The organism is Acinetobacter sp. TY2 (assembly GCF_046269225.1).
Taxonomy (GTDB): domain Bacteria; phylum Pseudomonadota; class Gammaproteobacteria; order Pseudomonadales; family Moraxellaceae; genus Acinetobacter.
On the sequence record NZ_JBJZOR010000004.1, the window covers coordinates 1 to 189,108 of the forward strand.

The window sequence follows — 189,108 nt, forward strand, 5'->3', positions numbered from 1 at the left end:
AACAAGCCAATCTAACATTAGAGCAGATGGATGTGATTGAACTAAATGAAGCATTTTCAGCTCAAGCTTTGGCGGTTGCTCGTGACCTAGGTCTTGAAGATGGTGCAGCACATGTCAATCCAAATGGTGGTGCTATTGCATTGGGTCATCCGTTGGGTGCTTCGGGTGCACGTCTAGTTACCACAGCACTCAATCAACTTGAAGTAACGGGTGGTACATATGCGCTTTGCTCAATGTGTATTGGGGTCGGTCAAGGTATCGCTTTGATTATTGAACGTGTCTAACCAAGTATCACTAATTTAAGATATTTCTCCTCCCTTTTTTAAAGGGAGGTTGGGAGGGATTTAATGCCAACATTCACATCAAACGATGCACAAATTAATTACCAAACTTTTGGTGAGGCAAACAAGCCTGCAATTATTTTCTCTAATTCTTTAGGGACAAATTTCAGCATGTGGCAAGCTCAAATTGATGCATTCAAAAATGATTTTTTTGTGATTTGCTATGACACTCGTGGTCATGGTCAATCATCTGCCCCACAAGGGCCGTATACTATTGATCAATTGGGTCAAGATGTCATCAATTTACTTGATCATCTCAATGTTGAAAAAACCACTTTCTGTGGTATTTCTATGGGTGGTTTAACAGGTCAATGGTTAGCTATCAACTACTCTGCACGTTTTAATCACGTAATTGTCTGCAACACAGCTGCAAAAATTGGACAAGAACAAGCATGGAAAGACCGTGCGACACTTGTCCGTGAACAAGGTCTACAACCGATTGCATCAACAGCAGCATCACGTTGGTTCACCGAGCACTTTATCCAACGCAACACAGCAATTGTGACTTCTCTGAGTAACGACCTCGGAGCTAGCAGCGCAGAAGGTTATGCAAGCTGTTGTGAAGCGTTGGCTAAAGCAGATTTACGTGAACAACTGAAAAAAATTCAAGTGCCTGTATTGATTATCGCAGGAGCTCAAGATCCTGTAACGACTGTAGCCGATGGTCAGTTTATGGCTGAACATATTGTCGGTAGTCAGTTATTTACAATTGATGCATCCCACATTTCCAATATCGAACAACCTGAAGTATTTAGTAAAGCCGTGCAAAAATTTATTGCTTCATCATGATAAATTAATCTTGATTCATTGATTTTTGCTTTACCCAACATCCTGAAAATGAAGATGATTCAAATCTAAACTTTTAGGGTGTTTTTTATTTTGTTGCTTTCTTATTTGAATGTGCCATATTTTTGCATAATAATTGTATTGTTTTAGCGATATGAATCTGTCTGATCCAAACCTGAAAACTACTCAATAAAACACGGTGAAAATGTGAAGTTATTTCTCGATTGTGAATTTAATGGCTTTGGTGGTGAACTTATTTCGATGGCATTAGTCGATGAAAATGAATGTTATTTCTATGAGGTTTTGCCCTGTGATGCACCTATTGCATGGGTCGCTGAACATGTCATTCCGGTTTTGAATCAGCCCGCACTTTCTTTACAGCAATTTCAGTCACAACTGAGAAACTTTTTATTTCATTACGATTCAGTTCATATTATTGCCGATTGGCCCGAAGATCTATCTTTATTTCTAAATAGCTTAATTCTGGGTTTTGGTTCTAGCATGACCACACCGCCCATGACTTTAGAGCTCTATAATAAACAACATGAACTCAATGTCCCATCAGCTCAACCACACAATGCATTACAAGATGCGCTCGCTTTAAAAAGAACACTCTTTATTTAAACTTTCAATAAATCAGCGCATTCTTTTTAAATTAAAGGTCACAACCCCCCATATTTCAAGCTGTTGCCCTTCTTCGATATAAATATTTTGATAATCCGCATTTTCAGCTTTCAACCAAATTTTCGGTGGATTAAATTGCATATCAATCATCAGTCGTTTAACTGTAAAATCGTTATCAATCAGCGCTATAACAATATCACCTGACTTTGCCGAAATGCTTCGATCAACAATAAGCGGATCATCAATATCAATACCTGCATCATACATAGAAAGCGAGTTTGCTTTTACAATAAACGTTGAACCTTCATTACGTATCAAATACTCATTCATATCTAATGATTGTTCAATATGCTCATGTATAAACGCTGGTGATCCTGCGGCAACACGCTCTGTAGCCAAAGGAATTTGGTAAATTTTCTCATTTTTAGCTTCTACAGGTTGCATCTTTAACGAAGAAGACAAATCCGATAGATGCCCTGGATTAATATTATTTAGCAGCCAATTTTTGATAATATGAACTTGCGACTCAGGTACACGAATCACCTTTGTTGGTTCATTGAACTGTGCTTTTCGCCCCGCATTAACACGAGCACCACCATGTTCAAATTCTTGTTTTTTTGTCATTTGTTTTCGCTCTATTTGCAACCGTAGATGCCTTAAAAATAATATAACTTGAAAAAGTTACAAATTCAAGTTGACGTCCTTCTCATTTTCCATAACAATGGCTTCATTGATCAGATTTTAACTTATCTGTTTAACATGGATGTTTTAGATAAATTAAATAACACATTGAATTATAGATAAATTTATTTATTAAAATCTTAAATCACTGATTTTATTTAAATAAAAATGATCAAATATATCACTTATTTATATTGAATGATTTTCTATGCGGAGACATAAAAATGACAACTCAACGTGATGCTATCTTAGGTTATGCCGATGATCAACATGCATATTATATTCGTCTTATTGAAGACAATATTGTATTGGGAAGCCACTACGGATTGGTCTGCGAACAAAATACAGATGAGGCTGAAAGTATTATGACGACCTTATATTTAAAAAAATCTTTTTGGCTCAATGGTTCTGCATTTTCAGATATTGTGAAAGGTTTACAACCGTTATCGCTACAGTGCTGAAAAATTATTTTTCAGCTACTAACTCAATGATGAAATTCCTAACCTAAAAATAATTGAGCAAACAAAATAAAAGCAAGTCGAACATAAATATATACGTTATAAATCAAGGATGATCTACATTGACCGTCCTTGAAAACCACATAATATTTCATTTTCACGTATTAAAATGCACATTATTGAATAAAAATAGATCATTTCTTTTGATCTGAAGGCTGTAATGAAGCATTATTCATGCCTGCATTGAGCTTATTCAAGAAGTGTACAAAGGTTGCTTTATCATCAAACATAAAGCCTTCCATTGCCTGACGATAAAACTCATAAATTTTGAGTTGTAATTGCTCCCAAAATTCAAATCCTAAAGGCGTTAATATCACTTTTTTTGCACGGCGATCTGCTTGGTCTGCAAAACGAATCACATAATCATCACGTTCTAAACGTTTAAGTACGCCATCTAAATTTTGTCGACTTACACCTAGATATTCTGTCAGATCGGAAAAAGACATCCCTTCACGTACTTTTTCACGTGATAAAGCACCCAAAACTGCCCAATGTACAGGCGAAACACCAAGTTCTTTAGCACTTTGTCTGTCTAAAGTATTACCTAGTTGGAATACTCGAAAAAAAAGCCTGTTATGTATTGCATACAAATCTTCATCTTGGGAAGAGTTCTGTTCATTACTCATAGAACATCTGTCCTTTATCAAAAATGTTCAAGCCTACTTCATTCATATCATGTCCTCATGAAATTTCGTTATAGGCTTTAAAGCACTATTTTCATTCAATTTTAAAATAGCATTTAATCCTAAGTATAACAATTACAGCCTGCTCTTTATAAATAAGTTGTTTTGTTTGGTTGTATTTACACATATCCTCCAGCGTATTCTCTTATTTTGATAATTATTATAGATTCTCAAAATTATATCAATATATTGTCATACATGTCAGAATATAGAAAACTGATCTTTTTTAATTTTAAAAATGATAAAATCATCCTATTTTTTTAACAAGTACTAGACTTTAGTATATATATTAAAATATTTATAATAAAATATATTAATTAAATACATGTTTTATATTAATATTTTAATAATATAAAAAATAATATATATCAACATATTGACATTTACTTCGATTCAAATATATTCAATTTGTATATTTAGCATTCGCTTCTAATGGGCAAATAAGGAAATTTGTCTGCTTTAATGTCTAATATGTGTAATAACAAATGAAAATATATGTAAATTATTTGACATAAATTATGGTATGGAGATGCCAATGCAGTACATTGACGTACAAAAAACAATAGATGAGGCAAAACTGAATAAGTTTCACCTCCGCGTTCTATTTTGGTGCTTTTTAATTATTATTATTGACGGTTATGATATTGCTGTTGCAGGCGCTGCAATCCCCTCTATTATGGAGGAAATGAAGGTTTCAGCATCGACTGCGGGCTTCATGGCAAGCTCAACCTTGTTCGGTATGATGTTCGGGACCATTGTATTTGGTGGCTTGTCTGAAAAAATTGGACGTCGCTTAACGATTTCAATTTGTGTAGTTTTATTCAGTTTATTCACGGCGGCTGCGGGTCTATGCAAAGATCCCATCAGCTTTAGTATTTTACGCTTTATCGCTGGACTCGGTATTGGTGGTGTGTTACCCAATATCGTTGCACACATGACTGAATACTCACCAAAAAAAATCCGTAGTCTCATGACCACAGGTATGTTTTCGGGCTATGCTGTTGGTGGGATTATTGCAGCAGCGATTGGTAAATATTTCATTATGGAATTTGGTTGGCAAATCGTATTTTTTGCTGCGGGTTTTCCTGTATTTTTGGTGCCTTTTATTTACAAGTATTTGCCTGAGTCTTTGGTCTATTTAGAAAAGAAAAATAAAACTGACGAAATTAAAGCGATCATGCAAAAAATTGAGCCCTCTTTACACATTAATGAACAGACTCAATTACAATTTCCTCCAATGGCACCTCATCAATCTGTACCTGTAACTCAATTGTTCAGTGATGGACGCTTTTTAAGTACTTTAATGCTTTGGGTTGCCTTCTTTACTGGGCTATTCATGATTTATTCGCTCAGTACTTGGCTTGCAAAACTGATGGCTTTGGCAGGTTATAACCTAGGTTCAGCACTTAGTTTTGTCATTGCTCTAAATTTTGGTGCAGTCATTGGCTGTATTGTTGGGGGATGGTTAGCTGATCGTTTTCACATCAAATGGGTCTTGGTCACCATGTATACATTGGGTGGTATTTTCTTATATGCCATGACATTTGATCATTCGCAAAATATGCTTTATCTGATTATTGCAGCAGTAGGCGCATGCTCAACAGGCGGTCAGATTGTGGCTTATGCATACTGTGGACAATTCTATCCTGCCAACATTCGTTCAACAGGCATTGGTATGGCAGGTGGCGTTGGTCGTTTAGGTGCAATTCTTGCTCCGTTGATTATTGGTTATATCGTGGCATTGAATTTACCGTTAGAACAAAACTTTATGGTTATTGCAGCCGTTGCCATTTTGGGTGCAGTGGGGATTGCCTTTATTAACCATGAAAAAGCCGCAATTTAATTTTTTATCTGTCGTTCAACCGATTACTGTTAAACTGATGTTATTTTTAAACTCATAATTTAAATCTAAAAAAGCCCTCTCGGGCTTTTTTTTATTTCCAATATTTGACAGTAAAATGCTTAACGAATTTCTGCTTTCCAACCATCTTCTTCCAATACGGCAAGTACGGCCGTTTGGTCGAGTGTAGTTTCAAGTTCAACTAATTTTGCAGCAACATCAATATTCACAGTCGCTTGCTCATCAGCCGTTTTCAGACTTGCAGTTACACCTTTAGCACAACCGCCACACGTCATATTTTCTACAAATAGTTTCATTATAATCTCCAATTTTATCAATGGTATTGCTTTACTCTAAACCTTTCCATAATGGCAAGGTCAAGTCTTTCTTTACTGACTTTCTGCTATTTAAGTATCAGAAAATACAGCCTTTTAACTTAATGCCCTTTTTCAATATGCTCTAAAATACTGCAATCGGGGCTTTCATTTCCTGCACAACAAGACACGGATTGCTCAAGAGTATTGACCATCTCTTGTAAGGTTTTAATTTTTTGATTCAAATCATCAATATGCTTTAAAGCTAATTGTTTAACTTCAGCACTGCTTCGATCGGTATTTTTCCATAATGAAATCAAACCTTTCATCTGTTCAGCAGAAAAACCTAACTCTCGTGCATGCCGAATAAAATTGAGCGTTTTAACGTCTTGTTCGGTGTAGATCCGATAACCAGCATCGGTACGTTTTGCCGCATCAATCAGCTCAATATCTTCATAATAACGAATCATTTTTGCAGACAAACCTGATTGTTTCGCAGCCTGACCTATATTCATGACTCACCTCTATTTCTGATATATATGGTTAGATTTCAAATTGCCAACTCATATAAATGAGCAATCCTAAATTGAAGCATATTTCACCCTGTTACAGGCTTAAATGTTCTTAAACGTAATGCATTGCCTAAGACAAAGATTGAAGACAACGCCATCGCACCAGCAGCAAAAATAGGTGACATTAAAATACCAAATGTAGGATATAACACACCAGCAGCCACAGGAATGAGCGCAATATTATAAATAAATGCCCAAAATAGATTCTGATGAATATTGTCCATTGTTGCCTTACTCAGTGCAATCGCATTGGGAATACCCTGCAAACTGCCTGAAATTAAGACAACATCAGCCGCTTCAATTGCAACATCAGTTCCTGTGCCAATCGCTACACCAACATCAGCAGCAGCCAAAGCGGGTGCATCGTTAATGCCATCACCAACATAAGCAATATGCCCATAGCTTTGTTTGAGTTTTTGCACAGCTTCCACTTTTTGTGCAGGTAGAACTTCAGCAATAACTTCATCAATACCCAATTGTTTAGCAATCGCTTCAGCCGTATGACGGTTATCACCACTTATCATTGCTACTTTAAGACCTTGAGCATGTAAAGCTTTAATTGCAGGATAAGTACTCGCCTTAATCGGATCAGCCACGGCAATAATCGCAGCAAGTTTTTGATCAATGGCTACATATAAGGGCGTTTTGCCTTCTTGTCCTAAATTCTCAGCTGTCTGTGCAAATTGTTCAACAGATAAACCAAGTTTTTGCATAAGTCGATCTGCACCAATATGCAAATGTAAGCCATCTACATCTGCCTCAATACCATAACCCGTCAATGAGTTAAAGTTTTGAATCTCTCTTAAACTTAATCCTAAATCAAGCACAGCTTTAACAATGGCTTGCGCAATCGGATGTTCCGACTTATTTTCAATACTTGCTACAGCTGCCAAGACTTGATTTTCATCAAAACCCGATAACACTTCAAAATTGGTTAAAACAGGTTTGCCTTCTGTGAGTGTCCCTGTTTTATCAACAGCGACCACACGTGCTTCTTTTAAAGACTGTAATGCCTCACCTTTACGAAATAACACACCAATTTCTGCACCACGTCCTGTTCCGACCATAATCGAAGTCGGTGTTGCAAGCCCCATGGCACATGGACAAGCAATAATCAGTACAGCAACGGCATTGACTAAGGCAAAACTTAATGCGGGTTCAGGACCAAAAATCACCCAAGCAATAAACGTGAGCAATGCCATTGCCATCACCATAGGGACAAACCACATGGTAATTTTATCGACAACTGCTTGAATAGGAAGTTTAGAACCTTGTGCCTGCTCAACCATTTGAATGATTTGGAACAGCACCGAATCTTGACCTACAGCAGTTGCCTGAATTTTAAGACTTCCTGTTTGATTGACTGTTCCGCCAATAACTTCAGCTCCGACAACTTTTTCGACAGGAATCGGTTCACCGCTCATCATCGATTCATCAATAAAACTTTGCCCTGAAATAATATGACCATCAACAGGCACTCGTTCACCCGGACGAATTTCAACAATCATGCCCGACTTAACATCTTGAATGGCAGTTTCTACCATTTGCCCATCTTGCTCAACACGTGCCATTTTAGGTTGCATTCCTAAAAGCTGTTGAATAGCAAGAGATGTACGCCCTCGTGCTTTAGATTCAAAGAAACGACCAAGTAAAATGAGTGCAACAATAACAGCAGCAGCTTCAAAATAGACATTCACTGTCCCTATTGGTAATAACTGCGGGAAAAAAGTTGCAACAACAGAAAATACATAAGCCGAGAATGTACCCACAGCAACTAAAGAATTCATATCAGGGGCAAGGCGAAATAATGCAGGAATACCTTTTTGATAAAAACGACGCCCTGGAAAAACTAAAATAAGCGTGGTCAGAACAAATTGGATATACCAACTGTTTTGAGTACCTATGCTATTTGCAATTAAATGATGAAATGCCGGAACAAGGTGTGAACCCATTTCAAGTAAGAAAACAGGTGTTGCTAAAATAGTGGCAAGAATTAAGTCATGTTTTAAATGATTTAATTCGTCTGCTTTTTTTTCTTGCTGAATTTCGATCTGATCAGCTTGAATGACATGAGCTTCATAACCTGCTTTTGCCACAGCTTGAATGAGTTGCTCAACCGTGGTTGGAGGGTTTGCTACAATCAAAGCTTTTTCAGTGGCTAAATTGACACTTACTGAAGTAACCCCTTCAACTTTTTTTAGAGCTTTCTCAACACGTCCAACACAAGAAGCACAGGTCATTCCATCAATGGCAAGTTCTATAGGTAGCGCCTTCGGTACTTCATAGCCTGCTTTTTCAATGGTTTGAATAATCGCATCATAGTCCAAAGGCTCATGACTTTGAATGGTGGCTTTTTCTGTAGCCAAATTCACGGAGACAGCATCAATATTAGGCAGTTTCTGTAAGGCTTTTTCGACTCTACCAACGCACGAAGCACAAGTCATTCCCTCAATATTGAGCGTTCCACTGTAGCTTTGTGTTACGTTCTTGCTTTGCTTCATTGGATCTGATGTTGTTGTCATTGCAGTATCCTCTTTTTGCTGATCTTTTGATTAGTATTAGCATAAAGATTCCCATCATGGGAAGGTCAAGAGTTAAGTTCCAATGATGCTGATTAAATTTATAGATTTTTAAGTTATATATTTAAATAAAAAGCCTGCTATAGCAGGCTTTAAGTCAATAAATACATTAAATTTTTTATGTTATTTTAAATGCCAAAGAAATTTCTTGATGACCTTCAATTTGCTCAGGCCATTTCTGTGACATTGTTTTTAGCTTAGTATAAAAACGTGCAGCGTCTGGTCCATATAAATGGGATTCACCAAATTTTGAACGCCTTAAACCACCAAAATTAAAATAACTTACGGGCAAAGGAACAGGGACATTTATTCCAATCATACCAGACTCAATTTCAGTAAAAAAACGATGCGCTGTTTTGCCATCACGAGTAAATATGACTGAGCCATTACCAAACTCATGACTATTTGTCACAGCAATGGCTTCATCTAAACTATTCACACGCAATATTCCTCGTGCTGGACCAAACACTTCTTGTTTATAAAAGTCCATGTCTGTTGTTACATGGTCAAGTAATGTTGGACCTATATAATAGCCATTTTTATATTCTGGATGTTGATAAGAACGTCCATCCAATAATAGTTCAGCTCCATCTTCAATACACTGATCAATTGCCTTTAATACTGACTGTTTTGATTGCGATGAAATAACTGCACCAAAATCTGCAGATTCATCATTATAAGCCCCCATTTTAAGTGCTTTAGTTTTTGTAATAATTAACTCTCGCAATTTTTCAGCTGTTTCTACACCAACAGGAAGTAATAACGAAACAGCCATACAACGTTGACTCGCTGAACCGAATCCTGCGGAAACAAAAGCATTCGCTGCGGCTTCTAAGTCAGCATCTGGCATTACAACCATATGATTTTTCCCACCAGTAAATGCCGCAACACGCTTATTGTGGGAGGTTCCTTTTTGGTAAACGTACTCACCAATTTGAGTTGAGCCAACGAAACTGATTGCTGAAATTTCAGGATGTTCTAACATAGCGTCTACAACAACTTTGTCACCTTGTACAATATTAAAAATATCATCAGGTAAACCAGCTTCTTTCCATAAATTAGCAAAAAATAATGCTGCTGATGGTACTTTTTCAGAAGGCTTCCAAACAATCGAATTTCCAATTGAAACAGCCATTGCCATCATGACTGCTGGAATCATAATTGGAAAGTTAAAAGGCGTAATACATCCAATGACACCCACTGGAACTCTGACAGAAAAAACATCAATATCACCCGCAACATTTCGAGCATATTCCCCCTTAGTCACTTGTGGTGCATTACAAGCAAATTCAATCCCTTCAATTGCGCGTCCTATTTCACCTTTTGCATCAGCAATAGTTTTACCATGCTCTCTACCAATGATTTCAGCGAGCTCTTCTGTTTTAGCAATCATAAGCTCACGAAGTTTATAGATCACTTGTAAACGCGATGCATGTGAAGCCTTCGACCATTTTTGAGCATTTAATGATGATGCAGCCTGAACAGCTTGATTTACAGTGATTACATCGCCGTAAGCACATTGAGCTATCTCTTCCCCTGTGGAAGGATTAAATATAGGTCCGCTTCTTTGCGTCTCTACAATGTGTTTACCCGATATATAATGCCCGATCAATTGAGCCATCTTTAACCTCCATGTATAGTTTTAGATTTGCTACATTGCTAATTTTAGAAAAAATAAATCTTACAAAATTTAAAAACTTTGATTTTTAACAAATATGCATTGCCATATAGTTTTGATAGATAAAGATAAATATGGTTTTATCTTTATCTAAAATATTATTTTAAATAACCGTATTAATGCATTACACACGCATTTCTTTTTTGACAGTTTTGAGTTTTGCAGATTTTCCAAGCTCATCTTTTTTCATAAAGCATGTACAGAAAATTGCAAATATTGCCATTCCCATAATGTACATAATAATCAAATGTGGACTGCCATCACCAACGCTGAGTAACTTTGTCGCAATAAGCGGAGCGATACCACCACCGAGTACACCCGCAAACTGTACTGAAATAGAAATACCGCTATAGCGAATTTCTGCAGGAAATTGACGAGCAAATAACTGTGACTGTGGTGCATACATGATTGGAAAAACTACACCAATAGCCAAAACAATCGCAGTCCAAACGAGTACCGGATCTTTCGTATCAAGCATGCTAAAAAATGGATAACAATAAAGTGCAAGAACCACCAAACCGAACATAAACATATTACGCTGTCCGACCTTATCTGAAAGGTGACCACATAAGGGCGTCATCACCATAATGACACCTGCTCCACAAATAGTGGCAAATAAAATATCTTGGCGTGGAATGCCTAATTTTGTTGTGGTGTATGCTAAAGCAAAGGTAGATGCAATATAGAACCAAGCATTTTCAGCAGCACGAGCAAAAATAATTGTCCACAATTCACGTGGATGGTTTTTGAAAACCTGTAGCGCAGGTACTTTAATTTCTTGTGCTTGTTCTTTCACTTTTTCAAAGTCTGGAGATTCAGGCACTTTCACACGAATATACCAACCTACACCTAAAAGTATAATGCTCGCGAGGAATGGAATACGCCATCCCCAACTAAATAGACTTGCCTCAGGAAGTAATGAAACCAATGCCAATGCAATCGATGCAAGCATTAAGCCACCACCCGCACTCGCTTGCGGTAAACTCCCCCAAAACCCCTTACCACCTTCAGGAGCATGTTCCACTGCCATTAAAACAGCACCGCCCCATTCTCCGCCCATCGCCATTCCTTGTATAAAACGTAAAACAACAAGGAAAAATGTCGCCCAATAACCAATACTTTCATACGTCGGTAAAAGTCCAATCAAAACTGTTGGAATACCCATCATGACAAGTGTCGTTAAGAGCATAGCTTTACGGCCAATTTTGTCTCCAAAATGTCCGAAAACTATTCCACCTAAGGGACGACCTATAAATCCTACTGCATACGTTGCAAAAGCGGCTAAGACTCCGGTTAAAGGATCAAGATTAGGAAAGAATAATTTATTGAAAATCAGTGCCGCTGCTGCACCGTAGATAAAAAAGTCATACCATTCAATGGTTGTACCGACCATACTAGAGATACCAGCCAAACGGTGAGATGACTTTTTAGGCTGAGCATTTGACCCTTGTATCTGTTCCATAGACACCTCTTGCACTTTTTAATATTTCATTTTGTATACACTTTATGAATAATCAATCCGGACTATTAGTGACATAAAGTATTTTTGATTTTTAAGTATTGAATATGCATATTGATGATTCATATTCAATTTGAAAAGCGAAAGAATGAATCACTTTTCATCTTTTTCTAATTTGAATCAGATTAAATTAGAGGTCAACACCCTTAATTACTTAAGTAGTGAGTGTTTTTTTATTATATAATTAAAATTCAAACACTTAATAAAAAATATTGAAAATAAAACACTAAAAATGTTTTATCTAGTATCTAAAATCGAAACATTATTTATGTTTTTTCAACTATTACTGTATTTAAAAAATAAGTTATTTGGTTGTTTTTATACTTGTTATTTTAGTCTAAATCATATATTCCTTAATCTATTAAGTAAGGATGCTTATGATGAATTATAACAAATTGGCATTTGATTTTTGTCCTGCCCCTATCGTTGTACTCAGTAACAGATGCATGATGGAAATGAATGTTGCATTTACAAATTTATTTGGCTATACACGGGAAGAACTGATTGAGCAATCTATAGTCAAAATTTTTCCAAGTATTGAAGACTACGAAAAAGTTGGAGATGATGCTTTACAAAGTTTAATGCTCAAAAAAAGTCACTTCTATTCCGACCATCGTTTTATGCAGCATAAAAATGGCGAGCTTTTTTGGACACATACGCATGGGCAAACGCTTACACCAGAAGATCCATTTAAACTGATGGTTTGGCATTTTGAGCGTCAAGATCAAGTAGTAACATCAAAATATAAATTAACTAAACGTGAAGCTGAAATTACACAACTCATCGTCAATGGGTTTACTTGTAAAGAGATTGCGAGAAAGCTTGATTTATCACATCGGACAATTGAGGTGCATAAAGCTAATTTAATGAAAAAACTTGGTGTACGAACTAAAGCAGAACTCACTTCAAAGATTATTATTCAAGAAAAAAATTACGCTCATATCTGAATTAAAAATTTAGAGATATACTATTTTATTCATATTTATGAATAAAAAACCACGGAATGACACCGTGGTTTTTTATGACTTATTTTTATTCATTGATACAGCTTATTCGGCAGAAATATCTTCAAATAAAACTGAAGATAAATAACGCTCGCCTGCATCAGGGAAAATCACGACAATCGTTTTTCCTGCATTTTCAGGACGAGCAGCCAACTGTGCGGCTGCGGCAAGTGCTGCACCACTTGAAATCCCAACAAAAATACCTTCTTGGGTTGCAATCTTACGTGCAAAATCAATTGCTTCAGGACTCGTAATTGCAATCACTTCATCGACTAAATCTAAATCCAAATTACTCGGAATGAAGTTTGCGCCTATACCCTGAATTTTATGTGGCGCTGGCGTTAATGTTTCACCACGTTTAGCCTGACCAATAATTGGCGATTCCGCTGGTTCAACAGCGACAGAGTAAATGGGTTGATTTTGTACTTGTTCAAAATAGCGTGAAATACCAGAGATCGTTCCACCTGTACCCACACCTGCAACTAAAATATCTACTTTACCACCTGTTGCAGCCCAAATTTCAGGACCTGTCGTAGTTTCATGAATTTTAGGATTGGCTGGATTTTCAAATTGTTGTGGCAAATAATAAGTTTCAGGCTGTTCTGTGGCTAAACGTACCGCCTCATCGACCGCACCTTTCATGCCTTTCGCAGGTTCAGTCAATACAAGGTTAGCACCCAACGCTTTTAATACTTTACGGCGCTCAATACTCATACTTGCAGGCATTGTTAATGTAATTTCATAACCTTTTGCTGCTGCAACAAAAGCTAAACCGATACCTGTATTACCACTTGTTGGCTCAACAATTTTCATGCCTTTTTTAAGTAGACCTTTTTCTTCAGCATCTGCAATGAGTGCTGCGCCAATACGATCTTTCACTGAAAAGGCAGGATTACGGCTTTCAATTTTTGCCAAAACTGTTGCTTGACTCTGAATTAATCGATTAATGCGCACTAAAGGCGTATTACCAATTGCTTCAGCGTTGTTGTTATAAACGGCAATCCCTGCATTTTCAATTTTCGGGAAATTTGTTTCTGTAGACATGTGCTTTCCTCAAATTTAGATATAAATGATTCATGTTATCTGCTTTTATCATATCGCTTTTTACATAGAATGTTATATGCATAAAAGAGATTTAATTATTCTATTTTCGAATTTGTTTGCTTTTATAAATCATTTACTTAGAAAAATTAGACAAAATTCAAACGTGAACGGTCAAAATTCGATTGCCATCATCTCATTGTTTTCAAGCATAATAGTCACATTGGAAAAAAATCGGGAAGATTATGGCGAATAACGCTTATCAAAAATTTTATCGTCAATTTACAAAAAAAGTGTTAGATAAAATTGTTAGCCCTCAAGTGCTCGGGAAGCATCAAACACTTGAGCAAATATCGACAAGCCAAGAAGCGACACCATTCCCCGTGTGCTATGTCATTCAAGATGACTCTGTATCGAATAAAGTCTTGATTGATAATGAAACTGAAAAACAAAAATTACAATCTGCATTTATGCCATTACAGCTCGATGAGCTTTATGAAGATGATTCATTTTTAACTTTACACGACAATCACAAAGGCAATGTTTCAGCGTATTACCCTGACAAACTTATTCGGATGATTGAATTTTTGTTACGTCATCCCGAACAAGATATTTTGTTGGTGCCTGTTTCTATTTTATGGGGACGTGCGCCTGAAACTGAAGACACATGGTACAAAGCGTTATTTGCTGATGCTTGGACAAAGCCAACGGGCATAAAACAAGCGCTGAATATTGCCCTCTATGGTCGTGAAAATTATATCGAGTTTCATCAAGCTACATCATTGCAAGAGATGATTCGGGTTGCTCAAGAACGTAGTCCAAACTTTTCACCTGCACATTATGTAACAACAACATTAAACCAAGAGTTTAATCAGTATAAAGAGGCTGTTTTAGGACCTGACCTTTCTGACCGCCGTAATGTGATCAATACTTTAATGACCACTGAAGCGGTTAGAGATGCTGTCCGCCAAGAAAGCATTCATAAAAAAATTAGTTTAAATGAAGCTGATAAATTGGCACGTAGTTATCTTAATGAAATTGTTTCTGATTTTTCATACTCAACTTTACGTTTTGCCGAAATTGCACTTACGAAATTATGGACACAGCTATATGATGGTATTGAAGTCCATCATTTCGACATGGTTCGTGAACTAGCAAAAGATTATGAGATTGTGTATACGCCGTGTCACCGCAGTCATATCGACTATTTGTTATTGTCTTATGTGATTTATAAACGTGGGTTGATGGTACCACATATTGCTGCAGGGATTAACCTGAACATGCCTGTGGTAGGTCAACTCATGCGTGGCGCAGGTGCATACTTTATTCGTCGTAGTTTCAATGGTAATGCGCTATATACAGCGGTATTTAAAGAATATTTGCACAGTTTACTCAGTCGAAATACCCCGCTTGAGTATTTTATTGAAGGTGGCCGTTCTCGCACAGGTTTATTGTTACAGCCAAAAAAAGGCATGTTAGCAATGACCATTCAAAGCTATTTACGAGGCGACAGTAAACCAATTGCCTTCATTCCAACCTATTTTGGCTATGAAAAATTACTTGAAGGTTCATCTTATATTAAAGAGCTTGGTGGGCAGAAAAAACAGTCTGAATCGTTGTTTGGCTTACTCAAATCGATGCAGAAAATTGAGAAAGTCTTTGGCATGGTGCATGTCAATTTTGGTGAACCAGTATTTCTTGAACCTGCTCTACAACGTCATGCGGCACCGACACATTTAGATCTACATGCAGACTTACCCGACTCAGTCAAAGCGACTGTCACAGATGTTGCCAATGAAATTTTGCAAAACATCAATAAAGCAGTAGTCATCAATCCTGTTGATTTACTTGCAATTGTTTTACTCAATGCGCCAACTTATGAACTTGCTGAGCGTGATGTCATATTGCGTTTGGAACAATACCGCCATTTACTACAAACAGCACATTATGATGAACGAATGAAAATCACGGCGCTCTCTGCCCATGAAATTATTCAATACGCTATTAAATTGAAGCAAGTTGAATTTATTGAACATGATAATGAGCGTTGGGTCAAAGTCAGTGACAATCAAGTTGGCTTGCTTAAATATTTCAGCAACAATATTTTACATACCTTTATTTTGCCGGCTTATGTGGCTTATGCCCTTAAACAGCATCAAAGTCTGTCTAAAGCGCAATTATTTACAGATTTTAAACTGGCTTACCCTAACTTTGCTAAGCAGTATTTCTTAAAATGGAATATTGAAAACCTTGAACCCATCTTCCAACAAATTATTGATGTCTTCCTTGCTGAACAAGTTATTAGCATTGAAGGTGATCAACTTCATGTGAATGTAGCTGATGATAAAATGCGTTTCATTTCAGCATTGGCACATTTGTATGAATTAAATGTTGAAGCACAAACTGAAGAAAAATCAGAGAAAAAATCGAGTTGATTTATTCTTCAATGCTAATTAGTTAAGCCAATAATGGCTTAAAATCCTAAACTTCTTCTGTAACCCCTCTTTATAAAAGAGGGGAAACTATCAATTTCAATAAGTTTTCAATAATGAAAACTCCCTCCTTTCTTAAAGCTAAAGAACTTGTTCCGCAAGGGGGAAGAATTTAAAAAACTTTTATCTGACTAACATTAAGTACATATATTCGATTTTCTAAGCTTTAAAAGCAATAAAACCATAATAAGTAAACATTTGCGTAAATGTGCGTATATTGGTAAAGCCTGATTTTTCATAAATTTGATGCATTTCTGCCACAGAAACCAAATGAAAATCTTGCTCTAAACGTTCAATCATCACCTGACTTTGCTGATTTGACAGCCCTGTAGCTTGCGCCAAATATTTCAAAGTCGTCAAATCTGTTTTCTGTTCAAACTGCATAAGGTCATAACTTAAAGAAAAACTTTGTGGCTTTAAGACTTGATAGATATCTTGAAAAAAATGTATCTTGTTCGGTTTATCAATAAAATGTGAAACTAAAATAGACAATGCTGCATCAAATTGCACAGGCTGACAATTAGATTGACTATTCGACTGTATTTCAATCAATACTGACGTATCTCCTAAAATAAAATTGACTCGATCTGCGGCACCTGATTCTTGTAATAATTGTTTGGCTTTATGAAGCATATTTTCTGCAGGATCAATTGCAGTAAAGTGCCACTCTGGAAATTGTTGCGTCAAATAGCGTAACTCATAGCCTGTACCACAACCAACCACCAAAATATTTGCTTGTTCAGGTAAATATGTCTTGAGTAAGGCACTAATTTGTAAATGTACCAACTCATAACCAGGTATCAACTTACGAATATGCTCATCATAACCATCGACAATGAAAGGTTGATTAAAATCTTTTGCCATTTTGATATCCATATGGTGGAACAATAGCTTTAAAACTATACATTTCTTGTAAAAATCACAACAAAACGCTTTTGATTCTTTAAATTTAAATCTTCTTTATCCCTTTGGGATGAATAGCGAAGCTACGCAAGAAAATGAAGTGCTTTCAAATAAACTCTCTCTGAGAAATTTACTACGTAAATCTCTGCAAGGAGAGAGAACTTATAGTTAAAATTTATCTATACCTAATTGCTAATTCATGACTAAGCAATTTCAGATAAATTTAACTCATCACGCATCAATTGTTGTAGTTTAAACTTTTGCGCTTTACCTGAAGCCGTCATTGGAAATTCTGCAAAGAAGCGTACATAACGTGGCACTTTATTATGTGAAATATGCGCTTTACAATATTGGCGAATACTGTCCTCAATTACCTGAAGTTGGTCGCTCGAATGTTCATGTAAAATAATACACGCACACAACTCCTCGCCATAACGTGCATCGGGTAAGCCAATCACTTGTACGTCTGATACATCGGGATGAGTATAGAGGAAATCTTCAATTTCTTTCGGGAAAAGATTTTCACCACCCCGAATCACTACATCTTTGATGCGTCCTTTAATTTTAATAAAACCCTCATCATCCATTTCAGCAATGTCACCCGTATGCATCCATTTGGCAATATCAATCACTTCACGGGTTTTATCCTCATCTTCCCAATAGCCGAGCATGACCGAGTAACCGCGCACACACAGTTCACCAAGCTTTCCACGGGGTACAACCTTACCTTCTTCATCGACAATTTTGATTTCTAAATGTGGATGTACTCGCCCAACTGTACCCACACGACAATCGACGGGGTCTTCTGTTGAACTTTGTGCACTCACAGGCGCTGTTTCGGTCATTCCATAGCAAATGGTAATTTCATGCATATGCATACGATCAATCACACGTTGCATAATTTCTTTTGGACACGGACTACCCGCCATAATGCCTGTACGTAAACTGCTTAAATCAAAGGAATCAAATTCTTCTTGCTCAAGCATGGCAATAAACATTGTTGGAACACCATAGGCTGCGGTACATTTTTCCTGCTCAATCGCTTTTAAACTCGCTAGAGGATTAAAAACTGCCGCAGGATAAATCATCACTGAACCATGTGTAATACAGGCTAAATTGCCCATAACCATGCCAAAACAATGAAACAATGGCACAGAAATGCACACTCGGTCTTTCGAGGTTAAGTGCATTGCTTCACCGACAAAATAACCATTATTTAAAATGTTATTGTGGGTCAGCATTGTGCCTTTGGGGCTACCCGTTGTGCCTGAAGTAAATTGGATATTAATGGTTTCATCAAATTGTAAACTTGTAGAAATACTTTGTAATTCAGCCAATTGCTGTACTGTCGGTGTTGTGAGTAAATCACTAAATCGATGCATGCCATTTTGAACGTGCTCATCAATTTTAATCACACATTTTAAATGCGACAAACGCACTGAATTGAGTACTTTAGATGAGCTATTTTCAGTAAGTTCGGGGTCAATTTTATAGAGAATTTCTTGATAATCGGTGGTTTTAAAGGTTGATGCAATCACTAAAGCTTTACACGATACTTTATTTAAAACGTATTCAAGTTCATTGCTTTTATAAGCTGGATTTAAATTGACTAAAATAATGCCTGCTTTGAATGCAGCAAATTGGGTGATCGTCCACTCCACACAATTAGGAGACCAAATTGCTAAACGGTCTCCTTTTTTCAGACCTAATTTTAATAAGTTACAAGCAAAGGCATTGACCTGTGCCTGTAACTCCCGATAATTCAGTCGTATATTTTGATGCAGACTCACCACTGCATCTTGTTCAGCATATTGCTGACAGGCTTCATCAAATTTTGCGCCAATTGTCATACCTACAAGAGGCTGACTGCTTGCACCATAGGCATAGCTTAACCGTAATTGCGACATTGAATCATACTCCTTGATTCTTTGTAATTCTGATTGTTCACTTCAATATAATTGTTGTTTCACTTTCCGTATTTTTTCGCGATTACTTTGTTTCACTCGTTTATATTTAACGCATCCAAACTGCTAAAACGGTCTTTACTTCATTTAACTAATTATTTTCCCTCCTCAGTTTTGACCGCATTAAGACAAAAATCAGCAATCTGTTTCACAAAATAATCTTTATAAGCCTCATCAAACATTACATTACGTGAGGGATTTAAAGGTTCAATCACAACAAACGTCATAGCACCAACAACACACAATGCCGCTGTATTTAAATCTTCAAAACCAAACTCACCACTTACCTTTCCTTCGGCTAAAATTTCTTTAATGCTTTGTTTAATCAGTTGCTTACTACGAAATCGCTCATGTTCAATCGATGGATCTACAGGTTCAAACATCAGCGAATACGCAAGCTGTGGGCTATTCATTGCACGCTTTACAAAAGTCGTAACCGCCTTATGTAGCTTCTGTACGGGACTGAGCGACCCTGCTGCAATGTGATTTAAAATCTCCACTTCAAGCAAAATTGCCGCAGACAATACTTCAACTAACACCTGACTTTTACTGTCAAAGTACCGATAAACCAAACCACTCGACACACCTGCTCGATCTGCAATGGCTTGGATTTGTGCATCTTTAAAACCACCTTGAGCAATCAGCTCTCGTGCCGATAACAAAATCGTTTGGCGATTTTGTTGCATGCGCTCTTGCATCAAGGTTGATCGTTTATAACTCATATTTGCATTCTCAAACAATTAAAATGAATTGTAAATCAATTTTTGAATTTCTATTCACTTTTTTGAAAAATATCGGTATGGTAGTTTCAAGCACAACAAAAAACGTGCATGAAACAACAAATATAAACTCAAGGATGAAGTATAAATGAATCTACAAAGTATTGATTTTGGACTAGATGATACACTAATTGCACTGCGTGATTCAGTTGCAAATTTTTGTAGTAAAGAAATTTTACCAATTGCACGCCAAGTCGAACAAGACAATTTCTTTCCAAAACAGCTTTGGCAAAAATTTGGCGATATGGGTTTATTAGGCATGACCGTCAGCGAACAGTATGGCGGCACCAATATGGGCTATTTGGCGCATATCATTGTCATGCAAGAAATTTCACGAGCATCTGCTGCCATTGGCTTGTCTTATGGTGCGCATTCAAATTTGTGTGTCAATCAGATTAACCGCAACGGTAACGAAGAACAAAGGCAACGTTTTTTACCAAAACTAATTTCAGGTGAATTTGTCGGAGCATTGGCAATGTCTGAACCGAACGCAGGCTCAGATGTGGTCAGCATGAAACTTCGTGCCGATGATCACGGCAATCATTTTATTCTCAACGGCTCAAAAATGTGGATTACCAATGGTGGTGATGCAGATGTTCTGGTGGTCTACGCTAAAACTGATTTAACCGCAGGTGCTCAAGGCATGACTGCATTTTTAATTGAAAAAGATATGGCTGGGTTTAGTCATGGTTCTCACCTCGACAAACTCGGTATGCGTGGTTCAAATACCTACCCGTTGTTTTTTGATAACGTAAAAGTACCAAAGGAAAACGTATTAGGTGGTGTAGGTAATGGTACAAAAGTCCTTATGAGTGGACTCGATTATGAACGTGCTGTTTTAAGTGCAGGTCCTTTAGGCATTATGGATGCCTGTTTAGATGTCGTCATTCCTTACATTCATGACCGTAAACAATTTGGACAATCATTGGGTGAATTCCAACTGATGCAAGGCAAAGTTGCAGATATGTATTCGACTTGGTTGGCATGTAAAGCCTTAGTCTATGCCGTAGGTGCAGCCTGTGACAAAGGCAATCATGTACGCAGTTTACGTAAAGATGCAGCGAGCGCCATTTTATATTCTGCAGAAAAAGCAACATGGATGGCAGGTGAAGCCATTCAAGCCCTAGGTGGTAATGGCTATATCAATGAATATGACACAGGGCGTTTTTGGCGTGATGCTAAATTATATGAAATTGGCGCAGGAACTTCAGAGATTCGTCGTATGTTGATTGGTCGTGAACTATTTAATGAAACTCGATAAATCTAAAATTAATGTAAAAAATAGTGACAAAGCACATCAAAACGCAGAATGACAGGGATGTTTTGTATGAACCAACTACACAGTAAAATCAATATTCGAAGTGAAGACTTCAAAATTAATCAAATAGCGATGCAACAATTGGTCGATGATTTAAAACAAAAAGCACAACATATTGCCCTTGGTGGTGGTGAAAGTGCCCGTCAAAAACACCTCTCACGTGGCAAGCTCTTAGCACGTGATCGAATTGATCAATTGGTCGATGCAGGAACGGCCTTTTTAGAAATTGGACAATTAGCGGCTTATAACGTCTATACAGATGACGTTCCTGCTGCCGGTGTTGTTGCGGGGATTGGTCAGATCAATGGCATTACTTGTATGATCGTAGCGAATGATGCAACGGTCAAAGGTGGAACATACTACCCTTTGACTGTGAAAAAACATTTACGTGCACAAGAAATTGCTGAACAAAACCATTTACCGTGTATTTATATGGTCGATTCAGGCGGTGCTTATTTACCAATGCAAGATGAGGTCTTTCCTGACCGTGACCATTTTGGGCGTATTTTTTACAATCAAGCGCGTATGTCTAGCATGGGCATTGCTCAAATTGCAGTAGTCATGGGTAGCTGTACCGCAGGCGGCGCTTATGTACCTGCTATGTCAGATGAAACCATTATTGTTCGTAATCAAGGGACTATTTTCTTAGGTGGGCCACCCCTTGTTAAAGCGGCTACAGGTGAAGTTGTCACAGCCGAAGATTTGGGTGGTGGTGATGTCCATACTCGCCTTTCAGGTGTAGCCGATCATTTGGCTGAAAATGATGAACATGCAATTGCCATTGCCCGTAATATTGTTGCCAATTTAAATAAGACACCGCATCAAGCGAATCATAATATTGAAGAACCGTTGTTCGATGCACAAGAATTGTATGGCGTTGTGCCAAGCGACTCACGTAAACCCTTTGATATTCGTGAAGTCATTGCCCGTATTGTCGATGGTTCACGCTTTGATGAATTTAAAGCTCGTTTCGGTACAACCCTTATTACAGGTTTTGCCAAACTGTATGGTATGCCTGTCGGTATTATTGCCAATAACGGTATTTTATTTTCAGAATCATCACAAAAAGGTGCACATTTTATTGAACTGTGTGCACAGCGAAATATTCCCCTGCTTTTTCTACAAAATATCACAGGCTTTATGGTCGGTCGTCAGTACGAAAATGAAGGCATTGCTAAAAATGGCGCCAAACTGGTCATGGCAGTTGCCACAGCGAATGTACCCAAATTGACCTTAGTGATTGGCGGTTCTTTTGGCGCAGGTAACTATGGTATGTGTGGTCGTGCATATTCACCACGTTTTTTATGGACTTGGCCGAATTCAAGAATTTCAGTCATGGGTGGTGAACAAGCGGCAAGTGTATTGTCTACATTAAAACGTGATCAAATTGAGGCAAAAGGTGAACAGTGGTCTACGGAACAAGAAGATCAATTTAAACAACCTTTCCGTGATCAATTTGAAAAACAAGGTCATCCTTATTATGCCTCTGCTCGACTTTGGGATGACGGTGTCATTGACCCAGCTCAATCTCGTCAAGTTCTTGGCTTAAGTCTTTCGGCTGCCATGAATGCACCCATCAAAGAAACCAAATTTGGCGTATTCCGTATGTAAGGGGCAAACAATGAGTTATCAAACCATGAACCATCAATTTATTGAAATTGAACAACATGATCAGATTGCAACCGTGTGGATTAATCGTGCCGAATTACATAATGCGTTCAATACTCAAGTCATTGCAGAACTGCATGCAACTTTTGATGCACTCAATGTGCGTGATGATATTCGTGTAGTAATTTTGGCAGGACGAGGCAAAAGTTTCTCTGCAGGTGCAGACCTCAATTGGATGAAAGCGCAAAGTGAAGCATCAGCGTCAGACAACGAAGCAGATGCTTTAAAGCTTGCAAAAATGTTACAAGCCCTTGCAACACTGAAACAACCTACCATTGCCCGTGTACACGGTATTGCCTTTGGTGGTGGCATGGGTTTAGCTTCAGCATGTGATATTTGTGTGGCAAGTGAGGAAACTAAATTTGCCACTTCTGAAGTGCGACTTGGCTTAGCCCCCTCTACTATTAGTCCTTATGTCATTCGTGCGATTGGCACACGTCAAGCTTCACGTTACTTTTTGACCGCAGAACGTATTTCAGCGCAACAAGCCTTAGATATTGGACTTGCACATGAGGTGGTTACGGCAGATCAACTTGATGTAAAAGTTAATGAAATTACACAAGCACTTTTACTGGGTGGGCCACAGGCTCAGGCATCGTCAAAACAACTGATTCAAATGGTTGAGCAGCAAGAACTGAATGAAGATTTGTTACAACAAACGGCTCAGCATATTGCTCATGTTCGTCAAGGCTTAGAAGCCAAAGATGGCCTAAATGCATTTTTAAATAAACACAGCCCGTCATGGATTAAGACATTAGCAACACAAGAATAAGGACAAGAATATGTTTGAAAAGATTTTAATTGCTAACCGTGGTGAAATTGCATGTCGTGTAATTCGTACTGCAAAAAAACTTGGTATTGCGACAGTGGCGGTATATTCAGATGCTGATGCACAATCACAGCATGTCAAGCTTGCCGATGAAGCCATTTATATTGGTGAATCACCTGCAACGCAAAGTTATTTACAAGCAGATCGTATTATTCAGGCTGCACTGTCCACAGGTGCTCAAGCAATTCATCCTGGTTATGGTTTTTTATCTGAAAATGATCAATTCGCTCAAAGCTGTTTAGACAATAACATTACATTTATTGGTCCACCTGTTGCGGCTATTTTAGCAATGGGTTTGAAAGCCACTTCTAAAGCACTAATGGAAAAAGCAGGTGTACCATTAACTCCAGGCTATCATGGTACAAATCAAGACCCTGTATTTTTAAAACAACAGGCCGATTGTATAGGCTACCCTGTTTTAATTAAAGCGAGTGCAGGTGGTGGTGGTAAAGGTATGCGTTTGGTTGAACATACTGATGACTTCTTGAGCCTTCTGGCATCATGTAAAAGTGAAGCAAAATCGAGCTTTGGTAATGATGATGTTTTAGTTGAACGCTACGTAATACAGCCGCGTCATATTGAAGTGCAAGTTTTTGGCGATACACATGGTAACTATGTGCATTTATTTGAACGTGATTGCTCTGTACAACGTCGCCATCAAAAAGTGTTAGAAGAAGCCCCTGCACCACTAATGTTAGAAGTAAAACTTGAGGCAATGCGTCAGGCTGCGATTGATGCGGCGCGAGCAGTAGATTATGTCGGTGCAGGCACCGTCGAATTCATTGTAGAACAAGATGGTACCGCGTATTTCATGGAAATGAATACTCGACTACAAGTTGAACATCCTGTGACGGAAATGATCACTGGGCAAGATTTAGTCGAATGGCAACTTCGTGTTGCTTATGGTGAAACTTTACCAAAACAACAACACGAATTAAAAATTCTCGGTCATGCTATTGAGGCTCGTGTTTATGCTGAAGAACCTGAAAAAGGCTTTTTACCCGCAATTGGTCAAATCAACTATTTACATTATCCTGAGCAAAATCAATATGTCCGTGTCGATAGTGGCATTATTGAGGGTGATGAAATCACCACCTACTATGACCCAATGATTGCAAAACTGATTGTTTGGGGCGAAAACCGTGAAGCAGCATTGGTGCAAATGCATCATGCACTCGGTCAATTCCACGTAGATGGTTTAGGCAATAATATTGCCTTTTTAGACCGTATTATTTTATGCGATTCCTTTAAAAATGCGCAGTTAGATACCAATCTCATTCAGCGTGAAGAAGCCATTTTACTCAAACCCAAAATTGAAACAACACCTGAACTGATTATTTCGGCAACATACATCGAACTATTAACCCGCTTTTCAAAAAATCAAATGGCGAATAATCCAGTATGGCAAACGCAGTCTTTATGGCGTTTAAATGTCAATACAAGCTATCCCGTGAAACTTCAACGCAATGAACAGCTACATACGGTCAGCTTTAGTCCAAGAGTCAGCGTGAGTACTCATCAGGCTAGTTTTACTGCCCATTTAAATGGACAACAATTTTCTGTTTCAGGACAGCTTTTAGACAAAAATACCTTACACATCAATATTGATGGAAAACAAAATAAAATTGCATTCAGCCCGAATGCTACAGCTTTGACGATCTTCCAAAATGGTCAAAGTTTTAAATTTGCTTATCCACAACAAAATTTTAATGCGGATGATCAAGAAAGTAACGATGCCAATTTAATTGCACCAATGCCAGGTGTAATTACTCAAGTTTTGGTCAATGCCAACGCTCAAGTGAAAAAGAATGACGTTTTACTAACACTTGAAGCAATGAAAATGGAATATGCCATTCGTGCACCACAAGATGGTATGGTCATCAGTAGTTACTTCCAAGTCGGTGACCAAGTCAAAGCGGGCGATGAGCTTGTCGAGTTTCAAGCGCTCACGGAGGAAGTGGCATGAGTGATCTGAGAACAAATGAGTTTGTCAAAATTGTTGAAGTTGGCCCACGAGATGGTCTGCAAAATGAAAAAACACCACTCTCGCTTAATGACCGCAAAAATCTGATTTTAGATTTAGTCAAAACAGGTCTTAAAAATATTGAAGTCGGCTCATGTGTCTCAGCAAAATGGGTACCGCAAATGGCGCATAGTGATGAACTATTTGCCCAACTCTCAAAAGATACTGATGTTAGTTTTAGTTTATTAACACCAAATTTGAAAGGTTTTGAGTCTGCACTCGCCGTAGGTTGCAAGGAAGTTGCTGTTTTTACCGCAGCGTCTGAAAGCTTTACGCAAAAAAATATCAATTGCAGTATTGATGAAAGTTTTGAAAAATTTACGGATCTAATGAGCACAGCCAAAGCACACGGCGTAAAAGTACGTGGTTATGTATCGTGTATGGTCGATTGCCCTTATGAGGGTGCAATTGCCCCTAAAAAAGTTGCTATTGTATCCAAACGCTTGCTCGATTTGGGTTGTTATGAAATTTCCTTAGGTGAAACCATTGGAACAGCAACACCTGACCGTGTAAAAGCGGTTTGGGATGCTTGCCTTGCTGAAATGGATGTTTTTGTACTTGCAGGACATTTCCACAATACTTATGGTATGGCGATTGCCAATATTTATCAGTCTTTACAACAAGGCATTCGTATTTTTGATTCTTCCATTGCAGGTCTTGGCGGTTGCCCTTATGCCAAAGGTGCATCAGGGAATATCTCAACGGAAGACTTATATTATTTACTATCGAAAATGGGTTATAAAACAGGTATTGATCTATCTGCATTAATGCAAGCGAGCCACAATGTTGGGCAAGTGTTAGAGCGACATAATCCATCAAATTATGCCAATGCGTATTGGCAACAACACTGCGCTTAAATATGACAAAGGATTTATCATTTAGGAGTTAATCCTTCCCCCTCCTCTATATTTTAAGATAAGCGTATCTATTCAGCGTGTTACGGTACTCTGAATAGATTTAAGTCCATCTCTATCAATACATTTTTATCTATCTACATAATATTACAAACAAAACTGTTTATATGGTTCTAATCTCGAGTTGCATTGATCATAATATTAAAAGTGAAACTGTTGGGAATAATGCTTTGCGTGTATTTTTAAATCTGTGTCTATTTTCTATTCTGAGTTTGAATACGTCTGTATTTGCCAATGAAAGCTTTTTACCACCTGATCAGGCTTTTCAATTTTCAGCAGAATCAATCGACAGTCAAAGTGCACAGCTAAAATGGAGCATTGCACCACACTATTATCTGTACCACGATCAATTCAAAGTAACTGTCAATAATACTCCCATAAAACTAAAATTGCCTGCAGGGCATGAAAAAGATGATCCCACTTTTGGCGTGACCAATGTTCACTACAATCAAGTGCTCACTCAAATTGCAGTCAAGCCTAATGCGAACTATAAAGTGTCTTGGCAAGGGTGTTCAGAAGATGGACTTTGCTATCCTTTACAACATAAGACTATTAAAAGTGATGCAGATGGGTTATTTCCACAACAGGCTACTTCACAACGTGGTGGGTTACTGAGCCTAAATCAATCGACTGATAAAAAACTCATCACAGCACCTACAACAGCACAAGATAATGCTGTCACAGTAACGGAAAAAAAGCCTGATCAAAAAAAGCTATTAAAATCTGAAATACCTGTACAAGACTCAGCAGCATCAGAAGTGAATATAACGACTCAAGTTGATGAAACAGCGGTCAATTCAGGTACGAATGATGCAATACAAAGCTCTACGATCAATGCTGCAAGCACTATCATTACAACTGAGTTGAATCCAAAATTCACTCACAATGAGCCTACAACGTCATTACAATTGAATGACGATCAATCGTTTTTAAAGCTTTTATCGCAAGATTCTTTATTTTTAAATTTATTAGTCTTTTTCTTACTCGGTATTTTATTGGCATTTTTACCTTGTTCACTGCCTCTCATTCCAATTCTATCGGGTATTTTAGTACAACGAGCAACAGGTTATAAAACCATTGCCATTGCCCTGAGTTTTGTGATTAGCATGGCATTGGTATACAGCATCATGGGTATTGTGGTTGCTGAAATTGGTTATAGTTTCCAACGCATTTTCCAAAGCCCAATCATCATTTCAATTTTCGCTATTATCTTTGTCGCTTTGGCATTGAATTTATTTGGTTTATATCAAATCAATTTACCGCAAGGTTTAATGAATAAACTTGGCAAACTACAAGATAAACAACAAGGCGGCACGATTATTGGCGCAGGTATTATGGGTGCACTATCTGCACTCATTGTCGGCCCATGTATGAGTGCCCCACTTGCAGGTGCACTCCTGTTTGTTTCTCAATCACACAATGCTTTCCTCGGCGGGCTGTACTTATTTATTTTAGGGTTAGGCATTGGCTTACCTCTGTTTGTTGCTAGTGTTTTTGGTTCTCGTTGGTTGCCTAAACCTGGCATGTGGATGGATCGTGTCAAAGTTGCTTTCGGCTTTTTGATGCTGATGCTCGCGGTCTATTTCATTCGTCCAATGTTGCCATCTACTGCATATTTTGCGCTATTGGCTGTGCTCTGCTTAGCACTTGGTAGTTATTTAATCGTCAATTTACGTCAAGTCATTCAAGCAACTCATAAAGCTTTACTTTTAGCTATCGTTGCGATCTGTTTACTTGCTTCAGGATGGAATATCCGAGAAAGTATTCAGGCATACCAAGTTCAACATAGTGATGCAATGCACTTAGAATGGACAAAAGTCACCACTCAAGCCGAGTTAAAACAAGCACTTGTGCATGCTTCTGAACTTAACCGACCGATCATTATTGACACTTATGCCGATTGGTGTGTGGCATGTCAACCTATTGAAAAAGAAGTCTTTCCTCGTACTGATGTACAATCTGCACTCAAGGATTTCACCCTTATCAAACTCGATTTGACCAACTACAACGAGTCACAAGACTTGATTTTAAAAGAATGGGAAATCTTAGGACCTCCAACGTTGCTTATTTTACAAGCCAATGGTACTGAGCAACGTGCTTTACGTTTGACAGGGACATTCAGTGCGACACAATTAATCAAACAGTTACAGTCGGCACAAAAAAATTGATGGTGACTGTACAGGCAATCCATTTAGGACCGATCATGTTTCCTTGGGGACTCGCCATCCCCATCATCGCATTAGTGCTCAGTTTACTGCTCGGGAAATGTTTATTCCCAAAATTTAAAATCACAACTGCACAATGGCAAGAGTTTAAAGATAGCATTTGGAATGCCATTTTAATTGCACTTTTGTCAGCAAGATTTAGTTTTATCTTATTTCATCTCGACAGCTATCTTGCTCATCCAATAGAAATAATTAAAATCCAAGACAAAGGTTTTCATCTCTATACTGGCATAGTTGTAGCTTTTGCATGGATCATTTGGAAAAATAAACCCTTATCCAAAAAGTTTCTCACCATTTTACTGCTCAGTTTCAGCATGCTCAATCTCGCTGGGTTTGCACTTTTACATCAAGCCCAAATGAAATATCAACAATACCCTGATCTCAATCTGCAAACATTGAATCAGCAGCCGATTGCACTGAGTCAATTTACTGGAAAGCCGACCGTGATTAATTTATGGGCAACATGGTGTCCGCCGTGTCGACGTGAAATGCCAGTGCTATTAGAGGCTCAGAAAAATCATCCTGATGTTGAATTTGTCTTGATTAATCAAGGTGAAGATGCAACTACAATCGAAAAATATCTACAAAATCATGTACAAGGCTTAAACAATGTCTTACTTGATCCTCAAGGTCAAACTGCCGAAAAAACGGGAATGTTTGGTTTGCCATCAACCTTATTTTTTGATGCTCAAGGCAAACTTATTGCCTCACATATGGGTGAGCTCACGCACGCATCGCTGAATCAAAAGATTAAACAAATCCGAGTGAATATAAAGGAAGAATGACGCTATGTTGATGACCGAAATCAAAATGCTTTGCCTAAGTGCAATGGCATTTTCTGTGGCACAAATGAGCTTTGCTGTTGATGCCAACCCTATTAAAGAACGCCTCACCAAAGAAGGTTATACCTTTGTTAAACAAATAGATGCACCTGAGGGCTTGATTGGTTGGACGGGTTACAAAGATGAATATCCATCGACTGTGTTTATTTCTAAAGATCAAAAATATTATGTAGTCGGCGATCTTTACAATTCTACAGGTAAAAATTTGAGTGAAGAAGCCATCAATACCCATGTCAAAGGTGCAGTTCTTGATGAAATTTGGAAGTCTTTAGAAAAATCGACATGGATTCAAGACGGTCAAGACAATGCAGAAAAAATTGTTTATGTATTTAATGATGCCAACTGTCCGTATTGTCATACTATGTGGCAAAAAGCTCGCCCATTGGTCGAGTCAGGTAAAGTTCAATTACGTCATATCATGGTCGGTGTCATTCGTCCGAGCAGTAAAGGACAAGCGGCGACTTTATTGCAAAGTGCCAATCCTGTTGAAACATTTAAGCTATTTAACCAATCGAATGGTAAAAATAAAATTAAAGAAATGACCAATATTCCGAAAAATTTGTCTGATCAATTGGATGCCAATACTGCCTTACTTGATAAATACGGATTCTATGCAACACCCGCTTTAGTATGGAAAAACAATAAAGGTGAAATTGAAAGCATGCAAGGGCTGCCTAAAGATATCAATAAACTCCTTGAGTAAACTTGGTTTTTTCATCATTCAAACTAAGCGTAGAAGCCCCTTCTCCCAACAAGGAGAAGGCTGGAATGAAAGGATTTTAAATAAAAACGTCTTAATTATTTAGCAGTACTACTTATCTCTTTTTGTCGCTTCTTCATGACCAATAGAACGATTTAAAAGCAATTATTTAAAATAATTCAATGGCAATTTTAAATAGCGAATCCCATTACTTTCAGCTTCAGGAAATTGCCCTGCATTCATATTGATTTGAATGGCAGGTAAAATCAATTTAGGCATTGATAATGTCCCATCACGTTCCTCACGCATGCTGACAAAATTAGCTTTATTTACTCCCTGACGAATGTGAATATTTTCCGATTTTTGCGTTTGAATATCGGTCTGCTCAATATACTGCTTGCGGCTTTCAGGTAAATAGTCGTGACACAAAAAAACCCGTGTTTCATTCGGCAGTTCATATAACTTCTGAACTGAATCAAATAATTGCGAAGCACTCCCTTTTGGGAAATCACAGCGTGCAGTGCCATAATCAGGCATAAATAAGGTATCCCCGACAAATACAGCATCACCGATCACATAGCTCAAACATGCAGGTGTATGACCCGGCGTGGCAATATTATAGGCATCCATTTCACCAATATTAAAATGTTCACCATCTTGAAAAAAATGATCAAAAGCCTGATGGGCATTGATCAACTTCAAATCAAGTTGATAAATATCAGCAAATGTTTGTTGAACACCTTTAATTTTGTCACTAATGGCAATTGTTCCACCAAGTTGTTGTTTTAAATATTGCGATGCTGTGAGATGGTCTGCGTGTACATGCGTTTCTAGAATCCATTGCACATTCAGTTGCTGTTGTTGAATATATGCAATTATGGCTTCCGCGTGGTGCGTCTTGGTCGTTGCTGAAGCTGCATCATAATCCAATACACTATCAATAATCGCACAATGGTGGCTGATTGGATCAGCCACGACATAACTAAAAGTATGGGTATTTTCATCAAAAAATGACTTAACCTGTGGATTCATGATTGACTCTGCCCTTTACGGTAAATAAGCATACCCATAAACATCGATATAATAAAATACAATCCGTCGTAATGACCTAAACCGATTAAGGTGAATGCAGGTGCAGGACAGATCCCTGCAATACCCCATCCCATTCCAAAAATAAATGCACCTATAACTAGACGACGGTCGATTTGAGTACTGACAGGTAAATCCATTGGCTCATTAAACAATGTTACAGGTTTTTTGATGGCTTTTTGAAATGGAATAAAAGCCACAACAATAGCACCCATCATTACAAAAGCAAGACTTGGATCCCAATGACCAAATAAATCTAAAAAACCCAAGACTTTTTCAGGATTCGACATACCTGAAAGCATTAATCCTACAGAAAAAATCGAACCGAAAATAAAAGCAAATACATTTTTCATGACATTGCTCCTAACACATGGCGCATCACATATACCGTGATAAAGCCTGCAAGCATGAACGTACACGTTGCAACAATTGAGCGTACCGATAAACGACTCATACCACAAATCCCATGCCCACTTGTACAACCTGAACCTAAACGAGTACCAAAACCGACCAATAGCCCTGCAATGATCAGTAACCACGGATTAGAGCTCATAATGATGTCAGGCTGTATAAATAGTCCATAGATAAATGGTGTCACAATCAGCCCTAAAATAAACCAAGTTGCAGGGTTTTGGCTTAACGATTTAAAGCTTAAAATCTGAGCCACCATGCCACTAATACCTGTGATACGACCATTCACAAAAAGATAGCCAATTACAGCCACACCTAAGAGCAATCCACCAAGAAATGCGATTAAAAAATCGTGCATGTTCTACACTCGATACAATATATGTTTTTATAATATATTATTTTAGATATTAAATAAAGCTCATTTAAAACCTGAATATTTCACCTAAACACATGCTATGTTGAGGAAACATTCAGAAATATCAAATCAAGTAAATTCTGTCAGAACCCGATCTACAAACCATTTCGGAAAACGTTCCACGATTGGATTAAGTTTCAAGACTTCTGCATGTTCAATTTCTGCAAGAAATGATGCTTTTTCACCATGACTTGAATTATCAAAAATATATGCGCGGTCTGCATGATCAACAGCTTGCATTAATAAATCTAAACTGCGGTAATATCGCTCTCTAATTTTCTGTTCAGGTACGGGGTGACCACCCATTTTCACACGATAATGTACCCGCCCGATATTAATCTCAGGATCTACTGTCGCAACATAATATAAATAAGTTTTGAATCCGTATCGTTTCGCATCATGCAAAAACTCAACTTTGCTGATATGAGACATCACCGTTTCAAAAGTAAAACTTATTTTTAGCCTTAAAAATTCAAGACGAATGAAATCAATAATTCTTGCTGCAAGATAAGAATCAACTTCTTGCCTTTGAAAGATAATACTCTGCCCTTTGATTGTGGGGTTACGTTCTAATAATGGAACAACTTGATGGTCTTTTTTCTTACTTTTTTGATATAAAAAATCGACAAGTGCAACAGCACATAAATCAGGATGATATTCTTTTAAATCTAAAATATGTGTACGAAATAAAATTTTTTCTAATTCATCAGCATTTAAATATGCACCAATTTGCTGAACTGTCAAATAATCCTTAATTGTACTTTTTCCAGAACCGTTTGGACCTGCAAACATACGTATACGGGGTTGGTGCATGAACTAGACGCCAACCTCATGTTTTTTCTTACGTTTAAATACACTATGCTTTAAATGTGGTACAACATAAGTATCAGATACATTTTTGACAACATGAGTGTGCTGCTTTTGTTGTTCAATCAACATTCCATTTTTAACGTAACAAACCTTTTCACCTGAGTGAATAGCTGTATTAAATGCATCAGAAAATGCTAAAACAGCAGCGTCAGGCACTGCACGACAATTTGGATTAAGCACTTTATCCAAATCCTGTTGTTTTGCATGGCTTGGGTATGTGGTAAATGTCGTCATATTGACTCCATTGTCTAAAGCAACTTTGATTAATAGCATAATTCTAACATATCTAAATATGATGTCTATTTTTCAATCAAAAAGATGAGTTTTCTATCATCAATAGGCTCAAATATAAAAACTCAATACAACAAAACTTAGAATAGCAACCATTTCGACAAGTTCAATACTCGCTCCAACCGTATCTCCAGTAATACCATCAATTCTACGAATAAATTGCTGTCTTAAATACAGCAGGATGAGAATACTGATCATTATACAGCCCAGACCAAGCCATGAAAAATAAGCAAACAAGCTTAAACTCAAACAAGCAACAATGATTGATATCATTTTTGGTATATAATTGGCAATAGAAGAGCCAAGTCCTTTCTCACGCACATAATCTGTTGTTAAAAATAAGAATAATGGAACAAGACGTCCAAGCATTGGAAATAAAATCAATGCCTGTACATATTGCTTCTCAAGCAATACATAAATTGCTGACCATTTTAAAATACAGACAATAATTAAACTCAGCACACCAATAGGACCACAAGCGGGATCTTTCATGATTTTCAATGTGCGTTCTTTATCACCAAAACCACCAACCCAAGCATCCGCAGTATCGGCTAAACCATCAAGGTGTAAGCCACCTGTCAGCCAAATCCAAATCACCAGAATTAAACTACTGAGTAGCATAGATGGCAAAGCAGACAACCCAAGTGCAATTGTATAAAGTACAAGTCCAATGCCTAAACCAATTACAGGATAAAACAATAAAGACTGACCATTTTGTTGTTTCGATGGCATCTGCTTCAACTGAATCGGGAACACCGTTAAAAATTGCATTGCAATCCAAAATGGCATCATTGAAGTTGCTCCTCACTAGCCATTTGCACAAGTTCCGCTTCAATTAATTGTAATTGTAAAGTCTCTACATCAACTTCAAAACAACTAAGCTGTCCAAGTTCTGCGGTCATTTTTAATAAGTCATCTAACGGTTGTTGTAGCGCTAAACATTTCAACAACTTAATTACACCACCATGCGTCACAATTAATGCATGTTCAGCCTGTTGAACTTTCATTTGCTGATAAATTTGTGCTAAACCACTTAAAATACGTGCTTGAAAGTGCGCTAATGTCTCTCCATTGGGTGCATTGTACTGTGTTGGATATTGCCAAAAATTTGCCAAGAGCTCAGGTTCATCTGCATAGATTTGTGCTGTTGATGTACCTTCCCAATCACCAAAATGCATTTCTTGCAAATCTGCATTGAGTGTCATCGATAAATCAAACTGTTCAACTAAAGCCTCTGTGAATTTTGCACAGCGTTGTAAAGGTGATGAAAATAATAGTCGCCAAGGCATAGAGCCTGCACGTTGCACCGCTTGATCGATGGTCTGTTGCATTTGTTGCCATCCCAATGCCGTTAACGCATCATCCGTTGAACCACGTAAAGTATGACTTAAGGTTGTTTCGCCATGTCTAAGCAGATCAATTCGAAGTTTCATGCTGTTTCAATGCCTTTATTGATCAATATGCAAATTAAACTTTTTCACCAATCACAGCCGCTTCCGCAAAAGTTGCCATTTGATTATGTAAACTACATGCCAATTTGATTAAACCTAATGAAGCACCTGCGCCACTACCTTCACCTAAACGTAAATCGAGTTTAAGTAATGGATCTGCATCTAATTCTTGTAATAATCTACGATGACCATACTCGGCAGATTGATGTCCAAACAACATCCATTGGCGCGCTTCAGGGTTTAAACGTACTGCAAGTAACGCTGAAACTGTACTAATAAAACCATCGACAATAATTGGCAATCCTAACTGTGCAGAGCGGATATATGCGCCTGTCATTGCTGCAATTTCCAATCCACCGACAGCGCAAAGGGCTTTAAAAGCATTCTGCTGCACATAATCTTGATGAAGCTGAATGGCTTGATTGATGATATTTTTCTTATGAACCAATTGTTCTTCACGGATACCTGTACCCACACCCGTCAACTGCTCAGCAGGTTCGTTTAACAAGAAACATGCGACAGCTGATGCAGAGCAAGTATTTCCAATGCCCATTTCCCCTGCAATATAAACCGATGCTTTTTGTGCAAAGGCTTGATTTGCACTATCAAAGCCTAAAGACATTGCTTGCAGACATTGCGCTTCGGTCATAGCAACTTGTTTTACAAAATTTGCTGTTCCTTCAATAATGCAATGGCGCTCAACACCAACATAATCATAAACTTCACCTACAGAACCACAATCAATCACTTGTAAATTTGCTGCATATTCACGAGCAATCACGCTAATACATGCCCCACCTGTAGCAAAATTTTGTAACATTTGGCGAGTTACTGCTTGCGGATAAGCCGAAATATTTTCCGCCATCACACCATGATCACCTGCAAAAATAGTAATCCAAGGCTGGTCAACATTTGGCTTTGCATTGGCTTGTAAACTTGCAAGCTGCACTGCAACACGTTCCAGAATAGACAGTGAGCCTGTCGGTTTAGTTAATTGTCCTTGTCGATCTTCCGCTTGTTGTTTGATTGTTTGATTTGGTACCGCACAAGCCTCATTCCACCAATATACTGCATTTAACGTTGTCAAAATTTTTCCTTTTACATTGATCGATCATTTTTAAAATTCATTTCATCTTTTAAAGTCATGGGAAATCCTGCAACACAGAAACTGACTTTATTCGCAATTTTTCCAATCTCTTGATGCAAACGCCCTGATTCATCGACAAATTTTCGGGTTAATTCACCGAGCGGTACGACACCGAGTCCTGTTTCATTGCTGACTAAAATCACATCAGATTTTAAGGTCAATAAAACTGCCAATAACTGTTGGCATTGTGCAAACTGTATATTTTTATCTTCATGAATCAATAGATTACTTATCCATAAAGTAAGACAATCGACTAAAAAAAGCTGTCCTTCTTGATCGTATTTCTTTAAACATTCAGCTAAATATAAAGGTTCTTCAATGACCTGCCATTCACTTGGACGTTGTGCCTGATGATGCACGATTCGTTCTTCCATCTCAGCATCACGCGCTTGTGCTGTCGCAATATAGATCACAGACTGCAAAGATGCTTTTGCTGTCTGCTCCGCTAAGCGGCTTTTTCCTGAACGCGCACCGCCTAAAATCAATTGCAACATGACAAATCCCTGTGATAAATGAAGTATTGAGATTTATTCACAATCTAATCCCAATTGAATATGTTGATTGGGATACAATTCCCCTTGTAAAACTTTTGCCTGATAAGAACCAAAAGTTAAATGTTCAATTTCAATATTAAAACTTTGTTGTGGAATCTGGCTAATTTTTTCGTATAGATATTCGGTTTTAAATTCGGAACGATATAAACCTAAGGTAATATGGGGACAATAATGTAAAGCGGCAGGTTCAAAGGTTTGTTGTGAAAGAAGATGCCTAATATTGCTTAGGCTATTTTCAGTGTCTAAAACCTCAACAAAAAGTGCGCTATCGAAACTATTAATTTTGCCTATTTTCAATTCAATCGGCTTTAAATTCAATGCTTTTAATTGCATATACTGCTGCTGAAATTGCTCAATACTAAAATCATCATTGTGTATTCCTGTATTCTTCTGATGAGATAATATTGTATCAGCCTCTTTTTTTAAAAAACCGCATACAAACAAAGTAATATGAAACTGACGAATATTGGGTTGAAATAAATCAGGCTCAAAGATTACTCTGAGTTTATTTAAATATTCAACTAATTCAGGATGTTCAATTTCAATATACCATAAGGCGTAATTTTCCCGCCCCTTATGCCATTCAGGATAATCATGCGCTAAAGTTGGGACTGTCAGACTTTGTGGGCGTAAAAACACGATATAAACAACATCAAAAGAACAAGCATATTAAAACATGCTTAGAGTATGTAAAATTAAAAAATATCTGTTATTTATTCATTATGTATAAATTAATTTCAGATTTTTTATTAAAATATCAACGAACCTAGCAGACAATATTTCAGATAAATTTTGTGGTTTTAACCCAACATCAAAACCACACTCTCCCGACTCATAAACATCTTATTTATTGCTTTTAAAGTGGCATCAATCATTGTTTTTAAATGCTTTACTTGACCAATTTGGATTATTACTACCGACATAACCTGTTTAAAGCTCAGCAACCTTTGGATCTGCCATATTGGTGATAAAAAAGTGAATGATGTAACCTCTGCTGATATATTGCATATTGTTAGATCTACAGTGAAACGTGTCAGAAAAACGTGTAAAAATTGCTTACCAGGTGGAAACGGCACAAAATGCCCGAAGAAAAAATAATAACGTGCTCGTATTTTTCTAACCCTTAAATAATTACAATAAAAATGATATGTTACGGTATCAACAATAAATTTAAATATCCAAAATTATTACAGACAGCATTTAAATGGCATAAGAGGTTTACCAATTGAAAACTTGGCAAGAATCACTCACTATTTTAAAAGATGGAAATGGGCGCTTTATTCAAAACAAAATGAATAACGTTTTACACCACGACTTACAAACATTGTCTGAAGCCCAAGATCCGTATGCTGTGATTCTATGCTGCTCAGATTCGAGAGTATCCCCTGATATTATTTTCGATCAAAGTCTTGGAAATTTATTTGTGATTCAAAATGCCGGTAATGTCAGTGATACATCGGTTCTTGGAAGCATTCAATATGCGATACAGCATCTAAAGACACCTTTGATTATTGTACTTGGCCATACTTGCTGTGGAGCTGTAACAGCCGCTCACCAAAACAAGAAAATGAAAGGCCCTTTAAAGGATCTCATCACACAAATTGATGATAATCTTGTACTCAATGGAAACGTAGAGGATTCTATTAAAAATCACACTCTAGCTACAGCAAGATCGCTAAATGCCGCGTTAGAAAAACATCAGGCTAAAATTGAACAAGATGCTCGAGTGATTCCTGCGGTATATGACATTGCCAGTGGTTATATATCTTGGATGGATTTAGAAGAAGATATAATCGCTACACCATACTTATTCTCTCAATAAGCGCTACACGATTTAGCCTATAGAAAACAAATAAAGCACCTCACGGCGCTTCACTTATAAGAAATCCTGAACCAGTTTCTTAATGACGAGTTGCTGAAGTTTAAGTGAGAATTCATACAAACGAGCATTACAGGAGATATAATAAAATGCCTAAACTATCTAGATAATAATTATTTTTCAAAAATATAGTTAATCTGATATTATTAATAATGATTCTCAATAACATTTTATAAAATACAATATGACCGATTTATCAACAAACTTTAACGACAACCGCTTCATCAAATCTTGGTTTGGATTTTTTCTAGGGTTGTTTTGCGTTGGAACTAGCTTGATAGCTTTATTTGAATCTGTGAATTTACAAAGCATCCTACGAACTTTGGGTTTTTTATGCTTTTGGTATCCTTGGTGTCAACTACCCATTAAGAATTACCCGCTGTCAAAAATTTTCAGTAAAGAAAAAGAAGGCGAAAGATTAAATAAACTAGCTAGCTATCTAACAATTATTGCTTTAGTTTTACTCATTAGCTCTACGGTTTTGTTTTTATGAATTTGATTAAGCATTCTTCGTGAAACGTGAATTAATCACAAAGATTAATGATGCGCTGAACCCCATCATGGCTCTCATTTGAAATTCAAATTATTAATATAAATTTCAATTACTTGCTGTAAATTGTTTTATGTTGATTTTAGAAATTCTTAATTTAAAGATATCAAAAAACTTTTTATTCAACTTTAAACGTATACGTCTTATTAATGTTAGCACCCCCACCACCAAAAAAATCAGCTTTTATCGTTATAGTATATTTCCCCTTATATATCGGAGTACCTTTTACTTCTAAAATATTATATCCATCTAAATTATTAATAGGTTGAACTACAATTCCTAAATCTTTTGGTATATTTGTATCTAATTTAGCATATTGATCAACAACTTTACCCCCAGATATTTTAATAGTTTGCTCATATTCTTGATTAACATAAGCAGTAGGTAAGCGATCTGGAGTGATTGAATATTTTTTACCACAGCCAGTAAATATCAATAAGATTGAAAAAATAAAGATAAGTTTAATTTTCATTAGAAATTTTCCTTTTTAACAATTAATTCAAAAATATTTTCTTTTCAAAATTATACTTCTTGCGTAAATATAGTTTTTAGTCATTTTTTGCTTATGCAATACCTTATGAATCAAAGATCATCACTGTTTAAATTTTAACTAACGCAAGAGGTCTAATTCTTATTTTGTATTTGTATCGGTAACTAAACGATTTAACTATGGTTTTTTATTATTCAACTTTAAACGTATATGTTTTATCAATCTCTGCATCGCCCCCTGCATAAAATCCAGCCCAAATGTGAATTTTAAATTCACCTTTGTATTTAGGGCTCCCCTTAATCTCTATAATGTTATAACCATCTAGCTCATCAACGGGCTGAACCGTTACTCCTAAATCTTCAGGAATATTAGTTTCTAATTTAGCATAATGATCTATAACCTTACCCCCTGATATTCTAACTATTTTTTTATATTCTTGATTAACATAAGCAGTAGGTAATATATCTGGAGTAATCGTATATTTTTTACCACAGCCAGTAAATATTAATAAGATTGAAAAAATAAAGACAAGTTTAATTTTCATTAGAATTTTTCCTTTTTAACAATTAATGCAAAAAATATTTTCTTTTCAAAATTATACAACGTTATTCCTTTGCCTAATCTTTGAGTATTTTCCCCCCAAGTAAACATGTTTAGTCTAACTTCTGTTTTATATGGATCTGAAGCACTTGTTATAGGCTGCCCTTTTGTATCTCTTAATTTATCTGTCCAAACAATCCAATGGTCTGGAAAGCTTTGCGTTCCAGAACTATTACCACTGCTAAGAAGACTAGCTGATATTAGCGTAATTACATAATAATCTGCACCAGCATATTGATTAATTTTACTAATTAGACTTGGATTGTAACCATTGAGGTAAAAAGGATATTTTTTTACGCCTTTAAAACCAGACTTCTTAAACCAATTATCGACTTCTCCCCATGTCGTAATTCCTGCTACCTCTTGGGAGGGATCTTTAAGCGCTAACTTAATATTTTCAGATTCACGTAAACTGGCAAGTGTAATCCAATCAATAGGAGAAATTTTGGGATCACCATTCTTCAAATAAAAATTCTTTACACGCCTACATCCATTCAGAGATGGTTTAATTTCAAGTTGTCCAATTTGGGCTTGACCTATCTCCCACAATTGTTTAACTGCTAGTTTATATTTAGCAGGACTTAAATTAATTAAACAAAAAAAGTATGCTGCTGGTCCACATAATGAAGTGGAATCTTGATTTGGAAATGGTTCATTTAATCTTGCCTGCAAACCTGCTTCAATTTGAGCCTTAGAAAAAGGATCTTTAGATTCTCCAGGCTTGCATCCAGGGTCTATACACTGAAAAATTCGATTTCGGTTTAAGGATAACTCTAAAGTATTTGGGGATTTTTCATCATTGACGATTTTCGTAAATGAAGTCGCTTCCTTGTATTTTGTGATCGGAATATTCTTATTTTTTGCATGATCTGGATAAATATAAGATTCAATTTTATCTGGAATAATGTGACGGTTCATCACAAGAACTTCTTTACCAGAAGCCGTTACACGATATAAATCTAAAATGATTACACAATCCCTAAGACTTTCTAATCCAATTTTTGTACTGTCAACCTGAATACATTTAGTTTGATACAAACTGTCTCCAACTTTTTTAAAAGCGATATCAGTAAGCATGATCGGAGATTTGATTGTGTTTGTTACAGTGTTATAAATATATAATTTATATTTAAGTAATCGAGTATTCAAGTTTGTTTCAAGCAATGCATACGGGTAGAAAATAGTCATATTTAATCAATATCTAGCTGTTCTTTATTATATAAATGGATCGAGATTTATTCTGACTGTATTGTCTTAAATAGTTCTGTATAGCCGTGCTCATTTGTAGTGCCTTCGACTGATTCACCATTGGGAAGAAATGCAATATATTTTTGATTGGATATAATATTTTGATCTTTATCTTTTAAGAGATAGCGTAAATTATAGTCATTTTTATCACCTAAAACAGGTAGCTTAGGTAGTGCACTTAATACATGCTCACCACCTTCAAAAAGATGCTGTCCAGCTTTAGCCTCAAACTTCGCAGGCGTAATTATGGTAATACCATTTTCATTAATAATAATTTGAGAGCCACCAGCCATTGATTTACCTTTTTTTTTATAAATTTATAAGACTTGAACCTGAATTTGGCATAAAATTAATGCCTAATATTTTTTATTTTTAATAAAACAGTGATATCAATCACCTTTGATTAACTAAATGATAGCATAATTATCACAGCAGACAATAAGAAAGTTGTTTTAAAAGAAAATGGCGAGATTCAATTTGATACTGAACAGACCACTAAAATTCACTCTTGGGACAAAGGAATCATCACAGGTACAGATGAAGGCTATGTCATTAAAAGATCTATTGAAATATTAAATACTTTAGCTGATTAAGACATACACAAATTGCCTCATGTTTAGATATATCAAGACAAATCAGAGAACTAGAAATAGACTACTTCCAAGTCGAAAACACTAAGCTACTATGTTAGAGCTACAGCGAGCGTGGCGCACAACTCTATTAACATAATGGCGCTTATGCGAAGCCACCTAAAGGTGTTGCCCAAACAACTTTCGCTCTACAGCTTGTCTATTTACAAGCTCTTACCTGTGATTTAGAGAATTTATAAATATAGTCGTGGAACGTGAATTAATCACAAAGAACCATGATGCGCTGAACCCCATCATAGTCTCATTTAAGATTTTAATTATTAATATAAAGTTCAAGTATTTCGCATAAGGTGTATTATATTCATTTTAGGAAAACTTAATTTATTAATGCGACAGAAACTTAAATCTGCTCCAAATTCAATTCTATGATCATTTTTCTAGCATAACTATGTCTAAACTCTGCAAATATTTTTCTCAACATCAATTTTGTGTACTCGTTGAATATCTTGGCACGAATAATATTTATCCAATGGCAAAAAATATTGCTGGATTTCCTACATTAGCTACTTTTGCAGATCGTGTTCACTCAGATGATGATCTTGCACCATTAGAAGCAGCAGCACTTTACCCAAAAAACGTGGAAAAAGTACTGCATTTTGCTGGTAAAAATCGAGACATTAAAGATTTCGAGAAATTTTTAGATCAAACACAACAACAAGGCATACAAAATTTATTATTACTGACAGGTGATAAATTAAAACTGCATGAAAATGGCATAGCAAAGCATGAGCGAACCCGTTATTTGGAGTCTGTAAATGCGATTATACAAGCTAAACAGAAAGGTGGATTTTGTATTGGTACGGCATTTAATCCCTTTAAATATAATGAAGCTGAACGTGATGCACAGTATTTCAAATTGCATAAAAAACTTCATGCTGGTGCAGATTTTATTATTACTCAATTGGGTTATGACCTTGATGCTTTAAAACAAGTAATACATTTTCTGAGTCAACATCAATACCAGCAAAAAGTTTTAGCCTGTGTAATGCCACTAAGTTTGGCTCGTGCAAAGTATATAGTGAAACATCAAGTGGCAGGAATTGTGATTACACCACATATGCTCAATGTACTTGAGCATGAAAAACAGCATGGATGTACTGAAAATATATATTTGCGCTGTGCTATACAAATTTTGATATGCCAACATTTGGGTTTTGCAGGTGTACATCTTTCAGCGTGTCATAAACCAGAAGAGCAAGCTCTCTTAGCGAATTATATTGACCAATATCGAAATTTAGATTTGGAAGCGTGCCTAAAAATTTGGACGGAATTGTGGGAAATTAAGACAGGTCATGAATTTATCCCTGCATTATCCAATTTTTCAAAACCTGCACAACCCACTGAAATTTTGAAATATCATCATCTACATTTTATGCATGAAGTGATGTTTAAATCTCGTGTAGGATTTGGTGCAGGCAGATGGATATTCCAACATTCTTTTTGGAGTAAAAAACTTGTTTCAAAAGTATTATTAAAAACAGAATTACTCAGTAAGCATTCAGTTTTAGGATGTGAAAGTTGTGGTCAATGTCGCTTAGGTGAAACACTCTATATTTGCCCTGAAACCTGCCCTAAAGGCTTAGCAAATGGCCCATGCGGTGGCACATTTTTAGATCGTTGTGAGTTTGGTGATCGTGAATGTATTCATTCAATAAAAGCTCGTTTGGCAAAAGCTGTAAATCAAACAGAAGTTTTAAAAAATAAGCTGATCCCAACCGTACCTATTGAAGTACGTGGAACCAGTTCTTGGAAAAACTGGTATTTAGCGAATGAGGCTTAGCATTCGTCATCCATGGCATTGGAATAGAACTTAACACCTAATTTGATTCGGTCACGACCTTGGCTCATACGCCAGCGATTGGTATCACGTAATGAATAAACACATCCACAATATTCTTGTTGATAAAACTCTTCATTCTTACTGATTTCAAGCATACGTACTGCACCACCATTTTTACGCCAATTGTAATCCCAGTAAGTGATTCCTTCATAATTTGATGCTGAGCGAAGTCCACAATCATTAATCTGTTTCATATCTTTCCAACGAGAGATACCCAATGAGCTACTGATTAAGTTAAAGCCATTTTCAGCGGCATAAAGGGCTGTACGCTCGAAGCGCATATCAAAGCACATTGTGCAGCGAATGCCTTTTTCAGGTTCATTTTCCATGCCTTTTGCACGTACAAACCAATTATCAGTATCATAATCACAATCAATGAAAGGGATATTATGCTTTTCAGCGAAGCGAATATTTTCTTCTTTACGAATTTCATACTCTTTTACAGGATGGATATTTGGATTATAGAAAAAGATTGAAAAGTCGATATCCGATTCAATTAATGTTTCCATAACTTCACCTGAACATGGCGCACAGCATGAAATTCATTTATTTATGGTTAAATTACACTCAAAAAATTAAAATAACGAATAGCTGTTCTGTCAAATTAAGAAATATATAACATTCCAAAATTAAGTTTACCTAAAATTTATGACTCAATTTAAAATAATTGAAATTATACAAAAGCACACTAAAGGGCTTTCTCCAACAGCTTTAATTCTGTTGATCAAATCACAAACGTAAATCGTCACAATAAATATTTTAGTGCACTGAACTCAATCATGGTTTCATATAAGATATTGATGATTAATAATTAAGTTCAAGTATTTCGCATAAGTTGTATTATCTTGATTTTAGGGAACGTTAAAGCGTTTTTCTTTTAGCTTTCAATGCTAATTTTATTCACATTGATAATATATACACTAAGCTAAACAACTCATCATGGAATGATTTATTTTATTAATGAATGAAATTTAGGAAAATCTATATTTTTTACAAAATAAGAAATGACAATAATTAAAATGTACCAACAAATCATTATAAAAATATTAAATTCATCAATAATAAATAGCTTACTGAAATTACTCACCACAATTGTTAACAATAAAAAAAATTTAAAATCTTTTTATATTCAACGATTGACCACCCTAAAGAATACATCAAAACCCAAGAATAGATATCCTCATACCTATTCCCTCATTTAATGCCTCCCGCTTCGGCGAGTTTTTACTGTGATTTAAATTTATGGATATATTCTTTTTTATAACCCTGCAAAACAATATTTTCTATTTCGTTCATCGCTTCACGTAAACGGTTATCACTGACTTGAATATATCCAGCTGTAACATTAGTATCATCATCTTTTTTATGATTCAGAAGTCTCTTAATTGTATAGTGACCATAATCCAAGCTTTCAGCTATCGAACCAAAAGTTCTACGCAAGTCATGAAAAGTGAATTGAATTTCACATAGCTCATTAATTTTTGATCGAACTTTAGAGATATTAACGATATGTCCTAATTTTGATTTTGTAGAAGGAAAAACCCAGGTACTTTGAATATATTTCCTTCTTTTTTTCATCAGTTCAAATAAAAAATCACCCATTGGCAGTCTACGTGGTTCACCATTTTTAGGATCAATTGATGTAATAAACCCATACTTTAAATCAATATCTTCCCAAGATAACGATTCACACGCTTCCCTGCGTAAACCTGTAAGTATTATTGTTAGTAAAAAATCACGATTGGTCTCAAAATGCTGTCCTCGATCCTCATACTGAAAAATTGCACGCACCCAATCTGGTAGTTGCTCCTCGTTAATATGAGATTTTCTTCTTTTAATCTTATTCCATGCTTTTCTTGCACTTAGTGTTTTAACTGGATTGTAAGCAGACAGAAGTGGCTTATCGTTATATCAAGATAATGTTCTAAAGAGAAATTATAGACTGCTCTAAATACACGCATCGCTAAGTTTGCTTGTGCTTTTGAATTTTTAGAAAGCTCAAAGTGCTTATCTTGAATCATGCGTCTTGACACATCATCTAGTTTCATCGATTTCCAATCACTTAGATATTTTTCAATCACAATTGTATAGTCACTAATAGTTCTTGATTTTAAATCTCGTATCGATAAATAGTTGTCAAAAGCTTCTTTCATTGTTGGCTTAAGTTTTTCAATAGCTAATCGATCATCTTCATCTGAAACTTTCTTTTTCTTTTCATCATTAGGGTTAATACCCTGTGACATCTGCAAAAGTTTTTCACGAGCCAATTCTCGTGCTTGAGCTAACGTTATATTTCCGTGTAGACCCAAAGTAGACCGAACAGATTTACCTAAGACCTTTTTTTCCACTATGTATGTCTTATAACTACTATTTACACGCACAGCAAAACCGATTAATTCACTATCTCTATAAATCGCAGGAACTAATGCTAATTGATCAATAAATGACTTAGTTAGCTTTACTCTTTGTACTGACATATATAGAATCGCAATCATTCGCAGTATTTAACAATATATCACGCTATTTTCTACAGTCTACTATGCGTCTACTTTAAAAAATACTTGATCATTTTGAAAAACATGTTTAATATTGCGCTTGTTCCAAGTTATTGATTTAAAATCAATAAGTTTGATGCAGGGCCTATAGCTCAGTTGGTTAGAGCAGCGGACTCATAATCCGTTGGTCCACAGTTCAAGTCTGTGTGGGCCCACCAGTTTTTTGTAATCATATGCTCAACTTTGCAATGATTTAATATATAAACCCATGAATTATAATGATTCATGGGTTTTTTATTTCTGCTTTTTGCACAACTATGTTTGGCTATGCACAGCTTTATTTGGCACTCTTGTGTATCCAATCTTGTATCCGATACTCTTTCTGCATTACTCGGATACAAGGTATTTAGCTATGAAAAGAACTGCCCTAAATGGCATCAAACAGATAAAAGACACGCATTTATATAATCTTGAATCTGAGGATAAGGAGTATCGTATTTCATGTGATGCTGGGCTTTATTTTCGTGTATCTCCAAAAGGAAAAAAGTCTTGGCAAGTACGCTTTAAGAATGAGATAGGGAAATGGAAATGGCATAGTATTGGGGCTTATCCGCAGTTATCGCTTGTACAAGCTAGACTTGAAGCTTCAACCATTTTCCTCAAGTTACAGCAAAAAGAAAAAGTTTTAACGAAAAAAGAAATTGAGCTGCAAAGAGTTGAGGAGCAACAACTTAATTTAAAAAGTTTGATGTATGACTGGCTTGATACAAAGAAAACGACTTGGGCTCAAATAACGATTAAGAAAGAAACTCAATCTATTGAAAAACGAATTTTATCTGTTTTTGGTGATTTGGATTTCACCAAAATATTGCCACAACAATGGTTATCTTTTTTTCAGGATATGCTCAGAAATGAAAGTATTTACAATCGGGTAGAGAAACTAGTCTCACATTGTCGAAATGCTTATGATCTTGCAAAGTTCCATGGACAAATAGAGTCAAACCCTTTGGATGGAATTTTGAAGTATCTTGATAAAGGTAGTAAAGGGAATATGAAGCATGTCAGTCTTCAAGAATTACCCGATTTAATTCAATCTATTCGAAGCTATAGAAATCCACATACAGCAATTGCTTTGGAGTTACTCGTTATTCTTTTCCCTAGACCACAAGAATTGCGTTATGCAAAATGGCAGGATTTTGACTTTGAGAAAAGAATTTGGATAAAACCTTCCGAAACAATGAAGTGTGGTATTTCTCAAGTTGTACCATTGCCTCATCAGGCTGTCGATTTGTTCTTTAGGTTAAAAGAAATTAGAACAATATCGGATTACTTGTTTCCAAGTAGAGATAGTCTTACACAGCCAATGAGTGAAGCAACGTTAAATAATGCTTTAAAGAATCTAGGTTATCGAGGGCGACAAAGTCCACATGGTTTCAGGCATATTGCCAGCACAGCTTTAAACAATCAATTTAGTGATAAAGAACAAGTTATTGAAGCTTGTTTGGCACATAAAAAACGTGGTGTAAAAGCCGTATATGATAAAGCTACACATTTAGAAGAGCGTGTAGAGGTAATGCAATGGTGGGCTGATTGGATATCAAAAAATATAGCTAGTCTAAATCTTAATTAAGGAACTTAAGATGCGTTTGGTACATTTTCTATAATCAGTATTAAGAACAGATTACAAACTGGCTTAAATATTAAATAAGTTATTAATTTAATGGAATAAACATAAAAAACATATATTATATGCTCACTTTTTATTACGTATGGTAAGTCAGCCTTAACTCGTAAATGTGGGCTTCTTTTTCAATTTAGATCCTAATTCATAATCTTGAATTACAAGGTTTAGACAAGAGTTAAAATTTACATAACTTGAAATAGTGTAGTCGAGTTAATAGACGTTAAGCTTAGAATCGGGGTGTTTAGTTTGTTAGATCAATCATTTTCATTAAAAAATTTTCGAAAAATATATGATATTGATAGAAAAAATAAGGGAACAATTGAAAGGGATCACTTCGCAGAAGCTTATGCTATTCGGTTGAAAATCAATCGTGTTAAGAATCTTATAAAAGTATTCCAGTTAAAACACAAAAAAAATCAACTAACTTATGATGAATTACAAACACGAAAAACAAAGCTTAATGAGGTTATTGAGATAAGAAAAGAGAAATATAATTATATAATTGATGAGAAAATTAGAGCGATGCTAACGATCGTCAATGCTAAAGGCTATACTCTACCATTATCAATTCTACCTCATAAAGTTAAGAATAAAGATGTGTTTTCAATTGGAAATAAAATTGAAGATATATTTGTTTCCAAACAACTACAAGTAGTTCTCAGTACTTTATTTAATACTAAAATAAATAACCGCGATATAATTATTAGTCGTCTTAGCACATTGACCAAAGAGTTAAGCCCGAAATACATTATTAGAGCAGATGTTGAGAATTTTTATGAATCTATAGATCATAAAAAATTATTAGATATTTTACATTCATCATCTAAGTTATCAGTAGCACCAAAAAGAGTAATAACGCAGTTGATTCGTGAATATAGATCAATAACTGGGCATGAAAAGGGTCTACCAAGGGGAGTTGGGATAAGTGCTTATTTATCTGAAATTTATATGAGTGAGATTGATAAAAATATGCAGTCAATACATGATGTTACTTATTACGAGAGATACGTAGATGATATGGTGTTTATATTTTCACCAAGGAAAAAAGAAAATACTTTAAGTTATTTAAATTCAATTTCAAACATTTTGAATAATAGTGGATTAAAATTGAATAACAAAACAAAAGAGATTGATTTATACAATCAAAGTAATAAAAACTTTGAATATTTGGGTTATAAATTTGAAATTACATCTGGTTCTTGCTCAGTGAGGATAGGCACAGATAAGTTACGGAAAGTTAGGGGGAGAATTGATAAATCTTTTGATGACTATAATAAAAATTTTAAAAAGATACCAAATAAGTCTTATAGGCTAATTTTATTAAGACTGAAATTTTTAACTGGTAATACACAATTACATAATAGTAAATCTAAAGCCTTTATAGGTGTTTATTTTAGCAATAGATTTATAACTATAACTTCGGATTTAGTTGGGTTAGATCGTTATTTAGTAAATAAATTAAATAGCATAAATGACCAGAAATTAAAAAAGAGAATTAGTAAGTTATCTTTCAAAAAAGGTTTTGAAGAAAAAGCTTTCCGTAATTTTACAGTAGAAGAACTAGGTGTGTTGTCAAATGGGTGGAAAAATGTCTAAAAAGGCTTTATCTATTAATTTTCCTATTGAGCGAGTAGTTCTTTCTGATTTTTTACCATATGAAGTACCTATTATTTTTTCAAATAGGCATTTCTATAATTTTATTATTAAACATCAAATTAAACATGATGGTTTAAATTTTAAATGGATAAAAGGAAATGATGCGTTAACCAAATTAATCCTTTTACTTTTAGGATTAGATCAATCAACTGGAATAAATTTAATTTATGAAAATAATATTGATTATGTAAAAACTGATATAAAACATTCAGACCTACCAAGTATTGCTTTTACATTTCCAATTTCACATAAGCATAATGAATTTAGATATCTTTCCGTTATGCATCCGAAAAGTCAAATATTAGGTGTTGATTTTTATCATAACTTTAAAGACTTAATAACCTATTATTCAAATCGAAGCCCTATTAGTATGCGATCTGCAAAACGAGTTGCAGGATGTACGCATATTGATTCAAAATCACTTATTGAGTGTTTTGACAAAGAAGACTTAGGAATTGAGATTGAAGGACAAAATTATGAAAATTTAAAATCTTTTTTTGTATATAAAAAATATAAGAATATTTTTGAGTTTTATGAGTCTGTAGACCATCACTGGTGTGAAAAAAGATTTAATTATTTGTCTAAATTAGATGTTTCTCACTGCTTTGATTCTATTTACACACATTCTATTGCTTGGGCTGTGTTTCAGAAAGATTATGCAAAAATGCAACTCAATAGCACAAAATCAAGTTTTCCATTTAAGTTTGATCAATTAATGCAGCGCTCTAACCATAATGAAACTAATGGAATATTAATTGGTCCTGAACTTTCTAGAATTTTCGCTGAAATAATAATGCAATCGATAGATAATAATATTATTCGAGATTTAGAAAATTATGGACTAACCTTAGGGCAGGATTACCAAATATTTAGATATGTTGATGACTTTTTTTTATTTTATAATGAAGAGGATATTTTTACCAAGATTAAAAATAATATTCAAATTAATTTAAAACACTATAAAATGAGTTTAAACAAACATAAAGAAGAAAAATATTCTAGGCCAATCATAACGCCAATTACTATAGCTAAAAAGAAAATAGCTAAATTATTGTCTGATAATTTATTTTATAACTTATCAGAGGATGAAAATTTAGATAAAAAAACTAAAGATGGTAATATTTATATCAATCAAAACAGTTTATCCACAGAATTTAAAACCATTCTTTTTGATTCTGGAATAACATATTCTGATGTTTTAAATTACTCTCTGTCAATAATAGAAAAAAAAGTAAAAAAAATACTAAAAGACTATAAGGGAATAAGTGTAAGTGATACTAATAGTAGAGGTTTGATTAATGCTATAATTTCCATAATAAATTTTACTTATTTTATTTACTCTGTAACTCCTAGAGTAAATAGTACTATTAAATTATGCAGGATTATTCAACAAATAATTTTGTTTATTAAAGATAAAAATCTAGGATATGAGAGTCAACATATCATTTTTAAATGTATTTTTGACAATTCATGCTCTATTTTAGATAAACACTCAATTCAAAGCATTACACCGATAGAAACATTATATTTGTTGGTTTTAATTAGACAATTAGGTAAATACTATTGGTTAGATCAATCTGCAATATTAAAATATTTTAACATTAGATATGATGATGGATATATTTTTGATGAAAATTTAAACTACTTCTCAATTACATCATTACTTTTCTATATTGGCAATAAAAAGAGGTATGAATCTGTTAAAAAGCATTTATTAATTTATATAAACAATCTATATGAATTAAAGAAAGATACTCTTTTAGATGATTCAGAGTTAGTTCATTTAACTCTTGATTTAATTGCTTGTCCATATATATGCGTTTCTTTTAAAAAATCTTTGTTGGCTAAATATGGAATTGACAGGTCATATTTAAAAAGAATTGTCTCTTTAAACCAATTCTGGTTCACAAAATGGGATAAATTTGATTTCACAAAAGAATTGGACGCAAAGCTTAGTAATTCGGTATACTAGTGAGTAGTGCATCAGACACCCGCTATGGTTGTTGGCAACTACACACACCAGCATTAAGAGGTACAATTGTCCTATGCATGGAAATTGTACTTGAAAAGATTTGTCTGAGTCTTTTCATTGAGATGCCTTCCTGTAACTCAGCTAATGGCCCATGTAACAGGAAGGCGTCAAAATTTAATTAAGTTCAAAATATATAATTACTATACACATTTTAAAGAATATATTTAATTTATTACAAAGTAAGGCTCGTCCCTAAGGGATCGAGCCTAATTTCATTTGTTAATGCTCTTTGTTGAGCAGATGCTTACGCCTGTACTGGCGGTTCAATTTTTTCATGCCGACTTAGGCCATATTCCATTTCATATTTCTACTGTTAGGCAATAGTTTTATGCTTGTCTAATATGGAAAAACAAGCCACGATTTTTTTCATGCTGGTGTAGCATTATCCCAATTTATGTCTCAGGCAAACCTGTATAAGTATATTTTCATCAGTGACCAAACTTCAGAATACTTACACTGTATCAATCTTGGCCTAGTCAGAGAGACCAATCTCCGACTGAGAAACACGACCAATGTTCCATTAACCTTTCTTTTCTACATATTGTCCAACATGCTCACGCATGTGCCGACTCAAGTTTTCGCAATGAGCATCCCGACTGAAAAAATTGGGATGTTTTAGGATTCGCTTTAAGCTAGCTATCTCATTTTATCTAACCGACCTAAAAAACAGAGTGTTTTAAAAAATTATTAATGTTTAAAACACCACTAATAATTAAATATTATTTAGATCGGGAATTACAATTTCCACAATTTAGCTTGAATTAAAGTGCATCAAGTTTAACTGTTTTATATGCGCTACTCACCATCGCTCCCACACTGAAAAAATCCAGCAGACTTTTAACCAATTTAAGTCTTTTTATTCAGCGCTTCCCAAGTTATTTCAAAGTGTCTTAATGTGCAGACCGTTTATCCTCTCGCCTGTATATATGCTTCCTGTTTCCCCCGACCGTAGTTCCTTAAAAAATATCGGGATATGATGTATACATAACTTTATAAAGGGTAAAACTCTTACACTCCAATCAGCATCTATCGATTAATGCCGTTACACGTTTAAGCTATCCAGCGACCCACTCAGCTTGCGCTAAATGGTGCCGACTTCTCCAGCGTTAGCCTCAAAGTCCTAGTACCTTACGGCACTCTCAGCAGCCATCGTGATTGGAAATGAGCATACTTTTCCAAGTAAAAAACTTGTTCGATCAAGCATACACATTCAGCTATTAACGGAGACTATCGCACATCCTATGCTGCTCCTGACTGTATCACTTTGAACAGGGTTTCAATGATCCACTATTTTCATAATTTCACACCTAATCTGGCTATTACTAACCAAATGACCATTTCACGATAAATCGTTTATAGGCTCCCGTTTCCTTGTCGCCCAACCACTTTTTAGGTTTTCGGAACTCTTAAAAGTGAATGAACGGATAGAAAGAGGATATTGCAATCCTCTAGCCCCCGTTGCAACGTACCGAGCGAGGTTTCCCCAGCAGTCCGCTACATCGGCAATACAAAAATGGTTAGTTCGTGTACTTAGGGCAATATGTATCAAAGTTTTTGAATGGTGGTCAGCCATTCAAACCACTTCAAAAAAGAAAGTTGGAATGGATGGTCAATCCACAATTCGATTGATATGAAGTCATATTATCAGAATGAATTTTGTATATCAATAATATTGATATATTATTTAAAAAAGTATAAGATTTGCTGATTAAGTTTCGTAATGCGCACTAGGAACTACTTTATTGTCACCTTACAAAGTGAGGTGACAGTGCTAGCGCAATTTGATCAATGCTGATTGCTGACGCGCTCAGCCAAATGGGAAAAGTAGAGAAAATTATTGTTGATGAACAATTCAAAAATGAATGAAGGAATTTAGATTTAAGTGGATTGTTGATTGACATCAAAAGTGCATAGTTGGATGACATAGAATGATTGATTACAGCCCCCACACAAAATACACCGCACAAAAACTTCAAGATAAGGTTACGAGAGGATCATATTTTTATTGCAAATTTATTGTACAAACTGAATTAGGTAAAATTGATATAGAAAAAATTATCCATAAATTAAATGAGCGATATTCATTAAATTTAACCAGTCGGCAAAGAACTTATCGATTAAAACAAGGATTCCCTGTTGCTGATCTCATTATTCAAGACATTCTTTATAAAGATGCGTGGTTATTTATCTTGTTGATTAAAACCCCTAATAGTCATCGTCACAGCAAAGAAACGATAGGCAAAGTCACTTCAACAACCAGTTCAGCATATACATCAAAAGATAAAATTGCTGAACTTGAACCTGTCATCTGGGACAAAATTACAGTCGAGCAAGAATTAACTTTTATCCGTCATTACTATAAAGACAATGAACAGTTTAATTTCGTATTGAATAAGCCCTATTTAAGCTTGGATTTTGGGAAATGTGAGGCTGAATTAGTAAGGTTAAGCCATAAAAAATATGCTGAACATCAAACTAAGTTTTACCGTAAAAGTAATAAGAATTTCTCATGGACGTGGCGATTTAAAAAAACTGAAATAGAAAAACAAAAAAGAGAATTAACACAAATACTCAATCGAGTTATTTCGCAGAAAGATCAGACCAAAGCGGGAAATGATCTTCTTGCATGGCAGCATTATTTCAAAGTTTATGCTGTATTCAGGGGTAATCGACAACAAGCGGGACGTTTATACACCTTTGGAAAACTATTTTTTTTCAGTCGGAAAAGACAACGATGGGATCAGGCTCAAATGCCAATGATGGACTTAACAATCATCGTGCGGTATGAAACATATGCAAATTCTTATACTGAGTATTGTATGCGTAGATATTTCTATGAATCTTTTGAAGTCGAACTTCCACGAGAGATTTCAACAACGGAAAATTGGCAGTTGATCAGTGAATACATTGAGGCACAAGGTTTATAAATGAATATCAAATATTCTTATTAATGCAAATTCACATATCAATTTTACTAATATTTAAATTGATTTTATTTATGAAATCTAATACTTCTTTACGTTGTAATTCAGTCAGAAATTGTAGCTGCATAATAATTTCAGCCATTAAATTATCTTCTGTATAGAAATAAGCGACTGGTACTTCTAAAACTTTAGCAATTTTCGTAGCCATCAACAGATCAGGGGCATATTTTCCTGTTTCATACTGATTCATTCGTGCGCTAGCCGAGGCTTCATCAATACCTGCGAGTATTCCTAAACGTTCCTGAGAAAGTTTCTTCGCCTTACGGGCAATTTTTAGACGCATTGAAAACACATTGGAATTATTACGTACCATAGGTATTTGATAATTAATTAAAACTAAGATTCTCTTAGTTTTTAATTGATTAATTACTAAGGATTCCTTAGTATTTTGACCACTTAAATATTAGTTGTGAATTTTCACTAAGAATCAGAGGGTAAGATGAATCAGAATATTTTATTTTTAGCAGTTAGTTTTTTTGCAGTTAATTTAGTCGGTTGTCAACATATACAAACTGTTGCAGATAGTACGACAGGTGCAATATCTAAAGGTATAACTGCATACGATGGATGGGTTAGCAAAGGAACCCAACGCGTATGGGATGAAATGTTAAATAAAGACATACGAAATAAGTTTTTAGTTCTTGCAAGTCGTTCAGATAATAATGTAATTATCTTAAATCAATCACTAATGAATGATAAATTCAAATTAGAAAAACGGACAATGGGCTCAATTTATTTAGAAAAATATATAAATCACGAAGCAAATTTCAATGAAGCAAATCGAAAAATTAACAATGGTATTTATATTTCAGAAAAAGATTTAGCTTCAAAAATGTTTATTGAGCAAGCTCTCGCTAAAGGCCATCAAGTTCGCATGTATAAAAAGAATATTAATAGTGATTTAAATCGTGGATTAGTGCAATCCATTACAGAGTTTAATGGTGCTGCAAATCGTTATGATGTTGATCCTGCATTTGTAGAGTTTGATAAGGATGGTAGCCCTATAGCGATTATGACGCGTTCATGGCAAACAATTTCAGCAATTGGTGTGGATAGTCGTATATACACCAATATTTATTTTACTCAAGATGCCATGCGTTGGTTTGAAAATAATTTCTCAAACCGCTACTTAGAAGATTCCTTAATTCGTACATATAAATAGGAACAAACTTAACTATGTATAGATATGTCATTGCCTTTTTTCCCTAAAATTAATAATCTTTTGCAGATTTTTAGTTTAGTACTCTAACTTTTTAATATTTATAAGAGATTTTTTAATTATGTTTAAAAAAAGATCGATATTGTTAATCATTACTTCATTTTTTGTATTAGCTAGCTGTTCCAAAGATAATAACTCTCAAGAAAAAACTAAAACTCAGGGTAAAGAAGAGATTATCGCTCAGAAATCACCTGAAAAAATAGCGCCAGAAGATGATCCTACTTTAAAAGGTACACCTGTTTTAGGCTTTAAATTAAGAGATTCCACAGTTGATTCAGTGAAGAGGCGATTAAATAATTATAAAATAAATGGTGAGTCTTATGCTGGAGGGCCAGTTTTAGAAAATGATGGTACTGGTTTTGATATAGATGGTCTGCTATTTACTCAGTTTGGTTTTGATAAAAATCAGAATTTAGTTTATGTTTGGATGACAGTAAGTGAAAATAATCATATGTCAAAAGAGACATACAAAAAAATAGTGAGTTATGTGCAGAAAAATAATTATAAAATTATTCGTGAAAAAGCACCTTTTGTAGGGGATCAAGAAACAGTCTTCCTTACTCCAAACAATGAAATGATTACAGTTAGTGCTCCACATATGGGGGGCTTTAAAGTAAATATTGAATATGTTACTCATGAGTTTGGACAGCAAAGATCCCAAATAAATCAAGAAAGCCAACAGAAAAAAAATCAGTCAGAAGCTGCTAATTTTTAAGGAATACATTTGTGAAAAAGTTAATACTACTTACTGCTTTCTCTATACTTTTTACTGCTAGAGCAGAAGCAACTACTCTTCAGCAACAGATCAATAACCGTGTACAAACATCTATAAAAAATTTGAATTTAGAAAGTAAAAAATATTCTACAGATTCAGACTATTTTAAATTTTCTCTAAAATCTAAGGAAATTATCACTGCTGATATTAATCACGATGGAATTAAAGACAAAATTACAGTGCTTAATTTTTGTGAAAAAACGAACTGCCATCCAACAACGATGAGTACAGAAATTGCTGTTTTTCTTGGACAAAAAGGTCAGAAAATTAATTATTTAGATTCAAAATTTTTTGCCATAACAGCCAGTATTCAAAAAGATAGTAAAGGTCATCTCAATGTTCATCAATATGATTATTTTGATGATGATGGGCATTGTTGCCCTAGTCGTTTAACTAAGTTTAATCTTACCGTTAAAGATGGAAAATTATTTTCTAGAAAAATAAATTAAATGGCGGATTCAATCTTTTATTTCAAATGAATATTAATATAATCTAGGATATTTCTTTTATGCCTCATTTTACTAAGATGGCTTTAATATTGTGTGTAACAATAGCTTGTTCATGTGTAATGGCTGCACCACAATTATTCAATACAGAGCTAAAAGGAGCAACACGAGATCAAATTCGCTCGGCTTTACAAAATACCAATGTTAAAGTGATTCGTGAAGATAATAATTACTGGGTAGATAAATACAATTCCAATGCTGTATTAGAGGGTACTACAGAATTAAATTTTGGATATACAGCTAATGGAAAATTTGCTTATGCAGAATATAAATTTCCCGTATTCATGGACTCTGGAAAAATTATAGAAGTTGCAAATTTTGTTTCGTCGAAGTATGGACAACCGAGCCAACGCTCAGGCAACCCAAATCTTGGAGAAGCAAGTTTTACTTGGAATTTTAAAAATGGTATGAGCATTACGGCATATCGTGGTTGGCCTGATACTACAACATATTTGAATTACAAAGATAAAACAAACTATTCAAAAATGAATACTGAAATAGAGGCTGGGCAACAAAGACAACTTCAACAGAAAGCACAGCAACAGGGATCTGCATTCTAGATAAAAATTATGGGTAACATACTCTATAATAATTGAGTATGTTGTCTTATTTCCATGTACACATTAACGTTATTTTATGCACAACTAATATTAATCATAGCAATCCTTGCACAGCTCACTTCAAGATGTAGCTTCACTTCACTTAGCAATCGGTGGAATCAGCCTATATAAAGGGAACCGTGATCACTCATGATTAAAATTAAAGATATAGATTCATTAAAAACATCCTATATATACTTCTTTCCAGTGGTCTTTTTTCCATTTTTGAATATTTATCAATTTAGAAATGATACAGACATTAAATCTTGGTTATTTAGAAATTTACTCGTCAGTATTACTGTTATTTTGATCCCTCTTTTTCTTACTTTAAGCATGCTTATTACCAAGTTTTTATATCAAGATCAGAACAAGGCCACGGAATACCATTCAATAGGTTTGGGGTTGCTATGTTTTACATTTTTGATAGGAAGTAATTATTACCAATTTCAGAAATTTACACTAGATTCTACTCTATCAATTGACTATTACCGAATGGCCCTGATGGTAAGCTTACTAATAGCTTGTTTCATATCAAGTGTGTATTTTACATTGAAATATAGAAAATATTCACAGAAGTACTCGGTCGACTTCAATGCAAAAGCAATGAAATTTATGGTGAGTGTTGCTATACCTTTTTTTATATCAGTAACTACTTTTTTTGTTGTTTAAATTATTAAATTATTAAATATTTTTATAATTTTTTAAATCTCTTAAATTAATATTGATTATAGGTTTATTATGAATAGTGAAAAAATTGCAGAATTATTTAAATTAGATGATATTGATTTTGATCAATGTGGAAGTGCTGAAGAGTATGAGTTGAAGTTATTAAAACAAGCAGATATTTTTTTCTTTGATAATTATTTTAAAAATGAGGAAATATTATTTTTTGCTTTTGATTTTTACTATTCTATAAAGTTGTTAGAGAACAATGAAAACCTAGAAATATTAAAGAATATATTGAAAAATAGTGAAGTATTAAAATATTTTAAAGAAAAAAATTTTGGAATAAAGGAATTAGTATTAATAATTACGGCATTTGATAAATCCACAGACTATTATATATCCACCATTAAAAACCAAGAAAAAAATCAAGATAAAAAAATTCAAGAAATATACAAAAAATATCTTAACTTCATTAATAGTACAGACGATACCTATGATTTCAAGATATGGTATAGAAATCAAATTGAATTATTAACTGCAAATTTATTTTTAGAATTAAGTACAAGGCTCGTAAAAAATGAACACCAAATGAAAATTTGTGAAAATATAACTTTAAAAAATAAATCTAGAGAGTGGGTTTCAGATTTTGAACATGTTTTTTATAAATATATTCAAGATATTTACTACCCAATGATAAATCAAAAAGAGCTTAAAGAAAATGAAAAAAATAAGAAAGAAAATAAGTTTATTCGGGATTTAGATAATATGTTTAACTCTCTAACTAATCATCGAATTTCCTATAAATTTATCTCTGAATTAGTATCAATAACATATAATAAGCAGATGAATGAAAGTCAAATAAAAAAAGTTATATATGATGGCAGCATCAGTACATCAATTACACAATATAAGAAAAAATACATTCATGACCGTGATCATAATATTATAGCTATGGAAATTATTCGAGATAATGATTTTCATATTTAAGCTACACTTCAAATATTTTAGAGTCATATGAGTTAGTGTTTGTCAATATTATCTAGGCTTGAAATTTTAATCGTATCACTAACAGTGTTTAGTGTCCTGTTTTGCTCAATTATGTGAATCTCCATATTGCAAACAGGATTTACTTATGTATGAAATTCATCAACTTATCACCATCTCTCATGATGTTCTTATGACAAATGAGGAGAGATAGAATGCTGATCAAAATTAAAGATGTTTGCCGTATTTTAAAAACAAGTAGAAATACGATATATAACCTGCAACAAAGAGACCCTACTTTTCCAAAACCGATCAAATTCGGAGATAAAAAACAAGCTCGTATTTTTTATCGTGAAAATGAAATAAAAAATTGGGTTTTAAATTTAAATCCTTCGAATTCAGATTTGGAGGGTGGAAAATGAACGTAGAAATCACTTTTAGCGCTCCATTTGCAATAAGCACCGATCCAGTGACAGGTCATAAAACAGAATTTCACTCACTCAATGAATTGATTCAAGGCTGTATTGATGAGCGTAATTTTAAAGTTAAGACTGAGAGCTATATTCATCCAGAATACACAGACTATAACTGTGAAGAATGCTATGCAATTCCCCATGTAAACCCTCATAATTTTTCTGAAGTTGTCGGTTATACGATAAGTGGAACTATTAAAAAATACGATACCGACCAATCACCATATCAGTTGATCGACTCGAAGAAAGTATATTTTGTGATAGGTGAAAAAGGAGTATTTGCAAGCAATATAAATAAAGCATACATACCATATGTGTTGGGCACGGACGATATAGGCTTATTTTTAAAAATTGCAAGATCGAGTGAGGGAGTTGTATTTAATGAAGATATTGATTCAGCATATCAGATTATAAATAGTGGTATGCCTGAAACAACATTTAGAGCTATGGCTGGTTTTAATGAACCAAAGCAAAATCAGGACTTATTTGTGAAATTGGATGAGAGTTTTAAGTCACTTCAAGCCAAACAAATAAAGCAATTTTTCTTAGAAAAAATTAACGCGCTAAAGCAAGCGATTAGTCCTGAAAAATTCATTCAAATCTCCACAAATCAATGGGGAAAACTGATACCGCTTGTACACGCAGAATCATCAGCAAATGCTGCTTATCCTGTTGATGCATTGCCACCACTAGCCAAGGAGGCAGTTATAGCTATTTCTGAACATGTTCAAGCCCCCATTTCCATGACCTCTCAATGTGTAATTGCTACGATGTCACATATCGCTCAGGCTAAAGTGAATGCACCGCATCCCTTTAGCCCTCAAGGTGAGCCATGCAGCTTATTTTTGCTGACTGAGGGCCAAAGTGGAAGCCGCAAGAGTACAAGCAGAAATTTGGCAGATCAGGCAATCATTAAACATGAACGTAAACATTATGAAGCATACCGCTGTGAGCTTGAACAATGGAAAAGCGCACAGGCTGGACTGCCTAAAAAGGAACGTGAAGCATATTGTGCTGAAAATCCACCACCCAATGATCCAAGTACCCTTTATAGCGATATAACTCTTGAGTCTATTGCAGGTTTATATATTGATGGTATTTTGAATAATGCATCCATTGCAAGTGATGAAGCAGGTCAGTTTTTTGGTGGTCATAGCATGAAAGCTGATACACGTAATCAAGCACTAGGAGGCTATGCAAAGCTATTTGATGAGGGTTTTGTGGAGCGTACACGGTCTAAGTCAAACATGAACGGAAGCGGCCGAGCTTATGACACTCGATTGTCTTTTAGCTTACAAGGGCAACATGAAGTCCTAGCAGATGCGCTAAAAGACCCCGTGTTAAGAGGTCAGGGCTTTTTGCCAAGATTTATCTTAACCATTCCTGAAAATTTAGCAGGTACACGCCTACAGGACGCAGCCTATAGAAATAAGAATGTAAGTACCGACCACAGGCTTATCGCCTACTGGACACGGTGTGAGTATTTGCTCGATGACTGCCCTCAGATTAAGCCTGAATATGAATTACACAATGGTCGCTACGTTCTATCTATGAATGATGGAGCAAGAGAAATTGATGCAGCCTTCTATAATATCTTTGAGGAGTTGCAAGCCAAAGGCCAGCGTTATGAATTTCTACAAGCATTTGCCAGTCGTGCTAGTCAATTAGCACGCCGCCTAGCTACTGTATTCGCTTATTTTGAGGGCTTGCAGTGTATTGATGCGAAAATATTAAAAGGTGCTTGTGAGGTTATTAAATATTCATTAAATGAATGGTCAATGTATGCAGATATTGAAATTAAAGCAGAAAGTGAAGCTGAACGGCTTGTTAAATGGCTTATAGGTAAATGTGTGCAGCAAAAAACTGACAGACTTACTTACTCTTATATGCAGACTTCATGCCCTAGACCGATGCAGAAAAATAAGAATCTTTTAGAAATGATTATTCAGCAATTAGAAGACTCGAATTATTTAAAAGTTGAAATACTTAATAAGAAGCGCCTAGTCGTTTTAAATCCACTTTTATTAGGAGAAAGTGACTAAGTGACTAAATTAGCTTGAAAGCCTTGCTATTAAGGGCTTTCAAGATGGAAATTAGTATTGTACTAGATGACTAAGTGACTAAAAGGATCGCTAAATAGCTATTTCACTTAGTCATTTAGGCAGCACTTGGCAAGTACTAGCTAAATACAAAGCCTTATACAGCAATGATTACAGGCTAATTTAGTCATTTAGTCTGTTTAGAACAATCGCTAACATCTACCAGAATATTATTTATTGAATGATGATGTTCAATTAGTGCTGAATCGGTTCAACTCTTAACTTCAAGAAAATAAACACAAAAAATAACAAAAATAACCTATGTATCCAAGTTTGTATCTTTTTTTATTCAGCTAAAGTAATTGTTTTTAAAACAATAGCTTAAATTAAAGTATGGTAACGTCTGGGCCCACCAAATAAAACAACCACTTAGGTGCATTAATCCTAAGTGGTTTTTTAATATTTGAATCCATGTAAGCCTTATGTAAGCATTCAATAAAGTGAAAGTCAAAATGCCAATGCTTAAACGAATTAAATTGAAATTTCTTTGCATATTTAAGTTTAAGAACTTTTAAAGATTGTTCAAAATCCCCTTCTGCTTCTAAATATTTTTCTTTTACCTTGGGTAATGGTTTAGAGCGGGGGTTTATTTTCAGTGGACGTTTCTTATTTTTCCAAAAGTAGTCGTCTGCATCCATTAAAAAACCCGCAATGTACGGGATTTTTTATTTATCTTTATCCATGGAGTGTGGAGATGTTGCTTTATCTTGCTGACTAGTATCTGTATCCCGCTTTTGACAAGCAGTTAGACCAAATAATAAGACCAAGCTAAGTATTGTAAAATATTTCATAGCTTCCATCCGTTAAGGTTAGAACTAAAAGTTATCAAATATTTTCTGCGGCAATGTTGTATTTGTGAAAACTATAACTTTTTTAAATAAGGCAATTAGCTATCCGCAGGTAATCATCTAAAACCACAAATACAATCTTTATCACAATTTTTTCAAGCTGATCTTCAGTTGAATCATGGTATTAGCACTTGCTATTAATTCACCATACCACAACTCCATATTATTTTTAAGAATATATCAAATGAAAACATATACATTTATTTAGGTGCAAAACGCCCTATTGAAGGTTTATAAAATCATAATTGACTATTTCTTGCTTCAACTAATAAATCACTAAAATAGTTTTCTGTAAATGAAGGCACATATCTTGTTGTAACTGGCTTACCCTCTATAATTTTCTTCGCCCAACATCCAATATCTTCTATATGGCTTTCTGACCAATTATTTTTAATTGCCCACTGAGTTATCTCTTCAACAATCAAAACTTCATTATGTTGATGTAACCATTTTAAAAGGTACTTGATAAATGATTCATCAGCTGGATGTCCAATAATAACTGAAGTATTCATTCGAAAATTTATTCTTTTTAGGACTACTTTAATTAAAGGTGTCATCTTATAGTTCTCATTATTTTACTAGAACTGCACTTTCTCACAAATTCAATATTTTTTCAAAGAAAAGTTAAATTTTTAAATTAACTTATTATTTTCAATTTCTTAAATTAAACAATATGTTATTTTAATATAATAAAAAGCCCATCTTTCGATGAGCTCTAAAATTTACAGCAATTCGATTAAGAGAAATCTAGCCCTTTCTCAAAGCCTCTTAACTCATGACGAGCCATTGCTAAATTCGACTTTGAACGATCTAAAACTACGTATAGAAATAAATTATCATTTGTTTCTAATGGACGAATAATGTGGTACTGCTTACCCAATGTTATTAAAACATCTTCAATTTGATCTTGTAAATTTAAAACCTTAACAGTTTTACGTTTAGCACGAATAACTTCCGTATTTCCTGCTGCTGCAAGCTCTAAATCAATACCATTCCCTATTGCTGCTAATGATAAACCACTATCACTATCTACAAGTGCAGCCGCAATAAAACCATCAATATCGTTTAAAGACTCTAGACTAATTCTAGCCATCGTATATTCCCCCGCAAAAAAATTTCATGAAATATAAAATTATACTTTTATATACATTTCAATTTTACCATGTAGGGGCTTAAATTACATGAATAATCCACTATCATAATAAATAAAGCCTGGCTTCAAGGGCTTCTTTTTGTGTGAAATCTATACTTTTGGAAAAACATGTCACTTCTTATCGTATTAAATATCGTTTTATCCACAACTTGTTATACAGCAATTCTCCGTGAACCAACACACTAGCCTACAATCGCACAAGAATAATCGCTGTTGTATTATTTACTTTTTTGCATGTCACAAGCACCTTGTATAAAGTTTAAGCATTAAAAAGCCCACCTATTTCTAAGTGGGCTCAACCAAATCATTTGCGCTGATTCAGGTTGCGTTATGCGGCTCGCATTATATATACTTCGATTAAAGATGTATATAAAATATATCTTATAAATACTGCATAAATAAAAACCGCCTTTGGGCGATTTTAGATATGTTTTCTTTCTAAGCCCCCTAATTTAATACCACGAAAATCTTTAAAGTTTTTTCCATGTCATGTTGCTCATAGTATTACTGCTTTTAGCTTTACCTTGAACTTTAAGCTGATCTCCTGATACGCTTAAGCGAGCATCAATATTGTAGACCTGACCATCCTGTGTATTAATCCAAACACCTTTACGAAAGCGCTGTTTATCACTATCAGCAACAAGTCCTCTTAACGTCTCCATTCCAAAAATGGGTTGATCCTTCAGAGCACCTTGGCATTTAACACATGTTTCAGAAATTGATTTACCGAGCAACGGATAATTCTTAGTGACAACAGCACTATACTGCTCTGTTTTCGAATCTTTACGAACTACAATATCTGAAATATAAGATCCAGTCCTGTCATCTATAACCTTCCATGTACCAATTAATGGATCAAAAGGCATGGCATTTAATGGATTGGTAAGTCCCAACAATAGTGCAATCGCACTCAAAAATTTAAAATTCATATAAAAATAATTTACAGTTAAGTTAAAAAGAAGCACAAATGTGCATAAAACGTGAAGGATTATAACAATAATTTTTTAGAATGATAAAAATTGATTAAAATTAAATATATACCTAATATTTTTCTTCTAAAATCTAACCTAGTAACTGCAGTGGATATTTTTTGTCATCTAAATGTTAATACACCTTTATCTATCATTTCAGATAGTTAAGATGCTATTTCCAATATTTAAACCTAAAGACTTTTTAATATGAAATATTTTATTGGCGCTTCAATGATTGCATTAGCATTGGCTGGTTGTAATTCATCTCCTACACAAATAGCTATGCCTGTAGAAAATGTGCCAAGCATTCCAATTGAAACTCAGGTGATTAACTTTGTTGGTCCAATGGATCTAACTATTCAACTAAAATCTTCTGATAATTTTGAAACAGCTATAATGACTGATAACTCAGATCGAGTTATTCATTTAAAAGCTGCAGTATCTGCAAGTGGAGTTCGTTTAGCAAACAATGACGGTGTATCTATACATTTTAAGAATGGTGAAGGTATTGTTGAGTTTGTAAAAGATAAACCTATAAATATTACTGAATATAAGAAATAAGCATTTTACACATTTTAAAAACCCACCACGTGTGGGTTTTTCTTTTATCTACAGATAGTTATAACTCACTTACAGTTGATATTAAAACCAACCATAAAAATATTATTTAGAAAAATAGTGCAATCGACAAACAATAGTTAAATTATTCTTAAGTAAAATATTATATTTCCGTTCTAAACATCTAAAATCATTAAAAAATATGATCAAAATTTACATCTAAAAAGCAGATATACCTTCAAAAACATGGTAAAAATATTTGTCGTACAAAAAATGACCAATACAGTTTATGAAATATTATTTACGTCTTAAAGAACAAGGGGATAAACATTTTACTACTCCACAACATTAGTAGATTGTCTTAGCCATTAAAGCTTCCCCTTTTTTTTATAATCTAAAAGGGCACGATATGAACTATTTAATAAGTTACGACCACTCAGAAAATTATGATACTGAGGATATTACCAATGCAATTCTTTCTATCTCTAATGGTTGTGTAAAGTTATTAAAATCTACATGGATAATTAAACATAAAGGTAAAGCCTCTGACATTAGAAACTGCCTCAAACCTCACATTGGAATCGGGGTTAAGTTGGTGGTTGTTAAACTACACAGAGAAGCTGCATGGAGCATGTCACTTGATCACGAATGTAGAATTTGGTTAGAGGTCTACTTTTAGGGGCATGTTATGAAAAATAAAATTAAATTCTATTTGATATTTATTTTAGCAATTCCAGGTTGTCAAAAAAAATCTGATCCTGTTGATCTATCCGATACCCAAAAGATACAACTTAAATCAAGTCAAGATATTGAGGAAGTTGATATCCAAATCAATAAATATTTAGATCAATTAGACAATCCTAAAACCCAATTACATATTAAAAAACAAATTTTATGCATTGATTATCCGAATTTGTATATACAAAAATATGTACCAACCCTACTAGAAGCAGCACCCAATGACTTCACTTCTGAGAAGTTATTGCGAGATTTAGACTTAGCCCTAGATTACTACACGGATAAATTACATATTCATTGTGAAATGGATTAATTTTTAATGCTCTGTCGCATAATTGGTAATCGAGTTGATAAGAATTATTGTAAGTACTAAAACTGCTTTGATCAAATCTTATGAGAGTAAGGCTTCGTCTATATATTTTTGACTTTGATTTAGCACAACAAACTCCATTTAACCCATCCTTGTGATGGGTTTTTTATTATCTACATGACCATTCACTAAATACTCTGCTAAATTTACATAGTTAACCTATTAATTATTTATTTAGTAAATAGCAAATTACACCTACTGCCATATGTGAAAAATGGCTTAAATAAAAATCACGTTTCATACTCCCCACGACCAATATCATGCCAACACCCAATGTACCTTTTCATTCGATAATTAGTAAAAAAAACAATACAATAAAAGTCCAGAATACTTAGATGGGATTGTCCCTTACACCAGTTCACATTTAGATGGTGCTGTGTCTGAAACCGTGATAAAGGTGGGCAATTAACACATGAAACACCTGAAGTAATTTTAGAATTACGCCGTATATTAAGAGCGCATTTTCAGAAATAAAAATTACCTATTTTGAGACTTACATTTTCAACGATCTGTCGCTGATATTTAATGATCTAAAAAAGTGAATATATATTTATTTAGGTTTTTTATTGCTTATAAATCATGGTACATACAATCACAAAGTTCTGACAATATCGATATTGTTTTTTTAAAATATTCATCGCAAAATGCACATCTTAAATTATTATACATTTGTATAGGCTGAAAATGAAAAAGATGTTGGGTGAACTCACCTTTAAACTTGCAGGATGGACGTATCGAGTTGAACCCAATGTTCTCGAAAAAAAACAAGTTATTATTGGATTTGAGCACACTTCCATGATGGATGCAGTTTTATCGTTGGCTATTTTCCAAATTTTTGATTTGAAAATTCATATTTTGATTAAAAAAGAATTATTCAAAGGTCCTATGAAGCCAATTTTAAATAAACTTGGTGGTATTCCAGTTGATCGTAAATCCAATAAAGATATTGTTTCCCAGATGGTTGAGCTTTTTGAAGCCAATGATAAATTCAACTTAGTTATTGCTCCCGAAGCAACACGTGCTGAACGTGGGCAACCCCGTAAACCTATTCGTACAGGTTTTTGGCATATTGCAAAAGCTGCGGGTGTACCTATTGTGCTGATGTATGCTAATTCGAAGACTAAACAAGGCGGAATCTTTGGAAAAATATATCCTTCCGATTTAGATCAAGACCTTGCTGAAATAAAACGCCTATATAAAGAACATACAGGTCTAGATATTGTCATTCCTGAAGAAAAAAATCATTAATCTGACGCATTTCCAAAAAATAAGCACTTTCTCTGAAAAAAGTGCTTATGGTAGAATTGCATCAATTTGATATGGCATAAAGCCAATCTACAAGGAGCATATTTCGCATGGCGGGTCATTCCAAGTGGGCAAACACAAAGCATCGTAAAGCAAAACAAGATGCGAGCCGCGCAAAAGTATTTACAAAATTTATTCGTGAAATTGTAACCGCTGCTCGCTTAGGCGGTGGTGATGTCGCATCGAATCCACGTTTACGTGCGGTTGTCGAAAAAGCATTAGTTGCAAACATGACACGTGACACCATCAACCGTGCAACTGCACGTGGTGTTGGCGGCGAAGAAAATGCTGATTTAAAAGAAGTCACCTACGAAGGTTATGGTGTCGGCGGTGTTGCTGTCATCATTGAAACCATGACGGATAACCTGAACCGTACAGTTCCTGACGTTCGTCACTGTTTCTCTAAAACAGATGGTAACTTAGGTACTGCAGGTTCTGTTGCGTATATGTTTACTAAACGTGGTGAAATTACTTTTGAAGATGTGTCTTTAGAAGATAAAATCATGGACGTAGCTTTAGAAGCGGGTGCAGAAGATATTGAAGTGAGTGAGGATGAAATCTTAGTCATCACTACCCCTGAATCGTTTGGTGATGTGCAAGATGCTTTAGCCGCTGCAGGTTTGAAATCTGATAATGCTGAAGTAACCATGAACCCTTCAACAAAAGCGTTGATTTCTGATGTTGATCAAGCGAAGAAAATCATAAAAATGATTGATATGTTTGAAGATCTTGATGATGTGCAAAATGTTTATACTAACGTTGAGTTCACAGAAGAAGTCATGGCGGAATTAGACGATTAAGTCGAATTGAAGCAAAAGAAACGCACTAAAAGGTGCGTTTCTTAATTAATATCATTGTTAATTTAGATATTTCAAACAGCATACCAACTTTGACTTAAACTCGGCTCAGCAAGCGACTACAATCGAAAACATGATTATATTCTTTAATGACAAAGCTTGAATGCAGTGCCACGACATGTTCAATTTTCCCAATTCTTTTGAGTAAAATTTCACTATAATTTTCCATATCTTTCGCCACAACTTCCACTAAGAAATCAGCCGTTTGCCCTGTCACTAAAAATGCATTGATCACTTCTGGAATGCTTTCTAGTTCCTCCAAAAATTTAGCAAAAGTATCTGTATCATGTTTACTCAAGGAAACTTGTAAAATGATATGTAGTTTAAAACCTAATTTTTCATAGTTGATATCACGTTTTAAATGTGTCATCAACTTTGTTTCAATCAAGTTTTTAATACGACGATGCACTGAACTGACTGAGAGATTAATACGTTCAGACAATTCATTAAGGTTGATGTCTTCATGAGTCAGAATCTCAAGAATCTGTTTATCATAACGATCAAGTTCCATCACCTACTCCCGTGCAAAGATAAATCATTGAAAATATTTACTTCAATTTAACATTAAAAATTATTTATTTCCCACAATAAAATTATTTATTATTTTTAATTCCCTACTTTTAGAAAAATTAAGAAAAATAATATATAAAAACTTAAACGCCACGCCAATCGACCATTGCATTGCGTTCTGTAGCATAAATACGTTGCACATACTGACCTAGTGGTAAATTCAGTAGTTGTTTTTTATAATCGGCAAACGCATCAGATTGATCTTCATAGTGCTCATTTTCCCACGGCGTGCCTACGAGCTCAAGTAATGGTGCAAGCATTGAACAGACTGCAATATCGGCAAGTCCTAAGCGGCTTCCAACCATATAACGACAACCATTTTCAATGAGCCTTACATTTAAATCATCAATGATTTTATCAAGTGCTTCTTTCGATTCTGCAACCGTCACTTCATCAAGTTGATAATTTTTTGCCACTAGACTTTTCAACAAAGGTTTGGAAAATTTTTCAAAACGGCGCAAATACCCTTTTTCACCAATCATAATTTCAATCGGTTCATCACTAATTGCCAGAGTCACAGCTAACCCCCAACGACGGACATGTGTACCCAAGTCATTACAAATAAGATCAATCTCTAAAATTTTGTCTCTTAAGTTAGTGTCTGTACTCAGTAAGCGATGTTCAGGATAGGTATCATCTAAATACAATGCTATTTGTGTCGAATTTGCAATCCAACGCTCGCCATCTTTTAAAATGGGTAAATTATTTTGCCCTGTTTTGAGTTGAGCAAATGCACGATGTACGCCAGGCATCATATTTTGGGCAATAAAGTCCAACTCCTTATGATCTAGCAACCAACGCGCTTTTTCACAAAAGTGTGATAAAGGAAATTGGTATAAAGTTCTCATAAATACTCCACATTTATTTTTCTATTTCGGCTTTATAAAAACCTACGATTTCAGTTGGATACTTTAGTGAGTGTATTTAAGAATTACAATGTGCTTTTTATCCAAATATTTAATAAATCTCATCAATCAAATTAGCTTAATTTATACATTTTTATGTCTAAAATATCTGAAATGTAGATAAGTCTATCTGAATTGGTTTTTTCACCCCCAAAGCACACCCCATAAACTAATCTTAATCAATCACTTAGCATATTCATTAAAATGAAAAATATAGCAAAATTTGTTTTTAAATTATATTTTTATAAGTTATTCACAATCCATTGCTTAATCTTTCCACTTTTCAAGGTTAGCTTTTAAACATCAAATATAGGTGTTTTTATGTCTCAGTTAATCTTTGAAAATATTCATATTATTGAAAATGATCTCGATGCAATTCAAGCAGCTTATCAAGTCGCAGATTTTGCATTGGAAGGACGTAATGAGCGTGATCAGCAACGACTGCTACCGTTTGCTGAAGTCGATGCCTTTAGTGAAAAGGGATTAGGCGGTATACGTATTCCTAAAAAATTTGGTGGTGCATTTGTTTCAAATACAACTCTCGCACAAGTTTTCCGCATCATCAATAAAGCAGATTCCAGCCTCGGACAGATTCCTCAAAATCAAATTGCTTTACTTAACATGATTGACATTATGGGTACAGATGAACAAAAACATTTTGTTTTTAATGAAATTTTAAAAGGTAAACGTTTAGCCAACGGTGGTCCTGAACGCCATACTAAAGATACAAAAACGCTCAACACAACATTAATTGAAAAAGATGGTGGTTTATTTGTCAATGGAGAAAAATTTTACTCAACAGGTAGCTCTTTCGCACATTGGCTCGCAATTAAAGCCATTCACCCTGATGGTCATGTTGTTCTTACAATTATTGATCGACAAGCTGACGGTGTAGAGGTCATCGATAACTGGAATGGTTTTGGTCAACGAACAACGTCTAGTGGTACAGTCAAACTCACACAAGTAAAAGTCAACCCTCTTCTTATTTTTGATGAGCGTAAACTTTCCAATCAAACGAATTATCGTGGTGCATTCTCACAGCTCATTCAAGTTGCAATTGATGTAGGAATTGCGGAAGCTGCTCTTGAAGATACACTTTCAGCAGTCAAAAAAGCTCGCCCAATTGTCGATGCACAAGTCGAAAAAGCCAGTTTTGAGCATTACACATTACAAGAAGTTGGCAAGTCAGTTGTCTTATTAGATGCTGCAATATTATTGCTTGATGAAGCAGCTGAATATTTAGATGAACTTGATGCTCTAGATACTGTTTCCAATGAACAAGCAGCGAAAGCCTCTATTTTAGTCGCTGAAGCCAAAGTCTATGCCAATGATGCGGCCTTACACATCTCAGAAAAATTGTTTGAACTTGGTGGTAGTCGTTCAAGTCTCAGTATCCATAATTTAGATCAACATTGGCGTAATGCCCGTGTTCATACCTTACATGATCCTGTTCGTTGGAAATTACATGCCTTAGGTGATTATTACCTCAATCATACACTGCCTGCTCGACATGCTTGGATTTAAGGAGAAGCCACATGACCTCATTTCAAAATATTGTTTCATTTCAACCCAAGCTAGTGTCACATGCACATATCATTCAATCTGATGTGGAAGCTTTAGAAATTGCACAGCATTTGGCAGAACAATTTAAAACCCGTGCTGTACAACGTGATGCTGAACGAATTTTACCTTTTGATGAAATTGAAGCCTATAGTCAATCTGGACTATGGGCAATTACAGTACCTACAGAGTTTGGTGGAGCAGATGTTTCAAGTTATACCCTCGCGCAAATCATTGCACTCATGAGCGGTGTAGATGGTTCGATTGGACAAATTCCACAAAATCATTTTTATGCCCTTGAGGTTTTACGTAATACAGGTACGTTCGAACAAAAAAAGAAACTGTATGCCGAAGTTTTACAAGGTGCACGTTTTGGTAATGCCTTAGCTGAATTTAAAACTAAAAATTCAGCCCAAAAACAAACCTCAATTAAGCAAATGGCACAAGACTTCGAAATCAATGGTGAAAAATTTTATTGCACAGGAAGCTTATTTGCACAGCGGATTCCAACCTTGGTAAAAGATGAAAATCAACGTGAATTCTTGGCGTTTGTCCCCCGTAACAGTCAAGGACTTGAGCTGATTGATGATTGGTCGGGATTTGGACAAAGAACCACTGGTAGTGGCACTGTAAAATTCAATCAAGTGCCAGTACTTGCTGAAGACATCATTCCGTTTGATAACGCATTTACTAAACCTACACTCGTTGGTCCAATTGCGCAAATTATGCATGCAGCCATTGAAACAGGTATTGCACGTGCGGCATTTGAAGAAACGCTTGTACGTGTTCGCCAAGCTCGTCCATGGATCGATTCAGGTGTGGCAACTGCAATAGAAGACCCATTAACACGATATGAATTGGGTCGCATTATTGCCGATGTTCGTGCAAGTGAAGTTTTACTCAAACAAGCAGCTCGTTCAATTGATGCTGCCCGTCCACATCCAACGATTGAAAATATTGCCAAAGCCTCTTTAGATGTCGCCAAAGCACGTGCACATAGCACTGAAACAGCATTAAAAACATCGTCTAAACTGATTGAGCTCGCAGGTAGTCGTGGTAGTCAACGTGAGGATGGGCTTGACCGTTTTTGGCGTAATGCCCGTGTTCATACACTACATGATGCCTCACGCTGGAAATATTACTTTATTGCCAATCATGTGTTAAACGGCATTTCTCCCCCACGCAGAGGGACATTGTAATGACAAATATTACTAACAGATCTAAATCTAAAAAAATCTTGTTAAATGCATTTGATATGAATTCTGTCGGTCACATAAATCATGGACTTTGGACACATCCTCGTGATCAATCAAATCGTTTTAATGAGTTAAGTTATTGGACTGAACTAGCAGAAACCTTAGAAAAGGGTTTATTTGATGGCCTATTTATTGCTGATATCACAGGCGTTTATGATGTTTATCAACATAATATTGATTTAACCTTAAAAGAATCGATTCAATTGCCAAGTCATGACCCAAGTACACTTGTTTCAGCGATGGCAGCAGTCACTCAGCATCTTGGTTTTGGAATTACAGTCAATTTAAGCTATGAATCTCCTTACCAATTTGCACGGCGTTTTGCCAGTCTTGATCATCTCACTCAAGGTCGTATTGGGTGGAATATCGTTACAGGATATCTCGATAGTGCTGAACGGCTGATTGGACATAAAGGGCTGAAAGATCATGATTTACGCTATGAACAAGCCGAAGAATTTTTAGAACTTTGCTACAAATTTTGGGAAGGTTCTTGGGAAAATGATGCAATTCAAAAGGATAAGATCAATCGCATTTTTACAGACCCAAATAAAGTTCATGAGATTCAACATCAAGGTAAGTTTTATCAAAGTCAGGGCGTTTTTCAAGTTTCACCATCGAAACAAAGAACACCTGTTCTTTATCAGGCAGGCGCATCAGCTAAAGGTTTATCTTTTGCAACGCAACACGCTGAAGCTATGTTTATTGGTGCAGATAGTCCTGAAAAACTAAAAACACAAGTGGACAAAATTCGAACGCAAACCCAACAGCAAGGTCGAAATCCTGACGAAATTAAACTCTTTGTCGGGATTACTGTAGTAACGGCTGAAACTGATGAATTGGCGCAGGAAAAGCTCACTGAGTACATTCACTATGCAAGTCCTGAAGCTGGTCTTGCCCATTTTTCAAGCTCTGTCGGTATTGATCTTTCTCAGTTTGCAGCAAATGAAGCGATTCCCTATAAACCAACCAATAGTATTGCCTCAGTAAACAAAAAATTTAAAGAACAAAAAACCACCATTAATGATTTAAAAGCCCAACATATTTTGGGCGGTCGTTATCCCCTCATTGTCGGTAGCGGTGCAACTGTCGCTGAAAAATTGATTCAGTTTTTGGATGAAACGGGTGTCGATGGTTTCAATCTTACGCGAACCGTTGCACCTGAATCGCATCAAGATTTCATTCGCTTGGTCATTCCTGAATTACAGCAACGTGGACGTTATAAAACAGCGTATGAAGATGGAAGTTTGCGTCACAAGCTGTTTCAGCAAGGTGATCATTTATCAGAAACACACCCAGTTCAGCAGTTCCGATGTAAAAGCACGTCAAAGAATAAAGATTCTGTGCAACATCATCTAAACACGCAACAAAAGCATACTGCGTAAAGCAATCCACATTTTTAAAACATTTTCGATGATGACGATGACATTAATGACAATCACATTATCGACTTAAAATTATAGAGGTAAATCATGGGACAAGCTTCAAAATCTAAACTTTCGCTCATTGGCGTAGTCATTGCCACATTAGTCATAGGGCTTTTGGTATGGACTTATAATAAAAAAACGACATCAAATGAACTCGTGATTGGTATCAGTCCATCTTTTGCTAAACCGTTACAAGTGGCTGCAGATGAAGCCAAAAATCAAGGTATTAATGTCAAATTGGTGGAATTTTCCGATTGGAACACACCCAATATTACTCTCAATCATGGTGATATTGATGCCAATTTCTTTCAACATCAACCCTTTCTTGATAATGCAAAAAAAGAAACAGATTTTAAAATCAAAGGCTTTGCAGTCGGTGCAGCAACGCATGTTGGTTTATATTCCAAAAAATATAATAGCTTTGATGCTCTACCTCAAAATGCCACAGTGGTCATTCCCAATGATCCTGTCAATCAGGGACGTGCATTACAGTTATTACAACAAGCCAAACTGATTACGCTTAAACAGCCTGATAATTTTTTAGCAAGTTTGAATGATATTGCAACAAATCCCAAAAACTTGAAATTTACAGAAGTTGAAGGTCCTCAAACAGCACGTGCTATTGATGATGTCGATCTCGCATTCGGTTATCCACATTATTTACGCATGGCGAAAACTGCTGATCCTGAAAAAGCCTTACTTTTTGATTCCAATACAGATAAACGCTTTGCCATTTTATTTGCAGTGCGTGATGACTATGTTGACAAAGACGATAAGCTCAAAAAATTCGTTGAGATTTATCAAAACTCACCAAAAGTAAAACAGGCATTAGATGCAGATTTTGGTCCTACACTTTGGTTCCCTGGTTGGAAGTAACTTCCCAGAATATCATCCATAGCATAAGGAAAGAATTATGGTTAGTTTTGGTTCACAGGTCGACTTCACAGTCCCACACATTAAAATTCGAAATTTAGATAAATATTATGATATTCAAAACACCCAAATACATGCACTTAAAAATATCAACTTAGATATTCCGCAGGGTAAAATTTTCGGTATTATTGGTAAAAGTGGTGCGGGAAAATCATCTTTAATACGTACATTAAATGGACTTGAATCAATCAGTAAAGGGCAAATTTTAATCCACCAGCAAGATTTAGCTCAATTAGAACACGCCGAACTCATTCAACTTCGACAAAAAATAGGCATGATTTTTCAACATTTCAATCTTATGTCTGCAAAAACAGTATATGAAAATGTTGCATTGCCATTAAAAATTGCAGGTTATTCAAAATCTGAAATTGAGCCTCGTGTAAAAGAAGTGCTTAATCTTGTTGGGCTGAGTGAAAAAATAGAAAATTACCCTTCACAACTCTCTGGTGGACAAAAACAACGTGTGGGTATTGCACGCGCACTCGTTCATCATCCTGAAATTTTACTTTGTGATGAAGCGACATCGGCACTTGATCCTGAAAGTACTGCCGTCGTGCTCTCACTTTTAAAAGAAATCAATCAGAAATTAGGTATTACCATTGTTTTAATTACCCATGAAATGCAAGTCATTCGAGAGATTTGTGATCAGGTAGTTGTAATTGAACAAGGTGAAATTGTAGAAGCTGGACAAGTGTGGTCGGTATTTTCTGAACCACAACAAGCCATTACCCAAGAATTACTGAGCTTTGAACAATCAGATCTTCCTGTGGTATTACACAAAGATATTACACCAGAGCGTACTCAAACCATTTTAAAACTAAGATATTCCACAACACTTTTAGAGTGTCCTGATTTTAAAATTATTTTTGAACAATTTAATGTGCCTGTACATTTATATCGAAGTCATATCGATACCATTCAAGGACATTTTATTGGTTCGCTCATCATTGCAGTATCAAATACAACACTCAATCTCTTTGCATTAAAAAAAGTATTAGCTCCAGCAATAACAGATTTAGAGGTACTCGGTTATGTCTAATCAACTCATTGATTTATTAATTAGCGGTACAACTGATACTGTATTAATGGTGGGTATATCGGCATTTTTTTGCATTTTTAATGGGCTTGCCTTTGGCAGTCATTTTGGTCAATACAAGCCAACACGGTATTTACCCATCAAAAGGGATAAATAAAGTTTTAGGCAGTGTGGTCAATATTACACGTTCTGTTCCCTTTTTAATTTTAATGGTTGCCTTAATTCCATTCACGCGATGGATTGTTGGTACAAGTTATGGCGTATGGGCTGCTGTCGTTCCACTAACGCTCGCAGCAACTCCCTTTTTTGCACGAATTGCAGAAGTAAGTTTAAGAGAAGTTGATCGTGGTCTAATTGAAGCTGCTCAAGCAATGGGTTGTAATCGTAAGCAAATTATATGGCATGTATTATTGCCTGAAGCTTTACCTGGTATTGTGGCTGGCTTTACTGTCACAATCGTCACTATGATTAACTCTTCTGCTATTGCAGGTGCAATTGGTGCAGGTGGTTTAGGTGACATTGCCTACAGGTATGGCTATCAACGCTTTGATATGCAGATCATGCTTGCCGTTATTGTCGTATTGGTAATTCTAGTCATTTGTGTTCAAGCGATTGGTGATACCTTATCTCACCAATTAGATAAACGTAAAATTTAAACATAAAATATTGATCTTTAAATGGTCTTGTCTTTGATTTTTTCGAATCAACAAGACCTCTTTTTATTCATCCAACGCTTTACTTAACTATTAAAAAAAGATCAAACAAAGTCACTTGTATTTCTTTCATTATTCACACTATATTAAAGTATTGATTAGTCATTTAAATCTCTCCTATGAGCTACAAACATAATAACCTCTTGGCAATGCGCCAAAATTGGTGGAATGATCAACACTCCAACATTGTTCATATTGAAAAACAATTTCTTCAACATGTACTAACCGAGCAAGGCATCTATAGTCCTGCAACGCTTGAAGATGCTCACTATCTGTTTTTTAGCCTGCCAAGTATTATCATTGTCAAAGGCTATGCTTCAGGATTTCAACATCCTGCTGTGACAGAACTGATGACGCAATATATTCAGCTAAATAAAACTCAGTTAATGAAGCGTGAAACAATTAAAATTCAATATCATATGTAATTTTTTTTGTAATTACTTATTGGCTAAAATCCTGACTAAAATGAACTATTTTTTATATGTTGTAGCATTGTCATATTCAAAAAATGCCGTATGATGAGGCGGATTGTAAAGCATCATGTCTATCTCATTGAACTAGTTTAATACATTCAGAACAGGTAAGATTCACTATAATTTACCTGTGCGCATCTCTCAAAGGATTTCATCTTCATGTCAGATCAGAACGATAAGCTTAAAGAGTTAAAGACCTCCTCTATGGATCGTCGCTTATCTATTGCCAAAGCATCATTACTCGCGGGAAGCCGTTGGGCTGCTTCTAGTGCAGGTTCTATTTTCTCAAGTGAAGAAGAAAAAGAGAGAAAGCGTAAAAAAGTTATGAAGGAACAAGCCGAATATTTGGTATCAGAAATCGGTAAACTCAAAGGCTCAATCGTGAAAATCGGGCAAATGATGGCACTGTATGGCGAACATTTTTTACCTGAAGAAATCACTCAAGCACTTAATACACTGAATAATCAAACGATTGCATTAGCATGGCCTGCTATTCATGAACAATTGAAAGCTCAATTAGGTTCAAAATTAAATGATTTGACTATCGATCACGAACCGATTGGTACAGCATCACTCGCACAAGTACACCGCGCAACACGTAATTCTGATGGTTTAGAAATTGTCCTTAAAGTTCAATATCCGGGTGTGGCAGATGCCATTGACTCAGATATGAGCTTATTTAAAAACATGCTGAAACTGACACGCATGGTGCCACAAACACGTGAATTTGATCAATGGTTCGATGAAGTCCGTGAAATGATGCATCGTGAAGTCAACTATCAGGTCGAAGCAGCAACCACGCAACGCTTTGCTGATCGCCTTAAAGATGATGCGCGTTACGTCGTGCCACACATCATTGATAAATATTGCACTAATCAAATTTTGTGTATGACCTTTGAACGTGGCGTACCCATTAATAGTCCCGTTATGCTCTCTTTACCTCAAGAACGCCGTAACTTATTGGGTGAAGCCTCACTTGAAATTGCCGTTCGTGAACTGTTTGAATGGGGTGAAATGCAAACCGATCCAAACTTTGGTAACTATTTGGTTCGTTTAGGTAATGGTGCAGATATTCAAGATAAAATTATTTTGCTTGATTTTGGTGCCATTCGTCAGTTTGATACACAATTACTTTCTGTTGCGCGCAACCTGATTAAAGCGGGCTATCATCATAATGCTGAAGATATGGTCAGTTCAATGTCAGGTTATGAATTCTTTGACAATATGCCTCAAAGCATAAAACCTGATATGGCAAAAGTATTTTTACTTGCTACTGAAGCTTTTAGTACACCATTGAATAATCCTGATTTACCTACAGGTGTAATGGATGAACATCACCGTTATGATTGGAAAAAAAGCCAACTACATAGCCGTGTGATGCAACGTGCATCTAAATCAATGACATCACGTTATTTCAGCATTCCACCGAAAGAATTTATGTTTATTAGTCGTAAATTTATTGGTGCATATACTTTTATGACCGTCATTGAAGCCAAGACCAATGTCCGTAAAATGGTTACACCATTTGTCCAAGCTAAAAAATAAAATTCATTCATATTGTTTAGACCGAAATGACAATCTTTATTTTTTGTCATTTTGGTCAATTTAACTTAATTTAGCACTTTACAAGCAAATAAATAAATAATAAAAATTAGATATTTAAATCAATAAAACACACACCTACTACCATTTATCTTAGGTCAACTCCCATGTCAAATGCGACATAGTTTTTTATATTTTTGCGTGGCACGATACTGAACATACCAATACAAGAACAGGCACTACGGAATGACCAACATGGTAAATAAAGCTCAGGGGTTGGGCTTAAATATATTGACTAAAATTGCAGGTAGCGATCTACTTGATCAACTTAAATTGCGTAAATTTGTCGAAAAATCACTGTATCAAGGCTCAAAAGCAGGTTTTAAAACACTATCAGCAACACAAAAAGCATTTAAATCGGATGCTAAAGTCACAAAACAGCGCCTTCCTAATCAACAAAAAGGTTTATTTGATCTAAGTCTGACAGAAGAACAGCAAATGACTGTGGATGCCATGCAACAGTTTGCATCTGAAGTTTTATATCCTTTAGCACACAATGCCGATCACAATGAGTCATTCCCACAAGAACTATGGCAACATAGTATTGATTTAGGGCTAAACTTTTATGCTCTGCCTGAAGCACTTGGTGGTGTTGCAACTGAAAAAAACATTCTTAGCAATATTCTAATCGCTGAAACCTTAGCCACAGGTGATTTCACATTAACAGCAGGTTTACTTTCAACTTTTAGTGCAATTAACGCCATTACCCAATGGGGTTCTGTACAAGTGCAGTCGACTTATCTGCCTGCTTTTGCTAATGACCCAGAACTTAAAGCAAGTTTTGCCATTCAAGAGGCGACACCTGCATTTAATCCCTACAAACTTCAAACTAGAGCGACTGCAAGCAACGGTGCTTATACCATTACAGGTGAAAAAACTTTAGTCATTTTAGGTGAAACAGCCGATCTTTTTATTGTCAGTGCTGAATTAAATGATCAAGCTGATGTCTTTATTGTTCAACGCCATGACAGCATTACTGTACGTAAATCTTCGGCAATGGGTTTAAAAGCAGCGGAAACCGTCACTTTAAAATTTGACAATACTCCTGCTGTACGTTTGGGTGATGATGATTTTAATTACACTGCTTTTTTAGATTTAGGTAATTTAATGTGGTGTGCACTTGCAATTGGCACCTGTGAAACCGTGAAAAACTATTGCGTCAAATATGCCAATGAACGTACAGCCTTTGGTGAGCCTATTTCTCATCGTCAAAGTGTGGCATTTATGATTGCCGATATGGCAATTGAAATTGATGCGATGCGTATGCTCGTTCTCAATGCAGCAAGCCTTGCTGAAGCAGGTCAACCTTTCCACCGTGAAGCGTATCTAGCACGCTTACTGTGCGCTGAAAAATCAATGAAAATTGGTACAGATGGTGTACAACTTCTAGGCGGTCATGGTTTTACCAAAGAACACCCTGTCGAGCGTTGGTATCGCGACTTACGTGCAACAGCGATTATACAATCAGCATTACATGCCTAATCCATAAGAATAATAGAAATACGAAAGGAATAATCACATGAATTTACAGAATCCTAAAAAATTTCAAATGCTTTTGGATCAAGCACATGAAACAGCACTGAATGTTTTACGTCCAATTTCACGAAAATATGATAAAGCTGAGCATGCCTACCCCAAAGAACTCGATATGCTCGCTTCACTACTTGATGGTATGAATGATGGTGGTGATGGCATGAATGCTGGCGCAGCAGTCAATAAACGTGGTGATACCGATTCAAGTAATAAAAATGGCGTGAATATGTCAACTGCACTTGGTGTCATTGAAATGTGTTATGGCGATACAGGCTTACTTCTTTCAATGCCACGTCAAGGTTTAGGGAATTCTGCTATTGCAGCCGTTGCTAATGATGAACAACTTGAACGCTTTAAAGGTACTTGGGCGGCAATGGCAATTACTGAGCCAGGTTGTGGTTCTGACTCTGCTGCAATTCGTACCACAGCCACCAAAGATGGCGATGATTATATTTTAAATGGTGAAAAAATATTTGTGACTTCAGGTGAACGTGCCGATTCAGTCGTGGTTTGGGCAACACTCGATAAAAAGCTTGGACGTGCCGCAATCAAATCCTTTGTTGTTAAAAAAGGTACACCGGGTATGAAGGTTGAACGCCTAGAGCACAAGCTTGGCATTAAAGCATCAGATACTGCCGTAATTAGTTTCATTGATTGCCGTGTTGCAGGTGTAAATTTACTCGGCAATGCTGAAATTGATGTAGCAAAAGGCTTTGCAGGGGTTATGGAAACCTTTGACAATACTCGCCCTTTAGTTGCAGCCATGGCTGTCGGTTGTGCAAAAGCATCTCTTGAACGCATTAAGGAAATTTTTAAAGACCAAATAGATGCCAATTACGCAACGCCATATTTACAGTCAAGCAATATCGCCGCACAAATTTACCGTATGGAAGCAGAATGGGAAGCATCTCGCCTACTCACTATGCGCGCAACGTGGATGGCAGACAATCGCAAACCAAACTCAAAAGAAGCATCCATTGCCAAAGCCAAAGCAGGTCGAATCTGTAATGAAATCACACTAAAATGTGTAGAACTTGCAGCGAGTGTAGGCTACAACGAAGATGAATTATTGGAAAAATGGGCACGTGACTCGAAAATTCTTGATATTTTTGAAGGCACTCAGCAGATTCAGCAATTGATCATTGCCCGCCGTGAGCTAGGTAAATCATCAAGTGAACTGAAATAATATAAATTATTGAATGAATTAAAGCGTTAGATTTCACCTTAATCGATGGATTTTTGTTATAAAAGTCCATCTTTTTTTATTTTCATATTTCACATGTATACATTACGCCCTATTCAAGCAACCGATAATGTCGCATTAGCCCAGATTATTCGTCAAGTATCAGCCGAATTTGGACTTGCTGCTGAATCAGGCTTTGCTGTTGCCGATCCAATCCTTGATGATCTGTATGCCGTTTATACTCAGTCCAACGCTATGTATTGGATTGTTGAAAATCAACACGGCGAAATTTTGGGTGGTGGTGGTCTATCACCGCTCACGGGTGCGACTGATATTTTAGAAATTCAGAAGATGTATTTTCTTTCCGAAGTCCGTGGTTTAGGTTTTGCTAAGAGAATTTTACAATTGGGCTTCGATTTCGCCCAACAACACGGCTTCAATGCATGCTATTTGGAAACGACAAAAGACTTATGGCAAGCTGTAAAACTTTATGAAAAATTAGGCTTCAAACACCTATCTCAGCCCATGGGTCACACTGGTCATAGCCATGCTTGTGAAATTTGGATGAAAAAAGAACTTAATCACTAATTTTCAAATATATCGATATTACTACATTATATTTACCCTTTTCAGCTACTTAAAAACCATCAAAGAAAGTAAGCTGAAAAGGAATGTGTAACACAATAAAATAATGATCAGCATCACATGATAAAAATTAAAAAATTATCTTTGTCGAATATATTAGCCAAACTATTACAAACCAAGCGACTGACTGAAATTATTGACTTTGGTACCAATCTGATTGATGGTGATCCACTTAAAAATTGATATTCAAGATGCTGAACTTTTGATTTATAAATCAGGACTGGAAAAACTAAAAAAAGCAGTGGTCATTCAAACTAAAATATCCTTTATGACCTTATATAAAGATCAGCTAGGGTGGGGTGAAATTAAGTTACGAGCGCAAGGTTTTGTTCCGCATTGTTTTACTGCCGTTAAACAATGACCTATTTCACCCTTTAGCTATCTCGATCAACCCAATCGTGCCGTAAATCAATTGCTCGAAGCCGATTTAGTCTATGTTCGAGATTTTACCCACCCCGAACTGATGGATGATGAGCAACTCAAACATCTCGCCCTTATTGCTCATCATTGTTATCAATCTTTGACCTAACTTTATGTTGCTTCATGATTCTCGAACAACAAGGTACGGTGGCTGAACATCCTCAATAAAATTATATTAATTTTCCCAATCAGAAAATCTAATCATAGAAAATGCACCTAAAAATCTGATAAAAACACATCAACAATAAAGGGAAACTGATAATGAATCAGCTTCCCTTTTAGCTAAAATTTCTCTATTTCAAATCAATCTTTATTTAAAAGGCGATCAATCACACCAAATTTTTTAAATAATGCTGCACGGCGTTTTGGATAGATATTGGCTTGATTTAAATCACCTTTATAATGATCAAATACACGTTTATCCATCATTTTGAACCACACTGATGGAATCAATGCAGGCAACAACATACTCGCATAACCACTTGGCAGTTCAGGTGCTTCATCAAAATGACGCAGTGCTTGAAATGGACGAGTCGGATAAGCATGATGATCGGAATGACGTTGTAATTGATACAAAAATAGATTGGTCACAATATTGTTATTATTCCAACTATGCTCAGGCATAGTACGTTCATATTTACCATTTTCATTTTTCTGACGTAACAAACCATAATGTTCAATATAATTAATGACTTCAAACAAACCAATACTATAAATTGCTTGTGTGAGTTGATAAGGTAAAATTTTACCTCCAAAAGCTTTCAGCATAGCGCCGTGAAATCCTGCAGCCATGCCCCAACCCTGCAACAATTCATTGTCTTTTGACCAAAAAGATAAGCCTTTACGTTTTAAACGTTGTTTTTCAATTTCAATTGCTGACTTAAAAGAACCAATTACCGTACGAGGGAAAAATTCATAAAATGTTTCTCCCATTTTAGACGATGCAGGATCTTCTGGCGTTGCTGCACGTTTATGATGTCCGTAAGGATGCTCAATGCGGAAATGGTTATATCCCGAAGGCACCAAAGCCAAATGTGACAATAGATGATCAATACGCTCAGATTTATGACTCAGCTCATGTGCGGTATTAATTGCGATACCATTGATTGCTCCCATCGAAACACCCAATAATATTTTATCAAGTAAAGAGGTACTCTCACGACTCGCTAACCAACAAGCATAGACATTGGCAACATATTGCAAAGGAATAAAGGTTTTCACCAAACGTGCATAATAAGGATCTTGCTCTAACAGCTTAATATCTTCATTCGATGGATTATTATTGTCTTTGCCTACTAGCGTATCAATTGCAGGTATAATGATATGTAAAACAATTGGTCCACCCAAAGCAAAAACTTTTTTCAATGGTCGTGGTGCAAATTGGTATCCTGCTAAAATTCCAATCCCTATGACAGGTAAAGATGGACTAATTGCCCATAAATAACGTTTTTTATCTAGCGCAAATCCTGACTTAACCACGATTTCACTGACTTGCTGCTCAGGTATTTTCACGGGTGCGTTCATATGTGCTTCTTTCCTTGATTTTTTCTTATCTCTATATTTAACGATAACGTATAATCAAAACAGTTCTAAGCGTCCATAAAAGCTATGTAGAAGTCCTTGTCACTTTCTGCATGGCAAATGACCTTATCGAACATGTAAAATGATAAAAATATGTTTAACTACATATAGAAGATGTAATTTTAAATAGTAAGCTTGACCAAAATGATACGAAACCCATGGATGCACTAAGTAAAATTTTTGAGGATATTCATTTAAATCATTCTGAATATCTATATTTGCAAGCCACAGGACATTGGGCATTTCATAGTCCTGCACAGCCTGTACTCATGGCGCACATTGTGTTGTTTGGTGAAGCTCATCTACAATTTAACAATGGTACGCATGTCAGCCTAAATACTGGGGATATGTTTCTCATTCCCGCAGGTTTAGCACATCAAGTTCGCCACCAAAAAGACAGTTTTTTGATTGAAACTCTCAATATTGCTCCATTATTTGATGGTTTAAAACAAGAAGCCATTGAATTTGGTGAAGGCCCATCAAACAACAAAACGCTTATTTTATCTGTGCGTTGTCAGCTCAATGCCATTATGGCAAAACCGCTCGTCAATGCTTTACCCCCTTTTATTCATATTCAAAATGCACTCAGTGATCAAGCTCCTGAATGGCTACGTATTGGTTTATATTTTGTCGCATCCGATACACAACGCACACTTGCAGGTAAAAATAAAATCATGGATCATCTGCTGAGTATTATGATGATTGAATGCGTTCGTGATTATATTGGGCAACTCAACCATGAAAACAATTGGCTCAGTGCACTCGTTCATCCTGAACTTGCCAATGCACTCGCTGCCATTCATGGACAACCAGAACACTCATGGACTGTTGAGAGTTTGGCAGAACAATGCTGTATGTCACGTTCCAAATTTGCAGGGCTGTTTCATCAAATTGTGGGAGAAACACCACTTGCCTATTTACAACAACATCGCTTGCGCCTCGCAAGCCAGCACTTAATCAAAGGGCAACTTTCAATTCAACAAATTGCACATACAATTGGCTACTCTTCTGAAACAGCATTTAGCCAAGCCTTTAAAAAGCAGTTTGAATTAACTCCAAGCCAATATAGACAAAATGCACAAATATCCATGCGCTAAATAAAACCACTCTAAAATGTACTCACCCGAAACGTAAAAAAAGCGCCGAAGCGCTTTTTTTTGTGCATGTAAAATCAAAAATTATTTAATTTTGGCATGACTTTTTAAATATTGCGAATAATCATCAAGCATTTGCTGACCACGTAACTGTTGATACAGTTTAGTCAACTCCTGTGCTTGCTGTGGTGCTAAAGCATCTACAGGTGGTTTGATGACATTTGCAACAGCAACTACAACCATTTCACCAGGTAAACTTGCAGTCGTCACAGACCACTGTCCTGCTTTCGGTGCAGGAACACTAAATGCAGCACGTTCAACTTCACGTTTTAAACCTTGAGAGCGCATGAACTCACCAGCATGTTCAAAACTAAAATGATTCTTTGCAAGTACTTGCTCAGCAGGTTGAGTTTTAAACTCAGCTAACATTGTTGCAATTTTAGCTTTTGCAGCTTCATATGCTTTTTGTTCAATCAACTTAGCTTTAACTTGCGCTGTTACTTGAGCAAGTGGTTGTACACCCGCTGGATGATAATTACGTACTTTCAACCAAACAGTATCACCATTAGTAAGCTGAATATTGCTTGATGCATTGCGATCACCATTTTTCACATCATCATTAAACAACTTCACTTTTACCGCAGGATCAGATAACACAGGGTGCTGTGTGCTTAATGCAACGGATTTAACAGATTCAATTTTTGCTGTTTTAATTTCTTGTGTCACAGGATCAAGCGCATCGCTGCTCACAATCATTTCATTTAAGCTATTTACAGTATCTGAATACGCATTCGCAGATTTAGCTTTTAAAACTTCTGCTGTCAATTCAGCTTTTTTCTGCTCAAATGTAGGTATCTCTGTTTTTGCCGAAGTAGACTCAATCAGATGATAACCATACTGTGTTTTTACAGGTTGAGATACTTGACCATTTTTTCCGCTATTTACAGCTTTATCAAACTCATCACCAAAAGCGCCTTCAACATAAGATTCAAGTAAACCACCCTTGCTTTTTGAAGATGGATCTTCTGAATATTGTGCAGCTGCTTGAGCAAAGGTCATACCACCTTGAATTTTAGCGTATACCTCTGCTGCAATTTTTTGTGCTTCTTCTACGGTGCGCGTATCTGTACCAATTAAAATATGATGTACATCACGCTTGACATCTTTATTGGCTTTTTCAACAAAAGCTGCATATGCCTGCTCAAGCTCTGTACCCGATACTTCCGCATTTGGACCTGCAACCATAGCAGGTGTCAATACAACATAATCGACATCAACAGAAGCTGTTTGCTTAAACTTACTTTGATGTTTGTTATAGTAATCTGCTATTTCTTGATTACTGACTTTAACATTTTTCTTGTAATCGTCTAGTTTTACACTTGCAAGAAATAAATCACGTTTTTCAGTCTGTAAATTGGAAATCTGTTGCAAATCTAATTTGCTCACCAACGCACTATCAGTGATCATTCCCATCAACATTTTCAATGCATGATCTTGACGTAAATTATCAAGCAATCCTTGATTGGTCATGCCAATAGAACGCAAATAATTGCCATATAATGTATTTGAAAATTTACCATTTTCTTGAAAACTTGGTTGTTGGGCAATCATCTGCTCAAGCTGTGCATCACTCAAACTCATACCCAGTTTTTCAGCTTGCTGAACCAGTAAAGCACGAGAAACCAAACTATCCAAAGCACTCTCTTGAATAAACGCTTGATTCAATAAAGATTCGTCGCCATTAACCATAGAGAGGTATTGATCTTTAAAACTTTTTGTCTGTGCTTCCAGATCTTTTTTTGAAATTGCCTGACCATTTACAGTTTTGGCAACATCTGCATTATTTCCACCACTGAAATAACCCTCAATCCCAACCAGCGCCAACGGGGTCAAAAACAATACGAGCAAGACTTTGCCCAACCAACCCCTTATGACTTTACGAAACGATTCCATAAGTATTCCAATATTTTATTTCACAGGGATTCTAACTGATATTCAAATATGAATGAATGCGCAATGTATTAATATTTTGGATTATTCATAAAAAACGCGCCAAATGGCGCGTTTGTAGATTTCTGAGCAAATTATGCAACAGAATCTTTTAAGCCTTTACCCGCTTTAAAGCTTGGAACTTTACTTGCTTTAATTTGAAGCTCTTCGCCAGTTTTTGGATTACGACCAGTACGTGCAGCACGTTCTTTAACGCTAAAAGTACCAAAACCAACCAAAGTTACTGTGTCGCCATTTTTAAGCGCTTCACCGATCGAAGCAATAGTCGCATCCAATGCTTTCCCAGCATCAGACTTAGACAATCCCCCTTTCTCTGCAATCGCATCGATTAATTCTGATTTATTCATGAAGATTACGTCCTCTTATATCGTTTGTTTAAAATCTAAGGCTGTAGTTAAAAAGGCCATGCGGTCTTTATAGCAATGCTTTGGGGGATAAAGCAAGACTGCCTGAACGCATTTTATAAAAAAAATCATCAAAACCCCCATGAGATCGTATTTTGTTCGTTATTTTTCTATTTTTTGTAATTGCATTGTCAATTTTCTATTTTCTTCAACCAAATCGTCAACTTTAGTATGTAGTTGTAAAATCAATGATTCAAGATGCTGTAAATCTTTAGCTGTCACCAAACCAATACGATTCAATGAATGATTGACCCCTTGATCTAGTAATTTTTCGACTTTATCCTTAGTTTCTGTAACGGATTCTCGAGTTTTATCTGCGACCTTGTTGACCGCATGATCTGTTGCATCTACGGTTCTAGATTCAAGCTCTTGTCCAACTTCGACTAATGAATCAAAAAGTTTATTACCCTCTTCTTCCGCACGTGAAAATGCACCTAAACCTGCAAGCCAAATTTGTTTGGTATATTTTCTAAAATCGAGTGCTGACTTCCTTGAACCTTTGCTACGTTTGGGCTGATCTTGAATTTGGTCATCCTCTTGTTCTTGTTTTACCTGAGCAATGTTTTCCGCATTACTATCCTGCTCCGCCATTCGAAATTCCCCTTCATTTATTACGACTGTGATCAATCAGTCAACTATCTCATAAAATATACGCATCATAACAAATAAAATACTTGAACGTTTTGCAAAACTGTTCTACAAAGCAAAGTTATTGTTTCATTTATTGTGGGTCAACTCACATTAAATCACAATTTTTTAAATAATATGAGAGTGGATGCTCCAGATCTGTATAGGAAATTCGTATGAGTGAATCGCAACAGAAAAGCCGACAAAGCCGTTTGTTGCTCAATGTTGTCATGATTATTTTAGAGACAATATATTCTTTCGTCCTCAAACACGATCGTGTTGTTCGCTTACAAGCAAAGAAATTTGTAGATCAGCAAACGACCATAAAAATAAATAGCTACATTCCCTACTTTGATTTTTATGTTCAATTTACAGACAAAGGGATTCTGTTTGACTTAAAAGAACCTGAACAAGCACCTGAGCTCTCCGTGAGTAGTACGTTATTGGACTTGGTTCAAATTTTTGCCTTTGCAAACAAGCGTAGTATGAAAAAATTACGCATAGAAGGTGATCAACTCTTAAAAGATGAGTTTAAAGACTTACTGGTTCATTTGACTGCACCAAAGCTATTATCTGATTGGAAAAAATGGCTCACCAATCCAGATGATGATCAACTTACAACTGCATCAAGCAAACGTATTGCACCTTTACTTGAAAAAATTGATACACAACGCTCTAAAATTAACACTTTACAAGTTGAAGTGAAGCAATATCAAAATCGCATAAAAAAATTACAGGCACGACAAAAAAGGATTAATTCAGCTTTTTGTGTAATAGGCATTCTATTTTTTATGTTAATTGTGTATAATTTGTCGCAATTATTTTAATAAAAAATTTTCCTCACCTATTTTCCCAATTTAGCAATAAATCCTGACAAATTTAGTAGGAATTATCTTCAAAATACTTGACTATTTTAGTCAGGATTCATAAAATTCATACATCTAGTCTAAACACGTGTATCGGATCATGCGCTTAACCACTCGCGGTCGCTACGCAGTGACTGCTCTTCTAGACCTAGCTTTGCAGCCAACTGAACAAACGATTACGCTTGCAGAAATTGCAGCACGCCAAACTATTTCTGTCGCTTATCTTGAGCAATTATTTGCAAAATTGAAGCGCCATGGCTTGGTATCTAGCGTTCGTGGAGCAAATGGTGGTTACCATCTTGCGCGTAATGCTGAAGAAATTACGATTTTAGCGATTATTGAAGCTGTCAATGAAACGGTTGATGCAACACGATGTGACCATAAAGGCAACTGCCAAAATGGTGCAATGTGCTTAACACATGACCTATGGCAAGAACTCTCCCACCACATTGCCGATTATTTAGCAAAAATCACACTTGCCGATCTTGTTGCACGTGACAACGTTCAAACTGTTGCACTACGCCAAACATCATCGAGTCATCTTGATTCAGCCCTTTTATCGGTTACAGGTATTTGACATGAAACGTCCTATTTATCTTGATTATGCAGCAACCACGCCTGTAGACCCACAGGTTGCGGAAAAAATGATGGAATGCCTGACGTTTGACGGGACATTTGGTAACGCAGCGTCTCGCTCACATGCTTATGGTTGGCAGGCAGAAGAAAAAGTTGAATATGCACGTGAACAAGTTGCTAACTTAATTAAAGCTGATCCACGTGAAATCGTTTGGACTTCAGGGGCAACAGAGTCAGATAACTTAGCATTAAAAGGTATTGCTGAGTTTTATGGCTCGAAAGGTAAACATATTATTACGAGTAAAATTGAACACAAAGCCATTTTAGATACTTGCCGTGAGCTTGAAGAAGATGGTTTTGAAATCACTTATTTAGAACCAGAAGAACGCACAGGTCTAATTACCCCTGAAATGGTACAAGCGGCTTTACGCCCAGATACAATTCTTGTTTCACTGATGATGGTCAACAACGAAATTGGTACAATCACTGACGTTGCTGCAATTGGTGAATTAACTCGTGCCAACAAAACTTATTTCCACGTTGATGCCGCACAAGCTGCTGGTAAAGTTGAAATTGACCTAAGCACAATGAAAGTTGACTTGATGAGTTTCTCTGGTCACAAAGCATATGGCCCGAAAGGCATTGGTGCTTTATATGTACGTCGTCAACCACGTATCCGTATCAAAGCGCAAATGCACGGTGGCGGTCATGAACGTGGTATGCGTTCAGGTACACTTGCAACCCATCAAATCGTAGGTATGGGTGCTGCATTTGAATTAGCAGGCAAAACTTTAGTAGCTGAACAAACACGTTTACGCGCACTTCGTGACAAACTTTGGAATGGCTTACAAGACCTTGAACAAGTGTTCTTAAATGGCCACCCTGTTTATAACGTTGCTAACTACTTAAACGTAAGCTTCAACTTTGTTGAAGGTGAATCATTAATGATGGCACTCAAAGATGTTGCCGTATCAAGCGGTTCTGCATGTACTTCTGCAACACTTGAGCCTTCTTATGTTTTACGTGCTTTAGGTCTTTCTGACGAATTGGCACACAGCTCAATCCGTTTCAGTTTTGGTCACTATACAACTGAAGAAGACATTGATCACGTAATTAAAATCAGTAAAGCTGCCGTTGAAAAACTTCGTGCACTATCTCCACTTTGGGATATGTATAAAGATGGTATTGACCTAAGCTCGGTTGAGTGGGCTGAACACTAATTCCCTCAATACACGCATTGCATTGAAACTCAGTGCAATGCCACCACATTAACCTTGTAGCAATACATATTATCAACGGCTGACCCCGAGTTCTGGAGAAGCATCATGGCTTATAGCGAAAAAGTAATTGATCATTACGAAAACCCTCGTAATGTTGGTGTGTTAGATAAAGATGCAGAAAATGTAGGTACAGGTATGGTCGGCGCACCCGCATGTGGCGACGTGATGCGCTTACAGATCCAAGTTAATGATAACGGCGTCATTGAAGAAGCTCGTTTCAAAACTTATGGTTGTGGCTCTGCAATTGCCTCTAGCTCTTTAGTTACTGAATGGCTTAAAGGTAAAACTCTTGATCAAGCACAATCAATCAAAAATATTGATATTGCAACTGAACTTGAACTTCCTCCTGTAAAAGTACACTGCTCTGTACTTGCAGAAGATGCAATTAAAGCTGCTGTTGAAGATTACCGTAGCAAAAAAACCAAAGCTTAATATCGATTGTTTTCACTCGATACAGATGATTATTTAACGGAGTTTTCATGATCCATTTAACTGAAAATGCTGCAACTCATATCAGCAATTACTTAAGCAATCGCGGTAAGGGTGAAGGTATTCGTCTTGGTGTGAAAACTTCGGGCTGTTCAGGCTTGGCATATGTATTAGAGTTTGTTGATGATATTGATACGCATGACCAAATGTTTGAACAATTTGGTGTTAAAGTTTTTATCGACCCGAAAAGCCTTGTCTATCTTGATGGCATGGAAATGGACTATGTTAAAAATGGTCTAAATGAAGGTTTCGAGTTCAACAATCCCAATAAAAAAGGCGAATGCGGCTGCGGTGAATCATTCACTGTATAATGCCCTTTGGTTTCTTTTTACATTAAAACAGTGTCCAACACTGTTTTAATTACATTCAATACCATGCTTTTAAACATATCATTGCGGACACCTCTCCCATGAGTCATTTTGAGTTATTTAATCTCCCAACTGAACTCGATATCGATCTTGCTCTACTGAAATCCAATTTCTTAGCATTACAACAGCAATATCATCCAGATAAAGCTGAAGACAAAGATCGTGCGCTCATCAAATCAAGCGAAATCAATCAAGCTTATAAAGTCTTGTCAAATGTCGATAGTCGTGCTGCGTATTTACTGTCTTTAAAAAAACAAGATCACCATCTCGATCAATCGATCAGTGATTTTGAATTTTTACAGTCAGCGTTAGAAATTCGTGAACAGCTTGATGAAGCATTCGATACCGCAGAACTTCAATCTTTAAAAAAAGAAGTTCAACAATGGATGGATGGTTTAGTCCGAGAGTTTAAACTTGACTATACACATGAAGAATGGGCAGATGCACGTGATACTGTACGTAAACTGCGCTTTTTCCAAAAAGTCATGAATGATATTGATAAAGCTGAAGATCAACTTCTTGATGATGAAGATTTTGATCTTGATGATGAATTTTAATACTGTTTATTTTTAGATTTATTTTTTGTTAAGGATGTAACACAATGGCACTCTTGCAAATTGCAGAACCCGGACAATCAAGTGCGCCACACGAACACCGCATTGCGATCGGTATCGATTTAGGCACCACACACTCTTTGGTTGCCACCGTACGTTCTGGTCAGGCAAAAGTTCTTCCTGACGCACAAAATCGCGTGTTACTTCCCTCTATTGTTCACTATTCCAAAAACTCAACGGAATATGGCGATGCAGCGAAACCCTTTCTGACCACTGATCCGAAAAACACAATAAGTTCAGTTAAACGTTTCATGGGTCGCTCAAAAGCAGATATTAAATTTCAACACTCTTACACCCTTGTCGGTGAAGATAATCAAATGCCTGCATTTGAAACTGCTCAGGGACGTAAAACACCTGTAGAAATTTCAGCTGAAATTTTAACACAACTTAAAATTCGTGCAGAAGACAGTTTAAGTAACGAAATTAATGGTGCAGTGATTACGGTTCCTGCTTATTTTGACGAAGCACAACGTCAAGCAACCCGTGATGCTGCACAACTTGCAGGTCTCAATGTTTTACGCTTACTCAATGAACCGACTGCTGCTGCTGTAGCCTATGGCTTAGATCAAGACAGCAACTTAGAAACCGATCGTAACTATGTGATTTACGATTTAGGTGGCGGTACTTTTGACGTTTCAGTACTACGCTTCTCTCAAGGTGTATTTGAAGTTTTAGCGACGGGCGGACACACCGCACTCGGTGGTGATGACCTTGATCGCCTGATTGTCAAATGGGCAAAAAAACAACTCAATATTGAGACTTTAGATGATGCTGAATATGCACATTTCTTGGTGTCTGCACGTAAAGCCAAGGAAGCGTTAAGTGATGCACAAAGTGTTGATCTTAAAGTTCTTGATCACCACATTGCTTTAGATCGTGCAACATTTGAAGCGATTATCAAAGTTGCCTTAGACAAAACAATTAGTGTTTGCAAACGTGTATTACGTGATGCCAAATTACAACTTGATGATATTCAAAATGTTGTTTTAGTCGGTGGTTCAACACGTTCTTATGCCGTACAGCATGCTGTACGTGATGTATTTAACCAAGAACCACTCTGCACTATCAACCCCGATGAAGTCGTTGCAATTGGTGCTGCAATCACAGCAAATCAATTGATTGGCAACAGTCTTGATGGCTCATTACTGCTTGATGTAACACCACTCTCTCTCGGTCTCGAAACCATGGGCGGATTGGTTGAGCGTCTAATTTCTCGCAACACCCCAATTCCTGTTGCACGTCGCCAAGAATTTACCACCTATCAAGATGGTCAAACGGCAATGTTGATTCATGTGGTACAAGGTGAACGCGATTTAGTTGAACATTGCCGTAGTCTTGGACGCTTTGTCTTACGCGGTATCCCACCAATGACAGCGGGTCAAGCGCGTATTGAAGTAACATTCCAAGTAGATGCCGATGGTCTATTGGCTGTTTCTGCACGAGAAACGTCTTCAGGTGTGCATGCCCAGATTGACATCAAACCATCGTATGGTTTATCTGATGATGATACACAGCGTTTACTTCTTGATGGTTATAAATTTGCTGAAGAAGATAAAAACCTTCGTCACTTAAATGAAACCAAAGTAGAAGCACGTCGAGAACTAGAAGCATTAGAACAAGCACTCAAAGCCGATGCTACGCTACTCACGAAAGAACAGCTCAATGCAATTCATCAGGCTGCCGAGCAACTCAAGACACAACTTGAAACTGATCAGATTCAATTGATTGAACATGCAGTCGAACAGCTTAAAGTTCACAGCGATGCTTTTGCAGCAGCACGAATGAATCAACATATCGATGAAGCCCTCAAAGGTACACGATTGGATGATTGGTCAAACTCAAACTAATTTATAGGACAAGACTATGCCACGTATTAAAATCTTACCACATGCAACGATTTGTCCGAATGGTGCTGAGTTTGAAGTGAAAGCGGATGCAAATTTATGCCAAAGCTTACTTGAAAATGGCATCAAAATTGAACATGCTTGTGACATGTCTAAAGCCTGCACAACATGTCACGTTGTCGTTCGTAAAGGTTTCGACAATCTAGAAGAAATGGATGATATTGAAGCTGACTTACTCGATCGTGCTTGGGGCTTAGAACCTGATTCTCGCCTGTCATGCCAAGTAAAAATTACAGATGAAGATTTGGAAATTGAAATTCCAAAATATACACTCAACCATGCATCTGAAAATCATTAATTTAAAACGATATAGTTTTAAAGATAAAACCACTCAAATTGAGTGGTTTTTTTTACATTCTTTTATATTAAAATAAATAAAACTTTAGCATCAATGTGTTGGTAAATCGACTTCATCTTCTACTTTTAATTTTGCAATACCCTGAGAATTGGTCAATTGCTGTTGCATTTGAATACGTTTAACCATTTTTTCCATTACTTGAATAAGCTCTGAATATTCAAAATTTTGTACTTCTTCAAGATTCAACACCAAATGAAATCCTTTATACTCATAATCAAACCACTGTTGATTTTCATTGCGACTTTGAGAATAACGTTCCATCACCTGCCAAGTTTTTACAAGACCTTGTATACCTTTCAGTTCAATCGGCTCTTGCGGTGCACAAAGATAAAAGTTTTTAATTAAACGATGAGTTTCATCAGAAATTAGAATTTCATCAATATCAGCAGCACTTTGTAGACGTGCAGCAAGATTCGCATCACGCCCTACAATGGTATACGCCATACGATGTACCGCACCATAGTTCCCAACGTGACAATATCCTGTACTCACCCCCATGCGAACATGTAATGGTGCATAACCCATTTTCACCCAACGCTCACGTAAAAATTTCATCTGTTGGCGCATCATCAGTGCCATTTCGATACAGTTACGCGCATCCTGTTCTACACCCTGCGAATCTGGATCACCAAAGAAAATTAGGATGGCATCGCCCATAAATTTGTCAATGGTTGCACCATACTGCTTGGCAATTTCAGTCATATGACTCAAATAATCATTCAGTAAAAATGCTAAATCATCAGGAATAAGGGATTCTGAAAGCTCAGTAAAACCCTGAATGTCTGAGAAAAAAATCGTGATTTTTTTACGCTTATATTCAAGTTTTGCTTCCGACTCACCACGCATAATGGACTGCCACAACTGTAAAGGCGCATAACGACTGAGTTGATTAGACAATTCAATATAGCGATTCATTTCATTAAAATAGTTTTCACGTTGTTGATCAATCTGTATAACACGGCGACTTTGATAATAATTACCAATACAGATAAAGAGCATAATACTCATAAAAGCAACAACAGAGAGCTCAGGGCTTGTTTGCTGAAAATAATCATCAAAACCAAATACAAAAATAATGCTTAGGTAAAAAACAATAATTGCAATAAGCCAAGAAAGTGAAGCAATGAGAAATGAAATTTTGCTATTAAGTGCGGTATAAACCAATGCGAAAACACAGACAAATGATACAACTAAACTCAGATGTACTGCAGCTAAGGCCACTGCCACAACCACAACATCAATTAGGAAATAAACATTTTTACGAACATTACTGTCAAATCTATATTGAATCCAACGCGATAAACGTGGACTAATCAAAAAAATAAACAGTAAAAATAAAGGAAAGTAAATCTGATAATTTGCAATAGGTGAAGTGAAATAATAAATCGTCACCATTAGACTGATGATCGTGTAGCCTATCGCACGAAGAAAAACTTCAAATTGCTCAGGCTCTTTATCAAGCATGCGATCAAATGGCACGAACTATTTCACTCCAATCCCAAATTGGTACTCTATTCCTGCGAGTACCTTTATTTTGTACTTATTTCAACTTAATCCATACGCCAATCAAAAGGCATATCCCCTTGACCGCGTAGAGCAAGCATCAGTGTTTGGCGCATATGTGCCAACACATCATTTGAATACGGTACAGCAGGTGTACCCCATACAGGCTGTGGCCAAACAACGTCATTTTGGTAGCGTACTATATGATGAAAATGTAGTTGTGGCACCATATTTCCAAGTGCAGCGACGTTCATTTTATCTGCACGAAAAACACGTGATAATTGGCTTGATAACCAACTTGATTCACGTAAAAATTGTTCTTGGTCAGCTTGGCTCAATTCATATAGCTCTGTAATTCCAGGTACACGTGGAATCAAAATAAGCCATGGGAATTGCATATCATTCATTAAACGACATGTTGAAAGCGGAAAATCGCCGACAAAAAATGTATCTTGAGCAAGTTGTGGATGCAAACTAAACATATCTTTATAAATGACGCAAAATTAGAATGATGAAGTAATACTAACACATCAGTTTTAGTGTGAATATTGCTAGTATTGTGTTTTAGTACAAATAAATCATGTTTGAGCTGTAATAGATCACAGCTCTACTTTAAACAATCTCGATAATATTTCAAGCACTACTATAAAAATTTTCTGACTGTTCAGTTAGATACTCTAAATTAAAAAAATATACACATTAACTGAACAATCTGAGCCTATTTGATTTCACTAAGTAGGTTATTCAATAAGTCGGTCATAAACTGAATTCGCTTATCTGCTTCATCAAGCATGACCATAACTCGTAGACGTTGCCCCCCCTCCATACGGAACCATGTTGGGTGCTTTTGCATTAATTGAATAATACTAATGGCTTGAACAGGCGTATCAGGTGAGAATTCAATTGCCCCACCATTTTTTCCTATATCAATTTTGGTTATACCCAATTGTTCAGCTTTAATGCGCATTTGATGCACGCTAAACAATTGCTTAACGGGTTGTGGAGGCACACCAAAACGATCTATCAATTCCATGCGAATATTATCGAGTTTTTCTTGTGTATCAGTATTACTAATCCGTTTATAAAACATGAGGCGTTGATGCACATCACCCAAATATTCATCGGGAATTAGTGCAGGCATATGCAGAGTAATTTCAGCAGTCAATGATAATGGTGCATCAAAGTTTGGTGTTTTACCTTGTTGAATGGCTTTAGTCGCTTTCTCAAGCATTTCCATATACAAACTATAGCCAATGGCATTCATTGAACCACTTTGTTGCTCGCCCAAAAGCTCACCCGCACCACGAATTTCTAAATCTTCAGTCGCAAGCATAAAACCTGCACCCAAAGTTGAGGCACGAGAAATCGCATCTAAACGTTTTTCTGCATCACCTTTTAAGCCTTTGATTGATGGCACCATTAAATATGCATAAGCTTGATGATGTGAACGTCCTACACGTCCACGAAGCTGATGCAGTTGAGCCAAGCCCAATTTATCAGCACGTTCAATAATGATGGTATTGGCATTTGGAACATCAATCCCTGTTTCAATAATCGTTGAACACACCAAGACGTTATATTCTTTATGATAGAACTGCTGCATGACTTGTTCGAGTTCACGTTCACGCATTTGCCCATGTGCTACGGCTACACGTGCTTCTGGCACTAAATTTCTAACATTTTCCGCTGCTCGCTCAATCGTATCGACTTCATTATGTAAAATATAAACCTGCCCACCACGCAATATTTCACGCAAAATTGCTTCTTTCATGGTGTCGTCAGTTTGTTCATTAATGAAGGTTTTTACTGCCAAACGACGAGCAGGTGGTGTCGCAATAATGGATAAATCACGCATGCCACTAAATGCCATATTCAGCGTTCTTGGAATAGGCGTCGCAGTGAGAGTGAGCATATCAACATCGGCACGCATGGCTTTAATACGCTCTTTATCACGTACACCAAAGCGATGCTCTTCATCAACAATCATTAAACCTAAATTTTTAAACTGAATATTTTCCTGCAAAATTTTATGCGTACCAATCACAATATCGACTTTACCATCTGCTAAATCAGCAATGGTTTTGGTATGGTTTTTACTTGTTCCAAAACGTGATAAAACCTCAATACGAATGGGCCAATCAGCAAAACGATCTTTAAAGGATTCATAATGTTGCTGTGCAAGCAATGTTGTCGGGACAAGCACAGCCACTTGTCTATTGTTCTGTACAGCAACAAAAGCTGCACGCATCGCAACTTCTGTTTTACCAAAGCCCACATCACCACAGACCAAACGATCCATTGGTTTCGCCAATTGCATATCATGCAAAGTTGCTTCAATCGCATTTGCCTGATCTAAGGTTTCTTCATAAGCAAATCCACTTGAAAATTGCATATAACTGCTTTGATCAAGTTCAAAACTAATACCTGGTTTCGACTGACGGCGCGCCTGTATATGTAATAACTCAGCCGCAACATCATGAATTTGTTCAAGTGCTTTACGTTTTGCCTTATTCCAAGCATCTGTGCCCAATTTATGCAGTGGTGCTAAATCAGGATCACCACCACTAAAACGACTAATCAAATGTAAATTGGTTACAGGGACATAAACTTTGGCATCATCTGCATAGTTCAGCTGTAAAAACTCATAATCTTGATCATCAATATTCAGCGTCACCAAACCAGCATAACGTCCCACACCATGATCTATATGCACTACAGGCGCACCTAAACTTAATTCAGTTAGACTTCTAACTAAGAATTCTTCAGACACTTCTTGTTGGCGTTTACGGCGACGCTGTACCACACGATGTTCATATAACTGATTTTCTGAGATAACAGATAAATCATCGGTAATCACTAAACCACGATCAAGTGGCGCATGGGTAATGGCAACTGAAAAGTTTGATTGCTGAAAAGCAGCAAAATTTTCAACCACAGGAATTTCACCCAAACTCGCACGTAATGCATCTTTTAAGGTTTCACGGCGACCTGCACTTTCTGCAACGAGCAAAACAGGATGATTGGCATCATCGACATATTTTTTCACAACCTTAAAGGGTTGCTCACTTTTAGGATCGACAGGAAGCTTAGCAGGTTCTTCCACATGTAAATTGAAAGCGCCTGCTTTGACTTCTATTGGCTCATTCGATGCAATAATTCTTGGAAATTGATTGAAATATTCATACAACTGATTGGGTTGAATAAAAATTTGCTCAGGTGGCAATAACGGCTGATCAATATTATGACGACGATCTTCATAACGTCGCATGACATCTTTCCAAAAACTCACTAGACCTTCATCAATATATTGGTCTGTAATGACAATAGCATTACTTGGTAAGTACGATGTCAGGCTACTTTGCGCTTTCATTGCTTCAGGACTAAAGAATAGCGGGAAATAAAAATCGAGACCAGGAGATGCAATGCCTTCCATGACATCTTGATAAATCGGGTTTTTTTTCGGATTTGCTGTTGGAAAACTTTCAGCATAACGATCACGAAACACTGATCGTGCTTCTTTCAATGGGAATTCTTTTGCAGGAAGCACAATAAAATTTTCAAGTTTATCGGTTGTGCGCTGTGTTTCTGGATCAAAGAATTTTAAGCTATCAATTTCGTCATCAAATAAATCGATACGAATCGGCGCACTCTGCCCCGAAGCATAAATATCCATAATACTGCCACGTACAGCAAATTCACCATGGTCATAGACGGTATCGACCAAATGATATCCCGCTTGGATCAAGCGCATTTTTTGTTGTTCTAAGTCGAACTTCTGTCCAACTTTAATATCAAAATGCTCACCCAACACCCACGAGGTTGGTGCCACACGCTGAGCTAAAGTTGTCGCGGAAACCAGTAAAATCCCTTTCTTTGGCATGTTTGCCAAAATAGATAAGCGTTCAGAGACGATATCTTGATGCGGTGATAATCGATCGTAAGGTAAAATTTCCCAATCTGGAAAAACCGTAGGTTTTATGCCATAAAACTCTAACTCGCTTTCCAACTGCCCTAAATGCTGATTATTCTTGGCAATGAGTACCAACAATTGTTCGGATTGCTCTGATATTTCTTTAAATAATAAGGCGGCTGATGAACCTAGCATTGAGCCGATCCAACGCTTTTCGCCAGCTTTAAGTTGTTTTAGATTGAGGTCAGAGATTGCTTGTTTAAACATAATCGCATAAGGTCTAAAAGACATGGACGATAGTTTAGCATGATGATTTTATACCGTTGAGTGATTTTGTTTTATCTTGTTGATTGATTAGATATACAAGTTTTAAAATTTCTTCGATCGTTCGTAAATTAATGTTGCCACGTAGCAAAATTAAGAAAATGAACTCAATATTTTTCAATATCAAGCTTTAAGCATAAACTTCAATCATTTTTATAATCTATTAGATTCCTTTCACATCAATGCAAATTCAAGCAAATTACACCTGCATCAAAATCAAATCATTTGGGTTCTACTGAATCATCCGATGTAAAAGCAAGCACAACATAATATTCTTCTACTTCAGCTACAACTTTAGCGATATCCTAAGAAGTTGTTTTCATTTTTATAAAGGCTTTATCGTACTCATATTTACATACTTAATATTTTCAACATTCAAAATATTGCACCCCAGAATCTGTTCACTTAGTTCGGAAAACAGAAAATAAACCATATCATGCTCAGGTACAGCATTTTCATGATCATCTATATAGTAAACTTTACAAATGTTTCCTTCTTCCCACTCTTCTATCGAATCCGCATCAAAATCTGCCCCTTCAATATTTTTAGTCTGCCATTCTCCATCATGGTTTTCATATTCAAGCTCATAAAAAACAGTAGCATTTAACCATTTCGCTTCAAAAGTGGATAATATTCCAGTTTGCTTAATTCCTTCATCTACATTTTGTGAAATTGAACGAATAAGCTGAGCATTTTCAAAAATACCATAAACATAGTAACCACCACTATCAAACATACCGAATACAATCAGCTGATCTAAAAGGCCTAGTTCACTTAACTTCTTGCTCCATTGCTCTTCTTCAAACATTGAAAGTGAATAATCTGCATGATAGATAATTAAATGATCTGATATAAATGCCAAACTATAATTTTCAATAAGTCGTGTATCCAAATATATTTCAGAGCTCTTATAAAGCTTTGTATTATTCAACTTTTCGACCAATGCAACTGCTTCTTGCAGAGTTCCTTTAAACGGAATAATTAGACCACCCGCCGAAATCCCCATTTTCCCACCTATTTATCTCTTTTAAATTCTTTATAATAGTCATTAAGTTTCTGAATAATTTTCTTAAATTGTTTTAAATTTTCCTCTGTATTACCTAATCGTGCTACGTATCTCCCTGATGCAATTTCCAAATCAATTTTTTCATTGATTAAAATGGCTTTGTAAAATAAAGCATTTAAATCATCAAAATTTTTTAGTTTACAATTCGAAAAGTATTCTAGACGTTCTTTCAGTTCAGTATTTAAGATAACGCCATCAACAATAAAACCCTGTTCAACATTAAATACAATGTTATTTCCTTGCAAAAATAGTTCTTCTGCTTTGGCTTCTTTACTCTTAAATAAATTTGTCAGCTTATTCAGCATCTTTCAATCTCAAACTTTAACAATAAATGAAGTTTAATCTGATTTGATAAATGATAAAACTTAGAATGCTTAGGCTATTCTAATAAGTAATAAAAAAAACACCCTTTACGGATGCTTTTTAAACTGAAAATTAAACGCCATATTGCTGTTGTAAATATTTCACAATCGCTTCTGACTCAAACAATTGAGCTCCTGTGTTTACATCAACCAAATACGGCACTTGAATATCATTCTTTTGACGCCCCATCACAGGTATAACTTTTTCACGCTTACCACCTGCAAGCGGAATATATTTACCTGGTTTTAAACGCAGAACTGATGGTCCTTGATCCTGCCAACGTTCTTTTGGAACATTATGAAAAACAAATGGTAACTCAAGCTCAGTTAACACACCACGTACCACACGAGTATAAGGACTTGCCTCAAATCCCCACAATTCCAAAAGTTCTTTTGGCGCTTCCCGATTAATAATTTTTTTATCAATCCATACACCACGCGCACCATTAATCAATGTTCCTGCAAAAGCCACTACAGGATATTTTGGATAATGTGCATATTTTTTCGGTGTCGTACCACTTTTACCGTAATGTTTAAATAAATAATCTACAATATCAACCGACTCATACATTGCTGTTTCAGTATTTTCATCGACAAAATATGGAAAACGTAATTTACCACCTTGTTCTTTGACGATTTTACGGTATTTGGTGCCACCCTTTGGACATGGATACACTTCATAATCCAAGTTCAATAAAGTTAAAACTTCACGTACACGGCGACAAAATGGTGACCCCTCAAACTCATACAACTTTAAAGCTTTTTCAGGTTGAATAGGAAATGCTGTGCCATTTGCCCCTCGACCACCTGCAGTAATTGTAGATGCTAAAGCCTGTACTACTTTAATTTGATGATGCACCATTTTGCTATCCTTGGGTTTTTCTTACCCGGTTTTATCTATCTTATAAATGATCAATCGACCAATTTTTCTTTTGAAACCACAATTCCGTTATTATCTGCATAGATATATTCACCTGAATTGAAGCTTACACTACCAAAATACAATGGCACATCCACTTCGCCTATGCCTTTACGATTACTTTTTCGTGGAATTGCTGCCAATGCATGCACCCCTAAATCAAGTTCTGCAAGTGCATCAATATCACGGACACAACCATAAATAACCACACCATTCCAATGATTCTTCACTGCTGATTCTGCAATCATATCGCCCATCAGCGCACATCGCATAGAAGCCCCACCATCAACCACAAGTACTTTTCCTGTACCGTCAGTCGCTAACAACTCTTTTACACGCGAATTATCTTCAAAGCATTTTACTGTAACAATTTGACCACCAAAGGTTTTACGTGCGCCATAACTTTGGAAAAAGCGTCCATCCATTGACGGAATAAGTATTTGAATATCTTTTTCAGGATTGTCATCAAGTAAATCACAAGTCACAAATGGAACGGGCATGTTTGTTTTCCTTATATCGTTGATTTATGTTGCTGTATGCGTAAATTATCATAAATTTCAAATGGAATATTCTGACTTTGCGCTGCATCGACCATAGTATGAGCCACTTGCTCTGCGGTCACAGGCTTATATTTGAAGGTATCGGGTACAAATTTTGAGAATTTTCGATACAACTTTTGTGTCGCATCTTCAAGGATTCGTGACTCTTCACGCTCTCCCAATAAAAGCGATGGACGGATAATCGACACGCGCTGCAAACCAAGTTGTTGTATATATTGTTCCAAGCGGCCTTTGACTTGATTGTAAAATATTCGTGATGATGGATTGGCACCCATTGCACTCACCAAAAGATAATGTGCATCTGTTTTAGCAATAAGATCTGCAAAATGTGCATTCATCTCAAAATCAATATGATAAAAATTTTCTTTTGAGCCTGCTTTTTTCAATGTCGTGCCCAAACAACTAAAAGCTTGGCTATAGCCCTTCACGTCATCTTCACTTAATAAAAAAGAGTCATGAATAATAAACTGTCTTACCTTTGCGTATTTTTTCAGCGCTTGATCTTCTTTACGTACTACCGCCGTAATCTGCTCACAAAAAGGGTGCTGATTCAGCTGTTTTATTAAGCTTTTCCCGACTAGACCCGTTGCACCTATTACAATTACACTTTTAATCGAATTTGTCATTTTTTAAGCATTCCCCTTTCAATCTGCCTAATCTATCGATTTAATTCGGAAAAATCTGCATCAAAAATGTAGCCAAACTCTGTCAGGACTTGACTTTAGCGCTCCATTTAATCACAATGTGGCACTCGTTTACGGGCTGGTGAAAATCTTCTGATGTTGGTTTTCAGTTGTTATTTCAGCCCGCCCAGACCAATCTAATTCAAGGAGTGCACGAGTGGCAAACTCTGCTCAAGCAAAAAAACGTGCTCGTCAAAACGTTAAAGCACGTAAACACAACGCAAGCTTACGTTCTATGGTTCGTACTTACATCAAACGTACTTTGTCTGCAATCGCTACTGGCGAACATGCAGCTGCAACAGAAGCTTACAAAGCGACTGTTCCAGTAATCGATCGTATGGCTGATAAAGGCATCATCCATAAGAACAAAGCTGCTCGTCATAAGAGCCGTTTAAATGCACAAGTTAAAGCGTTAGCTAACTAATTTATGCATGTGAAAAAAGCCCGCAAGGGCTTTTTTTGTGTCTGTAAAAACAATCTTGGTCATTAATCGTTGAAAATAAAACAGATTCAAACGTAAAAAATTAGCGATTAAAAACGTAATACTAAATTTAAAAAATAACTAAATAATTTCAATTTTAAAATTGTTTTTCCACCATTTTATTATTTAAATTCATTCAAAGCGGATTTGTTTCTTTTGGCTATTATTTTTTGATAACCACTTTATATTTTTTATGGTTTTACATTCAAATTTGACATATTATTTCTATAATTCATTACATTAATAATCTTCGATATGATAAAAATACAAGCAAATACTCCTCTCTTTATAGCAAAAAACTTACTTTGTGCTTTACTACTCACCACATCAAGTCTTAGCTTTGCCACATCAGACGTATCAACTACACAATTTCAACAAGCTGAAGTCTTACTCAAACAAGAGAAGTATGCACAAGCCTTTGAACTGCTTAAATCTGCTGCTGAAGCAGGTCATGTTCCTGCACAAGCTGAACTCGCACGCCAATATATGGATGAAGAAGCTGATTATTTTGATTATGCACTCGCAATGCAATGGGCAAAAAAAGCTGCCGCTGCAAATAATCCATCAGGTATGAATAGCATTGGTTATTTATATAATAATAGTTTCGGCGTTGAAGAAAATAATCCAGAAGCCATGAAATGGTTTTTAAAAGCCGCGAACTTGGGCTTTTCCAAAGCCAAATATAATGTTGGCAAAATGTATTTAGATGGACAAGGCATCAAACAAGATGTGAATAAAGGGCTTTCTCTCATTAATACAGCTGCCAAAGATGGTTATCTTGATGCACAACTCGAACTTGCCGATGCCTATCATCTTGGCTGTACAGAGGGTGTTGAAATTAATGCTAAAAAAGCTCTTTATTGGTATGAACAAGCATTAAAACAAAATGATGCGGAAGCCCAATATCAACTTGGACGAATTTATCAAGATGGCTTGGAAGAAATACAACCAAACGCTAAAAAAGCTGTCGAATATTTAACACTCGCAGCAAACCAAAACCATGCCTATGCACTCAATAGCCTTGGAGTTATTTACCATGATGGTCAAGATAACATTCAAACAGATTTGACCAAAGCTATTGCTTACTACAAGCAAGCTGCTAAATTAGGTAATGAAATTGCTTACGAAAATCTTGGTCTTATTTATAAACAAAGCAATGATATTCAAACTGCTTTAGAGATGTATAAAAAAGCAGGTGAAATGGGTTCAGATGAAGGCTATTTTAATGCCGCTGAAATTTACGATAATAGTGATAAAATTAAAACAGATAATAAACAGGCTTTTAAATATTACAAACTCGCAGCCGAAGCAGGACACGAAGATGCACAACGTCGTTTAGCCGAAATGTATGAGCAAGGAATAGGCACTAAAAAAGATATCAGACAAGCAAAATATTGGCTTGATTTAAGCACAGGCGATGCTGAAATATAATACGATTAACATGTTTAAATCATCAAAAAGTAGGTTAAGACTTTCTATAACCTACTTTTTATAGACCAGTACACGAAAACCACCATTTTTAAATTTTATTCTCTCTAGCACTTTACCACTCTAAGCGCTGAAACTCCCGAATAGACAATGACCCCAACTGACCTCGCCAAACCCATTTCAGTTGACTGTCTGCAAAATCATCTCCCTCAAACCATACAAATAAACCTTCCATCATCTCAGGCCATTCCGATTGATCAATGTGGGTACGTCTTGATATCACTGCAATAATTGCGGCCAAAATAGTGTCGTGGCTTACAGCCAAACTTAAACCATTATTATTGGTTGGGTGAGTTTCATAAATTAATTCAAGTACATCCAGAACACCCCGAATAGAATGTTTCATTCCAGGCAAAGCATTATTAACAAAGCTATTGATAAAACCTAATGCACCTTGCTCACGAAAATAAGGTGCTGCTTGTTTAATATCAAGCACGAAACTACCTGGCTCAACCAATAAGCCTTGTTCAATAATTTCAATATGATGAGTATTATTTTTAGCAGAAACTGCATCTGCACCCTCAATCATCAATGCAGCAGTATCAACACAACGCTGGATTGGACTTGAAATACAGTGCTGAATCACACGATCTGTATTTTCAATCAGGCATTCTCCCCATGCATAGGCAAGTTCTCGCCCCTGAGAGGTCAGTTGTAAGTCATATCCTGACAAACCTCGACCATCCACAATTTCACGCAACGAATGTCGTGTAAATAAGGTGACAGGCACTTGAGCTGTCGGCAGTAAATCCATTGCTCTGAGCATACTTTCAGGCAGTAAATTAAGCGACATAATTTCTCGAATGGCATAAAGGGTCATTCACTATAACAGTTATTGACCGACACTAAAACGTGTAAAGCATGCCACATTTTCATAATTCAATATTGCTGTAAATGTCACACAGAAACATTCTGCAATGCATCTAAAGCGAGTTGTTTATTATCCTCATTCCGATAAGCAATAAAACCTGCATTTAATAAGGTATCTCGTTGATTATAGATAAAAGGTTGAGCATCTAGACTCACCAATCCACCACCAATACTTTCAAGTAAGCCCTGTCCTGCACTTGTATCCCACTCTGATGTTGGATGAAACCGTGGATAAATATCAATTTCACCCTCAAGCATCATACAAAACTTATAAGCACTGCCTGCCTCACGGCGCATAACTGGATTTTCTTGTTCAAGATAATCAATGTATTGCTGATATTTCGGATTTTTACTACTGTGGCTTAAACCCACTTGAATGGCATCTTGCTGAGTTTCTTTAAACTTGTTGTAACGCTCCCAACGCTCCGTCACAAATGAATATTTATAAGGAAGCTCAGTTAAATAACCCAAATACATCACTTGCTCAGTCGGTACAGCAATCACTGAAAAAATGGTTTGATGGTTTTGGATCAAGCTCAAATTAATAGTAAATTCATCTCGTTTATGAATAAATTCTTTAGTTCCATCTAAAGGGTCAAGCATCCAACACATTTCCCACGTATGTCGTTCAGTATTGTCACTTTCTTCGGACAACACAGGCAATTCGGGTGTAATTTTTGCCAATTGCTCTATCAAATACGTATTAACTCTCAAATCTGCTTGTGTGACAGGCGATTCATCATTTTTGCGCTCAATATTAAATGCCTGACCATCACAATAGTTTTGATATTCCTCAAGTAGAATCTGACTCGCCTTTGCCATAATCGGCACAAGTTTTAAAATTTGTTCATCTTGCGGTACTTGAGTTGTTATAAACATAGCAAAAACCTGTCCTAAGCGAAGTGATTCTATCAGCATTATATTTTCTAATTTTTATATTGTAGCTGATAAAAATTCAATAATGTATCTATTGAAAATCTTAGAACATCACTTAAAATTGAGTAAATTTATGATCACTATACGCACGCAAAATCATACTAGTTGAATTCACAATAATTTTATCATCTATAACATACTGCATTTCACTCAATACGATCCTCCGTATCACTCACTCGACTTTACCGTCCTAAAACCAACATGGCTAATCGCTAAATCGCTTTCTTGCGGATGTCGTGCGGCAGCTCTATATCGTGCACAATAATTGTCTGCACACAAGTATGAACCACCTTTAATGGTATAATTATTAAATGCATGCGGTTTATGTGCATGCAATTGTTGCTCTGTCCCCATATGGTCGTCATGGCTACCTACGAATGGCGTTTGGGTGTATTCCCACACATTTCCAATCATGTCATAAAGTCCAAATCCATTGGCAGCAAAGCATCCTACAGGTGCCACACCTGCAAAAGTATCAGTTTGATCGTTATGATATGGAAATTCACCTTGCCATACATTGGCATTTACATGATCTTTATCTAAAGAAGCACTTACATCACGTTGATGACTAAAGGCTTTGGCGGCATATTCCCACTGCTCTTCCGTGGGTAAATCACGACCTAACCATTTTGCATACGCCATAGCATCTTTTAGCGTAATCATGCGAACAGGTTCATGCTCAGCGATGGGTTTAGAATTCGGCCCTGTTGGTTGTTTCCAATTGGCATTGGCTTGCAATTGCCACCATGTTAATTCACCCACTATTTGCGTGGGTGGTGTAAATACAGCAGCTTCACCTTGTTTTTCAGCTTCCGTCACATAAGCTGTAGCTTGAACAAAACTTCGAAATTGTGCATTGGTGACTTCGGTAGCATCAATCCAAAAATCATCCACTTTTCTTTCACTTTTCAGTAATGAACGTTCTTCAGGATAATGATCATTACTCCCAATTTGAAAAGTTCCACCTGAGATTCGTACCATACCTGCATGTTTGTTTTTCAACCATTGTTGCGGTAAACCGTTATAAGCCTGACATTTCTCTAAATTTCCCAAAGCAATTTTGCTTTGCTCAATTGCATTAAAATCCGTTTTGGCATTACAACCCGAAAGTAACACAACGGCGACTAGGCTGAGCACATAAGTTAAGGGAGATTTATTTTTCATGGCATTTACTCAATACGCTAAGTCAAAATATTTCAGCAATTTCATAAAATTCAGCTACGCTATATTCGATAGCGCAACTGAATCTCAGCCAAAAAATGCATCTTTTGGCTTATTTCAAACAATGCTTATTATTCAAGATCGTTATACTGAATATCAAAGTTCTTATCGGTAATGAATAAAAAAGTCACATCATTATCTTCTTGAGCACCATGAAACATGGTTTCACCTTCAGGAAACCATACAAAGCTTCCTGGAGCAAATTCACCAACCGAAGTCACTAAAATGCCATCTAAAACATACATGCCATGCGCACAATGATGCGTATGAGATTTATTCATAAAACCCGCTTTATACCAGGCTTTAGAAATTGACATCCCCGTCATATTGTCTAAAAACAACGGTTTCATAAAAATACTTGCATCAAGTTCAGGAATAGGTAATTCCTGCCAAGTCATACGATTGCTATCCATTGTGATCACTTGTGAATGACTCTCCATGTGAAACTCCTGTTTATTCCATTAAATGATATCAATTTATTACGTTAAAAATGAGTAATGATTAAAATGGGTAATTCGGCGCTTGTGCCTGAATCGTCATCCATTGCCATTGGGTAAATTCATCCACATTTGCAGGCCCACCAATGCGCGTACCATTACCTGATGCACCAAAACCACCAAATGGATTCAGTGTTTCATCATTGACTGTTTGATCATTGATGTGTAATAGACCGACTTTTAAAGATTGTGCCACTTGCATGCCATGACTGACATTTGAGGTAATAATGCCAGCAGACAAACCATAATCGCCCATATTAGCCAAGACGATCGCTTCTTCATCTGTTGCAAATGGAATAAGTACAGCGACAGGGCCAAAAATTTCTTGTTCGAAAATAGGATTATCTTGCGTAACCTGAGACAACACTGTTGGCTCAAAGAATACACCGTTTGCTTTGCCACCCACTTCTAGTTTTGCACCTGCAGTAATCGCACTTTGAACTAGACCTTCGACACGTTGGCACTGTCTTTGATTGATTAATGGACCAATATTCACGCTTGGATCCATTGGATTGCCCATTTTCAATTTTTGGACTTTTTCAACTACTCGTTGTTTTACTGCTTCAAAAATCGATTGATGAATTAATATTTTACCTGAAGTCATACAAATCTGACCTGAATGCAAAAACACACCCCAAGCAATATTTTGTGCCGCAAGTTCAATATCAGCATCATCTAAAATTAACAGTGAATTTTTACCGCCTAATTCTAAAGATACTTTTTTCAGTGTACGCCCTGCACCTGTACCAATAATACGACCTACTTCAGTTGAACCTGTAAACTGAATACTCGCAATATTCGAATCATTGACCAAAGCTTCGCCAACCTCAGCACCACCCGGTAAAACATGCAGTAAACCTTTTGGCAAACCTGCAAGTTCAAAAATGCGTGCGATGACAAAACCACTACTCACTGCTGTACGCTCATCTGGCTTTAATACCACGGCATTACCCAATGCCAAGGCAGGAGCAACCGCACGAATCGCTAAATACAATGGAAAATTAAAAGGTGAAATCACACCAACTACACCTAGTGGCAGACGCTTTGCCAAACTGAATTTTCCATTTTGCGTTGGAAGTACTGAACCTTGAACACTCGATGGTAAGGTCATCGCATTTTTCAGCGCTTGAATGGCTAAATCGGTTTCAAAACTTGCTTTCATGACAATCGAACCACTTTCTTTAATCAGCCATTCGATGATGTCAGCTTTATGATCAATCGCCACTTGAATTGCATTTTCAAAAATTTGTGCACGTTCTTGGTATGACAATGCCCACCATTTTTCTTGAGCGATTTTCGCTTGTTGTGCAGAGTGCTGAACATCACTTGGTTGAGCATAGCCCATGACACCCAATGGATCGCCTGTTGCCACTTCAGTCACCGCATAGTTTTTTTTTGCGACTGTCCATTGACCATTAAAAAAACGATTTTCCCAAATTTCAGTTGCTAATATACTCATTTTTCTATCCTTAACTCATTGAAATGTGATCAAAACACAATCACGATTTACGTCGAAATCCCTTCCAATATAGGTAAAAACCAATATATTGTGTTAGATATATTGAATATATGCATATAGCATGCCAAATTTTATTTTTATAAAAATCATAAACATATGAAATGTGATATTTTATTGTCTATATTTTTCACACATCCTAAAAGCAATCTGTCCAAATCCTAGACACTCTATTTTTGCTTTTTCACCCGCAACAAAAAATGAAGTAAATAAGTATGTAGTCACTGCGCTATCAGCATCAATTTAGATATTTATAAACCGTTGATCTTGAAATATTAAGTCGCTTGGCAACCTTCGTCACATTCATATTTTCTTCTTGATAAACACGTTTAATGGTTTCTCGTGTTAATCCATCTAGGTCTGATGTTGACTGAATCTGTAAAGGTGTTGTCACTTGCCCTTTATCCTGTAACAGTAATTCGGTGATCATTGAATCCTCTGAAAAAACCGCGGATACTCTCAGCACATTCATTAATTCACGAATATTCCCCGGCCATGCATAATTTAAAATCTGCGCTTTAACTTTGTCTGAATAGCGATAATCCCCTAAATTTTCCAAAATAGTATTTGCAATCGTGAGCTTATCATCCCGATCTCTCAGCGGACTCAACTCAATTTCATAACCCCGAATACGATAATATAAGTCACTACGAAATAATCCTTGATCGACTAAATCTTTCAAGTTTCGATTGGTTGCGCAAATAAGTTTAAAATTAGATTTTAATGCAGTTCGACCACCAACTCGATAAAACGTATTGTCTTGCAACACACGTAAAACTTTGACTTGTAAATGAATAGGTAAATCACCCAATTCATCTAAAAATAAGAAACCGCCATTTGCCATTTCTACCAAGCCAATCTGTCCTTTAGCTTTTGCACCAGTAAAAGCACCACCTTCATAACCGAATAATTCAGATTCAAGTAAATTATCAGGAATTGCACCGCAGTTAATTGAAATAAAAGGCTGTTTTTTAAATTGATCGTGAATTTGTTGCGCTAAAAACTCTTTCCCTGTCCCTGTTTCCCCCGTAATTAAAATAGGAATATCCGCTTGAATGGCGCGGATGCATTTCTGTAATTTAACATCTGCCACTTGAGTCGTATTTTTTTGTGGATGAATCACTTTGGCATAACAAAATGCATGATCATTTTTCTTCAATAAATGGATATCATTGCTGTGATGCATAATTGATTCTATATTGACAAAAATTTGATTAATTTCAGTGCCTAAAGCATCTTTCACCTGACAGCCAATCAACTGACTTGCCACCTGATTCATATGCGTAATATGACCATTCTGATTAAATGCAATTAAACCTGAATAAGCACCACCGATTAAATCGGGAGTATTTTGAAAATATAAAAAATACTTTGCTTCTTGTGTAGTACGAATAAATTCATTTTCAAATTTATAAGACTGATATAATAAATGATTCAGCCAATTCCCTGTTGCAATTGAAATTTTAGAGGTAATATCTAAAGCACCAAGAATATCGCCTCGCCCATTAAAAATAGGCACAGAAGCACATGAAAATGAAGAAAATTCTTTTAAATAATGCTGATGCCCATTTAAAGCAATTGGTAAACGTGAATCTATACTGCAAATCGGTGCAATCGTACCAAAGTTTTCCTCTGAGACTACTCGACCTACTTTCAGAAATTCATATAAACTATCAGTAGAGTCATCATGTAACTCTTTTACAATTAAACCCATATTATTAATCAGAAAAACACTGATACTTTGTTGTTTATATAAGTTAAAAATATTTTCGAGATAAGGCTGTGTTAATCGAGCAAGCTGTTGATCATCATAACTTAGTGATTGAATCTCAAAATTTTGTTTGTTAATAATAGAATTATATGGAGTCAAACCTGCATTTTTAGCTTTTTGCCATGAATCTAGAATGGGCAACTGATCTAGTTCAAGTTCAGGTCGAATACCTGATTCAAAAAAATCATACTTTATGCTTTCCCATGATAGCGACTCAATCAATTTATTCATAAAAATCCCTTTAAGAACATTATATAATGATCGATAGATACAACAAATAATCATTTGTATTCAATATCATTGCATAAGACAAATTTATTTATTTCAAATGATGACTTAATGTTATCTATAGATTATAAAATAAATAGGAATACTTGATAATAGTCATTTAAAGCATAATTAAATACATTTAAAATCTATATATAAAATTAAAAACAAAGCATTGATAATCAATTCATATATTTAATATTAAGCACATACCCCAAAAAAAACTAACTGAATTAATTCAAAATTTTATTCAGATCAAATTAAATATTTTTTTTGAAAATATAAATTCTCAAATGAGTTACGTTTATATAATGTCAAATTATTTTCAATCCTGTGTTTTAAATTTGGACACCTCGAAAATAATTCGTTAAATATCTAGACATAAGAACCGAACATATAGACTCAAGTTATTGATTTAATAATATTTAATCTATTGGCATGCTTCATGCTAATAAAGTGATTAGAACGGAGCGCTGTGTGCCCCATACATAGCCGAATCACTTTTTTATATTTGATGTAAGGGAACTACATTGATGAAAATTTTAAGTAAATTTAAGATTAAACCGACCTGTCTTTTTATTCTTCCTTTAACGAGCCTTTTTTTGGGCGTGCCTGTCATCACCATTGCACAGGATATCTTGCCTTTTCCTTTGGCACCTTCAGCAAGTATCGCAAAAGATACGATGGAAGAATCTACTCATATTCGTCGAATCGAACAACAAAAACTCCCTGCCGATGCACCAAATATTTTAATTATTCTCTTGGATGATGTCGGTCCGGGTATTCCCGATACCTATGGTGGTTTAATCCATACCCCCAACCTGAGCCGTATTGCTAAACAAGGGATTTCATATAATCAATTCCACTCCACGGCAATGTGCTCACCTACTCGTGCGGCTTTGCTTACAGGTCGTAACCACACACGTGTCGGCAATGGACAAATCACTGAACTTGCCAATGATTGGGATGGTTTTAGTGGTGTCATTCCAAAAACCTCTGCAACACTCGCGGAAGTCCTTAAAAATTATGGATATAGCACTGCAGCTTTTGGTAAATGGCATAATACACCAACGGCACACACGACCCAAGCAGGACCATTTGATTATTGGCCTACACATTATGGTTTTGAACATTTTTATGGGTTTTTTGGCGGAGAAGCTTCTCAATATGACCCATCTTTAATTTTAAATACCCAATATGTTGATAAACCTGCCAAAACTTCACAGGGTGCTTATCACTTAACCGATGATTTAACCGACAATATGATTGGTTGGATGAAAACCCAAAAAACCTTAAATCCTAATAAACCATTACTCATGTATTGGGCACCTGGTGCCGTACATGGGCCACACCAAGTCGATCAAAAGTGGGCAAATAAATACAAAGGTCAGTTTGATGCAGGATGGGATGAATATCGAAAAATAGCCTTTGCAAGACAAAAAAAATTAGGGTTTATTCCTAAAAATGCACAACTCACGCCACGCCCTGACTCGTTGCCTGCATGGGAAAGTATCCCGCAGAATGAACGCGCATTTCAAACACGTTTAATGGAAGTCTTCGCAGGTTTTGTTGAACATACTGATTATAACGTTGGACGTATGCTCGATGGTCTTGATGAAGTAGGGATTGGAGACAATACTTTAGTCTACTATATCTGGGGCGATAACGGCTCAAGTGCCGAAGGTCTCCAAGGCACCATCAGTGAAATGCTCGTATTGAACCGTATTCCAAGTAAAATTGATGATCATATCCGTGTTTTAAATGAAGAATTGGGCGGACTTGATGCGCTAGGTACAGCTAAAACCAGTAGCATGTATCATGCAAGTTGGGCTTGGGCAGGTTCAACGCCATTTAAAGGCACTAAATTGGTGGCATCGACTTTAGGTGGTACACGTCAGCCTTTAGCAGTTTCTTGGCCACAAAAAATTGAAGCTGATCCAAAAATGCGTAGCCAATTCCATCATGTCAACGATATTGCTCCAACCATTTACGAAATTCTAAACATTACCCCACCCAAAGTGGTCAATGGTTTTACGCAAGATACATTAGATGGTGTCAGCATGGCATATACCTTTAACAATGCCAAAGCTGAAGGGCAAAAACACACCCAATTCTTTGACATTATGGGCAGTCGTGCCATTTATAAAGATGGTTGGATGGCAGGAACCTTTGGACCTCGTGTGCCTTGGAGTGCGACTAATCCTGGCATGGCAACATGGACACCTAACAAAGACGTTTGGGAGTTATATAATCTTAAAGAAGATTTCACCCAAGCCAATGATTTAGCAAAAAAATATCCTCAAAAATTAGAAGAGTTAAAAAATAACTTTATGGAAGAATCTCGTGCCAATAAAAATCTACCGATTGGTGGTGCACTGTATACCATGATTCATCCTGACAAAATGTTGGTCAATCCTGCCACCGAATATAATTATAAATCGGTCATTACACGTATCCCTGAATTTACTGCACCACGTTTGGCAAGCAGAAATAACAACCTAACGATTGATGTTAAAAACCCTGACAATGCCAATGGCGTATTGTTTGCAATGGGTGGCTTCGGTGGCGGTGTGAGCTTATTTATTAAAGATGGTTATTTACATTATGAATATAACGCCTTCGAAATTGAGCGCACCAAACTCAAAAGTACGGAAAAACTTCCGATAGGCGATTTAAAGATTGAAGTTAAACTCAATAAAAAACCATCGGTAGATGGGATCAAGCATTTATCTTCAGGTGATTTACAAATTTTGGTTAATGGTAAAGCTATTGCACAAGGCACCATTCCAAAATTGGTCTCTTTCGGCTTTACTGTGAATGAAACCTTTGACATTGGTTCAGATGTCGGGTCACCTGTTTCCTCGGCTTACTATGACCAAGCACCATTTGCCTATAACGGAAAAATTAACAATCTTAATGTGAAATATACCCCTTAAGGTCGGCTAAATTTTGGCTAAAAATCTTGTGTTTTTAGCCTCTTCAATTGGATTCCTACGGCAGATTTTTTAAATTTGTCGTTATAAATCCTGAGTAAAACTTCGTTTTTTCGCTTCTGATTTTTCAATTTTTGAAGAGTCATGGGTACTTTATAACTTTTTTAGGTCAAAACCCTTAAAAACCAAAACAAATCAAGACTTAAGCATCAGCACTTGATAAACGAGCAACAGGATCGTTGCTTTTTACCTCCTCAAGGAATATGACAACATGAAACATTTTAATTTCACCTTACTTGTACTAAGCATGTGTGCCATCAATCCTGCACACGCAAATTTTATCGATCAATCTACAGTGACATTGACCACAAAGAATGTCTATATCGATCGTAATTATATGGGTGAAGGAGTTGCTCAACCTGCCTCTAAAGAATGGGCTCAAGGTTTTATGCTCAATATGAATTCAGGTTATACCAAAGGTGTAATTGGTACAGGGCTTGATGTTTATGCAGGTTTAGGGTTCAAACTGTGGGGAGATGCAGAGCATTCAAGGGGCACAAGTATGTTACCGCTTGATCCTATCACGGGAAAACCGGAGAGTAGCTTTGCTGAAATTAGCGCAACTGCAAAATTCAAATATGCAGAGACGGAATTAAAATACGGTACATTATTTCCAAAAACACCTGTGGTCATTGCCTCGTTTAGCCGTGCCCTACCTCAGTCTTATCATGGGGTTCAATTGGTTTCAAAAGATATTAAAAATCTCAAACTCGAAATGACGTACTTAGATCAAGTCAATCAGCGAGATTCGACCAATTATGAAGATATTAAATTGATCCCTGCTAATGGACGTTTTAAACCTATTTCAAGCGATTACCTTTATTATATAGGCGCCAATTATGCATTGAATCCACAGACAGAAATCACCTTATTTCATGCCAATTTTCATGATATTTATCAACAATATTATACTGGGCTTAATCACAGTTACCCCATCAATGATGCAATGAGTCTGTCTACCGATTTTCGTTATTTCCGCACCCTTGATGAAGGAAAACAGCTTGCAGGTAATATTGATAACCATCATGGCAATTTAGTTTTCGGTGTTTCTCAAAATAATCATAAATTGAGTGCAGGCTATATTCATAACTCTGGCGATACCGCAATGCCTTACTTAAGTAGTGGCGAAACTGCAACTTATATGGACTCTTGGGCAACGGATTTTCTCAATAAAAATGAGAAGGCCTACACTATTCGCTATGATTATAATTTTAAAAATTATATTCCAGGACTAAGAGCCATGACACGCTACACTTATGGTCAAGACATTAACCTTGACCATATTGCAGGGCTAGAAAATAAAGAACTGCATGAAAAAGAATTGGGCTTTGATTTGATGTATCAAGTACAAACAGGCGTGTTTAAAGGTTTAAATTTCCGTGGTCGTTATGCAAATTATGATAATAATCACGGTGTAAAACCAACATTTAAATCTGCCAATGAAACCCGTTTCAATATTGATTACACGTGGAAATTTAAATAAATCGTTCACCTTTATTGAAATGAATATTCTCTGTCCCTGCAATCGCTTGATCACAGGGACAAGTTTTTTGTTGAATCACGCTGTACAATAAAAACTCAATGTCTGTTTTTTGGACACTCGTCCACAAATCGAACACCACATTCCAATTTAAATCCTTAATAATCAATTAGTTGAAATTGGCACACTTTTTGATTAAGTTAGCTTTATTAACATACTGAAATTAATATCACCAAAACAATATAGGTCACATCAAGGAGATGAAAATGACTGATTTAATAGATATTCAAGCTGCGGTTACAGAAGGTCAAGGCGCAGATTTTGTTTTACAAGATTTAAAAATCAGACCACCACAAGGCAATGAAGTGCTTGTTAAAGTCGTTGCCACAGGAATGTGCCATACTGATCTTATCGTGAGAGATCAATATTACCCTGTGCCATTACCAGCTGTGTTAGGGCACGAAGGCGCAGGCATTATTACTGCTATTGGTGAGAATGTAAAAGACCTTGCTGTTGGTGACCATGTCGTTTTAAGTTATGGCTACTGTGGGATATGTAAACAATGTAGCTCAGGTGCGCCTGCTTATTGTAGCGAATTTTTTGCACGTAATTTTAGCGGTGCAGATCCACAAGGTGAAAATGCAATTTGCAGACATAATCATGAAAATGTTCACGATCATTTCTTTGCGCAGTCTTCATTTTCAACCTACGCTCTAGGCCTTGAAAATAACACAATTAAAGTCGATAAAAATGCACCTTTAGAACTACTTGGCCCTTTAGGTTGTGGCATCCAAACAGGTGCAGGCGCTGTCATGAATAACTTAAAAGTAACACCAGCAAGTAGCTTTGTCACCTTTGGTGCAGGTGCCGTAGGTTTAAGCGCACTTTTAGCCGCTAAAATTTGTGGTGCAACCACAATTATTGCCGTCGATATTGTAGAAAGTCGATTAGAACTTGCCAAAGAACTTGGTGCAACACATGTCATTAACAGTAAGAATGTAGATTCTGTACAGGCCATTAAAGACATAACAGAAGGTGGTGTTACTTTCGCTTTAGAGTCGACAGGTCGTCCTGAAATTTTAAAACAAGGCATAGATGCTCTAGGTATTTTAGGAAAATTAGCAATTGTTGGTGCGCCTCCTCTAGGGACATTGGCGCAGTTTGATGTCAATGACCTTTTACTTGGTGGTAAAAGCATTGTTGGTGTTGTTGAAGGCAGTAGTGTGCCAAAAACCTTTATTCCACAATTAGTTGATTTATATCAAAAAGGATTATTTCCTTTTGATAAATTAGTGAAATTTTATGACTTTGAAAATATAAATCAAGCTGCTTTAGATAGTCAAAGCGGTATCACACTCAAACCAATTATCAGAATTGTACAGCCTTAAATATAGATTGAATTGCGATTGTATGGACTCATCATGCAATCGCTTTTTTATGTGCATCTATTTTCATATTTAAACAAACTTCACACCCCATGATGTACATAAGCCAATTAAAAATTTAAGATTTTTAATGCTGATGACGTTCAAAAATTTATTAGGATTCACCATGAAACAAGGATTGTCGCTTCTTTTACTCAGTGCAAGCATTTTGGTGCAACACAGTTATGCAACATCAGTTGAACCACAGAAAATACCACAGCTTGAGCGCAAGCAAGATGAGCGAAATGCACAACGCGGTTTGATAGCTCGTCCATACAGCACATTAACGGATGAGCAAGGTAAACTGATTTGGTCGTATGATGATTATGAGTTTTTAAAAAATTACTCAGGCAATAGCATCAATCCAAAATTACTTACTCAAGCAAAATTAAATCAAAATATCGGCTTATTTAAAGTCACCGAAGGCGTATGGCAACTAAGAGGTTTTGACTTAGCCAATATTACCGTAATTGAAGGGAAAACAGGATGGATCATCGTCGATACCCTCGCTTCTAAAGAAACCGCGGCTGCTGCGCTTAAATTTTTACGTGCGCAATTAGGTCATAAAAAAATCAGTGCGATTATTTTAACTCACAGTCACTATGACCATTTTGGTGGTGTCGCAGCCTTTATGGAAGATAAAAACATTCCAATCATTGCACCATCGGGCTTCATGGATGCCGCAACGAATGAAAATATTATGGCAGGCCCAATTATGGGAAAACGTGCGTCTTATATGTTTGGTATGAATTTAGATGTCAATGAAAAACAATTGGTTGATAGTGGCTTAGGTAAAGGATTGTCTTTTGGCACAGTTACCATTGCCCAACCGACCATTTTAATTGATCAACCTGAGCAAAAACTCAATGTCGATGGTATCGAGATAAAATTTTTTAATGTCCCTGACTCAGAAGCACCATCTGAATTAACCTTTAGCATTGAGAGCAAAAAACTTTATTGTGGTTCAGAAATCATTACGCATACTATGCACAATTTATACACTTTAAGAGGAGCTAAGGCTCGCGATACCTTAAAATGGATCCGATATCTAAATGAAGCAAAAGAGTATAATAATCAAGCCAAAACTGAAATTTTAGTTTCGCAACATCATTGGCCTGTATGGGGAAATCAAGAAATTTCTGAATTTATTACATTACATCGTGATGTGTATAAATTTCTACATGATCAAACCTTAAAAATGATGAACCAAGGCTATACTGCAGATGAAATTGCCGAAAAAATTCAACTGCCTGAAAATTTAAATAAACACCTCTCGATGGGTGGCTACTACGGCAGTATCAAACATAATGTCAAAGGTATTTATCAATACTATATTGGATGGTTTGATGGTAACCCTGCCAATTTAGACATGCTACCAAGAAAACAACGTAGCTTAAAATATGTCAGCATGATGGGTGGTGAGCAAGCAGTACTCAAGTCAGCCTTAAATGCACAAAAACAAGATGAACCTCGTTGGGCGGCTGAGCTTTTAAATCATATTTTGAATGTAAACTCTAATAATGAAGCTGCAAAACAAGCACTTGCCGATGTCTATTTAACTTTAGGTTATGATGCAGAATCGGTGTCTTGGCGTAATTTTTATATCAGTGCAGCAAAAGATTTACGCAATGAAAAATCAAGTTATGACCGTAAAAAAATTGATATGTCTGCAATTTTACAGCACGCCCCTACGACTGCATTTTTAGAAAAATTATCGACCTTAATAAAGTTTGATGCCTCAGATAACACGGTGTATATGCAGATTGATCAAACTGATTTATATGAAATCTCTCTTCAAAATTCAGTAATGAATTATAAAGTGGTCGATGCTAAATCTGTGGGAAAAAAGATGGTTTTAAAGATTTCAAAAACGGATTTAATCGCCATCATGAATAGTGCTAAAAAAGTTGAAAATCCTGCCGAGCAACAGTTTTTTAATAACTTTGATTTTAAAATTACACCTATTAATTTATTGTATTAAATGCTAATACCTATTCAATAATAATTTATATGAATTGTTTTTAAAATTAGAAAATAGCTCTGAAATCATTGATTATTTCAGAGCTTAATGTTTATTTTACCACCTAATTAAATGCTATTTTAAAATTCAATACTCATAAAGATTGGCTACATCAACATCTCGATCAACCTGAATGTTATGATCAGTCATGTTTTTTTATTTAACACAAATATGCAAAATACGTTTTCCGATAGTGATCAAATCAGTGTAGTTTCTAGTTTTGCGACATTGGTCAATTCAAATTTCCATGGCAATATGAATGCAATCTGTTGGCATAGAAATTTGCTTGGCGACTTTAAGGAAATCGTGTCAAAGCTTGATTTAATAGAAAATATAACTGAAATTTCGATTGAAGATCTTTCCGCGTTACAACTTTCAGAACAAGGTCATATTGCAAGAGAAACTATTCTTAATGACATCCAACTACTAAGCGATTTCGGTGCATCCCCCTCTCTAAATTTGCTTAAAAATTATGAACGAGATGATGAGTTTGATTTCATTTCAACTGATGTATATTCATTTCATGTAGACCGTGCACCCATTGAAACCAATACTTTTTTATGTACTTATTATGGTCCTGCAAGTGATATTTTGCCCAATAATCAGGTTGAGCAAAAAATTAGCATTCCAAGTATCAGAGAAAAACTTAAAGAAATATATGAAGGTACAGAGGATGAGTTTGAAGCTTTCTTAACAGATTATTGTTTTGATCTGCATTATCAAGCCAAAGAAAATTCACAGCCCGTAAACTTGGGCTCAGGGCATCTGTGGCGTTTAGCGGTAGAACATCCAAAACAACAGGTCTTACCATGTGTACATAGAGCACCTGTTGAAAAAGATGGTGAGTTTCGATTACTGCTGATTTGTTAAATAAAGCTGCAAATTTTACTCAATAAATCTAAAAGTTATGCGGTTTCTACCTGCCCAACCGAATGATAAGCGCGATTAAAATAGACTAAACTTTCATCTTGCTGACTGTGCTGAATAGCAACCACACGACACATAAAAATACTATGTGTTCCGACTTCCTGAATTTGCTCAATCTGACAATCAAAACTGACTAACGCATCTTTTAATATCGGTGCACCCGTTTCTAGCTTTGCCCAAGAACCTAGCTTAAAGCGTTGTTCAGAATTAAATTTACTTGAGGCAAATGCATTTGAGATGTGTTCATGTTGTGAACCTAATACATTCACAGACAAAATTTCATTTTCCATAAAATGAGTATAAGAACGAGAAGATTGATTCATACAAACCAACAATGTCGGTGGTGTATCGGTCACACTACACACAGCAGATGCAGTAAATCCATGCATTCCTGTCTCGCCTTTTGTCGTAATGACATTAACAGCAGTCGTTAACAAAGACATTGCATTTCTAAAGTCAGTCGCTTCAATCATCTTTTCAATCTCAAATTTGAATTTTGCTTATTTCAAGTCGGAATGAGCAAATAATGATTTGATCAATCAAAATGGTTGATCAAATCATCATAGCTTGTCCTTATTCTGAAAAACTCAATTCCTAAAAGTTCTCTTCTTAAAAGAACCGAATTAAGCTGAGAGTTCTTTACGAATAATTTCAGCACCAGCACTTAAAGCATTCAGTTTACCACGTGCCACTTCACGTGCGAGTGGTGCCATACCACAATTGGTTGATGGATATAGCTTATCAGCATCTACAAATTGAAGCGCTTTGCGTAAAGTATTGGCAACTTCTTCAGGCGTTTCAACCTTATTGCTTGCCACATCAATCGCACCGACCATCACTTTTTTGCCACGAATCAATTCAATTAAATCCATTGGCACATGTGAATTTTGACATTCAAGTGAAATAATGTCGATCTTAGATTTTTGTAATTTTGGAAAGGCTTCTTCATATTGACGCCATTCTGAACCCAAAGTCTTTTTCCAATCTGTATTGGCTTTAATGCCATAACCATAGCAAATGTGTACCGCAGTTTCACACTTCAAACCTTCAAGCGCACGTTCTAATGTCGCCACGCCCCAATCATTCACTTCATCAAAGAATACGTTAAATGCTGGCTCATCAAACTGGATAATATCTACACCTGCAGCTTCTAACTCAAGTGCTTCTTGATTGAGAATTTTGGCAAATTCCCAAGCCAATTTTTCACGGCTTTTATAATGACCATCATATAACGTATCAATCATCGTCATTGGACCAGGAAGTGCCCATTTAATCGGTTGTGTGGTTTGACTGCGTAGAAACTTTGCATCTTCAACAAATACTGGCTTTTGACGACTTACAGCACCCACAACAGATGGCACACTTGCATCATAACGATTACGGATACGCACTGTCTCACGCTTTTCAAAGTCCACACCATCTAAATGCTCAATAAATGTCGTGACAAAATGCTGACGGGTTTGTTCACCATCACTGAAAATATCGATGCCTGCATGTTGCTGTTCTTGCAAAGATAAACGCAAAGCATCTTGTTTCGCCTCCAGTAATTCATCGCCTTGTAATTTCCAAGGTGACCAAAGTTTTTCTGGTTCTGCTAACCAAGATGGTTTTGGTAAGCTGCCTGCTGTTGATGTTGGGAGTAAAATTGCCATGTCTAATCTTCTATCTCAATGTTTTTAAAACTAAGTCTGTAAAGTAATATGCTTTAAAATGTTGTTCTTTAATCTATTCGGTCAATCAAGCTGCGTGTTCTTGCTTCGCATTTACAACAAACTTTTCAGCCCATTGCTCAAGAATGTCTTTGTACGGTTTGATAAAGTTTTCTTCCGTCCACTTGCCTTGTTTTACTGCCAATTGACCACGCTCAACACGATCATAAACCACACGAGTCAATGAAAAATCCTGAAAATCCAAGCTTGGTTGGTAAACCAAACCTGCAACCGAGTTAGTATTATAAATTTCAGGGCGATAAATTTTTTGGAAGCTTTCCATGGTACTGATCGCACTGATTAATTCAAAATCGGTATAGTCAGTCAATAAGTTATCTGCTGAATAAAATGCCAACGGTGCCGTCGCATTTTCAGGTTGGAAGTAACGCACACTTAAACCCATTTTTTTAAAATATTCATCAGTACGCGAATATTCATCATTTTTATATTCCACACCAAGCACAGGATGAATATTTGCTGTACGGTAATACGTTTTTGAAGTCGAAACGCTCAGGCAAATCACAGGTTGTTTTTTAAATTCTGTTTTAAAAACCTCTGAATTGACCAAATGCTGATAAAGCTTGCCGTGTAAATCACCAAAGTACTCAGGTTTTTCATTAGTTTTAAAACCGAGTTCAGGCAATACCACACTGAAATCGTAATCGCGTACATAAGAAGAAAAACTGTTGCCAATCATGCCTTCAATACGCTCATTGGTTTGATGATCAATGACTGTGCTTTTGAGTGTTTCAATAAAAGGGAACGTATTTCCATTTCCCTCAACATCAATCTCTGCTGAGATAATATCAATTTCAAGTGAATAACGATCAGCATTTGGATTATCGCAACTCGCCAAGGTGTTAAAGCGGTTGTTAATCATTGCCAAAGTTCTACGTAAATTTTCTTGGCGATGCTCACCACGAGCCAAATTGGCAAAGTTTGTTGTCAAACGTGTGTTGTCAGCAGGTTGATAATTTTCATCGAAACGAATGCGCTTAATTGAACATGCGAATTTTTGACTCATGGTGCTCGCCCCTAATTTCTGAGATAAAACATAAATTTCTTGAATGAGCTAAAGATACATGAACTCATACATGAATAAAAATGATTTAATCTAAGTCAATACTGAGTAAAATTCACTTTAATAATTTATTGGATTAATAATGAGCGACATAAAACGATTAAAAGAAATGATTATTTACCTTCTTATGTAGAAGGATGACGAAGTAATTTTTGTTCTGACACCTCATTAACATATATGAGCATTTTGTGAGAGTGAGAAGATAAAATTATGTACACAAATATGTTTGTAACGTAAAGATCTTTGTTAAACTTTGAAAATATTTGAATAGATTAGATCAGGTGAATTTTCATAAAATCCCTTTATTTTATAAGGCTTATGCGAATTTATTTGAACTTTAAAAACCATTGGAGAATTTTAAATGCAGAAACCTATCCTTATGTTCGATATGGATGCGTTAATATTCAATCATTTGTTTTTAAAACATAATTTTTAAGATTAAAAAAAAATTAAAGAACTATGTACACATTTTTGTACACTTCTTTAATTTGACCAAGATAAAGTAATCAATATGAAAACTTAGCTCTATTTCTATACCGAACATACAATTAAAACCGCCTCTCTGTTTTATAAAGAATCAGGTTGGGCTTTAAATCATAAAAGCGAGTATATTGTTCTTAGCGATGTATTCAGTTGAAATATAGCCATGTGTTCAAATTATCAATTCCCATCAAAGAAAAATTTACGGCTTCTCGGTGTAAATCCTGATCATTATGATCTTGATTTAAAAGAGCACGTTTACCCTTCTTATCACGCCCCAATCATCATGAAGGGTGCAGATGGTTTTGATCTTGATATTGCTAGGTTTGGATTACTTCCCAAATGGGCTAAAGAATTCAATTTTAGTAATCACACTTACAATGCGCGTACTGAATCTGTCGCTGAGAAACCAAGTTTTAGAAATGCATGGAAATACAGTAAGTTTTGTCTTATACCGGTTCAAGAGTTTTACGAACCAAAATACATCAATGGTAAAAGTCACTGGTACACCATCAAGCGCAAAGATGATCAGCCTTTTACTGTCGCAGCAATATATGATGATGCCGAAATAAGAGACTCAAAAGTACGATCATTTTCAATGCTTACGATCAATTCAGATCATCATCCATTTATGAAGCAATTTCATGCACCTGATGATGAAAAACGCTCAATCATCGTTATTCCTGAACAGTATAGAAAAGATTGGCTTAATGCAGATCATGACCATGCATACGAGTATTTTTTCGAAATGGCCGATGATTATGTAACTTTTCCACGCGACCCACTTATTACAAATAATTTAGAACTCTTCTGATTATCCACAACATTTAAATTTGAATTTATTTTAAGCAATCTTTAGAATCTTGATTATGTAACGTAATCAAGTGGTGTTCTGATGAAGATTGAATTAAGTGATAGCACATCAAAGCCTAGGCTTTCAAAATTAAATGAGACAAGTTTAGCTCATTTGAAAAATGCTCAAATCATTGATATACAAAGATATAAGAAAAAATTTAAAGATTTATCATGTATTTCTAAAATATCTTCATTTCAAGCACTTACTAAGCTTTCTATTCCTTTAGTGCTGAATAAAATTGCTGCAGGTTTTCCCTCACCTGCCGAGGATTACATCGATAAAAACTTAGATATGAATGATCTTTTAATCTCAAATAAAGAAGCGACTTTTATTGTGCAGGTTGAATCACTATCAATGAAAGATATAGGTATACATATCAATGATTATTTAATCGTTGATAGAAGTATTCGCTCACAGCATCAAGATATCGTAGTTGCATTCATAGACAATGATTTCACTGTTAAAAGAATGATGATTACTCAACAAATGTCACATGAAGAATTATTTGATGTTTTTCAGAACGAAATAGAATTTAGTGATTTACCCAGTGTTTGGCTTAAGCCTGAAAATACAGAATGTAGTCCTATCCTGCCTCGCAATGAACAGGAGTTGGTCATTTGGGGTGTGGTCACAAAAGTGATTAAGAACTTTAAATGAAACATGAAGAAAAGATATTTGCACTTATTGATATCAATAATTGCTATGTCTCGTGTGAACGTTTCTTTGATCCTCGTTTAAACAACGTACCAGTAATCGTACTGAGTAATAATGATGGCTGTGCTGTGGCACGTAGTAATGAAGCTAAAGCTATGGGCATAAAAATGGCTGTCCCTTTGTTTCAGATTAAAGATATTGTTGAAAAAAACCATGTACAAGTGCTCTCAAGCAACTATGCAATTTATGCTGAAATGTCACGACGGTTTCATTCTATTTTAGCTAGTTATGTTGCACCACATGAACAAGAAATATATTCAATTGACGAATGCTTTCTAGATTTAACAAGTTTTAAGAATAATTACGATCTAGTTGAATATTGCCAGGGAATGCGTGAAAGGATTTTTCAATGGATTGGCTTGCCCGTGTCGATAGGAATTGGTAGATCCAAGACCGAAGCGAAAATTGCGAACCATATGGCCAAGAAAGCAAGGCGATTTAACGGTGTCTGTAATCTAGCAAATATGGACCCAAAGCATCGTGATTATTTTTGGTCTATCGTAGATGTCGGTGAGGTTTGGGGAGTGGGAAGAAAGCAGAATAAAAAATTGAATGATATGGGCATTAATACTGTTCTAGATTTATCTAAAGCAAACTCACCTGTCATAGGCAAACTATTTACTGTTTGCATGCAAAGAACAGTCTTGGAGTTGCAAGGCATCTCATGTATGCCAATTAATGATCAACCCAAACCAAAACAGCAAATTGTGGCTAGTCGATCTTTTGGTGAAAGAATAACTGAGTTAGATAACCTAAAAGAAGCAATATCAAAGTACGTGCAAGATGCTGTAGGTCGATTGAGGAAAGAAAAATTATTATGTGGAGTGATTACTGCTTTTGTTCAATCAAGCCCTTTTGATACTTCAGCACCGTATTACAGCAAAGCGCAAACTTATAAATTTGCTGAGCCTACAGATTCTGTATTAGAGCTTGTTGAAGTTGCTTATAGACTACTTGAGAAGATATATAAATCGGGTATTAAATATAAAAAATGTGGTGTGTTTTATTCAGAACTGATCGAGAAATCAAACTATACCCCTGACCTGCTTTCAGATCACGAGACAAGAATAGAGAATGAAAATTTGATGCAGGCATATGAAGAGATTCAAAACAAATTTGGCAAGGCTAAAATCTCTGTAGGACCTTGTTATTTTAAAGATCGCAAATGGTCTATGAGTCGAGATATGTTGTCGAAGAACTATTTTACGAAGAATGGATTAATTAAAGTTCATTAAATATAGGAGAAAAAATCATGCAAAAATTTAATGGGAATATTCCTGATATTCAAAAATTAACTAACGAGAAGCTCACCCAAGAATTAATACCGGCTAGGTTTGTTCCTGAAACCCCACCTGAATTTGAGGGTAAAAATGTCAAATATATTTTTGACAGCTCAGATTCTTTTAACCTGACTTATGATGAACTAGTTGAGATCGTGTCAAAGGCACGTAATGCGGGACCTAGAATGATTCCTGTACTGGGAACAATTGGCGATTAGAACAAAATAGCTCTACGGAATATCATATATATAATCCATAGAGCCTTTAAATCAAATTATAAATTATTTTTTTGCTTAAAGTGTATTAAGTTAATTTTAGAAAATCTTAATCTTTAGCTAACATAATCTTCAGTTGATATAACTTGAGCATATGCAAATTCAAAAGCTGCCATTAAAGTTGCATGAGCATAAACAGCTGGAACTTTAAGACCATTGAATTCTAGATCTAGTGTCGCACATGCATCATGAACCACTTTAACTTTATAGCCAAAGTCAGCGGCAGCACGCACAGCAGCATCAACGCACATATGGCTCATGGCGCCAATTACCACTAGCTCAGTCACATCATTTGTATCTAAAACTTCTTTGAGATTCGTATTCAAGAATGAATTGACATTATTTTTAACAGTTACTATTTCATTTTCTTGTGGCTTAACCGCTTCCTGAAACTCAATACCATTTGAATTAGGTTCAAATACAGGCATTTCACCATTAGCAAAAATATGCTGAATATGAATTACTTGGGTACCATCTTGACGGGCTTTAGCAATCACTTTTGCCGCATTCTCGGCAGCTTGTTCAATATTTACCAATGGTAATTTACCTGTAGGTAGATATTCATTTTGTAAGTCGATAACTAATAAAGCTGATTTTGACATATCTATTCCTTTACTTAACTAATATTTGTTTTGTTCTGCTTAGGATTTTAAAGAAGTGGAATGCTTCCACTTCTTTAAGTTACTTTAGAAAGAAAGCATTTCACCGTCGATAGGAATTAAAACCTTATCTTGGATCCCTTTGTCTTTCACATATTCTGCAAGCTGAGCACGTGTTACCGACATATGATTAATGGCATCCATATGAACCGCGACAATTTTAGCATTAGGTGCTTTTTGGGTTGCGTGATAAGTATCTTCTTTACCCATAATGATGGACTCTTTATATCCATCCATTAATGCATTACCTGTATTTAATACAATTACATCAGGTTTAAATGTTTGAATTGCCTGATCAACTTCAGGACGCCAAATGGTATCTCCTGCAACATAAACTGTTTCATGGCCTGCTGCTTCAAAAACCATACCCATTGCTTCACCTAAGCCAACTTTGAGTTCAGCATTACGATACATTTCGTCAGTACCATGTTGACCACCAGTTTTAGTTAACTTAACACCTTGGAAAGTAGTTACAGTTAATACACGAACATCTTTGAAGCCTTGAGCTTGGATGGTTTTTTGGTCTGCTTTATTCTGTACAAACAAAGGCATATTTTTTGGAATAGTCACCTGAGCTGCATCATCCCAATGATCTAAATGGGTATGGGTCACAATTACCGCATCTACACCTTCTAAAACCGTCTCAGGCTTGATAGGCAAATCGACTAATGGATTGCGTAAATAACTGCGATGACTATTAGGGAATCCCTCATAAAAGCCTTTTGTCGCAAACATTGGGTCAATTAAAAAAGTCGTATCCGCATAGGTGACTTTAATCGTTGCATTGCGAATTTCTTGTATATGCGTCACTTTAGAAGTATCTGGCTGAACCACCTTATCATTCGCATATAAATGAACTGAAGCCATTGTCAGAGAGAGTGCAATAATAGAGCTACTTAAAATTTTATTCATGTTTTAGATCCAATCATTTAGTCATACTTAGATCATGATAGAAAACATCAAACAAAAATATTGTCCTTAAGGACAATCATCGAAACTATTAGGACAATGTGCTATATTCATTATTTTAGAGAGGTAGGTTTTATGGCTATACCCGTGATTGGATTGTTCGTCTATCCCAATATAAATCCATTTCACTTCTCTATTCCGCACATTATCTTCAATATCAAAATTGAAGATAAGCCCTTATTTGACCTCAAAATTTTCTCTATAGATGGGCAGCCTGTAAAAACTGAACAATCCATGATGATTATGCCTGATGGCGGGATCGAACTTATTAAAGAATCGGATCTTATTATTATTCCTGGATGGGATGATTTTAATCACAAGCCTGAACATGTACTTATCGATGCCCTAAATTGTGCATATCAGACTGGAATTAGAATTGTAGGATTATGCTATGGAACTTATGCATTAGCTTATGCTGGTTTACTTAACCATAAAAAAGCAGTTACACACTGGATGGCTGAACAAGATTTCAGTGAACGATTTCCACAGGTTCAGCTTGATCATGATGCTTTGTATGTAGAAGACCAAAGGATCGTAACCTCTGCTGGAACAGGCGCAGCATTAGACTGCTGTTTGTATTTGGTACGTGAAATCTATAATGCACAAATTGCGAATAAAGTCTCTAGAATAATGGTAATTCCGCCTCACCGTGAAGGTGGACAAGCTCAATTTATTGAACAGCCAGTAGCAGAATCAAGCCAAGATGCACAAATTAACCTATTACTTGATTTTTTAAGAGCGAATTTAGCTATACAACATAATATTGAAAGTCTAGCTGAACGGACACATATGACCCGCAGGACGTTCACACGGCATTTTAAGAAAGCTACAGGTATGACCTTAGTCGATTGGCTAAATAATGAAAGAATCAGATTAAGTTGTGAACTCTTAGAAACAACAAACTTATCTATCGAAAAGATAGCCGAGCTTTCAGGTTTTAATAATACAGTGTCATTTAGAAAAAATTTTCGTGAAAAATATGGTACCAGTCCTCAAGCCTGGAGAAAATCTTTTGGAATTATTAATGAGAATAATCAGCCTCATTTAACATAATGGCGCTTATGTAAGAAAGCCCTCCTTAAAGGGCTTTCTCAAATAACTTACGTTCTACAACTCGTCTATTCACAAGCCCTTGCATCACCTTGCCACCACCTTTATTCCAAACAGCAAACTGAGCAGTTGCAGCTTTATAATCACCAAGATTCAATTTTTTAAGCAAAGTGGATTCTTTAAAAGCGCCAGTACCAATGTTATAAGTAAGCGATACCAATGCATCAAATTGATTCTGATTAATCGGCACAGTTACAGCACTATTTATAGCGGATTCAAATTTCTTTAAGTCATGTGCCATATACGCTTTGGCTTGTGCTTCAGTGCAAGTATCCCCTTTTTTAACTTTGATGCCATTCGGGTAAGCTGTCGTACCAAAACCAATCGTCCATACACCTACGCCATCATCGTACGCTTTGAGTTTTAAGCCCTCAAAACCACAGATTAAAGCCATACCCGAAGTACTGACTGATTTTGCTTTTTGTTGAAAGCCCGCAACCAAGTGATTAATTTGATCAACTTGCACTTGTGATAAAGAACCACCCGCCAATTTCCGAAAATTACTAAAAATATTCGTCAAGTTATCATCTGTATTCGATACAGCTGCGAAACTTTGGATCTGGTGTAGTTGTGGCTGATAAATCTTACGTCCAATAAAGGCTAAAAGTGGCAGTACTGTACCAATAATAATTGGCTCATATTCTTTCGGTACCATTTCAAAATCTAAAGCCCATTGCAATGCAGGAATAAGCACAAGCAATAAAAAAGCCCCCAACATTGGGAGCTTTACGGATAAGTGCTTGAATGCACTTTCATTGATTAATTTCATTTACTATCCTCTCTATGACTTTGAATAATTGCCATATCTTGTTTAAGTTGATTAATTGAACTAATGGTCCAAGTACCACCTGAAATAGCTACTCCAAGCACAATACCAAGCCCCCACTTCAGCATGGCAATTGCACCCTGGGCTTTGTGGTTTTGCTGTTCTAGTGCCTCCACTTTTACCCGTTGCTGATCAAGTGCTTGGTGATATCCTTTATTAATTGCATTTGTTTCCACCAACTGCTCAGATACTTTTTGCAGTTTATCAGCGACCTCATTTAACTTTTTCCACAGTGATGCACTTGGTTCATTCACATACGCCCCCTTATTTTTGGCAATAAAAAAGCACCCAGTTGGGTGCTCTTAGATTTACTTTTCAATTTGGCATTAGTTGAAAAAATTGATCAGTTATAATCATTAATTCAAGAAAAAATAAAATACCACAGGAATAAAAAAATATATTTGAATTTAATAGCTTATTGTAATCAATCATAATTGTTTACTTAATTATATTAATTTAATCATAGCTATTAATTATACAAATACAATAACAAAACTCAGTATTAACTACATTTTTTCATACAACTTAACCTGAACATTTGAAATGAATTTAATCATTTTTTCAAAAATATCTAACTTCAATAGTATGCAAGTAACAATAGTTAAGGCAAAACTCACAATTAAGCCAATTGTAAAATCATCGTGAAACTTAAAGAAGTGAGCTAATATAATCACTACAAAGCCATGCAATAAATACACAGGCAAAGTATGTTGCCCCAAATCTACAAACTTATCTTTGAATAATTGTATTACAGCTAGAATTGCAACAATCCCTACAAAAGAAATAGTAAATACAGTTAATCGAGTTAAAGATCCTGCTAGATAGTCCGCTCCAAGTTGCTTATAACTCAAACTACCATAAAGCCAACCACTTTCAATATTTCCGTATTTACTAATTAGACCAATGCTAATTAAAGCTAAAAATCCAAAAAGTGCGTACACCTTCTTTGATTTCACAGCATTTACAATTTGCTTTCCATATAAGCTACCAATAACAAAAAATGGTAAAAATGTAAAAATTCGACCAATTGAAAATAAGTAATTATCGACTGGACTAAAACCTACTAAAACCGACAAAAATACTGAAATCAGCACTGGAAATTCTGTTTTCTTTAGAAGTGGCGTGAGTATTGTCCAAACAATCATTCCGACTAAATACCACAAAATCCAATACGGTTTGACGAGCCAACCTAGTGAAAAACTCTGACTAATGATTGACTCGAATGTGACATAAGCAATCTGAAAAGGAATCAATAGCGAAAGGAAATAAACTATTTTTTTCACAAGATCAGTTCCTTTAAAGAACATTCCTGAAATAAAAATAAAAGCAGGCATATGAACAAAATAAATTGACTTAATTAGCACATTACTTGCTTCATTTTCATATCCAATGCATCGTTCTAAAAAATGCCCGAAGACTACTAAAAAAATCAGAATCGCTTTAGATGTGTCAATATAGCTATCACGCATACTCATGTTTTTCTTTATAAATATGCACGATTGTAACTTAATTAAAATTTAGATGCCCACCGATTCATTGAGAATCTGTCTGATATTAAGCACATCTGTTGTCACACCTGAAACACCAATATTTGCGTAACCAACAATCACATTCGGATCATTCACAGTCCAAATCTCAACTGGCACATTTTTATCGAGTGCATAATCCATGATTGAGCGATTGGCTCCACCATACCAACAATCTAAGAAGACCTCATTCTTGCCAGTTTTTAAAACATTCGTTCGATCAATATCCGTTGTATTGGCCTCTCCTAAAAATCCTAATCGTGCGTATTCGTCATAAGCTTTAATCGAAACAAGTGCATCATAATTAAATGAAATATATGTGACTTTCCCGCGCAATCCTGCGTGTCGTACCACCGTTGCTAATTTCTGCGCGCGCTCTGGTGTGATCGTCATTGCTTGTTTAATTTCAATGTATGGATGAATGGCGAGCTTATGACATAGCTGTAGAAATTCCTCTAAAGATGGAATCTTTGTTCCTGCAAATTCAGCACCAAACCACGAACCAAAGTCATACTGTCGCACTGCATCAAACGTCAATTGAGTAATATTCCCAGTGCCGTCGCTCGTACGATCAATCGTGTCATCATGAAGTAATACTGGAACTTCATCACTCGTAAAATTGATATCAGTTTCTGCGTATGAATAGCCCTTCTTTTTCGCCAAAATATAAGCGGGCAAAGTGTTCTCAGGTGCAGCTATTGAATATCCCCGATGTGCCACAGCTTTCACTGTATCATCTAGGCGATTTTGAACGACACCACCATCTGTAGCACCTTTGATTCCATATAACACACCATCAATCGCATACGGACAGCCAATATCAATTGCAATGCGTCCTTTATTATCTTCTTCCCAAAAATTACCACGATCACGAATAGCACAGACAGTCACATAGCGATATTTTTGTGATGAATTTAACACCGTATCAAAACGTGTTGTAACGAACTTATTTTCAATAACATCCCAATAAACACGCATTGCAGATGTTTGTATATCAGCAAATTCAACTGTCACTGACGCAGTATTCATGACCCAAATATTTGCTCGATGACGAAGAATCGTATCTATGGGAAAAGTAAGGATGTTGTTTACCGAATCATAATTCGGAAAGTTTTTTGCAACGTCACCGAGCTTCGCCCCGGCAATGACAGATGCTTTGTTTCCATCGATAGGAACACCATCAACTGCTCCATCAATACGGTAATTGAACATCCCTGAAATCGTAAGATTATCAGGCGTATTCGATGCTTCGTATACAGCATGTCGAATTGAACAAAATAAATAAAATGACTTTTCCTGCTGCTTACTTAAAGTGGCATTCCAGTGCATCGGTATAAAGATTCTATTTACAGTATCAAAATACACTCGTAAAAGTGATGTTCCCGTTGTATCAAAAATTGTTTTCAGGTTCAGTTCAAATGCTTCAGTACTATATATCCCCCAATCTGTATAAATTACGGTGTCAGATGGAATATAAAGTTTTTTTTGCACTGAATCGTATAAAACCAATCCATTCGAATCCTTCTTTAAATTTTCAGGAATAGTCTGCGTGTAAGCCTCTCGACGAGAGTTAGCTACAGATGCGTATCGATGGGCATTTGCTGAACTTCGAACTGCTGCAAAGCTATTATTCATCAAGTTATTTAAGATATTAGCCTGCTCAATACATGGACCTATTTCATTAAAATTTAAATGAATCATTAGAGTTCTGTTTTGAGCTACAACATCCTGCCGATATCCGAAAATGAATTTTTTAATATCATGGTCATAATATAAACACTCATTTTCTGTAAATTTGATGCAATCAGTCACACCCAGTGGGCTTATCACTTTAAACTTATCTGCACCAATTGTTGCTAATTGAGTGTAAAAATCACCGATTTTCACTTCGGCATCAGGATACTTACTTGCTCGAATATAAAAGCAAAAATCAAACGGTGTTAGCGCTCGTGCTGTTGGTTTAAAGTATAAATTTGTACCATCAAACTCATAATATGGCTGAAAAAACCACATCATTGCGAGATTGTTCTTCCCTGTGAGTGCAAGATCATATTCACTCAACCCCGTATCAGTCCACGCACCATTTTCCCACAACCAAATCTTCTTTGTATCAAGTGCTTTAGCTGCCTTTTTTGTTAAAACTGGAATGCTTGCAAGTAGTTGTACTTCCGTTTTAAAAGGCTCAAAACCACCTGTTTCTATGACTTCCTGAACTGCTAAGGGTAAGGACTTAAATTTATCTCCGAATCTTGGAGTAATGATGGCTTTTGTATTTAAGGCTTTACCTGTGTCATCAATGTCACGTTCTAAATCATTAAATTTTTGCTGTGTGAGTGTCATCAGTTTTCCCCTGACAATAAAAAACCACCCGAAGGTGGTTGTGAATCTTTAGAAAAAGCTGTGGTCTTTTTCATAATATTGATCTGTGTAATTGACGCACTTTAAAGTGTTCGTTGTATCAGATTGTCGTGACATTTCAGACATGATAAATGCTGTGGTTGCCAGTTCTTCAGCAACAACAATCTGATAAGTCGTCTTAATAAATTTTCCCTCTTCAACAACAAGTGGCAAAAGCGGTGGACGAGTCAGAATCACTTGATCTGTAAATTCACCTGGTCGCACTTCAATAATATCGACAGTCGCATCTTTTATTTGCAATTGAATAAAATACTCATCTGTTTCAGTCATTTCAGTTTCTTGTGAAAGCGTTAAGACCAAGCCATCTACTGCGAGTACTTCACCATCTTGCGTTTTTAAGTTAGAGTTATCAGCGACTAAAATCTTGTTGTTCCTGCGTAGGATTTCAGACTCATCCATCGCTGTGAACTCACAAGATAAATACTGATACTTGATCTTATTCCATTCTCGCCAAGCTCTTGTTTTTGCTTGAGCATCATTTCGAATACCTGATGTTTTGATCTGCATCGTATTCAGCGGAAACTCAACATCAGATGCAATATAAGTCACTCTCGTGTCATCAATTGGGCTTGTATACTCAACCTCAACACCATCATAACCATCTTTATTGCCCGAACTTCGAGTACGCTTGCCCGATTTGATGACCTTATTTCGATGATTAAAAAGCAAGACCGCATTCTCTTGCGGTTTCTCAAAATCAATACGTAACTTACTGCCAAATCGATAGCCTTCACAAAACATTGAACTGGTGATCATTCCTGCCATTTCTTCAAATGACAAATTATTATCATCAATCGTATGTGTGAACCCTGTTGCATCAGTCGATCCAAAGTATTCACTCACCAACTTCTCTTCAGCAAGAATCTGATTAATATCAATTTCATTAATCGTTCTGCGTCCATTTTTAGCATCAAGCGCAAGATGAATCAGTGCTTGTGCACCTGATGTTGTTGCAGTTAAAGCGCCTTCGCCATTGTGTTTCAATTTCCGAATGAGATTAAAATTCAATTTTCTTGACTTCACAGACATTGCGCCATCAGTTCCAACCACTTTTGAACGCACCACTGTCCAATTTTCATAAGTGGCTTTTTGTGGTGTCATTGAAGCAAATACATCTTCAACTTTCACATCTGTCTGAACATTCGGCGCAATACGGACATTGGTTTTGCAAATACGGAAACGCACTCCCCCAATGATGGGAAGACTGAACGTAATTGTTTCACCAAATGGCACTTTTTCAGACTTACGATATTCTTTTGAATGTGTATAAACATTGCCAAATGGCACACCATCCACATCAACAGACTGATACTCAATAAGCGCTGTCTGCCAAGCTTCAGACACTCCACCCTTTGAAGTTTGTCGCCACAACCCATTTGGAAAAAATAAATTAAAGGTGATGCTTTCAGCATCGCGCATTAAAATCGTGTGCCAACCCACCCATTTATTAGTAATTTTATCTAAAGCAATATCAGCCGTTTGAGCAATCGTACTTTGGTTTGGCAGTCCGTTTAACTTTGCCCAATCCGAATTGACTAAACTTGGGTTTTTCAATTCAATCTGAGTTGTAGTCACTCGATCAATCGAATATGAGTCAGACAAGATAATACTGTTGGTGTTTTTATTTAATGTTACACCTGCATTAATGGTTTGATCATTTTTAATAAATTGCCAATTCGGATTTACGTTCAATGCATTGAGTAGACTGATCACATAGTGAAATCCATTTGCGGTTGTACTTTTAGAGACTCCGCTGACTTGGTATTGACCTGATACATCTTTATAGCTCACCTGCTCAGTCAATCCGACCATTGTTCGAATCTCAACAAGCGCACCTGTTAATAATAATCCCTGATAGTTATTCGGATTGAGTAAGTCCAAGTCTGATTCAATCACCACCGTTTTATTGGTTTTAATCATGACTTGACCCGACAAAACTGCATCCAAAATACCGAAATCAGCACCAATCAATTCAATATTGTCATCTTTCGCAAAGGTTTGAGTGAAGTCTATCGTCGAGCGTGATTTGATTAAATTTGGGTGCTCAAAATACAGATCAGATGACTCAATAAGCGTGTCGTTTGGTTCTTGTAGACTCTGCCCATTAATTGAATCTGAGTGACTGACAGCAAGCGGTAAATCAGTAAATGCTTCACCTGTGCTGTAAATTGTATTATTTGTATTGATCGCTACACCTGGATCAAACACAGCAACCGATGTGCCTGAAATATCTTCGACATCAGTTTCACCATCTCGACAGCGATGAATTTCAAAGTAGCCAACACCTATACACAGCAATTGGTATTCAATTTTTCGACCGTTTTCATAAACAAAATATGGATTTGCAATCAAGTCAGGTGTGGCGTTTGGGTTACCTAAAATCTCAGGAACACGCCCACCCAAGCGCACCTGATTCTGCCGATCCCCAAGTTCATTATTGGGGGATTCATTGGCCTGCGCTTTTATTTTAGGCATTGTTGCATAAGTATAAATACTAAATGCTGCTGTGATTGCCATTACAATCCATATGGCGATTGAGATCGGCTCATCTGGATAAATCACAACATAAAAGTCACCCTCTAGGCTTTGTAATTTCTGGATTGATCTTACAGTTGTTGGAGTTACATCGTTTTTGCGTGCAATAGTATTGTGATAAACGCGTGCTTTCTCTGGAAAGGTTTTGAATTCTTTCTGTAAATACTCACAAACATCATCCACTTCTGAATAGGTGTATTCATTTTTTTTGAATGGATCAGCAATAATAAAGACGCGGTTCATTGATAAAATCTCACATTACTGAATCCGATTCGGACATGTTCAAGTGGTGCATTTTGAGCACCTCGAAAACCCAAGTGCCAAATGCGATTGTTAAAAAAAAGCCCAACATGTGTTGAGCTTCTTTCATTTCTTGAGAAAAATACGATGCAGGGGCTGATTGGCTCAGTGATTTCTTTAAAGCCATTGCCTTTTTTTAAATGCTTTCGCATGCGCTTCGCTAAATCTTCCCCGGTAACCATCTTCCACGCTTCACAAGCAAACTCACTACATCCGTAATTTGGTTTATGTGTGCGTGACAATAAGCTTTCAAGATTCATTAGACACCTCTCAAACAGGGACAGTTTTCACGTGTGTAACGCTCGCCTGTCCCCACAGTATTGAGTTCTTCTGCTTTAGCATCAAAGGTTACAACACCATAATCATCACTATTCACATCTGTAATTTTCAGCGTTTCAAGCGTAATCATTGGGTAATTAAGATCATCATCACGATAGATCCGATACTTAAATGTTGCGGGTCTCAGGTAGTCAGATTGATTGACCGCATTTTTAAGCTCATCATCGTAATCATTAAAAGTGATACTTACTGCTTGATCTAAGTCAGCAGTGACATTTGATCGATCAACACGAAATGCAGCATATTCATAAAAGTATTCAATACCATCTTCATGCTTAACTGAAATACCCTCTTCATCACTATTCACAAATCTGAATACTTTTGTGAAGTCAGGGTGTGAAATTTCAATCACATGCAAATCAGCAATATCACCTGTTGCATCTAAGAAAAATGAAACTAAATCGCTCATACGCCCACCGCATTTGGCAACCAGATATTCGGGATTTTCTCAATACTGATGTAGCGATCTAATAGATGATTATTTCCAAGCAACACAAGCAGTAAGTCATTATCAATATTGCGTAACTTCGCTTGAACTTCAAAAGTTGTGGACACCTTAAAGATTGGTCCATCTTTTGAATCAAGGCGAAACTCAGAACGAAAAGCACATTTATATTCAGCAAGTTCAGCATCATCAATAATCAGCATGGCTAAAAATGGCATTGCAGGATTCATCGCCCAGACATTAAAAAAAGCTACGAGATAATCGTAGCCTTCTTTTTTAACAGTGAAATTCACACTGACAATATGCGAATTACGTTTTCGACTTTTTCGATAACGAGATGGTCCACCCTCCAATTCTTGCACAATCACATTATTGCCATGCGTAACTGTATAGCCCGACTGCTGAACACAGTAAGCGAGTTTATTCATTACCGTCTCCGTTGAGTATTAAAACCTCGACTAATGCCTTTGGACATTGAACTATTAGGGTTTTGTAGTGAATTATTGATAAATCCTTCGACTTCATCAATTGTGATGTAGGTTTTGCCGTCAGTGCCCTGCGTTGCTGAAACTTTCGTTGATGCGTTGTTGTTAATAACGATCTGAGCACCTTGTTGTTTGCTATTTGAAAGATAGTTCTTTAAATCAGCATTGGTTCGACTATCAACAACACGTTCACCCTTATCTAAAAGCCATGTTCCTTCTTTCGGTACATTATCAATACCGTCGTGTGCCATACCTTGAAGACTTACAGATGAGATGGTTGCAAGTGCTGGCATTAAAGCCGCCATTACGGTCATCCCCCCTGCAATTTTTTGAGGTAATGTCATTGCGCTTGGATCAGCAAATGCCTGAGTGTATGCGGTATGTGCGGCAAGAATAGAGGAAGCAATTGAAAAACCTTGCTGTAATGCAAACATCGTGCGATACATTGCAGATTGTTCACCTGCGCCATCTTTTGCAGACTGCGTAAGTTGTGAAAATGTTGTTTGCGCGTTAGAGAGAATGCCGCTCAATAGACTTAATTGCTCTTGCTGTTGAGATTTAGCCAAATCATTAACTTGTTCATTATATTGAATATCTAAAGCATTCTTTGCATACAGATACTCTTGATGTGCATCCAACAAAGCTTGATAACGATCATCATCATTTGTATAAACATCACTTGTTTTGATGTCCTGTTCAGTTGATATTAGCTGATCACGTAAAGCTAATTGTGAATTATCACGATCGTTTTTAAGAGACCAATTTGAATAATCTGATGGTGACATTGTTGCTTTAGCAAAAATATCATTTGAATTTATTCCAAGTGCTTTGATCTGATCTTGCATCGACTTCAAAGAATTGATTTGCTCGAATTGCTTTTGCTTTTCAACTTTTTTAAATTCGGCAACATCTTTTTCATAGACAATTCTTTGTAACTCAATGTATTTATTTCTATTCGTTTCATCAGAAATAAATGCAGACTGAATTTCCTTCAGAGATGCTGAATTTTCAGCTTCAATAGCCTCAAGCTCTGTCTGATATTTAACACTTACTTGTTTTTGAAGCTCCTTTAATTTCTCATCAAGAGCAAGTATGGCATCATTATACTCTTGACGAGCTTTCAAACCATCAACAGCACCACCACTAATAAATCCTGAATTAGCATCATCAGAACCATTTAAACCAACAAACCACTTGTCAACACGAGGTGCAAACTCTCTTACCTCTTTGTTTCTCAAGTCTGATCCATTCACTCTGCCGACCCTACCAAATAACTCCGACCCTGTTACACCTGCGTTATGGGATCGAATTGCCGCCTCCCAACTACCTAGCTTTTCATAAGCAATTGCAAGATTTTTTGCCACAACATCAGCAATAACAGGCAGGTTTTTGGAATCAGCAATGCTGATCTTATTATCCTTCCGGTAATCTTCAGTAGTTTGAAAATACCCAATCGCACCTGTTGGACTCAAAGCATCTTTATAGCCTTTTGACTCCTGTGCCATTAGCGCCGCCAACATATTTTTTGGCAATCCATATTTTGCACCAATGCCATTCAAGTCATTTTTTGCAGCTAAATCAGATACACGCTGAAGCATCTCTAACTCTTTTTGCGTATATTTATATTTTGCTTCAGCTGTTGCTTTTGCCGCTGATGCAACTTTCTTCTCTGCCTCCGCCTCATCTTCTTTCTTTTTGACAAGATCATCCAAGCCAGATACCACACCACTTGTCGCTGACCTGATTTCTACTAATTTTTTTGCTGCATTTGATGCTGATGAGTCCCATAAATTATTTAATCTGTCTGCTGAATCCATGACTGTTGAATGTAGATCCGCCTTGATATCTTGTGTGAGATTTCCAATCTCAACTCTAGCCTCATAAGCAGCCTTAACAATGCCAAGTGGATTCATCTCATACCAATCCATTTTGTCGTAGACTGCACCACCAATTGCAGCCAACCCACCTAGTGTTTTACCAACTAGCTTGAATGCTGTAACTGCACCAATTGCTATCGCAGCCAATCCTTTGAGAGTTTTTGCAACACCTTCAGCAACATTAGTAAATTGCTGACCCTGTTCTGACCCACCAAAAAAAGCTTCCGAAATATCAACAAAAGCAGGGATAACTGCCTGCATAAGTTGATTTTTTGCACCCTGCATTTGCAAATCAAGTAAATAAACCTGCTCTTTTAAAATTTTGGTTTGCTGAATCGTGTTATCAGACATGATGATGCCAGCTCGCTCTGCTGCATCACCATAAATTTTTGCTGCCTCCCCACCATTTGCAAACAAGGGAATCAGATTTGTTAAATCAGACCCCATACTCTCCAAATAAAAAGACATTTGTTGATGACTTACACCCGCTTCTTCTAGTTTATCAATGTAAAGTTGTAATGCTTGAGGGCCTGAGAGTTTTTGCATTTGCAAAATTAGCTTTTTCGCACCCTGAGCACCACCTTCTGTTTTCATTGCAATTTGTTCAAAAAAATCAATTCCTGCACCACTACCAAGTGTGGTTAATTCACCTAATTTTTCATTAAAATCCTTTAGCTGATCTGCAAGTTGCTCTTGCTCAACACCATAAGCTGCAGCACCTGCTGCTAATTTTTGAAATTCTTGAGTGGTTGCATTACTTCGAAATGCCATACGTTCAAGTTCAGTCGCTTGGTCAATATACTCAGAAGTTAGCGCTGCCAACCCCAATGCTGCAGCACCTGCAGCAGCAACTACAGCGGTGCCATAATTATTAATATGATTTCTCATATTCCCAAAACTAGTATTTGATTGATTCTCAGCTTGCTGAATTGGGCCGACAAAGTTGCCAATTCTTGCAATCAAATCAAGTGTTAAGCTGCCGAGTTTTGATGCCATATGCTTTTCCTTAGGCATTAAAAAACCGCCTTTCGGCGGTCTTGATTATTTAGTTTATTTACTCATGCAAATCTGATAATAGTGTTTTGCATACTGCTCTGCAGTGGAATCCAATAATTCATCTTGAAATTGCTTTGGGTGTCTAAAAACCTCATGAATAATAGCTTCCTCAAGGCGCTTTGCGGGCTCTTTATCATTATCAATCAATTGCAACATACGCTCTTTATCAATACCTCTTTGTCTTGCATTCATTGCGGATTTTGCAAACACAGAAAGACTCTCACATACTTTCTGATGTTGATCAGTATCCAGAGCCCAAGAGTTTGAGACCAACATTAATGTAAAAATGAATAATAAATTTTTCATTAAATTAGCTCCCTTACATTATTAATTGCTAGTTTTACACCATATTGACCAACACTATCTCCATCATCCCAGCCACCATCAATAACAGCAGGTATAGACTTATTAATATTTCTTCCTGCACAGCCTTGAGCATCACTCTTAGATAAGTAACCAACTAAAAGACCATTAATTTCTACCTTTACAGCATTTTTATCAAATTTATTTGTTGGTTCTGATGTTACTTTTGCTGTGCATTGATGAAACTTAGATGATTCTTTTTTAGGTCCCGCAATTGTTTTTAAGTTATTTTGATAAGCAGCTTCACCCACAATATTGAAGTTATAGTTATTGTTTATGTTTCCTGACACAACATTATTTTGCTTATTTTTCGATATAATAAATACTGTCAAGGCGCACAATACTAAAACGAACACTACTATCCACATACCCCACCCCAAGTATTAAATTTAGAACAAGATACTAATTTACGGATAAAAAAACCACTCAAAGGTGGTTTTCTAAGCTACCTGCATTACAGCGAGTATTTGAGACATTAAATATGAATGAAAATGTTTTCTTTACATTCTCAAACTTTCACACTCACCCTATCAAAAGAAAGTAGATAATTATCATCTATTTTTTAGATAAAAAGAAACCAAACTAGATTGATTTCTTTTGTATCGCTTTCGTTCGTTCTTCTTCAAAAGAGGTTTCTGGCGCAACTTCATGTAACATAAAGTCGTACACATCAACATCCTTTCGGATTGTTAGAGCAACATAATCAGCATGAAGTCGTCCTACAACCTGCTCTAATCTTCTGCCAAGAAATAAAGAACCATACTTTTGACGGTAGGCCCTCCAAACACTCAACTCAGGATAAGAAATATTAGCTTGAGCCTCTGCTATTGTTCTTCCTCCGATTCCGTTGATGACGAGCTCACACCAGAACTCGTTGTCTGGGCTGAGACCCAATTCTTTCCCGCAAAATCTAAAACCTCATCTGCTGCACGATACATTGCATCAATAACCTCGGTTGAGACTGTTCCTGTATCGGTTATTTTGTGGAAAAATTTTGACTTTTCATCCTCATAAACCAATTGAAATAACATGCCTTTACGCAAGTGATCCATGGTTAGCTTTGATTTTTCAATACCCCACACATCTGTTGCGTGAGCAATATCATCGTGAGGCACAATCTTAATAAAGATTTCACCCTCAAACTCTTGACCATCAGCACCACGAAACTTAATTGTTTTTTCAACAAAAGTGCCAATACCCAATTGTTTCCTGGTAGTTTTTAAAGTTAATTTAGCCATTATCCCACCTTAAATTCTTCAATTACTTCAGTTTGGCGTTTCATAGGAATTGTATGATTGACCATTGCGTCAACAGCAAACACTGGTGAACCTTTACGTAAAATTGCTGTAAAATACGACCACGTACGTGTTTCTGGTAAGTCAATCTCACCTGTTACCAATGTAGGTTCAGCAATACCATCAGACCAACCAACACAAACCTTAACTTCATCTTTTCCTGCAGCTAATTTAAGTAATGTCATGTGCGATAGGTTTTTAGGATCTGTATCAATTTGAATTGAACCTTCACCTGGAGTACTCAAGCCATATTCAGAAGTTTTGGTACTCGTTTCTTGCAAACAGGTTGTATCAACTTCTGTCGCACTATCATCCCCAAGTACTAAAGCTTTAATACAGCCCATTTTGGTTAGAATAGGTACTGTGCCGTGGACAATCCATACATCGGTACCATTAGATAAAACGCCTTTTTTCGCCATGAGTAGCTACTCCTCAATTTTTTGGCATAAAAAAACCACCTTTCGGTGGCATGTAAAAATGTTTAATTAGTAATTCAAAAGTCTGACCAAAAGCTCATATCCCAACCTCGGCCATACAACTTCGTTTCAGTATCTTCACTATCAGGATGCTTGCCCTGGTAAAAAAATCCTGCATTTTCCAAAACTTTAATCGCTCGTAAACGAACGGCTTCGGCTTCTTTAATATTGTTGTGCCAGACGACCAACTGATACTGATTGTTTTCATTTACAGCACCACAATCCAAGGTGTGCTCTGGATCAGAACCAATGCCCTGAAATACAAGATATGGAACAGGCGTTTTTAGTGGAGCTGTATTTGGAAAAATACGCCCACCAAGTTGTAGACCTAAGACTGAATCAGCTTTAAGCGCTCTTGAAATTTCAACTGTCATCAAGCTAATTCCTTATCAATTTCAGTATTAAAGACCTGAGCAAACTTATCAGTAACTTGTTGGATGTTTCGAGCCAATGCAGGACGCATAAATGGCACTGCAATATTGTTAGCAGAACCAAACTCAACCCAACGCCAATGTCGTGTATCACCGCCACTTAATTTAGGCGGATTTTTATTTGAAAATGACGCACCACCACGAACACCAACCCGCATTACAATTACATTTGAATCGCGCGACCTACCTGCGGCAACAGAAATATTTTTAAAGATCTTTTCTGCTGTTTCAGGATCATCAATCGTCTTGGCATTCACTCGCGCTGCATCACGGACAATATTCATTGCTTGGCGTGCTGCTTTGCGTGCAATCGACTTGGCTTTTTTTGGATTACGAAGCCTATCCATTTTCTGCTTAAACTGATCCATGCCTGTCATTCTAAATTCTACCGACATAAATCCACCTAAACGTGCTCAGTGCCTTGCGATAATAAAAAGGTGACATACTCATAGCCTGTATTGGCATCCTCCAATGCCTGACTATCAATGCCATAAACTTTATCTTTGTAGATAATGCGCATTTCAGTGGTTATGTCTTCGCGGTACCGCATCTTTAAACGTGCAACGACTTTAGATTGATTCGCTTGAGCGGCAATTAAATCTTTGCCTGATAAGTGCGTTACTTTGGCCCATAGTTTTTTATATTCAGTCCAAATGGGTTCAATTGGATAATTATCCTCATCCCGATTGGGTCCCATAACTTGTACTGTAATACGGTGGCGAAGCTCATTAGCAAGAGAATTCATAAATCACCTAAATAACAGTTGGAGTACGATATGGATAAAGCAGAGCACGTACAGGTGCAGGCAAATAATTATCTGTTATCACTGATTCTTTGTTTGGCTCCCGATCTGTATCAAACATGCCCACCATTAATAAAACAGATTGTTTAAAAACATCAGGGTACTCATTATTTTCAAATGTATCTGTCACATAAGTTAAAACCGCATTTTCAGCGGCTTTAATATAAATACTTAGGTTTGGGTCATTGTCGTCGCTGTCATAGCGCAAATGTTCTTTAACCTCATCAAGGGTAACAATACTCATGAATCACCCCATTCTTTCGCACAAAGTTTAAAACTTTCATGATTAAATTCGCCCTGATAATCCGATTTACAGTACCAAAGAGATCCATTTCGAGTCACCATTTCCCCCTTTTTATACTGCTTTCTTAGGTCAAATACACCACGATAAACATCTAAGAATGCTTTTTCAGCATCATTTTTAGATGGTAATTCTGGTGGTTTTGAACTGGCACCAGTGCTAAATGGATCCTCTTTCTGATCACGCTTAGATAATGCTTCCAGCGAAAAATTTTGCTGTTGAAGATAGACTGTATCTCCGCCTACAACAGGTAGTAACCCAATCTGTTCACGCGCCTCGTTCGGCTTCATGATTCCAGCACCTACACCCTCTTTTAAGCGCGCCATTTGTGACGTTGAATCCATGCGAATCAAAACATTGATGTCCAGAAAGGCTTCAACACCACTCACATTCAAATCCAATCCATCATCCAATAGATTTTCACGCGCTTCGATTGGGCTTTGCAAACAATCAGAATAGTAAATTTCATTTAAATCTGAAACCTTACCTGCTGGTATTGACCCCAACCCAACTTTAAACAATGGAACATGAAAAACCGAACAAATAATTTCAGCAGTCATTTTTAATTGCTCAATGAGTTGAGCATCTGCCGCATTTACAGTAATTGCGCTAAATGTCAGGCCATCACCAAGAATGGCAGTTTTTCCCACATTGTTACCCGAATAATTCGCATTCCAGTTCGCCTGTGCAGCCTCTGCTTTTTCTTTCGAAATTGGACCAGGGGCAGTTAACACACCAGATGGTCGACTATTATTTTTGAAAAGATTGCGTGAATGCTTTTGTATCTCAATCCCCTGACCTGCTGCTAATGAGCACGCCATAATTGGAGTTAAACCAACCAATGGATGGTAAAAGCAGTTAATACGGTCATGGATTATTTCAGAAGCTGGTATTGTTACTGATTCTGTCTGTGTTAAACGATCATTGCCCAGTTGGTAAAATACATTCCCTTTATCATCAATTAAAGGCTTACACATATCTGGATTTAAGATGACTAACTCTGTAACTTCACCAAAAATATCACGGCGCTTCAAAACATAAGTATTCCCACGAAGCAAAAGTGAAGTAGTCCAGTTTTCACTAAACTGTTGCCAAATCTGAAAACGGTTAGGTTTTTTTAAAACTCGAAATTTACTAGGAATTTCAGCATTCACTAAAACCCCTTTTTCACGTTTCTTTAATTGAATCGGCATCTTTCCAATATCTTGAGAAATTAGAGAGACACAAGCAAAAACAGCATGATGTGCCGTAACATCCTCACGAGTTAATTCATCGTTCTTTTGCCATGCACCAGAATATGGCTCATGCACAAACATCGAGTGCCATCCACCACCTGAATGAACACCTTGAAGCGATTTTTTCTTAAATAAATTGCCAAAAATGCCCATTATTTACCGCCTTATTTTGCTTTACTTACACGTTTTTGCTTGGGTTTAATTGGTTGTATATCCTGAACCGATTCCTTGGTAGCAACCTCTGAATCAACACAGATTTTATTAAGCTCAACCAAATGACCAAAATTATCGACAACCGGTGTGCCATTTAAATTTTTCAGGAATTCAATTGATGATTCACCATCCATAGGCTCTGCAAACTTCAATTTAATTAGAATTTTTGCCTGCAGATCTGGAGCTTCTGCAATATCACCAGGCATTCCCTGAGGTGCCTGTTTTACATATTTAATTTTCATAGACTGTTCTCATAGCTAAACAATTGTGATGCTTAGATATAAAAACAGCCCCAATAAAGGAGCTATTTTAACTAAATGAAATATTGAATTAAGTGTATTGAATATAAGCTGCTGCAATTGGGCGGCGCTTTGCCCATGTGATGAATTTCTCTACACGAATAGCAAATTTGTTTTCTTGCCATAAGTTGTGAGTGGTTACCCCATCAGTCAAAGTGGCTTGGTCACTATATGCAACCTCTACACCACCATCTTGAGCAACAAGGATTTCATTCATTTTCACAAGTTCAATTCGATCACTAACTGCTTGCGAAGTAATGACTGGAATGCCCAGTAAAGATCGTGCTGCACCAGCAAAACTCATACCTGCAAAGTAAGTACTGCCCAAAGCATCTCGTAGTAAAGCAAGCTGCATTGCTCGTGTTTCGCTCATTAACCAATATGCATTGTCAGTACTCAAGTTTGCTTCAACAAACTTTGTAATTAATGTCATTAAGTCGGTTTCATATGCTTCAGCCGTTATGCCCGTAGAAGGTACAGCTACAACCCCATTTAAAATACCTGCAGGAGTTACATCAGTTTGAGCCTGAGTTCCAAGGAATGTTGCATCAATCAACTCTTTTGAAGCCGAAATTAAGTCATTTAACACCAACTGATCTACTGCTGGATCTGATCGACGAAGCAATTCTTGGGTATAAACAGTGATAGCAGCTAATTTATGCTCTTTGATTTCAACGCTATCAAAGGTTGGATTAGTTAATGGTTTTTTAGCACCTTCACCCACCCAAGATGCTGTACCACCAGAAGCTTGACCATTAATTTTCACATTAAATGGAACAGTACGATAACCACTTAACTTATCAAAAATTGTTGCATTGCGAAGCAATTCTAGAAAATCGCCTTTGTATGTATCTTGCTGAACAAGTGGTGCAGCAAAACCAGCATCAGTTGTTGTTCCTAAAACCGCTTTTTCAATGTATTGAACAGTGTCTTGACCAAATCCTAATTGCTTGGCAGCATCAACAACTGTTAATAAGTTACCCTGCTTTTGCACATGGCATGCCAGCATTTTCGCACGAACAAATTGTGTAAAACCAATACCCTTTGGTAAATTTGATTCAGTGGTAATTACTGACTTTTCTTTCTTGCCACCTTGGTCTTTTGCACCACCTTCATTTTCGCCATTGGGCTCAATACCTGTTTCTTCTGCATGCTTTGCAGCTTCAATTTGCTTTTTGACCCGTTCGATATTTTTTTCAATCGCTTCGATTTCTTTTTCAACGGATTGAATCGATGCTTCGGTTTCTTCATCCGGCGTAGACCCGCCATCTAAAGACTTTGTGATGTGACCTTGAAGCTCTAAGTTTTTTTTAGCCAACGCATCAAGCAACTGTTTTAAATATTTATTCATACCAATTTCACTCCACCCTTTGTTGGGCTATTTAATTTGACTACAACATGTTTTTGTTCAGATGAATCGCCATCTGGAACGGTCTGAGGTTTTTCACCCAACGCGGCTTTGTGTTCCTCAAATGCTTTTGAAAATTCTGTTTCTGATTCGCGGTTACACGGAATGGTGACTAACGAAAGTTCGTACCATTCCCATGAGTTGAACTGGATGCCACCACCTTTAATCATTTCTGCTTCATCCCAATTCGGGATAAAACCCACAGATAAACCTTTAACTAATTTGTACTTCAATGATTGATATGCTTTATCCACTTCGCGTTTTAGGTCGCCATCTTCCTCAATCTCAGGAATATGAATCTCAACCTCAATCCCATTTTCTGTAACTTTGGCACTTGTGACATGTCCGATGGCTGAACGCGGGTCATGGTGAAAAAGTAATGGCATAGGCAGATTAAAATCTGCGCCTTTTGGCACCATCACATCCTTGGCGCGATCCTGTTTTGGTGTGCTTGCAACCCCTTTAAAGGTTCGCTTTTGCTCATCAAGGCTCTTAATTTCGACAGAGCCAAAGGTTTTATGTAGAGCGGACATAAGGCTCTCCTCAAAATGTAAAAACCGCCAATTAAGGCGGTTATATGAAATGTATTTCGTAATCTTTATTTATAGGTTCAGGGTTTAAACTCATCAAAGCCACAGCATTAAATGTCGCAATTAATGGATCAATTTTTGCGGTACCTGATTCCTGCTTTGAAATCATCATGCCCTTGCCCTTCATTACTATTCGAGCATTACCGGCACACCAGGTCATTAATTCTTGCCCTGCATGATACAAATTGCCTTCTGCTAATTTCCGCTCAGTGGTTTGAATGTACCCAGCAAGCTTGTAGCCCTGTGCAACTGCAATCATCTGCTCTTGTGGGATACCAACAGCAAGCAAGCCATCTAAAAGACCGCCAAGCCCCAAAGGATCCAAGCCAATCTTATCGAGCTTGCCCGAGTCATAAACTTGCTTTGCAAATTGTGCAAGTTCATCAATATCAGGTCCCACTGAATCTACAATTGTTAAGCTTTTTTCTTTTTCGAAGTCTAAATACTTGGGTGCATTCTCTTTTCGTCGCTCTAAAGCAATTCGTATGCACCAAGCATGATTCCAAAGCCACCATTTACGGCTTTTTGCATGCCGACCAAGTACTGCAAACCCGAGTAAATCATCAAGACCGCCACCATCAATACCTGCAGTGATCACATCTGATTGATCAATTAATTTGGATAATGTGAATTCTTTAGATTGTTGCAGCCAATATTCAGCACCTGCCCAACGGTTCGCCCTTAAATTCATGCCAATTTCGACATTTAAATGCTTGGCCAAGAAGTCTCTTAACGATTCTTCACCAGCATCTCGAACTTTATTGAACTCAGAAATCAAATAATCGAGGTCAACTGAAGCGCCAAGGTTTGGATTTGTGATGTAGAAGTTTTCAGTTTTGAGGTGTTCACCTGCTTCTATTAGCTTTTTCGGAAATTCATAGATTAAAGGTAAGAATCCTTTGTCTATTTTGATTCCATCACGAACATCGCGAGCATAATCTAGAAGTTGCTTAAACACACCGCAAGGCACTTCATCTGACATGGTTGAAAGATAAATTACACATCCTTCAGGTCGAGATGCTAAACCACCTTTTGCCTCACGAAACATTGATTCAGCATTTGAACGCTTACCAAAAAGCCAAACCTCATCGATGAGAATAATTGAAGCTTTTTTACCTGCAGCAGCATTGCTTTCTGCTGCAATCACTTTCAAAGTGGCATTAGTACCGAGGTTTGTAACTGTTTTTGTATGCTCGGATACGTTAAACATCTCCTGAAGCTCAGGATCTGCTGCAATAAAGTCACGAATTGGATTAAATGAATTGTCAGCAACTTCTTTTGTTGGTGCGAGAATAATTAATTCAGCTGACAACCGATCATTTAAGATCAGAGCCACCATCATTATTCCCGCAGCAATCGTAGATTTAGTGTTTTTTTTAGAGATCAGTAAAAAGAATTCACGAATTAAGCGCTTCTTTTCTACTGGATCATAAGCACCAAAAATAGCTGCAACGAAATCTAATACCCATGGCAATGTAACTTCACCCATTTTTGGGCTATCCATCACATCGACCAAAATCAATTCATTAAAAATTCTTAATGCGATTCGTGCCACTTCAGGAAAAAGTGGTTCACATGGCATTAACGATTGTTTTGCAACAATACGCTCCTCCCAGTCTGGGCGAGCGGTCGTCCATTCTGGGAGCATTGCTGACATAGTTTCAACTTCTCAATTGGGATCCAAGTGTTCCAAACTTACCGCCACCTTTGGCAGCATTTTGGGCTTCTTCAGCCTTGGTTTGTTTTTTGCCCTTATCTGCAACTTTACCGTGCACATAAGGCAAGGCAGCTTTTGCACATGCAACTCTTAATTCTTCATCTTGCCCTTTATCCATCCAGACAGACTTTAAGTATTCAAGCGGATCTTCATGTGAACCAATAGCGATTTCATCACGACCTATAAATTCACTTCTCGGTTGCTCATGTCTCGGTTCAGCAACCTGAACTTCAACAATCTCAGCTTTAACTTCAACCTTTAACTTTTCACCGCCTTGCTTTAACTTTTTATCAGCCTTTAACTTTTCAATATATGCCAATATTTCAGGATTTTTAGCAAGTCTTGTGCCCGCCTGTGATGCTGTTTTTTCTTCATAACCTGCTGTAATTGCAGAATCTTTATTGCTCATACCATCAACTACAGCATGAGCAAATTTTCTCATTTTTGGAGTTAATGCCATAACAATACCTTTAACATTTCGCTTTAACATTTGCTAAAAAAGGAAATTTTTTTATACGTGAGATGGAGGGTGGTGTCCGTGGGCTTGAGCTTTTGAACTTTTTGCCTCCCCCCTCCCTACGCAATCAATTGATAATAATTATCAATTACATTTGACTTTCTGTAATGGTTTTCTTTAGATGGCACGGCGGACACAAGCTCTGTAAGTTTGATTCATCATCGGTACCGCCTTGAGCAATATTAATAATGTGATCAAGCTCAAGGCTCATTGTGACCAAGCCACAATGTTTGCAGGTGTATAAATCACGGAGGTGAATCTTTGCTTTCAATCGTCGCCAAGGTCGACCACCACGACCTGAACCCCAATTCTTCTTTGGTTCCATTGATTGCTTTGGTTTAACCACTTGAAGTCTAGGTTGAAGTCTTTGAAGTTTCATTTTTAACAAACTCAACTGTGACATTACCACGCAATAAGCGCGTATATTTTTCACCCTTACGTCTATCTTTCTTGGTTAAACGACGATGAGGCATAAAGCAAACCAAACCCTGCTCCACATTAGCCCACTTCACCATGTTAATACGATTCCCATTTACATATACATGTCTACCGCCTCTACCATCATTCGCACAATGAAAGGTATTAAGGTCTCGTAACATCGCTCGACGCTTATCAGCTTCGGCTCTACTAATAATTGATGCCATATCTAACCATCCAAATACTCATGACCGCTTGCTTCTTCCTGATCTTCGAGTATTAACAACAACTCGTTGATCTGGTTGCTCTGCACTACTAAGTGATTGATCAGCTGATTGTTCTGTTGAATCACTTGACTGTTCTGTTTGACTAACTCGCCCACTAAGTCGAGCAATTGCACTTGAGATTGATTGCATTGATTTGTCATACATATCCTTTATTTTCTTTCCACGTTCTTCACATGAGGTACAACTCATTGGCTTATTCCTTCCATACGGTTACTTTGATTTCACTGAGTAAGTGATGTGGCTGATCTATTGACGAAACATCTACAAACACCAAATCAACATCCTGAATTACCAAACCTGTCTCAGCCTCAAGCAATCGCTTACGGCTGGTTATATCTCTATGTAAGTCACGCTTAAATGCATTCAGCTTTTCTTGATCTTCTTCACTCACGGCGACCACCGTCCCTTATGTATCTAAATGTTTTTGAACGACTTCATCAATTTCTTGTGCGCGGTCTTGAAGTGCTTCTTTCGTATCGTTTGGTATACGTGGATCAAAGCACATGCCTCGCATAAAGTTTGCAGTCGACTCAAGTTGCTCTAATAGTTTTTCTGGGTTCATAGTTAACTCTGCCTACTACACATAATTGATTGCGTTTAGAATTTTGTTCTTTCCATCATCATTCACTTCACCGTTCAGCGAGTGCCCCGACTCCAAGTAAACATGGAATGTGTGAATGTGTTGGCTGTAATCTTTCTTGCCTGTCCATTCAAAAATGACTGCCTCTGCCTTAGCAGGATTAAGAGTCATGAATATAAATAAATTTTATTAAATCATTTTAATTTTACTATTAATACAACTATTCCACTTAAAGTGTGAAATCAATTAACAAAAAAAGCCCACCTTTTCTATGAGCAAAAAAATACCCACTCTTTGGAAATGGGTATATAAAATGTAACTTTAAACTGTGTGGTCAAACCGTAATACGACCAGTATATAAAAACTATACCTTAGTTAGCAGAATATTGCTAACTTTAATTTTTTACTTCTTTATGAGTTTCCTTACGGTATTTTTCTACTGCCTCTGAAGCACATTTAATAGATGTCTCTAAAGCAATAACCATCAAGTTTTCATATTGCTTCCATGTTTGACGATAGGCGTTTACTGGCATTTGAAATAATTTTATACCTGCGTAATACAAACGACCTTGTGGAGTAAAATTGCCCTCAAGCTCTGGATTAATTGAGAAGTCAATTACCATACGAGCTATCAACCAAGATAAATGATAAATGGCGATATGTTCAGGCTCGCGTTTCTTATCCTCAACCGCCCCATTCATCATAATTTTAGCTAAATGATTTCGGATATATTCATAGTCACTTTTGGCGTGTTCACCATAAATAATGAGTGAAGTCACTGACTTTTCTAATTGGGTTTCCATGCTTGCAATAGCACCTAAGCGATCCTGATAATCCAATGGCTTTACTCCTGTGCTATGCCCTTCGTCACCAAACTGAGGCGACTTTGCTGTAATGCCTTTCGTCAACCACTCGAATTGTTCAAATTTTTCAGCTACTGCATTCATCAATAATCCCCTAAGCCTTCCAATAACGTTTAAATACCAACATAGCCGCATCACGCGCATGCTCATTCGTTCGACCAGTCCAACCAGTCATGCGTGTAAAATCTATTGCCTTCTTTTTTGTTGCGTTTGCAGCTGGGTGAATCATCTTGTGATTAATACCCTGCTCTTTACACCAATCTTCCCAAATCTGCGCATCACGTTTCACCGACCCAACACCTTGAGCCTTTTCACGACCACCTGTAAACCAAGTGCGTTTACGTGCATCTTCGATATAAAGCATGATGTCGTTAAGATCATGCTCATCTTCATATTCCAAAACACATTGCATGGCTTGAGTAATACTGAGGCTTTCTACCTTTTGAAGCACACCACCTTCGCCATGATCGAATGCCACGGCGAATCCTGTGTGAACTCCTGTATCGATGCCGATAAGGATTTTCAAAGTACAAACTCCTTATCACCTTTGCACCAACACACATAAGCGATCTGAACAGTTAAGTTGCGATATCCAACACCCACATCAAAATCAAAGATTCGATCACCGTGCATGTATCTTTGCTGTGAGTAGAATGACTGAGCCTTAAAGAATGCTTCAAATGCTTTGCGTTCATTTTGTATTGTATTTTCAGTCATGATTGCCTCGCCCAAACTCAGTAATTTCCTTTTTCATATCATCAATGCTGATTAAATGATTTATGTATTCAATAAATCCTGAATTCTCCTCCCAAATACCATCATCCTCACAAGTCATGTGATTAATAAGATGACTCTTTTTCGGCTCACCCATAGCAATCTGTAGATGTTCTTGATCTATATCTTTCACATAAACATCGTTATCAAAGTGATAAAATTCAGCATCAGCGGGTAAAGTGTTGAGTGCTATAACCAATTGTTTAAAGCGCAGAAGTTGATTCACTGCCTCAACTACTTGATCACATGTCCATGTGCTTCTTACAGATAATCCATTCACACCATGAAGCTTTCCTTGAATCCTTCTCATGGATTTTTCATAACGATCCTTACGAACAACTTCACCCGATCCATCGAATTCAAGGTCTTCAAGCTTTGCGTCACGGAACTGAGGCATTCTCAAATCTATTTCAGTTACTTGATCTTTATTACCCATGCTCACCCACCCGATCGATTACTGTTTTGATGGCTTTCAACGTCATATCCTGATCACGGCAATCACGTAATAGATCAGCAATCATTGAAACTTTAAATTTGTACTTTTCAGCCGTTTTTTCAGCAACTTTCTGCTTACGATCAATTCCTGTGTTGAATGCAATTAATTCATTGTGTTCTTGCTTGATCCCGATATAACACTGCTCCATGTTGGTCAGTTGAGCTTTGAGATCTGCGACTTGATCCTGTTGTTCCTGCATCTTCCCGATATAGCGCTGATTCATTGTTTCAAGATGATCAATCTCGGCTTGTTGAAAATCCCAAGCCATTTTTGAAACCTTGTGCTCATTACCAAGGAAGTAAACTGTTTTCCCATTTTCATTCAGGCTTTCAAACCACTTCTCATGTTCACTCATCGCTCAATCACCTGCGTCAAAGGGCTAACGTGATTACGGATATCGCTGCAGTTATCAGTGAAGTGGGAGAGATTGTCGGTACCGTGGTTGGCAATGGAGGTGCGGAGGTCATCCAATGATCTTCTGTGTTGCTTCATGTACGAGTTATACAAAACAGGTGTCCACCATTTGTAATGTTGTTTCCATAGCTCACAACGTTCACCAACTGTTTTGTAGTAAGAAAGTGATGCCCAAACCGAATACTCATTTGCCCCATCAGGCGCACCATCAACAATCGCACGGCACTTCTCAATGCCTAATTCTTGAATTAAGTTCATGCTGCACCACCAATATATTTCAAAGCAAAATTAGAACTTTCAGGCTCATTCATCACGGCGCACAATGCGATCAAGGCGATGATGCAGATCCGGAAAAGGTTTTTATTGTTCATACCGCACCACCAACACGTTTAAATGATTTTCCAACCGTTGCTAGCAATTCGGTCGGACAGGGAATACAAGCACGATTACGCTCATTGTTATCAATTTGCTTTAAGGACTTAGGTTTTACCCACATCTCTTGCGTCATGCCTTTTGCTTTTGCTCGATTTAGGTAATCCATATAAATATCTTTAAAAGCAAAATGAGCTGATTTTTGACCCTCCGCGGTTAAAACATGTCGAACTTCATCAAGTACCCGCTTGGTCAATGTCGTAATCTTTGTCTGCGGATCTGACTCAAACTGCATTGCTTTTGCCCAAGCCATGTCAGCAGTCCACCAATCACCACCCTGTTCGCACCAACTGCGGAATTTTGGTAATGATGGGCACCACTCCTCAGAATTCATTCGAACGATGCCACGCGCGATATCAGCGTGATTTAGACCGCTTAAAACTGTGCATGCGAGCTGTGTTAATTCAGAATCCCCATAACCTGAATATTTTTTCGTAAATTCAGCGCCGTGAAGATCAGCGATACGGTTTAAAACTAACTGAGCAACTTCAATTGGGAAATTCACTGCAAACGCATTTTTGAATAAATCGATATTGCTCATTAAACTTGACCTCCCACTGTGCGCATTTGATTCTGATCTGCTTGGTTGCCAAATCGACGGCGCTCCACAGGCTGTTGGTTTTGGTTTGTAGGAAATTGTGGTTTTGGTTGGTAAACACCTTGGTGATTTCCAATAATTGCGTTTTCCAAAGATTGATTTGCAAATGGACCAAATCCGATAAGTTTATTCAGAATCAGCTTCACGGCGTTTTCAGTCAGAGGTTTTTTCATTGCTTGACGCATTTCAACAAACTGAATCCACAAATCACGATTTACAGTCCCTGGTAACTCAATCGGTTTTGCATCGAAAGAACTTGGTTTTTCAGAAGGTCCTGATTTAGGTTTTTCAGCCTTAGGTTGTTCAGAAGCACTCTTACTTTTTTTATTTATTTTTTTATTTTGAATAGTGTCTTTTGATAGTGTCTTTTGTGTGTAAAGAATTTTTACTAGCAGTGGTAAAGATTCTTTACTAGCGTAGTTAAAAATTTTTACTAGCAGTGGTAAAGATTTTTTACTAGTACTATCGGTATTTTCACCTAGTAAAATATTTTTACTAGGAAATTTCATCATCCAACCAAGGTTAGTTTCATCACCTAATTTGTATGTATTTCCATAAATTGTACTCGGCATTTCAACCAACAAACCAATATTGATTAGTTCATTTTTTGCTTTGATTACAGTTGGGCGACTCTTACCTGTGATTGCCTCTAGCTGGCTTAATGAAATGGAATCCATCTCTTTGTTCCAGCCACGAGTTTTACGGCACACAACAAGATAAATTTTGCACGCTGCATCTGAAATTTGATTTAGAACGTCATCAACGAACGCATTCGGAACTTGAAAACTGTTAGGAGTAAATTGGCTCATTTATTTAATAACCCCGCAGCAGCAACGAGTGCTGTTAATCTTGTTAATCCATATGCAGTAATACGAGCTTGAGTGAAAACCTTATCGCCCTCATGGCATGCAACAACCTGTGAAACCTTGTTTACCATTACCTTCTGTTCCACACGTTGCGCATAAGCACATAAACGTCGGTGACGGCTGTTTTCTCGATATACCCAATGCTTCTTCAACATAAAATCAATGAGCTTTGATTCTTGAACGCCTATGGTCTTTGCTGAATCTCGAATTGAATATGTATTTACCGTGTCTGCAATAACATCCATTACTTGCGCCTTGGGCTCTAACACGGCGACATGATCTTTGAGCGCCTGGTTTTCTTGTTCAGCAGCTAAAGCCAATTGAATTAGATCCATTCGACTAAGCTCTACAGGCTTGGCAATTTGGCTTTCAAGCTCATACCAACGCTTCACCAATAGCGCCGTGAATTGAGGGCAAAGTTGTGCAACAACGGTAATGCTGTCTAATTTCCCTTGATCACCACTAAAAACGTATGCATCAGAAAAACGATTAGGACTAAGTGATTGTTTGTTTTCAACTTTCGCCAATGGCGGTAATTGAATTACACTCTTACTAGCTAAACGCTCAATTGAAAGCTTCACATTCCGAGGCTCTGTATCAACAATTTGAGCAATTTCAATATGATTAATTGAACCTTTAATTGCATGTGTTATAATCGGCATATTCATTAAGACTCACCTCTAAATTGAATAACTAAAGCCTGAGTTCTGACCTCAGGCTTTTTCTTTGTCTGAATTAATGTGAATCCCTTCCAATCCCTCTGAATCCCATACCTCTGTACTTAAATCCCGTATCAACCCTGTTAATCCCAAGCGCTCGAATGATTTTGCTTGTAAATTAAGGACATGCCACTCACCAACGATTTCTTTTTCGATAAGAAATGCTAAATAAGAGGCAACATCTTTACCTTTTAACGAGGCAAGTGTTTTAGCTCGCTCATGGATTTCAGGAGATAAACGAACATGTGTAGATTTTTTATCAAGACTCATTTAAGTCACCTTTTATGCAGCAGAATCGCTACCTTTATTAATATTTGGGTTCAAGAACAAGTGTGGATATTTGAGCTTTACGTGAGCCGGTATTCCACGCACCGTCCAGTTTTGTACACGCTGTTTTTTAAAGCCAAGTAACACGGCGATTTTTGTAGAACCTCCGAGTGCTTGAATCACCTCTTTATCTTTGGATATTTCCACGTTTACACCAATAAACAACACGTTTAAATAATGGTAAACACTATGTGTATTTATGTCAATCACGGTGTTTAACACAAAGCGTGTACTTTTGTTGATAATTATTAAAACTTAAGGGTTCTTAGAAATGAATAATTCTGATTCACTTGATCGGCTACTTGAAGCCGCAGGGAATGTCTCACAGGAAGAGCTAGCTAGAAAACTAGATGAATCCCCACAGACTATTACCAATTGGAAGAAAAGAGGCGTATCCAAGGCAGGTGCAATAAAAGCATCGGCTTTATTTGGTGTATCAACTAATTGGATACTAAATGGTGTTGATCGTCCCGATCAAATCAATGCCTCAAAGGTTGAAGAATGGGACTCTTCTACCAATGTAGATGATGACGAAGTTGAAGTTCCGTTCTATAAAGATTTTTTAGTATCTTGCGGATCAGGAACTTTGCCACAAATCCTAGGGAATCAATCTCGTAAATTACGTCTAAGTAAAGCTACATTGAGAAGTTATGGTGTTTCTGCGGAAAATGCCTATGCTTTAACTGCTCATGGTGACTCAATGAAATCAGTAATTAATAACGGCGCTACTGTTTTTGTAGATTTAGGTCGAACAAATATTATTGATGGAAAAATATATGCCATTAGTCACGGCGGTCTTTTTAAATTCAAATACCTTTACAGGATGCCTAAAGGTGGAGTTCGAATAGTGAGTGAAAACAAGGAGGAATACCCAGAAGAGGTGTTAACTGCTGAAGATATTATTGATCAAGAGTTTTGTGTTGTTGCTTATGCATTTAATGTGCAAAATCCTCTGCCATGAAAACTTAAATTCTTATAAAAATAAACAGCTACACATTGTGTAGCTTTTTTTTGCCTAATTTTTGTTAAAACTAAACAAAATAAATAAACACAATGTTTGATATTTTTGTTGACTGTAGTACACATCGTGTTTACTATAAATCCCGAACACAACAAAACATCATCGGGAAACAACCATGTCAAACAAACAAACTGATGCACCCCAATTCATCGCCGACCTATCAGGCGGTAATTTCTCCCAACAACTTGGGATCGCTATTTCGGAAGTTGCTCAAGGCGTAGTGGCTAATGGAAAAAAAGGAAAAGTCCAGGTGACTATTGATATCGCCCGTATTGGTGAATCAAACCAAGTCAACATTTCACACACTCTTGCCTATGTTGAACCAACTGCAAAAGGCAAACGCTCAGAAGACACCACCTCTGAAACACCAATGTATTTAAACAACGATGGCAGCGTCACTATTTTTGCCAATCACACAAGCCAAATGTTTAAAGAGTTCGAAAGAACTTAATTCACCGACAATCTTTTCTTTTTCAACCAACCAATAGGAACATTCCAAATGGGAAATACAGAAGCTCAAGCCATCTCTACACTTTCAAAACCAGTTGAATTTTTAGCACGTGGTGCTCTTATTGCAGTCAATGATGACTATAAAGTTTTAGACTTGGAAAAATACCAAGATGGTCGTAATCGTGCCCGTGGCACTCTAAATACACCTTCACTTGAAGACTTCAAAACTTATGTAGTGAATGCACAAGAAGGTAATGCACCTGTATTTGTTGACCACACAAAAGTAAGCGCTACTGCTGTTTTAAATTATGAAGAGCAAGGTCACCTACAAGGCCATTGCGACCACCTTGCTATTTTAAAACTTGAATCTACTGTTGTTTGGTCAAAGCTGAATGCACTTAAAGATCGTAAATTATCTCAACGTGATTTTGCTGTATTTATTGAAGATTGGGTTAGCGTATTAGAAATCACCGATGTTGATGGAAATGTGATTGGTGGCGGTCAAGCATTAGCGGCCATTCGCAATATGAAAATCGATTCATCGGTTAGTGCTGATCACTCGGTGACAAACCAATCAGAAAGTCGCTCTCGTTTTGAGCAAGTTGAAGCACGCTCTAAAAACGAGTTCACCCCTGCTTATTTTAAAATTCGTGATTCGGCTTACTTTGGCTTGGATGAGCGCCTTATTGTTCTTCGTCTAATCATCAATACAAATGATGAAAAACCTGTCTTCTCTATTCAAATCGTAAAAGAAGAATTGCTGCTGGATGAAATTATTCAAGACTTTAAAGCCAAAGTTATTGAATTACTTCCTGACAATCCTGTTCGTATTGGAACATTCGCAGCTTAATTTCAGACATTAAAAAGCCCTGATTCCCGTGCAAAGTAGTCAGGGCTTCCTATAAACATTACAAGTTTACGAGGCGATTATGAGTCAAAACCCATCTCACAGCAACACACCTACTTTCAACAAAGTAGTAAGCCAAACCACTGCGCGCTTATATCAGCACCCAACAGAAGCTGAAATGCGCCCTTTAACCGGATTTAAAGCCTTCATCAGTAATTTCTGCATGGCATTTGTTCTCTTCGCATGTTTAGCAAGTATTGCTTTCATTGTTTTTAAAGGTACTGCGGATGAAGTAGCTCATCAGCCCCAATTTACCAGTGAAAGCCATGAAAAAAATACCTAAATCCCACTTTAATGTTTTCACTATGTTCTTAACCGTACTTGGCTACAAATCAAAGCCAAATAGCGATGGATCTGTTCTGTGTATCAGTCCAAAAATGCCAAAAGAACGTAGACAAATTGTGATTTGGCGTGATGGAAAAATGAATAAAGCGTGTGAATTGCTTTGGTTTGATTTCCTAAATCACTGGCTGATTATTGGTAAAGAATTTATTGAAGAGCTGAAAAAAGCAAATCAAAGGATGGTGGCGTGATGGCTAAATGCATCGAAACTGAACTCGGTACAGAAAAACAATGTATTCACTGTGATGAGTACTACCCTGAAACTAAAGAATTCTTTTATGGCACAGGTCGCAATAAAAAAGATGGATCACCTCGCCTAGAAGCAAATTGCAAAGCTTGCTACAAAGACAGATTTAAGCCGTGGATTCAACGTTGTTATGACGTAGCACATAAATATAAGGTGGCGTGATGGATATTCAAAAGGAAAAAACACTATTTTTTGCTTTCTTGGAAAGTGAATTTCCACTCACAGTGGCTGATCTCAAATCACAAGGGGTTGATCCTTTAGACCACTTCAATACTGAATGGGATACATGGCAAGCGGCTAAAACCCAAGCAGTGCCTGAATGGATCGACTATACAAAACAATCGCCACGCATTGATGGTCGTTATCAGATTTTTATCAGTGGCGAGCAGTTAACAGCTAATTGGGAATTACCGTACGGCTTCACTTGCCCGCAAGATGGCTGTGCATTTATTCAAGAGATAATTAGTCATTGGGCTGTATTGAATCCTGTCCCTGTGATCGAAGCACAGGAGCAAGCACAATGAGCAATCCAACACTTGAGAGCTTTTTAGAAGATGTCACTTCTCATCAATTAACTGTGAATTTAGATCTAGATGCTTATCGCGATATTACTATTAAAAAACCGAATGATGTACATATGCACTACAACATCACTACTCGACCAGGATTTCTAATGTTTACCGGTGATATGGGTGATTTCATTTTTGAACGAACTAACGATATGTTTGGTTTCTTTCGTAGCGAAGATGAAAAGTACTACATTAATCCTGAATATTGGGGTGAAAAAGTTCAAGCAGGTGAAGTTAGTAAATTTGATTCTGCAATAGCATGTGATTCTGTTAAGCAATACCTAACTAATTATCTTGATGATTTAGACCTTTCTGATTCAGAGGATCGGGAAAAATCAAAACAAGCGCTAGAAGCAGTAAATGATTTTATAGGTGGTAATCAACATTCAGGTGAATTTGATTTTTGGACGGAAATTAACTCTTGGGATGCAGATGATGCTGGTGGTCTTGAATTAAGTGATTTTTGGGAAGCATCAACTACAGCTAAAACCTACCATTTTATTTGGGCGTGTTACGCAATTGTTCATGCGATCAAACTTTATGATGGGTTTAAAGCACAGGAGCAAAGTCATGAGTAAGTTAATTAAAAAAACCTCAGAAGTGGCTCTACATGAAATTCAAAGTGCTCTAGCTGAATTGAGAAATTGCCAAGACGAAATCCGAAAAGGCCTTACAGCCCAAACCTATGTAGATATTGCCAACAAGAAACTCTCAAAAGCAATCAAACATATGCTTGATGCTGAAAGTTGGATCGATGCAATTAAGGAATCGCAGGAGCAAAGTCATGAGTGAGAAAATTAATGGCGAGCAAGCATCTCAACTATTCATTCAAGGCAAAGCAATTCAACATCAAAACTTATGTGATGAATGGTTGGATGTGGGTGATGATGTAAAAATTAGCTATTTCCGCATGCGTAAAGATGAAATGGCATTTCGTGAAAAACCACCATTCATTGTCATAAATGACGTTGAGGTTCCCGCGCCAATTCTAAACTTAACACCTGGTAAGGCCTATTTTATTCTTAACGGGTCCAAGCAAGGCGGTTATGATCGCGTGCTTTATGAGAATGACAAATTTATTGCATCGATGGGTTGTTGGGAATCCGAAAGCGACATAATTAAGGTTATAAATGCTTTTGCTAAGAGTTTCAAAAAACTGATTAATCAAGGGGTAAAGTCATGATTGAGAAATCATTTAAAATCAAACCAATAGAATTACCCGATGACTTAAATAGCAACTGGTTTCATCCTGATATTAAGTCACATGACACTATTGATGACGACGCTGAATATTACACCAAAGAACAATGGGTGCAGCTTCAAAAAAATCTTGGTGTGGAGATTATTTTTAATCGTTTGGAATATTGCGATATTCCTGAAATTCCTGAAGAAGATTGCGCCGACTGGTCGAATTGGAAGCCAAAATCAGCAGAAGAAGGCTTATTTCTAATAGCTGCATATGATACTGAAGATGGTCCTGTTTTATGGTGGGCTAAACCCAAAACAAATTTACCCGAAGAAGTGGTTAAAAGTTTGAAGGAGGTGTCATGATGGGATTATTTATATCTACTCCTGAGCTATTAGAGCGATACAACATTACTAAAGGCACTTTGATTAATTGGCGCAGTACACGTTCATTTCCCGAGCCATTAATCAAAGCACATGGTAAATCATGCAGTCGTTACGGAATTAAAGCAGTGGCGACATGGGAAGAAACCAACGGATTATTAGAGTCTCTTGATATTGAGCCCTTAATATCAAATCGTTCGTAATTGTCAATTATGGCGCAAAGCTTATCAAACCATTTTGCATAAGCTTGCGCCTGAGGTTCAAGATACTCATTCAGATCATAAGTACCCCAAATTTGCGGTAAAGCATGGCCTAACATGATTTCACATATATGTGGTGGTGCAAATTCAGAAATATGTGTTCGCATTGTTCTTCGTAAATCATGAGTCGTCCATTCTTCTATTTCAACACCAAACCTTTTCTTAATATTTGTATTTATGTACGATGGAATAGACACTTGAAAGCCCTTGGCCAATAAAGTGTATTTTTTTGCTTGGGTATTGGGAAATGCGTATTCACAATCATCTGGCGATAATTTAAAAACTGCTTTCATAAACTCTTCAACTTGAGGAATCAATGGTCTAACTATTGCCTTACCCTTCTGGCCAGTCTTGTGATTTTCAGCAGGGATATGCCAAATATGTTTTTTGAAATCAAAATCACTTTTCTTAGCTAAACGCAATTCACTAACCCTACATCCGAAGAACAGTAGCATTAAGACTACAGCCTTATTTTTTGCAGCCATATTTGTTGATCTAAGTGAAGCATGCACAACCCAAAATATTTCCTGTTCAGACAAATATCGACTTTTTTTAACGTTTTTAACATTCAGATCGGCAGCTTTTAAGTGATGTAACGTTTGATTCTGTAATTTTCCGTATATACACCCCCAGCGCATAATCATCTTAAGATTACCAAGAATCTTAACGGCAACTGTTCTAGCATTATCTACGATATTAAAAAGTAGTTGAGACCACTCCTGTAGTGTGATTTCATCACAAATGCGCTTACCTACTATAGGGTAAACATGAATTTCAAAAGCCCTAGAATCATCTTTACTTGAGATTTTATCGCCCCCAACTTTTTCAAACCACTGCGTACATATTTCTTTTACCGTTGGTTGATTAGAATAGTTCGTTTCTTTTTTAAGCTTCAACTGATAGGGATCTTTGCCTTGGTCTAATTCGGCTTTGTAGGACTGCGCCTGTATTCGTGCTTCCTTCAAGCTGAGCAAAGGGTATGTGCCAATATCGATCCGCTTGCTTTGGCCATTCACACGATATCGATATTGAAAGACTATTTTACCTTTAGGGGAAATGCGTACAGAAAGTGCATCACGATCCGTTACGATCTCAACGCTATCTCGTACCTTACCGTTATTAGATTTTAACCAAGAGTCACTTAAAGCCATGAACGTTCCAATGATATTTGAATATAATTAGAGATGATTTGTACAAATATACAAATCAAAATTATGTACACAATTATGTACACAAATATGTTTGTAACGTAAAGAAATTTGTTAAACTTTGAAAATATTTGAATAGATTAGATTAGGTGAATTTTCATAAAATCCCTTTATTTTATAAGGCTTATGCGAATTTATTTGAACTTTAAAAACCATTGGAGAACTTTAAATGCAGAAACCTATCCTTATGTTCGATATGGATGGTACCCTTCTCGATTTAGCTTTTGACGATTTAATTTGGAATACTCGCCTACCTGAACGTCATGCCGAAACACATCAATGTACACTTGCAGAAAGCAAAGAAATACTTCATACCTTCTACCAACAACACAATCACACGCTGTGTTGGTATTCCTCCAAATATTGGACAGAAAAAGTCGAAGTCGATGTACTGAAACTGCAATACGACAATCAAGAAAAGATTGCACCTCGTCCGGGCTGTTTTGAACTTTTAGAACAATTAAAACAACATGGCTATCGCTGTTGGTTACTGACCAATGCAGATCAGGCGGGTTTACAACTCAAACTTGAAAATATTGATTTAAGCCCTTATTTTGAAGTCATGATTAGTAGTGAAGAAATCGGTTATTCCAAAGAATTTGTAGAGTTTTGGGAAATTTTGCAGCAAAAACATGATTTTGATCCACAATATGCAATGATGATTGATGACACTGAAAAAGTGCTTCAAGGTGCTGAAAAATTTGGAATCACCCAACTCATTACCATTGTACAACCTTCAAGTGGTCGTGCTGCACGCCAAGCTCATGATTTAAATTACCCTGCAATTCAAAATCTTACCGAACTACTCCCACTGATTGAAACCTCAATTACTATTAAAAAGGAATTCAATGTCAAAACAGCCTGAATCACCTGTAACGGAATCGATGCGTGTAGACAAATGGCTTTGGGCAGCGCGTTTTTTTAAAACCCGCTCCATTGCAAAAGATGCCATCGAAGGCGGTAAAGTTCACTTAAATGGTGAGCGTGTAAAAGTTTCAAAAGAAATTCGTGTTGGTATGGAACTCACAATTCGCCAAGGCTTTGAGCAAAAAACGGTGCAAATTAAGGCATTATCAGCGGTACGTGGTGGTGCACCCATTGCCCAACAACTTTATGAAGAAACTGAAGTTAGTATTGCTCGTCGTGAGTTGCTTTCCTCACAGAGAAAATTGCATAATCTTGCTCGACCCGAACATCGTCCAAGTAAAAAAGACCGTCGCGACATCAACAGGTTTAAACAGGACAATGATCAGCAATTTGACCAACAATGGTCGTATTTGGATGACTAGTTCCAGACTTAAATCAGGCATGCAGATAGTGCGACACATCATGTCGCCACAATCCAAATAAACATAGAAGAGAAAAGTTTTTTCTGTCACTATGGCTGTCGTGGACAAAGACTGAATCTAAGACATCCACTTAAGTTATTAGTGATATACATCGTTTTTGAGGTTACGAGATGGATGATAATAAAAGTAAGGCACTGAACGCAGCACTCAGCCAAATTGAGAAACAGTTCGGTAAAAACACCGTCATGCGTTTAGGTGACAATACGGTACAAGCAGTTGAAGCGGTATCTACAGGCTCTTTAACGCTTGATATTGCACTTGGTATTGGTGGCTTACCGAAAGGTCGTATTGTTGAGATCTATGGTCCTGAATCTTCAGGTAAAACAACCATGACCTTACAAGCGATTGCTGAATGTCAAAAAGCAGGTGGCACATGTGCCTTTATTGATGCTGAACATGCACTTGACCCACAATATGCCCGTAAATTAGGGGTCGATATTGACAACCTATTGGTTTCTCAACCCGATCATGGTGAGCAGGCTTTAGAAATTGCTGACATGTTGGTACGTTCAGGTGCAATTGACATGATTGTTGTCGATTCTGTGGCAGCACTCACACCAAAAGCTGAAATTGAAGGCGAGATGGGTGATTCACACATGGGCTTACAAGCTCGTTTGATGAGCCAAGCACTACGTAAAATTACAGGTAATGCAAAGCGCTCAAACTGTATGGTGATCTTCATTAACCAAATTCGTATGAAAATTGGCGTGATGTTTGGTAGCCCTGAAACCACAACAGGTGGTAACGCTCTTAAGTTTTATGCTTCTGTACGATTGGACATTCGCCGTATTGGTCAAGTTAAAGAAGGCGATGAAATTGTTGGTTCTGAAACGCGCGTTAAAGTTGTGAAAAATAAAATGGCGCCACCATTCCGTGAAGCATTATTCCAAATTTTGTACGGTAAAGGTGTAAACCATTTAGGTGAATTGATTGATCTTGCCGTTTCACAAGAATTGGTCAATAAAGCTGGCGCTTGGTATTCTTACAAAGGCGAAAAAATTGGTCAGGGTAAAAATAATGTGATTCGTCACCTTGAAGAAAATAAACACATTGCAGAAGAGTTAGAAAAACTCATTCGTGAACAACTACTCACGACTGCAATACCTACTGATGAAAAAGATGAAGAAGAACCTGAATTTCTTGATGCTTAAATCATCACCATTAAACTAAACAATTAATACAAAACGCTCTTCGGGGCGTTTTTTATATACCAAACCTATTTAATGCAGAATAATGCATTTACCCTTGCCATTCAGCGTTACACTTGACATGAAAGACACTTTTTAAATTTTTGAATAGCCATGACCGAATCCAAATTTACTAAACTTATTGATTATGATGCCCTCAAACAACAGTTTGGAGAAGCGCATCCTAAGCATGTTTCAACAACCAATGAAGAAAATTTAGATCAAGATGCTTTACGATTTACAGCCAATCAGCACAATAAGCGATTTCTACGCCAACAGACTCAGAATAGCAATGATTCTGATATTGACTCTAATGCTCAAGATAATACCTCCACACAAGCACAAAAAATAGGACTTACAGGCACTCACCTGCGCTCATACGCCTTTGCTGTATTGACCCGTAGAGAATACTCAAAAAAAGATTTAATTGAAAAACTCGCTTTATATGCTGAAAATCGAGATGAAGTAAATACGCTTGTAGATGAACTTTCTAGAGAGAATTACCAAAGCGATCAACGTGTTGCTGAAATGCTCGTAAGAAGCCAAATACGCAAAGGAAAAGGTCCAAATCGAATCAAATTAGCGCTCAGAGCAAAAAGTATTGATAGCGAGCTTGCCAAAAACGATATGAACGAAATTGATTGGTATGAAGAAGCCTATCAACTCAAAGTAAAAAAATATGGTACAGAAGTGAGTAAAGATCCAAAAATCAAAGCAAAACAAATCCGTTTTTTACAATATCGAGGTTTTGAAATGGATGCGATTATGAAAGCAATATCAAGAAGAGAAGAATAAATTAAGAACAAATATAAATATTATTTTAATTATGGTGGCAACCCCACTAGCAAAACTCCGGCACATCATAGTTCTGATACCGTTGCTACCTTCCGGTCCTGGCGGGGTTCTCAGATTACAATTGCGAAGCCACCAGCGGGGCTACCATTACAAGAAGAGAGTATAGAGATTTTTTTACATCTTGCAAGTGCGTATTTTAATTTTAAGCAAGTTATTCATTCGTTTGAGTATTTATTCGCCAAATCTAATTTATACAGCTTAAATGAGTATGTTTCCCCGATTTCGATTACATCACATCCATGATTTAAACCAATATATGGCGACATTGTAAAAGCCACTTGCAATTCAAGGCAGAGCCGTTTTAAATGAGTTCATCATATTATTTTGATGCGTCCCCTTATCAAAAATAAGTAAATACGTACCTGTTGTTCAAGATGGATTTCATTATGCTCAGAAAGCATGCTTTACTCGCAATTTCACTCCTCAGCGCAGCGACACTTTATGCTGTTCCGATTGAATCTAACTCATTAAGCAGATTAAGTGCCTCTAATAGCAACACCCCAAACAATAGCAATATGAATTGGGATTTATTACAAAAAAATCAGAATCTTGAAAATCAAGTCCGTGCATTACGAGGCAAAATTGAAGAACAAGATTATGCCATTGAACAGCTAACTAAAGAACTTACGAACAAATATACCGACTTAGATCAACGCTTAGAACTTCTCAACCAACGCCTAGATCCAGATAGTGATACAGCACAAGAAGAAGCAACTGAGCCTAAAACTGAAGTTACTCAAGAAATGACGACAGCTCCACAACAAACAATTCCACTTAGTCCAGTTCCAACTGTACCTAATAAATAAACAGCCAAATAAAAAAGACATCTTAAAGATGTCTTTTTTATTTTAATCCATTTTGTATCCGTGCTTAACGCACAACACCACGTTCTGACTTAGTCAACGAATCAATAAGTAACTGTACTTCTGCAACTTCTGGCAAAATTTCTGCTCGGATTTGCTCAATCGCTTGATCTGTAGTCAATCCTGATTTGTAAATCAGCTTAAATGCACTACGCAAACCTTGTATTGTATTTTTAGACCAACCTTTACGGCGCATACCTTCTACATTCATACCAAATGCATGTGCAGGATTACCTGACACCATCACATAAGCAGGAACATCTTTTAAAATCAATGATGCACCACCAATCATGCTGTAAGAATCAATCTTACAGAATTGATGAATACCTGAGTTACCGCCAATGATAACAAAACTACCAATGTGAACATGCCCTGCTACACCGACATTGTTAGCAAAAATATTGTGATCACCCACCACACAATCATGTGCAATATGTGTATTGACCATCAATAAATTATGACTACCAATTTTAGTCAATGCTTTATCTTGCACAGTACCACGGTGCAAACTACAGTGTTCACGAATTTTGTTATGATCACCGATTTCAAGCCAAGTTTCTTCGCCCTGATATTTTAAATCTTGGCAAACTTCACCTACACTGGCAAATTGAAAAATTTCGTTGTGTTCACCAATTCGAGTATACCCACCCACAACAACGTGTGAGTGGAGCTGTGTACCTGAACCAATGCTGACATTGGGACCAATAATACAATAGGGCCCAATTTTAACATCAGCCGCAATCACGGCTGATGGGTCAATAATTGCAGTTGAATGGATTAAATCTTTATTGCTCATGCCTGCTCTAATTTCTGATGAGAAATGATAATTTCAGCGGTTGCTGCAACCACGCCGTCTACACTGGCAGTACATAAATATTTGTAAATGCCACGTTTTTGCATGAGTAATTCTGATTTTAGCACGAGTTGGTCACCAGGTACGACTTGTTTTTTAAATCGTATTTTTTCGGCACCCGCAAAAAGAAACAATGAACCTGGACGTGGCTTTTCGCCATTCATAATAAAACCAAGCACACCCGATATCTGAGCCATCGCTTCAACAATCAGTACACCCGGCATAATTGGATAGCCTGGAAAATGTCCCTGCATAAATTCTTCATTAATAGAAACATTTTTATAACCAGTAATGGCATTTTCAGTAACCTCAGTCACACGATCCACCAATAAAAATGGGTAACGGTGTGGAAGATACTCACGGATGGTCTGTACCTGCATAGGAAGTTCAGGTACTGCAAATGGTAATGATTTTAACTCAGACATAATTATTTACGCGACTTTAAAGTTGTTTCAAGAGACTCAATGCGAGTTTGCATATCATCAAGCTTTTTCACAATTCGGGTCAATGGCACATCTGCTAATTGTCGAAGGCGAACCACGGTACGTTTCCATTGTCCTGATTCAAACAAACCTGTTCCTGAAGAATAAGATCCGGCTTCAGAAATAGTTTTTGTGACCATTGACATTCCTGTAATTGTCACATTATCAGCCAATGAAATATGACCAACGATACCGACACCACCAGCAAGCACGCAGTTTTTGCCAATCGTACTACTTCCTGCGACACCACACTTCGCAGCAATCGCAGTGTGTGCACCAACTTTGACGTTATGAGCGATTTGCACAAGGTTATCAATAATTACACCTTGCTCTAAAATCGTATCATCCAAAGCACCACGATCAATACTACAATTTGAGCCGATTCGGACATCATCTGCAATCTGAACCGAACCCAATTGTGCAATACGATGCCATTTTCCCTGATAAGGTGCGAAGCCGAACCCTTCTCCACCAATGACTGTATTGGCATGGATACGCACTCGATTACCTAATTTACTCGCAGCAGTAATGGTGACATGTGAATCAATAAAGCAATCCTTACCAATCTCTACACCATCATCTATTTTAACTTGCGATTGGATAATCGTATTTGCTCCAACCACACAATTTTCACCAATCACCGTGTAATGCCCAATATAGGCATCATCAGCAACAATAGCAGAAGGGTCAATTTGTGCAGTGCTTTCAATACCACGTTTTTGCACTTTTATTTCAAATGCATGCGTCAGCATCGCAAAAGCGAGGTAAGGATTATCAACAATGATAAAGTTTTGATGAGCTGTCAGTCTTGACTGTAAAACAGCAGGAATAATTAATGCCCCTGCTTTTGAAGCTTGTGCTGCCTCTATATATTTTTCACCATTCACAAACGCAATGTGATGGGGCTGTGCCTGTTCTAAACTGGCAAGATTTTCAAGTACAAGATTGTGTTGACCAATTGACTCACCTCTAACGAGCTGAGCCAATTCATCAAGCTGAAAACGATTGGATTTCATTGCTTATTTGATTGCATTAACCTTTTGAATCATTTTAGCAGTTAAATCATACTTCGAGTCAAATGCAATCACTGTATTCTTGTTCAATACAAGATCAAGACTGTTTTCAGTGCGCAATTGTTCAGCAGCCTGCTTTACACGTGTTTCAAATACGGAATTTGTATTTTGGATTGTAGACTGAACTTTTGTTTGCACACTTTGTTGAATCGTTTGGAATTCAGTCACTTTCGCTTGATACTGCGCATTAATTTGCTGCGCATTTGCACCTTGAGCCTGAGCTTTTTGCTTTAATGCCTCAATATCTTTGGTGATTTGTTCAAGTTTAGCCGTTTGTGGTTTTACTGTTTGCTCAAGCGCTGCATTTTGTTGTTTCAAATACGTGCTACTTTCAACCACTTTTTCAATATCAACAACACCATAACCCGCAGCATGTGTTAAACCTGTAATACCCATCGCCAAACTTAATAATGCAACTTTCATTTTTTTCATCATCATTCCTTTAGTTATATATTAAAACAGTAATCGGATGACCGCACTTAGAAAGTACGGCCGATTTCAAACTGAATTTCTTTGGTTTGATCGCCTGGTTTATCATTCAATGGGAATGCATAACTCAGTGATAATGGACCAATCATCGTAATCCACGTAAAGCCTACGCCTACGCTATAACGCATATTACTTAAATCGAAGTCAAAGTTATCTTTACAATATTGTTTTGCATCGACACCTGGGTCTTTTGAACCTTCCGAATCACCCTGAAGATATAAAGTGCCTTGCGCGGTACTACAATTCGTATCAAAAACTTGTGCACCCTCAGCAAAAATCACAGGACGAATTTGACGAGCCCAATCACCCTTAAATGGAACAGGTAGTGCAATTTCAGTACCGAACTGAATCAAAGCATTACCACCCACTTCCTCAGGATCGTAATCTTTTGTATGACGTTCATTATACGTTACGCCCGGATAATTCGGTCCAAGCGTACTGTTATCATAACCACGTACTGAACCATAACCACCAGCATAGAAGTTTTTATAGAATGGTAAATCATTACCGTAACCTAACTTACCATAACCACGCCATACAAAATCACGCCCTAATGGGAAATAAGCTTGTGCATCATAGGTTAGTTTCTGATATTCAACATCACTACCCGGCAATGCAATTTCAGCATTTACACGATGTGACATACCTGAGGTCGGGAAAATTGGACGGTTTAATGTGTTATAAGACCAACCTAAGTTTAAGTTATAGGTTAAAAACTCACCCTCAAACTCATCACCGTAAGGAATTTCCTCCACAGCACATTTAACGCCCGTGATCACATCCTTACCTGTTACAGGATCTTTCTCAGTGATATCCTGCATTTGCGACTTACCATTGTCATCTGTCGGGCAATAGCTCGTTTCATGGTTTTTCTTGCCACCATTTGCTAACAGATAATCACGCACATAAGTCGAAACATATGGACCTGTGGTCACTTTAGTATTGTCAATGTTTAAACCTGCACTGACATTCTGGTTTTCATCAATTGGGTAACCAAAAGTCAAACCACCACCAAAACTGTCTGTAACGTAATTATTAACGTTATAGTCATTATCCAGTTTGGTTTTACGGTAATACATATTGTAACCACGACTCACACCATCAATCGTGAAATATGGATCAGTCACACTTAAGTTATAATAATCTTGTGTTTCTGAACGCGAAAGATCAATAGCAACACGATTACCTGTGCCCAAGAAATTGGTTTGACTTAAGCCTGCTTGGAAGGTAATACCACCATTTTGCGAATAACCTACCGCTAAAGTACTTGTACCTGAATGTTGCTCTTCAACTTCAACATTCAAATCGACTTGGTCCGGTGCATTTGGAATACGTACAGGTTTAACATCCACTTTACTAAAGAAACCCGTACGCTCTAGACGTACTTTTGACAAATCAATTTTTTCATTGCTTGCCAATGCACCTTCCATTTGACGCATTTCACGACGTAATACTTCATCAGCCGTTTTAGTGTTTCCTGAGAAGTTAATACGGCGTACTGTCACTTGCTGACCAGGGTTGATATAAAAATTTAAATCAACCACATGAGTTTCATTGTTAATTTCAGGAACAACGTTCACTTCAGTATAGTAATACCCTGCATTACCATATTTACGAAGCAATAACTGCTTAACAGCATTCACTTTTTCTTGCGAATAAGTTGTACCATCTTTATAAAGTTGTAAGGCTTTCAACTCTTCAGGTTTATATAGCGCATCACCTAAAAACTTAGTTTCACCAAACTTGAATTGCTCGCCTTCGTGTATTGAAACTTCAATGAAGATATTCTTTTTATCTTCACTGATATTCAAATTTGAGCTATTAATGTCAAAGTTGATATAACCCTTATTCAAATACAGTGCACGTAAAGACTCTAAACTTGCCGCCATTTTCTCACGAGCGTAGCGATCATTACGTGATACAACAGACAACCAACCACTTTCTTTTACAGCGAAGACCTGTTTAATCTCATCATCTTTAAAGACTGTATTACCAATCACGTTGATATCAAAAACTTTCGCAGGTTTACCTTCGTTAAAGTTAATATCTAAATCAACACGGTTATTTGGACGCGCGATTGTTTCAACTTTCACATCGGCATCATAACGACCTTGCTGTGAATACTGTTGCTCAAGTTCAGTCTCCAAAGTTTGCAATGCAGACTTCTTCAGCACCTCACCTTCAGCAAGACCCATTTTCTTTAAACCTTCTTCCAATGCTTCTTTTGGAATCAGCTTATTGCCTTTGAAGTTAATTTTAGAAATAACTGGTCGCTCAACAACAGTGAACACCAATACGTCATTCTCTTTACTGGCTTTGATATCATCAAACATATTGCTTGCATAAAGCGTACGAATTGAGTCTGCAATAATAGGATCTGAAATGCGACCGCCACTACTGACTGGCAACATTGCCAGTACACTGCTTTGAGTCAAACGAACCAAACCATCTACACGGATATCACGTGCAATAAATTCGTCTGCTGCATATACGTGTTGTACAGCTGCCATTGCACTTACAAGTGCAAGTGGCATAAATAAATGTGAACGCTGCATGCCTATTATTTTCCAGTAAAGTTAATTGTCCATCTATAACGTTTATAAACGCATAAAATCATTAAATATTGCGAGTATCATCATGCTACCCAACAGTAACATACCAATTTTCAAACCAACCAATTGTATTTGTTCAGAAACAGGTTTACCACGTATTGCTTCAATTATGTAATAAACCAAGTGACCGCCATCAAGCATCGGTATTGGCAATAAATTTAGAATCCCCAAACTCACACTCATCAGTGCCATAAAGGAAATAAAGGTTTGCCAACCCATTTCAGCACTTTGACCTGCCACTTTTGCTATGGTAATTGGCCCTGATAGATTATCCAGCCCAATTAAACCACGCACCATTTTCACCATGGAGTTCAAAATCATCGCTGAAATTTGACCCGTTTTTTCAACTGCCATGACTGCAGCTTCAGCAGGATTATATTGAATCGTTTGCTTATATTCTGCAGGAATATTGACCTGACCTGTCTGCGCCTGAACACCAAGCATACCAGTCACTTGTCCCATATTGTCACGTTTACCCTGTGGCATGACTTTTAAATGAACAATTTGACCTTTTCGCAACACATCCATCGCCAAAAGTTTTTCAGGTGATTTTTGTACCACATCCACCACATCAAACCAATCTTTCATTGGCACTTGATTAATTGCAACAATCTTATCGCCTTCTTTCATGCCTTGACGAATCGCCGCACCATCTTCACTGAGTTTAAAAACAACAGCAGGAATTTCAGGACGATACGGTACAAATCCCAGTACATCAAAAGGTGATTGGGTTTGATCTTTTAAGAATGCTTGAATCGGTAATACAAAATTTTGTACTTGACCTTGACGTTCAACTCGCAAATCGATATGCCCTGTTTCACCAACACGATCAACCAATGCATAATTGAGCTTTTCCCAATTGGGTGTTTCAGTACCATCAATCGCTACAATTTTATCACCCGCTTGTAGTTGCATCGTTGCAGCAGGTGTATTCGGTAGAATTTTACCAATACGCGTATTCAATTGTTCTTGAGCAGGTAAAAATAGAATCCAAAATAAAAATGCTGCAAAAATCAGATTCACCAATGGTCCTGCTGCAACAATCGCAATACGCTTCCATGGTGATTGGCGGTTAAATGCATAAGGTAAATCTTCTGCACTGACATTGCCTTCACGCTCATCAAGCATTTTGACATAGCCACCTAAAGGCAAAGCCGAAAGCTGATACTGAATACCTGATTTTTTTGATGTCCATTTAAGCACAACAGGACCAAAGCCTATGGAATACACCAAGACTTTAACACCCAATTTACGAGCAACCCAATAATGACCAAACTCATGAATGGCAATTAATGGACCAAGTAAAAAGATAGCAGCAACAATGATAAAAAGAACATTCATGCCTTAGCTTCCCAGTTGTAAAATGCGCTGTTCAGCAACCTGACGAGCAAGTCGATCTGTATGCAAAATAATATCAATACTTTCTGCAACACCATTTTGAACATGATTGAGCGTATATTCAACTGTTTCTGCAATCTGTAAAAAACCAATTTTCTGCTGTAAGAATGCAGCAACTGCTATTTCATTGGCTGCATTTAAAATTGTAGCCGCTAAACCACCATTTTTCATCGCTTGGCGAGCCAACTTTAAAGCTGGAAAACGAACTAAATCAGGTTCTTGAAAATCCAACCGTGATTGTACGAACAAATCTAGCGGTGGCACATCCGTCTGAATACGCTCCGGCCATGCCAAAGCATGAGCAATTGGCGTACACATATCAGGGTTACCCATTTGAGCCAAAGTTGAACCATCCACATATTGAACCATAGAGTGAATAATACTTTGTGGATGCACAACCACTGTAACAAAATGTTCTTTAATTGAAAATAAATGACACGCTTCGATCAATTCCAAGCCTTTATTCATCAAGGTTGCTGAATCTACCGATATTTTTTGTCCCATCGACCAATTCGGATGCTTACAGGCTTGTGCAGGTGTGACTTGTTTTAATTGTTCTAAGCTATGATCACGAAATGGCCCGCCTGAAGCAGTCAACAAAACTTGCTTCACACCAAGTAAAGGCTCACCGTGTTTCTCAATCTGTAAATAATTTTGAGGCAGGCACTGAAATATCGCATTATGCTCAGAATCGACAGGCAACAATAATGCTTGATGCTTTTTAGCCTCTTGAATCATGATATCACCAGACATCACCAAGGCTTCTTTATTGGCAAGTAAAACACGTTTACCTGCTTTAACAGCCGCTAATGTAGGTAACAATCCTGCTGCACCAACAATTGCGGCCATAACAACATCGACATCTGTATGTTGTGAAACAGCAATTAAACCTTCCTCACCACTTAGAATTTCAATATCATGAATATTCATAGCTTGAAGCAATTGATTTAATTCATCTACTCTTACAGCAGGCACGACCGCGATTTTCGGTCTATACTGTTTACATATTTGGCTTAATTCTTCAATACGACTATACGCCGTCACTGCAAAAACCGAATATTTGTCAGGATGTTGCTCCAAAACTTTAAGCGTGCTTAAACCAATCGAACCCGTAACACCTAATATACTGACAGATTGTGACATCTATAAATTTACACCAATAAGTTTTAAAACATACAAACCTGCTGCAAAAATCGGCGCAGCAGCAAGTAAAGAATCAATTCGATCAAGTACACCGCCATGACCTGGCAAAATACGTCCCGAATCTTTAATTCCAGCACGACGTTTGATCATTGATTCAAACAAATCGCCCTGCACTGAACTAAAGACAGTAACAATAGATAAAATCAGAAAAAGAATATGTTGTGAGAGCGTTAGATTCAAGTAAACCGTTTGCACAATCACAATAATAATGGCAACCGTAACAATTCCACCCAATAAACCTTCAATGGATTTATTTGGACTAACTGAAGGTGCAAGTTTACGACGCCCTAATTTACGTCCAACAAAATATGCACCACTGTCTGCCCCCCAAACTAAAAGGAACAAGTACATGAGCCACCAAGGTGAACTTTCCCAAACATTGAAAATCGCAGTGACAGCAGCGGTAATCAGTACCAATCCAACAACATATAGGCTTGCATTATACCAACCATCATATTCTGGATAAGACTTCACCCAATGCACACTTACAATCCAAGTAAGAATTGAGGCAGCCCAAAGCAATAATGCTAAGTCGCCAAAATAAAGTGCTAAACCTGAAAGACCAGCTGTAAGTAAACCAAAGCCTGCTGCTTGAAGCTTATTTACACTGTCATTCTCATCACGTGGCATGAGCTTAAACCACTCATAACCACCCGCCCCAGCCATAAGAATCATCAACACATACATCGGGTAAGGTGATGGAGTAGCGAACATACAGCTCAGCACTACCGCGACCAATACCAATGCGGTTATTATCCGCTCTAACATTATTATTTCTCTGTATTCTGTTGTTGGATTTGCTCTGATGTTTGTCCAAAACGTCGTTCACGGCCCGCAAATACGCCAAATGCGTGATCAAGCTCTTCAACTGTAAACTCTGGCCATAAAGTCTGAGTAAAGTATAATTCTGCGTAAGCCGCTTGCCACAATAAAAAATTCGACAGCCGATAATCACCACCCGTACGAATAAGTAGATCAACAGGTGGTAAGTCACCCAAACTAATATGCTGCCCAAAAAGTTCAGCATCAATTTGATCAACTTCTAACTCTTGATCTTTTACCATTTGTGCAAGTTGACGCGCTGTATTTGAGATATCCCACATACCGCCATAACTGACCGCAATTGTTAACGTCATGTTAACAAAATTAGCAGTCCTTTGTTCAGCATGCAACATTAATTCACGTAGCTCAGGTGAAAGTCGACTGCGATCACCAATAAAACGCAAGGCAATTTCAAAGTGAATCATGCGAGGAATTTGTTCAAGAATCGTTTCTTCAAGCAATTTCATGAGCAAATCCACTTCATACTGTGGACGATTCCAATTTTCACTGGAAAAAGCATAAATGGTGAGTGCAGTTATATTTTGTTTGCGACAATGTTCCACAATAGGATCAAGAACATTTTTTCCTTCACGGTGGCCATCGCCTTTTTGTAACTGTTTCTTTTTAGCAAAACGATTGTTGCCATCCATGATGATGGCAACATGTTTCGGAAGAGTCGTGTCTTCAGATGTGGTCATTGTAAATCTTAGACCTTCATCAATTCAGCTTCTTTTGCAGCAAGGCGCTTTTCAACTTCTGCAACAAATTTATCGGTGATTTTTTGGATATCATCACTTGCACGACGATCATCATCTTCAGAAATTTCTTTTTCTTTCAATAATGCTTTGATGTCACCTAAAACATCACGACGAATGTTACGAATCGCAACTTTCGCATTCTCAGCTTCATTACGTGCAACTTTTTGCATGTCTTTACGTGTTTCTTCAGTCAAAGCCGCCATTGGTACACGAATTGTATCTGAAGTCACAGGGTTTAGACCGAGACCAGACTCACGAATTGCTTTATCAATCGTAGAAACCATTGAGCGTTCAAACGGCTGTACAACTAAAGTACGCGAGTCTTCAACACCAACGCTTGCTACTTGATTCAATGGAACATCAGAACCATAGTAAGAAACCATAACGCCATTTAAGATTGATGGATGCGCACGACCCGTACGAACCTTTGCAAAACCATGCTCTAAAGATTCTAAAGACTTGTTCATACGCTCTTCAGCATCTTTTTTCAGATCGTTAATCATATGATCTTCCTTACTTATTCATTCAAAAACAAAAAATTAAAGTTCAGCAGTATAAAGTGCTTTCAGGCTCACGTACATTAGTTTGTAACGTGAGTCCCTTCTTTTTCACCCATCACTACAGAAAGCAATGCACCTGATTTATTCATATCGAATACTTGCAGGGGCACATTATGATCACGACATAAGCAAATTGCCGTTAAATCCATCACACCTAATTTTTCATCAAGTACTTGATCGAAAGTTAATGTGTCATATTTAACAGCATCATCGTATTTACTTGGATCTTTATTGTATACACCATCAACTTTAGTCGCTTTCAAAATCAAATCTGATTCAATTTCAATACCACGTAAGCAAGCAGCCGTATCGGTTGTAAAGAACGGATTACCCGTACCTGCAACAAACACACATACTTCGCCTTGCGTTAAATGGCGAATTGCATCACGACTTGAGTACGACTCAACCACAGCACCAATTGGCAATGCAGACATTAAGCGAGTTTTAATATTACGGCGTACCAAAGCATCGCGTAATGCCAAACCATTCATCACCGTTGCAAGCATACCCATTTGGTCACCCGTTACACGACCAACCAAACCTTCTTTTTGCAATTGACTACCACGGTAAAGATTACCACCACCCACCACGATGCCCACTTGCACACCCAAACCTACCATATGTGCAATAGATAAAGACATTTGATCAAGCACTTGTGCATCAATCCCCATGTCCTTATTTCCAGCCAACGCTTCGCCAGAAAGTTTAAGTAAAATGCGCTCGTAACGTGGCTTTTTTGAATCCATCATGAGTGTACTCCGAAATCTATAGCTTAATTTTATCTGAATATCTTTAAAAATTTCTTAAACTTAAACTGTTTTTACAGCAATAAGTTTAGCAAACAGGTCATATTCATCTGCATCGGTAATTTCAACTTCAAGTAAATCGCCTGACTTGATCAGTGATTTATCAATATCTTCAACAAAGACATTGCCATCAATTTCAGGTGCATCTGCATAAGAGCGTGCAATTGCAACAGGGAATTCTTCGTCTAATTCATCAACCAATACAGTCATGGTTTGACCAATACGCTTCTGTAGTTTCGCAGCCGAAATAGCTTGCTGAACTTCCATAAAACGTTCATAACGTTCTTGTTTAACTTCTTCAGCAACATGATCAGGTAAATCGTTTGCTGTTGCACCTTCAACCGGTGAATACGTAAAACAACCTACTCGATCAAGCTGTGCTTCTTTTAGCCAATCCAGCAACATCACGAAGTCTTCTTCAGTTTCACCTGGAAAGCCGACCACAAATGTAGAACGAATCACTAAATCAGGACATTTCTCACGCCATAATTTTAAACGTTCCAGTGTATTTTCACTGTGGGCTGGTCGCTTCATCAATTTTAAGATGCGCGGACTGGCATGTTGAAAAGGAATATCTAAATATGGAAGAATTTTGCCTTGTGCCATCAGGTCAATAACAGCATCGACATGCGGATATGGGTAGACATAGTGCAAACGCACCCAAATGCCCAATTGACCCAATGCTTCACACATATCAAAAAACTTAGTTTTAACAGGCTGACCATTCCAAAAATCCAACTTATATTTGGTATCTAAACCATAAGCTGAGGTATCTTGGGAAATCACTAAAACTTCTTTCACACCTGCATTTTTCAATGCTTGAGCTTCAGACAGAACTGAGCCTACTGGACGTGAAACAAGGTCACCTCGCATACTTGGAATAATACAGAATGTGCAACGATGGTTACAGCCTTCCGATATTTTCAAATATGCATAATGTTTTGGTGTTAAACGAATACCTTGCTCAGGGACAAGGTCTATGAACGGATTATGTTTAGGTGGCTCTGGTACGTACTCATGTACGGCTTCCATCACTTCCTGATATGCTGCTGCGCCTGTTACTTTTAGGACATTTGGATGCATCGCGCGAATTTTCGCTTCATCTTTTCCTAAACAGCCCGTCACAATAACACGACCATTGGCACTCATGGCTTCGCCAATGGCATCCAATGATTCTTGCACTGCAGATTCAATAAAACCACAGGTATTCACTACAACTAAATCTGCACCATCATAATCTGATGCAACATCATAACCCTCAGTTTTTAACTGAGTTAAAATTCGTTCAGAATCTACCAATGCCTTAGGACAACCTAAAGATACAAAACCGACTTTGGGGGACTTCATGAATCTATGCTCCACTATATTCCGCGTATTGTAAGACTTTTCTGATTATAAAAACAGTTGCAAACGGCACTCTTTGCATAACGCACCAAAATACAACCAATGTATATTCAAAATACCCAATTCGCACCAAAACAGTTCAAAAATATTGTAATGTGAATATACTCAATATAATGATGGAATTAAAAAGCACACTTAGTGTTCATTTTTATCAAAAAAAGCGATCAACTTGAACAACAATGAAAAGTTGGCGTGTATTTTGCTTTATAGCAGTTCAGCAATCGCCCAACATCGGGTCAAATTTTCTGAATCAGCTTTTCACACTGAACAGGAAAGGATGCAAGATCAAACTGCTTTTGCGCTATTTTAATACAGGAATTTTGGACGAATGGATCAATATCCAACGATCGATTACAGACTTTTGGTCGACAACATGACCACCGCGATTTTACTGATCGATAGTCAACTTAACATTTTTTATTTGAACTCGTCTTGTGAAGCCCTTTTTGACATCAGTTTATTACGTGCATCAGGTCAACCCGTCATGAATCTTCTTCATGCACCAAATGACGACTTTAATACCTATGAAGCCTTACTCAATACATTAAAAACGGGGCAATCTTACACACGCCGTGAAGCAACCATCAATGTTAACTTTAAAGACATGCACGTGGACTATAGTGTGTCACAACTCAATACGGGTAAGCCCTACCACCCCTTATTGATGATTGAACTTAATCCAATTGATCGCATGTTGAAAATATCTAAAGAAGAAAATCTCATACAACAACATCAAGTTGCTCGCCAACTAATTCGTGGTGTTGCACATGAAATTAAAAATCCACTTGGAGGTATTCGTGGCGCAACACAATTGCTTGCTCGTAGTTTAAATGATCCACAATATGCAGAATTCACCGACATTATTATTAGTGAAGTCGATCGCTTGCGAAATTTAGCAGATACGATGCTGGGCTCACGCCAACTTCCAAGTTACGAATTGGTCAATGTCCATGAACCGCTTGAGCGTGTACGTGCGCTAGTAGCGAATCAAACCAAAAAGAAAGTCAAAATCACACGTGACTATGACCTCTCTTTACCCGAAGTCAAAGCTGACCGAGATCAACTTATTCAAGTGATGTTGAATGTCAGCGTCAACGCTATTCAAGCCATGACTGAAAATAAAAACTTCTTTGTAGACAATCAGCCTGAACTCATTTTAAGAACACGTATTCAGCGACTGGTCACTATTAATGGCACATTACATCGCTCAACACTTCGTATCGATATTGAAGACAATGGACTCGGCATTCCCGAAGATATTATCGAATCGGTGTTTTATCCGCTCGTGACTGCACGTGCAAGTGGTACAGGTTTGGGCTTAAGCATCGCACAAAATATCATGCATCAACATAATGGAATGATTGACTGTCAATCAGTTCCTGGAAAAACAATATTTAGCCTTTATTTACCTTGGGAGACAAACCATGTCACATAATAAAATCTGGGTCATTGATGACGACCGTGCCATGCGTTGGGTGTTGGAAAAAACATTCAAGGAAGAAGGCTTTGATGTGACGAGTTTTGAAGAAGCACAATCTGCACTCGATGAACTCCCTCATAATGCGCCTGATGTCATTTTGACTGACATTCGCATGCCTGGCATTGATGGCTTAACCTTTTTAGCTAAGGTTAAAAGCAACTACCCTGATTTACCTGTCATTATTATGACAGCACACTCAGACTTAGAGTCAGCAGTATCAAGCTATCAAACTGGGGCTTTTGAATACTTACCTAAGCCTTTTGATATTGATGAAGCACTTGCACTGGTGAATCGTGCAATTTTGCATATCAATAAGCTACAACAACAAGAATCTGCAAAAACCACGCAACCAATTCAGTCGACTGAAATTATTGGTGAATCTCCTGCCATGCAGGAAGTATTTCGTGCCATTGGTCGCCTATCACAATCGCACATTACAGTGTTGATTAATGGCGAATCTGGCACAGGTAAAGAGTTGGTTGCACATGCATTACATCGTCACTCACCTCGTGGCAATAAGCCTTTTATTGCACTGAATATGGCAGCCATTCCAAAAGATTTGATTGAAACCGAACTTTTTGGACATGAAAAAGGTGCATTTACTGGAGCAAATACCCAACGTCAAGGACGTTTTGAGCAAGCCAATGGCGGTACACTATTTCTAGATGAAATTGGCGATATGCCTTTTGAAACACAGACACGTTTATTGCGTGTATTGGCAGATGGTGAGTTTTATCGTGTTGGTGGACATATTCCAGTCAAAGTGGATGTACGTATTGTCGCAGCGACACATCAAGATTTGGAAAAATTGGTTCATGATGGTCGCTTCCGTGAAGATCTCTATCATCGACTCAATGTCATTCGTATTCATATACCCAAATTGGCACATCGCTCAGAAGATATTCCAATGCTTGCGCAACATTTCCTTGCCCGTGCAGGCAAAGAACTTGGCGTAAGTCCGAAAATCTTACGTCTTGAAACCCAAGAATACATCAAGCAACTACCTTGGCCAGGGAATGTGCGTCAACTTGAAAATACCTGTCGTTGGCTCACTGTAATGATTACAGGGCGTGAAGTGTATCCCGAGGATCTACCTTCAGAACTCAAACAAATTCCACTTAGCAAAGTAGATGAAACTGGACAAGCGATCACAGGTATTGATCGGATTGCACTGCATCATTGGGATGAAATGCTAGGTCAATGGGCGATTCAAAAACTTAAAAATGGTGAAATGAAAATTCTCGACATTGCTACACCGATGTTTGAGAAAACCTTAATTAATGCGGCACTACAACAAACTCGTGGACGTAAACGTCATGCAGCTGAATTGCTCGGTTGGGGACGTAATACACTGACACGTAAACTTAAAGAGCTTGGTCTAGATTCTGTAGAAGATGAAGACGAAGATGAAAGCAGTAAAAGTGCATTAGCAGATTAAGCTGTAATCATTTAACTTTAACAAAAAATGCCCTGATGATTCAGGGCATTTTTATACATTCACTAAAATGTTCAACAACCACTATTAATTGCTCGTTTCCCATTGCTCGCCTGTTTCAGACAACAAAATATTTTCAGGAAAACGTAATGCAATCAATTGACTTGTATATGCCCGATTATACTGACGATCAACATAGCGCTTACCCACAGAGTAATCGACACAAAAAACATTCTTTTTTTGACCAAACCATTGTACTGCATCAATATATTTAAAAAATCCTGTTTTCTCATCCGTCATTTTAAAATTTCGCCAATAATGCCCAATAATCACAGGAATTTCATCTTGATAATGCACCCACCATGCAGAGCGATCGATCATGCGCCATCTCCCACCGATATAAAAAGGCTGATCAACCAAAAGTTCAGCACCTGAAGTCAATACTTTCATTGGGTTATGCATTTGCTCTACAAGGTCTTGTTGTGCCAAATAGGGTAAAAATGGAATGTCTGCTTGTGGGTTTTTCATCTGTGACCGATATTGCGCCGATTCACGTTTTGCCTGTTCTGCAATGCCTGTTTCACGAACATGATTTTCTGTCATTTGTACAAATTGATCATACGCCTGACGAGTTCCAAGTCCTTGCATACTTTTAAGTATATCAATTGAGTTTTGATCCCAGCAGGCATGTACAACGCGTAACTTTTCCGACTCTAATGCAATTGGCAAAGTTGCCAAAAAATTTAAAATATTCAATCTTTCTTGATGATTTATCTGCCTTGATGTAAAAGATTTATGATCATCTTCATGTGGCGAACCAAAAAACCAACCATTGCCCTCACGCTTTGCATCAATCAGCAAATTTAATTCATGATTACCTAAAACACATTGAGCTTTCCCTTGTTCAACCAATGCTTTTACACGCTGAATCACCGCAAAGCTGTCTGCCCCACGATCACATAAATCACCCACAAAAATAAGCTTACGTTGCTCAGGATGATGACCTTGTTCATCATAACCCAAGACATCTAACAAATGATTTAAAGCTTCAATTTCACCATGAATATCACCTACAATATCAAGAGGTTCATCGAATAATGTCTGTACAAATGCGTTGTTCATTAATCCCCCTAACAGTAGATTTATCCACAAACACAGATTCAGTTGTTTTTATCACACAGCAGATACTTTTCAAAAATTTGCACCTAACCAATTTTCCATACATTCGTCATCTAAATGAAATGCACAATTATTCATTAAATTTCTCACCTTATCTAAATATTGATCATCTAACTCATGAATATGTGGATGAATTAAGACAAAATTCAAATGATTATTTTAGCTAACTCAAAAACCAATGTACTCTCAATCGCTCGTTCAACCATAATAGTTTCAGGCTCAAATTCTTTCAACTGAGCTTCTAACGCATCAATTGAAAGCCCATTTACAGCCACATCCATTTCCCTAGATTTACGATGATTTAAACACAATGCATAGGACGGAAAAAAGTTTTATATTCAACTCTTCATAATGACATTATTACAATTTATTTTTTTTGATAATAAATTTTTAAATTCAATAAACCAACTAATTATATTCAATTATTATGACAAGCATTAAACACCATAAACAGATAAACCACTCAACAAAAAAATAAAATATCGTATAAAAATCAAATATTTCACCAACTTTTCACATCCAATACGCAGCAAAAAAATATCTTTTTTTGAAATTTTCAGAAATTTCAGCACAATAGAAAATAGCACCAATATATAAAAAGAAGCACTTATGAAAATTAGATATTTTATGCTCATTGCTATTACTTTGAGTGCGATAGATACTACTTTTTCCACAGTCGGTGGCAAGCAAATGTTGTGATTTTCAGGCTATGATCAAAATGCCCAGATACTTTATTGATTACGCCATTATGAAGATGAAAGTGTTCGCTTACCGAACTCTATTATTATCATTTAAAAGCATGTACAGCAAAGCAAACTAAAGCACTCCCTCAATTAATTGAAGTCAGATCGCTTATCTTAGCCAGCAAACTCAAAAACTTGATACTGACTAAAATAGCACTCAATTCTACAAAAAAATTGATAAATTTCAAAAGCGCTTACAGCCTTCAAGAATCGAAGAATCAACACAATTGCATATTCAGCAACCAAATCTTATCTCACAATTCCAGAAGATACAGGCTATATCACTGAAGACTCTATTTTGCTCTCTAATCATTTAGTTATTTAGAATAATCATAAAAAAAGACCTCAACCATGAAAATAGTTGAGGTCTTTAAAATTCATAAACTTAAGCAGCTTCACGCTCACCAATTGGCGTTACTTTACGCAGCTCAGGACCCGTATAATCCGCACTTGGACGAATAATACGATTGTCTGCACGTTGCTCCATGACATGTGCAGCCCAACCTGTTACACGACTCATCACAAAGATTGGCGTAAATAGCTTGGTTGCAATGTCCATGAAGTGGTATGCCGATGCATGGAAGAAGTCTGCATTACAGAACAATTTCTTTTCACGCCACATCACTTCTTCACAGCGCACTGATACTGGGTAAAGTGTGGTATCACCTACATCTTTCGCTAATTTCTC

196 protein-coding genes, 1 tRNA gene, 1 other RNA gene and 2 pseudogenes are annotated in these 189,108 nt (G+C 36.8%); 85 read left to right on the forward strand and 115 right to left on the reverse strand.

What is annotated here, in order from left to right; all coding sequences use genetic code 11:
- The 3 genes and pseudogenes from ACK1JC_RS03120 to ACK1JC_RS03130 all read left to right on the forward strand — a co-directional run.
- Positions 1-284: pseudogene (locus ACK1JC_RS03120) on the forward strand (acetyl-CoA C-acyltransferase); the annotation flags it as partial.
- Positions 285-347: 63 nt separating this feature from the next.
- Entirely contained in the window at positions 348-1,130 is a 783-nt protein-coding gene (gene pcaD, locus ACK1JC_RS03125; RefSeq protein WP_409510396.1) for a 3-oxoadipate enol-lactonase, read from the forward strand.
- 204 nt (positions 1,131-1,334) lie between these two features.
- Positions 1,335-1,751, forward strand: a complete 417-nt coding sequence (locus tag ACK1JC_RS03130; RefSeq protein ID WP_409510397.1) for a hypothetical protein — start codon at positions 1,335-1,337, stop codon at positions 1,749-1,751.
- 12 nt (positions 1,752-1,763) lie between these two features.
- Here ACK1JC_RS03130 and ACK1JC_RS03135 read toward each other — a convergent pair whose 3' ends face one another.
- Positions 1,764-2,375, reverse strand: a complete 612-nt coding sequence (locus tag ACK1JC_RS03135) for a LexA family protein (RefSeq protein WP_409510398.1) — start codon at positions 2,373-2,375, stop codon at positions 1,764-1,766.
- A 281-nt stretch (positions 2,376-2,656) separates the two neighbouring features.
- Here ACK1JC_RS03135 and ACK1JC_RS03140 point away from each other — a divergent pair, with 281 nt between their 5' ends.
- On the forward strand, positions 2,657-2,893 hold the full coding sequence (locus ACK1JC_RS03140; protein ID WP_409510399.1) for a hypothetical protein: 237 nt from the start codon (positions 2,657-2,659) through the stop codon (positions 2,891-2,893).
- 191 nt (positions 2,894-3,084) lie between these two features.
- Here ACK1JC_RS03140 and ACK1JC_RS03145 read toward each other — a convergent pair whose 3' ends face one another.
- Positions 3,085-3,576 (reverse strand): MarR family winged helix-turn-helix transcriptional regulator, encoded by a 492-nt coding sequence (locus ACK1JC_RS03145; RefSeq protein WP_409510400.1) that lies wholly within the window; start codon positions 3,574-3,576, stop codon positions 3,085-3,087.
- A gap of 592 nt (positions 3,577-4,168) precedes the next feature.
- Here ACK1JC_RS03145 and ACK1JC_RS03150 point away from each other — a divergent pair.
- Positions 4,169-5,476: an MFS transporter gene (locus tag ACK1JC_RS03150; protein WP_409510401.1), complete on the forward strand. Its 1,308-nt coding sequence runs from the start codon at positions 4,169-4,171 to the stop codon at positions 5,474-5,476.
- Between the two features lie 119 nt (positions 5,477-5,595).
- Here the strand turns inward: ACK1JC_RS03150 and ACK1JC_RS03155 are convergent, their stop codons facing one another.
- The 5 genes from ACK1JC_RS03155 to ACK1JC_RS03175 form a co-directional block, all read right to left on the reverse strand.
- Positions 5,596-5,790, reverse strand: coding sequence for a heavy-metal-associated domain-containing protein (locus ACK1JC_RS03155; protein WP_409510402.1), 195 nt, complete (start codon positions 5,788-5,790; stop codon positions 5,596-5,598).
- Positions 5,791-5,909: 119 nt separating this feature from the next.
- Positions 5,910-6,302, reverse strand: a complete 393-nt coding sequence (gene cueR / locus ACK1JC_RS03160; RefSeq protein WP_409510403.1) for a Cu(I)-responsive transcriptional regulator — start codon at positions 6,300-6,302, stop codon at positions 5,910-5,912.
- Positions 6,303-6,385: 83 nt separating this feature from the next.
- Complete coding sequence (locus ACK1JC_RS03165; RefSeq protein WP_409510584.1) at positions 6,386-8,860, reverse strand: heavy metal translocating P-type ATPase; 2,475 nt, start codon at positions 8,858-8,860, stop codon at positions 6,386-6,388.
- Between the two features lie 196 nt (positions 8,861-9,056).
- Positions 9,057-10,559, reverse strand: coding sequence for a CoA-acylating methylmalonate-semialdehyde dehydrogenase (locus tag ACK1JC_RS03170; protein WP_409510404.1), 1,503 nt, complete (start codon positions 10,557-10,559; stop codon positions 9,057-9,059).
- A 181-nt stretch (positions 10,560-10,740) separates the two neighbouring features.
- Positions 10,741-12,078, reverse strand: a complete 1,338-nt coding sequence (locus tag ACK1JC_RS03175; protein ID WP_409510405.1) for an MFS transporter — start codon at positions 12,076-12,078, stop codon at positions 10,741-10,743.
- A 437-nt stretch (positions 12,079-12,515) separates the two neighbouring features.
- On the opposite strand from ACK1JC_RS03175, the gene ACK1JC_RS03180 reads away from it, so the two are divergent.
- Positions 12,516-13,082 carry a LuxR C-terminal-related transcriptional regulator gene (locus ACK1JC_RS03180; protein ID WP_409510406.1) on the forward strand — a complete coding sequence of 189 codons (567 nt, stop codon included), beginning with the start codon at positions 12,516-12,518 and terminating at the stop codon, positions 13,080-13,082.
- 102 nt (positions 13,083-13,184) lie between these two features.
- Here the strand turns inward: ACK1JC_RS03180 and cysK are convergent, their stop codons facing one another.
- Positions 13,185-14,183 (reverse strand): cysteine synthase A, encoded by a 999-nt coding sequence (cysK, locus tag ACK1JC_RS03185; RefSeq protein WP_409510407.1) that lies wholly within the window; start codon positions 14,181-14,183, stop codon positions 13,185-13,187.
- A gap of 242 nt (positions 14,184-14,425) precedes the next feature.
- On the opposite strand from cysK, the gene plsB reads away from it, so the two are divergent.
- A complete protein-coding gene (plsB, locus tag ACK1JC_RS03190) occupies positions 14,426-16,615 on the forward strand; it encodes a glycerol-3-phosphate 1-O-acyltransferase PlsB (RefSeq protein ID WP_409510408.1) in 2,190 nt (729 codons plus the stop codon).
- A gap of 216 nt (positions 16,616-16,831) precedes the next feature.
- Here plsB and ACK1JC_RS03195 read toward each other — a convergent pair whose 3' ends face one another.
- The 3 genes from ACK1JC_RS03195 to ACK1JC_RS03205 all read right to left on the reverse strand — a co-directional run bounded on the left by ACK1JC_RS03195 (position 16,832) and on the right by ACK1JC_RS03205 (position 20,261).
- Complete coding sequence (locus tag ACK1JC_RS03195; RefSeq protein WP_409510409.1) at positions 16,832-17,536, reverse strand: class I SAM-dependent methyltransferase; 705 nt, start codon at positions 17,534-17,536, stop codon at positions 16,832-16,834.
- 242 nt (positions 17,537-17,778) lie between these two features.
- Complete coding sequence (locus tag ACK1JC_RS03200; RefSeq protein WP_409510410.1) at positions 17,779-19,482, reverse strand: AMP-binding protein; 1,704 nt, start codon at positions 19,480-19,482, stop codon at positions 17,779-17,781.
- A 152-nt stretch (positions 19,483-19,634) separates the two neighbouring features.
- Positions 19,635-20,261, reverse strand: a complete 627-nt coding sequence (locus ACK1JC_RS03205) for a TetR/AcrR family transcriptional regulator (RefSeq protein ID WP_409510411.1) — start codon at positions 20,259-20,261, stop codon at positions 19,635-19,637.
- 145 nt (positions 20,262-20,406) lie between these two features.
- Here ACK1JC_RS03205 and ACK1JC_RS03210 point away from each other — a divergent pair, with 145 nt between their 5' ends.
- The 8 genes from ACK1JC_RS03210 (at position 20,407) to dsbG (ending at position 30,840) form a co-directional block, all read left to right on the forward strand.
- On the forward strand, positions 20,407-21,579 hold the full coding sequence (locus ACK1JC_RS03210; RefSeq protein ID WP_409510412.1) for an isovaleryl-CoA dehydrogenase: 1,173 nt from the start codon (positions 20,407-20,409) through the stop codon (positions 21,577-21,579).
- Positions 21,580-21,645: 66 nt separating this feature from the next.
- Complete coding sequence (locus ACK1JC_RS03215) at positions 21,646-23,247, forward strand: carboxyl transferase domain-containing protein (protein WP_409510413.1); 1,602 nt, start codon at positions 21,646-21,648, stop codon at positions 23,245-23,247.
- Between the two features lie 25 nt (positions 23,248-23,272).
- On the forward strand, positions 23,273-24,076 hold the full coding sequence (locus tag ACK1JC_RS03220) for an enoyl-CoA hydratase/isomerase family protein (RefSeq protein WP_409510585.1): 804 nt from the start codon (positions 23,273-23,275) through the stop codon (positions 24,074-24,076).
- 10 nt (positions 24,077-24,086) lie between these two features.
- Complete coding sequence (locus ACK1JC_RS03225) at positions 24,087-26,099, forward strand: acetyl/propionyl/methylcrotonyl-CoA carboxylase subunit alpha (RefSeq protein WP_409510414.1); 2,013 nt, start codon at positions 24,087-24,089, stop codon at positions 26,097-26,099.
- The gene (locus ACK1JC_RS03230) at positions 26,096-27,013 is read left to right on the forward strand and encodes a hydroxymethylglutaryl-CoA lyase (RefSeq protein WP_409510415.1); all 918 of its coding nucleotides are present in this window, start codon (positions 26,096-26,098) and stop codon (positions 27,011-27,013) included. The genes ACK1JC_RS03225 and ACK1JC_RS03230 overlap by 4 nt, the downstream gene beginning before the upstream one ends.
- A 164-nt stretch (positions 27,014-27,177) precedes the next feature.
- On the forward strand, positions 27,178-29,238 hold the full coding sequence (gene dsbD, locus ACK1JC_RS03235; RefSeq protein WP_409510416.1) for a protein-disulfide reductase DsbD: 2,061 nt from the start codon (positions 27,178-27,180) through the stop codon (positions 29,236-29,238).
- A complete protein-coding gene (locus ACK1JC_RS03240; RefSeq protein WP_409510417.1) occupies positions 29,238-30,080 on the forward strand; it encodes a prolipoprotein diacylglyceryl transferase family protein in 843 nt (280 codons plus the stop codon). The genes dsbD and ACK1JC_RS03240 overlap by 1 nt, the downstream gene beginning before the upstream one ends.
- Before the next feature lie 10 nt (positions 30,081-30,090).
- Positions 30,091-30,840, forward strand: coding sequence for a thiol:disulfide interchange protein DsbG (gene dsbG / locus ACK1JC_RS03245; protein ID WP_409510586.1), 750 nt, complete (start codon positions 30,091-30,093; stop codon positions 30,838-30,840).
- A gap of 162 nt (positions 30,841-31,002) precedes the next feature.
- Here dsbG and ACK1JC_RS03250 read toward each other — a convergent pair whose 3' ends face one another.
- The 10 genes from ACK1JC_RS03250 to ACK1JC_RS03295 all read right to left on the reverse strand — a co-directional run bounded on the left by ACK1JC_RS03250 (position 31,003) and on the right by ACK1JC_RS03295 (position 37,704).
- The gene (locus tag ACK1JC_RS03250) at positions 31,003-31,869 is read right to left on the reverse strand and encodes an MBL fold metallo-hydrolase (RefSeq protein WP_409510418.1); all 867 of its coding nucleotides are present in this window, start codon (positions 31,867-31,869) and stop codon (positions 31,003-31,005) included.
- Positions 31,866-32,279: a DUF6691 family protein gene (locus tag ACK1JC_RS03255; protein ID WP_409510419.1), complete on the reverse strand. Its 414-nt coding sequence runs from the start codon at positions 32,277-32,279 to the stop codon at positions 31,866-31,868. The genes ACK1JC_RS03250 and ACK1JC_RS03255 overlap by 4 nt, the downstream gene beginning before the upstream one ends.
- Positions 32,276-32,695 (reverse strand): YeeE/YedE family protein, encoded by a 420-nt coding sequence (locus ACK1JC_RS03260; RefSeq protein WP_409510420.1) that lies wholly within the window; start codon positions 32,693-32,695, stop codon positions 32,276-32,278. Before ACK1JC_RS03260 ends, ACK1JC_RS03255 begins: the two co-directional genes overlap by 4 nt.
- A gap of 126 nt (positions 32,696-32,821) precedes the next feature.
- On the reverse strand, positions 32,822-33,565 hold the full coding sequence (locus tag ACK1JC_RS03265; protein WP_409510421.1) for a zeta toxin: 744 nt from the start codon (positions 33,563-33,565) through the stop codon (positions 32,822-32,824).
- A 3-nt stretch (positions 33,566-33,568) separates the two neighbouring features.
- The gene (locus tag ACK1JC_RS03270) at positions 33,569-33,856 is read right to left on the reverse strand and encodes a hypothetical protein (protein ID WP_409510422.1); all 288 of its coding nucleotides are present in this window, start codon (positions 33,854-33,856) and stop codon (positions 33,569-33,571) included.
- A gap of 108 nt (positions 33,857-33,964) precedes the next feature.
- A complete protein-coding gene (locus tag ACK1JC_RS03275; protein WP_409510423.1) occupies positions 33,965-34,705 on the reverse strand; it encodes an adenosylcobinamide-GDP ribazoletransferase in 741 nt (246 codons plus the stop codon).
- Positions 34,702-35,346, reverse strand: a complete 645-nt coding sequence (locus ACK1JC_RS03280; protein ID WP_409510424.1) for a histidine phosphatase family protein — start codon at positions 35,344-35,346, stop codon at positions 34,702-34,704. The genes ACK1JC_RS03275 and ACK1JC_RS03280 overlap by 4 nt, the downstream gene beginning before the upstream one ends.
- A gap of 34 nt (positions 35,347-35,380) precedes the next feature.
- Entirely contained in the window at positions 35,381-36,451 is a 1,071-nt protein-coding gene (cobT, locus tag ACK1JC_RS03285) for a nicotinate-nucleotide--dimethylbenzimidazole phosphoribosyltransferase (protein ID WP_409510425.1), read from the reverse strand.
- Positions 36,452-36,462: 11 nt separating this feature from the next.
- Entirely contained in the window at positions 36,463-37,005 is a 543-nt protein-coding gene (gene cobU, locus ACK1JC_RS03290) for a bifunctional adenosylcobinamide kinase/adenosylcobinamide-phosphate guanylyltransferase (protein ID WP_409510426.1), read from the reverse strand.
- A 33-nt stretch (positions 37,006-37,038) separates the two neighbouring features.
- Positions 37,039-37,704: a 2'-5' RNA ligase family protein gene (locus tag ACK1JC_RS03295; RefSeq protein WP_409510427.1), complete on the reverse strand. Its 666-nt coding sequence runs from the start codon at positions 37,702-37,704 to the stop codon at positions 37,039-37,041.
- Positions 37,705-38,290: 586 nt separating this feature from the next.
- Between ACK1JC_RS03295 and ACK1JC_RS03300 the strand changes: the two genes are divergently transcribed.
- Positions 38,291-38,887 carry a carbonic anhydrase gene (locus ACK1JC_RS03300; protein ID WP_409510428.1) on the forward strand — a complete coding sequence of 199 codons (597 nt, stop codon included), beginning with the start codon at positions 38,291-38,293 and terminating at the stop codon, positions 38,885-38,887.
- A gap of 725 nt (positions 38,888-39,612) precedes the next feature.
- Here the strand turns inward: ACK1JC_RS03300 and ACK1JC_RS03305 are convergent.
- The 4 genes from ACK1JC_RS03305 to ACK1JC_RS03320 form a co-directional block, all read right to left on the reverse strand.
- Complete coding sequence (locus tag ACK1JC_RS03305) at positions 39,613-39,966, reverse strand: hypothetical protein (protein WP_409510429.1); 354 nt, start codon at positions 39,964-39,966, stop codon at positions 39,613-39,615.
- 208 nt (positions 39,967-40,174) lie between these two features.
- Positions 40,175-40,528: a hypothetical protein gene (locus tag ACK1JC_RS03310; protein ID WP_409510430.1), complete on the reverse strand. Its 354-nt coding sequence runs from the start codon at positions 40,526-40,528 to the stop codon at positions 40,175-40,177.
- Positions 40,528-41,661, reverse strand: coding sequence for a hypothetical protein (locus ACK1JC_RS03315; RefSeq protein ID WP_409510431.1), 1,134 nt, complete (start codon positions 41,659-41,661; stop codon positions 40,528-40,530). The genes ACK1JC_RS03310 and ACK1JC_RS03315 overlap by 1 nt, the downstream gene beginning before the upstream one ends.
- Before the next feature lie 158 nt (positions 41,662-41,819).
- Positions 41,820-42,125: a hypothetical protein gene (locus ACK1JC_RS03320; RefSeq protein ID WP_409510432.1), complete on the reverse strand. Its 306-nt coding sequence runs from the start codon at positions 42,123-42,125 to the stop codon at positions 41,820-41,822.
- A gap of 745 nt (positions 42,126-42,870) precedes the next feature.
- Between ACK1JC_RS03320 and ACK1JC_RS03325 the strand changes: the two genes are divergently transcribed.
- Positions 42,871-44,262, forward strand: coding sequence for a methylenetetrahydrofolate reductase C-terminal domain-containing protein (locus ACK1JC_RS03325; RefSeq protein ID WP_409510433.1), 1,392 nt, complete (start codon positions 42,871-42,873; stop codon positions 44,260-44,262).
- On the opposite strand, the gene ACK1JC_RS03330 is transcribed toward ACK1JC_RS03325, so the two are convergent.
- From ACK1JC_RS03330 to ACK1JC_RS03340, 3 genes are all read right to left on the reverse strand, one after another.
- Positions 44,259-44,864: an epoxyqueuosine reductase QueH gene (locus ACK1JC_RS03330; RefSeq protein ID WP_409510587.1), complete on the reverse strand. Its 606-nt coding sequence runs from the start codon at positions 44,862-44,864 to the stop codon at positions 44,259-44,261. The two genes, ACK1JC_RS03325 and ACK1JC_RS03330, sit on opposite strands and share 4 nt — an antisense overlap.
- A 682-nt stretch (positions 44,865-45,546) precedes the next feature.
- Positions 45,547-46,113 carry a tyrosine-type recombinase/integrase gene (locus tag ACK1JC_RS03335; RefSeq protein ID WP_409510434.1) on the reverse strand — a complete coding sequence of 189 codons (567 nt, stop codon included), beginning with the start codon at positions 46,111-46,113 and terminating at the stop codon, positions 45,547-45,549.
- A 71-nt stretch (positions 46,114-46,184) separates the two neighbouring features.
- Positions 46,185-46,799 (reverse strand): Arm DNA-binding domain-containing protein, encoded by a 615-nt coding sequence (locus ACK1JC_RS03340; protein ID WP_409510435.1) that lies wholly within the window; start codon positions 46,797-46,799, stop codon positions 46,185-46,187.
- 159 nt (positions 46,800-46,958) lie between these two features.
- Between ACK1JC_RS03340 and ACK1JC_RS03345 the strand changes: the two genes are divergently transcribed.
- The 5 genes from ACK1JC_RS03345 to ACK1JC_RS03365 all read left to right on the forward strand — a co-directional run bounded on the left by ACK1JC_RS03345 (position 46,959) and on the right by ACK1JC_RS03365 (position 55,116).
- Positions 46,959-47,035: transfer RNA gene (locus ACK1JC_RS03345), tRNA-Ile, on the forward strand.
- 194 nt (positions 47,036-47,229) lie between these two features.
- A complete protein-coding gene (locus ACK1JC_RS03350) occupies positions 47,230-48,447 on the forward strand; it encodes a tyrosine-type recombinase/integrase (protein WP_409510436.1) in 1,218 nt (405 codons plus the stop codon).
- 300 nt (positions 48,448-48,747) lie between these two features.
- Entirely contained in the window at positions 48,748-50,097 is a 1,350-nt protein-coding gene (drt3a, locus tag ACK1JC_RS03355; protein WP_409510437.1) for an antiviral reverse transcriptase Drt3a, read from the forward strand.
- The gene (drt3b, locus tag ACK1JC_RS03360) at positions 50,078-52,129 is read left to right on the forward strand and encodes an antiviral reverse transcriptase Drt3b (RefSeq protein ID WP_409510438.1); all 2,052 of its coding nucleotides are present in this window, start codon (positions 50,078-50,080) and stop codon (positions 52,127-52,129) included. Before drt3a ends, drt3b begins: the two co-directional genes overlap by 20 nt.
- A gap of 1,988 nt (positions 52,130-54,117) precedes the next feature.
- Entirely contained in the window at positions 54,118-55,116 is a 999-nt protein-coding gene (locus ACK1JC_RS03365) for a hypothetical protein (RefSeq protein WP_409510439.1), read from the forward strand.
- A gap of 31 nt (positions 55,117-55,147) precedes the next feature.
- On the opposite strand, the gene ACK1JC_RS03370 is transcribed toward ACK1JC_RS03365, so the two are convergent.
- A complete protein-coding gene (locus ACK1JC_RS03370) occupies positions 55,148-55,486 on the reverse strand; it encodes a helix-turn-helix transcriptional regulator (protein WP_409510440.1) in 339 nt (112 codons plus the stop codon).
- 126 nt (positions 55,487-55,612) lie between these two features.
- Between ACK1JC_RS03370 and ACK1JC_RS03375 the strand changes: the two genes are divergently transcribed.
- The 7 genes from ACK1JC_RS03375 to ACK1JC_RS03405 all read left to right on the forward strand — a co-directional run bounded on the left by ACK1JC_RS03375 (position 55,613) and on the right by ACK1JC_RS03405 (position 62,437).
- The gene (locus ACK1JC_RS03375; RefSeq protein WP_409510441.1) at positions 55,613-56,335 is read left to right on the forward strand and encodes a hypothetical protein; all 723 of its coding nucleotides are present in this window, start codon (positions 55,613-55,615) and stop codon (positions 56,333-56,335) included.
- Positions 56,336-56,453: 118 nt separating this feature from the next.
- Positions 56,454-57,107 carry a hypothetical protein gene (locus tag ACK1JC_RS03380; protein WP_409510442.1) on the forward strand — a complete coding sequence of 218 codons (654 nt, stop codon included), beginning with the start codon at positions 56,454-56,456 and terminating at the stop codon, positions 57,105-57,107.
- An 11-nt stretch (positions 57,108-57,118) separates the two neighbouring features.
- Complete coding sequence (locus ACK1JC_RS03385) at positions 57,119-57,616, forward strand: hypothetical protein (RefSeq protein WP_409510443.1); 498 nt, start codon at positions 57,119-57,121, stop codon at positions 57,614-57,616.
- Between the two features lie 59 nt (positions 57,617-57,675).
- Positions 57,676-58,233 (forward strand): hypothetical protein, encoded by a 558-nt coding sequence (locus tag ACK1JC_RS03390; RefSeq protein WP_409510444.1) that lies wholly within the window; start codon positions 57,676-57,678, stop codon positions 58,231-58,233.
- Positions 58,234-59,010: 777 nt separating this feature from the next.
- Positions 59,011-59,925 (forward strand): hypothetical protein, encoded by a 915-nt coding sequence (locus ACK1JC_RS03395; RefSeq protein ID WP_409510445.1) that lies wholly within the window; start codon positions 59,011-59,013, stop codon positions 59,923-59,925.
- 212 nt (positions 59,926-60,137) lie between these two features.
- Entirely contained in the window at positions 60,138-60,344 is a 207-nt protein-coding gene (locus ACK1JC_RS03400; RefSeq protein WP_409510446.1) for a helix-turn-helix transcriptional regulator, read from the forward strand.
- Positions 60,341-62,437: a DUF3987 domain-containing protein gene (locus ACK1JC_RS03405; RefSeq protein ID WP_409510447.1), complete on the forward strand. Its 2,097-nt coding sequence runs from the start codon at positions 60,341-60,343 to the stop codon at positions 62,435-62,437. Before ACK1JC_RS03400 ends, ACK1JC_RS03405 begins: the two co-directional genes overlap by 4 nt.
- 383 nt (positions 62,438-62,820) lie before the next feature.
- Here the strand turns inward: ACK1JC_RS03405 and ACK1JC_RS03410 are convergent, their stop codons facing one another.
- From ACK1JC_RS03410 to ACK1JC_RS03430, 5 genes are all read right to left on the reverse strand, one after another.
- Positions 62,821-63,132 (reverse strand): hypothetical protein, encoded by a 312-nt coding sequence (locus ACK1JC_RS03410; protein ID WP_409510448.1) that lies wholly within the window; start codon positions 63,130-63,132, stop codon positions 62,821-62,823.
- A gap of 27 nt (positions 63,133-63,159) precedes the next feature.
- The gene (locus ACK1JC_RS03415; RefSeq protein ID WP_409510449.1) at positions 63,160-63,285 is read right to left on the reverse strand and encodes a hypothetical protein; all 126 of its coding nucleotides are present in this window, start codon (positions 63,283-63,285) and stop codon (positions 63,160-63,162) included.
- 296 nt (positions 63,286-63,581) lie between these two features.
- Positions 63,582-63,899, reverse strand: coding sequence for a DUF1889 family protein (locus tag ACK1JC_RS03420; RefSeq protein ID WP_409510450.1), 318 nt, complete (start codon positions 63,897-63,899; stop codon positions 63,582-63,584).
- 179 nt (positions 63,900-64,078) lie between these two features.
- A complete protein-coding gene (locus ACK1JC_RS03425; RefSeq protein ID WP_409510451.1) occupies positions 64,079-64,435 on the reverse strand; it encodes a roadblock/LC7 domain-containing protein in 357 nt (118 codons plus the stop codon).
- Between the two features lie 530 nt (positions 64,436-64,965).
- Positions 64,966-65,424 carry a DUF2147 domain-containing protein gene (locus ACK1JC_RS03430; RefSeq protein ID WP_409510452.1) on the reverse strand — a complete coding sequence of 153 codons (459 nt, stop codon included), beginning with the start codon at positions 65,422-65,424 and terminating at the stop codon, positions 64,966-64,968.
- Between the two features lie 249 nt (positions 65,425-65,673).
- Here ACK1JC_RS03430 and ACK1JC_RS03435 point away from each other — a divergent pair, with 249 nt between their 5' ends.
- The 4 genes from ACK1JC_RS03435 to ACK1JC_RS03450 all read left to right on the forward strand — a co-directional run bounded on the left by ACK1JC_RS03435 (position 65,674) and on the right by ACK1JC_RS03450 (position 69,237).
- Positions 65,674-66,027, forward strand: a complete 354-nt coding sequence (locus ACK1JC_RS03435) for a hypothetical protein (protein WP_409510453.1) — start codon at positions 65,674-65,676, stop codon at positions 66,025-66,027.
- Positions 66,028-66,712: 685 nt separating this feature from the next.
- Positions 66,713-67,075, forward strand: a complete 363-nt coding sequence (locus tag ACK1JC_RS03440) for a hypothetical protein (RefSeq protein WP_409510454.1) — start codon at positions 66,713-66,715, stop codon at positions 67,073-67,075.
- Positions 67,076-67,816: 741 nt separating this feature from the next.
- Positions 67,817-68,380 (forward strand): 1-acyl-sn-glycerol-3-phosphate acyltransferase, encoded by a 564-nt coding sequence (locus ACK1JC_RS03445; RefSeq protein ID WP_409510455.1) that lies wholly within the window; start codon positions 67,817-67,819, stop codon positions 68,378-68,380.
- Between the two features lie 107 nt (positions 68,381-68,487).
- The gene (locus ACK1JC_RS03450) at positions 68,488-69,237 is read left to right on the forward strand and encodes a YebC/PmpR family DNA-binding transcriptional regulator (protein WP_409510456.1); all 750 of its coding nucleotides are present in this window, start codon (positions 68,488-68,490) and stop codon (positions 69,235-69,237) included.
- 94 nt (positions 69,238-69,331) lie between these two features.
- Here the strand turns inward: ACK1JC_RS03450 and ACK1JC_RS03455 are convergent, their stop codons facing one another.
- Both ACK1JC_RS03455 and ACK1JC_RS03460 read right to left on the reverse strand, forming a co-directional pair.
- Entirely contained in the window at positions 69,332-69,805 is a 474-nt protein-coding gene (locus ACK1JC_RS03455; RefSeq protein WP_409510457.1) for an Lrp/AsnC family transcriptional regulator, read from the reverse strand.
- Between the two features lie 142 nt (positions 69,806-69,947).
- A complete protein-coding gene (locus ACK1JC_RS03460) occupies positions 69,948-70,712 on the reverse strand; it encodes a glutathione S-transferase family protein (RefSeq protein WP_409510458.1) in 765 nt (254 codons plus the stop codon).
- Positions 70,713-71,090: 378 nt separating this feature from the next.
- Here ACK1JC_RS03460 and ACK1JC_RS03465 point away from each other — a divergent pair, with 378 nt between their 5' ends.
- From ACK1JC_RS03465 to ACK1JC_RS03520, 12 genes and pseudogenes are all read left to right on the forward strand, one after another.
- The gene (locus ACK1JC_RS03465; RefSeq protein ID WP_409510459.1) at positions 71,091-72,293 is read left to right on the forward strand and encodes an SfnB family sulfur acquisition oxidoreductase; all 1,203 of its coding nucleotides are present in this window, start codon (positions 71,091-71,093) and stop codon (positions 72,291-72,293) included.
- 11 nt (positions 72,294-72,304) lie between these two features.
- Positions 72,305-73,528 carry an SfnB family sulfur acquisition oxidoreductase gene (locus tag ACK1JC_RS03470; protein WP_409510460.1) on the forward strand — a complete coding sequence of 408 codons (1,224 nt, stop codon included), beginning with the start codon at positions 72,305-72,307 and terminating at the stop codon, positions 73,526-73,528.
- Positions 73,528-74,967, forward strand: a complete 1,440-nt coding sequence (locus ACK1JC_RS03475; RefSeq protein WP_409510461.1) for an LLM class flavin-dependent oxidoreductase — start codon at positions 73,528-73,530, stop codon at positions 74,965-74,967. Before ACK1JC_RS03470 ends, ACK1JC_RS03475 begins: the two co-directional genes overlap by 1 nt.
- A gap of 87 nt (positions 74,968-75,054) precedes the next feature.
- Complete coding sequence (locus ACK1JC_RS03480) at positions 75,055-75,885, forward strand: MetQ/NlpA family ABC transporter substrate-binding protein (RefSeq protein ID WP_409510462.1); 831 nt, start codon at positions 75,055-75,057, stop codon at positions 75,883-75,885.
- A gap of 37 nt (positions 75,886-75,922) precedes the next feature.
- Positions 75,923-76,981, forward strand: a complete 1,059-nt coding sequence (locus ACK1JC_RS03485) for a methionine ABC transporter ATP-binding protein (protein ID WP_409510463.1) — start codon at positions 75,923-75,925, stop codon at positions 76,979-76,981.
- Positions 76,974-77,634 (forward strand): annotated as a pseudogene (locus ACK1JC_RS03490) (methionine ABC transporter permease). The gene ACK1JC_RS03485 and the pseudogene ACK1JC_RS03490 overlap by 8 nt, the downstream one beginning before the upstream one ends.
- Before the next feature lie 176 nt (positions 77,635-77,810).
- Positions 77,811-78,116, forward strand: coding sequence for a hypothetical protein (locus tag ACK1JC_RS03495; RefSeq protein ID WP_409510464.1), 306 nt, complete (start codon positions 77,811-77,813; stop codon positions 78,114-78,116).
- A 207-nt stretch (positions 78,117-78,323) separates the two neighbouring features.
- Positions 78,324-79,709, forward strand: a complete 1,386-nt coding sequence (locus ACK1JC_RS03500; protein WP_409510465.1) for an ABC1 kinase family protein — start codon at positions 78,324-78,326, stop codon at positions 79,707-79,709.
- Between the two features lie 243 nt (positions 79,710-79,952).
- Positions 79,953-81,248: an acyl-CoA dehydrogenase family protein gene (locus ACK1JC_RS03505; RefSeq protein ID WP_409510466.1), complete on the forward strand. Its 1,296-nt coding sequence runs from the start codon at positions 79,953-79,955 to the stop codon at positions 81,246-81,248.
- A 37-nt stretch (positions 81,249-81,285) separates the two neighbouring features.
- A complete protein-coding gene (locus ACK1JC_RS03510; protein WP_409510467.1) occupies positions 81,286-82,485 on the forward strand; it encodes an acyl-CoA dehydrogenase family protein in 1,200 nt (399 codons plus the stop codon).
- Positions 82,486-82,578: 93 nt separating this feature from the next.
- Positions 82,579-83,070 (forward strand): GNAT family N-acetyltransferase, encoded by a 492-nt coding sequence (locus tag ACK1JC_RS03515; RefSeq protein WP_409510468.1) that lies wholly within the window; start codon positions 82,579-82,581, stop codon positions 83,068-83,070.
- Between the two features lie 217 nt (positions 83,071-83,287).
- Positions 83,288-83,488, forward strand: a complete 201-nt coding sequence (locus ACK1JC_RS03520) for a hypothetical protein (RefSeq protein WP_409510469.1) — start codon at positions 83,288-83,290, stop codon at positions 83,486-83,488.
- 362 nt (positions 83,489-83,850) lie between these two features.
- Here the strand turns inward: ACK1JC_RS03520 and ACK1JC_RS03525 are convergent, their stop codons facing one another.
- Positions 83,851-85,071: an alkane 1-monooxygenase gene (locus tag ACK1JC_RS03525; protein WP_409510470.1), complete on the reverse strand. Its 1,221-nt coding sequence runs from the start codon at positions 85,069-85,071 to the stop codon at positions 83,851-83,853.
- Positions 85,072-85,286: 215 nt separating this feature from the next.
- On the opposite strand from ACK1JC_RS03525, the gene ACK1JC_RS03530 reads away from it, so the two are divergent.
- Entirely contained in the window at positions 85,287-86,225 is a 939-nt protein-coding gene (locus ACK1JC_RS03530; RefSeq protein ID WP_409510471.1) for an AraC family transcriptional regulator, read from the forward strand.
- Between the two features lie 81 nt (positions 86,226-86,306).
- Here ACK1JC_RS03530 and ACK1JC_RS03535 read toward each other — a convergent pair whose 3' ends face one another.
- The 3 genes from ACK1JC_RS03535 to ACK1JC_RS03545 form a co-directional block, all read right to left on the reverse strand.
- The gene (locus ACK1JC_RS03535; RefSeq protein ID WP_409510472.1) at positions 86,307-88,175 is read right to left on the reverse strand and encodes a SurA N-terminal domain-containing protein; all 1,869 of its coding nucleotides are present in this window, start codon (positions 88,173-88,175) and stop codon (positions 86,307-86,309) included.
- A gap of 131 nt (positions 88,176-88,306) precedes the next feature.
- Positions 88,307-88,579, reverse strand: coding sequence for an HU family DNA-binding protein (locus tag ACK1JC_RS03540; RefSeq protein WP_409510473.1), 273 nt, complete (start codon positions 88,577-88,579; stop codon positions 88,307-88,309).
- A 159-nt stretch (positions 88,580-88,738) separates the two neighbouring features.
- Positions 88,739-89,227, reverse strand: coding sequence for a phasin family protein (locus ACK1JC_RS03545; protein WP_409510474.1), 489 nt, complete (start codon positions 89,225-89,227; stop codon positions 88,739-88,741).
- Positions 89,228-89,439: 212 nt separating this feature from the next.
- Here ACK1JC_RS03545 and ACK1JC_RS03550 point away from each other — a divergent pair, with 212 nt between their 5' ends.
- The 8 genes from ACK1JC_RS03550 (at position 89,440) to fdx (ending at position 95,658) form a co-directional block, all read left to right on the forward strand.
- Entirely contained in the window at positions 89,440-90,090 is a 651-nt protein-coding gene (locus ACK1JC_RS03550) for a hypothetical protein (protein ID WP_409510475.1), read from the forward strand.
- Positions 90,091-90,229: 139 nt separating this feature from the next.
- A complete protein-coding gene (locus ACK1JC_RS03555; RefSeq protein ID WP_409510476.1) occupies positions 90,230-90,706 on the forward strand; it encodes an Rrf2 family transcriptional regulator in 477 nt (158 codons plus the stop codon).
- Between the two features lies 1 nt (position 90,707).
- On the forward strand, positions 90,708-91,925 hold the full coding sequence (locus ACK1JC_RS03560; protein ID WP_409510477.1) for an IscS subfamily cysteine desulfurase: 1,218 nt from the start codon (positions 90,708-90,710) through the stop codon (positions 91,923-91,925).
- Between the two features lie 105 nt (positions 91,926-92,030).
- Positions 92,031-92,417: a Fe-S cluster assembly scaffold IscU gene (iscU, locus tag ACK1JC_RS03565; protein ID WP_409510478.1), complete on the forward strand. Its 387-nt coding sequence runs from the start codon at positions 92,031-92,033 to the stop codon at positions 92,415-92,417.
- A 47-nt stretch (positions 92,418-92,464) separates the two neighbouring features.
- Positions 92,465-92,785, forward strand: a complete 321-nt coding sequence (gene iscA, locus ACK1JC_RS03570; protein ID WP_409510479.1) for an iron-sulfur cluster assembly protein IscA — start codon at positions 92,465-92,467, stop codon at positions 92,783-92,785.
- 98 nt (positions 92,786-92,883) lie between these two features.
- On the forward strand, positions 92,884-93,399 hold the full coding sequence (gene hscB / locus ACK1JC_RS03575) for a Fe-S protein assembly co-chaperone HscB (RefSeq protein WP_409510480.1): 516 nt from the start codon (positions 92,884-92,886) through the stop codon (positions 93,397-93,399).
- 44 nt (positions 93,400-93,443) lie between these two features.
- Positions 93,444-95,303, forward strand: coding sequence for a Fe-S protein assembly chaperone HscA (hscA, locus tag ACK1JC_RS03580; RefSeq protein WP_409510481.1), 1,860 nt, complete (start codon positions 93,444-93,446; stop codon positions 95,301-95,303).
- 16 nt (positions 95,304-95,319) lie between these two features.
- Entirely contained in the window at positions 95,320-95,658 is a 339-nt protein-coding gene (gene fdx / locus ACK1JC_RS03585; protein WP_409510482.1) for an ISC system 2Fe-2S type ferredoxin, read from the forward strand.
- Positions 95,659-95,748: 90 nt separating this feature from the next.
- Here fdx and ACK1JC_RS03590 read toward each other — a convergent pair whose 3' ends face one another.
- The 8 genes from ACK1JC_RS03590 to ACK1JC_RS03625 form a co-directional block, all read right to left on the reverse strand.
- Positions 95,749-97,197, reverse strand: coding sequence for an adenylate/guanylate cyclase domain-containing protein (locus ACK1JC_RS03590; RefSeq protein WP_409510483.1), 1,449 nt, complete (start codon positions 97,195-97,197; stop codon positions 95,749-95,751).
- Between the two features lie 71 nt (positions 97,198-97,268).
- Positions 97,269-97,703: an HIT domain-containing protein gene (locus ACK1JC_RS03595; protein WP_409510484.1), complete on the reverse strand. Its 435-nt coding sequence runs from the start codon at positions 97,701-97,703 to the stop codon at positions 97,269-97,271.
- 236 nt (positions 97,704-97,939) lie between these two features.
- Complete coding sequence (gene mfd, locus ACK1JC_RS03600) at positions 97,940-101,398, reverse strand: transcription-repair coupling factor (protein ID WP_409510588.1); 3,459 nt, start codon at positions 101,396-101,398, stop codon at positions 97,940-97,942.
- A gap of 382 nt (positions 101,399-101,780) precedes the next feature.
- Positions 101,781-102,461, reverse strand: a complete 681-nt coding sequence (locus ACK1JC_RS03605) for a hypothetical protein (protein WP_409510485.1) — start codon at positions 102,459-102,461, stop codon at positions 101,781-101,783.
- Positions 102,462-102,469: 8 nt separating this feature from the next.
- Entirely contained in the window at positions 102,470-102,826 is a 357-nt protein-coding gene (locus ACK1JC_RS03610; protein ID WP_409510486.1) for a hypothetical protein, read from the reverse strand.
- A 130-nt stretch (positions 102,827-102,956) separates the two neighbouring features.
- Positions 102,957-103,745, reverse strand: a complete 789-nt coding sequence (locus tag ACK1JC_RS03615; protein ID WP_409510487.1) for a glutathione S-transferase N-terminal domain-containing protein — start codon at positions 103,743-103,745, stop codon at positions 102,957-102,959.
- A gap of 50 nt (positions 103,746-103,795) precedes the next feature.
- A complete protein-coding gene (rraA, locus tag ACK1JC_RS03620) occupies positions 103,796-104,302 on the reverse strand; it encodes a ribonuclease E activity regulator RraA (RefSeq protein WP_409510488.1) in 507 nt (168 codons plus the stop codon).
- Between the two features lie 11 nt (positions 104,303-104,313).
- Positions 104,314-104,988 carry an NAD(P)H-binding protein gene (locus tag ACK1JC_RS03625; RefSeq protein ID WP_409510489.1) on the reverse strand — a complete coding sequence of 225 codons (675 nt, stop codon included), beginning with the start codon at positions 104,986-104,988 and terminating at the stop codon, positions 104,314-104,316.
- Positions 104,989-105,202: 214 nt separating this feature from the next.
- Between ACK1JC_RS03625 and rpsT the strand changes: the two genes are divergently transcribed.
- A complete protein-coding gene (gene rpsT / locus ACK1JC_RS03630) occupies positions 105,203-105,469 on the forward strand; it encodes a 30S ribosomal protein S20 (protein ID WP_409510490.1) in 267 nt (88 codons plus the stop codon).
- Positions 105,470-105,781: 312 nt separating this feature from the next.
- Positions 105,782-106,957 carry a hypothetical protein gene (locus ACK1JC_RS03635; protein ID WP_409510491.1) on the forward strand — a complete coding sequence of 392 codons (1,176 nt, stop codon included), beginning with the start codon at positions 105,782-105,784 and terminating at the stop codon, positions 106,955-106,957.
- Positions 106,958-107,069: 112 nt separating this feature from the next.
- On the opposite strand, the gene ACK1JC_RS03640 is transcribed toward ACK1JC_RS03635, so the two are convergent.
- From ACK1JC_RS03640 to ACK1JC_RS03665, 6 genes are all read right to left on the reverse strand, one after another.
- On the reverse strand, positions 107,070-107,807 hold the full coding sequence (locus ACK1JC_RS03640) for a histidine phosphatase family protein (protein WP_409510492.1): 738 nt from the start codon (positions 107,805-107,807) through the stop codon (positions 107,070-107,072).
- A gap of 104 nt (positions 107,808-107,911) precedes the next feature.
- Positions 107,912-108,763 carry a 3'(2'),5'-bisphosphate nucleotidase CysQ gene (locus ACK1JC_RS03645; RefSeq protein ID WP_409510493.1) on the reverse strand — a complete coding sequence of 284 codons (852 nt, stop codon included), beginning with the start codon at positions 108,761-108,763 and terminating at the stop codon, positions 107,912-107,914.
- Between the two features lie 225 nt (positions 108,764-108,988).
- Positions 108,989-109,984 carry an SUMF1/EgtB/PvdO family nonheme iron enzyme gene (locus ACK1JC_RS03650; RefSeq protein ID WP_409510494.1) on the reverse strand — a complete coding sequence of 332 codons (996 nt, stop codon included), beginning with the start codon at positions 109,982-109,984 and terminating at the stop codon, positions 108,989-108,991.
- Between the two features lie 128 nt (positions 109,985-110,112).
- Positions 110,113-110,481, reverse strand: a complete 369-nt coding sequence (locus ACK1JC_RS03655; RefSeq protein WP_409510495.1) for a cupin domain-containing protein — start codon at positions 110,479-110,481, stop codon at positions 110,113-110,115.
- Between the two features lie 61 nt (positions 110,482-110,542).
- The gene (locus tag ACK1JC_RS03660) at positions 110,543-111,997 is read right to left on the reverse strand and encodes a benzaldehyde dehydrogenase (protein WP_409510496.1); all 1,455 of its coding nucleotides are present in this window, start codon (positions 111,995-111,997) and stop codon (positions 110,543-110,545) included.
- A gap of 295 nt (positions 111,998-112,292) precedes the next feature.
- The gene (locus ACK1JC_RS03665) at positions 112,293-114,056 is read right to left on the reverse strand and encodes a sigma-54-dependent Fis family transcriptional regulator (protein ID WP_409510497.1); all 1,764 of its coding nucleotides are present in this window, start codon (positions 114,054-114,056) and stop codon (positions 112,293-112,295) included.
- A gap of 569 nt (positions 114,057-114,625) precedes the next feature.
- Between ACK1JC_RS03665 and ACK1JC_RS03670 the strand changes: the two genes are divergently transcribed.
- From ACK1JC_RS03670 to ACK1JC_RS03690, 5 genes are all read left to right on the forward strand, one after another.
- The gene (locus ACK1JC_RS03670; protein ID WP_409510498.1) at positions 114,626-117,028 is read left to right on the forward strand and encodes an arylsulfatase; all 2,403 of its coding nucleotides are present in this window, start codon (positions 114,626-114,628) and stop codon (positions 117,026-117,028) included.
- Positions 117,029-117,332: 304 nt separating this feature from the next.
- Positions 117,333-118,568: an OprD family outer membrane porin gene (locus ACK1JC_RS03675; protein WP_409510589.1), complete on the forward strand. Its 1,236-nt coding sequence runs from the start codon at positions 117,333-117,335 to the stop codon at positions 118,566-118,568.
- A gap of 263 nt (positions 118,569-118,831) precedes the next feature.
- On the forward strand, positions 118,832-119,953 hold the full coding sequence (locus ACK1JC_RS03680) for an NAD(P)-dependent alcohol dehydrogenase (RefSeq protein ID WP_409510499.1): 1,122 nt from the start codon (positions 118,832-118,834) through the stop codon (positions 119,951-119,953).
- 163 nt (positions 119,954-120,116) lie between these two features.
- Positions 120,117-121,970, forward strand: coding sequence for an alkyl/aryl-sulfatase (locus ACK1JC_RS03685; protein ID WP_409510500.1), 1,854 nt, complete (start codon positions 120,117-120,119; stop codon positions 121,968-121,970).
- Positions 121,971-122,180: 210 nt separating this feature from the next.
- A complete protein-coding gene (locus ACK1JC_RS03690) occupies positions 122,181-122,879 on the forward strand; it encodes a DUF1826 domain-containing protein (protein WP_409510501.1) in 699 nt (232 codons plus the stop codon).
- Between the two features lie 35 nt (positions 122,880-122,914).
- Here ACK1JC_RS03690 and ACK1JC_RS03695 read toward each other — a convergent pair whose 3' ends face one another.
- The 3 genes from ACK1JC_RS03695 to ACK1JC_RS03705 form a co-directional block, all read right to left on the reverse strand.
- Positions 122,915-123,409, reverse strand: a complete 495-nt coding sequence (locus ACK1JC_RS03695) for a flavin reductase (RefSeq protein WP_409510502.1) — start codon at positions 123,407-123,409, stop codon at positions 122,915-122,917.
- A 150-nt stretch (positions 123,410-123,559) separates the two neighbouring features.
- Complete coding sequence (locus ACK1JC_RS03700; RefSeq protein WP_409510503.1) at positions 123,560-124,588, reverse strand: methionine synthase; 1,029 nt, start codon at positions 124,586-124,588, stop codon at positions 123,560-123,562.
- Between the two features lie 85 nt (positions 124,589-124,673).
- The gene (locus tag ACK1JC_RS03705; protein WP_409510504.1) at positions 124,674-125,669 is read right to left on the reverse strand and encodes a putative oxygenase MesX; all 996 of its coding nucleotides are present in this window, start codon (positions 125,667-125,669) and stop codon (positions 124,674-124,676) included.
- 703 nt (positions 125,670-126,372) lie between these two features.
- Here ACK1JC_RS03705 and ACK1JC_RS03710 point away from each other — a divergent pair.
- The 4 genes from ACK1JC_RS03710 (at position 126,373) to ACK1JC_RS03725 (ending at position 129,274) form a co-directional block, all read left to right on the forward strand.
- A complete protein-coding gene (locus ACK1JC_RS03710) occupies positions 126,373-127,020 on the forward strand; it encodes an SOS response-associated peptidase (protein ID WP_409510505.1) in 648 nt (215 codons plus the stop codon).
- Between the two features lie 81 nt (positions 127,021-127,101).
- Positions 127,102-127,719, forward strand: a complete 618-nt coding sequence (locus ACK1JC_RS03715; RefSeq protein ID WP_409510506.1) for a LexA family protein — start codon at positions 127,102-127,104, stop codon at positions 127,717-127,719.
- Positions 127,716-129,011 (forward strand): DUF4113 domain-containing protein, encoded by a 1,296-nt coding sequence (locus ACK1JC_RS03720; protein WP_409510507.1) that lies wholly within the window; start codon positions 127,716-127,718, stop codon positions 129,009-129,011. The genes ACK1JC_RS03715 and ACK1JC_RS03720 overlap by 4 nt, the downstream gene beginning before the upstream one ends.
- A 17-nt stretch (positions 129,012-129,028) precedes the next feature.
- Positions 129,029-129,274: a hypothetical protein gene (locus tag ACK1JC_RS03725; RefSeq protein WP_409510508.1), complete on the forward strand. Its 246-nt coding sequence runs from the start codon at positions 129,029-129,031 to the stop codon at positions 129,272-129,274.
- A gap of 113 nt (positions 129,275-129,387) precedes the next feature.
- Here the strand turns inward: ACK1JC_RS03725 and ACK1JC_RS03730 are convergent, their stop codons facing one another.
- On the reverse strand, positions 129,388-129,933 hold the full coding sequence (locus tag ACK1JC_RS03730) for a cysteine hydrolase family protein (protein ID WP_409510509.1): 546 nt from the start codon (positions 129,931-129,933) through the stop codon (positions 129,388-129,390).
- Between the two features lie 84 nt (positions 129,934-130,017).
- Positions 130,018-130,902, reverse strand: coding sequence for an MBL fold metallo-hydrolase (locus tag ACK1JC_RS03735; RefSeq protein ID WP_409510510.1), 885 nt, complete (start codon positions 130,900-130,902; stop codon positions 130,018-130,020).
- A 132-nt stretch (positions 130,903-131,034) separates the two neighbouring features.
- Here ACK1JC_RS03735 and ACK1JC_RS03740 point away from each other — a divergent pair, with 132 nt between their 5' ends.
- Positions 131,035-132,012 (forward strand): GlxA family transcriptional regulator, encoded by a 978-nt coding sequence (locus ACK1JC_RS03740; RefSeq protein ID WP_409510511.1) that lies wholly within the window; start codon positions 131,035-131,037, stop codon positions 132,010-132,012.
- Between the two features lie 25 nt (positions 132,013-132,037).
- Here ACK1JC_RS03740 and ACK1JC_RS03745 read toward each other — a convergent pair whose 3' ends face one another.
- The 39 genes from ACK1JC_RS03745 to ACK1JC_RS03935 form a co-directional block, all read right to left on the reverse strand.
- On the reverse strand, positions 132,038-132,589 hold the full coding sequence (locus tag ACK1JC_RS03745) for a lysozyme (RefSeq protein ID WP_409510590.1): 552 nt from the start codon (positions 132,587-132,589) through the stop codon (positions 132,038-132,040).
- A gap of 245 nt (positions 132,590-132,834) precedes the next feature.
- Entirely contained in the window at positions 132,835-133,149 is a 315-nt protein-coding gene (locus ACK1JC_RS03750; protein WP_409510512.1) for a hypothetical protein, read from the reverse strand.
- 252 nt (positions 133,150-133,401) lie between these two features.
- Positions 133,402-134,370: an acyltransferase family protein gene (locus ACK1JC_RS03755; RefSeq protein ID WP_409510513.1), complete on the reverse strand. Its 969-nt coding sequence runs from the start codon at positions 134,368-134,370 to the stop codon at positions 133,402-133,404.
- A 42-nt stretch (positions 134,371-134,412) separates the two neighbouring features.
- Entirely contained in the window at positions 134,413-136,761 is a 2,349-nt protein-coding gene (locus ACK1JC_RS03760) for a glycerophosphodiester phosphodiesterase (RefSeq protein WP_409510514.1), read from the reverse strand.
- Positions 136,762-136,809: 48 nt separating this feature from the next.
- Positions 136,810-139,617, reverse strand: coding sequence for a host specificity factor TipJ family phage tail protein (locus ACK1JC_RS03765; RefSeq protein WP_409510515.1), 2,808 nt, complete (start codon positions 139,615-139,617; stop codon positions 136,810-136,812).
- Entirely contained in the window at positions 139,614-139,934 is a 321-nt protein-coding gene (locus ACK1JC_RS03770; RefSeq protein WP_409510516.1) for a hypothetical protein, read from the reverse strand. Before ACK1JC_RS03770 ends, ACK1JC_RS03765 begins: the two co-directional genes overlap by 4 nt.
- On the reverse strand, positions 139,934-140,422 hold the full coding sequence (locus ACK1JC_RS03775; RefSeq protein WP_409510517.1) for a DUF1833 family protein: 489 nt from the start codon (positions 140,420-140,422) through the stop codon (positions 139,934-139,936). Before ACK1JC_RS03775 ends, ACK1JC_RS03770 begins: the two co-directional genes overlap by 1 nt.
- Entirely contained in the window at positions 140,419-140,886 is a 468-nt protein-coding gene (locus tag ACK1JC_RS03780) for a hypothetical protein (protein ID WP_409510518.1), read from the reverse strand. Before ACK1JC_RS03780 ends, ACK1JC_RS03775 begins: the two co-directional genes overlap by 4 nt.
- Positions 140,886-143,816, reverse strand: a complete 2,931-nt coding sequence (locus tag ACK1JC_RS03785) for a transglycosylase SLT domain-containing protein (protein WP_409510519.1) — start codon at positions 143,814-143,816, stop codon at positions 140,886-140,888. Before ACK1JC_RS03785 ends, ACK1JC_RS03780 begins: the two co-directional genes overlap by 1 nt.
- 54 nt (positions 143,817-143,870) lie before the next feature.
- The gene (locus ACK1JC_RS03790; protein ID WP_409510520.1) at positions 143,871-144,182 is read right to left on the reverse strand and encodes a hypothetical protein; all 312 of its coding nucleotides are present in this window, start codon (positions 144,180-144,182) and stop codon (positions 143,871-143,873) included.
- Positions 144,182-144,607: a hypothetical protein gene (locus ACK1JC_RS03795; RefSeq protein ID WP_409510521.1), complete on the reverse strand. Its 426-nt coding sequence runs from the start codon at positions 144,605-144,607 to the stop codon at positions 144,182-144,184. The genes ACK1JC_RS03790 and ACK1JC_RS03795 overlap by 1 nt, the downstream gene beginning before the upstream one ends.
- 456 nt (positions 144,608-145,063) lie before the next feature.
- Positions 145,064-145,477 (reverse strand): hypothetical protein, encoded by a 414-nt coding sequence (locus ACK1JC_RS03800; protein ID WP_409510522.1) that lies wholly within the window; start codon positions 145,475-145,477, stop codon positions 145,064-145,066.
- Positions 145,477-145,953 carry a phage tail tube protein gene (locus tag ACK1JC_RS03805; RefSeq protein ID WP_409510523.1) on the reverse strand — a complete coding sequence of 159 codons (477 nt, stop codon included), beginning with the start codon at positions 145,951-145,953 and terminating at the stop codon, positions 145,477-145,479. Before ACK1JC_RS03805 ends, ACK1JC_RS03800 begins: the two co-directional genes overlap by 1 nt.
- 74 nt (positions 145,954-146,027) lie before the next feature.
- Positions 146,028-146,384, reverse strand: a complete 357-nt coding sequence (locus ACK1JC_RS03810) for a DUF3168 domain-containing protein (protein ID WP_409510524.1) — start codon at positions 146,382-146,384, stop codon at positions 146,028-146,030.
- Positions 146,384-146,836: an HK97-gp10 family putative phage morphogenesis protein gene (locus tag ACK1JC_RS03815; protein WP_409510525.1), complete on the reverse strand. Its 453-nt coding sequence runs from the start codon at positions 146,834-146,836 to the stop codon at positions 146,384-146,386. The genes ACK1JC_RS03810 and ACK1JC_RS03815 overlap by 1 nt, the downstream gene beginning before the upstream one ends.
- Before the next feature lie 8 nt (positions 146,837-146,844).
- Positions 146,845-147,186 carry a phage head closure protein gene (locus ACK1JC_RS03820; protein ID WP_409510526.1) on the reverse strand — a complete coding sequence of 114 codons (342 nt, stop codon included), beginning with the start codon at positions 147,184-147,186 and terminating at the stop codon, positions 146,845-146,847.
- A 7-nt stretch (positions 147,187-147,193) separates the two neighbouring features.
- Entirely contained in the window at positions 147,194-147,487 is a 294-nt protein-coding gene (locus ACK1JC_RS03825) for a head-tail connector protein (RefSeq protein ID WP_409510527.1), read from the reverse strand.
- Positions 147,484-148,932, reverse strand: a complete 1,449-nt coding sequence (locus ACK1JC_RS03830) for a phage portal protein (RefSeq protein WP_409510528.1) — start codon at positions 148,930-148,932, stop codon at positions 147,484-147,486. Before ACK1JC_RS03830 ends, ACK1JC_RS03825 begins: the two co-directional genes overlap by 4 nt.
- 11 nt (positions 148,933-148,943) lie before the next feature.
- The gene (locus ACK1JC_RS03835) at positions 148,944-149,234 is read right to left on the reverse strand and encodes a hypothetical protein (protein WP_409510529.1); all 291 of its coding nucleotides are present in this window, start codon (positions 149,232-149,234) and stop codon (positions 148,944-148,946) included.
- Between the two features lie 88 nt (positions 149,235-149,322).
- Complete coding sequence (locus tag ACK1JC_RS03840; RefSeq protein ID WP_409510530.1) at positions 149,323-150,642, reverse strand: phage major capsid protein; 1,320 nt, start codon at positions 150,640-150,642, stop codon at positions 149,323-149,325.
- Positions 150,639-151,232 carry an HK97 family phage prohead protease gene (locus ACK1JC_RS03845; protein ID WP_409510531.1) on the reverse strand — a complete coding sequence of 198 codons (594 nt, stop codon included), beginning with the start codon at positions 151,230-151,232 and terminating at the stop codon, positions 150,639-150,641. The genes ACK1JC_RS03840 and ACK1JC_RS03845 overlap by 4 nt, the downstream gene beginning before the upstream one ends.
- A 40-nt stretch (positions 151,233-151,272) precedes the next feature.
- A complete protein-coding gene (locus tag ACK1JC_RS03850; RefSeq protein ID WP_409510532.1) occupies positions 151,273-152,946 on the reverse strand; it encodes a terminase large subunit in 1,674 nt (557 codons plus the stop codon).
- A gap of 4 nt (positions 152,947-152,950) precedes the next feature.
- Positions 152,951-153,466, reverse strand: a complete 516-nt coding sequence (locus ACK1JC_RS03855) for a terminase small subunit (RefSeq protein WP_409510533.1) — start codon at positions 153,464-153,466, stop codon at positions 152,951-152,953.
- A gap of 145 nt (positions 153,467-153,611) precedes the next feature.
- A complete protein-coding gene (locus ACK1JC_RS03860) occupies positions 153,612-153,902 on the reverse strand; it encodes an HNH endonuclease (RefSeq protein ID WP_409510534.1) in 291 nt (96 codons plus the stop codon).
- Positions 153,877-154,038 carry a hypothetical protein gene (locus ACK1JC_RS03865; RefSeq protein ID WP_409510535.1) on the reverse strand — a complete coding sequence of 54 codons (162 nt, stop codon included), beginning with the start codon at positions 154,036-154,038 and terminating at the stop codon, positions 153,877-153,879. The genes ACK1JC_RS03860 and ACK1JC_RS03865 overlap by 26 nt, the downstream gene beginning before the upstream one ends.
- Before the next feature lie 131 nt (positions 154,039-154,169).
- Entirely contained in the window at positions 154,170-154,367 is a 198-nt protein-coding gene (locus tag ACK1JC_RS03870; protein ID WP_409510536.1) for a hypothetical protein, read from the reverse strand.
- 53 nt (positions 154,368-154,420) lie between these two features.
- Entirely contained in the window at positions 154,421-154,627 is a 207-nt protein-coding gene (locus ACK1JC_RS03875) for a hypothetical protein (protein ID WP_409510537.1), read from the reverse strand.
- Between the two features lie 6 nt (positions 154,628-154,633).
- On the reverse strand, positions 154,634-154,789 hold the full coding sequence (locus ACK1JC_RS03880) for a hypothetical protein (RefSeq protein ID WP_409510538.1): 156 nt from the start codon (positions 154,787-154,789) through the stop codon (positions 154,634-154,636).
- Positions 154,790-155,202: 413 nt separating this feature from the next.
- The gene (locus ACK1JC_RS03885; RefSeq protein ID WP_409510539.1) at positions 155,203-155,754 is read right to left on the reverse strand and encodes a hypothetical protein; all 552 of its coding nucleotides are present in this window, start codon (positions 155,752-155,754) and stop codon (positions 155,203-155,205) included.
- A 10-nt stretch (positions 155,755-155,764) separates the two neighbouring features.
- A complete protein-coding gene (locus ACK1JC_RS03890; RefSeq protein WP_409510540.1) occupies positions 155,765-156,196 on the reverse strand; it encodes a hypothetical protein in 432 nt (143 codons plus the stop codon).
- On the reverse strand, positions 156,193-156,387 hold the full coding sequence (locus ACK1JC_RS03895) for a hypothetical protein (RefSeq protein ID WP_409510541.1): 195 nt from the start codon (positions 156,385-156,387) through the stop codon (positions 156,193-156,195). The genes ACK1JC_RS03890 and ACK1JC_RS03895 overlap by 4 nt, the downstream gene beginning before the upstream one ends.
- On the reverse strand, positions 156,380-156,880 hold the full coding sequence (locus tag ACK1JC_RS03900) for a hypothetical protein (RefSeq protein WP_409510542.1): 501 nt from the start codon (positions 156,878-156,880) through the stop codon (positions 156,380-156,382). The genes ACK1JC_RS03895 and ACK1JC_RS03900 overlap by 8 nt, the downstream gene beginning before the upstream one ends.
- The gene (locus ACK1JC_RS03905; protein WP_409510543.1) at positions 156,873-157,295 is read right to left on the reverse strand and encodes a hypothetical protein; all 423 of its coding nucleotides are present in this window, start codon (positions 157,293-157,295) and stop codon (positions 156,873-156,875) included. The genes ACK1JC_RS03900 and ACK1JC_RS03905 overlap by 8 nt, the downstream gene beginning before the upstream one ends.
- A complete protein-coding gene (locus ACK1JC_RS03910; protein ID WP_409510544.1) occupies positions 157,292-157,612 on the reverse strand; it encodes a hypothetical protein in 321 nt (106 codons plus the stop codon). The genes ACK1JC_RS03905 and ACK1JC_RS03910 overlap by 4 nt, the downstream gene beginning before the upstream one ends.
- A 109-nt stretch (positions 157,613-157,721) precedes the next feature.
- Positions 157,722-158,327, reverse strand: a complete 606-nt coding sequence (locus ACK1JC_RS03915) for a restriction endonuclease (protein ID WP_409510545.1) — start codon at positions 158,325-158,327, stop codon at positions 157,722-157,724.
- Positions 158,327-159,193 carry a replication protein gene (locus tag ACK1JC_RS03920; RefSeq protein ID WP_409510546.1) on the reverse strand — a complete coding sequence of 289 codons (867 nt, stop codon included), beginning with the start codon at positions 159,191-159,193 and terminating at the stop codon, positions 158,327-158,329. Before ACK1JC_RS03920 ends, ACK1JC_RS03915 begins: the two co-directional genes overlap by 1 nt.
- Positions 159,190-159,918, reverse strand: coding sequence for a phage antirepressor KilAC domain-containing protein (locus tag ACK1JC_RS03925; protein ID WP_409510547.1), 729 nt, complete (start codon positions 159,916-159,918; stop codon positions 159,190-159,192). Before ACK1JC_RS03925 ends, ACK1JC_RS03920 begins: the two co-directional genes overlap by 4 nt.
- Before the next feature lie 45 nt (positions 159,919-159,963).
- Positions 159,964-160,239: a hypothetical protein gene (locus ACK1JC_RS03930; protein WP_409510548.1), complete on the reverse strand. Its 276-nt coding sequence runs from the start codon at positions 160,237-160,239 to the stop codon at positions 159,964-159,966.
- Positions 160,240-160,251: 12 nt separating this feature from the next.
- Positions 160,252-160,443 (reverse strand): hypothetical protein, encoded by a 192-nt coding sequence (locus tag ACK1JC_RS03935; protein ID WP_409510549.1) that lies wholly within the window; start codon positions 160,441-160,443, stop codon positions 160,252-160,254.
- Positions 160,444-160,567: 124 nt separating this feature from the next.
- Here ACK1JC_RS03935 and ACK1JC_RS03940 point away from each other — a divergent pair, with 124 nt between their 5' ends.
- The 12 genes from ACK1JC_RS03940 to ACK1JC_RS03995 all read left to right on the forward strand — a co-directional run bounded on the left by ACK1JC_RS03940 (position 160,568) and on the right by ACK1JC_RS03995 (position 165,604).
- Positions 160,568-161,257 (forward strand): S24 family peptidase, encoded by a 690-nt coding sequence (locus ACK1JC_RS03940; RefSeq protein WP_409510550.1) that lies wholly within the window; start codon positions 160,568-160,570, stop codon positions 161,255-161,257.
- A 175-nt stretch (positions 161,258-161,432) separates the two neighbouring features.
- Positions 161,433-161,768 carry a hypothetical protein gene (locus ACK1JC_RS03945; protein ID WP_409510551.1) on the forward strand — a complete coding sequence of 112 codons (336 nt, stop codon included), beginning with the start codon at positions 161,433-161,435 and terminating at the stop codon, positions 161,766-161,768.
- Positions 161,769-161,816: 48 nt separating this feature from the next.
- The gene (locus tag ACK1JC_RS03950; RefSeq protein ID WP_409510552.1) at positions 161,817-162,617 is read left to right on the forward strand and encodes a DUF2303 family protein; all 801 of its coding nucleotides are present in this window, start codon (positions 161,817-161,819) and stop codon (positions 162,615-162,617) included.
- Positions 162,618-162,696: 79 nt separating this feature from the next.
- Entirely contained in the window at positions 162,697-162,957 is a 261-nt protein-coding gene (locus ACK1JC_RS03955; RefSeq protein ID WP_409510553.1) for a hypothetical protein, read from the forward strand.
- A 22-nt stretch (positions 162,958-162,979) separates the two neighbouring features.
- Positions 162,980-163,207 carry a hypothetical protein gene (locus ACK1JC_RS03960; protein WP_409510554.1) on the forward strand — a complete coding sequence of 76 codons (228 nt, stop codon included), beginning with the start codon at positions 162,980-162,982 and terminating at the stop codon, positions 163,205-163,207.
- The gene (locus tag ACK1JC_RS03965) at positions 163,207-163,425 is read left to right on the forward strand and encodes a hypothetical protein (protein WP_409510555.1); all 219 of its coding nucleotides are present in this window, start codon (positions 163,207-163,209) and stop codon (positions 163,423-163,425) included. Before ACK1JC_RS03960 ends, ACK1JC_RS03965 begins: the two co-directional genes overlap by 1 nt.
- Positions 163,425-163,787: a hypothetical protein gene (locus tag ACK1JC_RS03970; RefSeq protein ID WP_409510556.1), complete on the forward strand. Its 363-nt coding sequence runs from the start codon at positions 163,425-163,427 to the stop codon at positions 163,785-163,787. The genes ACK1JC_RS03965 and ACK1JC_RS03970 overlap by 1 nt, the downstream gene beginning before the upstream one ends.
- Complete coding sequence (locus ACK1JC_RS03975; RefSeq protein ID WP_409510557.1) at positions 163,784-164,410, forward strand: hypothetical protein; 627 nt, start codon at positions 163,784-163,786, stop codon at positions 164,408-164,410. The genes ACK1JC_RS03970 and ACK1JC_RS03975 overlap by 4 nt, the downstream gene beginning before the upstream one ends.
- Positions 164,403-164,624, forward strand: a complete 222-nt coding sequence (locus ACK1JC_RS03980; RefSeq protein WP_409510558.1) for a hypothetical protein — start codon at positions 164,403-164,405, stop codon at positions 164,622-164,624. Before ACK1JC_RS03975 ends, ACK1JC_RS03980 begins: the two co-directional genes overlap by 8 nt.
- Positions 164,617-165,015: a hypothetical protein gene (locus tag ACK1JC_RS03985; protein WP_409510559.1), complete on the forward strand. Its 399-nt coding sequence runs from the start codon at positions 164,617-164,619 to the stop codon at positions 165,013-165,015. The genes ACK1JC_RS03980 and ACK1JC_RS03985 overlap by 8 nt, the downstream gene beginning before the upstream one ends.
- On the forward strand, positions 165,012-165,383 hold the full coding sequence (locus ACK1JC_RS03990; RefSeq protein WP_409510560.1) for a hypothetical protein: 372 nt from the start codon (positions 165,012-165,014) through the stop codon (positions 165,381-165,383). Before ACK1JC_RS03985 ends, ACK1JC_RS03990 begins: the two co-directional genes overlap by 4 nt.
- The gene (locus tag ACK1JC_RS03995) at positions 165,383-165,604 is read left to right on the forward strand and encodes a hypothetical protein (protein ID WP_409510591.1); all 222 of its coding nucleotides are present in this window, start codon (positions 165,383-165,385) and stop codon (positions 165,602-165,604) included. The genes ACK1JC_RS03990 and ACK1JC_RS03995 overlap by 1 nt, the downstream gene beginning before the upstream one ends.
- Here ACK1JC_RS03995 and ACK1JC_RS04000 read toward each other — a convergent pair.
- A complete protein-coding gene (locus ACK1JC_RS04000) occupies positions 165,514-166,812 on the reverse strand; it encodes a tyrosine-type recombinase/integrase (RefSeq protein WP_409510561.1) in 1,299 nt (432 codons plus the stop codon). The two genes, ACK1JC_RS03995 and ACK1JC_RS04000, sit on opposite strands and share 91 nt — an antisense overlap.
- Before the next feature lie 226 nt (positions 166,813-167,038).
- Between ACK1JC_RS04000 and ACK1JC_RS04005 the strand changes: the two genes are divergently transcribed.
- The 4 genes from ACK1JC_RS04005 (at position 167,039) to ACK1JC_RS04020 (ending at position 170,200) form a co-directional block, all read left to right on the forward strand.
- A complete protein-coding gene (locus ACK1JC_RS04005) occupies positions 167,039-167,734 on the forward strand; it encodes an HAD-IA family hydrolase (RefSeq protein ID WP_409510562.1) in 696 nt (231 codons plus the stop codon).
- Positions 167,718-168,158: an RNA-binding S4 domain-containing protein gene (locus ACK1JC_RS04010; protein ID WP_409510563.1), complete on the forward strand. Its 441-nt coding sequence runs from the start codon at positions 167,718-167,720 to the stop codon at positions 168,156-168,158. Before ACK1JC_RS04005 ends, ACK1JC_RS04010 begins: the two co-directional genes overlap by 17 nt.
- A 170-nt stretch (positions 168,159-168,328) precedes the next feature.
- Positions 168,329-169,369 carry a recombinase RecA gene (gene recA / locus ACK1JC_RS04015; protein WP_409510564.1) on the forward strand — a complete coding sequence of 347 codons (1,041 nt, stop codon included), beginning with the start codon at positions 168,329-168,331 and terminating at the stop codon, positions 169,367-169,369.
- Positions 169,370-169,519: 150 nt separating this feature from the next.
- On the forward strand, positions 169,520-170,200 hold the full coding sequence (locus tag ACK1JC_RS04020) for a regulatory protein RecX (protein WP_409510565.1): 681 nt from the start codon (positions 169,520-169,522) through the stop codon (positions 170,198-170,200).
- Between the two features lie 41 nt (positions 170,201-170,241).
- Here ACK1JC_RS04020 and ffs read toward each other — a convergent pair.
- An RNA gene (gene ffs, locus ACK1JC_RS04025) (signal recognition particle sRNA small type) lies at positions 170,242-170,338 on the reverse strand.
- 308 nt (positions 170,339-170,646) lie between these two features.
- Here ffs and ACK1JC_RS04030 point away from each other — a divergent pair.
- Positions 170,647-171,066, forward strand: a complete 420-nt coding sequence (locus ACK1JC_RS04030) for a YbgF trimerization domain-containing protein (RefSeq protein ID WP_409510566.1) — start codon at positions 170,647-170,649, stop codon at positions 171,064-171,066.
- A gap of 64 nt (positions 171,067-171,130) precedes the next feature.
- Here ACK1JC_RS04030 and lpxA read toward each other — a convergent pair whose 3' ends face one another.
- The 12 genes from lpxA to rimO form a co-directional block, all read right to left on the reverse strand.
- Complete coding sequence (lpxA, locus tag ACK1JC_RS04035; RefSeq protein ID WP_409510567.1) at positions 171,131-171,919, reverse strand: acyl-ACP--UDP-N-acetylglucosamine O-acyltransferase; 789 nt, start codon at positions 171,917-171,919, stop codon at positions 171,131-171,133.
- Positions 171,916-172,401 (reverse strand): 3-hydroxyacyl-ACP dehydratase FabZ, encoded by a 486-nt coding sequence (gene fabZ, locus ACK1JC_RS04040; RefSeq protein ID WP_409510568.1) that lies wholly within the window; start codon positions 172,399-172,401, stop codon positions 171,916-171,918. Before fabZ ends, lpxA begins: the two co-directional genes overlap by 4 nt.
- A 2-nt stretch (positions 172,402-172,403) precedes the next feature.
- Positions 172,404-173,474, reverse strand: coding sequence for a UDP-3-O-(3-hydroxymyristoyl)glucosamine N-acyltransferase (gene lpxD / locus ACK1JC_RS04045; protein WP_409510569.1), 1,071 nt, complete (start codon positions 173,472-173,474; stop codon positions 172,404-172,406).
- Positions 173,475-173,477: 3 nt separating this feature from the next.
- The gene (locus ACK1JC_RS04050; protein ID WP_409510570.1) at positions 173,478-173,963 is read right to left on the reverse strand and encodes an OmpH family outer membrane protein; all 486 of its coding nucleotides are present in this window, start codon (positions 173,961-173,963) and stop codon (positions 173,478-173,480) included.
- 47 nt (positions 173,964-174,010) lie between these two features.
- Entirely contained in the window at positions 174,011-176,575 is a 2,565-nt protein-coding gene (gene bamA, locus ACK1JC_RS04055) for an outer membrane protein assembly factor BamA (protein WP_409510571.1), read from the reverse strand.
- A 42-nt stretch (positions 176,576-176,617) separates the two neighbouring features.
- The gene (gene rseP, locus ACK1JC_RS04060) at positions 176,618-177,973 is read right to left on the reverse strand and encodes an RIP metalloprotease RseP (protein WP_409510572.1); all 1,356 of its coding nucleotides are present in this window, start codon (positions 177,971-177,973) and stop codon (positions 176,618-176,620) included.
- Between the two features lie 3 nt (positions 177,974-177,976).
- Positions 177,977-179,173 carry a 1-deoxy-D-xylulose-5-phosphate reductoisomerase gene (gene ispC / locus ACK1JC_RS04065; RefSeq protein ID WP_409510573.1) on the reverse strand — a complete coding sequence of 399 codons (1,197 nt, stop codon included), beginning with the start codon at positions 179,171-179,173 and terminating at the stop codon, positions 177,977-177,979.
- Positions 179,174-180,001 carry a phosphatidate cytidylyltransferase gene (locus ACK1JC_RS04070; protein WP_409510574.1) on the reverse strand — a complete coding sequence of 276 codons (828 nt, stop codon included), beginning with the start codon at positions 179,999-180,001 and terminating at the stop codon, positions 179,174-179,176. It lies immediately after the preceding gene.
- Positions 180,002-180,003: 2 nt separating this feature from the next.
- Positions 180,004-180,753: a polyprenyl diphosphate synthase gene (gene uppS / locus ACK1JC_RS04075; RefSeq protein WP_409510575.1), complete on the reverse strand. Its 750-nt coding sequence runs from the start codon at positions 180,751-180,753 to the stop codon at positions 180,004-180,006.
- Between the two features lie 8 nt (positions 180,754-180,761).
- Positions 180,762-181,316: a ribosome recycling factor gene (gene frr, locus ACK1JC_RS04080; RefSeq protein ID WP_409510576.1), complete on the reverse strand. Its 555-nt coding sequence runs from the start codon at positions 181,314-181,316 to the stop codon at positions 180,762-180,764.
- A gap of 77 nt (positions 181,317-181,393) precedes the next feature.
- Entirely contained in the window at positions 181,394-182,122 is a 729-nt protein-coding gene (pyrH, locus tag ACK1JC_RS04085; RefSeq protein WP_409510577.1) for a UMP kinase, read from the reverse strand.
- Positions 182,123-182,182: 60 nt separating this feature from the next.
- Positions 182,183-183,526: a 30S ribosomal protein S12 methylthiotransferase RimO gene (gene rimO, locus ACK1JC_RS04090; RefSeq protein WP_409510578.1), complete on the reverse strand. Its 1,344-nt coding sequence runs from the start codon at positions 183,524-183,526 to the stop codon at positions 182,183-182,185.
- A 385-nt stretch (positions 183,527-183,911) separates the two neighbouring features.
- On the opposite strand from rimO, the gene glnL reads away from it, so the two are divergent.
- Positions 183,912-185,018 (forward strand): nitrogen regulation protein NR(II), encoded by a 1,107-nt coding sequence (gene glnL / locus ACK1JC_RS04095; protein WP_409510579.1) that lies wholly within the window; start codon positions 183,912-183,914, stop codon positions 185,016-185,018.
- Positions 185,008-186,501 carry a nitrogen regulation protein NR(I) gene (glnG, locus tag ACK1JC_RS04100; protein ID WP_409510580.1) on the forward strand — a complete coding sequence of 498 codons (1,494 nt, stop codon included), beginning with the start codon at positions 185,008-185,010 and terminating at the stop codon, positions 186,499-186,501. The genes glnL and glnG overlap by 11 nt, the downstream gene beginning before the upstream one ends.
- A gap of 84 nt (positions 186,502-186,585) precedes the next feature.
- On the opposite strand, the gene ACK1JC_RS04105 is transcribed toward glnG, so the two are convergent.
- The 3 genes from ACK1JC_RS04105 to ACK1JC_RS04115 form a co-directional block, all read right to left on the reverse strand.
- The gene (locus ACK1JC_RS04105; protein ID WP_409510581.1) at positions 186,586-187,620 is read right to left on the reverse strand and encodes a metallophosphoesterase; all 1,035 of its coding nucleotides are present in this window, start codon (positions 187,618-187,620) and stop codon (positions 186,586-186,588) included.
- A gap of 203 nt (positions 187,621-187,823) precedes the next feature.
- Complete coding sequence (locus tag ACK1JC_RS04110) at positions 187,824-187,952, reverse strand: hypothetical protein (RefSeq protein WP_409510582.1); 129 nt, start codon at positions 187,950-187,952, stop codon at positions 187,824-187,826.
- An 853-nt stretch (positions 187,953-188,805) separates the two neighbouring features.
- A partial coding sequence (locus ACK1JC_RS04115) for a citrate/2-methylcitrate synthase (RefSeq protein ID WP_409510583.1) occupies positions 188,806-189,108 on the reverse strand: 303 nt, incomplete at its 5' end.

Bases quoted from the DNA above. Each gene is read 5' to 3' on its own strand.
- ACK1JC_RS03785 (WP_409510519.1), bottom strand. From the start codon at position 143,816: ATGGCATCAAAACTCGGCAGCTTAACACTTGATTTGATTGCAAGAATT.
- ACK1JC_RS03395 (WP_409510445.1), top strand. From the start codon at position 59,011: ATGAATAGTGAAAAAATTGCAGAATTATTTAAATTAGATGATATTGAT.
- ACK1JC_RS03825 (WP_409510527.1), bottom strand. From the start codon at position 147,487: ATGAGTATTGTTACCCTTGATGAGGTTAAAGAACATTTGCGCTATGAC.
- ACK1JC_RS04005 (WP_409510562.1), top strand. From the start codon at position 167,039: ATGCAGAAACCTATCCTTATGTTCGATATGGATGGTACCCTTCTCGAT.
- ACK1JC_RS03425 (WP_409510451.1), bottom strand. From the start codon at position 64,435: ATGGCTAGAATTAGTCTAGAGTCTTTAAACGATATTGATGGTTTTATT.
- ACK1JC_RS03675 (WP_409510589.1), top strand. From the start codon at position 117,333: ATGTGTGCCATCAATCCTGCACACGCAAATTTTATCGATCAATCTACA.
- ACK1JC_RS03170 (WP_409510404.1), bottom strand. From the start codon at position 10,559: ATGGCTCAATTGATCGGGCATTATATATCGGGTAAACACATTGTAGAG.
- ACK1JC_RS03240 (WP_409510417.1), top strand. From the start codon at position 29,238: ATGGTGACTGTACAGGCAATCCATTTAGGACCGATCATGTTTCCTTGG.
- ACK1JC_RS03305 (WP_409510429.1), bottom strand. From the start codon at position 39,966: ATGAAAATTAAACTTATCTTTATTTTTTCAATCTTATTGATATTTACT.
- ACK1JC_RS03850 (WP_409510532.1), bottom strand. From the start codon at position 152,946: ATGTCAGCAATGCTCCCAGAATGGACGACCGCTCGCCCAGACTGGGAG.
- drt3b (WP_409510438.1), top strand. From the start codon at position 50,078: ATGGGTGGAAAAATGTCTAAAAAGGCTTTATCTATTAATTTTCCTATT.
- ACK1JC_RS04050 (WP_409510570.1), bottom strand. From the start codon at position 173,963: ATGAAAAAAATGAAAGTTGCATTATTAAGTTTGGCGATGGGTATTACA.
- ACK1JC_RS03895 (WP_409510541.1), bottom strand. From the start codon at position 156,387: ATGACTGAAAATACAATACAAAATGAACGCAAAGCATTTGAAGCATTC.
- lpxD (WP_409510569.1), bottom strand. From the start codon at position 173,474: ATGAAATCCAATCGTTTTCAGCTTGATGAATTGGCTCAGCTCGTTAGA.
- ACK1JC_RS03375 (WP_409510441.1), top strand. From the start codon at position 55,613: ATGAATCAGAATATTTTATTTTTAGCAGTTAGTTTTTTTGCAGTTAAT.
- ACK1JC_RS03420 (WP_409510450.1), bottom strand. From the start codon at position 63,899: ATGACACCTTTAATTAAAGTAGTCCTAAAAAGAATAAATTTTCGAATG.
- ACK1JC_RS04030 (WP_409510566.1), top strand. From the start codon at position 170,647: ATGCTCAGAAAGCATGCTTTACTCGCAATTTCACTCCTCAGCGCAGCG.
- ACK1JC_RS03980 (WP_409510558.1), top strand. From the start codon at position 164,403: ATGAGTAAGTTAATTAAAAAAACCTCAGAAGTGGCTCTACATGAAATT.
- ACK1JC_RS04105 (WP_409510581.1), bottom strand. From the start codon at position 187,620: ATGAACAACGCATTTGTACAGACATTATTCGATGAACCTCTTGATATT.
- ACK1JC_RS03275 (WP_409510423.1), bottom strand. From the start codon at position 34,705: ATGATGCCATTTTGGATTGCAATGCAATTTTTAACGGTGTTCCCGATT.
- ACK1JC_RS03550 (WP_409510475.1), top strand. From the start codon at position 89,440: ATGAGTGAATCGCAACAGAAAAGCCGACAAAGCCGTTTGTTGCTCAAT.
- ACK1JC_RS03820 (WP_409510526.1), bottom strand. From the start codon at position 147,186: ATGAATTCTCTTGCTAATGAGCTTCGCCACCGTATTACAGTACAAGTT.
- hscA (WP_409510481.1), top strand. From the start codon at position 93,444: ATGGCACTCTTGCAAATTGCAGAACCCGGACAATCAAGTGCGCCACAC.
- pcaD (WP_409510396.1), top strand. From the start codon at position 348: ATGCCAACATTCACATCAAACGATGCACAAATTAATTACCAAACTTTT.
- ACK1JC_RS03380 (WP_409510442.1), top strand. From the start codon at position 56,454: ATGTTTAAAAAAAGATCGATATTGTTAATCATTACTTCATTTTTTGTA.
- ACK1JC_RS03135 (WP_409510398.1), bottom strand. From the start codon at position 2,375: ATGACAAAAAAACAAGAATTTGAACATGGTGGTGCTCGTGTTAATGCG.
- ACK1JC_RS03815 (WP_409510525.1), bottom strand. From the start codon at position 146,836: ATGTCGGTAGAATTTAGAATGACAGGCATGGATCAGTTTAAGCAGAAA.
- ACK1JC_RS03175 (WP_409510405.1), bottom strand. From the start codon at position 12,078: ATGGAACAGATACAAGGGTCAAATGCTCAGCCTAAAAAGTCATCTCAC.
- ACK1JC_RS03940 (WP_409510550.1), top strand. From the start codon at position 160,568: ATGAATAATTCTGATTCACTTGATCGGCTACTTGAAGCCGCAGGGAAT.
- ACK1JC_RS03765 (WP_409510515.1), bottom strand. From the start codon at position 139,617: ATGAACCGCGTCTTTATTATTGCTGATCCATTCAAAAAAAATGAATAC.
- ACK1JC_RS03465 (WP_409510459.1), top strand. From the start codon at position 71,091: ATGTCTCAGTTAATCTTTGAAAATATTCATATTATTGAAAATGATCTC.
- ACK1JC_RS03350 (WP_409510436.1), top strand. From the start codon at position 47,230: ATGAAAAGAACTGCCCTAAATGGCATCAAACAGATAAAAGACACGCAT.
- ACK1JC_RS03530 (WP_409510471.1), top strand. From the start codon at position 85,287: ATGGATGCACTAAGTAAAATTTTTGAGGATATTCATTTAAATCATTCT.
- ACK1JC_RS03455 (WP_409510457.1), bottom strand. From the start codon at position 69,805: ATGGAACTTGATCGTTATGATAAACAGATTCTTGAGATTCTGACTCAT.
- ACK1JC_RS03220 (WP_409510585.1), top strand. From the start codon at position 23,273: ATGAACCATCAATTTATTGAAATTGAACAACATGATCAGATTGCAACC.
- frr (WP_409510576.1), bottom strand. From the start codon at position 181,316: ATGATTAACGATCTGAAAAAAGATGCTGAAGAGCGTATGAACAAGTCT.
- ACK1JC_RS03405 (WP_409510447.1), top strand. From the start codon at position 60,341: ATGAACGTAGAAATCACTTTTAGCGCTCCATTTGCAATAAGCACCGAT.
- plsB (WP_409510408.1), top strand. From the start codon at position 14,426: ATGGCGAATAACGCTTATCAAAAATTTTATCGTCAATTTACAAAAAAA.
- ACK1JC_RS03540 (WP_409510473.1), bottom strand. From the start codon at position 88,579: ATGAATAAATCAGAATTAATCGATGCGATTGCAGAGAAAGGGGGATTG.
- ACK1JC_RS03195 (WP_409510409.1), bottom strand. From the start codon at position 17,536: ATGGCAAAAGATTTTAATCAACCTTTCATTGTCGATGGTTATGATGAG.
- ACK1JC_RS03515 (WP_409510468.1), top strand. From the start codon at position 82,579: ATGTATACATTACGCCCTATTCAAGCAACCGATAATGTCGCATTAGCC.
- ACK1JC_RS03270 (WP_409510422.1), bottom strand. From the start codon at position 33,856: ATGACGACATTTACCACATACCCAAGCCATGCAAAACAACAGGATTTG.
- ACK1JC_RS03535 (WP_409510472.1), bottom strand. From the start codon at position 88,175: ATGGAATCGTTTCGTAAAGTCATAAGGGGTTGGTTGGGCAAAGTCTTG.
- ACK1JC_RS03690 (WP_409510501.1), top strand. From the start codon at position 122,181: ATGCAAAATACGTTTTCCGATAGTGATCAAATCAGTGTAGTTTCTAGT.
- ACK1JC_RS03670 (WP_409510498.1), top strand. From the start codon at position 114,626: ATGAAAATTTTAAGTAAATTTAAGATTAAACCGACCTGTCTTTTTATT.
- ACK1JC_RS03250 (WP_409510418.1), bottom strand. From the start codon at position 31,869: ATGAATCCACAGGTTAAGTCATTTTTTGATGAAAATACCCATACTTTT.
- pyrH (WP_409510577.1), bottom strand. From the start codon at position 182,122: ATGATGGATTCAAAAAAGCCACGTTACGAGCGCATTTTACTTAAACTT.
- ACK1JC_RS03225 (WP_409510414.1), top strand. From the start codon at position 24,087: ATGTTTGAAAAGATTTTAATTGCTAACCGTGGTGAAATTGCATGTCGT.
- recA (WP_409510564.1), top strand. From the start codon at position 168,329: ATGGATGATAATAAAAGTAAGGCACTGAACGCAGCACTCAGCCAAATT.
- ACK1JC_RS03340 (WP_409510435.1), bottom strand. From the start codon at position 46,799: ATGTCAGTACAAAGAGTAAAGCTAACTAAGTCATTTATTGATCAATTA.
- ACK1JC_RS03700 (WP_409510503.1), bottom strand. From the start codon at position 124,588: ATGGCAATTTTACTCCCAACATCAACAGCAGGCAGCTTACCAAAACCA.
- ACK1JC_RS03320 (WP_409510432.1), bottom strand. From the start codon at position 42,125: ATGGCTGGTGGCTCTCAAATTATTATTAATGAAAATGGTATTACCATA.
- ACK1JC_RS03735 (WP_409510510.1), bottom strand. From the start codon at position 130,902: ATGAATAAAATTTTAAGTAGCTCTATTATTGCACTCTCTCTGACAATG.
- lpxA (WP_409510567.1), bottom strand. From the start codon at position 171,919: ATGAGCAATAAAGATTTAATCCATTCAACTGCAATTATTGACCCATCA.
- ACK1JC_RS03645 (WP_409510493.1), bottom strand. From the start codon at position 108,763: ATGTTTATAACAACTCAAGTACCGCAAGATGAACAAATTTTAAAACTT.
- ACK1JC_RS03840 (WP_409510530.1), bottom strand. From the start codon at position 150,642: ATGAATAAATATTTAAAACAGTTGCTTGATGCGTTGGCTAAAAAAAAC.
- ACK1JC_RS03560 (WP_409510477.1), top strand. From the start codon at position 90,708: ATGAAACGTCCTATTTATCTTGATTATGCAGCAACCACGCCTGTAGAC.
- ACK1JC_RS03790 (WP_409510520.1), bottom strand. From the start codon at position 144,182: ATGAAAAATTTATTATTCATTTTTACATTAATGTTGGTCTCAAACTCT.
- dsbG (WP_409510586.1), top strand. From the start codon at position 30,091: ATGACCGAAATCAAAATGCTTTGCCTAAGTGCAATGGCATTTTCTGTG.
- ACK1JC_RS03610 (WP_409510486.1), bottom strand. From the start codon at position 102,826: ATGCTGAATAAGCTGACAAATTTATTTAAGAGTAAAGAAGCCAAAGCA.
- ACK1JC_RS03695 (WP_409510502.1), bottom strand. From the start codon at position 123,409: ATGATTGAAGCGACTGACTTTAGAAATGCAATGTCTTTGTTAACGACT.
- ACK1JC_RS03625 (WP_409510489.1), bottom strand. From the start codon at position 104,988: ATGACAAATTCGATTAAAAGTGTAATTGTAATAGGTGCAACGGGTCTA.
- rseP (WP_409510572.1), bottom strand. From the start codon at position 177,973: ATGAATGTTCTTTTTATCATTGTTGCTGCTATCTTTTTACTTGGTCCA.
- ACK1JC_RS03140 (WP_409510399.1), top strand. From the start codon at position 2,657: ATGACAACTCAACGTGATGCTATCTTAGGTTATGCCGATGATCAACAT.
- ACK1JC_RS03920 (WP_409510546.1), bottom strand. From the start codon at position 159,193: ATGAGCCAATTTACTCCTAACAGTTTTCAAGTTCCGAATGCGTTCGTT.
- ACK1JC_RS03655 (WP_409510495.1), bottom strand. From the start codon at position 110,481: ATGGAGAGTCATTCACAAGTGATCACAATGGATAGCAATCGTATGACT.
- ACK1JC_RS03905 (WP_409510543.1), bottom strand. From the start codon at position 157,295: ATGAGTGAACATGAGAAGTGGTTTGAAAGCCTGAATGAAAATGGGAAA.
- ACK1JC_RS03255 (WP_409510419.1), bottom strand. From the start codon at position 32,279: ATGAAAAATGTATTTGCTTTTATTTTCGGTTCGATTTTTTCTGTAGGA.
- ACK1JC_RS03965 (WP_409510555.1), top strand. From the start codon at position 163,207: ATGGCTAAATGCATCGAAACTGAACTCGGTACAGAAAAACAATGTATT.
- rimO (WP_409510578.1), bottom strand. From the start codon at position 183,526: ATGAAGTCCCCCAAAGTCGGTTTTGTATCTTTAGGTTGTCCTAAGGCA.
- ACK1JC_RS03760 (WP_409510514.1), bottom strand. From the start codon at position 136,761: ATGACACTCACACAGCAAAAATTTAATGATTTAGAACGTGACATTGAT.
- fdx (WP_409510482.1), top strand. From the start codon at position 95,320: ATGCCACGTATTAAAATCTTACCACATGCAACGATTTGTCCGAATGGT.
- ACK1JC_RS03475 (WP_409510461.1), top strand. From the start codon at position 73,528: ATGACAAATATTACTAACAGATCTAAATCTAAAAAAATCTTGTTAAAT.
- mfd (WP_409510588.1), bottom strand. From the start codon at position 101,398: ATGTTTAAACAAGCAATCTCTGACCTCAATCTAAAACAACTTAAAGCT.
- ACK1JC_RS04000 (WP_409510561.1), bottom strand. From the start codon at position 166,812: ATGGCTTTAAGTGACTCTTGGTTAAAATCTAATAACGGTAAGGTACGA.
- ACK1JC_RS03210 (WP_409510412.1), top strand. From the start codon at position 20,407: ATGAATCTACAAAGTATTGATTTTGGACTAGATGATACACTAATTGCA.
- ACK1JC_RS03780 (WP_409510518.1), bottom strand. From the start codon at position 140,886: ATGAATAAACTCGCTTACTGTGTTCAGCAGTCGGGCTATACAGTTACG.
- cueR (WP_409510403.1), bottom strand. From the start codon at position 6,302: ATGAATATAGGTCAGGCTGCGAAACAATCAGGTTTGTCTGCAAAAATG.
- ACK1JC_RS03660 (WP_409510496.1), bottom strand. From the start codon at position 111,997: ATGAGTATATTAGCAACTGAAATTTGGGAAAATCGTTTTTTTAATGGT.
- ACK1JC_RS03260 (WP_409510420.1), bottom strand. From the start codon at position 32,695: ATGCACGATTTTTTAATCGCATTTCTTGGTGGATTGCTCTTAGGTGTG.
- ACK1JC_RS03370 (WP_409510440.1), bottom strand. From the start codon at position 55,486: ATGGTACGTAATAATTCCAATGTGTTTTCAATGCGTCTAAAAATTGCC.
- ACK1JC_RS03845 (WP_409510531.1), bottom strand. From the start codon at position 151,232: ATGTCCGCTCTACATAAAACCTTTGGCTCTGTCGAAATTAAGAGCCTT.
- ACK1JC_RS03960 (WP_409510554.1), top strand. From the start codon at position 162,980: ATGTTCTTAACCGTACTTGGCTACAAATCAAAGCCAAATAGCGATGGA.
- ACK1JC_RS03810 (WP_409510524.1), bottom strand. From the start codon at position 146,384: ATGACAGTTGAAATTTCAAGAGCGCTTAAAGCTGATTCAGTCTTAGGT.
- ACK1JC_RS03435 (WP_409510453.1), top strand. From the start codon at position 65,674: ATGAAATATTTTATTGGCGCTTCAATGATTGCATTAGCATTGGCTGGT.
- dsbD (WP_409510416.1), top strand. From the start codon at position 27,178: ATGGTTCTAATCTCGAGTTGCATTGATCATAATATTAAAAGTGAAACT.
- ACK1JC_RS04020 (WP_409510565.1), top strand. From the start codon at position 169,520: ATGACCGAATCCAAATTTACTAAACTTATTGATTATGATGCCCTCAAA.
- ACK1JC_RS03830 (WP_409510528.1), bottom strand. From the start codon at position 148,932: ATGGGCATTTTTGGCAATTTATTTAAGAAAAAATCGCTTCAAGGTGTT.
- ACK1JC_RS03795 (WP_409510521.1), bottom strand. From the start codon at position 144,607: ATGTGGATAGTAGTGTTCGTTTTAGTATTGTGCGCCTTGACAGTATTT.
- fabZ (WP_409510568.1), bottom strand. From the start codon at position 172,401: ATGTCTGAGTTAAAATCATTACCATTTGCAGTACCTGAACTTCCTATG.
- ACK1JC_RS03710 (WP_409510505.1), top strand. From the start codon at position 126,373: ATGTGTTCAAATTATCAATTCCCATCAAAGAAAAATTTACGGCTTCTC.
- ACK1JC_RS03650 (WP_409510494.1), bottom strand. From the start codon at position 109,984: ATGAAAAATAAATCTCCCTTAACTTATGTGCTCAGCCTAGTCGCCGTT.
- ACK1JC_RS03200 (WP_409510410.1), bottom strand. From the start codon at position 19,482: ATGTCGCAATTACGGTTAAGCTATGCCTATGGTGCAAGCAGTCAGCCT.
- iscA (WP_409510479.1), top strand. From the start codon at position 92,465: ATGATCCATTTAACTGAAAATGCTGCAACTCATATCAGCAATTACTTA.
- ACK1JC_RS03925 (WP_409510547.1), bottom strand. From the start codon at position 159,918: ATGAATATGCCGATTATAACACATGCAATTAAAGGTTCAATTAATCAT.
- ACK1JC_RS03740 (WP_409510511.1), top strand. From the start codon at position 131,035: ATGGCTATACCCGTGATTGGATTGTTCGTCTATCCCAATATAAATCCA.
- ACK1JC_RS03975 (WP_409510557.1), top strand. From the start codon at position 163,784: ATGAGCAATCCAACACTTGAGAGCTTTTTAGAAGATGTCACTTCTCAT.
- cobU (WP_409510426.1), bottom strand. From the start codon at position 37,005: ATGTTGCAATTGATTTTAGGCGGTGCGCGTTCAGGAAAAAGCCGCTTA.
- ACK1JC_RS03860 (WP_409510534.1), bottom strand. From the start codon at position 153,902: ATGAAACTTCAAAGACTTCAACCTAGACTTCAAGTGGTTAAACCAAAG.
- ACK1JC_RS03730 (WP_409510509.1), bottom strand. From the start codon at position 129,933: ATGTCAAAATCAGCTTTATTAGTTATCGACTTACAAAATGAATATCTA.
- ACK1JC_RS03505 (WP_409510466.1), top strand. From the start codon at position 79,953: ATGACCAACATGGTAAATAAAGCTCAGGGGTTGGGCTTAAATATATTG.
- ACK1JC_RS04070 (WP_409510574.1), bottom strand. From the start codon at position 180,001: ATGTTAGAGCGGATAATAACCGCATTGGTATTGGTCGCGGTAGTGCTG.
- ACK1JC_RS03705 (WP_409510504.1), bottom strand. From the start codon at position 125,669: ATGAGTCAAAAATTCGCATGTTCAATTAAGCGCATTCGTTTCGATGAA.
- ACK1JC_RS03150 (WP_409510401.1), top strand. From the start codon at position 4,169: ATGCAGTACATTGACGTACAAAAAACAATAGATGAGGCAAAACTGAAT.
- rraA (WP_409510488.1), bottom strand. From the start codon at position 104,302: ATGCCCGTTCCATTTGTGACTTGTGATTTACTTGATGACAATCCTGAA.
- ACK1JC_RS03775 (WP_409510517.1), bottom strand. From the start codon at position 140,422: ATGAGCGATTTAGTTTCATTTTTCTTAGATGCAACAGGTGATATTGCT.
- glnG (WP_409510580.1), top strand. From the start codon at position 185,008: ATGTCACATAATAAAATCTGGGTCATTGATGACGACCGTGCCATGCGT.
- cysK (WP_409510407.1), bottom strand. From the start codon at position 14,183: ATGTCTACAGAAACAAATTTCCCGAAAATTGAAAATGCAGGGATTGCC.
- ACK1JC_RS03365 (WP_409510439.1), top strand. From the start codon at position 54,118: ATGATTGATTACAGCCCCCACACAAAATACACCGCACAAAAACTTCAA.
- ACK1JC_RS03665 (WP_409510497.1), bottom strand. From the start codon at position 114,056: ATGAATAAATTGATTGAGTCGCTATCATGGGAAAGCATAAAGTATGAT.
- ACK1JC_RS03770 (WP_409510516.1), bottom strand. From the start codon at position 139,934: ATGAATCTTGAAAGCTTATTGTCACGCACACATAAACCAAATTACGGA.
- ACK1JC_RS03995 (WP_409510591.1), top strand. From the start codon at position 165,383: ATGGGATTATTTATATCTACTCCTGAGCTATTAGAGCGATACAACATT.
- ACK1JC_RS03545 (WP_409510474.1), bottom strand. From the start codon at position 89,227: ATGGCGGAGCAGGATAGTAATGCGGAAAACATTGCTCAGGTAAAACAA.
- ACK1JC_RS03910 (WP_409510544.1), bottom strand. From the start codon at position 157,612: ATGAACTTAATTCAAGAATTAGGCATTGAGAAGTGCCGTGCGATTGTT.
- ACK1JC_RS03480 (WP_409510462.1), top strand. From the start codon at position 75,055: ATGGGACAAGCTTCAAAATCTAAACTTTCGCTCATTGGCGTAGTCATT.
- ACK1JC_RS03680 (WP_409510499.1), top strand. From the start codon at position 118,832: ATGACTGATTTAATAGATATTCAAGCTGCGGTTACAGAAGGTCAAGGC.
- ACK1JC_RS03865 (WP_409510535.1), bottom strand. From the start codon at position 154,038: ATGGTGAAGTGGGCTAATGTGGAGCAGGGTTTGGTTTGCTTTATGCCT.
- ispC (WP_409510573.1), bottom strand. From the start codon at position 179,173: ATGTCACAATCTGTCAGTATATTAGGTGTTACGGGTTCGATTGGTTTA.
- ACK1JC_RS03725 (WP_409510508.1), top strand. From the start codon at position 129,029: ATGCAAAAATTTAATGGGAATATTCCTGATATTCAAAAATTAACTAAC.
- iscU (WP_409510478.1), top strand. From the start codon at position 92,031: ATGGCTTATAGCGAAAAAGTAATTGATCATTACGAAAACCCTCGTAAT.
- ACK1JC_RS03265 (WP_409510421.1), bottom strand. From the start codon at position 33,565: ATGCACCAACCCCGTATACGTATGTTTGCAGGTCCAAACGGTTCTGGA.
- ACK1JC_RS03605 (WP_409510485.1), bottom strand. From the start codon at position 102,461: ATGGGGATTTCGGCGGGTGGTCTAATTATTCCGTTTAAAGGAACTCTG.
- ACK1JC_RS03315 (WP_409510431.1), bottom strand. From the start codon at position 41,661: ATGCTTACTGATATCGCTTTTAAAAAAGTTGGAGACAGTTTGTATCAA.
- ACK1JC_RS03325 (WP_409510433.1), top strand. From the start codon at position 42,871: ATGTCTAAACTCTGCAAATATTTTTCTCAACATCAATTTTGTGTACTC.
- ACK1JC_RS04010 (WP_409510563.1), top strand. From the start codon at position 167,718: ATGTCAAAACAGCCTGAATCACCTGTAACGGAATCGATGCGTGTAGAC.
- ACK1JC_RS03900 (WP_409510542.1), bottom strand. From the start codon at position 156,880: ATGGGTAATAAAGATCAAGTAACTGAAATAGATTTGAGAATGCCTCAG.
- ACK1JC_RS03485 (WP_409510463.1), top strand. From the start codon at position 75,923: ATGGTTAGTTTTGGTTCACAGGTCGACTTCACAGTCCCACACATTAAA.
- ACK1JC_RS03835 (WP_409510529.1), bottom strand. From the start codon at position 149,234: ATGAAAATTAAATATGTAAAACAGGCACCTCAGGGAATGCCTGGTGAT.
- ACK1JC_RS03430 (WP_409510452.1), bottom strand. From the start codon at position 65,424: ATGAATTTTAAATTTTTGAGTGCGATTGCACTATTGTTGGGACTTACC.
- ACK1JC_RS03410 (WP_409510448.1), bottom strand. From the start codon at position 63,132: ATGGATGCAGACGACTACTTTTGGAAAAATAAGAAACGTCCACTGAAA.
- ACK1JC_RS03280 (WP_409510424.1), bottom strand. From the start codon at position 35,346: ATGAAACTTCGAATTGATCTGCTTAGACATGGCGAAACAACCTTAAGT.
- ACK1JC_RS03635 (WP_409510491.1), top strand. From the start codon at position 105,782: ATGATAAAAATACAAGCAAATACTCCTCTCTTTATAGCAAAAAACTTA.
- ACK1JC_RS03230 (WP_409510415.1), top strand. From the start codon at position 26,096: ATGAGTGATCTGAGAACAAATGAGTTTGTCAAAATTGTTGAAGTTGGC.
- ACK1JC_RS03990 (WP_409510560.1), top strand. From the start codon at position 165,012: ATGATTGAGAAATCATTTAAAATCAAACCAATAGAATTACCCGATGAC.
- hscB (WP_409510480.1), top strand. From the start codon at position 92,884: ATGAGTCATTTTGAGTTATTTAATCTCCCAACTGAACTCGATATCGAT.
- ACK1JC_RS03615 (WP_409510487.1), bottom strand. From the start codon at position 103,745: ATGGTGCATCATCAAATTAAAGTAGTACAGGCTTTAGCATCTACAATT.
- ACK1JC_RS03800 (WP_409510522.1), bottom strand. From the start codon at position 145,477: ATGGCTAAATTAACTTTAAAAACTACCAGGAAACAATTGGGTATTGGC.
- ACK1JC_RS03525 (WP_409510470.1), bottom strand. From the start codon at position 85,071: ATGAACGCACCCGTGAAAATACCTGAGCAGCAAGTCAGTGAAATCGTG.
- ACK1JC_RS03495 (WP_409510464.1), top strand. From the start codon at position 77,811: ATGAGCTACAAACATAATAACCTCTTGGCAATGCGCCAAAATTGGTGG.
- ACK1JC_RS03310 (WP_409510430.1), bottom strand. From the start codon at position 40,528: ATGAAAATTAAACTTGTCTTTATTTTTTCAATCTTATTAATATTTACT.
- ACK1JC_RS03685 (WP_409510500.1), top strand. From the start codon at position 120,117: ATGAAACAAGGATTGTCGCTTCTTTTACTCAGTGCAAGCATTTTGGTG.
- ACK1JC_RS03440 (WP_409510454.1), top strand. From the start codon at position 66,713: ATGAAAAATAAAATTAAATTCTATTTGATATTTATTTTAGCAATTCCA.
- ACK1JC_RS03400 (WP_409510446.1), top strand. From the start codon at position 60,138: ATGCTGATCAAAATTAAAGATGTTTGCCGTATTTTAAAAACAAGTAGA.
- ACK1JC_RS03415 (WP_409510449.1), bottom strand. From the start codon at position 63,285: ATGAAATATTTTACAATACTTAGCTTGGTCTTATTATTTGGTCTAACT.
- glnL (WP_409510579.1), top strand. From the start codon at position 183,912: ATGGATCAATATCCAACGATCGATTACAGACTTTTGGTCGACAACATG.
- ACK1JC_RS03450 (WP_409510456.1), top strand. From the start codon at position 68,488: ATGGCGGGTCATTCCAAGTGGGCAAACACAAAGCATCGTAAAGCAAAA.
- ACK1JC_RS03985 (WP_409510559.1), top strand. From the start codon at position 164,617: ATGAGTGAGAAAATTAATGGCGAGCAAGCATCTCAACTATTCATTCAA.
- ACK1JC_RS03855 (WP_409510533.1), bottom strand. From the start codon at position 153,466: ATGGCATTAACTCCAAAAATGAGAAAATTTGCTCATGCTGTAGTTGAT.
- ACK1JC_RS03445 (WP_409510455.1), top strand. From the start codon at position 67,817: ATGAAAAAGATGTTGGGTGAACTCACCTTTAAACTTGCAGGATGGACG.
- ACK1JC_RS03880 (WP_409510538.1), bottom strand. From the start codon at position 154,789: ATGAACCCAGAAAAACTATTAGAGCAACTTGAGTCGACTGCAAACTTT.
- ACK1JC_RS03145 (WP_409510400.1), bottom strand. From the start codon at position 3,576: ATGAGTAATGAACAGAACTCTTCCCAAGATGAAGATTTGTATGCAATA.
- bamA (WP_409510571.1), bottom strand. From the start codon at position 176,575: ATGCAGCGTTCACATTTATTTATGCCACTTGCACTTGTAAGTGCAATG.
- ACK1JC_RS03640 (WP_409510492.1), bottom strand. From the start codon at position 107,807: ATGTCGCTTAATTTACTGCCTGAAAGTATGCTCAGAGCAATGGATTTA.
- ACK1JC_RS03555 (WP_409510476.1), top strand. From the start codon at position 90,230: ATGCGCTTAACCACTCGCGGTCGCTACGCAGTGACTGCTCTTCTAGAC.
- ACK1JC_RS03715 (WP_409510506.1), top strand. From the start codon at position 127,102: ATGAAGATTGAATTAAGTGATAGCACATCAAAGCCTAGGCTTTCAAAA.
- ACK1JC_RS03390 (WP_409510444.1), top strand. From the start codon at position 57,676: ATGCCTCATTTTACTAAGATGGCTTTAATATTGTGTGTAACAATAGCT.
- ACK1JC_RS03955 (WP_409510553.1), top strand. From the start codon at position 162,697: ATGAGTCAAAACCCATCTCACAGCAACACACCTACTTTCAACAAAGTA.
- ACK1JC_RS03165 (WP_409510584.1), bottom strand. From the start codon at position 8,860: ATGAAGCAAAGCAAGAACGTAACACAAAGCTACAGTGGAACGCTCAAT.
- uppS (WP_409510575.1), bottom strand. From the start codon at position 180,753: ATGACCACATCTGAAGACACGACTCTTCCGAAACATGTTGCCATCATC.
- ACK1JC_RS03470 (WP_409510460.1), top strand. From the start codon at position 72,305: ATGACCTCATTTCAAAATATTGTTTCATTTCAACCCAAGCTAGTGTCA.
- ACK1JC_RS03205 (WP_409510411.1), bottom strand. From the start codon at position 20,261: ATGAGTTATAAACGATCAACCTTGATGCAAGAGCGCATGCAACAAAAT.
- ACK1JC_RS03510 (WP_409510467.1), top strand. From the start codon at position 81,286: ATGAATTTACAGAATCCTAAAAAATTTCAAATGCTTTTGGATCAAGCA.
- ACK1JC_RS03500 (WP_409510465.1), top strand. From the start codon at position 78,324: ATGTCAGATCAGAACGATAAGCTTAAAGAGTTAAAGACCTCCTCTATG.
- ACK1JC_RS03595 (WP_409510484.1), bottom strand. From the start codon at position 97,703: ATGTTTAGTTTGCATCCACAACTTGCTCAAGATACATTTTTTGTCGGC.
- ACK1JC_RS03720 (WP_409510507.1), top strand. From the start codon at position 127,716: ATGAAACATGAAGAAAAGATATTTGCACTTATTGATATCAATAATTGC.
- ACK1JC_RS03805 (WP_409510523.1), bottom strand. From the start codon at position 145,953: ATGGCGAAAAAAGGCGTTTTATCTAATGGTACCGATGTATGGATTGTC.
- ACK1JC_RS03180 (WP_409510406.1), top strand. From the start codon at position 12,516: ATGAATTATAACAAATTGGCATTTGATTTTTGTCCTGCCCCTATCGTT.
- ACK1JC_RS03945 (WP_409510551.1), top strand. From the start codon at position 161,433: ATGTCAAACAAACAAACTGATGCACCCCAATTCATCGCCGACCTATCA.
- ACK1JC_RS03930 (WP_409510548.1), bottom strand. From the start codon at position 160,239: ATGAGTCTTGATAAAAAATCTACACATGTTCGTTTATCTCCTGAAATC.
- ACK1JC_RS03520 (WP_409510469.1), top strand. From the start codon at position 83,288: ATGGTGATCCACTTAAAAATTGATATTCAAGATGCTGAACTTTTGATT.
- ACK1JC_RS03885 (WP_409510539.1), bottom strand. From the start codon at position 155,754: ATGAATGCAGTAGCTGAAAAATTTGAACAATTCGAGTGGTTGACGAAA.
- ACK1JC_RS03970 (WP_409510556.1), top strand. From the start codon at position 163,425: ATGGATATTCAAAAGGAAAAAACACTATTTTTTGCTTTCTTGGAAAGT.
- ACK1JC_RS03950 (WP_409510552.1), top strand. From the start codon at position 161,817: ATGGGAAATACAGAAGCTCAAGCCATCTCTACACTTTCAAAACCAGTT.
- ACK1JC_RS03915 (WP_409510545.1), bottom strand. From the start codon at position 158,327: ATGAGCAATATCGATTTATTCAAAAATGCGTTTGCAGTGAATTTCCCA.
- ACK1JC_RS03215 (WP_409510413.1), top strand. From the start codon at position 21,646: ATGAACCAACTACACAGTAAAATCAATATTCGAAGTGAAGACTTCAAA.
- ACK1JC_RS03460 (WP_409510458.1), bottom strand. From the start codon at position 70,712: ATGAGAACTTTATACCAATTTCCTTTATCACACTTTTGTGAAAAAGCG.
- ACK1JC_RS03155 (WP_409510402.1), bottom strand. From the start codon at position 5,790: ATGAAACTATTTGTAGAAAATATGACGTGTGGCGGTTGTGCTAAAGGT.
- ACK1JC_RS03755 (WP_409510513.1), bottom strand. From the start codon at position 134,370: ATGAGTATGCGTGATAGCTATATTGACACATCTAAAGCGATTCTGATT.
- ACK1JC_RS03870 (WP_409510536.1), bottom strand. From the start codon at position 154,367: ATGACAAATCAATGCAATCAATCTCAAGTGCAATTGCTCGACTTAGTG.